The sequence below is a fragment of the Fervidobacterium nodosum Rt17-B1 genome (assembly GCF_000017545.1).
Taxonomy (GTDB): Bacteria; Thermotogota; Thermotogae; order Thermotogales; family Fervidobacteriaceae; genus Fervidobacterium; species Fervidobacterium nodosum.
Genome location: NC_009718.1, coordinates 519,043 through 749,728 on the forward strand (window position 1 = coordinate 519,043; position 230,686 = coordinate 749,728).

The window sequence follows — 230,686 nt, forward strand, 5'->3', positions numbered from 1 at the left end:
CTCCATTATCTATATTTAATATCAGATAAGTGGCCCCCGGTATACCATCTTTTGTTCTCCCGACACTTCCAGGGTTTAGCACAGTCTTTCCAAAAATGTGTTTAGCCATCATTAAATGCGTATGTCCATTGATTATTATATCCTCTTCAACATCTTTAGCGATAAACTTAAGTCTTTCTGCGTTAGTTGAAGGTTTAACGTATTCGAGAAGATAATTAAGTGGGCTACCGTGAACAAGCAAAATTTTAACACCTTCAACTTCGATTGACAATCTTTTTGGTAAATTCCTCAAAAATTCTTTATTCTCTGGAGTTGTAACTTTTATAGTCCAATTTAAAGATTCATCGCCAACTTCTGTTTCTCTTCCTGGGTTATAAGAACAACCACAACTTTCTTTCTCGTACCCAACAGCATCATCGTAATTTCCCATAACAGTTATTATATTTTTTTCTTTTATCAAGCCAATAACTTCATTTGGATTAGGACCATATCCCACAAGGTCACCAAGGCAGTATATTCTATCTATCTGCTTTTTTTCAATATCGTTTAACACACTTTGAAGTGCTTCAAAATTCGAGTGTATATCTGAAATAAATGCTAGTCTCGTCATATTTAGACCTCCTTAGAAAAATATTTTTGAACCATAAATAGCTTTTGTCCAATTTTGTATTATAACACAAAATTATTAAGAAATTTTAGGATATTTGTGATAGAATAAAAATGGAAATTTGTGGTTAAAAAAGGAGGCCAAACTATATGTATTTGTATATTGCTGATGCCTTTACAGATAAACCTTTCTTAGGTAACCCTGCGGGTGTTGTTTTGCTTGACGATAATCACCAGATTTCAAAAGAGACAATGCAATTGTTAGCTAAAGAATTAAGATTTTCTGAAACAGCCTTTGTTAAGAGAAAAGGAAATAGTGATGAATTTACTGTGCTATTTTTCACACCTGTTTCCGAGATCGACTTATGTGGTCACGCAACTATAGCGACATTTACCGTACTTAGAGAAAAAGGAATCGTATCAACAGGTAAAACATACAAAATGATATCGCGGGCAGGAACACTTGAGATAGAAATTTTTGATAACCTAGTAATGATGGAACAAGCTGAACCTGCCATGGGTGATATAGTTGAAAATAAAGATATCGAATATATAGCTCAGGCACTTGGAATTGATCCGAACGATATTGGAGATACGAAATATAATTTATCACCAAGACCAGTTACAACAGGTTTGTGGGATCTGATTACACCAGTGAAAACCAAGCAAGTTTTATACAGCCTTTCTCCGGATTTCGAAAAAATCTCAGACTTTTGCCGAATAAATAATATAGTAAGCTTCCATGTATTTACACTAGACGAGGAAAAAGCGCTTGCAAATTGCCGAGATTTCGCACCACTTTACGGCATACCAGAAGAATCCGCAACTGGTACGGCAAATGGTGCGCTGATATATTATCTTTACAAACATGGCGTTGTTGAACCTGAAAAAACATACGAAATTATCCAAGGTGAAACAATGGGCAGAACGTCAAACATATTCGCAAAAATAAAGTTGAAAGATGGAATATACAAATCGTATATAGGAGGGAACGCAAAATTAATAGTTGAAGGTTATCTAAAGATTTAAATTTTATTTATCTTAAAAAGAGGATGATTTTTTGGAAAGCTTAAAAAAGATTTTTTCTCATTACCATATCTATTATAGTATTCTCTGCGATAGCTTTTGGTATATTTGTTACATACGCTCTTTATAGAGAGAAAACAAATAACGCAAAGGCTTTAATTTATCAAAAAATAAGTTAATCTCATTTTTGTTGAGAGACATTTTAAGAAATTTTACATCACATTAGTTCATTAGATATTGTGAGAAATGGTTAAAATTAACAGAAAAAGAGAAAAAATATAGAAGAATTCAAAATTTATATTCTGATATAAATTATCTATATTCAGGGCACGAAGATAAAACGCTGAAAATAAAACGTTAACGAAAGATGAATTTTTGATATTGGCAGAAGCTTCGAATTTGAAACAAGCGGTTGAAATAGCCGAGAGAATAAGAAAAATTATTGAAAGTGAATAATTTTATAGAGAAATAAAAATTACTATGAGTATAGGTGTTGCCTCTATCGAAGAATATCCCAACATATTTAACATAGATGAACTTATATCAGCTTCGATAAAAAGTTATACAACGCAAAATACAAAGGAAAAAATAGGACAAAATAATAAAATTAAGGAAAAAAATAAAACATGGCTTCATTCAATCTGAAGCCATGTTTTATTTTTTGCTTATCCTTCCGATAATTTTTTAACTATCTCTATCATCTCATTCGAAAGTTTTTCAAGTTTCGCTTTTGTATCTTCAGAGCTTTCTCCTTTTACCATCACATAGGCTTTCATCTTCGGTTCTGTACCAGATGGCCTTACAAAAATCATACCATAATCAAAATCTAACCTAAGCGTTTCATTTGGTATGACACCATCGAACCCTTTTGAGTAATCAACGATATTTTTCAAACCATCTATACTAAATGATTTCATCTTTTCATACACTGCATATGACTTTTCAACAGAGCCAAGCTCGAAGTTTAGTAAGTTTTCAAAATAATACCCATACTTACCGTAAAGCTCTTTCAATCTCTCAAGTAGATCAACTTTTTTGGCAACCCTTGCAACAAGTCCAGATGCAAGTACAGCGTCTTTGTCTCTCGCTAAATCACCAGTCAAATAACCACAGCTCTCCTCAAAACCGATTACAAAATCAAGGTCTTTTCTTTTTTCAACCAAATCACCGATGAACTTAAAGCCGGTAGGTACTTCAAAGAGCTTTATACCATTTTCCTTACACATTGGTACAACCATATTTGTACTTACTATGGTTTTTACAAGCATTCCATTGTTCTTGCCACTTTTTCTGTATTCATCTATCAAATTATCGCTTAAAAGTACTCCGACATTATTTCCAGTTAATCTAACGTTCTTAAATACCACACCAACCCTATCCGCATCAGGGTCCGTTGCTATTCCCAAATCCACGTTGAATTTCACCATGTAATCTTTTAGAAGTTCAAGAGCCCTGTCATCTTCTGGATTTGGCGTCTTAACGGTTGGAAAATTACCATTGTGTTCCATCTGCTCTTTCACTTCAATAACCTCTGCACCAAGTAATCTTAAAAGTTGTGGTACAAATCTTGCACCCGTACCATGTAATGGAGAATAAACTACTTTCAATCCATCCAATCTTTCACCGATTAACCTTGCAACATCTTGAACGTATTCATCTAACATATCATGAGATACAAAGTTATATTTTTCAACAGCATTTATAGGCTCATTCCAGGCATTCTCTACTAACTTAGCCAAAACATCGGTAACCTCTGGTATAGCTTGCACACCGTTTGATGTGTAAACCTTGTAACCATTATATTCCGGTGGATTGTGACTTGCGGTGATAACAATTCCCATATCCATCTTCAATTTTCTCACACCATATGAAAGCACGGGAGTTGGAACAGGTTCTGAGAATAAATAAGCATCAAGACCTTCGCCAGAAAAAACAGAAGCAGCAATCTTCGCAAACTTTTCAGAGTTGTTTCTTGTATCGTAGGCTATAAGAACTTTGTGTAAGTTGTTCATCTTCATATAATTTGCCACACCTTTTGACGCAACAGCTACAGTTTTTTCATCGAATTCCCCTTCACGCATAATTCCTCTAATTCCACCGGTACCGAAAAGAATCATCAAAATTCCTCCTTTTTCGTGGCTTCGTTTATTAAGAACAAAGATACGACAAATATAAAATAAAATGTATTGAGTACCATCGCTATCTCTGTGTTACGCGAACTCATAAGTCTGAAAACCACTGCAGAGAATGTCATAATAGGTGGTTCCGCTAAGGTTAATGTACCAGACGTCTCTCCCACAGATATTGTAAACGAATAAATGAAAGCTGTAAATAAAAATCCCTTTAAAAGTGGGATTGCTATCTTTACAATAGTTTTGAATCTCCCAGCTCCATCAACACGTGCAGCATCGATAATAGAATTGGGTATACTCCTCCACCCCGATTCTATAATCCCAAAAGATATGGGAAGGGTAATTAAAGAGTGCGTGAGGATTATTTTCAAAAGTGTAGGAATATTTATCAACACATACGAAAACGCTATCGTTACAGAAGACATAGCCGCAGGAATTAAAATAAGATATGTTATTTTCTTACCACGTGATGAATAATAACCCGCTATCGTACTTATTACCAAACTAATTACAGACGCACTTGTAGAAATTAAAATTGTGTAAAAGATAATATCCTTAACCGTGGCACCAACTAAATATTCTAAATTCTCATTTTTGAAAAACTCAAAGTTTTTTAGTGAGAATCGCCCGTAATAATCCAAAAATCCGGATAATGCGGAATAAATTAAAGGCACAAATATCAACAAAGTTGAAACCACAAAAAACACATAACCCCACTTTGGAAATCTTTCCAAATGCTTATGGTAATTTTTTTCGTAAGTCTCCCTTTTTATAGAAAGTACGTAACCTATTATTGAAATGAACAGCAATTGGAAAACCATCAATGTTGAAGCGGCTTTGAAATCAAACGTAATACGTGAGTACATGTATATTGCCACTTCTATAGTTGAATACTTAATCCCCCCTAAGATAAGCACAACGGAAAAACTCGTGAAGGTATATATATAAGTCAGAAAAAATGCCCTTAAAATCGAAGGCATCAACAAATGCAATTCAATCTTTTTAAATATTTCCCACTTACCTGCGCCATCTATCTTTGCGGCCTCTATAATATACCCATCTATATTCTCCCAGGCATCGCCAACAATTCTTATAAACAATGGAAAGTTGTAAAAAACATGCCCAAGCAAAATCGCAGAGAATGTATAGAGAATTTGCAAATCCAGACCAAACAACCTAAGCAAACGTGTGTATATACCACTTTTCCCAAATGTTAGAAAAAAGCCAATAGCCATTGTTATACCTGGTAATACAAAAGGGATACTCGACATAACTTTAAAAATACGCTTTATAACCGGATTTATCTTTGTTCTTCCAACTAAATAAGCTCCGGGAAGACCAAGCAACATTGTCAAAAGCGATGATAAAAAGGCTTGGTATATCGTGAATTTTATCTTCGATAGGTTATCGATAAGGGCTTGTAAGCTTAATCCATTTGAAAAGTAAAGATTGAACGAAAAAGGTATAATTAACGCAAATATAATGTAAAAAATAGGGATTAGCTCGTATATTTTTGACTCTACCTTCCTCAAAAAATCAACCCCCGAAGGTCACCACGTCTGACTCTTAGAATCCTCGAAAGTTTATAGATACTCTGCTCAAGACCACCAGGTCTATTTTGAACCAACCATATTCTTCTGTAAGACTCGATAACTTTATTAAATTCATCCTCAAATTCCATCCATTCATTCTCTGGAACCGCTTGAATGTCTTTGTATATACTCAAAAACTTCATAACTTTAAGCCCCAGCAATGCAAAATCTATATTATTCAAAATTTGGTCAACAACGAATGATAGTTTACTATCTTCATCACTCCTAAACTTTTGAATTTCTTTTCTTAATGAAAGCACATCATTTTCAACTTCTTTGATTTTTTCGAGTTCTAATTTATAATTCCCGTTTCTTTCGGGATACAAGAACGCGTAAAAGAAAGGTGTACCGTTGGGCGTATAAAAGAGCTTATTGTGAACTATTCCAAGTTTGTAAATTAATTCCGCAATAGGATATTCATCAGGATTAACTTCAAAAATATTGATATCCAAAGCTTTTAAAAATTTATCGATATTAACTTCTGAAACATTCCAACTCATTTCCGCGCTGTAAGAAAAACCGATCCATGAGAAAGGTAAATGCTGTACGTGACCGTTATCGCCCCAATCGGTAGTGAGTACACCTATCGCACCGTATTTTTTACCATTGAAAATTGCGTTCTTTATATTTACCACTGCATTATCGGCTCTTCCAACAAAAGTATTCCAAGTAGAAGTACCAGGGCAAACGTAAAACGAAAGACCACTGTCAGCGTACAAACCACATTTTTCTTCGTATGGATGATCTGCTTCATATCCCCAAACCATAGGTATCATATCTTTTGGAAGATACCTGATAAACTCCGGGTGATTTTCTATGATATCCCCCCAGAACATCACAGACTCCTTGTGCTTTTTAGCAATTTTGTAAATCTTCATCAGAAAATCAAAATATACTTTCCCTTTCCCATATCTCTCGCAAAGTTCTTTCGATTTACCGACCCCAAGATCGAACGTTTCGTCGCATCCTACATTAGCCTGCTCACTTGAAAACAAAGGCAATAGTTCATCAAGAATCTCTTCAACAAACTTTTCCGATTCAGGCACAGCGGGAGAAAGCGAGAACGGGTATTCATAGCGCCCACCCCAAGGTGTTTCATATCCTTCCGGAGCTTCCGCAAGATGTTTGTATTTATCATGTATAAGCCACTTACTCATATGTCCAAATGTGTTCTGATTTGGCACAAGTTCGATATACCGTTCCTTGCAATATTTATCAAGCTCAATTATCTCTTCATGTGTTAACGGAGAATAATCCTTCCAAACTTCTTCGTGTTCTTTGTACGCAAACGTATGCTCCATATATAATTGAACCTGATTTATTTTTAACTCAGAAAGTTTATCAATAATATATTTCAAAGTATCCAGCTTTGGCATCCTATCGCGACTGATATCTATCATTATTCCCCTGTTTGGAAAATCAGGATAATCTTCTATAAAAAGTTTCGGTATTTTTTTGCCAAATTGTCTAATCAACTGCTTTAACGTCTGAACACCGTAAAATAAACCCCTTTCGTCGTGACCAAGAATAGTTATATAATCATCCATGAATAATTTGTACCCTTCTTTGTGCGGTACAACGTATGGATTAACACCAATGAAAATATCGCCATAGTATAGATTGGGACTTTTGTAACGATCAAATCTATACGAAATACCTTCTTTCTCTAAGAAATTCACTAAACTCGTTCCAATATCTACACTCTCAGAAAAAACCCACCGATTTGAGCTTAATAAAAAAGTTCCATCTTTAACTTCCAACTTTTTTGGAAACGGAATAAGGTAAATTTCAAAATCATATCCATTAACTTTCCTCATAAATATCCCCCCATGATTATTAAAAACGAAAAATGGGCACTAATTCCTATTAAGTTCCTCTTTTATTTTGAAAAGCTCATCACGCAACCTTGCGGCATCTTCATAACGCAATTCAGAGGCAGCTTTGTACATCTCCTCTTCAAGCAAAGCAGCGTATTCTTCCAAAGATAAACTCTCTTTCATTTGTAAAATAGAGTCCTCGTACACTTTGTACATTTCCTCTTCTTTGTCTCTAAACGGTGCAAATATGTCTTCCATCAGTGGTTTTATAATCGTTTTTGGCTTTATTCCATGCTTTTCGTTGTACTCCATTTGTATTTTCCTTCTTCTGTTCGTCTCATCAATAGCACGTTGCATAGCTGGTGTTATCCTATCGGCGTACATAATAACCTTTCCATTTTCATTTCTTGCGGTTCTTCCGATTATCTGTATCAACGTAGTCTCACTTCTCAAAAAACCTTCAGTATCCGCATCCAATATTGCCACCAAAGACACTTCAGGCAAATCAAGACCTTCCCTGAGCAAGTTGACACCCACAACAACATCTATTTCTCCAGCCCTTAGTTTTTTCAAAACCTCCACACGTTTAATCGCATCTAATTCCGAATGCAAATACAACGCCCTGATGTTGAATTCTACAAGGTATTCAGCCAACATCTCAGCTGTTTTCTTCGTAAGTACAGTGACTAACGCTTTCTCACCACGTTTTTTGACTTGTACAATCTCGTTTACTAAATCATCAACTTGATACCTCGTTGGTCTTACCTCAACTTGTGGATCTATTAAACCAGTTGGTCTGATTATCTGTTCAACAACTTGCTCTGAAACCTCAAGTTCGTAAGGTCCGGGCGTTGCAGAAACGAATATAACCTGATTAACTTTCTGCATAAACTCATCGAACTTCAACGGCCTGTTATCGTAAGCGCAAGGCAGCCTAAAGCCATATTCTACAAGGCTTTTCTTCCTTGACATCTCACCATGGTACATCGCTCTGAGTTGTGGAATAGTGATATGCGACTCATCTATAAACACTATGAAATCTTCGTCGTAATAATCAAGGAGTGAATAAGGAGGCTCTCCAGGTTGTCTGCCATCAAAGTGTCTTGAATAATTCTCTATGCCGGTACAATAACCGAGTGTAGAAAGCAATTCTATATCATTCATCGTTCTCTGCCAAAGCCTTTGTGCTTCCAACTCCTTACCTTCACTTCTTAACTTCTTAACCTGTTCATCCAATTCTGCGCGAATACTCTTAACTGCTCTCTCTATTTTTTCCTCAGTTGTAACGTACTCCTTTGTTGGATATATGGTTAATCTATCAAGTCGTTCTATAACATCTCTATTCATCCTATCAAATGTGTACATCCTATCAATTTCATCACCGAATAACTCTATCCTTATCCCTTCATCTTGATAAGACGGGAATATTTCCAGCGTATCACCACGGAGCCTGAAACTTCCAGTTAAACCTATATCTTCCTTTCTTTCGTAACCTATCTTAACTAACTTCTTGACAAATTCAGACAGATTTATCCTCTGCCCAACCTCGAGCTTTATATTGAGCGTATCAAAATCACGTGGGTCACCACATGCGTATATCGCAGAGACACTTGCAACAACGATAACATCCCTGCGCGTCATTATAGATTTTATAGCACTCATACGCATACGCGCTATAACATCGTTTATATCCGCACTTTTCTCTATATACAAATCCTTTGTGGGTACATACGCCTCAGGCTGATAATAATCGTAATAACTTATGAAAAACTCCACCTTATTATTCGGAAAGAACGCTTTAAACTCCGAATAAAGTTGCGCTGCTAAAGTTTTATTTGGGGAGATTATTAAAACAGGTCTATTAACTTCCTTTATAACATTTGCCATCGTAAATGTCTTACCGCTCCCCGTAACACCCAGGAGCGTTTGAAAGCGATAACCTTTATTCAAACCATTTACAAGACTTTCTATCGCCTGAGGCTGATCCCCCATCGGTTCATAATCACTTATAAGTTCATATGGCATAAGTACTTTATGCCTCCTCTTGAAATTTAAAACATTATAAAATATTATCTTTGAATCGGATCAACGAACAACGTCTTGAAATTCGAATAAAGCACCAACCCTGGTTTTAATCCTCTCACTTTTTTGACGTACTTGATGTAAGTATAGTCAATTGGCACATTACTTGAGTATCTTCCCTTACTGTAAGTGGCCGCTAATCGCGCGGCGTAATACAATGTATCTTCATCAACACTCTTCCCATTTGTTTTTATCACCACATGGGCTCCAGGCATACCTTGTACATGTAACCATATATCATTATCACTTGACCTTACAACAAGTTCGTCGTTTTGTCTGTTATTCTTACCAACCAATATCGTAAAACCGTTATAAACATACTTTCTAGGCTCAGAAACCTGTTCACTTTTTTTCTTACCTTTTTTATCAACTTTCTTCTTAATCAAACCATTTTCGACCATTTCATCTTCTATTTCAAATAATTCCTCCAACCCCTCAGCATTCTCTATAGTCAATTGCAACTGCTGAAGGTAAGAGAGTTCTTTAGATAGAATTTCTTTTCTTTCCTCTATCCCTTTTGCTTTCCTTTTCAACTTTGAATACAAATTGAAATATTTAACACTATTTTCGATAGGTGATAAATTCTTCTCCAGCGGTACAGAAACATGGCTATCACTTTCCCAATCGTAAAGACTCGCCATTTCTTCACCACAATTTATCTGGTAACTGTAAGCCTTAATAAGCTCACCGTATTTTCTGTATTTATCAGCATCTTTACACTCTTCAAGCTCTCTTTCAAGTTCAGAGAGTAAATTCTCGTAATGGTCTATTTTGCTTTTCACAACACTTATAAGTTGATTTCGTTTTTCAGTAATTTTATCCTTAACTTCAACATACTCAAAATATTCGTTCACACATTTCACAAACTCAGAACATTTTTTCTCATCTCTGTACTGGTGGAGACGTATCACGGAAATATCCTTAGGTTTTTCATCTTCGTAGTACAGTCTTAACGTTCCTTCTTTTAATTCTTCCTTTACACTTATCAATATTTCATATACTCTTTTCAAATCCTCAAGCGAAACTTCTGATAAACTCTTGTTATCGAGTTCAGATCTATACAAAACCTCCTCAGCTGTGACTTTTGAAAAACCTTGGAATTTGGTGTATATAAACTCAACAAGACTTTTCTTTTTATCATAAAAACCTTCGAAAACACTTTTCAATTTATCGAATGAATCAATTTCATCGATTGTCAGCTTATCTGAAGGATACAAAACAAATTTTTCGCCGGGAAATATATTTCTAAACTTAGTTTGGACCCTTTTGAACGCTTCAAGTATCTCCGAATTCTCAACAATTATCGCGTTGGAGTGTTTACCCATAATATCAAAGTACAAAACATAGTTGTGAACAACGCCAATTTCATCAATCTTCTTTAACTCCAAAACAACCGTTCGCTCATATTGGATATTTGAAAAATCAACGACCTTCGCTCCCCTTATCCTACTGCGCAAAAATTCGACAAAATTATTTTTCTCTGGATCTTCAACAAAGTGGTTCACAAATGATATATACGAAAAATTCGGATTAAGAGATACCTTTAAATCTCCGTTATCGAAAGAAAAATACAAGATATGCTTAGATAAATAAACATTTCTCAAATTAAATCCAACAATTTTCTTTGCTATTTGCTCAACAGTTCCTCTCATCACAAATCCATCGTACGGCATGAAAGTGCTCCTTTCACGTTCACATCAATATTCTAAATCCAAATCAACGATATTTTTCGGAGCTTTTCCCGAGAGAATTAACCTCAGATTTTCTATCGTTTCGTCTATCCTGCCAGTCTGCCCTTCTATTGTAAATCCACCAACGTGTGGAGAAATGACAACATTTCTAAGAGTATGAATTGGATATTTAGAAGGTAATTGAACAGCATGATCAACATTTGGATAAAGATACCACGTATCTATACCTGCGCCGGCTAAAATATTTTCTTTCAGTGCAAAATAAAGTCCTTCTTCATCAATCAGTTGACCTCTCCCAACGTTTATAAGAAATTTACCACGCATTGAATACAATCGTTCTTTATCTATAATTCCATAAGTTGATTTCGTAAGTGGCAAAGCAACAAAGATAACTTCGCCAAACCTTATAGCTTCATCGATATCTGTGGTAATGTGTTGAACATAATCTACAGATTCGATACTCCTTTTGTACCCCATTATTTCGCAATCAAATCCAGAAAGCAATTTAGCTATACTCCTTCCAATGGTTCCCAACCCAAGAATTGAAACCTTTTTCCCTTGGATTGAATACCAAAAATCTTCCTTCTTTGAGCCTGCTTCGTATCCATGCCATATACCCTTTGACAAATCGTTATGGTACTCCACGACCCTTCCCATAACAGCTAAAGCAAGTGCAACAGCGCGTTCTGCAACAATCTTTCCATTCCCATGGTTATTTGAAACAACAATATTTCTCTTTTTAATTGCTTCTATAGGTAAGCCATTAACTCCGGCCCATGGAACAATTATATATTTCAAACGCTCAGCTTTATTCAACTGACTTTCACTTAATCCACCAGTTACAATTACATCAGCTATCGGAATAAACTGCTCAGCTTCCATTCTATCTGCTGGAATAGCGAAATCATCGTTTGGAAATTCAGATTTCAACTCTTCAATTTTCAATTTAAAATAATCAATTAATTTGGTCAGAAAAAGTACGGTCATATTAACTCTCCTCCTAATAATTTAGACTATTCTAATAAAATTATACCACAATTAAAATAAACGACATTGTAAAAAAAACGTAGGTTGCATTTTTACAACCTACGTTTACTTCTTTATCGCTATGTTGACTAAAAATTCATTAAAAGAACGTTGTCAACGCAAGATATAATATCGCGCTCACACCCGCGGAGAATGGAATGGTTATAAGCCAAGATACAACTATTTCTTTAAGCACTCCCGTATTAACTACTTCTATACCTCTTGCCAAACCAACACCAGTAACCGCACCAACTACCGTATGAGTTGTACTTATTGGAAAACCAAATATAGATGAAAGAAGCACCGTTGTGGCTGTACCAAAGTCTATTGAAAATCCCCTTGTATTATTAAGCTCGGTTATATCATGACCTATCGTTTGCATAACTTTGTACCCGTACAGTAAAACTCCAAGAGCAATTCCGAGTCCTCCAATGAACAATATATACTTTGGCATCTCAACGCTTGAAAAATTTGCCGCTCCGGTTTGTTGGATCATAAATATGAGCGCTATTGGACCTACTGCATTTGCAACATCATTCGCACCGTGTGAAAAACAAACGTAAGCAGAAGTAAGTACTTGAACATTTTTAAATATTGATTCAACTGCGTCGTAATCGTTGCTATTTCTCTTTACATACCTAACAACAAGAAAATAAGAAACAAGCCACGCAATGAATCCTAAAACAAGTCCAACTATCGCGGAATATGCATATGTTTTTTTCAACGTTTTGAATGTAAAAAGGAAGGAAATAAGGAAGAACGTAAAACCAATCATAACAGGAGCAACTTTCTTAGCGGCGGTAAGTGGGTTGGGTCTGTGTAAGATTGTAACTGTAAGTATTTTGAAAACAAGATATGCTAAAATACCGCCAACAACAGGAGATATAACCCAAGAAAGAACGATTTTCAGCAATTTAGACCAGTAAACAACCTTAAAACCACCACTCACCAAACCAAATCCAATCATTCCACCTATAATAGAGTGAGTTGTAGAAACAGGCATTCCATAAACAGTCGCAAACATTACCCAAATTCCAGCCGCAAGTAAAGCAGAAATCGCACCGTAAATAACATAATTTGGATTTTGGATATGCTCAATAGATACGATACCACTGGCTATTGTCTTAGTAACGGCAGCTCCAAACATAACAGCTCCCAAAAATTCTAAAAAGGAAGCCAACAGTGCTGCTTGCTTTGGAGTTATGGCCTTTGCACCAACGGCTGTAGCCATACCGTTAGCTACATCATTTGCACCAATCGCAAACGCCATAAACATACCTATCAAAATTGCAAATAGCGTTATCATATCCTAATCCTCCTTTATTGGTGTGTAATCATTCTAATTCTCTCAACAACATTCTTCGCTCTATCTTCAATTCTCATAAGCAATATAATAATACTGTTGAGGAACATTATATCAACAGCATTCATCTCGTACTTTTTAGAGAACAACTTCTTACCAATCTCCAAACCAAGTATATCACTCGAATGCTCCTCTTTTTCTACGACACTCACCCTTTCGTCTCCTTCCTTTACCTCCTTAGGAGAAAACGCTGATTCAACGATTAATCTTAGTTCTTTAGCAATTTCGCTCATGTGAATAACACTTTCGGAAACGAGATCCGATAATTGCAAAATATCTTTTGCCACATCTTCAGGTATATTTTCAACCTTATTCATAGTAAGCATTTTAAGTACATCATCAGTTATATCAATTATTGAGTCGGTATTATGAAGAATATCGAGAAAATCAGACTTATTAAAATAAGTCCATTTAAGCTTCGAGTATATCTCTCTAACTTTAATCTTAATTCCATCAGCTTTATCTTCAAACTCATCAATCTTTTTCGAAAATCCTTCTATATTACCACCGTTCAAATAAACCTTTATGGCTTCTTTCATAACACCCGCAGCTTCCACACACAAAATTGTGTGTTCGATAAACAACTCAAGAGGAGAACGGTAAGGCACTAACTTGTTAAAAATATTCGCCATAGACTCACTCCTTTCAAAATTTTATTTTCCCAGGTGATTATATCACAAACTCAATATGGAATCAAATAAAATAAATATTAAATAGTATTTGAGCAATATTTAAATGAACTTTTTAAGCCAAATAAACTTTCAACCCCAAATTTTAAAATATATTTGTGTTTAACAAGTCAAATTAACAAACCAAAACAGCAAGGTGCAGTTTTTTCTATTGAAAATATTCCAGAAAATTTGCAATATATTACTACAATTGTCGTATAATATAATTAAATCAATATATCAAAACAATGGAGGTATTTTTATGTGCGATACAATGGTTGCATTACGCAGCGCAACAGCTGATAATTCTGTAATTTTCGCTAAAAATAGCGATAGGGAACCTGACGAACCTCATGTGGGAATATTTGTTAAAAGAAAAAAACATACGGAGAAAAAGGTAAAATGCACTTATATAGAAATAGAACAAGTGCCTGAAACATACTCATGTATGTTATTTAAACCATCTTGGATTTGGGGAGCAGAAATGGGGGTTAACGAATACGGAGTTGTAATAGGTAATGAAGCGGTATTTACCAAGTTAATCTCAAAAGAAGAATCTTTGATAGGAATGGATTATGTAAGATTGGCTCTTGAAAGATCAAAAAATGCAAAAGAAGCAGTTGAGGTTATAATAAACCTCATTATTTGGAAAATTTTAGATTTAGTAATTTTTAAAAAATCTATTCGGAATAAAAGATTTAATAATACCTCTGAAGTATATGAATCATCTGAATTAACATTTGGAAGCTACAATAACTATTAAGCAAAGGATGGTGACTATGGATAAGAAAGAAGCCTTGGAACATCTAAGAAACAAATTTGGATTTAATAATTTTAAGGAAAATCAATGGGAGATAATTCAAAGGATACTAAATGGTGAAAAGATATTACTAATAGCAAGAACAGGCTTCGGAAAATCTTTATGTTATCAATTCCCTGCAACAGTATTTGATGGTATCACATTAGTGTTCTCTCCACTAATAGCGCTCATGAGAGATCAAGTAAAGTTCTTAAGGAAAAAAGGTATACCCGCAGCAAGTATAAACAGCAATCATTCAGATGATAATGAAGAAAATAGGAAAATAAATAAGAAAATATTAGAAGACGCTGTCAATGGAAAATACAAAATACTGTACATAGCCCCAGAAAGAATTGACAATGAAACATGGAAAAAATACTTACCCAACTTGAAAATATCATTCGTCGTAGTTGACGAAGCACATTGCATATCTGTATGGGGTCATGACTTCAGACCAGATTATAGAAAAATTAGAGAAATAATAAGAGCTGTGCCAAAAAGCATACCTGTATTAGCTGTAACAGCAACAGCCGACGATTTCATCGCAGAAGATATTAAAGAACAGATGCAATCGTATATTGGAGAAGATATAGAAATAGTGAGAAATGATCTATTTAGAGAAAATTTAAGAATTAGAGTTATAGAAGTAAATGGTGAAGAAGAAAAACTAGCTTTTTTACTGCGATACCTTAAAGAAAATAACAACGGTAGTGGAATTGTTTACACCGCTTCAAGAGGAAGAGCGGAAAAATACTCTAGATGGTTAAGATTCAACAACATTAACGCTATATATTACCATTCAGAAATTAAAAGTAAAGATAGAAAAACCATAGAGAAAGAATTTTTCGAAAACAAATATAAATGTGTAGTCGCGACAAACGCTTTAGGAATGGGAATAGACAAAAAAGACATAAGATTCATCATTCATACAGAATTTCCTGGATCCTTGATACACTATTACCAAGAAATAGGAAGGGCAGGTAGAGATAATAAACCATCTGATATAATATTGTTGTACGATGAAAAAGATATAGAAATACAAGAATACTTTATTGATCAAAGCAAACCAGAAAGATATAAATATGAATTAGTTTTAATTTCTTTGAAAAGAAAGAGAGCCACTTTCGATGAATTAGTGAATGAAACCAAATTGCGCAAAAGAGAAGTTAATAACATATTAGTAGATTTGCAAGACCAAAGAGCTATATTTAAAAACAATTTAGATGGAAAAACATACTACGAATACAATCCAAACTTTAAAGAAATCAACTATGCCAAAATCGAGGAGATAAAGAGATATAAATTAAAAAAAATTGTACGATTTTAAAGATTTTGTTTATAGCAGAAAATGTAGAATGAATTATCTCTGCAACTATTTAGGTAACCATACTACAAGAAAATGCGGCGCCTGTGATAATGATACCAATAGATTTATAAGCGCGAATATATCACAGCAAGAAAGACAACTGTTAAAAAAGTTCTACTCTATTATTCACAGATCGTAGATATGATTATTAATATTTATCTTAAAAAACTAAAAAATTCGAATCAAAGGGGACTAAAATATGAATAACGAAGCTACCTGTGTATTATCTTTAATCCGAACTAATCTAACAAAAGAAAAAATAAATAAAATCATAAACTTTGCTTCTGAAAACAATATAAGTATAAGCAAAGTACTAAAATTTGATGAAAGTAAATTTCAGGAATTATTTTCATTCTCAAAAGAAGATATACAAGAAGTATTAAAAGCAAAGGACAATCTTGGAAATTCAAGCTTTCTCTTGGAAGACATAACTTCTAAAGGAATTTATTTAATCACCGTACTAGATGAAGAGTATCCCAAAAAGCTAAAAGAAAATCTAAGTATAGACGAACTTCCTCCCATGCTATTTTGTAAGGGCAACACGGATTTACTAAATGAAAAGCACATATCCATCGTTGGAAGTAAAAACGCAAATGAAATATCCATCGAATTCGCCAAAAATATAACAAAAAAGGCCGCAAAAAACGGTCAAGTAGTAGTGAGTGGATATGAAAAAACTATTGATAAAGCAATTATAGAAAGCACAATAAACAATGGTGGCAGAGCTATCATACTCCTATCCCAAGGAATACTCTTATTCCAAATTCCAAACGAATACTACGAATACTACACAGATGGAAACATACTAATATTAAGCATATACACACCAAATTCCAAATGGGATAATAATAAAACAATAGAAACTGAAAAAATCAAATTCGCCTTCGGAGATGAAATATACATCGCAGACATAAAACACGAAGACGAAATTTGGAACAGCACAGTAGCTATAAAAAATAAAACAGAAAACATTTTTGTTAGACAGCCAGAAGACACAGAAGATACCGCAAACCTAGAATTGATAAACAAAGGATTAAAGGCTGTAAACATAATTGGCGAAATACTAGAAAAAGAAAAAAGCATTGAAGAACATATAATAGACATACTAAGAGATAGAAAATTGAAAGCTTCCCAAATAAGAGAAGAGCTAAAAAAGAAAGGAATAGAAATCTCTTCCCAAAAACTTACACACCTGATAAAAAGTATTCCAAATATTGAGACAGAAAAAGATAGTGCTGGTAATAGATACTATCTAAAAGACTCTCCTGAACAATCCCAAATATCTTACGAAAACCTTCCTTTGTTCAGAGAGGTGGAAAAATAAAATTTCTGTTTTGAAAATGCTCAATTACTTATTCCTTTTCGAACGTATAAAGCTTCATTCATTCTTTTATTTACTCATCTCCTTCATATAAACCAAAGGTAACAATTTGAATCACTCTCCAATAAAATTTGGTTCATTTGGCTTATAAATAAAGCCTACCTATTTCTCATTACCTACATTTGAACCATTTATGACCCCATCACTCCAGGTTTGATAATTTCAGAAATATTCTGATGAACATTATTCCTTGATTTCTAAATACTTTGAATAACAAAATTCTTGAAAGCTGTAAAATAGATTGATTATTGTCCTTTTAATTTATTGTAATAAAATAGAAATAATGTGCTATAATTATGTTTAGTGGGGGAAATTAGATTGTAGTAAAGATAAAAAGGGGAAATATCGAATATGAGCTTTAAAGAGTTATATTTGAAAAGAACATATTCGTCGGAAGTTGATGATATTTTAAATGACTTTTACATTCCTGTCTTAAAAAAATCCGTTAATTACTTTCGAATTTCCGGATTTTTTACTTCTGAGTCCCTAGCTATTGCTGCAAGAGGTATTTTAGGATTAATAAAGAATGAAGGTCAGATGAAGTTAATCGCTTCACCAAAATTAACGTCAGAAGACGTAAAAACAATTATAACTGCCAAAGAAGAACCTTATAAGTACATTAGCCATATCCTCGACAAAAGTACCGAGACTTTAGAAGATGAATTCACTAAAGACCATCTATTCGCATTAGGATGGATGATAGCAAATAACAAACTTGATATTAAAATTGCTATTATCTACAAACCTGAAGGAACTATAATGAGCTTTGATGAAATTGCATCTTCCGGTCTATTCCATCAAAAAATAGGTATATTCATAGATAATGACGGAAATATTATGTCTTTCAGTGGTTCAGTAAATGAAACACTCTCAGGATGGCAGAAGAATATAGAAGAGTTTAAAGTATTTAGAAGTTGGGTTGAAGTTGAAAAAGAGTACGCTTTAGAAGATTTAAAGAAATTTGAAAAATATTGGAATAATGAAGCCACTAATTTGGAAGTAATTGATATCCCCCAAGCAATTAGAGAAAAATTAATACAAATTGTTCCAAAAGATTTCGACATTAATTCACTTGAAAAATGGTATAAAAACTCAGATAATAAAACTAAAAAAATACAGCTTTTTAAACACCAAATTGACGCAATTGATAGTTGGGGATCTAATAACTACAGAGGCATTATATCAATGGCAACAGGGACTGGCAAAACTTACACTGCTATCGGAGCCATTGATAGAGTTATCAGAGAAAATGAAAAAAACTTTATTGTTATATCAGTCCCATATTCACACCTAATCGAACAATGGTATAAATCCATAAGAACCTACGGTTTAAACATAAATTTTGTAGTAAAATGCTTTTCGGAGAATAATAGATGGTATAGTGACCTTAAAAGATATGTGCGAAAACTTTTGCTGGGACAAATTAAAAACTTACTAGTTATTTCCACTCATGATACGTTAGTAAGCGACAAAATGAACGAAATCATATTAGATTTAAAACCAGACATTCAAACATTGATAGTAGCCGATGAAGTACACAGCATTGGATCTCTAAAAAGACGCGAAAATCTCTCAAAGATCTTTGATTACAGACTAGGTTTAAGTGCCACTCCGAAGAGAATGTACGATGAATTCGGCAATATTTTCTTGAAAGAATACTTTGGAGAAATTGTTTACGAATTTTCTCTTTGTGATGCTATATATAGTATTAACCCTTTAACTTACACATCTTTCCTAAATCCCTATTACTATTACCCCTATTTATGTTTACTAACTAACGAAGAGACAAAAAGATATAACGAACTTACTAATAAGATATTAAAATTGCTGGGAAATTCTTTCGACAATATTTTTGAAGAAATTGAGAAAAATGAAGAAATCAAAACACTTCTTATAAGAAGGAGCAAGATTATAAAATCTGCGAGAAACAAATTAAAAGTACTAGAAAAAATAATTCAGGATATTGAAAGCAAACATGGAGAAGTTAGTAACACAATCATCTTTACAGATGATAAATTAATAAACCAAACATTAGAAATCTTAAAATCAAAAAAGATATACGCCGTAAAATTTACACAAGAATTGTCAAATAAAGAAAGAATTGAAATATTAAAAGATTTTGGAGAAGGATATATTCAAGCACTTGTTGCAATGAAAATACTCGATGAAGGTGTAGATGTTCCTGAATCAAAAATAGCAGTCATAATGTCAAGTAGCACAAATCCAAGGGAATTTATTCAAAGAATTGGTAGGGTCTTAAGGATTTCAGATAATAAAGGATATTCCTACGTTTACGATATTATAACAAAACCAGCATATGTTGAAGATTCAATATTAAATTTAGAGAGCAATTTATTTAGAGCAGAAAGAGAAAGAGTAAAGATCATTGCAAAGTGTGCTTTAAACTATAAAGAAGTAATGGATGAAATAAATAAATTATAAAAAAGAAAGAGGTGGTAAAAATGCTCAAATACTCAACTAGCAAGCTATATGATAGTTTGGAAAAAGAAACTATATCAGAATTTGGTGAAGAAGGAAAAGATGTTTTCTTACTAATTTGGGAAATCTTTTCCGAATATATGAACATTTCTGGAAACGAAGAAAATAAATTCATAGACAAATCAATAAACCTCATAGACAACTTTTTCGAAAATAAATAAAAATACTCATACTACCAACTAAAAAGGTGGTGATAATTTTGAGGCTGGAAAAAATTAAATTGTACAATTTCAAACAATACAGAGACTTTGAAATCGATTTTTCAAAATTTCCCCAGGATAATAAAGACTTCCACGTTATTGTTGCCAAAATGGGAGTTGGTAAAAGCAACTTACTTGAAGCTATAAATTGGTGTTTGTACGGAAAAGAACTTTTTGGAAATATAGCCAAACCAACCGATCCCAACGTCTTAAGCAACAGTTGCTTGGACAAAGATGGAACACATACCGTAAGAGTGGTTTTAAACTTAAAAGATACAGATAAAAACGAATACTTTATAAATCGATATTCTAAATTTAAAGTTAGTGATAGAAAAGCTACTTCATTAAATGAGGTTTATTTAATATTTGGCAAAAACAACGAACTTGTGAGAAAAGAATTAGATGCAAAAAAGGAAGTCGAAATTTTAATGCCTGAAGACCTTAGGGATCATTTTTTCTTTAATGGTGAAAGATTGGACAACTATTTCGATAACGTACAGAGTGAAAAAATTACGAAAGTAATTAAGAAAATGTCAGGACTTGATACTTTAGAAAACTTCAAGGAATTCCTTGAAAAAGTTGAGAACAGATACATAAAAATGATCAGAGTAAATGAAAAAAGTGAAACTCAAAAAGAAGAATTAGAGAAAAACCTAAACAGAATAAAAGTAGAAAAGAAGGAATCAGAAAAATTACTTGAAAAAACTCGAGGAGATCTTGAAGCAACAAAAAAAGAATTACAAGACGTAGATTTACAACTAGAAAAACTGAAAGAATATGAAAACATAAAAAAACAAATAGAACTTTTACAAAAAAGGTTAAACGATCTAAATAGTACAAGAAAAAATATTCTAAAAGAAAAAGTTCAAACTGTTTTAGAATTATCAACATTGATGTTCGGTTGGTTGGCAGTAGAAAAAGTTTACCAAGAAAATTTTGAAATCGACTTTAATTACAACTATTTACCTTCAAATGTAATAGAAAACGCTCTAAGTGAAAATAAATGCCCAGTTTGTGGAAAAGAATTAGATGAATTACACAGAAACCATTTAAAGTATTTTTCTTCGAATAAAGAATTCGTCATTACTAAGAAAGAATATATGGAATTAATAAAAAGTATAAAAGATTTGGAAATTAAAAGAAGAAACTTAAATAATCAATTGAGTGACACACTGCCTAAAATTGAAGAAACCGAGCAGGAACTATACACTGCCGAAGCCAATATATCTCAGACCGCTTCCGAAGAATTAGGCAAATTATACCGCAGAAGAAATGAACTTGAAAGTCAAATACAACAACTTAATCAAAGAATAGGACAATTAGACAGTAAAATTGAAATACTATCAGAAAAAGAAAAAGAGACAGAAATGAAAATTTCTGAGCTCGCAATTCAGGACTCTTCAAACATCAATAAAAAAATAGACTTTGTTAGGAAGATAGAACAAATAATAATAAAAACTATGCTCAACAGAAAAAAAGAAATAAGAGACGAAATCACTAGCTACGTGGAAGAATATTTGAGTAAATTAATGTGGAAAAGAGATCTAATAAAAAAAGTGGAAATCACAGAAAGTTTTTCATTGAATATCTTTGACAGTTATGAAAACATGATTTTAAACCGTCTATCAGGTGGTGAAAGATCAGTATTGACGTTATCATTTGCCCTTGCAATGCATAAAGCTGCAGGTGTAAATGCTCCAATAATTATAGACAGACCTTTAGCTAATATTTCAGGAGATACATATGACAAATTAATAGAAATGTTTGCAAAAATATCGGAAGAAAAACAGATAATAATAATGCTAACAGATAAAGAATACCAACAATCTGCAGAATTGTTGAACAGTCTTGCTAGTACAATACATATTTTAGAAATGAATGAAACCTCAGAAGTAATAATCTCTGATAGAATTGCAAAGGGAGAGTGATTTGATGGATTCTAGCACCTTAATCTTAAGAATTAACGAAGAGTATAATAGCATGTTAGATGAAATGACCGATAAAATAAGACAAATAGCAAACGTAACAAAAGCAAAAATGTACTTCTTGGCAGGTGCATACGGATATTATTTAAATGAAAGAGAGAAATTGCAATCTAACAATAAAGACGTTCTTCGTGTAGAATATATAGAGAAACCTGACTACAAAATTCAAGAGACAATTTTAAATAGCATTTATCACAGTCAAAAGGACAAGCTAGATGAAGAAATAAATAAATATAAACTATTTGAAGAATACGCCAACGCTGGTGTTAAAAGGTTATATAAAATCTTCAAAGAATCCGAAAATATAGAAGATTTTATCGAAACTATCGAGATAAAAATTGATGAAATAATAAAAAAACTAGGTTTTTCAATAAAGGAGGAAGCAGAAAATGAACAGGTATGAAAAAGAATTTTACGACACACTAAAAGACCTCTTCATTGGAGAAGAGATAGAAGGTAAATCTGGTTACATTAACTTAATGAAAATCAAAAGCAATTACTATTCCAAAATCGTCCAACCTGAATTGCAACAACTAATCGAAAACGAATTAATTAACAACAATATCCAAGCTTTCAAAGAAGAACTTTTCGAAAAATTGTACACCTTCTTCAAAAGATATTTCTCTGAGAGTGGTTCAATTTACTTCACTTACACCCCTTGGAGTGAAAGAATATACGAGAGAGTCTACGACCCTGAAAAAGATGTCATCCTCTTTTGGAAAACTCATATGCTTTACTATGTAAAAACAGAAAAAAACTACAAAAGCTTAGAAATAAAAATTAAAGGTATAAACGGTGAAGACATCAAATTCTACTTCGACGTATCAGAACTAGAACACAAAAAAGCAAATGAGAAAAAAGAGATAATGTTTGAATTCAAAGAAATTGATAAAGATAAAAGGATAGTGCTTAGGTGCATTTACTCAGAACGAGGAAAGCAAACAAAAATTGAGGAAATCACGAAAAATGCAAAAGAAACATACAAAGACATCACAACAGAAGACATAGAAAGAGCGATAAGAATATTTAACAAACAAAGTGAAGTAGATTACTTCATAAACAAAGATGCTGAAGGATTTCTAAAAGAACAATTAGACATGTACATATATCAGTACATGTTTGATTCAGAAAATATATGGAGTGAGAAAAGGATAAAAGAGATCCAAACATTCAAGAAAATAGCAGGTAAGATAATAGAATTCATATCACAATTTGAAAACGAGCTTGTCAAGATATGGAACAAGCCAAAATTTGTTTTTAACAGTAATTATGTGATAACAATAGACAGAATAGTTGAAAAAGAAAAGGGGTACGAAGTGCTTGATAAGATATTGAATCATGAAGGAATGGAAGAACAAATAAAAGAATGGAAAGAATTAGGGATAGTGGATGAAGGGTTCAGCAAAGAAGAGATATACAAACAAGAGCAAGGAAGTTTGTTTAGTGGAGGAACAAAAATAAACGAAAAATACAAATACTTGCCGTTAGATACGAAATATTTTAAAGACATAGAGGTTGAGATATTGGAATTATTTGACAATATAGATGAAGAACTTGATGGATGGTTGATAAAAAGCGAGAATTATCAAGCGCTAAATACGATATTACCAAAATTCAAAGAGAAAGTGCAAACGATATATATTGACCCGCCATTTAACAAGGAGCAAGAAGCAGACTATCTTTACAAAGTAGGATATAAAGATGCAACCTGGATTACAATGCTTGAGAATAGAACTAGACTTGGAAGAGATTTAATGGATGAAAAGGGAAGTATTTTTGTAAGATGTGATTATAATGGAAATGCTTATTTAAAAATGCTTTTAAATGACATTTTTGGGAAGGACAATTTTAGGAACGAGATAAATGTCAGTAGAATCAGCAAGCAAGATCCTAAAGTAAAAAGATTTAATACTGCCGCAGATTCACTTTATCTTTTTTCAAAATCCGACAATTTCAAATTCAATTTAATTTTAAAAAAACTAAGTAAAAAAAAGGAAGAAAGATGGCATGCTATGGATTCACAAGGACAAGGACAAGCAATATATATCTTTGGACATTTATTCGAACCTCCAAAAGGTAGGCACTGGACATATGGACAGGAAAAAATAAAACAGATGGAACAGGAAGGAAGGATAAGATTAAAATGTAGAAAATGTGGCTATGTTCATACTAATGGAATTTGGAGGGGATGCCCTAATTGTGGAACAGTAGAAGATGTTAAAGTAGAATATTTATTGCCTCCCACAGAAGAAAAACAAATAGATTCAAATTGGACTGATATCTCTGGTTATACATCAAACTGGGAGTTTCAAACCGAAAACTCCGAAATCCTTCTTAAGCGTGTCATAGAATCCACTTCCAACGAAGGAGATTTAGTTATGGATTTCTTTTTAGGAAGTGGCACAACAATTGCAGTAGCACATAAACTTAGAAGAAAATGGATTGGAGTAGAAATGGGAGAACATTTTTACACAGTAGTTTTGCCAAGAATGAAAAAAGTCTTAGCGTACGACAAATCAGGTATTTCAAAGGAAAAGGATGTTAAAGAAAAATACAATGAAGACAATGCTGGTGGTTTCTTTAAATACTATGAATTAGAGCAATACGAAGAAGTCTTACGTAATGCAAAATATGAGCATGGCGATTTAACATTGCAACCATCACCAAGTAAAGATGTATTTAATGAATACATATTCATGAGATCACCGAAGTTTGTAGAAGCTGTTTTAAAAAGAGAAGGAAATGAATACAAAGTTGACTTGTCAAAAATTTATCCAGAGAAGAAGTTAGATATAGCAGAGACATTGTCAAATGTATTAGGAAAGAAAATAAGGAAAATTAGTAAGGAAAGCTTTGAATTGGAAGATATTGGAGAAATAAGGTATGATAATATACCAGTAGAGTATATTAAACCATTAATTTGGTGGTGAGAGAAGATGCCAAAGACAAAAAGCTCAAGAAGTGTAAAAAATACAAATGGCTTGAACATTTACCCTCTTTTAAAGAGTTTCATTGATGAAAAAGTACCAATGTTTGAAGAATTACCATATGATTGGAGAAACGTTGATTTAGAATCATTTTCGAGTACAAAGAAATTATGGGATTTTCAGATAGAGGCTTTAAAATACGCAATAAGAGGATTGTATTATTACTATGATGTTCTAAAGGCTGATAAAGAAAGATTTTGGGATGAACTGATAACATACGACAATGCTTTAGACTTACCTTCCATAATGGATATTAAGAAATCAGAAAGTGATGTATGGAAAATTTTAAGCAAATACTTTTACAGTTATGATGATAACATTTCATATAGCAATTTTATCAACAGAATGGGATTTTGGATGGCAACGGGAAGTGGAAAAACTTTAGTTATAGTCAAACTGATCGATATACTAATAACTTACATGGAAAGAGAACTCATACCAAGTAGGTATATTCTTTTCTTAACATACAGAGATGATTTAATTGATCAGTTCAAGGTTCATTTTGAAGAATTCAATAAGTCTCAAAGAGGAAAAATATTGAAATTGTATGAATTGAAAGAATTCCATAGAACTATTAATTCTAAAAAATTTTTTGAATTCCCGATCTTTTATTATCGTTCCGACAACATTTCAGACGAACAAAAAGATAAAATAATTAACTATGAACTTTATGAAAACTTTGGTAACTGGTACGTTATATTAGACGAAGCACATAAAGGAGATAAGGAATCAAGTAAATCTCAACAATATTTTTCAATTTTGTCAAGGAATGGGTTTTTGTTCAATTTTTCAGCAACATTTACAGACCCAAGGGATATTCTAACAACAGCATACGAGTTCAACCTCTCTACTTTTATAGAAAACGGCTATGGTAAAGAAATAAGGATTTTTGATGAAAATGTAAAGATAAAAATTAAGAATAATGGAAAAATAGAAGATTTCAATGAAAACGAAAAATACAAAATTATCTTAAAAACCTTGATCTTACTCGCCTACTTGAGGAAAAAATCAAGAGAAATAAGATATGTCCCAGAGTTAAATTTGGAATACCATTCTCCTTTAGCGGTATTTTTGGTGAATTCAGTTAATACAGAAGATTCTGATCTAAAACTATTATTTAGATTGATAAAAGAAATTACATCAACAGAAGGTTATGAAAAAATACTAAATTCCGAAATCTTTGAAGATGCGAAGAAAAGTATCACTCAGAACAGTCCTATTAATCCTTTTGATGAAAATCACAGCTTTTCTGGGTCAAATATTACAAAAGAAGAGTTATTAGATATCTCTCCTTCAGATATCTTGAGAGAAGTGTTTAACTCTGAAACGGCTGGTGAAATAGAAATCGTAAAGTCAAAGTCTGAGAAAGAATTAGTTTTAAAGCTTAGGACTTCAGAAACACCATTCGCTCTTATAAAAATTGGTGACACAAATCAACTGCTTAATTCTCTAATCAATGAATTTAACCTAAGAATTCAGGAAACATTTGCCGATGAGGAGTTTTTTTCAAATTTGGATGAAAAAGAGTACATAAGTATGTTGCTTGGTTCCAGAGCATTTTACGAAGGTTGGGATTCGAATAGACCAAATGTTATTGTATTTATCAATATTGGAACAGGAGATGCTGCAAAGAAGTTCGTTTTACAATCCATTGGAAGAGGGTTGAGAGTCCAGCCTATTAAAAACGGTGACAGAAAAAGGTTAGGAATGATGCCTGAATACAGTAAATACAAAAGTTATATATTACCAATCGAAACTCTCTTTGTTTGGGGAACTAAAGCAGACACAATTGAAACAATTATCGAGGGTACAAAGAAAATAATTGAGAATTCAGGCGTAAGAATAGAACTGAAAAAGAACATTGAAAGGATTGACGGACACAAGCTATTTGTTCCAACTTACAGAAAAGTAAGAAAGATAGCAGATTTTGAAAAGATGTTGGAAGATAAAAAAATTCAAAAGTACGTTATTAACAGTATTGATTTTGAAGATACAAAGAGTGTGTTTGATAACATTTCTGATGAAATGTTGTATTTCTTTTACCTTACAAACGAAGACGAGCCAGTGGAAAGAATAAAGATTTTAAGAAAATTATTCGAAGATAGTTACTGGGACAAATTTTTCCGAAAAGACAATAACAAGAAAAGGCTAGGTTGGTTTGAGTGTATCAAAGATATATTCAGATATATAAACAATCAAATAATCTTTGAAACAATTCCAGATATTGAAGAATGCGAAGAACCTATAATACATTATAAGGGAATAAAGATAAAATTACCTAGGGAAAAAGAGATAAATGAAGTGAGGGAAGCTATTGAAGAAGTTTACAACGAAGAATACGAAAAGAAAATAAGCATAACAGGGAAAGGTAAATATGAAATTGAAATTGACTTCATAAAAGAACACTATTTTATCCCTGTGATAAAAGCTCTGGATAAAGAAGCAGTAAAGAATCTGTTGGCGAATATTCTTAGAGAAGAAAGTGAAATAGATTTTATTGATGAATTAAAAAGAAAATCAAAACATTTTGAAAGATTTGACTGGTGGCTGTTTAGTAAAGTAATTCAAAAAGTTGATGAAATATACATACCATATACAAATGATGATAATGGGGCTCTAGAAAAGTTTTATCCTGATTTTGTCTTTTGGTTTAAAAAAGATAATAAATATCTTGTTGCCTTTGTTGATCCAAAATCAACTGAATTTACCAGTGGTTATAGAAAGATAGATGGATTTATCAGACTATTTTATGAAAATGACAAACCAAAAATATTTGAAAAAGACGGATTTAAAGTAATTTTCGATCTGTATTTATACAATAAAAAAGCTGCCGCACCAGAAAAATACCAAGATTTCTGGATTAAAAACATAGAGGAACTTGCTGAAAGGTTAACTAAGAGATTTGATAACATGCCATGAAATAGTTAAAAAGGTGGCTCTAGCAAGCCACCTTTCTGTTTTATTACATCCACTAAATATTCATGCAAAAATTCCAAAATTTTAACTGGCAAATTTGAAATAAAGAATATTAAATTAGCTCATACTAACTAAAATAATAGAAAATATCAACTTTGATATATTAATTTAGTTTTTTAATAGTTCATATTTGGAACAGCACAGTAGCTATAAAAAATAAAACAGAAAACATTTTTGTTAGACAGCCAGAAGACACAGAAGATACCGCAAACCTAGAATTGATAAACAAAGGATTAAAGGCTGTAAACATAATTGGCGAAATACTAGAAAAAGAAAAAAGCATTGAAGAACATATAATAGACATACTAAGAGATAGAAAATTGAAAGCTTCCCAAATAAGAGAAGAGCTAAAAAAGAAAGGAATAGAAATCTCTTCCCAAAAACTTACACACCTGATAAAAAGTATTCCAAATATTGAGACAGAAAAAGATAGTGCTGGTAATAGATACTATCTAAAAGACTCTCCTGAACAATCCCAAATATCTTACGAAAACCTTCCTTTGTTCAGAGAAGTGAAAAAATAAAATCTCTGTTTTGAAAATGCGCAATTACTTATGATTTATCCCAGACCATCTTATAATACAAAATTTCTTTTAATTTACTAATTTTTCTACCCACGTTTTTTAATAATATTCAAAAGCACCTTGAAAAAATCTTGATTTGTTTAAAAATATAGAACTTTAAATTTTTAGAGCTTTAATAAATACCCATTCTTTTTCAACCAATCTTCATATTTTTTATAGTCAGGCATGAGTGCTTTTACTTTTACCCAAAAGGCTTTGCTATGATTTTTCTCCTCAAGATGAACAATTTCGTGCACAATAACGTAGTCTATAACAGAAAGTGGTGCCATAATAAGTCGCCAAGAAAAATTCAAATTTCCTTTATAAGAGCAGGATGCCCATCTCTTTTGGGCATTTGTTATGTTTATTTTGTTATACTTAAATCCTCTTTTTTGAGCCCACCAGTTTACCCGTTCTGTAATCTTTTCATATGCAGCCTTTTTGTACCAATCTATGAATACATTTTTTGCGTCATTCAAAACATCTTTTGAAAGATAAAAACCATTTTCAAATTTAAGTGGGACATCTTGTTTTTCCACTACATGCAATTTATAATACTTACCGAGATACAAAAATCCCTCTCCACTTACAAATTCTTTTGGCAAGATTTTAGGATCTCTTGCATCTATTTCCTGCTTATTTTTATAAATCCAATTTTTATGCTTATTTATAATTTTCCAAATACTTTCCTCGCTCAAATTAAATGGAACTCTAATAATTAATGTTCCATTGTCTGTTATTTGCAAAGCTACCGTTTTTCTTTTTGAACGTATTATTTTTTCAATTTTTATCTCTTCCATTACTATCACTTCCTAAAGTGATAATAAGCAAGTTCTATTAGTTTCTGAGCAATTTCATTTCTTTTTTTGTGTACAATATTCTTGATATCAGCCATATATGGTTCATGTTCTTCACTTACAGTTTCATGTTTTCTTTTAAAAGCTGGAGATGATAGTTTAATCAAATGCCTGGTTAGATATGATTTAAGATTATTTTGTTTCGTTGGATTTTCCCAAAAGTCAACTTTTTGAACTTCTCTTTTGATTATCTCTATAACATCTCTGGTTGTATTAACAAGAAAATCTATTTCACTATCAGTTAATTCGTTAACAGTTTTTTTACCAAATATTTCACTTTTAATCAAACCAAAAAATGGCATTTCCTTCTTAGGTTCAAATCCAAACGTTTGTTCAACTTCTCTACCTTTTTTAACTTCTTCTCTTAATTTCTTAAGTTCTTCATATAGAGCATCCCAATTTTCCTTATACTCCTCAAGTATCTTCTTCAATCTATCAGAAAATCTTTCATAAAATTCTGGGTCTTCTTCCCAATATTCTTCAATATGTTCAATGATTGCATTCTTAAGTTCTTGAGTTTTTACTTTACTTGTTTTTCTATGAAGCTTTTCTAAAAACTTGTCTTCTAAAAGAGGAGTAGGTGGTATTTTGGGATCTATCCCTTTTGAAATCAGATACTCTTCAACAATTTCTCTTATCTTATTACTTGCATCTTTTATGCTTAACTTATCATCTCTATATACATTTCGTGCTGACTCTTTTATGAAAGCAAGAATTTTCAAGTCAGTAAGGTATTTTAATGCTGCGAAGTCAGGAAGAACCTCGTCCATACAATGATTAAACCGCCTAACAAGAGCTATAAACTCGTTTCTAATATTTTTATCAACAAGAATATCAATACACTCATCTATATCCTCACGCCAATTTCTAATGCCATGTTTTTTAAAAAATTCTTCAATAAGATTATGAACATACTTTAACTCATCGATGCTTTTTGCTTTGTCCTTTACAACCTGTGAAATTTCTTCGATATCCTCATCAGCGTAAATAGCCAGAGCCTCTTTTAAATGTTTTAGAACTCCTACATAGTCTACAACAAAACCACATGACTTATTTTTATAAACTCTATTCACTCTTGCAATAGCTTGTAGCAAGTTATGTCCTTTAATCACATTATCAAGATACATAACTTGCTCTATAGGTGCGTCAAAACCAGTTATCAGCATGTTTTGAACAACCAAAATACCAACATTTCCACTGATACCATTTTCATTTACCTTGTCAAATGGAAGCCTAAAACTTTTTATTATTCTCTCGTGCTCATTGGGGTCTGTGTAATTACGATACTCAGGTGGATCATTTTGAGCACCTGAAATAACCACTCCAACTTCCAATTTTTTCAACGTTTCTAAATCTATTTTTGAGTTATTTTCTTTTTCCAATTCAAAAATTTTCTCCTTGAGAGATTCTTCAAGCGCTCTTTTATACCTTATCGCTGCAAGACGCGATGCCGTAACAACCTGGGCTTTAAATTTATTTGGGAATATATGAGCTATGTAATGTTCTATCATATCTCTAGCCTTGTCACGAATTACCTCTTCCGCTTCGAGATATGCTTTCCATACGAATTTTCCCATTATCATTCTCTTAGTATCTTTATCAGCGTCGCTAAAAACATCCTCAAATTTTGCATTTGCCGCTTCTTCATCTGAAATCTCCGCACTATGAACTCTTCCTTCATATACAATATCAACGGTTACACCATCTTCAACTGCCTGTTTTATGCTGTACTTGTCTATATAATCGCCAAATGTTATCTCAGTCTTTTCTATAGGTGTACCTGTAAACGCTATTTTTGTTGCATTTGGAAGAGCTTTTCTTAAATTTGCGCCTAGCAACTTGTATTGAGTTCTGTGTGCCTCATCTATCATTATTAGAATATTAGATGATGTATTTAATACAGGAAATTCTCCTTCTAATTCCCTCTCTTGAAATTTATGAACAATAGCCATAACAAGTTCTGGTGTGTTAGTTTTTAAAAGCTCTTTGAGTTCATTAATGCTTCTAGCTAACCTAACAGTAAAACCCACACTTTTTGATGTTTCATTCAACTGCTTTTCAAGATCTCTTCTATCTGTAACAAAAACAACTTTGTAATTCCCAAACTCAGGATTATGATATAACTCGCGAACCATAAACATCATTGTCAAAGACTTACCTGAACCTTGGGTATGCCAAACTATGCCCCCTCTTTCGTCCGGTGTTTTACCTTCTTTTAACCTTTTTACCATCTTCTTTACCGCTCTAAATTGCTGATATCTCGCAACAACCTTTACCATTTTACTCTTTGGATCTTCCTTAAAGATGGTGAATGTGTGGAGCAAATCAAGAAGGTTTTCTTTTGAAAGCATACCATGAATCAAAACTTGCTGGCTTGTTACATTTCCATCTGGATTTACATCTGACAATGAAAAAGGATAAGGGTCTTTCCACTCAACAAAGTGCTCATACTCTGAGGTTACTGTGCCATACTTTGCGACCTGATTGGATGTAGCTACTACAAATAGGTTGTACCAGAAAAGCTTTTCATTTCCCTCACTTACGCCACGTCTGTTACAATAGCGCATAAGCTGAGTAATTGCTTCAGAAATTGGGTCAGCAACTGCTGGAGATTTGCATTCAACCACCACAAGAGGCAAACCATTTACAAAAAGAACTATATCGGGAACAATATGTTTTTCAGTTCCCGTTATATTCACTTTAAACTGTGATATAGCAATGAATGAATTATTGTCCGGATTTTTAAAATCAATAAACTTAACAGTTGGGCTTTTTTCTCCTGTTTTTCTATTTTCAGAAACTGAGGTGTTCTCTAAAAGCAAGTCATGGATTTCTTTATTTGCCTCTAAAAGAGAGTTTGACTGTGGTGTTATAATTCTTCGAACAACTTCACTTATTTGGTCATCTTCTATCCATGGGTTTATTCTCTTTAAAGACTCCCTTAAAACTCCCTCAAGGATTACTTCTTTAAAGCTTTCTCTGAATTTTTGGCTTTCACCATATTCAGGTTCTAATGAAGAAGTGAACGATATTATTTCTTTTGTATCCTCAGGGTTATCTTTGTTTTGTCTATAAATCTTCCATCCAAGCCTTTGAAGGTGAAAGAGGAATGAATTTTCAACATAATGTTCTTCGTCAAGTTTGTAAAACATTTTTAACTCTCCTTTTCAAGAAGGAATTTTACTGCCTTTTCAAGTTCCGGCAGCTTCTTTTTGATAACCTCCCAGATTATTTCAGCATCTATTCCAAAATACTCATGAATAAGAATATCCCTTAAACCAGCGATTTTCTTCCATTCTATTGGATAAAGCTCTCTTTTATCATCCGGAATCTGCTTAACAGCTTCACCAATATTTTCAAGAGCTTTTAAAACTGCATAAAAAACCAGTTCATTTTCAACAAAATTGTTGTATTTTTCAATTCCTTGTGTAAACTTTTTAATGCGATCAATCTCTTCAATGATGTCTTCAAGAATTACTTTTAGTATACGCTTTTTAGACATATATAGCTTCCTCCATTATGAAAGGTTTTATGCGGGGATTTATAGCCGATTTAATCACAAGGTCAACCTTTTTACCAAAAAGTTCTTCAAGGTAGAATTTCAAATTCATGTAATTATCAAAAGTTTTGTAACCCTCTTTAAAATCAACTATGATATCTACATCACTATCTTTTCTTTGTTCGCCTCTTGCATAGGAGCCAAAGATAGCAATTTCAATTACTCCGAACTTTTCCACTAAATAATTTTTACGTTCTTGTAGAATTACTTGTATATCACTGTTCATTTTTCTTCCTCCTCAATAAGGTGATTTACTCTAACTTTGCCTGTCAGCAAATCTTCCATTAAGCCTTTTTTGACTCTTTCAAGTTTTTCCTTATAGGCTTGCTCTTTTTCTATGACTTCATCTATTTGGGATAAAATTGAAGCTATGCGGTGTTGTTCGGAAAGCAAACAAGGAACTTTCACCTCTAACTTTGCTAGCTGACTTTTAGATATCTCGTTAAAAGTAGTTCCTGAACCCAATGAAATCATTTTGTTTATATATCGATGCAAACAATAGTAAAAAAAATCTTCATCATAATAGTTTTTGTTTAAGATTATACTTTTGCAACCCTGATTTGTTGCATAATTAGTTTTAACAATAGATAAATATCCTATTGGTGCACGGCTTGACAAAACAATTGAATCCCTAGGTATAATCTTAGCAGCACAACTATTTAATCCATCTTTACTAATTTTTCTTTGGGATGTATAAATGTACTTTTTTTGCTTGCTCAAGTCATCGGGTGTAACCCAAACTATATCACCATTCCAAAATTGAGGCTTAGAAGTATCTGGAGTAGCACCTGATACAATTCTGCCTGTTTCTCCTAACCTTACCACTTCCCACTCCTCTGGAATCCTCCCAAGCGGTGAGTCCTTGAATTTATCAATCTTCTCATTCCTCAATCTCCACTTCTCACTCTCACCTTCACCCTCACTTACCACTCCTTTAGTAAGCAAATCTTGCATCAAACCTTGCTTTATGCGTTTGTACTTTTCTATAATTTTGCCCGTTTTTTCAATTGCACGGTCAACAGTTTTAAGTATCTCAGCAATTTTTTGCTGCTCAAAGATGGGAGGTAGGAATATTTCAAAACTTAAAAAATCTTTTTCATGAACTCGTTTTGAACCAGTACCTTTTTCATAGAGAGAAAAAGCTTTATATAAAGTGCGTAGTGTATAATCTAAATAATAAACATCCAAATTTTTACTTACATCAAATGAAGGCACATCAGAAGTAGAACAATAACCATCCAACTCTGGTGGTATAACACCAAAAGCACCACGAACTAAATTTTGTTTTCCATAAATAAATTGTCCCGCTTTTCTCTTATAATATATTGTAGATTCTTTTTCTCTATTCAATTCTACCTCTCTAACTTCTCTTGCAAAAACTCCTTTGTTCCATAATCTAACTGTTATTCGCTTATTTGGATCCTTTTCATTATCAGGTATCCTAGAAATACTTAAAACTTCTCCCAACTTTACCCTTTTCCATCCCTCAAGTACTTTCACATTTTCGCTCATTTTCATACCTCCATTTTTTCAATCGATTCATTATCAGTAAGCAAATTAATCTAACTTGATGGCACAATTGTTTTAAAATCGTATTTTAAACAATTCCACTAGTTGATAAATACACCAGCGATTTTAAACTTATCAAATACTGTAGCATTGACTGAAATCAATATGAAACTTTCAAAAGCTATATTTAAATGTTTTGCGATATAATTAAAATTTAATTCTTGGCTGTCTTGTAAAAAAGCTTTCCACTTCTTCTATATTGTATGATTCATTTATTGTATGATTCACTTGGCGAAAATTGTCCCAATAAGTATTACACAATCGCTATAATCACTAACTTATAATCAATATGTTTGATGTTTAAACTTTCTCGTAATATCCAAGTTCCTCCAAAAATTTGTTTAGCTTACTGACTTCCTGTTCTCGTTCATTTAGAAGACGGTCAAGAGACACACTATATTTATCCCAAAGATTTTCAAAAATCTTTATCAGTTCTTTTTTCTCTTCATTTAAGTACTTTTCAAGTTGATTGCTAATTAATTCAAAGAACTTTTCGAGCAATAGCTCTTTTGCTTCTTCTTCGGTAATAGATTCAATCTTTTCACCTATCTTATTTTCAAGTTCCTTTTGCTTTCCGCTTATCTCACTTCTTACCTTTTTAATTTCCTTTTCTTTTTGAACAATATTTTCTAACAAATCTTCCCATTTTTTTACTTCTCTTCTTGCAGCCTCGCTGTCTTTTGATTTTAAATCTTCAACCAAGTCCTTCAGAAACTCTTTGACTTTGCTTGCAGTTTTATCTCCCTGCTGCTCTTCATCCCAATCTTCAACCTCTTCTAAAAGCTCACTTAAATCCGCTTCAATTTCGGCAAGCCTGCTTTCAAGATCTTCAATTTCTTCTATGTCTTCTTTAAAATATTTTTCTTTAATTCTTTCTCTTTCAACCAAATCCTTGTTCCAACCCGCAGAAACTATACTTTTGAAATCATAGACAAGCTCTTCCCACCAATTTGCAAATATGCCTGCTATTTTGAATTCATCAAACGTTCCGATTGGTAAGAGATATTCTTTCAATTTTTTCAAAGCTTCATTTCTAAATTTCCAAAGATTATTTCTACCAAAAAATTGCTCAATTTCAGGTTTTACAATCTGCCACCATTCCAAAAGCTTTTCTTTGTGTTTTTCTATTACACCCTTTACTTCGGTGGAATTATTAATTACTTCTCTAATTTGGTTTTTATCAGTAACGTCCTTTTTAAACTCCAAATAATTTTCGCTTTTCTCTGTTAGCAAAATATCATAGTTTAAGCTAAATTTTTTCAATTGATTTTCGTAAAGCATTACCTCTTGTTTTGTAATACCACCAAAAAGGTGTGCGTGAACATCTTCAATTTCAGGATCTGGAGAATTGTCAACATAGCGTCTAATATTTAGATTAAAGTCGTTTTCCTCTATCTCCTTTATATCAACTAATTTGGAATATTTGGGTATTTCCTTCTTTTCTTCAAACACTGTAACTATCTTCTCTATATCTTCTGGTCTCAAGAAATTCTGATTTCTACCTTCTCCGTACTCTCTGTCGGCGTTAATGAACAAGATCTTATTTTTCAAATTTTCTGGTTTGTTTTTATTAATAACAATAATACAAGCTGGTATTCCAGTGTTGTAGAAAAGTTTAGGTGGAAGCCCTATTATTGCCTCAATCAAGTCATCTCTTACTATTCCTTCCCTTATAACTTTTTCCTGTCCGCTCCTAAACAAAACACCATGAGGCATAACTGTTGCCATTACTCCGTTATCTTTCAAACTGGCAATCATATGTTGCAAGAACATAAGGTCAGCTTTTTTTCCATTCTCAGGAGTAAAACCATATTTAAATCTTTCTGTAAATTGCATATTTGCGCGTGAATAGTTTTCTGAGAAAGGTGGGTTGGCTAATATTCTGTCAAACTTTTTTATATATCCATTTTCCAAAAACATGGGATTTGTCAATACATCTTCATTTTCTATCTGCGCATCATTAATGCCGTGTAGAATCATATTCATTTTACAAATAGACCATGTCAATCCATTAAGTTCTTGCCCATATAGTGCTAAATTTGCTGAGTTTTGTCCTTGTTCTTCAACATAGTGGAACGCTTCAATCAAAAAACCACCAGAACCTACAGTTGGGTCATAAATCGACATACCTTCACGGGGTTTGACCAACCTTACCATCAATTTTTTTACGTGAGATGGTGTGTAAAACTCTCCGCCTTTTTTTCCAGCTGAATCAGCAAATTCTTTTAGCAAATATTCATAAGCAGCGCCAAGTAAATCCGGGAATTCAAAATTTGAAGGTATTAGTTTATAGTTATTGAAATGATTAATAAGATCAATAAGTTGCTGATCTTTGAGGCGTGTTTTTCCTTTCACCGCGTTAAAATCTATGTGTTTTAAAACCCCTTCGAGCCCTGTATTAGCTTCCTCTAAAGCACTTAAAGCTTTATTAAGCTGATTACCAACATCTTCCTTCAATTTCAAAATATTCTCCCATCTTGCCCTTTCAGGAACAAAAAATGTATCGCCGTAAGAGTTTGGATCTTCTAATAGTTCATTTATTTGTTCTTCAGAATACCCCATATCTCTGAATTCATTTTTTAACTCCCGTCTTTTTTCTTCAAAAACATCCGAAGCGTATTTTAAAAATAACATACCAAAGATATATTCTTTATATTCAGAAGCATCCATTTTACCTCTGAGTTTATCAGCAGCTTTAAAAAGATGTGCTTCTAGCTGTCTTAATGTTATTTTTTCTCCAGTCAAGTCAACCCCTCCTAATCAAACCTTGATGTTGTTAACCAAAGGTATTGATAAATTTCAAAAATCATATTATCTTCTTAAAGAGGGGACACCCCCCAATATACTCTCAATAAGGAGGTATCCCGACATGACTAATATCCAACTCAAATGCCCTCATTGCGGCTCTTCTAACTTCATCAAAAATGGTCATGATAAATTCAAAAACCAAATCTTCTTTTGCAAAGACTGCAAGCGTTACTTTAAACTTTCTTTCACCAAAAAACACAAACTTTTCTCTTTCCCTTACCCTCGTTGTGTTCATTGTAACCATGTCATGGAAATTTACAAAATCCGCCGTTATTTCGTTCGTTTCAGATGCAGAAAGTGCAACTTCAAAACTTCTGTTCCACTTTCTCTTCCTCAGCCTGTGCCTTTCAACTTTCATCCTTTCAAATTCTTCCGTTTCCCTATCTATATCGTTCTCAAAGCTTTCATCTTGTACTTCAAATACAACCTTTCTCTTCGTGCTATTAAAGCTTGCTTGAATATCAATGTCTCTCATGTCGCTATTTACAAATGGATTATCAAGTTATCTTCTGTTATTTCGCTTTTTGAGTTTGAGAATGTATTTAAAGTTCACGGTGATGAAACAGTTATTGTATTTCGAGACAAAAAGTACTATGTGTGGCTATTAGTTGAGCATGGTACGAATTTAATAGTAGCTTGGCATGTATCAAGATATCGTGATATGTCACAAGTAAAGATATTGTTAGATAAATACTTTAGTCAAAGAAAACAAAACACACAAATAGAGTTAATAACCGATGGACTAAAAGCGTACGAGATAGCAGTGAAACTAAATTTTGATAATGTTGAGCACAGAGAAGTAAGACTAGGTAAAAACAACGAATGTGAATCGAAATTTTCGTTATTTAAGATGTTTGTTAGAGCAAAAAGGAGCTTCAAGAAATTTAGCAACATACGGTACTATGTAAATGGTTTTTGTGTAGTAAGGAACCTATGCAAGTTATATGAGAACGAAAATGAGATGATTACAGCTTTAGCTTCCATCATCACTACTAGTTAACAGCATCCAAACCTTAATAACTTAAGAAAAATTCTACATAATTATTTAAATTCTATACAATTTTAGTTGTAGCAAACGATAATGATGTTGTCAGTATTTTCTATTTGTCTCGTATTGTTTATTATATCACATTAAGGCCTCAGACCAAAAAATCACTGAATATTTTTAAGCAATTAATTTTTTGAAACTTTTCTTCGACTTTACAAATATTATATAATTAAAATTAATAACAATATTTATGAACCTAAAGTAAAACGGTAAAATACTTAGAATGTGCAAGGAGCTAAGAATATGAAAGATGAATTGCTCAAGCTAATTAATAAATTTAAAAAGAACAAGGATATCTTTAAGTTCGGAGAAGAAGCAACAAAACAAGGAATAGTTTTAAGAATCTTAAAAGAATTAGGATGGGATTTCTTTAACATAAGCGAAGTTCAACCAGAATACTCAGTTGGGAATCAAAAAGTAGATTACGCTTTAGGATATAATGGGAAGATTAAAGCTTTTATAGAAGTGAAAAAAGTCAATGAGGATTTGGAAAAACACCAAGAACAACTTCTAAATTATGCATTTAAAGAAGGTGTGAAATTAGCTATATTAACTAATGGAATTAGTTGGTGGTTTTATTTACCTTTGCGTGAAGGAAGTTGGGAACAAAGAAAATTTTATACCATTGAAATACTCGACCAAAAAAGTGGAGATATTGTGGAAAAATTTGAGGAATTTTTATCCAAGGATAATGTGATTTCTGACAAAGCCGTAGAAAATGCTGAAAAATTATACAATAGTAGGCAAAAAATAACTTTGATAACCGAAACACTCCCCAAAGCATGGGATAAAATAATTTCCGAACCTGATAAAAGACTTGTAGAGATTTTAGCTGAAACAACTGAAAGATTGTGTGGACACAAACCTGATGACAGAATAGTTGAAGAGTTTTTAGGAAAAATTAGTCAAGAAAAATCAACACCAAAAACAATGCCAACTTACTCTGAAACTCAAAATGTTGAAGATTTTACTGAAAAATCCATTATAGGCTTTACTCTAAGAAAAAAGGAATACCAAGTTAACTCTTGGAGAAACTTATTAATGAGTATTATCGAGATCGTCTTAACAACAAACAGAAAACAATTTGAAAAAGTACTTAGTTTAAAAGGTAGAAAAAGACCATATTTTTCAAAAATGCCTAGTGAGTTAAGAGAACCTGAAAAAATCAAAGACACGGATATTTATGTTGAAACAAATCTTAGCGCAAATAGTATTGTTTCGCTTTCAAAAAAGGTTATAAAGCTTTTCGGATATGACGAAAATGAGCTTATAATACATACAAAAGAAAGCTGATGGCTGAGAATAACGTTTATATGAGTACTTAAAAAAATCATTATATGAATATACAAATTTTGCAAATTTTTATTGAGCCATTTGAGTTTAAAATTATTTTTATAGCTAGTAATAATATTATTAAACTCATAAATTTTAATTAATAAGATTAATTTATTACAATTAAAATAGTAAGATATATTAGACTCATTTTGTTTTTTTAATCTTACTGAATAATTCAAAATAATTTGATTGTTTTAATCAAATAAGTTTGGATAATCTTGATAACTTAGATTAAACTAATTAAATTTTACGTTTTTCACGCATTCCAATAGCAAATTTTGCTATTTTATTTTTTGGATACAAAATGCAATATAAGGTTTCTTATATTGCATTTTTTATATCACCCAGGGTAATAGTTTTAACGTTTCAAAAATCGTTTATTTATGCGGTTTTTCGCAATTTATTTTTCATCATCTGAAGAACATACCATGTATGTCTCTGAAAACAAGTAAGGCCGACTCTTTTAAATAAGGTTTGACTTTTTCAATAAACTTTTGTGCGGTGTCGTCGTCTGTGAAAATTTCGATTATAATCGGAAGTTCAGGTTCGACAATTTCACGTAGTGCTGTGTGGAGTTTCTTATCGAATACGTATCCTTCCATTGCTTTGTATTCAATAAAATCCGAAATTCCTAGCTCAATAGCAAATTCGGCAATGATTTTGTTGAGTGGTTTGTTGTGCAATTCCTTACAACGCACATTTTCTTTTACAAAGATTCTTATATACGTTCCTACAAATTCTTCCATACTATCCCCCCAATTTAGATAGAAATTACAAAATCCGTCGTTACTGCCTTCTTTTCAGATGTAAAAAGTGTAATTTCAAAACTTCTATCACTATTTCAGTCTATCAATCCGTTCCTTTCACTCTTCAACCTCTCAAATTCTTCCTTTTCTCTATCTATATCGTCTTTAAAGCTTTTTTACTTTACTTCAAATAAAACATTTCTCTTCAAGCTATTAAATCCATTTTGAATATAAACATCTCTCATGTCGCTATTTACAAATGGATTATTAAGTTACCTTCTATTTTTTCTCTCTTTAAGTTTGAGAATGTTTTCAAAGTCCATACAGAAAGTACTATGTTTGGCTTTTGGTGGAGCATGGACTAAAATCGTACGAATCAGCATAGAGAATGAGCTTCGATAATGTTGAGCACAGAGTGGTAAGACTAAGATGTTTATAAAGGAAAAGGGGTTTCAAGAAATTTAGTAAAATACGGTACTATGTAAATAATTTTTTTGTAGTAAGGAACTTATGTGAGTTATATGAGAATGCAAATAAATTATTATTGCTTTAGCTTCTATAATCATTACTAGTTAACAGCATCTTTAGAATATCAGAATATAACATTGCATATTACCATTCCAAAAAATGCAGCCGATAGTCCTAAAATCAGATTTAGCACGATGTTTAATAAGCTTGAAATATAATATCCATTTGTTAAAAGCGTTATAGTTTCATAGCTGAGTGTAGAGAACGTTGTGAGTCCTCCCATTATTCCAGTAGTTAAAAATAGTCTTAAATTTGGGTTAATATTTGCTCTGAATGAGAGTTGCATTATAAACCCAAGAAAAAGGCTTCCAAAAACGTTAACCAACAAAGTGCCTGGAGGTATCAACGTTTGCGAAAATATTTGATTCATCTTTAAAGATATAATATACCTAAGTACACTCCCAATGAATCCACCCACACCTACTGCAATTATCGGAATCATATTAAATTAGTACCTCCTATTTTATTTAATAAATTAGTTTTATTTTGTTTATAATATTATTTATGTTTTAGTTAATTGACATATTTTAAAATAATAGATAAGCCATAACACAGTCAATATTTATTTTAATATCGAATTATATTATACTGATTGTTTACTAATATAAAAATAAATTATTTTATACTAATTTAATTAATACCATCCAATATTATCGAGTTCCCTCCCATGCTATTTTTTTGGCAATTATCCAACTGTCCTACAGTTCATCTCATGCGAATTGTAAAAGTCACGTAAAGCATAATAAAATAACGCATTTAGCAATATAATTAAACTCTCTTTTTCTATTTTACTACAAAAAACAAAAAATGTGGAAAGTTTTCCCAAGATTGTAATCATATTTATTTTACTTAAAATATTTTTATGATACAATTTAAATAATAAAACGGAGGTGATGACCATGGAGTTTGTAAATTACCTTGATGTCTTTGAACCACATATATATGAGGATGAATTTATAAAGTTGCCATACAGGCTCTTTAAACCCAAGATAAAAGAAGGCGAAGTTTATCCACTCGTTGTCTTCCTGCACGGCGCTAGGGAAAGAGGAAATGATAACGAAAAGCAAATAACAGCAAACGAAGGGGCAACTACTTGGGCAAAGGAAGAATTTCAAAATAACCACCCTTGCTTTGTATTAGCACCTCAGTGTCCAGAAAATTCTTATTGGGGAAGTTCTTTTAGAGTTTACCATGATATGAACCAGCTTGGTCCCAATTCTTTAATTGCAACTGTTGGATTGGTTATAGATGAGCTAGTGGGAAAATTCCCAATAGATAAGGACCGTATATATGTTACCGGTTTGTCAATGGGAGGGTTTGGCACCATTGCTCTTTTAACGTTGTGTCCGGACAAATTCGCAGCAGGTGTTGTTGTATGCGGTGGTGGAAATCCCAAAAAATTGGATAAGATAAAGCACATACCATTTTGGTTTTTCCACGCAGAAGACGATGATGTTGTTTCTGTAGAATATTCAAGAGCGCTGGTAAAAAAGCTAAACGAATTAGGTGCAGAAGTTAATTACACTGAATATCCAAAAGGCTATATGCAATCAATCGGTCTATTTCCACATGCTTCATGGGTACCTGCGTATAGAGACGAAGAGATGAAGGAATGGCTATTTTCTAAAAAAAGAAAAGCTCCCTGCTAATAGGGAGCTTTTCTCTTATTCTTTTTCGAATTATTTGTACTTTGCTAAAATATCTTCTAGGTATTTAATTACATCCTCTTTCTTTTCATACTTTGGTGAATTGAATGCTATCTCTCCCCAATCTGAAATTATCTCTTTTTCGCTTGCCTTATTGTATTTTTCGAGCAATCCATTGACTGTATTTAGAAATTCCGATTTCACCATGTCATAGTGAGCAACAAAGCGTTTATATCTTTCATACAAAAGTCCTCCAGAGAAATTGACAACGTTATTCATCAAAATCTGAATTTCTTGTCTTGCTTCTTCTGAGAACGATAATGCACTTATTTGATTTGAAAAGTCGTCCATCTTTGCTTGTGTAATAGTTTTCCAAGCGCTTTTTTTTGCTATTCCAGGCCAATATGCTGAAGGATTCTTTGATAATGCCTCAATGAAATCTTTTTCAATGTTGGTAAAATCAATGGATGTAAATTCCTTATAAGCACTATTCAACAGATTGACAAAGATCGGTGTTAAGCTATTTGAGAGGTATCCTTTTTCATCATCAGCAAGTATTTTGTCAAGTTCGTTTTTACTATTTTCGATAAAGTCGTTAAACGTCTTTTCCCAATAGGAGGTATTTGAAAGTTTCTTAGATATATACTCGTAACTTTCTTTATACCAATCTACTAACTGATTGTATGTATAGACACTTTCTTGATACTCCCCAACTGTTTGGTATTCATGAGCAAGTTCATGTAGGTAATCGAATACCCCATCTGGAACTCCCCATACACCTTTCAATTCCATATACTTACACGCTTCTATTTCTCTCATGGCAAGATCTACTAACAATTCTCTTGATTCTACGTTGATAGGATTCAAAGTTTGAGCAGTGAGAACCGCGAAGAATCTGTATATATCCTGACCATACATTGTTGCAAGCTCTATATCAATGTTTTTCCAATCTGGGAATCTGTTCCATCCACCTGGCATGATGTCTACTGTTTTTCTAACCCAGGTGCCATATTTGTTGAAAAATTCTTTTGAGTAAGAACTTAGTAATTTTTCTAACTCACTATCGTTGATTTTTCCAAGGGCAAAGTTATTTAAACTATACAAAGAGTTATATCTCATTGCAAGAGATCTAAAAGTATTTCTTTCTGTAAATGTTTGAAGTGATAGTTCATACAAGCTTATGGAATCTATAATAGCTTGAATGGTTGCAACATCGACTTGATTTAAGAAATCCGGATTATTTTTGATATAACCTGCCAATTTTGAATAGTAAGCGTACTTAAACTTTTCTGGGATTAATTTTTGATACTCATCTGCTCTTTGGTTTAAAACGCTTTCTGGGTCTGATTTGAGTAAGTTTTTGAGCTCATCAACTCTTATTGGGTCTGCCGCTAGTGCCGCAAGATAAAAGTACGATTTTCCATAGGTGTGATTCAATTTTACACTCTTTATTAAATTCTCTTTTGCAATTTTGTACTGCTCATTTATTTGTTGGGGCAACAAATTTTTCTGATTAATCAAATTATTTCTTTGTGCATTGATTTGAGCTCTTATATTTTCTATATTTCTTTGCCTTTCACTTTCCGCTTGCAATTCGTTATACTGAAGATTTAGCCTTTGGGCTTCTGCCTTTTTCAAATTGTGCCAATTTTGTGGTGACAGTGCTTGAAATTGACCTGTGAAATTATTCAAATCAGATTCTATGCTATCAAGTTGCTTAAGGTACTCATCAATTTTGCTTAAATTGTTTCTCAACTCAGAAAGCGTCGCATATGCAACGTTTCCATTTCTGAAATAAACTTCAGATATGAAATGATTCCATCTAAGATATGTAGACAAACCGGTTACCGATATCAAAATAATAGCTAAAGCGATTGCTTTTGCTCCTTTAATTGTGTATTCTTTACCGTTAACCTTATTGAAGTACTTTCCAAGTCCGATGCTTATAACGAAATTCGCAAGTAGCGCATTTGGAAGCAAATGCCCTGGGAAGCTGAAAACACTTTGAAATGCGAAAATAATTCCACTCAAAACCAACATAAAGAACAGAATCGCATCATCTTTATCTTCAACTTTTCTAATGTTCTTTACAACATACATTACAAGTAAGATTAACATTAAAACTATGGCACTAAGACCTAAAATACCTGTCTCAGAAAGCACCTGGAAGTAATCGTTGTGTGCTCTTTTGAAATTATTCCAACCGTAATTGTACTCTGGATGAGCCTCTATTAGATCTGAAATACCATACAAACCATATACCTGGTATGTACCGATACCTTGACCAAGGATTTTGTGATTTTTCCAAATGTAAATCGTTGAGAACCACGAGAGAAATCTTTCATCCCTACTTGAAACAGAAGACATGGCACTGAATCTATCTGTCATCTTGAATGATGCGTAGTTGTTGAATGGTGTTGGAATGTTGTATACTACAACAATAATAATTGCCATTAATATAAATATTAGAATAGACATTTCTCTAAATCTGAGTAATCTTTTTAAAGTCTTCGGGTCTTTTTTCTTCAATTCCTCTGCAATTTTGTCTTCTTTCTTTCTTAAATAGAAGAAATAAGCAAAAACAAACAAAATTAACTCAATCACCAACGCAAGATACTCAGATCTTGTTTGAGAAAAGACTATAACATCAAAATACAAGATTGCAGAAATTAATGATACTATTTTAAAAAGGTACACAGTCCATAACCTTTTGATGTTCAAATATCCAAAATCCAAACTCGCTACGAAATATATCGCTATGGGAAGGAGCATGTTCAAATAGTTTGAAACAAAAATAACATTACCTATATTCGCCTTTATACTCGCTCTTTCAAATGGTGCCCCGACATTTCCAAGTAAAATATCATAGCCAATGTAAAAATTGAGAATAGCATTTATAGCGATAAATAAACCTGTTAAAACGAATATAAATAAGAATCTCACAATATATTCCTTTTTATTAATGATTGAACTAAAATAAAACGAAAGTAAAACATTTAAGAAGAGGTAAAGACCTATGTCTATCGCTTGTCTGAAGAAAAATCTGTTATCTTGGAATGTGTTCATCGTTGATAGTAAGGCGATTATAGAAAAAGCAAGCCAAGTGAAGTGAACAGGTGTTGCGAAAAATTTAATTTCCTTGTTTTTAAACAGGCGATAGAGCAAATAAAAGCCTAAAATAAAGGTTGCGATAGTTAAAATAGCGTACTTCGGTGTACTGAATTCGTAAGTGTACTGCCTATGAGCAAAAAGCGCTACCAATGGAATAGTTGTGTACCAGACTATCTCTTCAAGAATGGACAACACTTAACCCCGCCTCCTTTTTTATGTAAATTTAGCACCTTTAGTATTTGAAAACATTTAGAAATTTACCCAATGCAAAGTAAATTACTAAAAGTATAATTAAAGCCGAAATACTCGCAATTACGTTTGTTTTGGAAAAATATCCAAGTAAGAATACTAAAAGTTGTATAGATACAACCGTGTACAGCGTTTTCCTTTTATCGTTAAATTTTTCGTATATCTTGTTGTATAAATAAATCGGTTTCTTATTTAAAGTGCTTCTTGAAAGGCCAGATAAAAAGTTGAAGTAAAAAAGCGAAATAAAGATAAAAGCAGAAATTAAATAAGGTATGTTAGAACTGCCGTGTCTCATAGTAGAGAGCAAACCTATTGAAAGTACTCCTCCAACGAAATAACCTCCACTACTTCCCATGGAAATCCTCGCCGGTGGGAAGTTGTATATGAAGTAACCAAAGACAGCGCCTATTAGCGCAGAGAGCAACATACCGTCGTATCTTGATGAAACCAAAATCGAAAGTCCAATTGCAGAAATTATCGACACACTCGCACAAACTCCATCCATTTCATCCATCATTTTTACAGAGTTGATTAAAATAACAACTAAAAAAATATATAGTGGGAAAAACCAATTGAATCCAACGTATTTATAAGTAAGAATTAAAGCTACGAATAACTCAACTGCTAACTTTAAGGACAATTTTATTTTCTTAACATCATCTATTAAACCAATAATTGTTAACAGAGTCAAAGAGAATTTAGTTATAATTTCAAAAGGTGTTGATACAATAACAGCAAGATATATAGCAAGCCCACCAAGGTATGGTGTTATTCTTTCATATTCTTTCAATCCATCGTCCGGTTTATCAACAATATTGTATTTATACGCAATCTTACCAAATATTGGCACTGTTAAAGCAGAAATAATTAGCGAAACAATCATCAAAATAGGAGAAAACATCAATTGCACCTCTCTAGAATTGGTATGGTTTTATTTCTTCTTGGGATTCTTCTTTATTTTCACTTTCGGTGCTCTGTTTGCTAGGCTGCTCAATAATTTGATTAGTGCTTTGCTTCGTTTCAAAGCTTTTATTACTCGTCAAGAGTGTTTCTACGCTCATGCCATTTTCAAGTGCTTTTAATACTTCTTCTTTCATATACGTATAATCTGTACCATTATAGCTAAGATTTGTGACCTTAACATCGCCATTTGGAAGAACGACAAATCTTATCATAAGGCTTGAATTATTGAAAACAACATTGTCATTATCAGTATCTAACGACCAGCCATTTCTTCCAAGAAATTCATAGTAAGTCTTCTTTGAGTATATTGAGTTTTTAACAAGTTCTACAATATTTTTAGTCAATACATCGACTTTAAATATTTTGCCAATGATATAATCGGTAACTTCATCAATAACATTTCGATCGTTCATGTAAACCTTCTCAAGTAGCACTTCTTTCCCAAAGAGTATTTCGAAGTTAAACTTAAATTGCCATACTTGACCAGCGTAGTTTCCTGTCCCAGTCAAAACAACTTTATTGTTATTCTTATCGAACATCCAGCTAACATTTCTTAAAAATCTTTCAAATGCCGATTTATTGCTGCTGTATTGACTACCTTTGACAATTATAGAATTTTGAACCAATGAAATCAGCTCATTGTACTTACTTTCCTCTAACTGCGTTGAAACCTTTCCTAAATCATCTACCAATCTAGAAAGCAATTCATTTGGATCTATATTATTCCCGTCGATTGTTGAACTAACCAAATAAGCTCCTTTTGATGAAATCAAGAAAGAGAGTGTAACTTTATTCTTACCAACCTTTGTAACTCCGCTTGCCGTCAACTTTGTACCTTTCATTGTACTTTCAATACTCCACGAGATGTTGTCACAACTTCCAATCAAAAGCTCACCGAATTTTTTGCTATACCCTGGTACTGATGCATTTGATATCTTTTCCTTAAACATCTCCAATTCAGATTGTAAATCGTATCCACCATACTTGACAAGGTAGTATTTCAGTATATCTTGCGCTTCTCCACTATCAACTTCGGAACCATTAACGAAAATGTACTTCACGCTGACAGAACCATCTGATTCCAATTTAAACCCTATACTTAAAGAAATTTCATTTTTGTCAACGACATCAGTTGCGTTAAACTCTACAACATTTTCATCTTCACTTTTTATCGACCATCTCGGATTGTTAAGATTTCCGAAAATTTCTTCTATTGTCTTCGTCGAAAAATCTTTTAGTCTTCCTTGTTTTATCATATCTACAAGATTACTTTTTATACTCTGCTTGTCTATTTTATAAATATTCGCCAAAAAGACACGCATTTCGGCTGGAGAAAAAACCTTCCCATCAACTGTAATATTTTCAACAGTTATTTTTACATTATTTCCAACTTTTCTAAACCTGAATTGCATACTGACATATTGCGAATTAGCGTTTTTTCCACTTAAAATCAAAATCTCCTTACCATCCTGATTTAGATATTCATAACCTTCTACTGTAAGATAATCAAAGAGTGCGGAGGCGTTTGATAATTCATAATCTTCTGGTGGAATTTTTTGCAAAAGATTGTATAATGCCTTTTTGTATATTGCTTCATATTCCTTTTCAAAATCTTCGACCTTAACATTGTTCATATACAACTTCATTGAACCGTCTTTTAAAATCTCAAGGATGTATTTATTTCTCATCTCATCACTACCAACTAACTTTGGATTACCAAAGATTGGTATCTCAAAGTTCGAATTAATAAGACCATTCTCAAATGTTTCCTTAGCGGTTAAAACTCTATACTTGTCAAACGACCTATTAAGTAATTTCTCCTTGTTTTGTAATACAATCAATCCTACCAATAAAAAAATTACAACGAAAATAACTAATAAACTTATCAAAGCGGCAACTTTACCTTTTCCAATGTTCTTCCGCTTCATACTTTTTATCCCTCCAAAATTATTTATTTTTCCCAAAATAAACAACCACCCAAAAATATTATACTACAAAACATTAAAAACTTCTTCCTATCTTGAAAAAATTAAAGATTATGATATAATGCTTAACGTGAGATATGTAAAAGTTTAATAACTGGGGCCGTAGCTCAGTTGGGAGAGCGCTACCTTCGCACGGTAGAGGCCGTGGGTTCAAATCCCATCGGCTCCACCAGAATAAAAATAAAAAAGCCTTGGAAATTGAAAAACCAAGGCTTTTTTATTTTATTTTTTCAGTATTCTAAAATTTTTCAACTAAATTCATTTTTTATGACATAAATTAATGGGATGTTGAAATTAAATATCATTTAAGTTCCATCGCAGAAGCGATTAATATAAATAATATTAAACTTCAATAGAGAGGTTTAGATGTTTTAAATAGTTGAGAAATAATTCCTGAGACTTTTACAAAAGATTATTCAACATGTTAGATTATTGAAAAATGCGTATGCTTAATTATATTAAGATCTCCTCAATAGTACTGTAAATATAAAGTGAGGTGTACTACTATACAACTGTAAAAAATTTGTGGTGGTTAGCGTTATTAAGTTTGGATTTTTTCATTAGTGGTAAACACTATAGTTCTTTACAGTGTAATAATTATTGAAATAAGTGTTACTGGACTTTATTTAGCTAATAAACTAATAAAATCAAGAAAGTAGATTTATACTATTAAAAAGCGTACCTACTTTGAAAAATACATAAAATATATAAATTTGCATGGTTTGTTTGTATTATTTATTCTTTTAAAAGTTTTACACCGTATATCTCATACGCACTGCAAAGTGGTTCGTAGGGGCAGACATTGTTATATCCTCTGCATTTTCGATTTTCAAACAATATTTTAGACATATCTCCTTTAATTTTTGATTTGTCAATATTTCCTTTTTCACTTAGAATAGAGAAGAACGTCCTACTTTGATTCATTAAGAAAACCGGCGTAAAAATACCTTTCAACGCTATATCGTCCATCGTTGAAACAAGCCATCCTTCAAAATCGTTTAATGTAAAAGAAACGTTAGGTTCTAAAATTTCAATAATATAAACTGGCTCTTCTTGATTTTCCTTTTTGATATATCTGTACTCTAGCTTTTCTTGACCGATTTTGAGAAACATTAAAAATACATGGGAACCATTTTCTTTTATTTCTTTTTTCCAAAGAAGGTTTTCTTTCTTTTCATCTTTCAAGATTAGATAGTCATAAAGAATAAGTTGCTCGAATCTTATCGAACTTAGGGAATTTTTGTAATCGATAATCGCATATTTATTTTCCTCATCAAGAATTTTGTCTATTCTATCGATTCTTCCAATAACATGATACCTTCCAACTTCACATTCAACACTTAATTCTGTCTTAAGAGTTTCATCTGTGTATAAGTCTTTTGTACCCTCTTTTGATTTTTTTGAACTATCCAATCTTAAAGGTAGCGTCTTACTTTTTTGCCCAAGCGTTATTAAATACTTTGAGTCTGCAAACTCTCTCAAGTAAACTGAAAGCTTATCAAATATCTCATCCGACAATATCTTTTTCGGAATTTTGTACTTAAATATACCTTCTGAAAATGATTCGGCAGATTCTTCTATAAGTTCTTTAAGGACCCCATCGTTATAGTTTAACAACGAATATACATTTTTAGGATAGTTTATATCAAATAATTTTGCCAATACTCTATGTGTGATTATACCCTCCATTAAAGCAAGGTTATTTTCCTTAGTTTTCTCTGGTAAAGTAGCTATATTTGAATAGTAAAACAACATTGGACATGATAAGTAAGTCGCAATTCTGCTGTGGCTGAATTCGGTTATGTTACTTTCTCCAACGACAAAGTCCTCTCTTTTCACTTCTATGATTTGACTTGCAGATTGCGCAAGCTTGTATATATCGTAATCTATCTTCTTGAAAATATCATCGCTCGATATTTTTGCTTCTATGTGGTTATGTGCCAATTCAGATAAGTATTTCGACGGGACTAGTGGATCACCTGTATTTGTGGATTTTGGAAATATCAAATACGAATTTTGAGAGAATATTATTGAAAGAAAAACTGAACTTCTTTCACTTTCTTCAAGCAAATCATATATCCGTGAACGTTGATTCGTTGTTCGATACAAAAGTGGATTTATTTTACCTATGGATGGGTAATAATCATCTATGAAATCCACGAAGAATTTGTACTTTTTCTTTACAAATTTCGATGTCGGAATATCGATTATATCTACAACATTCGCAGATTTAAATGTCTCCCTATATCCATTTGAATTCAATAGTACAACAAAGAGCTTAAACAATTTACTCCAGCTTGTCACTTTACTGAGTTTGCTCTCCCTCAATTTCTGAACGTATATTTCCAATTTGTTTAAGACGTTTATAAACTTGGATAGAGCGTTAATCTCTTTACCCACACTTCTAATGACGCTTTTTTGTGAGGACATTATTTCGTAATTTTCTAAAATATCCCCAAATTTCAAAATCGATGACTTTATAAACTCTTTATACCATTCAAAGAAATCTTTGCTTCCCCAATTTTCATGTATGTTATCTAGCAAACCGAAAAGTTCTTCCATTATCTCTTTGAATTTCTTTAACTTCTCAAGCCTCTCCACAGAAGATAGATAAACATCCTCTTCAATGTCGTACTCTTCTTTCTTCGACTCAAGTTCCGCGATATCTCTTTCCAACTTTTCAAAGAAATTTTTTCTTCTATCTTCTTTATTTCTCATTTCCGATGGTTTCATTCTTATGGAATAATACTCGTACTCTTTAAATAAATCTTCTATCTCATCCATCGTCAGTTCTCTTTTTTCAACGAGTGGTGATTCGATTACCGCAAGTAAATCTTCCGGTCTATACCCTTCCTCTATAGTTAACAAAGGTTGCAAAAGTATCTTAATTATATGACTTTCCGTAAGTGGATTTTTCCCACTGTATCGGTACGGTATACCTGCTTCATCAAATTCATCCATTAACCTGTAAGCTATATTAGTATTTGGAACAACAATGCCTACTTCTTCCGGGTTAACACCTTCTATAATCAGGCTTTTGACTTGCTTTACTATATAATGATATTCGTTGTATTGATTCTCAACATCCACCTCGCCTATGCTCTTATTTTTAATTAACTCCTCTAAATTCACAACTTTTTTATTACAAAATGAGTCATCAAACTCAAATGAATTTTTTTCTAAAAAATCGTAGATCTCATCAATCTGACTAAACGCTGAATCGTTTACTTTTTGCCAAACAAAAAATATCGTATTTTCCGACTTTTTAACCAGCTCAGCCAATGCTTGACTTGTTAAAAGTGATAGGTTGAAAAATCCGCTGATGACAAGATATTTTCTATTTACTTCTAAATCTCTGGCATTTTCTACGTACCACTTGTATATGTTCATTGGATCGTACATATACCTTGATTGTAATTCTTTCGCGACACTTTTCATCTCACTTAAGATGTCTCTAATAATCTGAGCAAAAACCGATGTATCGTTCATCAGTTGATTCACAACGTCGTATTGATTTGTTAAATTTTCTGTGCTTCCGTGCAATTCAATTTCCCAGAGTTTTTCGAATATTTCAACTATGTAATGAACTATCGTATTTGATTTCGAAAGGGTTCTGAGGAGCAGCAACCTATCGGAATTCTCAGAATTCTGTTTATCCTTTTCCGAATCGTAAAGCTCGTCTATAATCTTCGAAATGTAAACTGTGTAAAAATCTCTATCCAAAACTTCAGCTTGATAATTATTCTTCTTCAGAAACTCCGTAACGTACTGGTTTATAACCAAGAAGGCATCTCTGTTTATCGTTTTCCCGGATCTTTCAGCAACTATATCAGCGATCTGCCTTACATAGAACCCAGTGGGGCCTATGAAAAGAAAATCCATAGGATTTTCTAAGTAAATATTCGCTATTTTATCGGCTACCAGTTCAAAATGATTATCATCCAAGGGTACTATGTACGCTTTTCTCATCTATATCACCTCTAAATTTCTTATCAGCTTTGCCAGTAATTCAATGAAATCATCGCCAGGTCTTTCAACTCTAATAACGAACCCACTTCTTGCGCCGACTAAATACCCTCCAGCAATTTCTCCGAAATCTTTAAGCATGTACATATAAAATTGGAGCTGGAATTTGTACTTCTCAACTTCTTCAGAACCATCCTTTAGATACGATGATTTAAAATCAACAACGTATATCTTTCCATCTTTGAAAAACACCCTATCTGGCACACCAAAGAGTGTATATTTCTTACCATCTATAACCACCGATTTTGCGATTCTCCATTCGGAAATAACCTTATCACTGTTTTCAAATAGATATTTGATTACATCCGCTTTCAATATCTTCTCGGGCAACTCTCCTCTTTCGACAAGATTCAACAAATCTGGATATCTTTGAACACTCATCAACCTTCTATGTATATTCTTCCCTTCGATAACTTCCCTCGAGGTTTCAAGTAACGAAGATAGAAGTAGACTTACCTCACTTTTACTTCTCTTTTGTTTTTCTTGATTTTTTTCGAAAATTTTTAATATATCTTGTTTTTCTTGACCTTCGAAAAGAGGCATATTTTCTTCAAAATCGACCTCTAGTTCGTTAACCAACTCTTTATCACTCTTCTCATCTGTAATGTTGTACAAAAGAGTTGGTGATATGTACCTTTTGTACCCAATATTCGAAAAATCTTCTATCTGTTTTCTTATCTTTTCCTCGTCTAGCAATTTTTTATTCTCTTCCCCTGAAAATTCAGAAATACTCAGCGATTTTACCATTTCATCGATTTGCTTTTTGTCTATTGTAATAGTTTTAAACTCATTATGTGCAAGGTATTGTCCAGCAGTTTTTCCTCTTTTCCCCCTAGAGCTATTAGTATTGTACGTTACCACAAATAACATCTCTTTTGCCCTGGTTATAGCCACGTATATCTTTCGCAGTATCTCAGTCTCATCGTATATTAACTCTGCTTCCAATTCTCCCTTTAATTTCTTATACTCATCCTTGTTTATATTAAACTTATCCTTATAATTCTCTATGAACCTTTTGATATGAATATACCTTCCTCCATTGTCATCCGATGGGAAGAATACCTCATCAGATTCCATCTCATTAAAATTATTGTTAACAAGGAAAACTATGTTGTACTCAAGTCCTTTTGAAGCATGCACTGTCATCATCTTAACGACGTTGTCTTCTTCGGAAACTTCGGAAGCCTCGGTCTCTTGTAATTCCTCCACTTTTGAAAGCAATCTTATTAGCTCGGAGAATGTCGACGCCTGTTGGTTAAATTCCGTAGCTTGGTCAAGCAATTTCTTAACGTTTTTCAATCTTTGGACACTGTTTGGAAATTTCGAAAGTTTAGCTAAGTAATAACTCTCGTTGATGAATCCTTTCAAAACCTCGGCTGGTCTTAAAAAGTATTTCAATTCATCGTACTTTTGCACAAGTTCGATCATTTCGGAAACGTAGTCTGGCAAATCTTCTTTGCCAAGTTTTTTAGCTGATTGGAAGAATGATATTCTCTCACCGTTTTCCCTTAATTTTCTTGCGTTTAAAACTATTTTGTGCAATATTTTGAATTTGTCGAAAGATGGTGAGAAATCTGTTGATTCGACAAAAGGCGTAAGGAAAAATTCAACGAAGTTATAGTCATTGTTAGGATTTTGAATCACGGAAAGCGCGGAAATAACTGCTCTTATTTCAGGGCGTTTGTAAAATCCTCGCCCTTTTACAACATAAAGTGGGATATTGAATTTACCAAAAGTTTCTCTGTATATCGATTCAATACCCGCTAATTTGTAACTTAAGATAGCTATGTCTTTGTACTCCACTTTTCTTGTTACGTAATCATTCTTCTCTTTATCGAAAATAGTAATCTCCTTGCCAACTAAATTTTTAATAGCCATTGCAACCAAATTTGCCTCGTCTTCGGGAGAAACTTTTTCATCGAGTGATACTATACTTAAGTAGGAAACCCTACTTATGCTCTCGTTGAGAAAATCAATCTGTGGAATAACTTCACTTTCTAACTTTTTAATATGTGCATTTGAAATGTCTTCATCTAAGAACCAAAGTTTATCGTACAAGTCCCGATAGCGCAACCTAAAAGCTTCGTGCAGATAAAGTTTTGCTTCATCATCGGATATTTCAGATATCGGCTTATTAGAATTAAAACCATTTAAATTAGAAAGCATATCGTAGATTTCATTTCTAAATATAGAATCCCTCGAAACTTTGTTAAAATAATCAACGAGAAATTCATGCGATCTGTAATTAGTTTGGAGCGAAAGTATCCTGTATTTATCAGGTGAAATCTTTGCCCTTTTCTCAAATTCATCCATCGTCTTTACAAAAACAGAAACATCAGCGCCCCTGAATCTGTATATCGACTGTTTCCTATCTCCGACATAGAATATGTAATTTTTGTCCGTGTGGATAAAATCAAATATCATGCGCTGGAGTTCATTTGTGTCTTGGAACTCATCAACTATGATATATTTGAACCTCTCTTGATAATATTTTCTAACTTCTTCATTATTATTCAAAACTTCGATAGTCTTTTCCAGTACGCCTTTGAAATCGTATTCAAAGTTATCAATTGTCTCTGCTTCGTAAAGCTCTGAGGCAATTAAACTAATGAGCCTCAAAACTCTAAAAGAATTACCTGCTTTTTTCATCACATCCAGTAGTAATTTACTAACGTTGGACTGTCTAAGCTCAAGCCTCCAGTTTGTAACTATATCCTCAACAAAACCTTTCACTCTCCAAACATCTCCAACTAATTCAAAAAGGTCGATAATGGAATCCTTTATTTCTTTCAATTCTTTTATATATCCTTCTATTCTTTTCCTTCTTTCGCTTGAAAGCATTGGGGAGAGCGGAATTTCCAAATCTTCGTACACCTTAAAAGCGATTTCCATAGCCTGCCGTGAGGCGCTATCGATGATTTTCAATTGTTTTAAATCGTTGATAATTGTAAAATTCGGGTCGACACCAGCGTAGATATTTTGCTCAATCAACACTCTTCTGCAAAAACTGTCGATTGTTGAGATAACCGCTCTGGACATATTGGAATAAACACGTTTCCAATAAGCCAAGTTACTGACTGATGAAGATGTAATCTTTTCTCTGACTTTATTCATTATCCTTTCTTTCATTTCGTTTGCGGCTTTGTTAGTAAACGTCACTGCCAAAATACCATCGACTATATCTGGATTATTCTCCTTTTCGTAGTATTCCAAAATCCCCATGTAATAGTTCGTCAAAGTGTAAGTTTTACCTGTCCCAGCAGATGCTGAGATGAAATAATTGCAATTTGGATTTTCTCTAACTATATCTGCAACGGACTTTCCAAGATTTTGCATAAAAGCCACCTCATCAATCCTATTTTATAACTTTTATAACCTTTATAGCGCGGATATAACGACTAATAATGGAAAATTCTCCACTTCTATCTCATATACGGCTTCTGGTCCTAAATCTTCAAATGCGACGACCTTCCAACTCTTTATCTTCTTACCAAGATACGCCGCGCAACCACTTGGGGTGACAAAGTAAATCATCTTGTACTTCTTTATGGTTTCAACTCCTTCAGGTGTACGCTCACCTTTCCCTATCGTCCCAATAACACCATGTCTGCCTAAAAATTCCAAAAATCTATCCATCCTCTTAGACGTCGTAGGACCTATTATTATATTCCCCTTCGAAAATGTAGGACCAGCGTAAAATACGAGAGCGTTTTTGAGCTCAACAGGCAGTGTTTTACCATTATCTTCCATTTCAACTAACCTTTTCTGCGCAGCATCGCGCATAACTATTAACTTACCAGTGTATTCAAACATTTCACCAACATTTAGTTTTTTGAGAGTCTCGGTAAGAATCTCATTCATTTTCAAACACCACTCTTCCACTTCTAAGTAAATAGCAATCAACTGAAATCGCAACGGGTAATGTTGCTATGTGTGTTGGGAAGCCGTACATTTTAACATTGTATATACCCTTACCATACCCAAGCCCCTGCACGCCAAATTTGATCTCATTCAATCTTTCCATAAGCTTCTCTTCAGCTTTTTGATACCTGATTACATTTTTTAGATACACTGACGCATCGTAATCAAATAAAGCAAGCTTTGATAACATAACTGCCTTATCAGAAGTCCCACCAACACCTACTCCTACCTTTATCGGGGGACATGCGTTTGGACCATTTTGCTTAATATGCTCAAAAATCTTCTGGGATATTGCTTCATAACTCTCCGAAGGGTTGAACATATAAAGAGCGGATAAATTCTCACTTCCTCCACCCTTAGCAATCGTCCAAATTTCAAGTTTGTTTTCTTCTATCTCAAATAAATGAACAACGCATGGTGTATTTGTTCTAGTATTGACTCTGGAAAAAAGTGGGTCACTGACGACACTCTTTCGAAAACCAAATCTTTCGTACACATCTTTAACCGCTTCATCGAGAATATATTCGATAGGTTTATCTAATAAAACATTGAAACCTTTAAATACAAAAAACTCCACCATGCCCGTATCCTGACACAGTGGAAGATATTCCTTCGAAGCTATCTCAAAATTCTCAATTATCTCCTTTTTAAATGGGCCTTCGTAATCTTTGAAAAACTCCTTTATCTCAGGTTTGATTTTTGTATTTATCTCGATGAGAACTTCCGAAATTTTTTCAAAAACAACATCGCTCTTGATTTTTACCATTTTATCCCCCCACTTATCTTATCATAAATACCTATCAATGCTCCTCGCCAATCCCTGGAACAGCTGAAGCAGCAGGCGCACTTGATATCTCAGGTGAGATAGTCACATTCTTAATCCATTTTTTAGACTTTATTCTAATGTATGCAATTACCGATTTGACAACTTCATCACTTAGAGTTAACGCATACACAACTGGAAGTGGCTGTTTCCAAATGAACGCTCCGATAAAGGCAAGAGGCACACCCAAACACCAGAGTGTGAATGTTTCAAGTAAGAACGCAAATTTGGCATCACCACCAGCGCGTAGCACTCCAACAATCGCTGCTCCATTGAATGCTTTCACCGGCGCACCGATAAGCATTACCCACATAGCGTAAGTCAATATCTTCTTAGTATTTTCTTCTATTTTGAAAGTTGGATAGAGAATGTAGTAAACAACCATCACTATAACCGCTGAAAGTAAACCAATTACAAAACTCCACATTAAAATCTTTTTAGCAAACTGCTGTGCCTTTTCGTATTCCATCTGTCCTATGTACTTACCAATAATTACAGAAGCCGCTATAACGATACCGAATGTGAACGTCCAAACGTAATTTTCAAATGAAGAAAGTATATTTCTTGCCGCATAAGCTTGAGTACCCATCCTACCGAATATTATACCGTAAACGGTCATCCCAAGAGACCACGCTATCTCGTTCAACGTTGTCGGCGTTGCGAATTCTAAAAATTTACTTAGCATATTCCGAGATATTCCACTAAGAGAAAACGTGTACGGAAGTTTCAAAGTAGATGCCCTAAGAATTTGATAAAGTGGTATAACAAATCTTGAGACTATAAGAGAGATTGCGATACCAACAAGTCCAAGTTTTGGCAAACCGAAAAGTCCTTTAACAAAACCATACGCTAAAAATATCTGAATAATGGTACCGTAAACATACGACATCATTGGGATTGTAGCTCTTTCTATCGACCTGAGGAGTGTCCTGAAAGATATTTCCAGAGCAAGTCCGAAATAAGAAATAGAAATTAATCTTAGATAAAGTATTCCTCTATCAATCACCCGCGTATCATTGGAAAACATTTTTATAAACACCTTTGGGAAGAAGAAAGTCAATACGAAAAAAGCGAGTGAAATCAGTAATGAAAAGTATATCATCAAACTCATTATCTTTTTGATGTTTTCCGTATCTTTCTTTCCCCAATACTGCGCAAGAAAAATCGCTCCGCCGGTATTTAGACCAAATAAGAACAATATAACCAAGAAGCTGCCTTGGTTAGCTACGCCATTTATCGCAACCTCAACTTCACCAAGTTGAGAGAGCAAAATGGTCAAAATAAAAGTTCCCGTATTAGCGATAATATTTTCCAACGACACCGGAATTGCTATTTTCAATATATTTTTGAGCAAGTTTATCAACCTCCGATATTTTGAAATATAAAAAATAAAGTTTGGAAAACGAAATATTACATTTAAATTCTATCATAACAGGTGTATAATTAAAAGTGGAAAACAAAGTAGAAAAAATTCAGGACGCGAAAATGTGAAAGGGTGGTCTAACATGTTAAATTATAATTTAAAAAGGCATCATTGGGCACTTATAACTGGTGCTTCTTCTGGTATTGGAAAGGAATTCGCTTTTCAAATCGCGGAGAAAGGTTTAAACGTTATAATCTTAGGAAGGAACGCTGAGCAACTGAGTAAAGTAGCTGATGAAATTCACAACGCAACAAATTCCAGTGTTGTTATTATCCAAGCAGACCTCGTTAAAGAGTTGGATAGTGTGCTTGAAAACCTTTCAAGATTCGATGTCGACCTTCTTGTGAACAACGCTGGTATAGGTCTGTACGGTGATTTCATACAACATAGCTGGGAAGAATACGAAAATATGATGAAATTGAACATGGAAGTACTAACAAAACTTTCTCATCATTACGCAAAAAAATTCGTGAAAAAAGGTTTTGGAGGAATAATTAACGTAGCTTCCGTTGCTGGTTTCATGCCTATTCCACATTTTGCGGTTTACGGTGCAACGAAAGCTTACGTTTACAGCTTCTCAATGAGCCTTTGGGCGGAACTAAAAGATAAAGGTATACACGTACTTTGCGTCGCGCCTGGAAAGACGGAAACAAAATTTTTCGAAAGGGCAAAAATGGATCCCGGTAAACAATTAATGAAACCGAGCGAAGTTGTTAGAGGAGCTCTAAATGCTTACGAAAAAGGTTCTCCATTGTATATACCCGGTGTATCAAATAAACTAATTTACCACTTTGTTAGACGATTCTTTAGTGATAAATTCGTTGCAAAGATGCTTGTTAAATACTTTTAATTATAGCTAAAATATAAACTTTCAAGGTAGGTTATATTTTCCATGGTTATATCAAACAAAGACATAAAGACAATTTATTTTTGCCCAAAAAAAGCGAAGTTAGATATACAAAATGAAAATAGGCAATTATCCGATTTTCTCTTCACCACGGAGGTGTTCGGTTGTTACCTTGGAGTACAAGTTGACGAGGTATTATCGGATAATCCACTAATAGTAAAGATACTCAAATCGGGCAAGAAGATATCTGAATACCACATGCTTGAAGGTGCTTTCATCGCGTATGTTGCTGAAAGTAATGATATAGATTTGCGCGAGATTATATTTGAGAGTACCTATTACAGCGTATCAATTACACGAACAAATTGGAGACATTACATAACTAAACTACTTTCTTTACTTTCGTATTTTTGCGAAGAGTCAGAATTCAAAATCTCAAAAACACACCTTTGCAGGCTTTGTAAATATTCAGGACAGTGTTTCCATGAAACAGTGAACCTTGAGAGTCTTACTTTTATCCAAGGTATAAAAGGTAAAACTCTTGAAAAACTCAACTCCATGGGAATAACATCACTTCGTGACATAATTTCTATGTACGAAAAGCTAAAGAAAGAATTTGGAGAAGAAAAAGCACAAAGACTCTATTATCACGCAAATAGCATCATCGAAAATAAACCTGTATTATTCAAAAAAGTTGATAAATTGTCTGATGGTATATATTTAGACATAGAAAGTTACACTCCATTTGATTTCGACTATCTATTTGGTGTTCTTGAAAATGGTAGGTACATTCCATTTTTGGCAACGGATCCATCCAAAGAAAGGTATACGTTTGAAAATATTGTAAAATATTTAGAAAAAAGACAACAACCCATATATCACTTCCACAACTATGAAATAATGCGATTTAAAAAACTTTCGAAAAAATACGGCGTAAATTTATCTAAAGAACTTCTCTCAAGATTCGTTGACGTGTACAAAATATACGCTGGTCACGTAGCGCTTCCCATACCATCTTACTCACTTAAAAGCATAGCCAGATTCTTCGGTTTCAATTGGCGAACAGATATAAACGGTTTATCTGTGATTAATTACTATAGAGAATACCTTGCCACAAATAACAAAAGTATTCTCAAAGAAATTTTAAAATACAACGAAGACGATGTAAGAGCTACAGAATTCATTGTGAAAAAACTTAACGAGTTGAGTGAAATAAATGAAAATGGGGGTAATTAATGTGAACGATTTATTGTTAAGACAAAACGAAAAAAAGATTTTTTTCGAAACTGAAGATGGCAAGATAAAAATAATTCATGATGATTTTATAACAACGAATTTAATAGAAGAAAACTCCATCGATTTAATAATCACATCTCCACCTTACAATGTTAATATACATTACAATTCCTTCAGTGACGATATACCTTACGAAAAGTACACTGAATTTACAGAAAAGTGGTTAAAAAAGGCGTATTCACTGGTAAAACCCGACGGAAGAATGTGCCTTAATATTCCATTAGACAAAAGTAAAGGAAGAGAAGAGGCCGGTTTTCAAAGCGTTTACGCCGACATTGTAAATATCGCAAAAAAAGTAGGTTGGAAATACTTTTCAACGATAATATGGAACGAGGGGAACATATCACGAAGAACCGCTTGGGGTTCCTGGTTAAGCGCAAGAGCACCTTACGTTATAGCTCCTGTTGAAACGATAGTGATTTTGTACAAAGAAAAGTGGCGAAAAATAAAAGAAGGAGAGTCTGATATAACCAGAGAAGAATTCATGGAATGGACCAACGGTTTATGGACTTTCTCAGGTGAAAGCAAGAAAAAAGTGGGGCATCCAGCACCATTCCCTATTGAACTTCCGAAAAGATGTATAAAGCTTTTCAGTTACACTAATGACACTATCTTGGATCCATTCTTGGGAAGTGGTAGTACTCTCATAGCTTGCGCATTACTTAATAGAAAGGGTATAGGTGTAGAAATTGATGAAAATTACTGTAAACTTGCCACTAACAGATTAAAAAAAGAGGCGCATATAGACCAAAGAAAATTATTTGAAGGTGATTAGTATGATTAAAAATCGAGGATTCAAATGTAGAAAAAATATTTGGGAATTTATTAAACAAAAATACAACGATATAGTTGAAAGTCGATATGGCGGAAGTTTCTTGGATGCTCTCAAAAATTTTGAAGAAATATCAGAAAATCATATAAGAAATGGTATTAAAAAATTTTACGAAGATGAAAGAAGCAGAAACCAAGCCTGGAGAAGTTGCAAGGGAGCACTATATGAATATGCTGTATTTAAATACATTGAAAATATAATTGAAAAGAACGAAAATTTAAAGGGTAAAATCGAAGTTAAAATGGGTGACGAAGTTATAGAAAACTATAAAAAACAAATAGCGATAGAAAATTGGTCTGATATTATTCCAGACGTTGATATTTTGTTAGTTGATAAGAAGGAAAATTCGGTAATAGCAATTCTCTCTTGTAAAACTAGTCTGAGAGAAAGACTAACCGAAACAGCATTTTGGAAAAGAGAACTTGAAGCGAAAGGTAAAGTTGGAAAAATTAAACTGTTTTTTATAACGACAGATAAAGATGAAGAGCTAAAAATAGAAACCAATCGCTATATAATTTTGCACATTATCGATTATACTTTTGTAACAAGTACTGAAAAATTTGAGCAATTAATAAAATTTTACAAAGAAAAATATGGAAAGAGAGAAGATTTTGATCAGCTTATACAAAAGATTAAACCAATCGGTGAAATGGAAAAACTATTACAATCTTTTTTGCTTCAAATAACCTAAAATTTAAAAGTGGGTATCAAATCTTGATACCCACTAAGTTTATTATAATATGTAATTAAAAAATAATATCATAAATACTTCAATACTTCATCAATTGCCTCAACAACAGGGCTGTGTCCAACATCTTTTAAGACTACAAGTGTTCCTTTCGGGAAAGCTTTGGCGGTGAATTCCATCTGCTCGCGTGTTAGTAAAACGTCTTTGTCACCGTATATAACTACAACTGGAATATTTACATTTTTCACTACGTCGGTAAAGTTATAGGAAGATAAGGCCCTTGCGTTGCCTTCGAAAGCTTCTTTTGCCATTCTCAACGCGTCTGCTGTTATTTTATCAAAGAATCTCTCATCATCGTAATTTGGCGCATTGAACATCAAAGCCTTCTTTATCATACCAGGATTGTAGCTGTACAATCTAACTACCTTGTACCCTTCTTCCGGCATGTACATACCATTCACTGGCGCTGGGTCAACAAGAATAAGTTTTTTAATCTTATCCGAATTCTTTATGGAATAAGCCATCGCGACAGCTCCACCAAGCGAATGACCAAGTAAAATAAAATCTTTCAAACCCAATTTATCGACAAATGCCTCTAACGCCTTTGCGTAATTTTCTATAGTTATATCACCCTTAAGTTTATCGGAAAAACCAAAATTCGGTAAATCAAGCGCATAGGCGGTGTATTCTTTTGGAAGTTTACTCAAAAAAGGCTCAAAAAACCTTGCAGAAGCGAAATTACCGTGTACAAGAACTACTGGGATTTGACCATTGCCTCTCTTTACGTAATGAATCTTTCCTTGCGATGTTTCAACAAATTTTCCATACGGTCTCTTAGAACGCATGAAGAACGGTAAAACTCTATTCAAATAAGCTGTTCTGAACCTTTTCAGATAATAACTCACGCCAAATGGCATAAACAAAACCACAAAGATTAGAATTATACCGAATATTATCGACATAGACAAATGCGTACGACTGAATAGGAACGGCAAAGCAACGTATATTATCGAACCATAATATGGTCCATCCAAAGAAGCCATACCTCCGATAACAGATATCGCAAGTAAATCAAGAGAACGGGCGATACCAAAATCACTTGGTGCAATATACCCGATAACATGCGCATAAAGAGCACCTGCTATACCAGCGAACATCGAACCAATCGCAAACGCCAACACCTTGTACCTTGCAACATTTATACCAACAACAGATGCCGCAATCTCATTCTCCCTTATAGCCATCCAGCCTCGACCTGTTTTGGAATTGATTAGCCTATCGGAAATTACGTAAGTTATAAATACAAAAGCAAGAACGATTAGATATTTTTCGACATCAGAATTCCAAATATGTGGGAACGGAATCCCCCTTATTCCTGCATGCCCACCTGTCACATGTTCAAGTGTGCTGAAAAGTTGCTCAACAGCAACGACAAACCCCATAGTAGCTATGGCAAGGTAAAAACCAGAAAGCCTAAGTGCTGGAAATCCGATCAAAAGTCCCAAGAAAAACGCAACTAAACCACCTAAGATAACACCAAATATAATTGGAACATTGTAATGCATAACCAAAAGTGTAGAAGTATAAGCGCCGATGCTCATAAACGCCGCGTGACCTATCGATATCTGCCCTGAGTACCCCATTATTATATTCAACCCTAAGGAGGCAATTGAGAAAATCCCAACGAGACTTAAAATAGTTATTATGAACGAACTCTTTAAAAGTATGAATGGTATGAACGCTAGTATTATCCAAATCATCACGCTCGCCTCCTTATGTTTTTACCAAACAAACCCTTCGGGAAAAACACAAGAACGATTATTATTATCGCAAGTGATATCGTTGCTTTGAAACCTTCAGAGATATAGTTTCCAACAAGCTTTTCAATAACACCAAGTATCAACCCTCCAAATACTGCTCCTGTGAACGTCTCAAATCCACCTAACACAGCAGCTGTGAATCCTTGAATTTGGTAGAAAGTCAACATCGTAGGTGAAACAAAGACCTTCGGAGCAGCTATAATCCCAACTAGCGCTGCCATAGAAACACCGAATGCCCAAGAGAAAGCCAAAATCTTACCAACGTTTATTCCCATATATCCAGCAATTTCCTCGTTTTCGGAAACAGCCCTTACCGCAATGCCAAATTTTGTGAATTTCATAAACAGAGCGATTAATACTGAGATAACAACAAGTGTGGTAAAAACTAAAACATCCTGTCTTCTAAGTACGATAATCCCGAAATCTCCTTTGAAGATATACGGCGTACCAGTGACAAGTTCGGGAAGAGATTTGTACTCAGTTCCCCAAATCTGCACCGCTAAACCTTCCAAAATCATCAAAAGACCAAACGTAACGATAAGCATTGAACCGTGCGATAAATGTCGTATAGGTCTCAAACCAAATCGCTCGACAAAAATACCCATAAGTGCCGCAAATATTATTCCCATAATGATTGAAACGTACATATTCAAACCCAAAGCACTTGTCAACCACCAGATGATATATGTTGCGAACATACCCATATTGCCGTACGCAAAGTTCATAACTCCACTGACTTTGTACATCATAACAAGTCCAATAGCCACAAGTGAATACATAGCACCTGTTGAAAGACCTAAAATCATTTGATTTATCATTTTTTAACACCCCCGAGGTACTTTTCTCTTACAAGGTCACTACCAAGTAATTGTTTTGCATCGCCTTCAAGAGCCACTCTTCCATTTTCAAGCACGTAACCGTAATGAGATATACTAAGCGCGACGGATGTATTCTGTTCAACTAAAACAACCGTTATACCTCGTGAGTTAATTAATTTTACAACATCAACTATCTTGTCGATAATTATCGGTGCAAGACCAAGCGAAGGCTCATCTAAAAGAAGATAGCGAGGATTAGCCATCAAAGCTCTTGCGATTGCAAGCATCTGCTGTTCACCACCGGAGAGTGTACCAGCAATTTGGTTTAATCTATCTTTCAAAAATGGAAACACATCGAAAACAAAATCTAAATCCGGCTTCTTATTCAAATAAGCTCCTGCCAAGAGATTTTCCTTTACAGTTAAAGAATAAAAAATACCCCTACCTTCTGGGCATAACACGATACCTTTCCTAACTCTCTCATGGACAGGCAGATGATTAATAGATTCATCTCCGAGCAGCACCGTACCAGATGACTTAACGCCACCAACAATTGCCTTAAGCGTTGAAGTCTTACCAGCACCGTTTGCCCCTACTATCGCCGTTATCTTCCCAGCTTCAATTGTCAAATTAACGCCTTTTACCGCATGGACTGGGCCGTAAAAAACATTCAATCCTTTGACTTGTATATCCAATGCGTTATCTAATGTTTTACTCATTTTCTTTCACCTCTTTCGCACTACTACCGAGGTATGCCTTTACAACTTCCTCGTTGTTAACAATCTCCGCTGGGGTCCCTTCAGCTATCTTCTTTCCAAAATTTAAAACGGTAATCCTATCTGATATATCCATAACCATCCGCATATCGTGTTCAACCAAAAGAACGGTTACATCTTCACTCTTCACTCGAAGTATCTTTTCTTTAAAAATATCTGATTCCTTCTCCGTGAGCCCAGCAGCTGGCTCATCGAGAAGGAGTATTTTTGGCTCACTCATAAGGGCTCTTCCCACATCGATTAACTTTTGATAACCATAAGGAAGAGTACCCGCATACAATCCAAGAATTCCTTTTATACCTAAAATATCTGCAACTTCAATCGCTTTAAGCAGGGCTTTTCTCTCAGTTTTTAAATAATTATTCGTTGAGAATATCTCATCAAAATGATTGTATTGTGCATGCGAATGATAACCGAGAATCAAATTTTGCAAAACAGTTAAGTATTTAAAGATGATAACATTTTGGAAACTCCTTCCAAGTCCATAATTCACCCTCTTGTAAACAGGTACCTTAGTTATATCTTTCCCATCAACGATAACCCTTCCCTCATGTTTAACAAGTCCGGAAATAACATTAAAGACGGTCGTCTTTCCAGCACCGTTGGGACCTATAAGTGAGTGTATAGTTTTTTCTTGAACATGCATATTAAGATTATCAACGGCAACTAGCCCCGAAAATCGAACAGTTATATTCTCAAGTTTCAGCATCTCATCACACTCCTCACATTAATAAATTGACACATTGACGAGTTAGAAAAATTAAAGAGCGGTTGACGACTTACACCGCCAACCGCCAATTCATCTTTAACTTTTATGGCCTTATTAAATCTGTTAGTGGAACAAACTGTTTGTTTTTAACAACCATGAGGTACATCGATGACTTACCGCGTCTTAGATTTGGTCCCCATGTTATATCCTTTGCAAGAATTCCATTCCAATTCTTGAAACTCTCAAGTGCTTTTACAAGTCCTTCTCTTGTAAGATTCTTACCAGCTCTGACAAGTCCTTCTGTAAATACCTCAGCTGCTATAAAACCAGCAACAGCGTATGAAGATGGAATTTGCTTTGGATAAGTAATTTGGAATATGGAAATAGCCCTCTGATAATCCCTAACGAAATCAGGTCTATCTGGTGTTGCGAGTGGGACCCATCCTGTGAAGATAACACCTTCAGCGTAATTTCCAGCAAGGCTAATGAATGATGGATCAGCATTAGGATAAATCGTTATAATCTTACTGTTAAGACCGTAATCTCTTATTGTCTTAATCCATCTGATTGTATCAGTTATAAGTCCGTAGATAATTACAACATCTGGATTCTTCTCGACTAATTTTACAACTAAACCACTGTAATCTGTATCCGCCGGGTTGTAGGAAATTTCCACAACTGGTGACATTTTGTAATCACTGAGTTTACCTTTAAATGCAGTGTATCCTTCTAAACCAATATCGTTGTTCATGTAAACAATAGCTGGTGATTTGAACTTAGCAATTTCTCCGACGTACTTTGCGATGAGTGTACCTTCAAGTGTGTAGTCTGGTTGCACACCGAATATATATCTTTTTGGAGGAACAACAAGCTTTGATGTACCCGCACCTTGGTAAACGAACGGTACTTTGTTTTGTTCAAGATAATCCATAACGGCAAGACAACCATAGGTACCGAGCCCACCAACTATGGCAAAAACCTTATCTTGCTCAACAAGTCTTTTTACTTCAACAACTGTCTTCGCGGGATTAAGCTGATCATCAGCGACTATGAGTTCAATCTTTCTTCCGTAAACTCCGCCACGGTTGTTAACCCAATTGAAGTAAGCTTTCATACCTTTTGTCATTTCTTGACCGATAACTGCATAAGGACCTGATAATGCTTGAAATGTTCCAATAACCACCTTATCGTTGTAAACTCCAACCTCTGCAAATATACTCACAAACAAACCTAAGAACAACAAAACACTCAGTAACTTTCTCATAACGACACCTCCTTTAAAATGGTGAAAAATTCAAACAATAACAGTAATACTAGATTAACCCAATTTCCTTTGCCTGCTTTGTTAACTCTTCACGAAAATCAGGGTGAGCTATTGATATCAAAGCCTGAACACGCTTTCGTGTTGGAAGACCTCTCAATCTAACAGCACCCCACTCTGTAACGATGTAATCCAATTCCTGTCTTGGAACGGTAATCGGCGAACCAGCTGGTAACATTGGAACTATCGTTGAGACCGTTCCATCTTTTGCAGTTGAGCGCATAGCGATTATCCCTTTACCACCTTTACTCTTCACAGCACCTCTGTGTGTGTCAAGCTGCCCACCTGTACCACTGTAATGTCTTGTGCCAATCGCTTCCGAGCACACGTTACCAGTCAAATCAACCATCAAAGCTGTATTAATACTTACCATCTTCTCATTTTGAGCTATAACGTACGGATCGTTGACATACCTTCCCCTCAAAAACAAAACCGCGGGATTTTCATCAAGAAATTCATACATCTTCTTCGAACCGTACGCGAACGTACAGACAAACTTTCCATTCCATAAGGTTTTTCTTTTGTTAGTTATTGCACCAACCTCAAAGAGCTCAATCATACTCTCTGTAAACATCTCCGTGTGTACCCCGAGGTCTTTTTTGTCCTTTAAAAACTTCGCAACAGCATTTGGGATACCACCAATACCCAATTGAATAGTTGATCCATCATCTATAAGTTCGACGATATTCTCCGCAATCTTCCTCTCAACGTCCATAGGTTCAAGCAATTCCGCCTGAGGTAATTCGTAATCTACCTCTATTATGTAATCCACATCCGATATATGAACTTGTGTATCCCCATGTGTTCGAGGAGCGTTCGGATTTACCTCCAAAACAACCATATCCGCGTGTTCAAGCACATCTTTTTCGTAAACCACACTCGCAGAGAGCGTTAAAAAACCTTTCGAATCCATAGGTGATGCCACACCGACAAAAACATTTATTTTCGTTGTTTCGATGAGATTTGTCGCCGATTGGTGGAGATTGTTTGGAACGTAATACGTATTCTTTGAAAGATTCCTGTTGTACGGACCAAAAAACCAAGAGTAATTGTAAAACTTATCGAAATACTCTGGCTTACTGCAGTAATCGTAAGGTTCGGTATTCAAACACGTAAAAACCTCTAAACCTTTAGCTTTTGTGCGGTGCAAATTCCTTTGAAAAACCTTCGGTTCCATAGGAGTCATACCCACGACTATAGTCCAATCATCCTCAAGCTTTGAGAGTACGTAATCTACATCGACAACTTTTTCTTTGTACATCTTATCAAAATCCATAGGAAGTCCCATCATTTCACCCCTAATCCTCTACATATGTACTCGTAGAGATCCTTCAAGAAAAACTCTAAAACCTCTCTCTTTTCCCCCTTCATCTGACCAGCCAACAAATACCTTTCTCCTATGTAATGACCAAAACTCATAAGCATAATGGCAAGGTAATTGATTTCTTCTTCATGGGCGTATTTGCCTTTTAAAACTAAATTTCCACTTTCGACAGATTTTCTCAAAGCATTTACGTAAGGTCTATAAATAGACAAATAATACTCTTTCGCTATATCCCTATCTATAGTCTGACTCTCCCTCACTATCCTGTACATGTTTGAATGCATTTTAAAAAATTGAACAAATGCGTACAATCCGGCTATTTCTTGGACCAACCTATTACACTTTTGACATCTTTCAACCGCAAGTTTGACGTTGTACCTTAGACCTTTATTTATCCAACGCACAAGTTCATGCAACAACTCCAGTTTATTCTTAAAATACAAATAAAACGTGCCGACCGCTATTCCTGAAGCTTTAGCTATATCGTAAACCTGCGTTTTTTCATACCCATAAGTGCCAAATAGAGTTTCCGCGTTGGCAAGTATATGTTCTCTTTTCTCATCGATTTCAATAACGTGCTTTTTCGGTTGAAATGCGAATACTTCCGGAATCAAAACATCGGGGCACTCTAGGACAATACCGCTCACCAACAAATCAACGAAATGCTCACCAACTATCTCAGTCTCAATTAAATCTGAGAATCCAACCACAAACTTTAGAGGAGACCAAAAGTAAAAATACCCCACATCCGTTAAATCAAATTTTTCAGATATGTTTCTAAAGATACCATCGTACTCATTCCTAATCCATTCAAAAAGATATTCATTTAAATGGACAATCTTGAAAAGCTTCTGATTCTTTTTAGCGTATTCTAAATAATTGAGAGCAGATTCTTTTAAATTGGAGGCTTTCAAATTATCATTTAAATCTTCAAAAAACTCCTCCAATATCTCCCTAAAAAGCTCGTCTTTGTTTATGTAATACTGATAAAATGCGCCCGTGCTCATTTTCGCATGTTTTGTAATTTGCGAAATAGAAACATCTGAGAAATTCGATTTACTAAATAAATCGATAGCGGCGGTTTTTATTTTGTTTTTTGATTCAATTCCATCAACTCTTCGTGGAATACGTTTTTGATTACCTCTCTTACCTGAATTCATGCCACCACACCTTTTTTAAATTTAAAAATCACATCCTAAATTACATTCTAAACGCAGCAGCAACCTGCTGGAATCCAACACCAGATGTTAAGAAGATAACAAACTTACCTTTCAAATCTTTCAATTTACCTTCATCGAAAGCATCATCGTAAGCCATATATACGCATGCAGAACCTGTATAGCCATACTTATGCATAATCATGTGGGCTTTTTCCTTTGGTAATTCTAGTATTTCCATAACTTTTTCTATTGTCTTCTTCCTAACTTGCGTAAAGAAAATCATTCCAATTTCATCTTTTAAAATTCCGTATTTTTCCAATAGTTTATTTATAAGCATTGGCCATCCTTCTTCGTTAACTGTTGCTGGGTATGCCGCTCTCAAATCTAACTTATGTAATCCCCTTTCAAAACCTTGCAAGTTCATTGTTCCAGCGCCCATGTATATACCCCAATTCTGCCACCAACTTCCATCTGCTCGTGCCACACTGCCGATGAAACCGGGCTCATCCGATGCCGTCAAAAGCAGAGCCCCAGCACCATCACTGAAAAGAGCTTCCCAAGAATACTTCCAACTGAGAAACTTCGTCATTGCGTAAGTACCAATCACAAGGACGTTTTTGTAATCTCCCATAGCTATATATCGAGCTGCTATATCGAGCATAAGAGCGCCATTGGCACACGAAGCGTTGACATTAAACGCAAGAGGTTCCGCCTTGTGCGCACCGATAAGATATTGTACCCTTGGTGCGTCTGGTGGAGATACAGATTCTGGAGTATCCGTACCAACGATAATCAAGTCAATCTCTTCTGGGCTCATACCAACCCTTTGCAAAGCCTTTTTCGCAGCCTCGGCTGCCATATACGTTGGTGTCTCCCAATCCTCGGAAACGTGCCTATGATTAATACCAATAACATCAGAAAAATAAGGATCAATCGTAAACATCGTAAGCTTCTCAAATTCAGAGTTGCTCATAATCTTCTGTGGAACATACATACCCGATGAAATAATCTTTGCATACCTCATAGCAAAAAATTCCTCCCTTCAAATTTCATTCGAAACTCTTTGAAATAATAGAACAAAAATAATAAATATGAATCACCTTTCAGATTATAACATAGTTATCTAAATAAAAAATCCGTTTAAAATAGCCAAATTCATAATTTATGTAGATTTATAGCAACATAAAGAAAAAATGCTTCATTTTTCGGAAAATTTTATGCACAATTACATTAAACCTAAAAAATGAAAAATGAAAAAGCCCCACTTTTCTTTCTGATTTTTCATTTCAGTGGGGCTTTTTTATTTTTTTCAGACTTAGATAATTAAACTATATCCCGAGGTACTTTTTTATATTACTTTCCTTGTCTATAACCGGCACAATCTCTCCGTTTTGTGCTGTCATGATGATAACCATGCCAGGGCCATGACCCGTTTTGAAACAATCGGAATGCACAACAACACCTATCGAAATCGAACCACTTTTGTATCCACCCGCACCGTATCCATTATAATGGTCAGTGATTGCAACCAAATCACCTATTCTAACTTCATCTAAACCCACTCTTTTTACCTCTGCTTCATCTAAGGTGTTCATATCGTAATCTGTCGCAGCCGGATTACCAGCACCTATTCCAGAACCAGTTAAATAAGCAGGGACGATTGCTGTCACAGGTACGTGGATTTTTCCATCTTTTTCTTGAATTGGTATCTTCTCAAAAAGTTCAGGGTCTATATTGAACATTTTGACGTTTGGATAATCAACGAGTTCCAATCCCTGTCCCCACGCTTTTATCTGAATTTTATCACCAATAGTCAATTTTTCCTTATCTGGTACCCAAACGAGCACATGATCAATTCCACCATGCTTACCGATGACGTAACCTTTCATTCCTTTTCCATCACCAGAAACCACCACAGCTTCGTTACCTATACAAGCTAAGGCCATACACGTTGGATTCAAATCTTTGTTGGAATTTTTGGTACTCACATCAGGTTCAACGTGGTCACCGTGCATCTTAAACGCATTATCACCTAAACCAAAATTGTACGTAATACCACCAACTCCCGGAAAATAATACGAATTCCCATTACCATCCACAACTGGCATTCTCACAACTGGGTGCGCAACTTCCACTAATATGGAGAGCTTCACTACTTTTTCTTTGTTCGTGCGCATTTTAAAACCTCCTCTGAATTTAAAAGAATTTAGAAACAACTTACCATTTTTCTCGATGAATTTTCTTCATCTCTACTTCATCTAAAGAATGAAGCTGTTTTTCTTCGTTTGGATACCCAATACCAATCACACACAATACTCTGTAGCCTTCTGGTATATTCAATATTTCCTTGACTTCACCTTCCACAGATAGGTTATTGTGGTATCTATCGTGTGCGTGACCCCAGCAGCTACCCAAGCCAAAGTTTACAGCTAAAAGCTGGATGTACGTTGCAACAATTGAAGCATCTGACATCCAAGTACTACTATCTTCCATTGCGGTAACAACTATACAAGCTGGTGCCGTATTCAAAAATGAAAATGCACCTTCGCGTGCTTTCATAATCTTTTTGATAGTGTCTTTATCTCGTACAATTACCAACTCAACGGGTTTTGAATTTCTCCCACTCGGTGCCAAAAGTGCGTATCTTGCGATATTTTCAAGCACTTCATCAGAAACAGGCATATCTTTAAATAACCTTATACTTCTACGTTTTTGAATTATTTCGAGTATATCCATGCCAACTCCCCCTTACTTATAATATTGCTTATTATTCTGATAACTAAAAAGTACGAAGAGCTAACTATTTAAATTATAGCATAAAAAAACATAAATCCAAAATTCTAATTTTGATATTGAACGAAAAAATAAAATAAATTGTCAAATTAAATGATATAATTAAAAATTAATCAAATAATTACCTAAATAGACAATTACTATCTAATTTTCCAAAAATTGGTGGAATATAAACCACCGTAAAAACTGTGAACATTTAGAAGGAGGAAAAGTATATGGCAGAATCCAAGAAAGTACTTTATGTTATTTCGGCTGTACTTTTGTTGTCATTTTCCTTGGGATTTGCATTCGAGTTCGGTGGTGGCGGTCCAATGGTACTTTATTTCCCAGGTGGATCGTTACTTAGTCTAAAATACATCAACGTACCTATCCTGGATTTTAGTGACTTCCAGTCCGGCGTATTTGCGATAGGTGGATACGGTTATGGCGGGCTTCCTGGAAAAATGAGCAGTGGTGGATATGGCTTTGCTGGTGAAAGTGAGATAACAAAAGATGGCGCAAAGTATAAGCTTGAGATTTCTGGTGGATACGGTGGAGGGTACAGCAATATTTCATTTGGTCCTATTGGTTTGATAGCGGGATTGGGATTTGGAAGTTTTGACATAGCACTTAGTAGAAAAGTAAACGAGGATAACACTAGCTTAACAGATCTAAAAAATGGAACTCTCGAAGGATACATCGGTGCTAATATAAGTTACTTATCAATTAGCGGAAGCTTGGCATTAGCGCTTAAAATTAGCAATTTTGCAGAATTACAAGCAGGCGCGATGGTATTCGCAGGGTATTCTATCGACGGATGGCAAGTAAATGGAAAACAACTAACAGGAATAATTCAAAATGATTATAAATTCTTGCTCAATTACGCGCTATATGGAGGTATAGGCTTTGGATTTTGATATATTTTTTGAGACAATTTAAGACAAAAATAAAAAACTGCCACTTGAAGTCCAAGTGGCAGTTTTTAATTTTGACTCTTTTACTATCAATTACAATCAATACGGCATACCTGACAAAATATTAAGCATATGTGGTGAATTACCCAAACCTATATAAACTATCCCTTGGAAATCAGGCGCTGGCAAACCATACAAATCCATCAATTGAACAAACACACCAGCATTTGGATATAATTTCATACCCGCAAGGTAAGTTTCGACAAAGAACTGCGTGTAAATACCATGGATACCTGCTGGATTTGCAAACCCTATTGTTAGACCTGAGTTTCTAAAGAGTACATTGCCTCCAAACAATTCCGCTGAATCTTTGAAAAGTGTAAATGCCAAGGACGTATCATAATAAATATTCTCTGGCTGAGATAAATTCCATTGCAAGAGTCCCAAAAAGCTTGTATCTGTGTTAAGGGCAAATACGACTGAATGTTCAAAGTAAACACTGTCTATGTCAAAAAGTTTTGTATAATCATCGTTGCTTAAAATAACCCAATTCCTAAATTGCACAGGTCTTGAGAAAATATAGGTTGGCATATATAATCCAAAACTCAGTGTATTCAATTTTATCGACGGCGCAGAGATGCCACTAATTAAACTAAATACACTATCTAAATTGTAATCTTTGCTTGACCTAGAATTTATACCCAGTAAAGCGTAAACACTCGTTTTTGGTGATAAGTCAAATGAACCAAGCAATAGTTCAGCTGAGATACCGTAATCGTTAGATGGATAAATGTAACTTGCCGATATACCATAATAATCCCCCATCTTAAGAAAACCAACAAACTGTCTGTAACCTAAAATTTGGAAATCAAGGCTTTCAGGGTCATTCTGGGCGATGTCCAATATAGGTGTTAGAACAAAAGCAGTATCGTTTTCTATATTAGTAAATGTGAAAATCATATACAGCGTGTAAATAAGACTGCTATCTTCAAGTTGCGTATAAGAATACATTGGAGCCCAGGTGACCGGTTTGAGAAATTGATTGATCCTAAATGCTATTTCATCACCATCAACATACTTATGCTGAGTTATATTAATTTTCGATGGTGGATTTTCGTTTGGTAGTTCTGATAGCTCTTGCAATTGTATCTCTTTTTTGTATACTCCGTTACCTCCGGTATTACCGTACGGGGTGTAGCTCACATAGTAAAGCTCGTTGTTGTGAATTGTGAAGTCAGAAAGAAGAGTTTTCTCTGCAAGTTTGTAAAATTTACCATTTTCAATATCATAGTAATACGGAATTATGTAATTTCCCTCAATCCTTGAGAAAAGCACCTTATTATCCTGAAGCTTTACGTAAGGACCTTTCATGTTTCTATCCTTAATCTTAGCTACTTCTTTGTATTTCCTATCGAGAATTATAATATTATTATCCAAAGTCAACAACGCAATGTACTTTTCTGAAACATCCATATTCTTTATGTAACCATAGTAAGTGTATTCAAACAAATCATTGCTCAAAGATTTAACCTTCGATTTTAAAGATACTGGGTCGTACAAACTTACGTAAACTTCACCTTTGTTAACTCCGAAAGACGTTATATATCCTGAAGCGATAACTTTATTTTGATTTACAAGCCAGAGTTTTTTCTCAACTTTATCTAAAAATTGCGAAGGTTGAAGTGCGTAGATGTTATTTCCATCGATTTTAACCTCATCTGCGTTCAACGAGATATCCCTTGTCTGTTTAAACTTTGTGTCATCTATGAAAACTAAACCACTCTCAATAGTTCCAACGTAAGAAGAAACAGGACCAGAGGTCTGTCTTAAAAGTGCGAGTTCTTTCCATGCTGAATCAACTCTTAGTATCAACGAGTTTCTGAGATTGTAAACCAACTTTCCTTGGATGTAATCTAATTTTGTAAGTGACATAATCCAATCTGTGTAAAGCTCGTCAAACTTCTTACCAAATACCGACTCGTATGGATCTTGAGCCGTCTGAGTTGCTCCGAAGGTTAAGAATGGTATATTAGTTTGGGATGTTACATTCAAAAATTTCTTTACACTATCAATTCCGTAAGTATCGGCAAGGTATTTATAAAACCCTGCTGTGAAATTGTAATACAACAATCCTCCACGGTAATCGTCTAAAGGCATTGTTTCTTTATACGAAAACGATGGGAAATTCGGTAAAGAGTAATAATACAATCCCGATGAAAAGAACGGATTATTTAACCTTCCGGATGAAAGCGAGAAAGAACTCTCGGCGAAAACAGTCGTACCTTCAACAAAAGGACTTGACAACTGTGGAAGATAAGGGATACCCGTTATCAGACTTATAAACTTGCCAAGCTCATCTTGATACGAAAGGTGACACATATGCGTAAATTCATGGATAATCAAATACGTATACCAATCTTCCAACGGCAGATAAAATCCCATATACCCTTCCGTTGGCCATGTGTAAAGAACTATTGTTTTATGGAGCAAAACCTGTGTATACCCATTGCTCACAGTCCCCTTATCTTGCAAGATAATAGTGATTCTTCCAGGGTCGTACCCAACAAGATTAATAACATCCTGACGGACACTTTCAAATATATTCCCCACCCTTATAGCCGTATCGATGTACCTCAAATCTGGATAAACCACATCCGCATGCTCAAAATGTAACACACCAGCGAACGATACTAACGAAATTAACAAAAAAAGAGAAATCACGGCAAACAAAAACAATCTCCTAAACTTACCAGCCATCTTTTCACCCCACCTGTTCATAAAACTTTTATACAACTTTTATAGCGTTTACAAGCCAATGGTTTAAACTATTATAGCTCATTTGTCTATTTTAAACAATCGGTACAGTTTTCCTATCTTCCAATGAATTCAAATACCCAACAACTATATCGTTCAATTTCGGAAATCTTCCAACATCTTTATTTCCTCTATCCTCTTCATTAACCCTTATAAGCACCTCATCGCCAACTATCCCTATTATACTTCCGGGAGCGATTTCTTCACCTTTTCCCACTATTCTGTGTTTCTCTTTCGCCTCGTCGATAGAATCAGAATAAATCACCACACCAGACTTTATAATCGCAAAATCCGTTGCGTACTCTTCCAATTCAAAAATCTCATGCGACGAGATCAACGCAGTCCTTCCCTCGTAAGTTATACTCTTTATAAGCCTCATTATCTCAAACCTCACAGTCGGGTCAAGGTGTTGGGTAGGCTCGTCCAATATCAACAATTCAGCGCCGGATGAAATCGCAAGTATAACGAAAAATAACGTTTTCATACCTATTGAATAATCCTCAACCCTCTGTTTCAAGTTAAAGTTATACCTTGCAATCAGAGTATCGTACGTTCTCTTATCCCAATTCGGATAAACAGCCGACCAAAGCGCTTCGTAATCGTTAGCTGTAAAATATCTGAAAACCTTCCTGTCTTCTGATACAACCGCTATCTTCTTTTTCACGGAAGGAAGGTAATCTGAGCCAAATAGCTTAACCTTTCCACCATCTTTTGGAATGGCGTCGAGTACACACCGTATAGTCGTTGTCTTTCCCGAACCGTTCGGACCTATCAGCGCAAATATGCTCCCCTTCTTAACTGAAAACGACACATCGCTTAAAACCTGCTTATCAGAAAACCTCTTACTTAAATTTTCAACCTGCAAAATATATTCTTCATTAAACTCCATTATCGTTCGCCTCCCTTCTTCTCAAACATCACCTGACCGAAGTACAAAACAACAGCTGCAAAAATCAAAGCTGCTAATTTATTTCCCTGAGCCGATGGACTGATAAACGAATAGTATTTAAAAGCGGAAAACGAACTCAGCATCTTATCAATTACAAATACGATAAACCCTGCAGCAACACCGTCCATCCCAAGCATCGAAAGGATTATTATCAGCCCGTAATAACCTGCGATAAAAATCATAACGAAAAGTAAATCGGCAAACCCAGACGATAATTTATCGTAAAATGGGAGACTAACCATAGAACTCAAAAAAACAAGGAACATCAAAAACAAAAACTCAAACCAATATATCATCTTCCTTGTAAAAGGCAAAAAAGTCAGCAAATCTATACGCTTGTGTCGAATATCGCTAATAAGTGAAAAGAGAATAATCAAAAAGCCAAAAAACATCTTCGTATCAACACTTGGGAACAACATCAAAATAAAGAAAAAAACTATCGTGCGTGATTTTTCCGTAAATTGCTTTCTAAAATAAGCGAATAAGTAATTAATGTAATCAACGTATTCACCCATTATTCCACACCTCCTCGATTAAAGCCAAAGTTGTGTACAAATCTACATTCTTACTCTTCAATCTTTGCACCAAATTTTCTACCGTGTTGACAACATCCCTATCGATATCTATATCCCCTGAAATAAAATAGCCAACTCCCTGCTCCGCTTCGACCAAACCCTCAATCTTCAAACGCTCAAGCGCTTTCAATATCGTATTTATATTCACATCGAAAATCCTCTCAAGCTCCCTGACAGGTGGAAGCTGAGTCCCTTTCTTCAACTGCCCTATTATTACCTTCGCCTTTATTTGGTTTATAATCTGCAAATAAGCTGGCACACCACTGTGCTTATCAACCTTTTTGAAATCTACAAATTGGTTTCCGCTCATTGTCTCACGACCTTAACTCCACTACTTTGGATGTTTATATCAACATCCGATAAATTTTTCAACGTAACAGTACCACCGACCGCATTTAGTTCCATATCCATTTTTTCTTTTCCAAGGTATTCAACCTTGCCATTCACACCCGTTCCAGAAACCGTGAACTTTTTACAGTTACTCAGCTTCATATCCAAATTTATCCCAACACCTTCAAGTTCAATGTAACGGACATCGAAAATTCCACTAAAATCAATACCAACGCTGTTGCAATTTATCTTTTCAGCTTTAAACGTACCTTTCAACTCAACACCTGTACCATCAAATTCCATACCATTTGCCGATATCTCACCTTCCACCTTTACAGACACACTATCAACCTTCAAATCATCTAGCTCAACCTTACCTGAAAGCTCCACTCCAACGGCTGAAGCTTCAAAAACTTTCAAATTGTCTTTTCCAATTTTAATCAAATACCTTGAATTCTTCTTCCCACCGAATATCTTCACAGAATTTTCACTAACGTCAACTTTTAGCACGCTTGGATACTCTATCTGATTGCCTTCGACAAACTCAACTTCAGCCTTACCTTGAATATCAATGACAACATTTTGTTTTGCTTCTAAAGATTTATCTGGATGGTAAATCATACCCTCTGAACTCGAGCCAAAAATATTTTGGATATACTCCGTAAGCGTTGAAGTAAAGCTACTCTCCGTTTTAACAAGATAGCTGAACATGTAAAAATTCGCCATCGGTATCAGAAAGAAAATAATAGCCAAAACAATAAAACCAGCAATTTTCTTCGTATAGTACTTAAACACATACCCAACTAACACAACTTCGAAAAACACAATAACAACCTTCAACGGTCCATACTCCACAAAAAAACCGACCAAACCTAGCAAAACAATAAACAACGTAATCAACAAAACGTACTTAACATCCTCTCTCACACTCTCACCTCCCAAATTACTTTCCAATTTTTCAATTTTATTTTTTGTTTTATAGTGTTATATAATTATATAACACTATAATTATAGTACTCAATACAGAAAACTAAAGTATCTTTTGTGTAAATTTTGAGTAACGTTTTGTAATAAAAGCTAAAAAATATGGCTTCGGTTCTCTCGAAGCCATATTTTCGTATTTTCTATTTTTAGAATTTCAAGAATTTTCAAACCTTCCCGGCGGCTAGTTTACCAGTCAAGACAGCCATCGGAACGCCGGCTGGACTGTACGCCCACTGACCTGCTTTGTATATATCCGGAAACGCAGTCAAATACGCATGCGACAAACTATTCTTTATAGGCTGTTTTTCTCCAAGTTTGCCAAACGCCCAACCAACAATCGCACCATTTGTTGTACCTACATACCTTGCTATCGTTAAGGGGGTCGAAGAGAATTTAAAAATCACTTTATCCTTCAGCTCTGGATAGACTGTATTTGATAATGTTTCAATTACATTCTCTTCAATCATGTTTTTTAACTCAGCGTACCAACCTGCATCATGGACCAGCTTCGCAAGTTCGTAATCGAAAAAGAAATTGACTATCAAACCAGTCTTACCTTCCGGAGCTAAATTTTTGTTTCTTAAAGCAGGTATAGATATCTCGTACGAAGTGTATTTACAAAGCTTACCAATCCATTCGCTAATTGCGTTTCTATCGAAATTGTTAAAATCATTTCTAATAGCGCTTTTCAAATTCTCAAGCTCGGAATGTTCAATTTCGCCTATCCCTTCTTTGCTTGGTGTGTAAAAGAAATGCTCGTTTGATATCTTTTCAAAATACTCAACCGGTTCATCAACAGCAATAAACACCTTCACAACTGATTCAGTGGTCTTCCCAGATAGCACTTTATTCTTTTCTTTCTCAACTTTTTCACTTTTTCTATCACAACAAGCTATACTATACAACCGCTTCAAATCAGCTGCCCAGATTAATTTATCGTATCTCCAACTCCTTCCATCACCGTCTAGAACCAAATGCTTGTCAACATCTACCTTTTTAATCCCCGTATTTAATACAATCTCACCACCAAGTTCCCTTACCTTCTCTTCCATCTTCCATGCCAATTCACCGATACCGTTCTCAGGGTAGATGTAATCCGTGTATGCGTAAAAATAACTCAATGCGAAAAACGCGGGTGTATTTTTGAAAAAATGCTGAGTAAGTATATCTTTAAGAGATTCGTTTCGCACAATCTTTCCTACATAATCCTCAACAGGCTCTTTGAGCTTGTTCATAACCGACACGGTCTTTAGAACTTTCAAAAGCCAGGGCAGATAAGTCTTAAAAGTCTTAAATTCTTTCTTCTCTACAAAGAGTGGATTATCGACGCTATACAAAATCTTCATACTGTTCATAACGCTCAAAATAACCAACGCCAATCTCTCTATATCTTCCACACTATCCGGATAAATCTCTTTTAGCATATCTACGTAATCCCTAAAACTTTCCTCGCCCTTCACGTGCACAATTTTGTCGCCTATACCAACGGAAACTTTGTTTTTAACAAACTTTAAATCAATTCCCACTTCATTGAGCATAGGCAAAATTATCCCAGCATTCAAAAACGCTGGGACACCACCATCGAAGATAAAATCCGCTCTATTAAACGAATTCACCAACCCACCGCAGTAATTGTTCTTCTCTATAAGTGTGACATCGTGTCCTTCCAAAAGCAAATACAAACTAGCCGTTAAACCGGCTACTCCCACACCTACAACTACAACTTTTTTAACTTTTTTCTTCAAAACCCTCACCTTCATTCATCATTTAACACACTCATTCGCACTCATTCGCGGCCATTCTTCCTGTCATTATCGAAGTTGGACCACCTGCAGGGCTGAAAGTCCATTGTCCTGCTTTGAAAACATTCGGTATCGATGTTCTAACAGCTGCTTTCATATTCATCATACTCGCATTCACAGGTATGCCTTCCTCAAAACTCCAACCTACGATAGCTCCATCCGAACTTTTCACTATCTTGTGTATAGTAATCGGCGTAGCCGAGAACTTCGCGATAATTTTATCTTTCAACTTCAACCCATCGAATACACCTTCAGAAATAGCGTCTATAACAAACTCGCTGAATTTTTCTTTGAATTCGTCGTACCATCCATCTTTGTATATTAAATCCGTTAACTTGTAATCAAAGAGCAAACTTACAATCATACCTGTTTTACCATCAGGCGCCGCTTGTTTCTCTCTTAGGGCTGGGATGGAAATCTCAAACGTGTTGTATTTTACAAACTTCTCCAACCAAGAGTAAACATCTTCTTTCTTTATGTTCTTCCAATTTTGTATAAGCCTTTTCAATTCCAAGCGGTGCAATTCGCCCAATCCTTCCTTTTTCGGCGTATAGAACATATGCCCTGTCACTATCTCACCGAAAAACTCAGCGGGTATATCGAGTTCCAAAAAAAGTGTGAAAACGGATTCAGCGCCTTTTGCGTTGAGAATTTTCTCCTTCTCGGTGTTAAATTTACCTTTGAATTTTTCTGGAATATTCTTCAAGTTTAAATAAAATTGCTTCAAATCAGCTGTCCATATGAGCTTTTCGTAGTTATATTCTTTCCCATTACTGTCAATTAACTTATTTTCCGATACATCCACACTCACAATCTCCGTATTCAACAAAATTTCTCCGCCCAATTCTTTTATCTTCTCCGCGATCTTTCTTGTAAAATTCCCAACCCCACCTTTTGGATATATATAATCGTTGTACAACGCAAAATAGCTCAACGCAAAAAACGTTGGCGTCCCCTTAAAGAAATGCTGAATTATTATATCCCTCAGTGAACGATTCGAAGTTAATTTATCCATATAACTTTCAATTGGCTCTTGCAATTTACCTATCCTGTAAATCGTCCTAAGGAATTTGAAAAACCACGGCACAACGTATAAAAGATTTAAAATGTTTTTCTTACCTTTTTCAAAGAGTGGATTATCGACACCGTATAAAACCTTCATATCCTCAATAACACTCTTAATTGCGAAAATTATCCTATCCACATCTTCTATACTCTCAGGATACAATTCCTTCAAAATTTTCGCGTACTCATATATACTCTCCACACCGTTTATTTTCAACACCTTATCCTCAACTATTATCGACACAGGATTTGGCAGAAATTCTATGTCTATCTTAAATTCCTCTGCAAGTGGCTTGACAAGTCCCGAGTTTACAAGTGCTCTTGCCCCACCTTCGAATCTGAAACCATCTCTTTCAAACGTGTTCATCAACCCACCACAATAATCATTTTTCTCTATGAGCAAAACATCTTTACCCTTACTTGAGAGTGTCAGTGCAGCGGTTAATCCCGCTATACCCCCGCCTACAACAATAACTTCCTTACGCACATCCATCACTCCCATCAAAATCTACAGATTTTTTAATACCTAATCCAAAAGAATCAATCATCTTAATAGTTAAATCCCAAAGTTTTTTGGCTTCTTCCATATCTTTCGCCGGCGGGGCTAGTTCCTCTATCTTTGTGAGATGGAAAAATTTATCTGTGATATTCTCGACTTCTTTTGAGACGCCTAAATAATACAGCGCTTGTGCTGAAATCTCTGGTGTTTGCGAAATACTATCTATAAACGTCTTTTTGAACCACCTATAAAGTGCACTGTTATCCCTGCCGGTATTCGTCCTCACCATACCAGGGTGCATCGCATTTATCGTAACATTGTAAGGTTTCAGTAAGTCTGCGAAGATGTGCATCGTTAAAATCTGAGCAAGCTTTGCACTACCGTAGGCTTTTAAACCGGTGTATCTTGCCTTTTCAAATTGCAAATCATCCAAATTCAATCCCCACACAGCAAACCTGTACCCTTCAGAACTAACAAGGATAATCCTCCCCTTTTTATCCTCTTTGTACTTTTCCAAGAGGTGGTAATTAATAATAAAAGGTGCAAGATAATGGACAACGAAATTCGTTTCAAGCCCATCGACGGTTAATGTGCGCTTGCCTAAATACACTCCGGCGTTGTGTATCAAAACATCGATGGGTTCTTTAAGACATGATAAAAACTCAGCAGCTTTGTATATATCTTTCAAACTACTCAAATCAGCTAAAAAATACTCAATTTTTACGCCAAATTCCCGTTCTATATCTCTAACCAAAGCCTCAGACTTTTCCTTACTCCTATTTATTGTTATCACTCGCGCACCCATAGAAGCGTACTTCTTCGCTGTATAATAACCAATACCGGAAGTTGCGCCCGTTATCACAACAACCTTCCCATCGCACCTTTCCGTGCATTGCTTTGGCTTTTCCTTCATATTCTTCAGCATCTCAAAAACATTCGACCATTTGTACTCTCGCCAGTACTTCCACACTTTGCTTTTTTTACTTTTTTTAATTTTTTCCATCAACCAAACACTCTCCTCATGAACTTCCGGTACAGTTTATTAAATCCAGGGATATTGTCAAATATATCCCCCCACAAATCGTAATAATCTCTCTGCGATGCAATCTTACCTTCATCGTTAAGAATCAACCTACTTGCACCGTAAACCACAGACTTTCTAGTTTTTTTAAACAATATAGTCATTTCCCACTCAACGAATATCAAATTCCCTTCTTTCACAGCGTTTACAATCTTCATCCTCAGCTCTTGCGATCTTTTCGTTAACCTTTCAACCATCGCCTTAAATTCGTCTATACCGTGTATCTCCTGGATAGAATCCCTGAACACAATATCATCCGCATAGTACGGAAGCAGATGCGACCAATCTAACTTCCCCTGCTCGTTGTAAGTCTTCTCCCAGAGTTCAATCAACTGTTCCAAACTTTCTATATTATATTTACTGTATTTTTTCTCTTCACTATTCTCTATCATTATTTCTCACCTATCTCAACTATTTTTCAAAGCTTCCCTCTTTTTTCTGTACTCAAGTATAGGCGCATCGCCGGGTATAAGGTTTTCTCCCATGCGAAGCTCGCTCTTCTTTGGAATCTGAGTTTCCACAACACGCTTATCTTGGTGTAAAATCTTTCTATTAAACGGCATACCCATCAACGTTATCAACTTATCCAAAAACCTAATCTTCGTAAAACCGATGTAAAACCTCAGATAAATCATGGTATGTTCATCATCGATAGGAACAAAAGCAGCCGTTACCCTAATTTTCTCATCTATGTGATTTTGCCACATATTTGGAAACTTAAACTCCAAGTACACTTGACTTTTTTCATTTAAACCTATCTCCTCGGGTTTTCTCGCAGGTCTTCCATCGTCAACTCGGTTAAAGACATAGAAATAAAACATCGTATCTCCAAACCACTTAACAATTGGACCATCCACAACTGTCCTATTGCCCCTACCAATAGTGTTGTAATGCACAAACGGTACATGCACAACATCAAGCTGATTCTCTATAGCCCGCGAATAGTGTACATTCCAAACTTCTTTAAATTCACTGTAACTCAAATCATCCGTTATATCCTCAAAATACGTCGGTGGATTTGTTGGCTCACCGTCACCATACCAAATCCAGATAAAATCCGCTAATTCGTAAGTATGATAAGCTTTGACCTTAAAATTCTCATTTACCGGTGTATTTCTTCCGTTTGCAGGAATCACGCACACCCGTCCAGTTGAATCGTACTCAAAACCATGGAATGGACACATAACACGCTCGCCATTTGAAAGAATCTTTCCATGTGAAATAGAAGCTCCTCTGTGACAACATACATCGGAAATACAATGAACCTTCCCTGCCTCATCTCTCCAAAGTGCAAGTTTCTCACCAAACCTAGTAACACCTATAAGCTCTCCCTTTTTAACCTCTTTAGAAGAAAGCACAATATACCATTGATTCTTTATCATATAACTCTCCCCCTTTTACTTTCTAATTTTTAAAAAATAATTTCTCAATTCCACGCGATGTTTGTAGAAAACTACAATAGCATTTCCAACGTACAGTACAACCAACTCAGGCATACCATTGAAAGCTTTCCAAATTGTGTAAAAAAGCAAAGCGACGAACCCTAACAACACTCTGAAAGCATCCTTTTCTGGATTTGTCTTTTTCTTCCCTTTAATTCTGTTGAATATGGAAAAGATTGTAAAAACACATCCTAATAACATAGGTCCTTCCCACTTAGTCAAAACAGACCAAGCGCCAAACATCGTTGCAACAGCCTTCCCACCTTTGAATTTTAAAAAAGGAGAAAACGCATGCCCTAAAATTCCCGCAAGCGCCGCAACAGCTAAAACGTATCTATTTATGTTAATTAAACTAAAAGAATCCTTCCAAGCAAAAAAAGTAAGTGGTAAAACGCCTTTAAAGTAATCCAATGCTAAAGCCAAAAATCCATATTTCCAACCTGCGGCTCTCCAAAGATTCGTCGAACCGGGATTGCCATCTCTTACTTTCCTCAAATCAATACCTTTCAACTTCGCTATAATATACGAATACATAACAGATCCTGATAAAAATTGAAGAAATATCAAGGCAACATAAAATATATAGATTTGCAAATTCCTCATACATTATCCTCCTACTCTTCAAAGAAATATTTTTGATTAGCCTCCTGAAATACGTTTTTTCTTATTTTTTCAAAAAATTCTTACTTCCCTTTCTTTTCCAAAAGAGTTTATCTAAAATCTTAATAATTTTAATTTTTTATCTTTAATGAATTAATTCATTATTTTTATGTCGCTTTATTCCTTCTTAGATTATTTTTTTTAACTACTTCCCCACCATTTTCCCTCAAACTAACCCTCTTATGCCCACCTGGTTTGTTCCACACTCTCACATTCCTTCGTCCTATTTGAGGTATGGTGAGTTTGCTTATTCTCGTATCCTGGTTACTTTCCTAATGGAGGTGACCGGCTTTCTCACCTATACATATACTCTCTCCGGTTCATATCTTGTCTTGCTTTTCACTAACTTGAATATTATCCTTATCATTTTCAATCCTATTGCTATCAATGCTTGTGTCTCTTTTAATGGATTTTTTCTCTTTTCCTCAGTTTTAAATATTTTTCCATTATTTCACGGTTATGTCTTATCACCGTTTTTGCCATCAAGTATATTATTTTCCTCAGTAACGGCCGCCCTCTTTTTGTTATCCGCGTTTTTCCTTTGTGTTCTCCAGAACTTTCTTCGTACAGGTTCAATCCAGCTAATTTCCTTATTTGTTTCCAGCTTTTAAACCTGCTTAACCCTCCTGTCTCTCCTAATATCGTGGCTGTCATTACCGTTCCTATCCCTGGCACACTTTCTATATATTCCCCTTCTTCTGTTTCTTCTATCATTTTTTTCATCTCTTCTTCTAGCTCTTGAATTTGTCTTGTTAATAGCTCTATTTCTTCCAATAGCATCCTTAATTTCATTTTCGCACTTTTTTGCCCTGCTCTTACTCCTACCGATTCTCTCGCTGCTTCGTATATCTTCCGCGCCCTACTTTTCCAGTCTTTCCCCTTTGTCGATTCTTTCAATACACTTTCTATTTCTTCTACTCCAACTCTTAATATCTCTTCCGGAAATGGATAGGTCTTTAATAATTTCATCGAACCTTCCGAAAATATGTTTTTGTATATCTTCTCATACTCAGGAAAGTATTCGTCTATTATAGCTATTACAATATTTTTTGAATTTTTTCTCTTACTTACTAATTGTTCCCTTGTCGTGGTTAATACTTTTAACTCACTATACACATCATTTGATAAATGCATATCGAAATATCTTCCATCTTTGATTAATTTGGCTATTAATCCTGCATCTTTCTTGTCATTTTTACTAGGTGAGTTATCATCAAATTCTTTGCTTTTCTTCACATGATATGGATTTACTCCAACAAGATAATTTACTTGCTCGTTAGATTTCATTTGCCAAGCTAAAACCTTCCAATAATGCCCTGATGGTTCCATGCCTAAGATTACGTTGTTTAACCCTTCCTTTTGCTTAATAATTCTTATTTTTTCCTCTAACATTTTAATACCATCTATGGTATTATTAATCTTGAAAGGGCTAATCAAATCAATTCCACGATAATCAGTCATCCTAACCCAATGATTTCTTTTAGCAACATCAATACCGACAATTAGAGTGTCTTGAGAAATTCTTGAAACTTTTGGATTAACATACTTTTGTTCCATGGTATCGCCTCCTGATTTTAGTGTGATGGGGTAATTATATATTATCAGGAGGCGATACTTTTTTCAAAATCTATTTTTCCTTACAGGAATGCTTGTGTACTTTAAATACATTTAAATACATTTTTATTTAAACTTTATTTCCCTTCCACGCCATGTAACTTTCTTAAGGATTGTGGTTTTGTACAAAGAATAAAGAAAAACAACAGCAAAGAAAATAAAATGTAGCGGATAAATGATCGCATCGTACCATTTGTAATCACCTATCGGTTTGGAAAGAAGATAGACTATAATTGTAAACCCTGCGTACCTTAAAACCACATACCCCAACGGCATATTAAAAGAAGCAAAAGACGAATAAAAACCAGACAACCAAATAAGAGCTATGAGAAAATTTAACAATCCATTGCTAATAGCCCCTGAAGACATATTTTTCGAAAACCCATCGAAAAGTTGTCTAAAACCATTTGGATACATCCTAAATTTGACAACACTTTTACCAAGCAAATTCGTCACCCTAATACCACTCTCAACATACAACTTCCCAAGCTTTATATCCTCCAGCACTGAATCCTTTATCGTTACATGTCCGCCAGTCTTTTCGTAATCTTTCCTCGAAGTTAGTATAACAGGTCCGAATGCCCCAACAGGCTTTTCAGAGGGAAAACCCAACATATTACCAGCGTACGTAACGACAAGGTTAAAAACCAAATTCAAATGCTCATAAAACTTCTCAAACCTTTGGTACGGCCAAACGGATATTAAACCGCCGTATCTTCTGTAATTACTAACCAAAGCTTCCAAAGTCTTCTCACCGGGCTCGACATCCGCATCCATAAAAATCAAAATATTACCTGACGAATGCTTGTAACCATTCCAAATTGCCCAAGATTTTCCAACCCACCCCTCAGGCGGTTCTTCTTTTAAACTAATCAACTTAATACTTTCATTATCATTCTGGAATGCCTTTACAATCTTCGCGGTTCTATCGATAGAATTATCATCCACAACTATGACCTCATAAGGTTTAACCGTTTGCAAATTTAAAAGGCTTAAAATCTTACCGATATTACTCTCCTCATTCCTTGCTGGTATGATAACGGAAATACTAAATCCATTTTCTTGAGAATTTTCAACACTCTTAATTTCCTCAGCATCCAAGTACCTTCTCTTTGAAAAGAAAAAATAGATAAAAGATATAAACACAGAAAAACCAATCACTAAAAGATGAAGTGGAATATCTAAAAACCTCAATCCATTTTCCCCTTTCTTTTTTACATCTTTGATATTTATTATTATCATACATCATTCAAAATTATACATTGACTATTTCAAAAAAATTAGTATAATTAGTCTATACTTAGTCTAATATAATCAAAAATAAAAATATAAAAAATATACAGAGGTGAATACAAATGGAAGAGAAGTTATCAAGTATTAACGGTATTGACAAAACTAAAAAGGTTTTAACAACATTATTCTTTATAGTCTTTGCTGACATGCTTGGTTTTGGCTTAATTATACCATTACTTCCGTACTATGCGAAAGAATTTGGAGCAAAAGACATTGTGATAGGATTCCTCTCCATGATATACCCATTGGGTCAAATCTTCGCATCGCCACTCATAGGGAGGATGTCTGACAAATTCGGAAGGAAAATCGCGCTCCTTTTGAGTGTTGGTGGCACATTCCTATCCCTCTTGTTACTTGGCTTTGCGAAATCACTAACGTTGATATTCATTTCAAGACTTTTAGATGGATTAACAGGTGGGAATATAACCGTAGCGCAATCTTACATAAGCGATTTCACAGACAAAAAATCACGTGCCAAAAGCTTAGGACTTATAGGCGCAGCATTTGGTTTAGGATTTATTTTAGGACCTGCAATAGGAGGATTTTTAAGCAGGTGGGGTTTCCACGTCCCAGCATTCTTCGCCGCAGGTCTTTCGTTCGTAAACCTTCTAAATATTATATTCCTCTTACCTGACTCCAAACCAGTGGAAGACGCAAAGAGAGTTCCATTCACATTCGAAGAGATGAAAAAAACAATCAGCAGACCTGTTGTGTTTTACCTTCTTTTAACGAAATTCTTTTATTCATTTGGATTCACAACATTTGAATCCACGTTCGCATTATTTGCACTCAGAAGACTCAACTTGCCTCTTTCTCAAACAAGCTTCGTCTTGGCGTATGTTGGAATTCTCATAGCATTCACACAAGGATTCCTTGTTGGAAAAATTACCAAAAAGTATAAAGAAGATGATATAATAAAATCACTGATATTTGTGGTAGTACCATTTTTGATACTTTACTCATTCTCAGCAAACCTAATCACACTCATTTTACTCTTAACACCTCTATCTGTTATATCTGGACTAATAGGAGTTTCCGTAAACTCCATCGCAACGAAAACAGTTGAAAGAGACAGATTAGGTGGTACACTTGGGATATTCAATTCCGTTGATAGTTTAACAAGGATAATAAGCCCTCTTTTTGGTGCTTTAATAATCCAATACATAGGTCCAAAATACCTTGGACTATTCATCGGCACTTCACTTCTAATAAGCTCATTTATCTTCTTCTTCCTATTCGCACCAAATTACGAAACATATCAAAAAAGCGAAAATTACGCAGTTTAATTAATTTAGTATTTAGCATAAGGGGGAGAAAACCAATGGAAGAAACAAGCCAAAACAGAAAAGTTGTCTTACTTCACAACTTTGAAAAATCAGAAATACTAAAACTCATGAAAGCGGTCAAAGAGACATTCCCAGGTGAAGAGATAATCTTCGCAAGCACAACACCAACAAGCTTAGAATGGAAAGTCAAAGACCTAATCGACGAACTCAACAAAGAACATGAGGAATTTAAAAAAATGAAACAAAATCAGCAGAACCAAAAATAAAAAAATAAAAAATAGAAGGCAGGCTCAAAAGCCTGCCTTCTATATTACATATTTTCGTATTTTTTAGTTTATTTAGTTTATTAGTATGTCAGCGCCTTGTATGCATCGACAAGTCCGTATCCAACGTATTTGTTCCAACCAGAGGTGTTGTATGTATATCCAGGAATCTTGTACGCTGTCTTTATAAGTCTTGACCTAATTGCTTCTGGTGTTGTGTAACCTTTTGCGTAAAGCATCGCTGCTAATGCTGAAACATGTGGTGTTGCCATCGATGTACCTTGCAAGAACATGTATGTATTGCCATATGTTGGTGTCCATGTTGTGCTAAGAACACCGTCTGCGTATCCATCGCCGTTTTGGTCAACGCTCGTATCTCCACCAGGTGCTACAACATCAAGATAGTGTGTTACATATGTTCCCTTGTATGGGTCATAGTACCTTGTATAGTTGTAATTTGAGTAAGGTGCTCTCTTGTTATCATATCTTGTTGCGCCAACTGCAATTGTTTCAACGTATGCTGCTGGATATGAAAGTGATGAACGATTTTCATTACCAGCCGCACAAACTAGCGTTACATTCTTGCTGTATGCGTATTTAACCGCATCCATAAGTACTTGTGCTCCACTTCCACCAAGACTCATACTCACTATCTTTGCTCCGTTATCAACAGCCCACCTTATACCTGCGGCAACATTATCAAGTGTTCCAGAACCATCCGCACCAAGTACCCTTATCGGCATTATCTTTATTCCATATCCACCCCAGTTAACACCAGCAACACCAAGGCTGTTGTTTGTAACCGCTGCTATTGTACCTATACAGTGCGTACCGTGGCTAACATCTTGAGCAGGATCCGTTGGATTGTTATCTCCATCAACAAAGTCCTTACCTGTTACAAATATCCCCTGCAAATCTGGATGTGTAAAGCTTACACCAGTATCAATAACAGCAACAACCACATTCGCCGACTTCATTACATCCCAAGCCTGTGGCATCTTTATATTATTGTAATGCCACTGATATTTGTAATACGTATCATTTGGAGTAGCAAGCGCTCTGTAAATATAGTTCTTGTCAACTGACTTCACACCTGCAACTGTGGAGAGCAACTCTGGATTTTCTGTTCTTACCGTTACTATAGCAACGTCTTCAAATTCGTATGTTCTAACTACCTCAACATCTTTCAAACCGCTAAGAGCCCTGATAGCTGTTTCAGAGTTTTCAATCTGTACAACATACTCACCTGGTACAAAATCTTCTTCCGTTCCAGAAACACCGAGCTTGTCCGAAACACCGAACTTGTCCCTTGGCTCAAAGTTCCTTGGTTCAAAACTGTTTGTACAGCTGTACACAAAAAGAACTACCAGCAATACTGACAGTGCAACAACTAAATACTTCTTCACCCTAAATACCCCCTTTGGAAAAGATGGATGATGTGAATATTTTATTGTAAATTAAAGTTAAAAATCAACATACAAATGTTAATTTATCAATAATTTTCAATTTATTTTTTTATTAAAAATCTCAAAAATTGTATACATTTGAAAATAAAGTGTTTTTGTGGTAAAATACTAGAAGAAGGTGAGAATATGAACTTTTCCTGGGACTACTGCGAAGGAACTGAAACGATAATTAGAAAAGTGACGAAGACATTGCCTGCATGAAAATGGCTGCCATAATTCAAAGAGGATTAAAAAAAAAGACTTCTTTGACTTGTGGTTTTTGATTAACATATACAAGTGGAGCATCAATGATTTAATTTCTATGTTCGAACAAAAATTCAAAGAATACAACCCATCAATATTTTTAAAAGCCCTTGTTTACTTTGAAGATGCTGAAAAAAACACGGATTTCAAAGAAGTAGGACAAAAATGGCCACAGATAAAAAAATTTTTTGAATCATTTATCAAATCTTTTTAATTTTTCTTGATATCGAATCGAGCTCTCTGTACAAATCCCCCAGTGCATCCCATATTCTAAGATAAACCTTTCTATAATACTCCATATACACCTCATGCTCATCTATATCAGGATGGAATTCTTTCTGGATATGCACCATATTTTTAACTGATTCCTCGACAGAATTGTACATCCCAAGCCCTATAAAAGCCGCAATCGCTGCGCCTAAAGCGGAAGTTTCATTAGTCTGCACTTTGTACGTAGGCACTCCGAACATATTAGCCGTTATTTGCGATATCTCATCGCTCGTCGCTCCACCACCTGAAAGCCCTATCTTCTTAACCTTCACCTTTGTCTTCTTCTCTATACTCTTAACCCCTTCTATCAAAGCGTAATTTATACCTTCGATTATCGCTCTGTATATATGTATCCTCGTGTGCTTATCGGAAAAACCAATTATCGCTCCCCTCGAGAAAGGCTTATCAAGTCCTGCTGTCCAAGTCGGTTGTAACATAAGCCCTTCACTACCAGCTGGAATGTTTTTAAGCCTTTGATTGAGCAACTTCTCGGCGGTTGTACCCAACATCTCAGCTTCCCTAACTTCATGGTGCGCGAATTCTTTTTTGAACCATGAAATTAACCAATATCCTCTGAAAACTTCTATTTCAGGATTGTACTTCCCTGGTACAACCGATGGATAAGAAGGCATAAACGGCAACGGCTCTATATATTTATCCGTCGTTGTTTGGATCGTAGCCGTCGTACCTAAACTGATGCTCGCAACCTCTGGTGAAAAACAACCAACGGCTAAAGTTTCACACTGCTTATCCGCCCCAGCCGCTATCACAGGCAACCCTTTCTTCAAACCAGTCTCCTTAGATGCCTGCTCATTCACATACCCAAGCAATTTAGTTGGCTCAACCAAATTCGGGAGCATATTCTTTTCAATTCCAAACAAACGCCATCTGTAGTGTTTGGGATTAGAAATCCAATCTTTTCTTTTGTAATCGAAAGGTATATACCCCACCTGCGACGCTTTGGAATCCACAAACTTACCTGTGAGTTTGTAAGTCAAATACCCAGAAAGCAAAAGGTACTTATGCACCCTTTTCCAAATTTCCGGTTCATATATCCTCATATAATTTGCCTTACTTCTTCTCCAAGCCATATGTGCAGTTGGTTTCTTGCCAATCAAAGAGAACGCCAAATTCTCCCAAAACGTTAATTTCGGCTTTCCCTTTGCCTCGCGCTCATCGAGCCATATGAAAGCATTCCTCAAAGGCTCCCCTCTTTCATCCACGACAACAACTGTGGCTCGTTGCGTTGTAAGTGTTACACCTTGAATCGAATCAAAAATAACCGGATAATCCTTTGCCAACTTATTAGTGGCACTACACAGCGCATTCCAAAAAACATTTGGATTTTGCTCCGCCCATCCCACATCGAGTGAATAATACGGTTCAAATTCAACTTTCTCCTTTGCCAACATCTCCCCTTCGTGCGAAAACACAATGGCCCTCAAACTCTGAGTACCACAATCAATTGCCAAAACATTCAACTCAACTCACCCCTTATCACTCATGATTTTGTTAACCAAAGGTATTGATAAATTTCAAAAATCATATTATCTTCTTAAATAGGGGACACCCCCCAATATACTCTCAATAAGGAGGTATCCCGACATGACTAATATCCAACTCAAATGCCCTCATTGCGGCTCTTCTAACTTCATCAAAAATGGTCATGATAAATTCAAAAACCAAATCTTCTTTTGCAAAGACTGCAAGCGTTACTTTAAACTTTCTTTCACCAAAAAACACAAACTTTTCTCTTTCCCTTACCCTCGTTGTGTTCATTGTAACCATGTCATGGAAATTTACAAAATCCGCCGTTATTTCGTTCGTTTCAGATGCAGAAAGTGCAACTTCAAAACTTCTGTTCCACTTTCTCTTCCTCAGCCTGTGCCTTTCAACTTTCATCCTTTCAAATTCTTCCGTTTCCCTATCTATATCATTCTCAAAGCTTTCATCTTGTACTTCAAATACAACCTTTCTCTTCGTGCTATTAAAGCTTGCTTGAATATCAATGTCTCTCATGTCGCTATTTACAAATGGATTATCAAGTTATCTTCTGTTATTTCGCTTTTTGAGTTTGAGAATGTATTTAAAGTTCACGGTGATGAAACAGTTATTGTATTTCGAGACAAAAAGTACTATGTGTGGCTATTAGTTGAGCATGGTACGAATTTAATAGTAGCTTGGCATGTATCAAGATATCGTGATATGTCACAAGTTAAGATATTGTTAGATAAATACTTTAGTCAAAGAAAACAAAACACACAAATAGAGTTAATAACCGATGGACTAAAAGCGTACGAGATAGCAGTGAAACTAAATTTTGATAATGTTGAGCACAGAGAAGTAAGACTAGGTAAAAACAACGAATGTGAATCGAAATTTTCGTTATTTAAGATGTTTGTTAGAGCGAAAAGGAGCTTCAAGAAATTTAGCAACATACGGTACTATGTAAATGGTTTTTGTGTAGTAAGGAACCTATGCAAGTTATATGAGAACGAAAATGAGATGATTACAGCTTTAGCTTCCATCATCACTACTAGTTAACAACTTCTCACTCATAAATACATACTTTATTAAAATTTTATCACATTATATTATCCTTCAAAAACCTTCCATAAAATGATATAATCAATCTGAAACAGATAACAACCAAAAAAACAAAAGCAAAAAGCAAAAAACAAAAACAAAGAAGGGGGAAGCAACATTGCGCATAGGGGCTAAACTCATCTTCATTTTCATCATCTCTGGTCTTGTAACGACATTCGTTCTCTCATGGATTATCGAGCTGTACAAGTACCAAAAACGCCTTGTACCCGTTGAAAACGTCATCGAAAACACAGCGTATTTGGAAAGAATACTAACTGAAATATACCCAGAAAAACTTCCTAAAGAAAAAATGCAACAAATCCAAACACTTATCAACAACCTAAAGCACGAAAAAACCAAAAAAGTACTTCCAATAAAGGCTTTTTCACTAATTCAGCCAATCCTCTCAGCTGTTAACGACCAAAACCTAAGGTTCTTGGTGCCATCAGAACCTGTCTACAGCGTTCTTCCATTCAGAGTACAAATCATCGATAAAAACGCAATAGTCACATCAACAGCGACAGACAAAATCCCTGCAGGCGCCAAAATACTATCGGTAAACAAAATTCCAATAGAAAATCTAATAGACCAACTCCTTCCTTACACCTCAGGAGAAAATTACGAACTTAGAGAACAACAACTTTCTCAACTAATCTGGCTCTCACCAGAACTGCTTTGGAAAAAACAAAGATTCGTATGGATATTCTACAACCAAGAAGAATATGAAGTGCAATACACATTTGAAAACCAACAACAAACCGAAAAAGTAAAAACGGTAACACTCTTCAGCTATCCAACCTTAAGCGCAAAGTACCAATCAATCGGTTCAGAGCCACCGTACACCTTTGAACACATAGACGATGTGGGGATTATAAAGATTCGCACATTCTCACTCTCAGGTACATCTTACAACAGATTTCGCGAATTCCTTGACAACACAATAATATACAACAAAGACTTGAAAAAAATCATCATCGACATCCGAAACTCCCAAGCCCAGGACTTCAACATCTTCAAGGAGATCTACGAACATCTCATACAAAGCAACATAAAGTTTACACGCAATATATCATTAATTAACACAGCGTACATCTTAAAGACACTTGAAAAATACGGCATAGAATTCACACAATCCACAGGAGAAATCCTAAACCAAACATTCTCACATGAATTCAAACCAAGAGAGCCAAACATAAAAGCAGAAGTTTGGCTTCTATTTGACAAATATACAAACAACGCAGCGCTTGATTTCGCTTACACATTCAAAAAACTCAACCCAGGCAGAACAATAGGCGAACCAACATTAACAAAAATCAACCACACAACGGACATAACGTACCAATATTTAGATAGCATAAGGCTGGCCTTAACTTTTCCAACATCAAAAATAAACGAACCAGACGGCGACAAACCACTAGAGCCAGACCACACCATCCAAATCACAACACAAGCCAGGATAAATTACCTAAATGGAGAAAAAGATGAAGTAATGCAAAAAGCATTGGAAATAGTTCGAAAATAACAGAAAAGAAAGGGGATTGGGTATGAAAATCTACGTCGATGGTTCTTACAACGAATCATTAAATTTAGCAGGTTATGCATTTGCTGTTGTTGAAAATGAAGAAATAAAATTTGCACAAAAAGAAGCAATGATATTAAGAAATGGCAATTCCGTAACAGCCGAGCTAATTGGAGTAATAAAAGCACTAGAATACTGCCAAAATCAGGGTATACAAGAAGTCACAATTATACACGATTACAATGAAATACCAATGTTCGCATTTTCGTATAGAAAGACTAAAAACCCGAGTATAAACTCATACGTGAGAAAATTAAGAGAAATGCGTGAAACAATAAAAGTAAGCTTTCTAAAAGTCAAAGCCCATACAGATGACAGATTCAACAATTACGTTGATGAACTATCTAGAAAAAGTATAGAAGAATTTTTAGAAAGATTGCTAAAAAATAAAAACAATAGTAAACACTCTTTAGAAAATCGATAAAAAAACAAAGACACTCCACTCAAAAATTAACTCTGTATTGCCACAATGTATAAATTTGAATAATAATTTGACTTGAAAAATTTTTTGATTATAATTATAATAAATTACGCAATCGAAATATCAAAAAATCTGGAGGAAAACATATGAAAGCAATAATCCTAGCAGGTGGAAGTGGCGAGAGATTCTGGCCACTATCGACTAAAGAAACTCCAAAACAATTTTTGAAACTTTTCTCTGACAAAACTCTTCTCAGAGAAACTTTCGAAAGACTTTCATTCAAATTAAAACCAGAAGACATTTTCATAGTCACAAATAAAATTTATACCGAACTCACTCACCAAGAAATTCCTGAAATTCCAAAAAAAAACATTCTCTCTGAGCCACTCAAGAAAAACACAGCACCAGCATGTACATATGGGACATTGAAAATGGACCCAGAAGAAATAATTTTAGTTGTTCCATCAGACCATTACATCCCAGAAATTGAAAAATTCTGGCAAATTGTTGAAACTGCCGAGCAATTTTTGAAGAGAAATGATGGTATAATAACCTTTGGAATAAAACCAACTCGAATTGAGACAGGCTATGGTTACATAGAATCAGGTGAACAAATTGAACAAAACATATCCATAGCCAAAAAATTCCACGAAAAACCAAATTACGAAACAGCGCAGTTTTACATAAACCAAGGCAATTACTTTTGGAATAGTGGAATGTTCATGTGGAAAGCAGAGTATTTCATCGAACAAATGAAAAAACACGCATTAGAAGTTATAGAACCATTCTTAAAAGAGAAAGATATAGAAAAAATTTACGAACAAGTACCATCGATAAGCATAGATTACGCACTCATGGAAAAAGCAGACAGAATATACACAATCAAATCCGAATTCATATGGTCAGATGTTGGGAATTTTAAATCACTGAAAGAATTAGGAGTAAGCAATTCAAAGAATTCAGCGACCATAGACTCACAAAACGCATTTGTACTTACAACCAAACCAACGATAGTGATAGGGATAGATGATATAATAGTTGTTGAGAGTGAGAATGGGATATTAGTTTGCAAAGCTGAAGAAGTTGAGAAGATTAGGGAAGCGCTTAAGAAGATTTGAATTTCTTTTAAGATAATTTACAAGTTTTCATTTTAAATTACTTTGAAATAGAAACTGTTATTGTTAATTTTAAATCCAGGAGTGATATAAAATATGTTTACATATTTTTTTATCTTCTCGGTTTTGCTTTTTCTAACATTACTCCACTATGAGTTTGATTTTGATAAAAATTCGGAAAAGCTAATAAAAACTGTTATTTTTGTTTTTCTATTACTTTTTATTGGACTAAGACATGAAGTTGGAGGTGATTGGGATACTTATTTATGGTGGTACAAAGATATAGCAGTAAATGGAATAGATTTTTCATTTAATTCAATTTGGCTATCAGATTTTGGATACAATTTTATAAATTGGTTCTCAAGCAAATTAGGTTTCGGGATTTATGGGGTAAATACATTCTGTGGCTTTATTTTTCTTTTAGGGCTTTTTAAATTTTTGGAATATTTGGAAAACGATAGAAGCTTCTATCTTGGATTGTTAATTTCTTATCCATATCTTATAATGGTTGTGGCAAATGGTTACACTCGACAATCAGTAGCATTGGGTTTTATTTTGCTTAGCTTAGTAAACTTGAATAATAATGGAAAATTGTGGAAGTCATTATTACTCCAAATTTTTGCTATGTTTTTTCATAAGACTTCAGTAATTGGTTTGTTTCTTTTCTTCTTTTATATAAAAAAATCTAAATATTTACTTTACCTTATTTTGCTTGCAATTTCTATCTTTGTGAGCCTTTTGCCACTCTTTTCCAGACTTTATACTTTCTACATTGAAAATCCCATGTTTTCAGAGGGAGGAATTTTAAGAGGAATTATGAATCTTATTCCAGCAACAATTTACATTATTTTTTACAAGAAATTTGAGGAACAACATTTTGAGGAACGATATAAAGACAGTAAGTTATGGTTATGGATTTCCATTTTTGTCTTTATTTTATCTTCTATATCATTATTAAAATTTACTTTTGCAGATAGATTAGCTTTATACTTTTCTATTATTCAAGTTGTCTCATTTACCCGTCTTGAGAAATTATTAAGAGAAATAGAATTTAAAGGTTTATTATTTATAATTTTAATATTTGTTTATTTACTTTCCTTGATAATCTGGCTAATGTTCGCAGTTCATGCCAAAGAATGGATACCGTATAAAAACATAATTTTGATTAAACTAGGATTCTTAGAATCATAAATATTAATTTATTTTATAAGTTAACATATGATTTTAACTTACCATATATAATCAACCCATTCGAAATTTCTCTGAAAATCGAAATGAAGTAAATATAGAGTTATAAAAATCATTTTTAATTTAAGCTTAATCAACAATATGATTAGATGATATAATAGTTGTTCAAAGTAAAAATGGAGTATTAATTTACATGAAAAAATATTGAAAATATTGAAAAGATTAGGGAAGTAGCTAAAAAAATGAGAGGAGTGAATTGATTGAAAAAAAGAGTCTTACACATTATCACTCGTTCAGATTGGACTGGAGTTCAAAAAATTTTGTACAACATAGTTTACGGACTAAAAAATAATTATTCCGACCAATTCGAAGTCGAAGTTGCCGCTGGAAAAGAAAATGGAATGTTATTTGAGGAATTGGAAAAGATAGGTGTAAAATATTATGTACTGGAAAACCTTGTTCGAGAAATAAGTCCTATAAAAGATTTGAAAGCTTATTTTGAAATAAAAAAGCTCATCAAAAAAGGGAATTATGACATAGTTCATATCCATTCATCAAAGGCAGGTATATTAGGAAGAATAGCGGCAAAAAAATGTGGTGTAAAAAAAGTCATTTACACCTATCATGGTTTTTGGGGAATAGAACAATATAACGGACTTAAGAAAAAACTTTTAATTCTAGCAGAGCGTATTGCTGCAAAATATTCAGACAATCTTGTATTTCTTGGTAATAAAGAAAAACAAAAAGCAGAGAAGTATAAAATTGGTAAACCACACCAGTATGTCATAATACCGAACGCAATATTACCAATCGAAAACGTTCAAAAAGGAAAACTCAGAAAAGAACTAAATATACCAGATAATATTAAAATCATAGGTAACGTGGCAAGATTAGATAAGCCAAAAAATCCAATGAGATTTCTTGAAATTGCAGAAAAAGTATTAAAAGAAAGAGAGGATGTTGTTTTTGTATGGGTAGGAGGAAATATTGTCGAAGAAGATGATTATGCTAATCTAATTAAGAAATATATAGATGAAAACCCTATATTAAAGGACAAGGTTAAAATTCTAGGCTTTAGAGAAGATGCGATAGAATTAATGGCAGACTTTGATGTGTTTTTGCTAACTTCGAATGAAGAAGGTTTTGGTCTCGTAATTTTAGAAGCGATGTCACTTGGAAAGATTGTAGTTTCAACAAAATGCGGAGGACCTGAAGATATCATACAAGATAAAATAAACGGGTTCCTTGTAGACTTCGACAATGATAAAATTGCGCAAACGATATTTTTTATATTAGACAATTTAGAACAAATATGCAAAAACATATTTTCGAAAGCTGTTGAAAGAGCAAAAGAATTTGAATATGAAAAGTTTCTAGTGAAACATAAAGAACTGTATTTGACAAGCTAGATTAGTAATGTGTCGAAAAGTTTTATTGCTTATTTCTTATACATATTATTTGTCCAACTTTTTGGTTGATAATACGGCTTTTTTATTGGAGGGTACAAGAAATGAGAAGAGTTATAATAATCTCAGATTTTACTTATCCTAATTATGTCGGGGGATCTGCAAAGCTAGTATACGATACTTTAGTTGGTTTTAGTAAGAATAACATTGATTATTTGTTAATAACAAGAACATCTTCTAATGAGTATTCAGTAAAAGAACATAACGATTTTTATCTCTCAGAAAAAAAACGTAATAAAATATTTGAGATAAATAATCTTTTAGATATAATTAGAAGTTATAAATTCATCAAAAATGATGATATACTTTACATTCATCATCCCGTACTTGGAGTATTTTATTCTTTCCTTAAAAATAAAAAAATTTATTTTTTCCACGGCCCTTTTCCTGAAGAATATAGACTAAAACCAAATTCAAACTCTTTAGGACTATTTTTAAGATATTTAATTCAAAAAATTGTTTTGAAAAAAAACAACAAGATTTTTGTTTTAAGCAATTATATGAAAGAATGGGTAAATAAGTATGGTGGAAAAAATATAGAAATAGTTCCTCCCATTTTTGATTATGAGAAGTTTGCAAGTTTTTCTGCTGTTGATAAATTTGAGTTAAGAAGACAACTTAATTTACCAGTTGACAAAAAGATTCTTATCACAACTAGGCGATTAACTGATAGAACAGGCGTTTTAGAATTATTGGAAGCTTTCGAATATATAAATCTCCATTATAAAAATGATTATTTTCTTATTATTATCGGAAAAGGCGAACTCGAAGCTAAAGTTAAGCAAAAATGTTCTAATATTAAGAACGCGAGGTTTTTAGGTTATGTTCAAGAAGATCTTTTACCAAAATATTTAAGAGCAAGCGATGTGTATATTTTACCGTCAAAATCCCTTGAAGGATTTGGTATTGTGATTTTGGAAGCTATGGCACTAAACATTCCAGTAATTGCCAGCAATAAATCTGGTGGAGCGACTGAATTTCTTTCAACAATTGATGCAAAACTAATTTTTGATTTTGATAATATGGCACGTTCTTTGAATGAATCAATAAAGTACCTAGAGTCTGTAAATATAGATTTCTCTTCTATTGCTAGATCGTATGATAGAAATGTTGTAGCTAAAATTATTTATGAAAAGATGAATGAATGTTAAAATAAACCGAGCAATAAGAAGAGAAATTCTTATCTATTCGAAAAGGAGGAAAAGTTGTGAAAATATTAATGGTCGCCCCTTTAAGTTTGACTTATCCACCTAAGGATGGATACTCAATGGTTGTTATTTATTTGGCATATTTTCTGAAGAATTTTTATAACGTAGAATCAGATATTATGGTTCCAGAAGATGAAAAATATTCGGCTAAGGATTTAATTGATTCTGGAATTTTTAACAAAGTTTATAATTACCAAATAAATAGTAAATGGAGAGCTCTACTTAAATCTTTTTTCTCAAAAGATGTTTATACTATGGTAAGAAACGATATAAATGATAAAGACTTAAAAAAATTCATTGTAAGCATAAATAATGCTAAATACGATGCTATCATATTCAATCATAGTTTCTCATTTCATTTATATAGAAAATTAATAAAACATATAAACGACTACAATTACAAGATTATTTATTGGAGTCATAATATCGATTACTTGTATTTTAAAAATATGTCTAAAGAAGCAAGAAATCCAGTAGAGAAATTCTTTTATTACTTTAGCTATAAAAAATTAAAAAATATAGAAGTTGATTTTATTAAGAGCGTCGATAACATAGTTTCTGTCTCCAAACATGAGGTAGAGTATTTAAGAAAAATAAATCCTAGAGCTAACGTTTTTTGGATTCCTCCCCTGATACCTGAATTGAAATTAAACAAAGAAGAGAAACTTTGCGATTTTGATGATAAACTTAAAAATTACCAGTATAAAATTTTATTCACCGGCAGCTTAGGAATACCACAAAATGTAAAACCAACAATTTGGTTCGCTAAAGAAGTTTTTCCGATTATAAAAAATAAGTTAAATGCTTGTTTTATAATTGCAGGTAAGAATCCTTCTAAGGAAATTATTAATTTATCAAAAAGAAATAATGATATAATACTGTATCCAAATGTTCCTTCAATGACCCAGTTATATAAAATATCAGATTTAGTTGTTGTTCCTTTGTTTAGTTCATCAGGTATAAAATTAAAGCTTATAGAAGCATTAAAGTATGAAAAAAAGGTTGTAGCAAGGCCTGAAGCTCTTTTAGGTGCTGGACTTGAGAAACTAGTACCAAACGCTAGAGAACCACAAGAATTTGCAAAAAAATGTATTGATGCTTTAGAAGAAAAAATAGATTACACGAATATATTTAGAGAATTCCGTAATATCTATGATAATAAAATGATTATTGATGACATAATTAAAATTTTATCTTGGTAATTTTTATAGTAACTTTTTCTTTTTTGCGCAATTCTCTATAAACGTACTTTTTGTTGTTAAATTATATACTTTACTAGTTGTATAGTAATTGTTGTTGCCAAATTTTATGAAATTCATTTCTGCGCTTGTGAATAACTAAGAATTCAATTCATATTCGTTTTTTTTAAATTGCCCTAAAATGATGTTAGAAGAACTCCAATGATAGGATTTAGAATTCGAGTTATTTATATAGAGACTCCTCTTTGTTGGAAAATATTTTAGGGGTGTTTTCTATTTAAGAAAACAATTTAGTTTTCGAAAATTTTTAATACTTTATTTAAAAAAGTTGCAATTTTGACACTGTTAACTATTAGTGATTATGGAAGCTAAAGCAATACTCATATCATTTTCTTCTCATATAATTTGCATAAATTCATCACTATATAGTACTTTTATGTTGCTAAATTTCTTGAAGCTCCTTTTCGCTTTCACAAACACCTTAAATAACGAAAATTTCGATTCACATTCGTTGTTTTTACCTAGTCTTACTTCTCTGTGCTCAACATTATCAAAATTTAGTTTCACTGCTATCTCGTACGCTTTTAGTCCATCGGTTATTAACTTTATTTAGACTTCACTACCATGAACTTTAAAAACATTCTCAAACTCAAAAAGCGAAATAACAGAAGATAACTTGATAATCCATTTGTAAATAGCAAGATGAGAGACATTGATATTCAAACAAGCTTTAATAGCACGAAGAGAAAGGTTGTATTTGAGGAAAAGAGAATAGTTTGCGTTTTTTGGAGAAGGTAAGTTTAAAGTAACACTTGCAATCTTTGCAAAATAACATTTGGTTTTTGAATTTATCATGACCGCTTTTGATGAAGTTAGAAGAGCCGAGAGTATTTTAGGAAGTGTCCTCTATTTAAAAAGATAATATGATTTTTGAAATTTATCAATACCTTTGATTAACAACATCGCAATTTTTCAGAGAGGTGATATGGTGAAATTAGTGCTTTTATCTTCAAATTTGTTTGATACCTTTGGAGGTTATGAGAAAATAATTTTAACATTATTTCAAAATTTAGCACAAAAAAAATTTGAATTTACAATAATTTCAGTAGCTTATACCAAGAAATTATTATCAAATAAAATTTTAGATGAATTTAAAAATTACAATATTCATAGATTTTCCCCATACAAGAATAATTTTGTAAGAAGGTTGTCCATCATTTTAAGTAAGATTTCGTTTAGAGATTTTCTAATCGATAATGGTATGTTAAAAGAATACTTTAAGAAACTTAATTTTAACCCAGACTTAATTTTAGTTACTGATCCATTTTTGGTGTTAAGTGCACGAAATGCAGTTGAAAGTTTGAATTTAAACACAAAAATTGTTTATTGGGACCACGCACAACTAATAAATTTTTTGAAATATGGGAAAACCAGATTTTTGCTGAGAAAAGAAATAACTAAAGCACTTAATTCCGCTGATGCTTTTCTGGCAATATCTACCGGTATAAGAAATATTATTCTTTCGTACAATCCAAATGCTAAAGTTTTTACAGTTTTTAATCCTATAAGTAAGTACGAAGGAAAACTTGTTAGACGACCAAATAATCCTATATTTCTCTATGTTGGTAGAATTGAAGATCATCAGAAAAATATTTCTTTTATGCTTAAGGGATTAAGTAAAATAAAGAATAAATGGAAACTTATAATAATTGGTGAAGGTCCGGATAAGAATAAACTAATTAATTTGGCTAAAAAATTAAAAATAGAAGACAAAATTGAATGGAAAGGTTTTAAAAAGGATCCTTATGAAAATTTAGAAGAAGTAACTGCTTTGCTTTTAACTTCTAGATGGGAAGGGTTACCAACCGTACTTATTGAAGCTATTCAAAGGGGAATTCCTGTAATTTCGTCAAATTGTAGTACAGGTCCGGAAGATATCGTTATATCAGGTGTTAATGGATACTTGTATGAAGATGGTAACTTAAATGAATTTGTAAGCTTAATGGAAAAGATTATAAATGGAAAACTAAAATTTGGAACACCTGAGGAAATTGCCAAAACAGCTGAAAAGTTTGATGCAGATATTGTTATTGCTAATATTAAAAATGCTATTAAAACTATTGTTTCTAACTAAGAATGTTAAGAATTAAGCAGTAACTACTTGTTTTTTTACTCACAAATAACTTAAACAAAAAAACTTCAATTCAGAATATTTGTATTTATATAGCCTTAATGTGATATTAGAAGATAATACTAGAAGAAATAAAATAAAGGCATTTAAAATTTATGTTACTCATATAAAGCTAATTCCTACCTCTAAAAATAGGAAAAGAAATAAGGAAAACTCCTATTTTCGCTTACTGTAAGTTTTTCTAATTTTACTTCTAAGTCTTTTGCTTCATTATTTGATGTTGAAAAGAGATTGAATATAATTTTTGGTGTCAAGTATTTTAATGAACTAAATTCATGCGTAACATTTGATTCTTTCATAAATGCTAAGGTTCAATTTTTTTCTTAATCTTTTAATATTTTTCTCATTGTTGATTTTCTTTTGTTTATTTCAATATCAAATATCAAAAAATATTATAGTATCGTAATAAGAAAAACCTTAGAACTTCAAGAAATAATGGACTTTAGGCTTGCACTTTTTAAAGTTTAAAATATAATAATTATAGTCAAAATCAACGTAAAACTTAACCTATAATGTTATTGGAAAAAGGAATATCAAAATTACTTAATTACTTATAATATAAATTAAAGACAAACCAGAGTTAAGATATTCTTTATATTTTGAAGTTTAAAATCAGGCGAACATTTTTTATTTTTACGTGAATCACACTTTTTGATTAATTTAATAATTCATCTTCTTTTTTCACAAAATTTTCTAGGGGGTGGATTACAATGGGAGCATGTTTGAAGAAAATTTCAGATACGTTATCAACTTTCATTTAAAACTTCAAATATTGTACCTAATGTTAAATTCCAAGATAATTATATTATCAATTTGTGAGTGCATAATATCTATTAGGATTAAAACTTCAAATTTGAAGATGCTGTTAACTAGTAATAATGATGGAAGCTAAATATGTTGCCAAATTTCTTGAAGCTCCTTTTCGCTCTAACAAACATCTTAAATAACGAAAATTTCAATTTACGTTCGTTGTTTTTATCTAATCTTACTTCTCTGTGCTCAACATTATTAAAATTTTGTCTTAATGCTAACTTGTACGCTTTTAGTCCATCGGTTATTAACTCTATTTAGACTTCACTACCATGAACTTTAAATACATTCTCAAACTCAAAAAGCGAAATAACAGAAGATAACTTGATAATCCATTTGTAAATAGCGACATGAGAGACATTGATATTCAAGCAAGCTTTAATAGCACGAAGAGAAAGGTTGTATTTGAAGTACAAGATGAAAGCTTTGAGAATGATATAGATAGGGAAACGGAAGAATTTGAAAGGATGAAAGTTGAAAGGCACAGGCTGAGGAAGAGAAAGTGGAACAGAAGTTTTGAAGTTGCACTTTCTGCATCTGAAACGAACGAAATAACGGCGGATTTTGTAAATTTCCATGACATGGTTACAATGAACACAACGAGGGTAAGGGAAAGAGAAGAGTTTGTGTTTTTTAGTGAAGGAAAGTTTAAAGTAACGCTTGCAGTCTTTGCAAAAGAAGATTTGGTTTTTGAACTTATCATGACCGTTTTTGATGAAGTTAGAAGAGCCACAATGAGGGCATTTGAGTTGGATATTAGTCATGTCGGGATACCTCCTTATTGAGAGTATATTGGGGGGTGTCCCCTATTTAAGAAGATAATATGATTTTTGAAATTTATCAATACCTTTGGTTAACAAAATCATCGATTTTTAAGGAGGTATTCGATTTGAAAACATTAATATTTTAATTATCTCTCCTTTTTCTCCTAAATGGTCTAATATATCTTCATTAAGATGGGAAAGATTAGCTAAATATCTGTCCAAAAACAATAGAGTAACTTTAATTACAAGTTCTTTTCCTGAATCAGGTTTCGAAAAGTCTTTTGACATCGGAAATTCATATCTGATAGAAATTCCTTTAAAATTTTATGCGAAAAATCCATATTTGAATGAATCAAATAGAATTTTAAATAATTTTCCAAATAAAAAAACTTTACTTAATCAAGGATTGAAATCAAAATTAAACCCTATTTTAGAAAAATTATTCCCGGTTTCATCTGGTGGAATGCTTTATCACGATATTTTTAAGTACAAAAATTTTATTGACGAAATTATTAGAAATAGTAAAAAAACAATACTTATAACAACGTACGGTCCATGGTTTACACTTAAGATAGGCAATTATTTCAAAAAAAGATACAAAAATCTAATTTGGTTAGCAGACTTTAGAGACCCTTCATTTGATATTTCTTCTTATAAAAATACATTTTTTAAAAGTCAAACGAAAAAAATACTTAAAAAAGCTGATGCAATTATAGTCGTGACAAAACAAATGCAGAAAGAATATGAAAAACTAGTCAAAAAGAAAGTTATTTTCCTTCCAAATGGATACGATGGAGATTGTATGTTTAATTTAAATCAACATAAAACGAAAAGAAAAGAATATCTAAATATTTCGTATACTGGCTCCATTTACAATGAAAAAAGAGAAATTTCATATTTTGTTGAAGCATTAAAATTATCTAAAGAAAAAGCACCGAATATTAATTTTACTTTCAGCTATGCCGGAAAAGATTACAGAATTGTATCTGAAGAGTTTTCGAAAAGGAATTTAGGTAGCTTACTTAACAATCATGGAATGTTAACCCGAGACGAAGCTCTTAATTTGCAATCCGTTTCTGATGTATTACTTTTAGTAGTTTACACTGGTGAAAACCCAGAAGAAGGCAAATCAATCAGAACAGGAAAAGTCTATGAATATCTTGCCACTGACAAACCTATATTAGTTATAGGTCCTAAAAATTGGGAAATGCGAGATGAAATAGAATGTGATGGTGTTTCAAAAGTTTTTGAAAAAAATCAAACTAACGAGATGGCTGATTACATCATAGAATTGGCAAATAAAGAGAAAATTGAAATAAACATTCAAAAGCGTAAAGAAGTTTTAGAAAGATATCTTTACAGAAATCTCGCAACAGAGTTAGAAAAAGAGATAGAAAACTTATTAAAGCAAAAGGAGTGGTAACTAAAAATGAAAATCCTATCACTAGTCGGAGCACGCCCACAGATAATCAAAGAAGCAATGCTAAATAAAGAATTTCAAGAAGCCGGAATTACCGAAATACTCGTCCATTCTGGTCAACATTACGATTACAATATGTCTGATGTATTTTTCAGCGTGTTGAATATAAAGCAACCTGATTACAACTTAAACGTAGGCTCCGGTACTCATGCGGAAATGACTGGTAAAATAATGATTGAATTTGAAAAAGTTGTAATTAAAGAAAAACCTGATATGATATTGGTTTACGGTGATACAAACACCACATTAGCAGGTGCGCTGGTGGGCTCAAAATTAAAAATACCAGTTGCACATGTCGAAGCAGGAATAAGGCAGAAACCAAAAGACATGCCAGAAGAGATAAACAGAGTTCTCACCGACCATGTGTCAAGTTTATTATTCTGCCCAAGCGAACTTGCGGTAAAAAATTTGAAAAAAGAAGGTATTGAAGAAGGAGTGTATTTTGTAGGTGATGTGATGTACGATTTATTCTTAAAGATGAAGCCACAGTTTAAGTACGAAAAATTAGAAGAATTAAGACTAAAAGAGGATGAATATATAGTATGTACGATACATAGGGACTTCAACACAGACGTAAGGGAAAAACTTGAGACAATTCTTCAACAATTAGCGAAGATAGGGAAAGAGAAGAAGATAATATTCCCGATACACCCGAGGACGAAAAAGAAGATAAAAGAGTATGGGTTAGAAGGATACACGAAAGATTTAATAATAACTGAACCGCTGGACTATTTGAATATGATGGGTGTTATAGAAAAAAGTGGGATGGTAATAACAGATTCGGGAGGATTACAAAAAGAGGCATATTGGTGTGGAAGAAGGGCGTTAGTGGTAATGGAAGACACGGGGTGGAGAGAGTTAATAGAGAACGGGTGGAATAAGTTGGCAAAACAAGAAGAGATATATGAAAAAGCGGAAGAAATTTTGAGTGAGAGGAACAAGAAATATCCGAGTAATGTTTACGGAAATGGTGATTCGAGTAAGAAAATTTTGGTTGTATTGAGAGGTATATCCTAACTTTTTTATTTTGAAATGAGGGAATAAATCAGATGTGTGGTATAGCTGGAATAATTAGTAATAAGCGCATAAGTTCAAATCTAATTAAGAATATGGAAAGTAAAATAAAGCATTTGGAACCAGATAACGAAGAGTATCTTTTTATAAACGAAAATGGTGTCATCACTTCCGGTGGCAATGATATTTCAGATGATATTCGGAATTCGAATTTACTTTATTCATAAAAACTCATATTAATTCCCTTGAAAATATGAAATTCAATATTGTGTTAGGACAATGGAGGTATAAAGTAAATGAAAGCTCTTGTCATAACAAATCTTGCACCAATTTCTTCTAATTTAAATTCTGGAATTTTTATTGTTCGAAGATTGCAGAAATATGAAAAGTTTAATGTTGAATTCGATGTAGTCTCTTTATCTTTTGAAGATAATCAATTAGTTTTACTGATTAAAAAACTATTAAAAAAAGCCACAATAGACCCAAAACCTGTCGAAGAATATGAAAATATCCAATTTAAAATTGCTTCAATTTATAGGAATATGAACTCTTTACTAAAAGAAAAATTTTTCAACGGTTATCGTATAACTGCTAAAAAATACGCTGTTGAAATTGAAAAAATACTTAAAATAGAAGATTACGATTTGATACACGCTCATGGAATGTTTAGCATTCCTGCTGGATTAATTGCAAAGATTTTAGCAGATAAATACGATAAACCATTTGTTGTAAGCCTACATGGTGATGACATAAACTTACTTATGCCAGAAAGAAGAGATATTTACGTTGAAGTACTTGAAAAAGCTTGGACTAATATCTTTGTTAGCAATGCCCTTTTAGAAAAAGCAAAGTCACTGGGTTATTCTGGCAAAAATGGTGTAGTAATACCAAATGGATATAATAATGAAATATTTAAACCTTTGGTTAAGAAAGAAATAAGGAATGAACTTAAAATATACAAAGACGATTACAAGTATGTTGGCTTTGTTGGATATCTCGTGTTAGTGAAGAGAGCTGATAAGCTCGGTGAAATATTTAATCTCATCGCTAAAGAATGTCCAAAGACATATTTCATAGTAGTTGGAGATGGTCCGTTGAGAGAGGAAATTAAAAAGGAAACAGAAGGTTTAAATATCATCTTTACCGGTAGGATATCTCAGCAAGAAGTAGCAAAATGGATGAACGCAATGGATGTTATGGTTTTACCAAGTAGGCAGGAAGGATTTGGTGCCGTGGTAATCGAAGCGCAAGCGTGTGGGACTTGTGTAATTGGAAGTAGTAATGGAGGGATACCTGAAGCGATAGGTTTTCCAGAGTATGTAGTTCAAGAAGGGGAAAATTTTGAAGAAAGGTTTGCTAAGAAAGTGGTTGAAGTATTAGTACATGGATATGATGCAAGTAAATTAATAGAAAGAAGTAAAGAGTTTACTTGGAGAAACATTGTGGAAAGAGAGATAGAAGTTTATAGAAAAATAGTTTAAAGGACCTTGACAAATGTAAAAAATGGATTAAGTTAGTATGGTGCTTCTCTAAATGATTGGATAGAAGCAGAAGAGAGATTGTAATTTTTTATGAATGGGATCAAAAAAGTAAGATACAATAACTTGAACAAATTATTGGTAAACAAGTTATTGTTATTTAGTCTAAAAAACAGTTATTCATCCTAGATTGATTGGAAGTAAATACATAGCAATAATAGACTGGTATACAAGAGAAGTTCTCGGCTCACAAATAAGTCTTAAAGGAAAGGCAGGAAAATTGTTAAAAAAGTTGAATAAAACATTAAATGAATAGAGTAAGGGCGGAGTAAGAAAAAAGAGGTAATACTTATAAATGATGATTGAACTTAATAGAGAATATCCACACAGTACCTTGAAATACTGATATTTAAGAGATGAATTCAAAGAATATCTAAGTTATACAAAAGTTTCTTGATTTTTGTCCAATTTTTCGGAGTGCGTTAAAATTAAAATAATCTTTAATAAGATTTAACCTTGGAATCGGGAGAATACTTGTTCTTTTTTTTCATGAGAATCACTGCATTTGAATTAATTTAATTATACCCATATTTTTATTTTTTCTCAAATCTTCTGTGGTAGTGATTACGTCCAGCTAAAAAATCTATAATATATGGAGGGAATACTTATGTCTGAAAAAAAGTAGGGTACATTATACATTCAGGTATAATTAATAAAAATGCCGGAGGACCAGCGGGGTATCTTTACCAGCTAAAAACAGGTCTTGAGAAATCATCAATTACAGATGTTAAAATAATTTCATATATTAGCAAGTCTGTAAAAATGGAAAAACAATTATTGCTGCTAGTTAGAAAATTCCGAAAATTTGCCTTAATGAACTTCTTCCCAAAGAAATATTTTGATGAATCAATACTAAACTTAGAAATCAAAAATAAGGAAGCTATCAAAAATCTTATGGAAATTGCTTTTCAGAATGAATTAAATTCTGAAATAGCATTTGTGCATTTCCATCATGTTTGGGATGTGATCTCGAACAACAGCCTAAGAAACAATGGTAACATGATTCCAACTATTTTAACATCACATTCTCCAGAAGCTTTTCATATTGAAATTACTTATGACTTGAAAAATTTATTTCAAAAAAGAGTTTTATTTAGGAAATCGAAGAACTTTTTAATATCAAAGTATGCTGAATACTATAAACTGATCGATGAGAAAGCATTTATAACAGTTGATTATTTGATGTTTCCATGTGAAGAGGCTATGGAACCATACTTTGAAACATGGCCAGATTTCAATCAAATAGTGAAAAACAAAGATATTTTTTTGTTCCATCTGGTGTTGTGGCTTTAGAACACAACTTGTCAAGGGAACAAATTAGGGAGAAATATAATATTCCAAATGATGCGTTTGTTGTTAGTTATGTTGGGCGACACAATCATGTTAAGGGGTACGATTTGTTGCAAAAAGCTGCAGAAGAAGTGTGGAGAAAAGAACCAAATGTGTATTTTCTTATCGCAGGAAAGGAATTTCCAATTCGTGGGTTAAGAGACAAGAAATGGATAGAAGTAGGTTGGACAAATATACCGGGAAATATTGTAAATGCTTCGGATGTTTTCGTTTTGCCTAATAGGAGAACATTTTTCGATCTTATTTTGTTGGAGGTAATGTCCATCGGAAAACCAATAATAGCTTCTTTCACAGGTGGGAATAAATTCGTTAGTAGACAAACGAATGGAATAATAACTTTTGAAAAAGAAAATATTGCAGATTTAGTCAAGAAGATCCTTGATCTATCATTATTATCAAGAGATGAACTTGAAAGGCTTGGATTAGAGAACAAAATTTTATACAATAACTATTACACACCAGAGAAATTTGCTTTGAGATATAGAAAAGAAGTTGGAAGGTTATTTTTTGGAGAAATTCAAAAATAAAATGATTTTTTGTTATTTTATAGTTATTTAATAGAATTTGTTGAATTCTCTTGTAATTTTATGTAATCTTTTAAACTCGAGAGAAGAAAAATTCCTATTTAAGTCTAAATTTAAACATATTATATTATCAGGAGGAAAGTATTATGTTCGACATATTAGTAATAGGAGCGGGATTAGCAGGTTCAACATCTGCAAGAATATTGGCTGAAAAAGGATATAAAGTTCTTGTTATCGAGAAACACAAGCATATCGCTGGCCATTGCCATGATTACAAAGATGAAAATGGCATTACTGTCCATACCTATGGACCACATATATTCCACACCAACAATAAACAAGTCTGGGATTTCGTAAATCGATTCGGCGAATTCCATTATTACCAACATAAAGTACTAAGTTACGCAGAAGGTAAGCTTATACCATTCCCAATTAATAGAGATACCATTGCTCAAGTTTTCGGAATTGAACTTGCCACATACGAAGTTGAGGAGTTTTTGGAAAAGGAAGTCAAGAAATCAAAATTCAACAATCCACCAAAAAATTTCAGAGATGTTGTTGTATCACAAATCGGAGAAAGATTATATGATATGTTTTTCAAAAATTACACAATAAAACAATGGGAAAGAGATCCGGAAGAATTAGCACCAGATGTGGCAAAGAGGATACCAATAAGGACAAACAGAGACGATAGATATTTCTCAGATAAATATCAAGGCATACCAAAGAACGGATATACGAAAATGGTAGAAAACATGCTAAACCATCCCAATATATCATTAATGTTGGGAGTAGATTACTTTGAAGTAAGGGATTTATTTAAACCAAAACTTACTGTATATACAGGAGAATTGGATAGATTTTTTGACTACATGTACGGCAAATTAGAATATCGTTCGTTAAGACTTGAGTTAAAAACGATTGATAAAGAATATTATCAACCAGTGGCGGTAGTTAATTATCCAAACGACTATGATTGGACAAGGATAACTGAATACAAGCACTTTTTAGATGAGAAGAGTGAGAAAACGACAGTATGTTTTGAATATCCATTAGCAGAAGGAGAACCATATTATATAGTTATGACCTAAGAAAACATGGAAAAGAGAGAGAAATATATGAAAGAAGTAATTAAATTAGAATCAACAGGTGAATACATATTCATTGGAAGGTTAGCTGAATACAAGTATTACAATATGGACCAAGTAATAGAGGCTGCTATGAAGAAAATTGAGGAGAGAAAAGTTTAAGATGAGCATTGCCAAAAATTATGTTTACAACTTAATACTAACAATTAGCAATATTATTATCCCTTTTATAACTATTCCATACATCACGAGAGTACTTAATCCAGAAGGAATAGGCGCTGTTGCATTCACCGGTTCAATAGTTGAATGTTTTGTTATGTTTTCGGCACTTGGAATTACTTTATACGGGCCAAGAGAAATAGCATCCGTCAGAGATAATCCAGAAAAATTAAGAGATACTTTTTGGAATATACAATATACGAAAATACTTACAGTACTTGCATCTTATTTGGCTTTTATCATATTCACACTCTTTAGTCAAGAAAAATACAGAGCTTTATATATAATGCAATCACTTACCATAATAAACACACTTTTAGATATCACATTTTTGTTTTCAGGGCTCGAGGAATTTTCAAAAATAACAACAAGAGGTCTATTAGTAAGAATAGTAAGCACGATCTTGATTTTTATTGTTATTCAGAAACCAGAAGACTATTATCTTTATCCATTAATAAATGTTTTATCAAACGTTTTCGGAAGTATTATAATGTGGTTTTATTTGCCAAAAAATTTAAGCATTACAAAGCCTTCGTTTGAAAAAATCAAACAAACTTTAATTGGTTCATTCAAATTGTTTGTACCTCTTGCTGCTATAGAAGTTTATGTGGTTCTTGATAAAACAATGGTTGGAATATTATCAACAGAAGCAGAAGTTAGCTATTATACGATGTCTCAAAGATTAGTAAAAATGATTTTATCTTTAATTACATCACTAGGGCCCGTTATGATGTCAAGAGTATCTAATCTTGTTTCAAATAATCAACACGAGCAGGTGCAAAAATATACACGAATAATTTTTGATTTTGTTACTTATGCCTCTATATTAGCAATTATTCTAACCATATTTACAATGAACGACTTTGTACCTATCTTCTTCGGAAGCAAGTTTTTAAAAGTTAAGGATTTGATAGTATATATAACTCCAATAATATTGTTTATTTCTTGGAGCAATTTATTTGGAATACAAATAATGGTACCAATGAAAAAGGAAAATTATTTAACAATATCAGTGATAGCTGGAGCAATAACAAACTTCACGATGAATTTAATACTTATCCCAAAATATCAATCACTTGGGGCTGTCATTGGAACGGTTATAGCGGAATTCACAGTTACATTGGTTCAAATTATTTTGGTAAGGAAGCTAATCAATTTAAAACCCCTTTTTAACGAAATATGGAAACATATGTTATCTGGTTTAGTAACATCACTTGTGTTGATTTTAATAACTAAGATTAATATTTCACCAATTACGAATATTTTTTTAATAATTTTAGCTGGAGGAATTGTTTATATTTTAGTCGAATCAATTTTGAAATCATCTACTAACAGTTTTTTACTAAAGAAAATAATGTCAGCTTTAAAAATAGGATAAATGTTTTTTATTGTTTACAAAATTACTTTTAAACACACAAAAGTGGGCTATAGCCCACTTTTGATTTTTATTGTATTCTCAATCCTTCCCATCCGAATAGAATAGTTCACTTACTTCTGTCAAGTCTTCATCGGATACATAGTCAAATCTCATCGGTGTGAATGGCGCATCTGTACAATTTGGTGGCTTTTTACCGTACATTATCACCGATATCACTTTGTTCCTCACATACCAATTCAGAAAGTCTTCTTCGTTTCCTCTTCCATCATAACTTTTCAATCCAACCATGATTATATACCAGATTGTTTGCCTAAGGTCTTCGAAAGAATACAAGTATGATTTGTTGATATTCCAAAAATACTTAGTCCACCTATCGACAAGTTTTTGGTAACTAAGTACTTTCTTACGCCAAGCGATATCTGGATTGTTTAAGTTATCCACAAAGCTAATTTGACCGTTTTCTAAGTCATTAAAATCATCCATAAGAAAACACCCCCACGGCTTTTTGAGAATGATTGGTTGTATTTGAATTCAAATATTCAAATAACGAGCAGGTAAAGTTTTGCGTAAGTTATAGGCTCAAGGGTATAATTATAAGTATACATATATATACTATATCATACACCAACCGAACTTGTAAATGGCAAAGTAATATTTTACGAGAAATTAACTTGGAAGGATAATTGATTTAGAGAATTGTAAAATTCAGTCTAATGGGGTAAGTTAATTTTTTGATTTTTCATTTTTATTGAGTGTTATACATGCCACAGTATGATGTATCTACTGAAAAGTTATGTATTTTTAGGTTAAGATTCATATAACGATGGTTATTATCAGAAATTACGAGATTCAACAACGTTTGACAACTTAGTATGTTAATTTAAAGATAAAAGTATTAAGAAATAATTACTAAATAATTTCTTAAAAATAAGAAGAAAACTAAAATTAACTTTTTATAGTATTATGCTCAAATAAATATGTATCTTGGTAATTTTGCACATTCTTTTCGCTTTAATATATTTAATATATGTTTTTTTCAATGAAACTTGTCAAGGGTAGTTAGGTTTCCGAAGTTATAATATTCTTAATTACAAAGTTACTCTATTGAAATATTTAATTTCTCTGCAAGTTGTATAATTTTGAGTGTGGGTTTTCACTAGTTCATTTCCCAAATTTAATTTAAAATTTTTATGGACAAAAATTCATTATCAGTTATCTAACAATATTTGCTTTATATCAAACAATTGAAAGTGAGGGAGATTTAATGTATTTGAGCCTCGCTATTGTTTTTACCAATATTGGAATAACAGTGCTTTTGTCAAATGCTTTTTTAGGAAATATTGCTTTAGCTATTCTAAATGATTTTTTCTTTTTACTTTTTGCGTTTGCATTGAGAGCATACGATGATGATAATTTGGAAAGCTTCAATGAATCTGTCGTACGATTCTATGTTTCAGCTTTTCTGTCATTCCTTTTTGTTATTTCTGTTGTTTCAATTTTTGATTTTAACGTTTCAAAGTACAATATACTCTATTTAAACTTACTCCTTCCAATTGCTCTGTCTGTTGTTAATAACATTTTATTTAAAATTTCGTTGAAAACGACAAAGCCAAAGAAATATCTTGTTATAGGTAGGCAAGAAGAGTTAAAACCTATTCTGGATGAGATAACCCAAAAATCAAAAGGAAGATATGTCTTTGCTGATTTTATTAATCCATCGCCAGTTACATTTAGACAAAAAGTTATACATTACGATAATGTTCTTATTGGTGATTACGAATTGTACGAAAGAATAAAGGACGAGATACAAGATGATATAAAATTAAAGAATGTTGAGTACCTTTCTGAGCTTTCAGAAAAGCTGTTGAAAAGAATACCGATAGCAGTCATTCAGAAATTTAAAGAGTATTACGAATTGGAATTCAGCAAAGCGAAAGAGTCTCCAGCAAAAAGACTTCTGGATATAATTGGTGGAACATTTGGTCTAATATTATTCTCACCATTTATGCTAATAACTGCGATAGCGATACTTATCGAAGATGGAAGGCCTGTGGTATTTAAGCAACTGAGAGTAGGAAAAGATGGGAAATATTTCGAATTTATCAAACTCCGGTCTCTTAAAAACGATGGGTTCGATTCAAATAATCCAAACGGAACAATAGAGAAAAGACTGCTAAAGATAGGAAAAGTTATTAGATCTACGAGAATAGACGAATCGCTTCAATTCTGGCTAATACTGAAAGGAAAAATGAGTTTAGTAGGACCTAGACCAGAGATGATAGAATACCACAGATTATACAGTCAGCAAATACCATTTTACGAATATCGCCTGAAACTAAAACCAGGGCTTACAGGATGGGCACAAATAAACTTTAAACACACAACAACTTTGGAAGAGTATATGAAAAAGACAGAATATGATTTATATTACGTTAAGAACAGAAGCACACTTATGGATTTAAGAATTATTTTGCAAACGATAGAAGTTATATTCTGGAGAAAAGGAGCGAAATAAATAATAATCAAAAACACTCCTTTAAATGGTTTTAAAAAACTATTTAGAGGAGTGTTTTTTGTTACCCTGAATGGATTGTGTGGGGATATTTTTCATAGTTTATTACTTATTTAGTTTTTAGCAGTATTTTTTAGGAGGTGAGAATATACTTATCAAAGTAATCAAGTTAGAAAAATTTTAATTATCTTAATAAGTGAATGGAATTGTTTGAAGAAAGGGGGATATTATGGGGCAAGAAACAACTTTGATAATAGGTGCTGGTGTTGACAAGACAAATGGAATAGGTTTGCCACTTGCGAATGAGTTAATTCCTGGAATTGCTATTTTTGCCAAAAAAGAAGGAAAAAAGTATGAAGAAGCAATAACATCATTTCTACCTAATCTGAGATTTTCTTTTAACAAAATTATACAAGATTCAATTGAGTTGTTTGCCAGTTATGATGAAAGCAAAATAGGTAAAATAATAAAAGATTTAGAAAATGAATCAGAAAATGGGAAAGACAAACTTATATTTGATGTTTTAAAAAAGTTATTTAGTAAAGTTAAAAATATTAAAGAAGAAGGAAAACTAGATGATGAAACAATCAAAGATATAGAAAAGTTACTTGATGAAGAAAGCAAAAAGGAATTAAGCGATGAATATATAATTGAACTTTCTAAGGCATCGTTTACTGATTCTTTTAGATTAATACTTAAAGCAATTCTAAAAAGAAGTATAGAAAATCCAAATAATCCAATTAGTAAAGTTTTGTCACAACATTTTCTAGATTTAGAATCATTATTAGCTAAGACTTTTTTGGGGTTTTACACTGAATCGTTGGCTGAGATAAAAAAATACCTTTATATCTCATGGATGTTGTGGGCATATCTAAAAACTCGAGAAAAAGAAGTACTTGAAAAAGAAAGTATTCCATTTTATCCGAATATACCTGAGGATTTTAAAGTAATTTCGTTTAACTATACATCTTTCCTTTCCAAGCGTACTAATCTTAAAAAGGAGAACTATTTATATTTCCACGGAGTATTAGATAAATATCTTAAATTTGATACAAGAACTTGGATCGAACTAGAATGCGAAGATATCCATGAATTCTTAGAAAACACTGTAAGGCAAAATACAGACTTAAAAAATGGAAAGTACCTTTTGCCTGGAATTATTCCTCCATTGAAGTTAAAACCTGTTTTGTCAAGCAATTTTATTGAGGATTGGTATAAAGCAAATGAGTGGATTCAGAATTCAAAAAGAATTATTGTCATTGGTTATTCATTCAATTATGCTGATGAGCATTTTAATGATATAATAAGGAAGAAACTAAACAATAGTAATCAAGTTCTTTATATTATAAATCCGGATGCAGAGAATTTGAAAGAGAGAATAAAAAAGATTTTTTCTTTAAGCGACAATTATTTTACCGGAATCGAAAAAAAAGAACATTTGGTTTTTTCTTCTGAAAAGATAAAAATTATAGGAGCTAAAGCTGATGAAATCGCGTTAGATAGCATCGATGAATTTTAATAATGTTATTATGTTTATAACTTTGAAACCAACTAAAAGCGATAGAAGTAAAAGTCAATCTCTTCAGCTTCGGTGAATACCGAAGCTTTTTTATTTTTTGTCACAGCAGTAGACAAAAAATAGACTTTTGTCACATAGTAACAATTATGGTATAATCGTCCTGAGGTGATGGGGATGGATGAAAAAAAGTTGAAGTATATAATAGAGGCTTTGTTTGATAAGCCGATTGATAATGGTGATTTGCTTGTGGATCGTGAGAAGGAGATAGAGCATTTGAATAAAATTGCTTATTTCCAACCGATGGGTATTTTTGGTGTATGTGGTGAAACTGGTGTTGGAAAGACGACAACTCTGAATTTTATCAATTCCGAAAACGCAAAAAGGTTCTATGTTTTAATAACTGAGAAAGATTCAAAAGAGGTAATAATTGGTGATTTTTTGTATAAGCTTTCTAATTTGGCGTTGGGGTTGAAAAAGAAGGAAATCAATAAGGTGGCTAATGAGGCAAAGGAGTTTATATTAACCGAGATGAGCCAAAGTACTTCGTATGGAGCAGGTTTAAGTGTTTCTGCCAGTTTTTCATATGGGAAATCAACTGTGAGCAAGAAGAGGTTCAATATATACACGGTGAAGGATTATCTTGATGAGCTGTTATCTTTGCTTGTTAAAGTGTACGGAAAGATTTTGGTTATAATCGATGAATTGGATAAAGAAAAGAAGGAAGAGGTTTTAAATATTTTGGACTCACTAAAGAGTGTGTTGTTTAAGGAGAATATAGTCACTTTCGTTTCTTTGCCATTTTCTATATACAGAGAGTATTCGAATGATAGGATGAGGTGGAACGAGAGCGGGAATTTGGAAAATATATTCAGGGACATGATATTCCTTGATCCATTAACGGTGGATGATATAAAGAAGATGATTTTGAAAAGGATAAAGGAATATCCAGATTATTTTGAGATGGATGCCTTAGATGAAATAGCCGCTTTTAGCGATGGAAATCCGAGAGATGCCTTATGGATAGCTCAGCAGATAGCTATAATTAATTCAGATAAAGATAAAATCAGCAAGGAAGTGGTGAAGGAAAGTATAAGGGAGATTATGGCAAAAGGGCTTGAGAAAACGTGGTCGTTTACAGAGATACAAAAGACGATATTGCAAGAGTTGATAAACAATCCTTTGGATAAGTCTGAGCTCGTCAAAAGGTTGGAAAAAAAGATTAAACGCCAAACGGTGTACACTTACGTTAAGAGAATGATAGATGATGGAGTATTAACAGAAAATAACGGTGTGTTGAGGGTTTCAACGAAGATTAAGTACTATATAGAGAGTCTTTGAGTTTTTATAATTTTTTACAATGAGGTGGTATGTTGAAAAAGGTTCTTATCGTAGGTTATTATCATCCAAAAAATGATAAAAGGGTTTTTAGAACGGTTGAGACTTTAAGTAAAGTATGTGATGTTTCTTATCAGTACATTTCAAATAATGAAAATGAAGGTATTTATGTTGAAAACAATATCAAGTTCATTCCTATTTTCTTTAAAATAAATGCTCAGGAGAATGTTTTGAAAAAGGCTTTGAAAAGGATAAAATTCGATTTGAAAGTGTTAGAAGTTATAGAAAGCGAAGACTACGATATACTTTATATGCATCACTTTTTACCGATATTTCCTCTCAAACCTTTCAAGTTTGCCAAATCGAAAAAAAGATGGTTGTGTACGATATTCACGAATACCATCCTGAAAATTTTTTAAACTCGCTTGGCGGATTAGCAAAAATTTTAAAAGAAAAAATAATGTGGAAAATTTTTGAAATGCAGTTAAAATTAGCAGATAAGCTCATTTTTGTATCAAAAGAGATGCAGGAAGATGTTTACAAAAAATTAGGCTTGAAAAAGCCATATTTAGTTGTTCCAAATTATGCAAACATCTTAGTTGAACCCAAGGAAAAAAGAAAAGAAATATCATTTGTTGGAAAAGTGACGAGAAATATTGAAAAAGAGAAGGAGATATTGAAAAAGTTAATAGAGAAAGGATTTACGTTCAAAATTATCGGGATGGATTCGGATGTGTTTAAAGATGTTCCGCATGAGTATACTTCTTTCCTGCCATATGAAGATATGATGATAGAGCTTTCGAAATCCGCTTTTTCGTTGATTTCTTACAATACTGTGAGAAATGAAAGTTACAAGAATGATTTATTCGCACTTCCAAATAAGTATTACGATTCCATATGCGCTGGTACACCGGTAATAGTTAAGAACTCTTTTGTATCGATGGCCAAAGAGGTGGAAAAGTACGGTATAGGTGTGGTGATAGATCCTAACGACGTTGAAGAGTCAGTGGAGAGAATTCTTAATGCGTACGAACACTACGATGAACTTATGGAAAATGTGCGAAAATACAAAAGAAATTTTGTATGGGATGATATGAAAAAACAAGAATTCATCAACTTTGTATTGCATTGAAGGTGATTAAGAAGTGAAAGTTCTGGTGATAACAAGCCTTGGTCCGAAGGTTTCAAATCCACAAGCTGGGATATTCATTATCAACAGGTTGAAACATTATGAAATGCACGGAATAGATTTTGACGTTGCCGTGTTGGGGTACAACGATAATAAGATGGTGACTTTTGCTAAAAAGTTTTTGAAGATTTATAACAAAAACCAGCCTCTTAGTACGTGTTGCGGAATAAAGCTAACACCTGTTTTAATAGATAGAAGTTTGATTGACTTAGCATTGTTCAAGACTTTACCGAATTATTTCTTAAAAACCGCAGGAAGGTTTGCCCAAAGAATTGAAAATATGTTTAGAGTAGAAGATTACGACTTAATTCATGGGCATGGTATGTACAGTATACCAGCTGGATTAATCGCAAATATTTTATCTGAGAAATACAACAAGCCGTTCGCCGTAAGTTGGCATGGTGGGGATGTAAATGTAGTTATGCCGAAAAGAGGCAAAATATATGTTAAAGTCCTCGAGAAGGCTTCGGCTAATATTTTTGTTAGCAACGCTATTTTGGAAAAAGCAAAATCGTATGGATATTCGGGGAAAAATGCGGTTGTAATTCCTAATGGATACGATCAAGAAGTATTTAAGCCTTTTGATAAAGAAAGTGTAAGAAAAGAGCTCGGAATTTACAAAAAAGGCTATAAATACATTGGATTTGTTGGCAATCTTTTACCGATAAAGAGGGCTGATAAACTAGGTGAAATATTTAATCTAATTTCGAAAGTATATCCAAACACGTATTTCATAGTAGTTGGAGATGGACCGTTGAGAGAGGAAATTAAGAAGGAAACAGAAGGTTTAAATATTATCTTTACCGGGGGATTACCTCAACAAGAAGTAGCAAAATGGATGAATGCAATGGATGTGATGATATTACCAAGTAGGCAGGAAGGATTTGGGGCCGTGGCAATCGAAGCGCAAGCGTGTGGTACTTGCGTAGTTGGAAGTAGCAATGGAGGGATACCAGAAGCGATAGGCTTTCCAGAGTATGTAGTTCAAGAAGGAGAAAATTTTGAAGAAAGGTTTGCTAAGAAAGTGGTTGAAGTATTAGAACATGGATATGATGCCAACAAGCTAATAGAAAGAAGCAAAGGGTTTACTTGGAGAAATATTGTGGCAAAAGAGATAGATGTGTATAAAAATGTTTTAAATTTGATAAAGTAAAAAGTTCAAACACGTTAAATTAAAATATTTTAGATTTTTACAATTGATTGGAGGTCTTATGCGTGAAAATAGCTATATTATCGTTTGATAATTCAAAGGTTATAAATTACGGTGGAAAACACATACATCAAAATTTATTAGAACGTGCTCTTAAAATACTTGGGCATGATGTGACAACGTTTTATCCTCCGATTGAAAGTAAAAAATTTTTTCAAATATTGAAGATTATACTCTCAAATCCAGCCTCTTTATTTTCTTATTATGTACGATACAAGAAAAAATTCCAGGATCGCTTTCATTTATTTTCCTCGCTAAAATTAGATAATTTTGACATAGTTCACTGTCATGATGTTGGAAGTCTTTACAATATTGACCATCCGTCGACAGTTTTAACATTGCATGGATATCTGGCAAGGGAAGCGGTTAATTACTCACCTACCATTTCCGAAAAAGACAAACGTAAAATTTTCGATTTTTGCATGCAAATAGAAAAAAGTGCGGTGAAAAAGGCTAAGCATATTATAACTGTCGATAGCAGGTTGAAAAACTATGTTATTCAAGAATTTGGCTATCCAGAAGATAAGGTTACTGTTATATACAACGCTGTTGATACAGATCTCTTCAAACCTGTTACAGATGAAGAAAAAATTTTACTTCGAGGCGAACTCGGATTTCCAAAAGATACCTTTATTGTTTTTGTTCCAAGAAGGTATGTAAAAAAGAATGGAGTAGATTACGCTGCACGTGCTTTTTCTAAAATTAAGTCAAATGATTATCTCTTTGTTTTTGCTGGTCGAGGTCTGTTAAAATCAGAAATTCAGGAGATACTCAAAGATAACTCCAACGCGCTCATACTTGATGCTATACCGAATGCCGAAATTCACAAATATTACAAAGCAGCTGATTTGATATTAATACCAAGTGTTTCCTCTGATGATGTTGAAGAGGCAACTTCACTGAGTATGTTGGAAGGTATGGCGTGTGGGAAAGTGGTTGTGTGCACAAACGTAGGTGGTATGAAGGAAGTTGTAAAACATATGGAGAATGGAATACTTATAGAACAAAAGAATGTTGATGCGATAGTTGAAACTTTACATTATGTTAAGAACAACTATGACAATTTTTCTGAGCTTAGGCAAAGAGCAAGGGAATACGTTGTGAAGAACCATTCTTACATTGAACATGCGAAAAAAATTGTTGAAATATACGAAAAAGTTATTTCGGAAACAAGGCGGTGAAGTTATGAAAATATCTGTTCTAATGCCAACTTACAACGATGCTAAGCATATAGGTAAATCTATAGAAAGTGTCTTAAGTCAACGTAAAGTAGATGTTGAACTCATAATCGTAAATGATGGCTCAACCGATGAGACAGAAAAAATTGTGCTTTCTTATAACGATAGAAGGATAAAGTACATAAAACAAGAGAATAAAGGGCAACTTGACGCATTGCTGAATGGTAGTAAATTTATAACTGGAGATCTTGTTTGTTTATTTCATTCTGATGATTTGTTGACTGATGAGTTTGCTTTCAAAAGGAATGCAATAACAATCATTGAGAAAAATTTGGATGGTGTGTACAGTGACTATGTAAAAATAAATGAAAAAGACGAAGAGACTGGAATTTTGAGAGTATACAAAAACTTTGGTGAAAACACTTAAAAAAAATTAATCCATTTGAATGGAGCTAATGTAATAGGTGACCACTTTTTTGTAAAGAAAGAAGTGTTTTTTAGGTATATTGTAAAAAATTATATAATATGGAACCAGCCTTACTGGTTCAAAATAAAAGACGGAAAAATACACTCGTTGAGATTGAGTTATATAAGTCAGCCATGGTACAAATACCGAGTTTACAGTGAAAATTACGCAAGAAGTGAAGTTGGGAAATTTGTAGCATCAAACGGGGTTATAAGAACAATAGTAGAGTTATCTAAATTTTACAAGATACATTTCGCGGGTTTTAGATACATTCACAGGTTACCAACTAACTTAGTTGTTCACCGTTCAGAAATTGGTTACGAGCAATACCACAGACAAGTGTACAATTTAATCAAGAAAGTTTTTAAAAATTACGGTGTGTCTCCCGAAAGTAATATTTATTACGAAGCTCTTCTTAACTTTTATGGGAAAAAATCGAATGTAAAACTTGAGATTGAGGATAAATTAATCAAAGAAGCTCCTCTATTGTTTGGAAAGGATGTCAATATTTTTTACAATATGCTTTTAAGTAATAATCTTCCAAGAATCTATAAGCTTTTATTAGAGACAGCATTTAAAGGTGGATTTGAAATTGTAGTAAACAAAGAGTATGAGAAAAAAATCAATTTAATTCTTAAATTTCTAAATCTTTCCGTTCCGGTATCCACAAAAGGAGGATATTAATGAATATAAATGAACGTAATCTTTTGAAGAAATATATTTCATTCTCGCTCGGTACTTGGTTCAAAGCGCTTATATCTTTCTTTATCACACCAATCACTACTTGGCTAATCAATCCAGAAGAGTTTGGAAAAGCCGCGATGTTTTCTACTGCTTACTCGATAATTCTACTTGTAAGTATTCTTGGTACTCCTTCGGCTTTACTTAGATTTTTCCCACAAAAATCAGAAGAGGAAAAAACCATCCTTTTGTGGAGTAGTCTTATAACACCAATTATTTTGAGTGCATTGATAAGTATCGTTGTTTTTATTTTTAAATCCTCCATAAACGCCTTTCTCGTGGGAACTAGTGTATCAAATGCTCATGTTATTTTAATTGCAACGCTAATAACTGGAATTTTCCAAACATTCAATATGAACCTAGTTAGAACTAAAGGAAGAGGAATTCTTTTCTCAGCAATTGACATAACTCAGTCAATCAGTCAAATAGGTTTCATTTTGCTTTATGCTCTGCTTGTAAAACGCGATTTTTACGCTTTGCTTTACGCACAGCTTTTTTCGAATATTTTAGCGCTCGGTATTGGAATGTATTTTGAGAGAGATTATTGGTTCCCAATAAAGATAGATAAAAAATTAGTTTTTGAAGTAGTACAATACGGATATCCGCTTGTTTTCTCCGGCCTTTTTTGGTGGATCCTTAATTGGATAGATAGGGTCGTGTTACGTTTGTACGTAGACTTTTCTGAGATTGGACTTTACAGTGCCGCCTTCAAAATAATCTCGGCGATGAATTTACTTACAAGTGGTTTTTCAACACTTTGGTATCCCTTTGCATACGAACAATATGAGAAAAACCCTGAAAACAAAATTATATTTAAAAGAACTTTGGACTACGTGGCTTTTTTAACATTCTCTGCAGGGTTTGTTCTGCTTTCGTTTAAAGATGTTATCTTCCTTTTGCTTGCAAAAACGTACAGGCCAGCTGCAGCAATTTCTCCATTTTTAATCTTGAATCCTGTAATGATAACTATGGCTATTGTTGTTGCAAGAGGGATAGATTTTTCGAAGAAAACATACTGGTTTATTGTTAGCAACAGCACAGCGGCTATATTCAATTTAATAGGGAATTTCCTGTTGATTCCAATCTTTGGAGCAAAAGGGGCGGCAGTTTCAACAGGATTATCTTTTATAATTGTTTTTGCCATCGAATCAAGTGTCTCCAAAAAGTTGTATCCTGTTCCATACAATTTGAGAAAGGTTTACTATCTTGTGATTATTTTTATTTTCTCGGCATCGTTTCATACATTTTCGCAAAATCTATTCCTATCAATTCTTTCATCATTAGTTGGACTTCTTGCCACAGTTTTTCTATACAAATCGGAATTCTCAAAAGTGTTTTCAGTTAGCGTTGATTTAATCAAGGGAATAATTCATAAAATATGATATTTTAATTTATTTTCACTTGTCACAGCTGTAGACAGAAATTCTACAGTTGTCACATAGTCACAAAATAATTTTCAAGGCTTTATAATCCTAAAAGCATGAATTTATGCGAAAAATCCTATCCCGCTGGGAAATTGGGATAGGATTTTTCATAAGACTATTTAAGATATCTGTGATATCTGTGATATCTGTGATATCTGTTCTTCTTTTTCTTCTTGCCTTAATTTTTGTATTAATCTACCTATGATTTGTTTCCAATCACCGACGATGGCAAGGTCGGCTATTTTCATTATTGGGGCTTCCGGGTCTTTGTTTATGGCTATTATGTATTCGCTTTCTTGCATTCCAGCAAGGTGCTGGATTGCTCCAGAGATACCAACCGCGATGTACAGTTTTGGTCTTACCACTTTCCCTGTCTGACCCACTTGTCTGTCTTTTTCTATCCAGCCGTTGTCCACAGCTGCTCTTGAGCCTGCCACTTCTCCACCGAGTAAATCTGCCAGTTCTTTCAACTGTTCAAATCCTTCTTTGGAACCTATCCCTCGGCCGCCCGCGACGATTATCTTCGTCTCGGTTATGTCCGTTCCTTTTCTAACTTTCTTAACAATTTCCTCGATTGTTATTTTGAATTCTTTACCTTCTAAATTTGGGATAAATTCTATAATTTCCCCTTTTCTGTTTACATCTGCGTTTTTGAGTGGAAATACACCCGGTCGCACTGTCGCCATTTGCGGTCTGTTGTTTGGGCAGATTATTGTTGCCATTAAATTGCCACCGAATGCGGGTCTTGTCATGAGGAGTAATTTCGTTTCTTTATCTATTTCAAGTTGTGTACAATCTGCCGTTAAGCCTGTTTTTAACCTTGCCGCAAGGCTTGGTCCGATTTCTCTGCCAAGTTGCGTTGCGCCAAGTAAGAGTATTTCTGGTTTTTCTTTTTCGATGATTTGGCAAAATGCTTCCGTGTATTTTTCGACTGTGTAATTTTTGAGTTCTTTGTGTCTTACAAGGATAACTCTATCAGCTCCGTGTTGGATAAGTATCGGGGCTAAGTGGGATATGTCAACTCCAGGGATAACCGCTGTAACTTGCGTTTCTAAATCTTGTGCAAGTTCACGCGCCTTACCAAGTAACTCAAGACCGACTTTGTGAAGTTCGCCATCTTCCTGCTGGCAAAGAACCATTATCATTATACTCACCTCTCAAACGTTTCGTATTTTACTAATTTTTTTATTTTCCAAGCACGGGTATAGCTTCGATGATTTTTTGAACGGCTTCGTCTATGTCTCCTTGGAAGAGTACGCCTTCGCCTTTTGGTCCTTTTGTGAAAGTTTTTCTTACTTTTGTAGGTGAACCTACAAGCCCAACTTCGTTTTTGTCGAATTTTAAAACGCTGTTATTTAGTATTTTTATCTCTTTAGAATACGCTTCAAAGATGTAAGGTACTCTCATGTACCTTGGTTTGTTGATGTCTTTTGAACAGGTTATAACACATGGGAGAGGAGTTGATAGGATTTCTATTCTGTCATCGAGTTCCCTTTTAACTATTACTCTATCTTCTTTTATCTCAACACCAATTGCGTAAGCTATTACGGGAATGCCCAAATGCTGAGCGATTTCTATTCCCACTTGCGCTGTGTCACCGTCTATGGCTTGTCTGCCTGTGAGTATTAGGTCAAAACCGATAAGCTGAGCAGCTCTTGCAAGTATCATACTTGTAACCCATGTATCCGCTCCAGCGTACAGTGGGTCGGTTATGAGTATCGCTTCATCGGCGCCCATTGCATAACTTTCCCTGAGTATGGCTTCAGCCATAGGTGGCCCCATGGTTATGACCGTTACTTTCGCACCAAATTTGTCCTTTAATCTCAACGCTTCTTCTAACGCGTTTTTGTCCTCTGGGTTCATAATCGACCTGACACCGTCTCTGATGAGTGTACCCTTAACTGGATCAACTTTAACTTCCGTTGTATCGGGTACTTGCTTTGCGAATACGATTATTCTCATGCTCATATTTTAGCCTCCCTGTACGATTAGCTTACAATTAACTTATTTGATGTACTGTGCGGCAATGACCATTTTCTGCACTTCGTTTGTTCCTTCGTATATCTGTGTTATCTTCGCGTCTCTCATCATTCGTTCGACTGGATAATCTCTTGTATAACCGTAACCGCCGAATATCTGGACAGCTTGGGTTGTTACTTCCATCGCAACATCTGAGGCGTATTTCTTTGCCATAGCCGCGTCCGCACTTGTGAGTATCCCTTTGTCTTTTTTTATCGCCGCGTCATAAACTAATAATTTTGCTGCGCGTGTTTTTGTTATCATATCGGCTATATACCATTGGATTCCTTGGAATGAACCAATGGATTTTCCAAATTGTTTTCTTTCTTTAACGTATCTAAGCACTTCATCTATTGCGCCTTCGGCAATGCCAAGTGCTTGCGCGCCAACGCCTATTCTTCCACCATCTAACGTTTGAAGAGCGATCTTAAATCCCATACCTTCGCTACCAAGCAAGTTTTCCTTGGGGACTTTGCAATCTTCGAATATTAACTCTGTTGTCGATGAACCTCTTATTCCCATCTTCTTTTCAGGCTTGCCTATCTTGAAACCTTCAAAGGATTTCTCAACGATAAACGCACTGATGCCTTTTGTGCCCTTCGATTTATCTGTCATAGCAAAGACGATGAAGACATCTGCAACACCGCCGTTGGTTATAAATATCTTGGAGCCGTTGAGGATGTAGTAATCGCCAACAAGTTTCGCGGTTGTCTGTTGATTACCCGCATCACTGCCTGCATTTGGTTCTGTAAGCGCGAACGCACCAATCATCTCACCTTTCAACAGTGGTCTCAAGTATTTTTCTTTTTGCTGTTGCGTGCCGAAATTAAAGATAGGCCAGCAGCAAAGGGAAGTGTGAGCCGAGAGGATTATCGATGTAGTCGCACAAACTTTTGCTAACTCTTCAACGGCCATAATGTACGTTAAATAATCGCCACCCGCTCCTCCAATTTCTTTGGGGAAAGGTATGCCCATCATACCTATTTCCGCCATTTTTTTGACTGTTTCTATTGGGAAGTATTCTTCTTCATCCACTTTCTGAGCTAACGGTTTAACCTCTTTTTCCGCGAATTCTCTGAATAATTCTCTCGCAAGTAGTTGCTCTTTCGTGAGTAAGTAATCCATATAATCCCTCCTGTCGGGTGTGTATTTTGATTTCATATAATCTGAATAATTATTCATTACAAACATTTGGGAATATTCTTTTATATTCTGTGAATATTTTCACATTTTCAATTATATTTTATACCTTTTTCCGATTGTCTATGTTATATCGTGAATAATATCACGTTAAATTTTCGTAAAATAAATGATTTTAGTTTCGGAATTTTGTAAGACTCTGTAAGGCTGTAAAATTTCGCGTTTTAGGGTATAATTTATTTGATTGACAAATTTATGAATGCAAAGGAGTGATTTTGTTGAGTTATCCAATTTATCCAACTTATCCAACGCCTTACTGGGCCTTCGAGAGTGTTGTGTACGAAATTTTTCCAGATAGATTCGCTATTGGTAAAGGAAAGAGCATTAAAGATAAAGCTCATTTATACAAAGATGGCATTTTAAAAGATTGGGATGAACCACCTGTAAGTACTGGTGATGGGAAGCAAAATAAGTGGTTTTACGGTGGAGATTTGTGGGGAATTGCGGAGAAAGTTGGTTATTTAAAAGAGTTGGCTATTAATGCAGTTTATTTAACTCCCATATTTAAATCTCCATCTAATCACAAGTACGATGCTGTTGATTATTTTAAAGTCGATAGTCAATTCGGCGGGATGAACGCGTTTAAAAGTTTGTTGAAGAGTTTGAAAAGTAATAATATAAGGCTAATTTTGGATGGTGTTTTCAATCATGTGAGTTCTCAGCACCCGTGGTTTTTGAAAGCGAAAAGGTGGATGAGAGATTACGTAAGTAGGTTTTCTATATACGAAGATGGACATAGGGGATGGTGGGGAATCAGGTCTTTACCGGAATTTCACCTTGAGGAAAATGTGGTACGTGAATATATCGCAAGTGTTGTGGAGCATTATTTAAAGCTTGGGATAGATGGTTGGAGGCTTGATTGCGGTCAAGACCTTGGACCTGTCAATAACGCTTTTATAACCTCAATTGTGAAATCTGTTTCCGTTGATAAGTACGTTGTTAGTGAGCTTTGGACTTATCCAGATAGGTGGGACATGGTCGATGGGATTATGAATTACAATCTCAGAGAGGTTGTGTTTAGTTATTTAAATGGTGAATTAAAAGAACCGGGGAATGCGCTGGAAGGGGTTTTCAAAAGCACAAGAAATATATACGGATGTTGGAATATGCTAGATAGCCACGATACTGAAAGACTTGCAAATTCGATACCAGATAAAGCTTTAAGAAAATTGGCTATCGTCTTGCAATTTACGTTCCCAGGTGTGCCAGTTGTTTATTATGGCACGGAGATAGGTTTAGATGGGGGCAAGGATCCGGAGTGTCGAAAAACGATGGTATGGGATAGGAGTAAATGGGATTTAGATATGTTTGAGTTTTACAAAAAGTTAATAGCGCTCAGAAAGAGTGAAATCGCGTTTAAAGTTGGAAGTTTCGAAGTGCTTAACAATGAGCCTTTGGTGTTTTTAAGGAAGGCACCATACGTGCTGGATGATGTAATCGTTGCGGTCAATCCAGGTGAAGAAAGAAAGGTCGCAGTTTCGGTAAAGGATGGTAGGTTGCTTGACAGGACGGTCTTTGTTGATTTATTCACCCAAGAGCAATTTAAACTCACAAGCGGTGTTCTGAGATTTGAGATAGCCGAAAAGTCTTTTAGGATTTTGAAGCCTTTGAATGAAATCGTTAAAGGGTACAATCAGTACAAAAGAATATATTAATATATTAAATCAAATAATTAAACAATCAAAGCACGCCAGTAGACTTGTGGCGTGCTTTGATTTTTTTAGTTTTTTGTTATCTCAAATTTTTAAACTTTCCAAAGCTTTCAATGCGGCGGTGTTCAAGAAATTCCATGGTTTGTTGAAGTATGGTTGGAAGAAGAAATCGGAGAACGCAAGGTCTGTTATGGTCATTTTGTTTTGTATCGCCAAAGAAAGTGTGTTTGCACTCTCGGTGACATCCGCTCTCGACATGATTTGTCCACCAACGATTTGGCCATTGTCGGTTCGATAGACGATTTTTATGTAGACTGGCTCGTACTCTGGCATGAATTCGGGTCTGTTATTTTCGATAGTGAAGATACTTTTAACAGCGATGCCTTTTTCTTTTGCCCAATTTTCGGTGAGTCCTGTTGCTGCGACGTTGTAGGAATAGACTTTTACACCGGATGTACCTTGCGTTCCTTTGTATTCTATCTTGTTTTCAAATAGATTGTATGATATTATCGTTCCCATTCTCACAGCGTTTGTCGCAAGTGGGATGTATTCGTATGTGCCCGATGGGTTAAACCATACAGCTGTGCTATCGCCCGCTGCGAAGACGTCTGGATTGGAAGTGTGCAAATATCTATCAACTATTATCGCGCCGTTTGGTAGCATATCGATTTTTCCTTTTAGTAAATCCGTGTTAGGTCTGAAGCCAACGGCTAGGATTACCATATCCGTTTCGTAGGTACCTTTGTCTGTGATTACTCTTTTGACCTTTCCGTTTTCGCCTTCGAATGCGGTAACTTTCTCACCAGTGACAACGTTTATTCCGTGTTCTTTCATTTCTTTCTCAAGTATTTGTGTAAATTCGCTATCGAGGTACTTTGCAAGTATTCTATCGGCTATATCGATTATCGTTACTTCTTTTCCATTTTCTTTAAATGCTTCGGCGAGTTCAACACCGATGTATCCCGCACCTACTATAGTTATCTTCTTTGCGTTTTTTGAATAGTTCACGATATCTTTCGCGTGATAAAAGTTCTTTGAGAGTTTTATTCCCTCAAGCTCAACACCTGGAATGTTTGGAATAATGGGCCAAGAACCGGATGTGACAACAAGTTTGTCGAAGGATTCTTTGAAGGTCTCCCCAGTCTCAAGATTTTTCACCAAAAGATATTTTTCACTTAAATCGACATCCACGACTTCATGTCTCATTTTCATATCTGCACCAAGTTCGGCTAACGTTTTGGGCGAGGAATAGAAAAGTTTCATTGGGTCTTTGACAACACCACCAACATGGAGGGCTATACCACACGACAGGAATGATACTGTGTCATTTCTCTCAAAGACAGATATATCAACATTCTCTCCGTAAAGTTTCTTCGCCGTGGTGATAAACGCAGTCCCTGCGTGTGTACAACCTATAACTGCCACTTTGACTTTATTTGTGTTTTGCATATATACTTACCTCCATTCTCAAGTTTTTTAACTTTTTAGCTCTCCTGAAAGTTATTTTTTTCACTTTTACTTACACTATTATTATACTAAGTATAAACTAATTTGTCAAGAGAGAAATTTAAAATTAAAAAATTAAAGTGCCCTTTCTGTTTTAAGAAAGGGCACTTGTTTTGCGAGATTGATTTTTTGTTTTTGAAATTTATAATGATATTTCGTATACTTTTGAGTACTTTTCTTTGATGTAGTTCATGAATGGTTCGACGCTTGGAGGATTGCCAGTTACCAATGTCATTAGTTCTTCTGGTTCGTAAATTCTTCCTTTTGAGTATATTTTTTCGCTTAGCCATTGTTTTATTGGCTCGAAGTTGCCTTCTTCTAAGAGTTTTTCAAATTCTATTTCTTCTCTCAATTTTTGGTATATCTGTGCGGCGTATATGTTGCCGAGTGAGTATGTTGGGAAGTAACCAAATGAACCACCGTACCAATGTGGATCTTGCATGCAACCTATTGTGTTTGATTGCACTTTTAAGCCTATGTATTTTTCAAATAGTTCATTCCAGATGTCTGGTAGATCTTTTACTTGGAGTTGACCGTTTATTAGTGCGCGTTCTATTTCGAATCTCAAGATTATGTGCAAGTTGTAAGTGATTTCATCAGCTTCCGTTCTGATGTATGACCTTTTAACTTCGTTAACCCAGCGCCAGATGTCTTCAACGGTGTGTTCTTTGAGTTCTGGAAGAACATCGATTATTCCATTTTTGTATATGCCTTTCCAAAATGCAAGGCTACGTCCAAGGACGTTTTCCCAAAATCTCGATTGGCTTTCGTCGAAACCGTACGAGGCACTTGAACCTATCGGTAAACTGTAAAATTCTTCTGGAATAGAGAGTGCGTAAAGCGCATGACCAAATTCGTGGATTGTTGAGTAAATTGAATTTTTCACATCGTCTTCTATATACCTTGTCGTAATTCTCACATCGTTTAAACCTATCGGATTGGTAAATGGGTGAGCGGATACATCAAGTCGTCCTTTGTTTAAATCGTATTTTAAATATTTTATAAGTTCCTCGCTGAATTTTTTCTGTTTTTCTACGGCAATTTTTGGGTTCACCAACGGTGGATTTTTCCCTTCTTTTTCTATCTTCTCCAGTGTTTGTATAGTGAATTCTCTCAATGGTGTGAATATCTTCTCTATTTTCTTTGCTTTCATACCGGGTTCGAATTGGTCTAGAAGTGCGTCGTATGGTTCGTCCTCATAGCCGAGTATGTCTGCGATTTTTCTGTTCAATTCAACTAATTTTTCAAGGTTAGCTTTGACTTTTGAAAAATCACCCGTTGGTTTTGCGTATTGCCACTCTTGTTCGGATATCGTCGCTGTTCTCATTGTTTCCTCGAATAACTCCGGTGGGATTTTTTTGTATTTTTCGTAATCTTTTTTACCAACTTTTATTATAGCTCTGTCTATGTCATTTTCAGGGTTTGCCTCGTTTAGCATTTTTCCAAGAACATCGTCGATGGACATTTTGAAAGCATATGAGCTAATCTCGGATATGACCTGCGCTCTGTAAGGTCCTGCGTGTGGTGGCATGTACGTTTGCATGTCCCAGTACAATAAAGCAGAGGCACTTGAGTATTTCGCGATTTTTCGATAGTAATCTTTAAGTTCTTCCATAACTATATCCCCCTTTTTTGTTCTTCAAATGATGAATTCCGTTATATTATCGTTTAACCTGTATTGTAAAGCCTCGCTGATGCATTGTATATCTATTAGTTCTTTACCGTTTAGATCTGCGATTGTTTGGCTAACTTTTAGGATTTTGTCTATAGCTCTGCCGGAGAGTTTGTATTTTTGCGCGTACGCTTTGAGTAAGCTTTCGGCATCATCTGAAAGTCTGACGTATTTTTCTATCATTTTGTGTGTCATCTTTGCGTTTAATTTTATTCTCTCATCTTTGTACCTTCGTTTTTGTATTTCCCTTGCTTTTATTACCCGTTCCCTGATGTCTTTACTTTTTTCTCCTTCGTCTTTGCTTCTCATTTCGTCAAAGCTGACCCTTGGAACTTGGATTTGTATGTCTATTCTGTCTAAGATGGGCCCTGATATGTTTTTCCAATATCGTTTTATCTCATGCGGTGAACATTTGCAAGCGATTTCTTTGTCACCGTAATATCCACAAGGGCACGGGTTCATCGCAGCGATAAGTTGAAAACTCGCAGGAAATTCGTGGTTGCCCTTTACACGCGATACTGTGACTATCCCGTCTTCAAGTGGTTCCCTGAGCGCTTCAAGGACATCTCTTCTGAATTCGGGAAGTTCATCTAAGAATAGTACCCCGTTGTGTGCCAACGTTATTTCACCAGGCTTTACATTTGTCCCACCACCGATAATAGCCGCTGTGCTCGATGTGTGGTGTGGGCTTCTAAAAGGTCTTTTGGTGATTAAAGATGAATTGAGTAAGCCTACCGCGCTGTATATTTTGGAAGTTTCTATTATTTCTTTTTCATCCATCGGCGGGAGTATCGTTGGAAATCTTCGAGCGAACATCGTTTTGCCTGTTCCAGGAGGTCCAACCATGAGTAAATTGTGGCCTCCCGCCGCGGCAACTTCAAATGCCCTTTTCGCTAAAATATGACCTTTTATATCCGAAAAGTCTTCTTCAATTTGATGTTCTATATGTGTTATTATTTCATTTTTAGTTTGGTAAGGTTCGTATTTACCATCTTTTAAGTTAGTAACAATTTGAGAAAGTGAAGAGGCTAATATGAAGTTTGATTTTGTAGCTGAAGCTTCATGGAGGTTTTCTTGGGGGATGATAAAGATTGTGTTTTTGTCTTGAAATTCAAGGAGTATCGGTAGTACGCCACGTACCTTCCTAACTGCGCCATCTAAACCGAGTTCGCCTATTATTATTCCATCGAATTTAGGAATTGTTCCGGATGCACCTAATATGCCTAGTGCTATCGCTAAATCTAAGAATGTGCCTTCTTTTTTCACATCGCCTGGTGCGAGGTTTATCGTTATCATTCCATTAGGAAGGGATATATTTGAATTTTTCAGTGCGCTTATTATCCTTTGCTTACTTTCTTTCACCGCTACATCCGGCAATCCAACAATGTTTATATCCCTTTTCACTGCCCTCGTGTTTATGTCAACTTCAACCGTAACTAATAGTGGTGTTATCCCCACTATAACCGCGGATTTAGTGCTATAGAACAAACCCTATCCCCCCTGGATACATTTATTTATAATTTATTTGATACAATCTCCCATGTGCGATGAGCTATTCGCGCTGTTATCCCCCAGATTATGTAATCTTCCCATTTGTAAAACATAACTTCGTAAGTTCCGCGTTTCCACGGATAGTTTCGACCACCTGGTATAAGTTCGTACGGGAAATCTTCATTTGGAGATAGTATAACGTCTACATTTGCTGTTTTGTAAGGCTTTGAAAAGTGTTCGATAGGCACCAAAAATGTCTCTAAAACTTCAAAGTTATTTATTTTTAGCTTGGAAATATCCACCTCGACAGCATAGGGAAAGATGACGCTGTTAAATGGTGTGACTATTGGTTCTATGTCGAATAATTTTCTTACAACATCAACGCCTATTTCTTCACGCAGTTCCCTAACAGCCGCTTCGTACGGCGTTTCCCCTTCTTCAATTCTCCCACCGGGAAATGATATTTCAAGTGGTTGAGCTATGTACTGCGACCTAACTTCAAATACGAGTTGATTTTTGTAGATGGGAACGCATACAGCATAGTAATTGAATTGACCTAAGAGTTTCATTAAGATATCACCTAAATTCACCAAATTAACTATTACTTATTACTTAACAGCCGAGTTCCAATTGAGCGGATTCGCGTACAAGCTGTTCCATAAACCTGATGGGTTATCTTTGACGTAGTAACATCTAACTTCATTGCCAAAGACGTACAAATAGTTGTTACTTAACGAAACGTACTTTCCTCCCGGTATTGTGTCTGTAAAGACGATTTTTTTCGTATCCCTGCCGATAACGTACAATTTTTTACTGGAACTTATCGCATATATGTATTCTTTACCAAGGACAGCATCAACGATAACATCATTCACTGTTATGAATATGGATTTGCCTTTAATTATCTGTGTAGAATTTTCAAGTGGTACAAAACTGAAGGTAATACCTAATTCATCGATAAGTGTAAATCCAAGCTCTTGAGAAGTGTAGTAATTTTCATATGCTATAGGAAGGTTCTTTACTTTCCCGATAAATCCTAAAGTTGATTTGTCTCGCCAGAGATTTCCAAGGGCGTCCACAACAAATATTTTCCCTGCCAAAGATATGGATGGTGGAATAATCGGATAAGAGGATGTTTTATAATTACTTGTTATCTTCGCACTTTTTACGTCATCTTTGATGATGTAAACAGTACCGTTGTCAGTAACAACGTATAGATTGTAACCATCCCAAGCGGGACCTTGTGAGATATCGCTATCTAATTTCAATTTCCAATTTAATGTGCCCCTATCGTTAAGTGCATAAACTGTATCGTCCCATGAAACAGCGTAAATATTGTTGCCAATGGTGACATGACCCAGAATGACAAATCCTGTTCTGTAAGTCCATTCTATCTTACCGTTGGATATTTTAATAATCGAGCCTTTTAATGTTGGAATGTACAGTTCGTCAACTTTAACAGCGGGTTTCCCAGAAATTTTGTCGTTTAACATTACCTCCCAAATCAGATCAAATAGCTTTGGAGTTTTAGGGGTTTCTTTTGCTTCAGTCGGTTTGACAACGTTTTCTTCTTCCTGTTGTGGTTTTGCTTGAGCTTCAGAAGTAGTTTGCGACGTTTTTTGTTCCTCTTGCTCTTTAGTTTGAGCATTTGAAATTGTTGGAGTTGTTTCTTTCGTTTCACTTTGCGCAGTTGTTGGGAAAGATACCAAAGATTTAACTGATATTTTTAAATCTTTTTGGAACATATCAGATGTTATCATGAGATTTCCAGAGTAGAGATTCTCACCATCTGAAAATAGTGGACCTCTGTATGGGAATGTTGTACTTAATCTTGAAGCTCCTTTGTATATGTAAATTTTTGTTCCATCACTAAACGCGTGGTACTCAAAAAAGTACGCGTAATCTCTGTAAGCAGGGTAAATACGCTCAAATTTTAGGTACTGAGGATTGCTTATGTTAAACAACATTGTCTGACTTCCAAACGCGGCAAGGTAATTTCCGCTAACTTTAAAGTCGTTGAAAGATCCACTCATCGACCAAACGACTTTGCCTTGGTAATAACAAACAATCTGTCCCTTATCAAGACCGACGATGTATCCATCTTTAACGTATATGTTTTTTAAATTGGAGGGAACTGTATCGATAGCTAAAGCGTTACCATTTTCGATTTTGTACAATTTCGATGATGATACGACGTAATTCGTGCCTACTTTCTGCGCACCTTTAATATCTATTTTTGTGCGTCCGTCGAGTGTGTAAATGCCATCTTGAAGAATGTAATACACACTCTTCCCATCGAAAAGAATGTCAGCATAGTTACCACTTTTGAGCTGATTGCCCGCTTCGTCAAATATTCCATTCAAAGTAAGAATCAACGCTCCTGAGAATAATAAACTGTAAAGACTTAGAAAAATGGAAGTGAGAAAAAGCCAGATTTTTATTTTCTTCATTATTCTCTTCCCCCTATGTGATTTATTTAATCAAAATTTATTGGGATTTAATGTTTGAAACTTGTAAAATCAGAAATTTCAGGTACATCGTTTCAAGGATGTTGTAAACCTGAGGATGGTCTATTGGTTGACCACCTCGGTAGAGCATTCTGAGTATTACCTTCGCGTCTATACCCGCGTCAACGATAATATCCTCAAATTCTTTTTGAGAAACTACTTGCGTACATGAAGCAGTTGCGAGTATGCCATTGTTTTTGAGAATTTTCATGCTTCGGTAATTTATCTCTTTGTACCCTTTGAACGCAGCATCTCTGCTCGAAGCACTCTTGGCAAACGATGGTGGGTCAAGTACAACTATATCATATAAATGCGAATTTTCGAATTCTTCTTTTAGAAAATCAAAGGCGTTTGCAACTATAAATTTGCAATTTTGGAAGTTATTCAATTTCGCAATTTCTTTTGCTACGTCTATGGCCCTTTCTGAATAATCAACGAATGTGACATGTTTTGCCCCACCCTTTAGCAAGTGCATTCCGAAATTACCGGTGTATGAGAAACAGTCTAAACATTCTTTGCCTTCGGCAAATTCCATGAGTTTTTTAGCATTTTCTCTCTGGTCCAAAAACGCACCTGTTTTTTGACCTTTTGTGTCTGCTAAGAATTTTAAACCGTTGATTTCAAATGGTATCAACTCTGGTCCGTTGCCGTATATCCATTCCGTTTTCTCTTCCAATCCCTCTTTTTTTACGGCACTTCCTTCCGTTCTTTCAAATATGCCTTTCGGATTGAAATTTTCTAAAAGCACATCGATTATATGATTTTTGAGTTTGTTTATACCAAGTGTATTGAATTGTACCGAAAGATAATCTCCGAATTTATCGACGATTAATCCAGGTAATCCATCCGCTTCACCAAACACAACCCTGTATGCATCTTCTTTGACAATATTGTATCTATTTTTAAGTGCATCATTAATCCGTGATTTGATGAATTCTTTGTTTATTTCTATCGGCTTTCTTGATAGTATTCGCACGGTGATTTTGGAGTTTGTGTTTATATATCCAACACCGAGAAATTGATTTGCAAAAGTAAAGATGTGCACAATATCACCATTTTCAAAATCGCCTTCTATTTTTTCTATCTCGTTGTCGTATATCCATGGATGACCTGCCAAGACTCTTCTTTTTATATCTTTTTTTAATATTACCTTCGCATGTTGCATCTAATCACTCCCTATTTGTATTATCAGTTACCATTATAACACAAAACAATGGATTTTTTAAGTTTTTGACGATGATTATTGTTCTTTTATCATAACAAATAAATTTGAAATTTTGCCGCAAGGAAGGTGAAGAAGTATAATTTAATTGTTAGACATTCGTACAAATATTTTTTCAATTTATTTTTGGGGAGGGGGATTAATGCAAAGTGGTCGCATCACTCAGCATCCTATTATAAGTATCACAGAACCTGAAAGTCAAAAGCACATCACATTCTACTTCGAGGGTCAACCTATCTGCGCACTTCCAGACGATACCATCGCAAGCGCGCTCATTGCTAATGGTATTGATATATTTGGCTTCACAGAACACAAAAATCCCCGTGGTTTTTTCTGCGCAATTGGTAAGTGCTCTGCCTGCCTTGTTGAGGTGAACGGTATCCCAAATGTAAGAGCGTGTATAACCCCCGTAAGTGAAGGAATACATGTAAGAAGGCAAGTTGGAAGGGGGAAACCGGTATGGTAAAATCGTCACCAAAAAAGTTGAAAACGTTAATAGTTGGCGCAGGACCTGCAGGTCTAACTGGAGCAATAGCTATTGCAGAGAGTATTGGTAGTGGTGAAGGAATATTAATCGTCGATGAAGGTATTGAGGCAGGTGGTCAACTTCCAAAACAGACGCACAAATTCTTCGGACACGAAGGATTTTTCGCTTCAGTAAGGGGATTTGAAATTGGAAAAAGGCTTGTAAATAAAGTAAATCAATTAGGCGTGCAAATCAAACTCCAGACGACGGTAACGGGTATATACGAAGATGGAATTGTCTTATACGATAGAGTGAACAACATCGTTGAACATTACCAAGCCGATTATATACTTCTTGCCACAGGCGCAACGGAGAAATTTTTAGCCTTTAAAAACAACACATTACCCGGTGTTTACGGTGCGGGCGCTGTTCAAACGTTGATGAATCAGTACAAAGTCCTTCCTGGAAGTTCATTCCTTATCGTTGGCGCGGGTAACATAGGGCTTATAGTCGCATATCAGTTAATCCAAGCTGGAGCAAAGGTAAAGGCTATCGTTGAGGCCTCGTCAAAAGTTGGCGGATATATGGTTCATGCAAATAAAGTAAAGAGGCTCGGTGTACCGATTTATCTCAATCATACAATCTTAGAAGCCATTGGACATGATAGAGTTGAAGGAGCTGTTATCGCACAAGTAAATGAAAAATTCCAACCGATACCTGGTACCGAAAAGGAATTTGTCGTCGATGCTATATGTTTGGCTGTTGGGTTACAGCCAAATATTGAACTTGCGGCGCAAACAGGCGCAAAAATTGTCTATATGCCAGAATTAGGTGGGTATGTTCCTTTGAGAGATGAAAATATGAAAACAACAGTCGATAATGTGTACATCGCCGGTGATTTGTCGAGTATAGAGGAAGCAACTACAGCGATGATAGAAGGATACATCGCTGGTTACAATATCGCGCAAAAACTCTCAGGAAAAGACTTATCAGAGAAAATTAATCAAATGAAATCTGAATTAGCTGAATTCAGAAAAGGACCTTTCTCGACAAAAGTCAGAAATGGGCTTGAGAAGTTCAATATCCACTTCCCAGCGGGAGGTTACAGGGAAAAAACACAGGAAAGTTTTGGGCCTAAGGGCAAATTGAGAGCAATTATAGAATGCCCACAAGCAATACCTTGTAATCCTTGTGAGACTTCGTGTCCAAGTGGCGCCATAAACGTTGGAGGGAATATAAATGGTATACCTGAGATAGATTACGAAAAATGTACTGGGTGTGGCGTTTGTGTTATGAAATGCCCAGGTTTGGCAATCTTTTTGGTCCAGGAAAAAGAAGGTTATTCGATAGTTGGTATACCTTACGAATTACTACCAATCCCTGAAAAAGGTCAAGAAGTTGAATTGTTGGATAAAGATGGCAAAGTTGTTGGAAGAGGACAAATCGAGAATGTGATTTTAAATAAACGAGATAAAACACACGTTGTGTTTTTAAAAGTACCAACAGGTATGGAAAATGTTGTTAGGAGTTTTACGTTACCAAAAGAAGATAAAGAAGATAAAGAGTACGTATGCAGATGCGAGGAAATAACAAAGGAAGATATAGAAAGAGTAATTGACTTAGGAATTACAGATTACGAAGAGTTAAGAAGGGTTCTGAGGATAGGTATGGGACCTTGCGGTGGTAAAACGTGCCGCGCGCTTACACTCCAAATACTCTCGCAAAAAACAGGACGCGCCATTTCTGATATAGAATTGGGGATGTTTAGACCTCCGGTAATACCTACACCTTTTGAGGCTATTGTTAAATACCACGAAAAAAAGGGAGTGGAATGCGATGAGTAATATAATAAACGTCAATAGTAATAGTAATCAATACAACGTTTGTATAATCGGTGGAGGAATAACGGGCACAGCGTTAGCGTATTTCTTGTGTAAGTTGGGTGAAAGGTCTGTTGCTGTCTTTGAAAAATCGTACCTATCATCTGGCTCAACGGGAAGATGCGCTGGTGGAATTAGACAGCAGTGGTCTACAAGATCAAATGTTAGACTCGCGATGAGGAGTGTTAAACTATTTGAAAGATTCAAAGAAGATGTTGGGATGGATATCGAATATTTCCAAGGTGGATACCTTGTGCTATCCTACGATGAAGAAGAAGCTGCCCAATTTGAGAAAAATGTCCAGATGCAAAAAGAAGAAGGATTAAACGTAGAAATCCTATCTCCAAGGCAAGTTAAGGAAAAATATCCTTACATTAACACAGACGGTCTTTTGATGGCAACGTTCTGCCAAACGGATGGGCATGCCAATCCACATAAAGCCGTTATCGGATACGCGCAAGCGATAAGACGTATGGGTGGGCATATATACACTCACACGGAAGTCAAGGGAATCGATGTTCAGGCAGGTAAAGTAATAGGTGTAGACACCTCAAATGGATACTTTAAATGTAATGTTGTTGTCAATGCCGCTGGTCCGTGGTCAAGGGAGACTTCCGAAATGGTAGGTGTTGATCTTCCAACTGAGAGTTACAGACACCAAATAATTGTAACGGAAGCTCTTGAAAATTTCTTCCCAATGATGGCAATAAGCTTCTCTGGTAATTTCTACATGAGACAAACCCAACACGGTCAATTCGTCCTTGGTCAAGGTGATAAAGACGAAAAACCGGGAATAAATTACAACGTAACGTTCAGATTTGAAGAGGAGCTCATCTCAAAAATGGTTAGGACATTCCCGTTTTTGAAAAATGTCAGGATGATGAGACATTGGAGTGGTATGTACAACATGTCACCTGATGCTCAACCTATCATTGGACAGAGCGATAAAGTTAAGGGATATTACTACGCTGTCGGATACTCAGGACATGGTTTCATGGTCGCACCAGCTGTTGGAGAAGCCCTAGCGGAATTGATTCTCTTTGGAAAGTCACTACATACTGACATAAGCTACTTGGATGTGAAAAGATTTGAAAATATGACGATAGAAAAAGAAAAAAATGTGGTATAATTTTTGTGACTTGTATTTACAGATAGTTAATTCAATGGGATAATTCAGGGGGAGTATTCTTGAAAAAGATATTGATAGTTGACGATAGTAAGTTTTGGAGGCTTGTGTTGGAGAATATTTTCAAAAGTCGTGGCTATGAAGTTATCGTAACGGAAGACGCGACAAAGGCTATAGAAATTGCTTTGAAAGAATATCCTGATGTTATCATAAGCGATTACAATATGCCTGGTATTTCTGGTTTGCAGCTTTGCCTTTACTTAAGGTCAATCCCTGCATTTTCAAATGCAGGGATTGCTGTCTTAACAGGTTCAGATGATGTTATAAACCAATTTTGGGCGGAGCATAGTGGGGCAAATAAATTTATATCAAAATTACTCACGAAAGACGAACTCGAAAGAGTTTTGTTAGAATTTGTCAATGGTGATTTTCGAGCAAATAAAAATGAGAAGAGTATGGTTGTAAATAATATATACGATGTGCTCGAGCAAAAGATGAGAAAAGAGATACTAAACAGGGAAGTTTTGTCGTTAATTCAATTTGCACGCGATGAATACTTTGTAATAAAAGAATTAAAAGAGTTTTTGAAAAATTTTTCTTCTTTTGACTCTATCGCTTTTTTACTTATCTCACCAGTTGCCGGTCGTGTATATAACTTCGGTTTTAATCTGCAAAGGGAATTTTTGAAAAATTACCTTGTTAGGATTTTGGAAAAACCGACAGAACCAGCTAATTGGAATTATGTTGGTGAATTCGGCGCCGAAATCTTCGTAAAGGAAGAAATTACGCACTTCATTCTGAAATACGGCGAAAATGAGGTGGGAATAATCGCCGCATCGAATGTTTCTGACAGAAGAAATTTGTCAAAGGTGATTTACGATGCAAACGAAAGCGTCTCACTTTTGTTTAATACTCTTAATACGTTCACAGAATTTAAGGTCGCCTCAACCGTTGATGGTTTGACAGGTCTTTTCAACAAGAAAGAGTTATTGAGATTTTTGGAAGAGACACACAATTTGTCCAAGTATAATAAAAAGCCTTATTACGTTGCGATGTTTGATTTAGATAATTTCAAGAAAATAAACGACACATACGGACATTTAGTTGGGGATGAGGTACTTAAAATTTTAGGAAAAATATTGAAAGAGGCTGTTGGAGATAAAGGTATAGCTGGAAGATACGGCGGAGAAGAGTTCACGTTGATTTTAACTAAAATAGAAAAAGATGAGGTTGTGGATTTTATTGAGGAAATCTTACAAAAAGTAAGGACCGCCGAGTTTCCACACGGAAAATGCACGGTCTCATGTGGTGTTGTAAGTTCTGAAAACTATCAATCACCTACTGAGGTACTGAAAGCAGCAGATGAGCTTTTGTACATCGCTAAGAAATCTGGGAAGGATAGAGCGACGTATATGTTTTTACCAACGGATAAAGAGATTAAAAAAATAATGGACGTTATCCCAACAGAACATCAAGCGCAGACATAATAAAAAATCCGAGGATTAAAAAGTACGTTGCCAACCGTTCATTGCCTCTAACGTGTGTTTCAGGTATAACTTCATCACTTACAACGAATATCATTGCTCCTGCGGCAAACGCAAGCATGTAAGGTAATAATCCCTTACTGACTAATATCAATCCAGCTCCAAATACGCCGCCTATTATTTCAACAACACCTGTTAGAAACGTTACCCAAAGAGATGTTTTTACAGAGTATCCCGCGTTCATAAGCGAAATCATTGTCGCAGTTCCTTCAGGGATATTCTGAGCGCCTATCGCCACTGCTACTCCCAAAGCCTGCGGTGTAAATCCACTTATTCCAACCGCCATTCCTTCAGGAAAATTATGTATAGTTATCGCTATCACAAATAGCCATATCTTCGCGAGCCTCTTCGCGCTGATTCCTTCATGCCCTTTCAAAAAGTGTTCGTGCGGTGAGAATTTATCCATCAAATCTATGGTAACCGCACCGAGTATAAAACCTATCATAAACCTTAATATTCCACCGGATTCGAGAGACGGCATAACAAGACTAAAAGCACTAGCTGCGAGCATAATTCCCGCAGCCATGCCAAGCATCGCATCTATGAGCTTTTCACCTAAGTGTTTGTGTATTAACAACATCGGAATTGCACCGAAAACCGTCGCAAGACCTGCTAAAGTACTGTACAAAATCCCTTTCTCAAAACCGTTCAATATCTTCCCCCCCAAATTCTAAACTTAACCATTTAATCCACAAGAAATTATACCATAATTATACATTCGATGAAACTGTTGAAGTATTTGGCAAATTTGATGGCACGTATGCCTCTTCGGGAGCTTTTAAAAGGAATATCAACACAACAATCATAGATATTACATTAATCGCCAAGAAAAACCAAAATGGATCTATCTTATCTATTAGAAATCCATAGAGTGCGGAAGAGATAGGCACTGTTCCCATCGCAATCGTGTTAAGCACGGAAAAGACTCTCGACCTTAGTTCAGACGGTGTAAGAATTTGCAAATTAGCGTTAATAGGTACATTTATTATGATGTTGAACAATCCAACAAGGAAAAAGCCAACTCCGAATAACATGTACAATATTGACTTCGAAAATCCAAAATATGGCATGATTAATATGGAAAGAGCGATTAAAACCATACCCTGGGCGATAAGCCCTAACCAAATCATCTGCTTTGAACTCGATTTTCTAAAAATTGATACTAATAGGATATTTCCCAACAGTGCACCAACTGTAGCGAAAACTTCTAATGTACCAAATTGCGTCGATGAAAATCCGATTTTTACCCTCATTATGTACGGCAATACAACGCTCAGCAAAGGACTGGTTAAAAAATTTATAACTATCGCAAATGTAAACAAAAACTTCAATCCCTTGTTCTGCACAACAAATCTTACGCCTTCGCCAAGTTCTTTAAAAAATTCTAATTTTTCACTCTTCGATAGTTGGAATTTATAAATTATAAAAAGTTCGCTGATACCTGAAAGTATGTACAATACAGCTGTCATGAATATAACGTTTTTGAATCCATACACACCGTAAAGTACACCACCTAATATCGGGCCTATAATATTAGAAACCGCTCCAGCCATAGAGTTGAGTGAAGTGGCTGTTTTCATGTTCTCTTTTCTTACAACATCACCAAACATAGCCGCGGTTGGTCCATCAAACAAACCATCCATAACCGACAAGAGAGCTCTAAAAAGAAGTAAATTTACTATACTTAATTTATTCATCAACGCAAGCCAACCCATGAAAATAAGTAATAATCCGCGGAGCTCATCAAGACCAACCATTATCCATTTTCGATTTATTCTGTCGCCTAAGACCCCGCCTATTGGGTTTGTAATGAGCCTTGGTAATATTCCAAGCATACTGAAAATACCCATTATCGTTCCAGAACCTGTCAAATCCAGAACATATAACGGCATAGCAATCATCAACGCAGAAGCACCTATAAGCGATTCAAACCTTCCGCTGATTATTAACGCCAAGTTCCGCTTCTCGTGTTTGTAAATGCTCTCTGAAACCATTCCTATCCCTCCTTCCCATATTTTGTTTATCAACCAAAAATATTTTATCAAATTCAAAATTTTTTGTCAATACATAAAAATTTTTTGGTGATAAAATATACTTCGATATACGAATTAATTTATGGTATAATTCTTTATACGATAATTTTTTAAAATGGAGGGGTTATCATAGATACTAACGTTATGAATGAACTGATTGAGCTTTGCTCAGTGCCAGGTGTGTCAGGAAGAGAAGAGAAGGTTAGGGAAAAAATTATTTATATGCTTGAGAAGAATAATTTTGGAGAGAAACAAAAGAATTTACCGGCTCTGTCGGTAGACAAAATAGGGAACTTGATTGGCAAAGTTCCAAGTAGAAATAATCCGGAAAGTTCAAAGAATGTGATTGTAATGGCGCATATGGATGAGATTGGTTTTTACATAACAAGTTTGAGAGATGATGGAAAGCTTGAAGTGAGAAATGTCGGAGGAATCATCGAAGATGCTATTCAAGGATCGTTTGTTGAAGTTGTTACTGGTAATGGTATTGTAGATGGTGTTATAGGCACGGTACCACCACACTTGAAATCTGATGGTGTCGTTTTTGAAAAGGTTGTCGATGTCGGCGCTCGTTCTAAACAAGAATTGATAGATGTGGGTGTATCGGTTATGGATTACGTGGTTTTTAAAAAGCATTTCTCCATACTTAATAAAGAATTTTTGGCTTTGAGAAGTTTGGATGATAGGTTTGGCTGTTACACTTTAATTGAAAGTTGTAAAGATATATCTCCGAATTCAAATCTCGTTTTTTCATGGACTGTGCAAGAAGAGGTCGGGCTTAGAGGTGCAAAAGCTTTGCTTAACCATTTTGCGACTTTTGAACGTGTTGATTTTGATTTAGCAATAGCTGTTGATTCTTTCGCGTGCTGTAGTAAGCAGAATAAACATATTGAGTTAGGAAAAGGACCTGTAATTAGGGCATACGACAACAGTTCAATTTCCGCTCCAGACGTAGTGAAGTTCATATTAAAACTAGCTGAGAGAGAAGGGATTCCGGTTCAATTGGGTACAACTGGCGGAGGAAATGACGCAAGTGTCTTTGTTGAATACGGTGTGCCTATGGTTGCACTAAGTGTGCCAATTCGATATCTGCACTCACAAGTTGAGATGCTTAATATCAAAGATTTGCTTAATTTAATTAAGTTATTAAGATTGTTCTTAGAGAGCTTTTGATTTCTTATTTTAATGTACTGGTGGAGGTGTTTATCAGATGTGGATGTTAGTTCTTCTATTTTTTGGAGGATTAGTCGCGGGGATTATCAATGTGCTCGCAGGTGGTGGTTCTTTTCTCACGTTGCCGTTGTTGAGTCTCTATGGTCTTGCGCCAAGTGTCGCAAATGCAACAAACAGGATAGGAATACTTCTTCAAAATATTTCCGCCACTGGGAGTTTTGTAAAAAATAAGGTTCTTGAGCCCAAAAGGGCTGGATTTTTAGCTATTCCAACGATTCTAGGCGGAATTGTTGGGACTTCTATTGTGTTGAAATTGCCGGAGAATATAATAAAGATAAGTGTAGGTATTATATTTTTGGTGATGTCGTATTTTGTTTTGTTCTCACCAAAAGTTTGGGAAGAAGGTAAGAAAGATGTAAAGGAAAATAAGTTCTTAAGTTTTATCGTATTTTTCTTGATAGGTTTGTACGGCGGATATATCCAAGCAGGAGTAGGTTTTTTTCTTATATACGCGCTTACGATGGTTGAAGGATACAATATTAAGTCCGCTAACGCTATGAAGATATTTCTGACTTTGCTCTTCACAATTTTTTCTTTGTTACTCTTTTCAGCAGGTAAAAAGGTGGAGTTTGTTCCAGGTATAGTTATGGGTTTGGGCTCATTCGTGGGAGGTTACGTTGGTTCTTATCTCAATATGAAGGTTAATAAAAAGATTATTAGAATAATCGTCGCCGTTATGATGATAATTTCTGCGATAAGTTACTTAGTGAAATAATTTTCTATAATATTGTAAGATAAAAAACAGCCCTGGGTTATCAAATTACCAGGGCTGTTGTTCTAATGTTTTTCTTATTTCTTCCATTTTTTTCTTTATTTTTTCAGCTTGTTTGTAATTTTCTCTCTTTAGCGCTTTCTTAAGTCTGTGGTTTAATAATGCAAGTTTTCTGTTTTTTATATCAACCGCTATGTTTTTGTAAGAAGATGGTTCTTGTTTAAAAAGGTTTAGCTGTATTGTGCTTGGTAAAACGGAATATATATCTTCTATAGATTTTTCAAAGTTGAAATTTTTAACAGGGCTTTCTTGGACTAATTTAATATGATTTGTAAGCACTCTCACACCTGTTTTTACGTATTTCTCACTTTCGTATTTCATTATTTCCACAAAGCAACTTTCACAGTAGCTGACTTTTTTTACTGTACCGTCTATGTACACACTTTGTATTATTTTCGCTGGTTTTCCACATCTAATACAATTTTCATAATTTTCGTAGTTTTCGTCTTTAAATTTTTTCAATTTTTCACCTTCCCTGTGCGTTTTGTATGTTTTTTTATTTGCCAGTGCTAATCTCAATAGAGTTATATCTATTCATTGCTTTATCTATGCCATTTTCAACTATGTACTCTATCGCTTCTGTGCATAAGTTTATTATTTTATCGAGCACTTCAAATTCTTCTTTAGTAAAATTTGAAAGTACGTAATCTGCGGCGTCGATATTCTCAGGTTTTGGACCTATGCCCACTCTTATTCTTGGGAAATCTTGACCTATAAATGAGATTATCGATTTTATCCCGTTGTGTCCACCTGCACTACCATTTTTTCTTATCCTTATCTTTCCAAGCGGTAGATCTAAGTCATCGTACACTACTATTATATCATCATGTGGAAGATATTTAAATACCTCTCCACTTAAGTTCATGTACGTCATGGGTTTGATTAATTTTATCTTTTCACCGGATATGTTTATATCGCTGTAAAGGTAATTTGGTCCCTTTTTCCAAGAATTGCTTAGTCTATCAAGTACCATGAAGCCTACGTTGTGACGTGTATTCGAGTATTTTTCGCCAGGATTTCCCAATCCTATTACAATCAATTATATCACCTTCCTAAAAATTTGGAATATGAGTAAGAAAAATCCCCCACGCAGGGGGATTTTGTGAATTTAACTCTTTGTAAATTTGAAGATTATTTTTCTTCCTCTTCTTTCTTACCTTTCTTTATAACTTCTGGTTCGTTACTCGTTTCTGTTGTTGTAGTTTCTTCTACTTCAAGGCCTCTTGGAACTACAACTGTGATGAGAACATCTTCATCATCCATATCTATTTCTACACCTTCTGGAAGAACAACGTCTTTAACTCTAAGTGTCTCACCAAGCTCAAGATTTGTTACATCGATTTTAATCACTTCAGGGACTCTGTCAGGTAATGCTTTGACTGGTACTTCGTGGTGGATAATTTCCATTATACCGCCTTTTTCAACACCTATTGCCTTTCCAACGATTTCTATAGGTACATTGATTCTCATCTTGTGGTGAGCTTCTGGTACGTAAAAATCAACGTGTTTTACTTCATCTGTTACTTTGTCGTACTGTACCATTTTAATGAATGCAAGGTGTTTAAGAACTTCTTTGTCGTTTTCATCTTTTACGACGAGAGTGAGAGGTGTTGATTCTGTAATGTGTTTAAAAATCTTCAAAAAGTCTGTTTTGTTTAAAACAAGGCTGAGTGGTTTTTCTAAACCAGGACCGTAAGCTACCGCAGGAATAGCTCCAGTCGCTCTGAGTCTTCTTACCGCTCTTTTGTTACCTACAATAGACCTAAGTTGAGCACTTACTACGTGTTCCATATCGCTTCCTCCTTTTTATCTATTTTTGAGATTTTTATTTTATCTTTTTTATTATTTTTATTTAAATAATATACTTACCGAAAGGTTCTTTCTAACTCTTATTATAGCCTCACCAAGTAGTGGTGCAACTGAAACTACCTTGAATTTTTGCGGTAGGCTCTGATGATATATTGTATCACTAATATAAATCTTTTCAATACTTGAATTCTCAATTCTTTCAGGAGCACCAGAAGATAGTACAGGATGCGTTATACAAGCAACGACCCTCTTAGCTCCCGCATTTTTAACAGCGTTTGCTCCTTCCACTAAAGAACGAGCAGTATCAACTATGTCGTCAACTATTATCGCTGTTTTATCCCTTACGTCACCGATTATATTCAATATCTCTGCAACGTTGTCCTTCGGTCTTCTTTTATCTAATATGGCTAGCGGTAAGCCTACTTTTTCCGCTATCTGTCTTGCTCTCTTAACTCCTCCAACGTCCGGTGAAACTATGACGGCATCGTCGTTTAAAAGGCTATCTTTTTTCAATTCTTCAAGGAATACTGGAAAACTCCAAAGATTGTCAACTGGTATATCAAAAAAGCCTTGTACTTGTTCTGCGTGTAAATCAACTGTCATAACCCTTGTGGCACCGGCAACGGTGAGAAGGTTCGCAACAAGCTTAGCTGTAATCGGGTCTCTTCCTTTTGCTTTTCTGTCTTGTCTTGCGTATCCATAATAAGGGATAACAACTGCAACGCTGTTAGCTGAAGCACGTTTTAAGGCATCTATCATAATTAATAGTTCCATTAAATTTTCGTTTACAGGTGGGCATGTGGGTTGAATTAAAAACACGTCGTGACCTCTAACAGTCTCTTCTATCCTGACGTTTATCTCACCGTCCGCAAACCTTCCAACGGTAATATCACCGAGTCTCATTCCGATATAGCTTGCAACTTTCTCTGCAAGAACTCTATTTGCATTACCTGTGAATATTTTCATTTCATTCCTTGTGATCTGCATTTTTCAATTCCTCCCTTTTTTTCTTTGCCCAACCTTCTTTTATTATTTGCCTTGCCCTGCCAAGCGCTAGCGCATCGTTTGGAACATCTTCTGTAATCACTGAACCGGCTCCAGTAATTGCTCCTTTACCTATATTAACTGGGGCAACAAGTGATGAATTACTTCCAATGAATGCACCATCACCTATATATGTTGGATACTTTTTGTATCCATCGTAATTGCATGTGATTGTTCCGGCACCTACGTTAACATCTTCTCCAATTGTCGCGTCACCAAGATATGTTAAATGCTGAGCTTTGGAGTTTTTACCAACTGTCGTTTTTTTCGTCTCAACGAAGTTCCCTATCTTCACTTTCTCTTTCAATACTGTACCTTCCCTCAGTCTTGAGAATGGGCCAACCGATACTTTGTTTTCGATAACTGATTTTTCAACCTCAGAGCGAATCACTTTCACTTCGTTACCTATGTTAGAATCAACTATGTGCGAGTAAGGACCTACCTCACAATCCTCACCTATTTTAGTATAACCTTCTATTATTGTAAATGGATAAATTATTGTGTCCATACCAATTTCTACGTCTGGACCTATGAATGTAGAATTTGGGTCGACTATAGTTACACCTGAAAGCATGAGTTTCTCAAGTATACGTTGCTTCGCTATCGTTTCAAGCTGAGCTAATTGTATTCTATCGTTTACACCGGAAACTTCAACGATATCTTCAAGGATAACCGTTGAGGAGCGTTCCGCCATTCCAACAAGGTCTGTTAAGTAGTATTCACCTTGCGCGTTGTTATTGCTTAATTTATCAAGATTCTCAAGAACAAACTTACCAGAAAAGATATAAATGCCACTATTCACTTCTTTGATTTTCTTTTCTTCTTCTGTCGCGTCTTTATCCTCAACGATTCGTACTTTACCGTTCTCTCTTATGATTCTTCCATAACCTGCAGGATTATCCGTCACAAATGTCAATACTGTTACTTGGTTTTTCTGCTCTTCGTGTTCTTTTTTTAGTTTATTTATAGTCTCTTTACTGAGCAGAGGAACATCTCCGTACAGAACGAGCAAATCTTCATTTTCCGAGATAAAATCCCTTGCGCACATAACCGCATGTCCAGTGCCAAGTTGTGGTTCTTGGAGGTATGTTTTTACATCCTCTGGCAAATAGCTTTTTACTATATCTGCCTTATGTCCCACAACCACACCAACTTCACCGAACGCCTTTCCAAGGTCAACAACCCAATTTATCATAGGTTTTCCAAGGATTTTGTGGACAACTTTGGGATACTTCGATTTCATGCGTTTCCCAAGTCCTGCAGCAAGAATTAGAACTTTCATGTGCCCCGCCTCCACTCAAATTTTATTTTTATTTTTCTATTTTCTTTTGTATTGTGTATTCTCTAATTAGAACTGGAATAAGAATAAGTCCGATTAGCATTCCTATTTTACCGTATTTGACAGAGGCAATCAAACTTATTCCTATTCCAGTTAATATGAACATTGGTATTAGTGAATACCATTCTTTTATGATATCGTACAATATTACAAAAAACGAACCGATGATGAGAAAATTTAATCCTTCTAAACTGTAAGGCCTAAATTTTCCTAAGAGAGATATCGCACTTATAAGCACTAAGTTTAAGCCTGCGAAGGTTTCTGCCTTTAAGTTTTTTCTGATAAGGAAATAAATTCCTAACGCTATCAAAGAAAAGTAAATGTAATTACTGGTGAGGTAAAAAGATAGTATGGAAGCTACAATGGACATTATCAATGTGAACATTTCACAACCTCCTAACGATTAAGATAGTGAAAGTAAAAAATGGAGAGAAAGAAGAATACGGGGCGCAAAAGCGCCCCGTGGTAAATTTTAAAATTAGCTTCTGTATTTAATGCTTGCTTGAGCTGCTGCAAGTCTTGCAACAGGAATTCTGTATGGTGATGCGCTGACGTAGTCAAGTTTTGTTTGGGCAAAGAACATTATGGATTTTGGATCTCCACCGTGTTCACCACAAACTCCACATTTGAGATTTGCTTTGACTGATTTACCTTTTTCTGTTGCTGATTTAACGAGTTGGCCTACACCTTCTGTATCAACGTGTTTGAATGGATCATCTTCAAGTATACCTTTTGCAAGGTATTCTGGTAAGAACTTACCAACGTCATCACGGCTGAATCCAAATGTCATCTGTGTAAGGTCGTTTGTACCGAAGCTGAAGAAGTCTGCTTCTTGAGCGATTTGGTCAGCTGTAACTGCCGCTCTTGGAACTTCTATCATTGTACCGACAAGATATTTGAGATCTACTCCGTGCTCTTTGATGAGTTTGTCTGCTGTTTCAATAACAACTTTCTTTATATATTTCAACTCGTTAACGTGACCTACGAGAGGTATCATTATTTCAGGAACAACTTCAATGCCTTCTTCTTTCTTAAGCTCAATTGCTGCGAGTATTATAGCTTTTGTTTGCATGACAGCGATTTCTGGGTATGTGATAACAAGTCTTACACCCCTGTGGCCAAGCATTGGGTTAAGTTCATGGAGTTGTTCAACAACTTTTTTGAGTTCTTCTACCGTTATTCCTATTTGTTGTGCAACTTCCGCCATTTGTTCTTCTTCATGTGGCAAGAATTCGTGGAGTGGTGGGTCAATAAGCCTTATTGTGACTGGGTAACCTTTCATTTCTCTGAATAGACCTTTGAAGTCTTCTTTTTGGAGTGGGAGAAGTTCAGCAAGTGCTGCTTCCCTTTCTTCAACTGTTCTTGCAACAATCATTCTTCTAACTTTTGGTATTCTGTCTTTTTCGAAGAACATGTGTTCGGTTCTACACAGACCGATACCTTCCGCTCCGAATTCTCTTGCAACTTTTGCGTCTCTTGGAACGTCTGCGTTTGCTCTGACACCGAGTTTTCTGAATTCGTCTGCCCAGGCAAGGAGTTCAGCAACTGGTCCTTCGAGTCCTCTTGGTTTAACTGTTGTAACTTTTCCGAGGAATACTTCACCTGTTGTACCATCTATAGATATCCATTCTCCTTCTTTTACAACAACATCTCCAACTTTGAGGTATCCTGCTTCTTCGTCAACAAATATACTCTCTGCACCAACTACGGCTGGTTTACCAAGACCTCTCGCAACAACTGCTGCGTGTGATGTCATACCACCGCGTGCTGTGAGTATACCTTCCGCTGCGTTCATACCACCAACGTCTTCTGGGCTTGTCTCTGGTCTGACAAGTAATACCTTTTCGCCGGTTTCAGCAACCGCTTCCGCTTTGTGAGCATCAAAGTAAACTTTACCTGTTGCGGCACCTGGTGATGCTGGAAGACCTTTTGCAATAACTTTTGCGTTCTTTCTTTCATTTTCATCAAATTTCGGGTGGAGAACTCTTTCAATATCAGCGGGTTGTACTCTTAAAACAGCCGTCTTCTTGTCAATAAGTCCTTCGTGAACCATGTCAACAGCGATTCTTATAGCTGCTTGACTTGTTCTCTTTGCGTTTCTTGTTTGGAGTATGTAGAGTTTTCCTTTTTCTACTGTGAATTCGATATCTTGCATATCTTTGAAGTATGCTTCAAGTCTATCCATTATCTGAATCAATTCTTCGTAAGCGCCTGGGAGCATTTCTTTCATCTTTTCAAGTGGATATGGTGTTCTTATACCAGCAACGACGTCTTCACCTTGTGCGTTTGGTAAGAATTCACCGTAGTGTACTTTTTCACCTGTGTTTGGATCTCTTGTAAAGCAGACACCTGTACCGCTGTCGTCACCCATGTTACCAAAGACCATCGCAACGATGTTGACTGCTGTACCGAGTAATTCTCCTTCTTTGATTCCATGAATTTCTCTGTACTTAATTGCCCTATCGCTCATCCATGACCAAATAACAGCTTCGATAGCTGCCCAGAGTTGTTTGTAAACATCTTGTGGAAATTCTTTTCCATGTTTTTTGTAAATTTCTTTGTATATTTCTACAAGTTTCTTAAGGTCTTCAGCGTCAAGTTCTGTGTCAAGTTTTACGCCTTTTTTGGCTTTCATTTCAGAAAGAGCGTTTTCGAAATCTGCGTGTGGAATGCCGAGAGCTGTGTCACCAAACATTTGCAAGAATCTTCTGTATGAATCGTACGCAAATCTTTCGTTGTTTGTCATTTCAACAAGACCTTTAACTGTTTCATCGTTCAAACCAAGGTTGAGGATTGTATCCATCATACCAGGCATGGAAATCGCAGCGCCCGATCTGACGGAAACAAGCAATGGTTTCTTAGGATCGCCAAATCCCTTTCCTGTTACTTCTTCGAGTTTTTTCATAGCTGTTTCAACTTCTTGTTTAAGTGTTTCTGGGTATGTTCTGTTGTTGTCGTAATAGTATTTACAAACTTCTGTAGAAATAGTAAAGCCTGGCGGGACTGGTACTCCTGCATTTGTCATTTCGGCAAGGTTTGCACCCTTACCACCGAGAATATCTTTCATCTGGGCGGTACCTTCCGCTTTTCCGTTAGCAAAGAAATAAACCCACTTCTTACTCATCTTAGCACCTCCATCCTATCAAAAATATAGGAATTTTCGCAATTAAAACCAAATTTCAAGTCAAATAAAACAACTAATGACTAATTACCCTTATTAATTGTACCATACTTTTTTATACTCTCTAATACTTTTAGTGATACATATTTTTTTCTTTTTTGTTAATTAATGTGAAGACACATAGGTGGTAAAATATACCTAAGGTGTGAAAAGGTGGTGGAAAGTATGCAGATATTTTTGAAAAGTTTATTGTTAAGTTTGACTTTTTACGTCGCATCTTTATTTATTACAACAGAGTTGACATTGGAAAATATCAAAAGTGATGTTGCTTATGTCGAAAGCAATGACATAAAAGTTGCTTACAGGGAAGTAGGAAAGGAAAATATTCAAAATGGCACGATCGTTTTCTTACACGGTTTTTCTGGTTCTTCTGTTGATTGGTTTGAGATTGTTAAGGTGTGTTCAAAAAAATACCATTGCGTGAGTATCGATATCCCACCGTTTGGATTATCGGAGAAATCGTATAATTTTGATTATTCAGACATTAACATTCTAAAAACACTTTTAGATATTTTAAATAAATTAAATTTAGAGAAATTCACGCTGGTTGGTCATTCTATGGGAGGATATTTATCAATACTAATAGCAAACGAAATTCCAGAGAGGATAAATAAATTGGTGCTTTTTGACGCCGCGTATAATGTACTAAATTTAACAGACTTGGAAAGAATTAACCCACTGAATGATGGACAATTATTCGATACCAAACTATTATCAACACTTTTGAACATCGGTTTAAAGATATACCCCCTTGTAAAATTGGTTTATTACAACGCACTTGGGGAAAACGCGATGATTTCAACGGAACATTTTGATAAATTATTTTCACAAAATTTCTTTTTACCTGGCGATGTTCTTGTTAAGTTTTCTATAGATAAAGTAATCAAACCAGTAAATTTAAATATTGACTTTCGAAGATTTAATTTTCCTGTGTTGATAATATACGGTGAGAACGATACGGTTACGCCACCTGCGATAGGAAGGTTTTTAAATGAACGAATCGAAAATTCAAAGTTTGTTTTAATTCCAAACGAAGGACATATGCCTCTTGCGAACAAAATAGCCATAGAGGTGTTTATGAATTTTATCGAAAAAAATTAAAAAAACAAAAAATTTGTCGGAGGATTTCCCCCGACATTGATATTAATGAGTTCCCCATTAGATTCAGAGAGGATTTCGTATCACATTTCCATTCCGCCATCTATCACTATAACTTGACCGTTTATGTACGTTCCATCAGTTACAAGGAATCTAACAAGTTTTGCCACTTCTTCAGGTTTACCAAATCGGCGCATAGATATTTTTTCAAGCGCTGCTTTTTTAATTTCTTCCGGAAGTTTTTCGGTCATAGGTGTTTCGATAAACCCAGGGGCTATCGCGTTGACTCTGACATTCTTCCTTCCAAATTCTTTCGCCAAAGATTTCGTAAGTCCAACAAGCCCTGCTTTTGAAGCGGAGTAATTCACTTGCCCGATGTTTCCTTCGAGCCCAACAACAGATGAAACATTTATTATCACACCTTCGTTCTTGACGATCTCTCTAATGCACGCTTTAACCATGTTGAATGCACCTGTAAGGTTTGTGTTTATAACTGCATCCCAATCTTCATAGCTCATTCGATAAACCAGGTTATCCTTTGTGATACCTGCGTTGTTTATAAGTATATCTATTCTTCCATACTTTCCAATTACATCTTTAACAGCTTCTTCAACAGCTTGACGATTTGTGATATCCAAAACGTACTCTATCCCTTCGTTAGAAGGTACATAGTTAAACCCAATAACTGTGCAGCCTTCCTCCGTTAATTCCTTTGTTATAGCTCTTCCTATCCCACCAGAAGCCCCCGTTACAATCGCAACTTTCCCTTCAAGCTTCTTCATTTAATTTTCCCTCCATTATTTTTTCTAATTTCTTAGAAGCGTACAATGCAAGTATCATCTTTACAAAATCGATACCTATAAATGGTAATACGCCAACTAAAAACGCTTTTGAAAAGTTTTTTATAAACAAACCAAGTACAGACCAACCAAGTAAGTAAACAACTGTCAAACCTGTTATACCAGCTAAGAAATAATTTATCTTTCTCAAATAGCTAATTAAAAATGCCGCTATGGGGAAAGCCCATAGGTAACCTGCCGTTGGTCCAACGAGGTGTTGAAAACCAGCGGAAAAATTCGCGAAAACAGGTATGCCTATAACCCCAAGGGCAAGGTACAATACCATCGCCGTCAACGCATCCATTGGATTAAGGAAAAAGCCTGCAAGAAATACAAATAGCATCTGCAAAGTAACTGGTACTGTTCCCAAAGGAATAGAAATCTGTGCCCCAACTGCCGTTAATACTGCGAAGACTGGTATCAAGACAATTCTTAAGACTCGGTCTTTTTTCATTTTTCGTAAACCTCCTCTGTAGTTATTAAAGATGAGAAGTGTTTTGTATTAATTTTAGCTTTTTTTAGCATAGAACTCAAGACGTTTTTTGGACCGACTTCTATGAATTCATCGACACCAAGTTCAAGCATTCTGTCGATAGATTGTTTCCAATAAACTGGGCCACTTATCTGTTCAAGCAAATAATGCTTTATCTTGTCTGGGTCTGTTAGTTCTTTTGCTATGCTGTTCATGATTATAGGATATTTCGGTGTTTTGAATTTGATATTTTCAACTTCTTTTGCCATTTTCTCTCTTGCTTCATCTAAAAATGGTGTATGGAACGGACCGGAGACTTTTAATTCAATTGCCCTGTAACCTTTTTCGGTGAGGTTAGCGACAAATGATTTTATACTATCAGCTTTTCCACTTACAACATTCTGTTCTGCTGAATTGTAATTTGCTATGTAAAGTCCATCGTATTGTTTTACGAATTCTTCGAGCAATTCGATAGGCACCCCCATAACCGCTGCCATGCTACCTTCGCCGGGTTTCATCGTTTGAGAGATGTATTCTCCTCTTTTTCTAACTAGATATATGCCTGTCTCAAAGTCGTACACTCCAGCAGCCGCAAGAGCGGTGTACTCACCTAGACTGTGCCCTGCAACGTAATCTGGTTCCAAACCTTTTTTTGTTGTTTCAACATATGCTACGTAACTTGCCAAGAATATCGCAGGTTGAGCATTCTCAGTAATCTTTAGTATCTCTTCGTCTCCATCCATTATCTCCGTTATGTCAAAACCTAAAACTTCTATCGCTTTTTGAGCGTAATATTCCCAAGACGCGTATTTCGAAAATTCACTTGCCATTCCACTGTATTGAGACCCTTGACCAGGAAATAAGAATGCTTTTAACATATTTATCTCCCTCCTATTTACACTTACTTACTGTAAGTCAATTCCAAATCGTTGTAAATCTCCATTCTTACGTTATTCAACTTTTCCAGAGTTTGTGTGAATTCTCTCATTATGTCTTGTATAACCTCGTCAACGTGTTTAATTTCGTTAATTAATCCAACGCACTGACCAGCCATGAATGAACCTTCGTCTATATTACCATCAACAACCGCTTTACGTAAACTACCGACAAGAACTTCCTCTGCTTCCTGGAGATTTTCAACCTCCAATTCTCTTACTTTCTTTGCAAATCTCGTTTCGATTACTCTTGCAGGATGACCTAAAGTTGCACCAGTTACAACGGTATCTCTGATACCGGATTTTACAATTAATTTTTTGAAGTTTTCGTGTGTATCAGCTTCGTAAGTAGCTATAAATCTTGTACCCATTTGGATACCTTCCGCACCTAAAGCGAACATGGCTGCCATAGCCTTCCCGTCCGCTATTCCACCTGCTGCGATAACAGGGATACTTACGCTTCTGCATACTGCGTTAACAAGGACAAGTGTTGTTACCTCACCTATGTGCCCTCCAGATTCCATACCTTCGGCTATGACCGCATCTGCTCCTATTCGCTCCATCATCTTCGCCATATTGTCTGAAGCAACTACCGGTATCACTTTCGTACCGATTTCTTTTAACTTAGCAATGTATTTTGAAGGATTACCCGCACCGAACGTTACAACTGGTACGCGTTCTTGAATTACTAAATCCACAAGCTCATCCGCATAAGGGGACACTAGTATTATATTTACACCGAACGGCTTATCTGTGAGTTGTCGAATTTCATCAATCGCCTTTTTCAAATGCTCGCCCTTCATCGCACCAGAACCGATGATGCCAAGTCCACCCGCGTTTGAGACGGCTGCGGCAAGTTTGGGTGTGCCTGCCCAAGACATTCCTCCCATTATTATCGGGTACTTTATACCTAAAAGCTCACAAACTCTGTTTTTCATTTTTCTTCACCCTCTTTTGAACCAACCATCAATTTAGCTTTTGCAACTAATTGATTATCAACGTACGCTTTAGCGTCGATTATCGCTATTGGGCCTTTCTTTTCGATAAGTTTTATGTTATAAATAAGTTCGCATTCCGGTCTTACCTCTTTCTTAAACCTTGCTTCATCGATACCTAAAAACAATGGAACAACTTTTCCTGTGTTGGTTCTTAATAACATTATTCCAGAAGCTTGAGCTAAACCTTCGATTATGTAAACGCCAGGGTATATAGGGTAATCTGGAAAATGACCTTTTAAAACCGGCTCGTCTTTTTTTACGTATTTTTTAGCTACAACATAATCTTCACCTATTTCCAAAACTTCATCGACAAGAAGAATAGGTTCTCTGTGTGGTAAGATTTTCATTATCTCTTCTTTATTCATATTTTCCCACCACCAAGGAAGCGTTGTGCCCGCCAAATCCAAATGAGTTCTTTACAAAATTCCTTATATTCGCTTGGACTGTCTGCCTTGGAATGTTGAAATAATCTGGTCCATCTAACTCTTCAAGATTTGGCATGCCATGTACAAAACCACCGTTCATTTGAATTATAGCACCGATTAATTCAGTCGCACCTGCCGCACCTAATAAATGCCCCATAAGAGTTTTTGTGGAGTTAACGTAAATTCTCTTCACATGTTCACCAAATACATTTTCTATAGCCTTTAATTCAACTTCATCACCTGCTGGCGTACTTGTGGCATGACAGTTCACGAAGTCTATATCTTTCGGCTCTAATCCCGCATCTTCCAGCGCCATTTTCATAGCTTTACTTGAACCACGCGCTTCTGGATCTGGCGCGCTGAAATGGTGAGCATCATCGTTCATGGCGTAACCTTTAATTTCCGCAATTATCTTCGCTCCACGTGCCTTTGCAAAATCCTCCGATTCCAAGATAACCACACCAGCTCCTTCACCCATTACGAAACCATCTCGAGCTTTGTCAAATGGTCTTGATGCTTTTTTAGGCTCATCGTTTCGTGTTGAAAGCGCTCTCATCGATGCGAAACCTGCAATTGGAAGTTCCGCAATTGTAGCTTCTGAACCACCAGCTATGATAACGTCTGCGTAGCCATGTCTGATCAACATAGCACCTAACGCAATCGAATGAATAGAAGTTGCGCAAGCACTTACCGGCGCGAAATTGGGACCTTTCAATCCAAATTCCATGGCTATAACTCCACTCGCCATGTTGATAAGTATCATTGGTATAAGGAATGGGCTTACTCTATCAGGGCCTTTTTCTCTAAGCACTTCATTTTGTTCAGCTAGTGTTATAAATCCACCCATTCCAGAAGATACAAGAACACCTACTCTCTCTTCAATATCTTCAAAATTCAAACCGCTCATCTCTACAGCTTGCTTTGCTGCGGCAAGTGCGAATTGAGAATATCTGTCAAGTCTTTTAACCAATTTCTTTTCTATGTACTCTTCTGGTTTGAAATCTCTAACCTCTGCGGCGATTTGGACCGGCAGTTTTGATGCATCAAAAGACGAAATCTTATCAATACCTATGACCATGTCTCTTAAACTTTTTTCAAATTCATCGACGCTCTTCCCGATAGGAGAGATAACCCCCATTCCAGTTATAACTACTCTTCTTTTCCTTTCCATCACTCTAAGTGCACCCCCTTACCTACGACAATCCCAAAAGCTTCAGGTCCTATATGAGCCGCTATAGCCGAACCGATGTCGGTAACACCAATAAGTCCTTTTTTATATGGTTGTATAAGCTTTTCAAAATGTGTTTTCATGCTACCTATTGTGTAAGCACCAATGACTGTGTAATCATCGGTTATTTTCTGTGACTCTATGAATTTATTAACGATATTTTGAATAGTTAATATGGCACTGTCCATAGACCTCACAGTACCCAAAGTACTAACTTCACCATCGCTATCGGTTGTCAAAATAGGCTTCAAATTTAAAACTTTACCAATCAAAGCTTTCGCCTTGCCTATGCGTCCACCCTTGTAAAGATACTCAAGAGTGGGAACGAAAAACGCCAACAGTGATTCTTTCTCAAATTTATCGATATCTGCTTGAGTTAATTTTCCAGTATTTTTGACCTGTTCCATCGCTCTGAGAATAACATAACCTTGTTTTATGCAAGCAGTTTTAGAGTCAAGAACATGAACATTTTTTAAATTCATCGATATTGCTATGTTTTTGACCAAATCGTATGTGTTACTCAATTTGGATGAGATTGTTATTATAAATACCTCTTCACTTTCTTCTGCAGATTCTCTAATTGTTTTTTCTATAATTTCTGGCTTTGGTAATGAAGTAGTTGGTATATACCCTTGAAGTTCTAAGTTGTAAAGCTCTTGGGAACTGATACTAACCTTATCTTCGTATTCCTTTTCGTTTACAAAAACCCTTAGTGGAAGTATCTTAATATCATACGGTAATTTTAGATTCCTTGGCAAATCAAAGCCTGAATCGGTTATAAACGTGTACATACATTTCACCTCCCAATTTTCAAAAAAATTATACCCCACTCAACAATTTTAGTCAATGCTAATTTTTATAAAATAATATAAACTTAGTTGTTGACAATAAAATATTTTTATGATAAATTAACTATTAGAAGTTTTTTTGACATTTTACCGATATTTAAAAACATATTAAAAGAAAAGAGTGATTTGGTGTGAAAGGGGAGGCTGAAATTATGGAACAAAGAGTATGTGAAATCATTGCAGAGCAACTTGGCATCGATGTTAACGATGTAAAGCCTGAAAAAAGCCTTATGGAAGATCTTGGAGCCGATTCCTTAGACATCGTTGATCTTGTTATGGCATTCGAAGATGAGTTTGGTGTAAAGATAAGTGACCAAGACCTTTCAAAAATTAAAACTGTACAAGATGTTATCGAAGCTATAAAGTTAAGGGCATAATTGCACATAGTAAAACTAACCCCCAACAGAATGTTCTGTTGGGGGTTAGTTTTTATATTGTTTTCTGTCAAATTATGGTATAATTAATGTAAACACGAATTTAATGAGTATGATGAGAAGTTTTCTTAGAGGTGATTGTATGATAATTCTAGGACATAGAGGAATCCCTGCTTTAATAAAAGAAAACACATTAGAATCATTACTAAAGGCTATAGAACTTGGCGCTGATGGTATTGAAACTGATGTGAGATTAACAAAAGATGGGACACCTGTACTGATTCACGATGATAATCTTTCGAATTTTTGCGGTGAAGATATCAAAATTAAAGAACTTACCATAAGTGAACTTAAAGAATTTAGATACGATGGAATGACAATACCAACACTCGAAGAATTCTTACTTTCAGTACCTCACAACAAATGCCTGAATTTAGAAATTAAAGAATACGAAGCTGGAGAAATTACAGTTGAACTTGGCAAAAGATACGAAGGAAATGTTATTTATAGTTCATTTAATCATGATTTGATAACAGAGCTAAAAAATAAGTATACCGATTACAAATTTGGGTATTTGTTCGGTGAAGAGCACATGGGAATGAGCATTGAAGAAATCATCGATTTATTCAAACACAATACTTACAGCGCGCATTTGCCAATCAAAGGTTACCTTTCGAAACCAGAACTTTTTAATAAACTTCTTCCTATGCTCAGAGAAATGTGTATAAAAATCGTGTTTTGGACTGTGAACTCAAAAGATGAGATTGCTAAGATAAGTGAATACGTAGATTACTTAATAACAGACGATATAAGAATTTTTAAATAAAAAAAGACAGGTTGGGGGGATATGATGACTCGATTTTTAATTACAATAATATTGATTTTTACAATTGCTATCTTCTGGTTTGTCAATTCTTCAAAATATGTCGGATATATTTACAACCCAAGAACAGCTTCCAAGGATTTTTTAGCATCTGGATATAGCAATCTTAATCTTCTTGCTTTCGATAGCGAGAGTAATTTGGAAAAGACATTTAGAATGCTAGAAGAGAAAGGTATAAAAATTATTATTGGCCCACCAACATCCGCAGAAGGTGAGATGATTTTACCGTACTTGAAAAAATACAATAGTGTTGCACTTTCGGCAACGATTTCTTCAACTAAGCTTTTGAATAGTGGTTACATTTATTCTTTCACGGTATCAAACAAGTTCATATTAGAAAAGTTAAGGCAACTTCTCGATTTTTTAGACTCAAAAAAGGTGCTTTTGGTTTCAGATCCATCCAACAGACAATACAGCGACGAGTTTAAAGGTATTTTTTCAACATTTGAAGGCATGAATCTTTACTATTATAATATAAATTCTCTAAAAAGTATCAACGCTACAGATTTTGATACCGTTGTTATGACAATTTTTCCAAAAGACGCCGCGGAAGTTGTTAAAGAAATGAAAAAAGAAAATCCTTCTCTTAAATTTGTTGGTATGGATAGTGTCATGGCAGAAAACTTTGTAAATTTGGGAGGACAAGCAGTAGAAGGTGTTTACATAATTTATTCCATGGGAGATTTTGAAAATCCAGAATATGAGCTTATCAGCGAAATTGCTGATTTTTTGTCAAAGCACAAATTTCTCTCAGCCGATCAATTTAAAAGATTTCTGAAGACGAATGTAATTGAAACACCTAAAGGTAGGTATCATTACAACAATGAAAGTATAGACAGAGAAGTAAAAATTTTTATGGTAAAGAATGGAAAGTTTGTTCCTGTTCAAGTCTTTTAAAAAATAATTAAAAAGGATGATTAAGTTATGAGAATGGAAAAACTTGTATTAATTTTCGCAACAATATTTTGCTTTTTGTTTGTTTTTGTTTACTCTTACAACGTTAATCTATCAAATAAAATTAAAAGAATGGAAAAAATAATAAAAGCTTACGAATTGTACACTTCTGAGAGCAAAGAGTTCGCAAATTACGTTAAAGAAAATAACTTGAAGGAGCTTGAACCACTTCTGTCAAAGTATATGCTCAACGATATTCGCTTAAAAATAGATAAAGCCAAACAATTTTACAGAGAAGGTAATTACTCAGATGCGTCAGCTTTGTTAAGAGAGATAAAAGATACAGAAAATCCTTGGATGGATGAAATATACTTTTACTTAGGGATGTCACTGTATAAACTAGGTGAAATAGAGAGCTCAAAATTGTTCTTATCCACTTTTATGGATAATTTCCAATACTCAATATACCGCAAGGAAGCTCTTTTATTGCTTAAAGAATTATCAAACGATGAGATAAAAAAACAAATCGATAAAGTTTTGAGTAGTATGAAAGGGTTATAATGTATTAATGTATTTTATAAAAATGTGAATACACACGGAGGTATTTGGATGTTGAAAGACGTGCAAAATGAAAGGGATAACAGAAATATATATTTAAAAAGAGTGGGCGTAAAAGATTTGAGATATCCTATAGTTGTCTTAGATAGAACAAATGTTACTCAAAATACGATAGCTACACTAAACATGTTTGTTGATTTGCCAAAAGACTATCGTGGAACTCATATGAGTAGATTTATCGAAGTTTTAAATGAGTACCACTTGGAGATAAACCCAAAAAGAATAAAGGAGATCCTCAGAAGTTTAAAGAAAGTTTTAAACGCAAAAAGGTCTGTTATAGAAATAACGTTCCCATTTTTTCTTTTGAAAAAGGCACCTGTGACAGGCAGCGAAAGTTATTTGGAATATACCTGCTCATTTGAAGCGGAAATGAATGGCGATCATCTTGATTTTTCAACTACTGTCACAGCGCCAATCCATACACTGTGTCCATGCTCTAAAGAAATCAGTGAGTATGGGGCACACAATCAGAGGGCAAAATGTAGTGTAACATTTAAGAGCAAAGAAATGGTATGGATAGAAGATATAATAGAAATTATCGAAGAGAGCGCAAGTGCCCCGATATTCACCCTGCTTAAGAGAGCTGATGAAAAATATGTAACTGAACATGCGTATGACAATCCAAAATTTGTTGAAGATGTCGCAAGAGATGTGGCACTGAGATTGAAAAAATATGATAAAATAGAATGGTACAAAGTAGAAGTGGAGAGTTTTGAGTCAATTCACGCACATAACGCTTACGCTTGTTTGACAAGCGATGAGATAGAAAAAATATAGCAAACATAGTAAACTTTGATAAGTGAAATATTTGGGGTGATTATAATTATGAATATAAGTGAAAGTGGAACAAGCAAAATACTAACATACCTTGGTTTTGCAGCTAAATCTGGTAAGCTCGTATATGGTAAAGATATGATAAGGGAGTATATAACCGATCCAAAAATTCAAAATAAGTTGATTATAATCGCAACCGATGCTGGACCAAGGGTAAAAAAGGATCTAAAGATACGCTGTGAAATAAACAACGTAAAATACTTCGAAATTTTCGAAAAATCTACTTTATCAAAAGCTACAGGTATGAAAGAAGTTTCCGCGTTAGGAATAACCGATGAAAATTTATCAAAAGCTATCGTTGATGTTCTAAGGGGGGAGCAGAATGTCAGAGGAAAAGATACTAACGGTCGCTGAATATTCGCTTATTGATTTCGTTCAATTGGTGAATAAAATATTTCAAGATTACGTTTTACCTATAAATTGGAATGTATTGAGTTTCAAAATGGATGCTCGAGAAAATTCAATATCTTTTTCTGACTCTTTTGTCTTCGTGAAAAACAATGAGCCTGTTGGTTTTATCCTAATCTCAATTAGAGGAAAAAGGGCACGTATAGACGCGATGGGTGTTGTTGAAAATGAACGTGGTAAAGGATTAGCAGAAAGAATATTAAAACATGCATTTCATCACTTAAAACTCAAAAATATTGAGAACATTAGCCTTGAAGTTGCAGCATCAGATGAACGCGCCGTAAGGTTTTACGATAAGAACGGCTTTAGAAAAGTTAGAGAGCTTCACACATTTGTTTTAGAAAACCCACAACCTGAGAATTTACACTACTCATCTTTTACAAGCGATAGCAAATATGTATATTCAGTTGCCCTAAACAACGAACTCCAAATACACAGAAAAGTGAATTGGCAGAGAGAACCTATTTCCTTGCTGTTAGCTGATGGAAGATATAACTATACACGATTGCACATAGGAAATACTGAAGGTTACGTCGTTTGGGGCAAAAATGAAGACAATTCAGTATTTATAGTTGATTTAGCGGCGAAATCAGAAAATTTGTCAAATTGGGAACTTATTTGTAATTGCGCGATAGATTACTTATCCAAACAAATTAACCCAAGCATAATAAGTGTTGTTTCTGTAGCTGAAGACGATTATTTGCACAATACTTTGCTAGAAAGCGATTTTAGAATAGTCTTCACTCAATATGAAATGTGTAGAAAATTATAAAGAGTTATGCTATAGAATCAACGAGCTACAACATTGAACACAGCAAAGTAATGTAAAAAACTTCCAAGCAAAACAAACAAATGCCATACCATATGCCCAAATTTCAATCTTCTCCAAACGTAAAATATTGTACCAAGCGTATATGATACCCCACCAAGCACTAACAACCATAGTGTTGTATTTGAAATTGCCGAAATTAAAGGTTTGAATTCGAATACTATCATCCAACCAAGAAATATATAAATAAGCGTTGAGAGTATCAAAAACCTTTTCACAAAGAATACTTTTAAGAAAATACCTATAGCAGTAAGTAACCACACTATAGCAAACATGGTCCATCCAATTTTTCCGTTAAGTGAAACTAAAGTAAAAGGCGTATACGTTCCAGCTATCAAAAGATATATTGACGAGTGATCGAGTATCTCAAATATTTGCTTGGCTTTCTTGTGCTGTATAGAATGGTATAAAGTTGACGAAAGATACATTATCATTAGAGATACACCGTAAATAACCGCTGAAACAATTTTAAGTGCATCATGTGTAAAAGTCGAAAAAATAATAAGTACAACCAATCCTGCTATTCCAAATAAAGCCCCCACACCATGAGTTATAGAATTTGCTATCTCTTCGCCAATAGTGTATTTCTCATTATTGTCAAAATCCCTCATCAATGCACCCCTTCACCTTTAAATTCTTTTCAAATCTCAACAAAAATACCTCCAATGTGGTTCAACGCAACTTTCTGAGTTAATGTTTGTATTGTACCACATCGGAGGTATTTTTACAAATTTATTTTTTAGTTAATCAAAAGCATACTTTTAAAGTATCCATGGGAAAAATTTGTGAAGGAAGAATAAACCTATTAATACGAAACCTAATGTCCTATGAAACACAATCCACTTCTTACCAATTTTATTTTTCATAAGGAAACCTATGAATGAAAATAATATTCCAAACCAAAGTAGCCATCCTGTATGGAGCGTTATCTTACCAAGCGCTAGCATACCGTGAATAAAACCTATAACTAACAATGAAACTCCAGTATATATGTGGACCTTTCCCAAAATTTTCATTAATTTCATCAAAAAAACCGGCTTTTTAGTCAAATATTTGTATATTCTTCTAACCACAAACAAAGATATCTGCACAAAGAGCAAAACAGCGCTTATCACACCAAGGACTCTAAACAATTCCACATTCATTTTTAAAACATCCTTTCGATTATTTTATAGTATACCCAACAATTAACCATTCTTTTCTTGGAGTTTCTGAGTAAACTTTACCTGCTTGAACGTTTTGTGGGTTTTTCGATATATCGTAAACTTTATTGTCAACAATCACAAAAGGTTTCGCGTTCTTACCATCGAATTTCGAAATCATGCTTTCATTAAGTACAAAAAGCCCTATTTTGTAAAGTTTTCCCAAGAGATTTACGTGTCCTTGCAATGATAGTATTTCACTCGTCAAATCAACTCCCATATCGTGTCCGTAATGTTCTCCACCGGAAAATTTTTTAGAATACGTTGCATCGTAAACTATTCCATAAACGGAAACATAAATCTTCTTATTCACTTTTCCATCAAATTTTGCGAGTTGTTCTGGTGTAAAAACAAGAACACCGTACGATGGAAAACTCTTAATTTTTGAGATACCGTGTGGAGAAAGTTTCAATATATCGTATGTCAAATCTTGACCGGCGGTGTGCTGATTTTTGTGGTTACCGTTCGCCCAGGATTTTGAAGAAGACAAATCGTATACAATCCCATTCACACTAACCATGGTTGGCGCATTCTTACCATTCATCTTTGAAAGCTCGTCGTATGTTACTCCAAGCAACCCTACTATCTTATCTTTCGTTAATAGTTTGCTATCAACTTCTGAAAGTTTCAAATGCTTCTTAAGATTTGTATTTCCAAGATTGTACACAACTCCCTCAACGGAAAACCAACCAGGCGTCTTTTCTAAAGTTGTTGTTGAAATAATCTGGTACTCTCCAGAGAACTTATCAATCTGAAAAATACTATCAAGATAGCCTGCGTAAACAGAGACATTTAAAGCAAAAATAAAGAAAATAAATACCATTAAAAACTTTCTAAACATATTACCTACCTCCTTTGCACTTAGTCTTAGCTAATTGTATCATATTTCAACCCATTAAACAATATACAATATTATACAACACTATGAAGAATTCTGAAAAACAAAGATTTGAAAAGTAATATTAAAATAATTTCAAAAATAAACATAAATTAGTTTTTTTTGCCTTTTTTATCTTTGAGATAATTTTGGTAAAATCTAGGCGAAGTTTTTCGGTTACGTTACCGGTAACGATAATTGTTAAAACATAAACCACACTTTTAAAAAGGGAGGGATTTCAGATGAAACGTTTTGCTTTTGTTGTATTGTTGTTAGTTGTTCTTTCGTTGACGTTCGCTAAGGAAAAGATTGTTGTCAACAGTTACATGAGTGATCCTGCACCGAGAAAAACATTCGCTGAGCTTGTGAAAATGTTTGAGGAAAAATATCCGGATTACGAAGTTGTCGTTAACACATTTGCCCATGAAGATTTTAAAACGCTTCTCAGGACATGGCTTACAGCGCCAGAAGGTCCAGATGTTGTCACATGGTTTGCTGGAGAACGTATGAGATACTTTGCGGAAAAAGGTTTAATAGCTCCTGTAACAGATGTTTTCGCGGGTAAGAAGTTCACAGATTTCTTCCCGGGCTCTTTCGAAAGTACTTGTTCTTACAAAGACAAAGTTTATTTTGTGCCACAAAGTTGGTATTGGTGGGGTGTTTATTACAGAAAGTCAGTATTCCAAAAATACGGAATTAAAGAACCAAAAACATGGGATGAATTCTTGAAAGTCTGTGATACGCTTAAGAAAAATGGGATAATACCAATTACGATTGGTACAAAGTTCCCATGGACTGCCGCTGGTTGGTTCGATATCTTGAATTTAAGAATTAATGGTCTTGATTTCCATATCAAATTGACAAATGGTGAAGTTCCATATACAGATGCAAGAGTTCTAAAGATTTTCAACTACTGGAAACAATTAATTGACAGAGGATACTTATTACCAAATCATACATCATACGAATGGCAAGAGGCTGCTCAGTTCTTATTCCGTGGAGAAGCTGGAATGTACTACATGGGACAATTCATAAAAGACGTCGCACCAGAGTCAGTTAAAGCTGACCTTGATTTCTTCAGGTTCCCAATTATAGATTCAAAGGTTCCTCTTTACGAAGAGACTCCTATCGACGGCTTCATGATGCCAGCTAACGCAAAGAACAAGAAAGGCGCTATTGAATTCCTCAGATTCATAGCTTCTGAAGAAGCGCAAAGAAAATTTGCAACGGACCTTGGAAGACTTGCCGCACATGTTAAAGTCACACCACCTGATGAACACGCAAAGAAAGGTTTCAATATGATTCTCCAAACAGCTGGCGTCGCTCAATTCTACGATAGGGATACAAATCCAGAGATAGCAGAAGTGGGTATGAACGCAATGATACAATTCCTTACAAGACCAAATGACATCACAAAGATCCTCCAAAACTTGGAAAATTCAAGAAAGAAGATTTACGGCGTGAAATAATTAAATTTATTCCTTGAACCCGGGGCAACCCGGGTTCAATTTGAATTTTGAATTAGACTTATAATATTTAATCTTTGCAGGAGGTATGTTAATGAATAAATTTAAGAAAAAATGGTGGATACCTTACGCTTTTTTAGCTTTGCCGATTACTTTTTACATTATTTGGGTTATCATTCCAATTTTCCAAACTTTTATATATAGCTTCACAGATTGGGATAGTATATCTCCAACATTTAATTTCGTTGGATTTCAAAATTACAAAGACCTTTTCCAAGATTATTACTTTTTACTCTCTTTGAAAAATAATTTCTACTGGATGATAGGATTTGTATTTATCTCTATCCCTCTTGGTCTCGGATTTGCTATGCTTATGGATCAAAAATTCCCCGGGCACAAAGTTTATAAGTCTCTTGTTTATTTACCGATGACTCTCTCTTTCGTTGTTATTGGTCAAATCTGGTCTTGGATTTTAGAACCACGAAATGGTGCGTTAAATACATTCTTGAGAGCTATCGGCCTTTCCAATTTAGCAAGGCCGTGGATTAGTGACCCGAATATAGTGACGTTTTCTCTAATAGCCGCGGCACTTTGGAGACAAGTTGCTTACGCAATGATTCTTTTCTTGGCAGGTTTACAAGGAGTTTCCAAAGAGCATGTTGAAGCAGCTTACGTTGATGGGGCAAATTCGTTCCAAAGATTTTGGCATGTTATACTTCCTGAGTTAAGGCCTGCGACTGTTATAGCGATTACGGTGAATATAATAGACTCTTTGAGAGCATTCGATATAGTTTTTGTAATGACTCGTGGAGGTCCGTTCTATTCTTCAAGTGTTATGGCTAATTATATGTACATAAAAGCGTTTCATAATTACAATATGGGATACGGTTCCGCTATAGCTGTTATACAATTTTTGATAACTCTTGTGTTTATAATAGCTTATCTCAACAATGTTCTTAAGAAGGAGGAAAGGGAATGAGTAAAAAGCGCATTAAAATTTTAAAAGTAACAAATTTTTATGTCCTCTCAACTATAATCGTTATCATATGGATGACACCTTTTATAATAACGTTTTTAACCGCTTTCAAGAGTATGGATGATATATTTATGAATCCAAACGTCTGGTCGCCACCATCGAAGTGGAATTTTGAAAATTTCAAAATCGCTTGGACTGAGAGCAAGATGCAAAGATACTTTTTTAACACCTTCATAGTCGCATCAATTTCTACGCTTGGCGCTTTGTTTTTGTCAAGTTTATCCGCTTTCGCGCTGTCTTGGTATGAGTTCAAGCTGAAGAAGTTCTTGATTATCGTTTTCGTAACTGGAATGTTGATACCTTTCCAGATGTTATTGATACCAGTTTATTCATTCTCGTTAAAAACTCATCTTTACGATACACTCACAGGTGTTATACTCTTTCACATCGCTTTTCAAATAGGTTTTTGTACGTTCTTTTTAAGAAATTTCATGATTACTATCCCCACAAGTTTGTTTGAAGCAGCTAAAATTGATGGTGCAAACGATTTTACTATTTACAGAAAAATAATTCTTCCACTTTTGAAACCGGCTGTCGCGGCTTTGGGAATTTTGGAGTTCACATGGATTTGGAACGATTACCTTTGGTCTCTTATCTTGCTCCAAACTGATGCAAAAAAAACTGTAACGATAGGCCTAACTTCATTGCAAGGCCAGTGGATTAGTAGCTGGAATATAATCGCTGCCGGTTCAATAATCGCCGCAATTGTACCTATTGTCGTGTTTATAATCTTTCAAAAGTACTTCATACAAGGTCTTACGATGGGAAGCGTGAAAGGTTAATTCACAACTTGATTTTTTCAATATAGCTTGTTTTAAATCCCCAAATTGCCAAATTAAAAGCAATTTGGGGATTTTTTTATTTTTGAAAAAATACTAAGGTTGCAAAATTATTAGATAAACGTGATATAATTGTGTACGAAGTTTAATTAAAAACTTTAAACTAAGTTGGGGGTGGTATGGTGGAGAAGATTTCAAAGTTTTTCCAAAAACAGCCCATGATGCGTAAAATGCTCTGGGCTTTGTTGTTTGTATTTATTTTTTCCGTTTTCGCTTATGGTTTTAAGGTTATCTGGTTAGGTATTTGGGTATTTACAACTGGTGTATTCGTCGAATACCTTTTCGAAAAGCAGAAAAGAAAGCCTGTTAGTGAGGCTGTTTTGGTCACTTGTATGCTTTTCTTACTTTCGCTACCACCGAACACTCCATTCTGGGTGGCTATGATTGGTATCGCTTTTGGTGTAGCCTTCGGTAAAGAAGTATACGGTGGATTTGGAAGAAATATATTTAACCCTGCCATAGTTGGAAGGCTTTTTATCTATATAACTTTTCCTAATTATATGACAATGGGATGGGTAAAACCTTCTTTATTCGGAACGGATGCCGTATCTTCAGCAACCCCACTTGCTCTTATGAGACAAGGAGAGAGTTTGAATGTATTGAATTTGCTAACAGGTTGGCGAGCAGGTTCGATTGGAGAAGGTCCAATTTTGATTATTCTCGCTGCAGCTGTTTACCTTATAGTTACAAAGACAGCAAGTTGGCGATTGATGATTTCAACATATTTTTCAGCCGCTGCTCTGACTTTTCTATTAGACGTATTTAACGTTCCAAAAGCTCTTCCAACCATTCCTGCAATACTCTCAGGTAGTCTTGTCTTTATATCTGTTTTCATGGCAACTGAGCCTATCACAGCGCCAAAGAAGATACGCTCACAGTGGATTTACGGGATAATAATAGGTACCACAGGTGTTATAATCAGGACTTTCTCTCTATTCTCAGAAGGTTGGAGCTTTGCAATATTGATGGGTAATCTTTTCGCACCACTTTTGGATGAGGTAATTAAAGATAAGAAGAAAAAAGCTCCCGTCCAAGGCCAAACAAAGAAGGTGGAAGCATGAAATTCGATAGGGAGAGCAAAGTTTACACTGTCGTATTCACATTAATTATCACATTTGTGTTTGTTTTCGTTTTATCGTGGTTGAATACCGTCACTTCAAGCATGGTTAAGAAGAATCAAGAAATTTTCAAGATAAAAGCTGTATTGAACGCGATGGAAATTGGTTATACAACAAATGATGAAGCAATTAGCAAATTTAAAGATACTGTGACCACCGAAAAGAAAGACGGTTACGAATTATTCAAAGCAAATGTAAATGGAAAAGAAGTTTACGCTATCGTTTTCAATGGGAGTGGGCTTTGGGGAAATATATCCGGAGTTTTGGCAGTTAATTCAGATGTGTCAGAGATTGTTGGCATTGATTTTATCTCCCAGAGTGAAACGCCAGGTTTAGGTGGTAGGATCGAGGAAAGTTGGTTCAAAAATCAATTCCGTGGTGAGAAAGTTGTGAACAACGGTATTATCGTTTCAACAACAAAGGCGCCTGATTCAAAAGAAGACGGTGTCGTAGATGCCATAACTGGCGCAACGCTCACATCAAAGTCCATAGAAAAGATTATTCAAACATATATTCCTATACTTAAGAAATTGCTGGGGGTGAATTGATATGGCAAACTCAGCTGAATACAAAAAGATATGGAAAAATAACATATGGTTAGAAAACCCCGTTATTGTGCAAATATTGGGTATATGCTCAACATTGGCTGTAACTAATAATCTCAGAAATACATTAATAATGACGATAGGAGTTACGCTTGTTACCGCATTTTCTAACTTCACCATATCCGCTATCAGAAATGTTATACCAAGGAAAGTTAGAATGATAACACAAGTTCTGGTTATTTCATTTTACGTTATTATCGTGGATATAATATTAAGGGCTTACGTACCAGATGTTAGCAAGGCGCTAGGACCGTACGTTGGGCTTATAATCACAAATTGTATTATCATGGGGCGCGCAGAAGCTTTTGCTCAAGGGAATACTCCAGTAATTTCCTTCTGGGATGGATTCACAGCAGGGCTTGGATATATGCTTATACTTGTTATAGTTGCACTCTTTAGAGAATTGTTAGGATTTGGTACTGTGCTTGGTTTTAGAGTCCTACCATCTTCATTCCCAGCTTGGACAATAATGGTTATGCCACCAAGCGCGTTCTTTGTCCTCGCGTCTTTGATTTGGGTTATCAGAGGTGTTCAGTTGAAAAAGGCTTCGAAATGAGAAATATGAAAAAGTCTAGGAGGTGACAATGATGGTACCTGATATAAATCCCTTTGTATTGTTCTTTGCATCGATTTTTACAAGTAATATTCTTCTTACGAATTTTCTTGGAATGTGTTCGTTTATATCAATTTCGAAGGATATAAAGTCTTCTAACGGCTTAGGTTTAGCGGTAACGCTTGTAATGACGATAACAACAGCCATAAATTGGATTATCGAAAAATACGTTATAGCACCGTTGGATTTAGGTTACTTAAGGTATATACTTTACATCATCGTCATAGCCGCTGTTGTACAAGTGCTTGAGATGATAATTGACAGAGTTTCTCCGAATCTATATATGGTTCTCGGTATCTTCCTTCCGCTGATTACCGTTAACTGTGCAATACTTGGTGTAGCTTTGTTCATGCAATTGAGAAATTATACGTTCTTGCAATCTGTATTTTTTGGGCTTGGCAGTGGCATGGGTTGGTGGCTCGCCATTGTTTTACTTGCGGCAATTAGAAAAAAGACGGAAAATGCTCCCGTTCCAGCACCGCTTAAAGGCGTTGGAATTACACTTATCACAATTGGCATTATGGCAATGGCTTTCATAGGTTTCGCTGGAATGATTAAAGTACAATAGGGGGTGAAGAAATGACTTTGCTGATAGCACCTATCGTAGTTTCACTAATAAGTGGAGGACTAGCTTTAGTTATTGCGATAGTTGATGGAATAGTGAATAATTACGGTGAAGTAGATATCGATATAAACGATGGCAAGAAGGTATTGAAAGTTAAAGGCGGAGCACCATTATTGCAGACTTTGAGTTCACAAGGTATATTTGTGCCTTCCGCTTGCGGAGGTCGTGGTAGCTGTGGTGCATGTAAAGTAAAGGTTTTATCAGATGTAGGACCTCATCTCCCAACGGAATTACCTTATATGTCAAAAGAGGAAATACAACAAAACATAAGATTATCTTGTCAAATTAAGCTTAAAAAGCCTATAAAGATTTATCTCCCTGAAGAATTGTTCAACATCCGTAAATTCAAAGGCATTGTCGAAAGTTTGAAAGACGTTACTTACGATATTAAAGAGTTGAGAATTCGACTTGTTGAACCGAATGAAATAAATTTTAAAGCTGGACAATACGTACAACTCGTTATTCCACCTTACGAAAATGTCAAAGAATCAACTCAAAGAGCGTACTCTATTTCTTCAGCACCAAGCGATAAAAATCACGTGGAATTGCTTATAAGGCTTGTGCCAGGTGGTATAGCAACAACTTATGTGCATAAATACATGAAGGAAGGCGATGTTGTAGAAGTTGTTGGTCCTTTTGGAGAGTTCTATATGAGGGATACAAACGCCGATATGGTTATGGTAGCTGGTGGTAGTGGTATGGCACCTATAAAGTCGATAATTTTGGATATGTTGGAACGCGGAATAACCAATAGAAACGTATGGTATTTCTTCGGTGCAAGGAGCAAACGTGACTTATATTACGTTGAAATGTTCAGAGAAATAGAAAAGAAATGGCCAAATTTCCACTTTATTCCCGCGCTCTCTGACCCTCTTCCAGAAGACAACTGGGATGGTGAAACTGGGCTTATAACAAATGTCCTTGATAAATACTTACAGACTGTTTTACCAAAAGATACCCCAAAAGAAGGGTATCTATGTGGTAGCCCAGGGATGATAAATGCATGTATTCAAGTTTTTGAAAAATATGGGGTAAAGGATGTGTACTACGATAAATTCGCATAAGGGGGGAACGCTATGAAAATGACTCCGAAGTACATAAAAGCACAGGAAAATATGAAACCGGGAAAGATTACAGCGGATGGTTTCTTGGGTGATGATGATAGAAATATTGTTGATATAATAGAAGCAGACGAGGAAGAATTTGAATTTTTAAGCTTAGATTTTGTCGAAGTAGCTAAACTGATGAGAAAGCTTTTGAAAGAAGGCTTGAAAGGCTTAGGTGAAGCTATAAAATATGATAAATGGGAGATAAGAGTTGATGAAGCAAGAGGGTTCTTGCCTTGCCCATTCCAAGATGGTATATTCAGAAAGAGGGTTGCGGTTGTAAAAAATCTAAACAACAACGAGGAGATAATGTACAGTGAACTTTCGATCCATTTACTTGCCGCGCACCATTTCTTGCAAGGTAAAGGTTCAAAATTCAGATTGGAACCTGCCAAAATAAAAAAAGTGCTTTATGAGTAGAATAAATTTTAAAGAGGAGGGGTGGTTATGAAACTTACGTTCTTGGGGCACGCTGTTTTATTGATAAGTGATATAGAAGGAAAGTACAACGTTATTATCGACCCATTCATAACAGGTAACCCTGCATATCCAAAAGATTTTCAACTTCCAAAAATTGATTACATTATGGTAACCCACGGACATGGGGATCACCTTGGAGATACTGTTGAGCTTTGCAAAAAGTATAACTCAACGGTCATTTCCAATTTCGAAATATGCAATTACCTTCAACTGAAAGGTTGCAAGATACATCCAATGCATGTTGGAGGGGTGTATTACTTTGAATTTGGAAAAGTGAAGCTTACACCCGCTATTCACGGTTCTGGAATTCATGAAGGAGATAAAGTACTTTACGGTGGTAACCCATGTGGCTTTTTGATTAAAGTGGAAGGGAAAAATATATACCACGCTGGCGATACTGGTCTTACAAAAGAATTTGAACTTCTAAAGGATATAGATGTGGCGTTCTTACCAATAGGTGGTAATTTTGTTATGGATGTTGAAGATGCTCTGGTTGCACTTGAAATGATTAAACCAAAGATAGTTGTCCCAATACATTATAATACGTGGGATATAATAAAAGCTGATGAACAGAAATTTAAGGAAGGCGCAGAAAAACTTGGGATAAAGTGCGTGATTTTGAAACCGGGAGAAAGCTTAGAAATTTAACATCAGCAGCAAGTAAAAAACAAAAGCTGGGCCCATGCCCAGCTTTTATTTAAGTTCTTGATTTTCTTTCTTTGCTTTCTCTATTTTCCCTATTTTCTCTTTTTTCCCTCGCTCTTTCAACGAGAGGTTTAGAGCGTGAATTTTTACCCCTTTTTGGATTTAATGTCTTCAATATAACTTCTGCGTCAAATTCACTTACATCTATGAAAGAGAAATTTTCAAAGACTTTTACATTGTTGATATTAGATGGCTCAACACCCGTTCTTTCAGATATGAACTCTACAAGCTTTTTCTTATCTAGTCCTTTTGAACTGCCCATATTTACGAATAATCTTACACTTCCAGAATCAACATTTTTGTTTGAATCCCCAAAATTTTGTTCTCTTCCTTTAGAAAAGTTCTTCGGTTTTACATCACCATACCTTGATACATCTATCTTATCTTTTATCAAAGTATGGAGAAGCATTTCAACAGCTTCAGTTGGTCCCATTTCCTCGATAATTTGTTGAGCTGCTCTTTTGTAAAGTTCGTTTGAAACTTTTGGTGCATTTTTTAAAGTATCTAAAAGTTTTTCAAGTTGCCTGTTAAGTATGTCTTCAACCTGCGGGATTGAATCTTTGATTATCTTTGCCTTAGCAAATCTCTTAACTCTCGCAAAGTGGAAGTAATCATCTCTTGTGACGAATGTGATAGCAAAACCTTTTTTTCCAGCTCTTCCAGTTCTTCCAATTCTGTGTACGTAATACTCAGGATCTCTTGGAACAGAATAATTTATAACATGCGTCAGCCCATCAATATCAATACCACGAGCTGCCACATCTGTCGTGACTAATATTCTCAATTGCTTTTTTCTAAATTTATCAAGTACTCTTTCTCTTTGGTATTGAGAGTAATCACCATGGAGACCATCTGCATTGTAACCAAGGTCCAAGAGTTTTTTGGATATTTCATCAACTTCTAATTTTGTCTGGCAAAAAACGATACCGTAAAAATCTGGATTCATGTCGATAATTCTGCAGAGTAATGGCAATTTATCCTTTTCATCGACTTCAAAGTAAAGTTGCTCCGCATTTTCTGTCGTAAGTTCATCTTTAACCGTTGATACGTGTATATATTCTTTCATGAATTTTCTTGCTATATCAACTATTTCTTTTGGCATCGTCGCAGAAAAAAGAAATGTTCTCTTATTTTCGCCAGTTCTCTTAATTATTTCAAGTACATCATCTAAAAATCCCATGTCAAGCATTCTATCGGCTTCATCAAGGACAAGATATTCCACATGTGAAAGGTCAAGAGTGTCACGATTTAGGTGGTCTATAATTCTACCCGGTGTGCCAACTACTATATCAACACCTTTTTCAAGGTCTTTGAATTGCTTTTCAAGTGATTGACCACCGTAAAGTGTTGTTATTTTAACTCGTTTGGTACCTTTCAAACTTTTCAGTTCTTCGAAGATTTGCAACGCTAATTCGCGCGTAGGTGTAACTATTATAGCCTTTACAAATTTGTTTGCCTTGAAATCTATCCTTTCAAGCAAAGGTATTCCAAATGCTGCCGTTTTACCTGTTCCTGTTTGTGCTTGAGCTATCAAATCCTTATCAGTTGATAAAGCGTAAGGTAAAACAATTTTTTGTATTTCCGTGGGTTTTTCATAGCCTTTCTTTTGAATAGCCAAGAGAATTTCTTCACTCAAGCCAAAATCTTCAAATCTCTCGTAGTTTTTTGTTTCGTCTAATACACTTCCCGTGTTTACCATGTACTTCACGTCCTTTCTCCTTGCTTACATCGTTTTTATTTTTTCGTCGGTTTAGTCCATCCCTTACCTTGCTTTTTCTTGCCCTTCAAAGGGGTAATGAACCAACCTTCAAGTTTAATTTAAACTACCAATAGGTAGCTTAAAACGGTAAAGCAAGGAGAAAGGGATTGACTAATTCATAGCTTATAAAGTTTAACACATATGCTGATAATTACAATTAAGATTATATTACATTTTAGATTTTGTATGAAATTTAGATAACCTTTGCTAGCAAAACCTCTTTCATTTCTCTAAGTGCGAATTCGTGCATTGATTTATCAAAACTATCCACACAATTTGAATGAACTATTGTCTCAATACCTCTATTTCTCAACTCTTCAACGGTAAACAAAACGCATATATGGGTTACCAATCCTCCAACGTGAACCTCAGTTACGCCTAACTTTTTGAGCAGTTCATCAAGATTTGTGCCGTAAAAACCAGAGTATCTGCTCTTTTTGATTTCGTATTTGTTCTGATAATCTTCGAGCGCTTTTTTAAGTTCATCAACTATTTCGCTACCATGGGTATCGTGTAAACAATGCACTCCCCAAATGGAGAATTCGTAATCGTTATCTTCGTGCCAATCTTTTGTGTAAATTATCGGTAAATTCTGTGCTTTGAATTCTTCGACGATCTTAACTATGTTAGGAATAACATTCTCTGCACCTGGAAAATACAAAGCACCGCCTGGTTTAGCAAAATCATTTTGTAAATCAACTATGAGTAAAGCTTTCATAATTAATTCCTCCTTTAAAATTTTATTTGAATTAAATTAATCTATACTTTTCAACAGCTTTCAAAATTCTTTCCATGGTTTCCTCATCAGGAGCTTCTATGGTGTGAAGGTGTATCCCACCAGATATCTCTAAAAGTGGCTTGGTGTTAGATGCCTTTAAAAGAGAGATAAATTTCTCTACATCGTCAATAGAAGAAACATCTATCCTACCCGTTATCTCACCATATATCGGATGCTCTACTATAACATCTATAACTTTTCCACCGTTTTCTACAATGGTTTTCAACTCATCGTATATATCATCCGCTGTGTGCTTAAAAGCTATTGTTCTTCTAACTTTTCCACCTGTGTCAAGTACGTACCCATCACGCGTTGATACGATTTTGTACCCTTCTTCCCTAAGTCTTGCGATGTCATAAACAATAATTTGGCGACTTACTCCTAATATATCCGATAAATCTTTACCCTTCACAGGAGATTTTGATTTTTTGAGTATCTCGATAATTTCGTACCTTCGCTCCATCCATCTCACCTCCTTCTTTTTTGCTTTTGCTCAATCAATTATACTTCTCAATACTTTTTCTGTCAAAATCTGTCGAAACAGATAAGAAAAACAGCGGGTGTGTACTTCACCCGCTGTTTGTTTTTAACTGTTTTACTTTAATTACTTTCTTTCCACTCTTGGTTTGTCATCGTAAGATGTTATTTTTCCACCCAACGCTTTTTGGATATACTCAACAACAACATCTGCCATTACGTAGAATGTGTTGTAACCTTTTTGACCTTTCAACATGGAGTAACCGTCTCCACCAGCTGCCATATAGTCATTTGTAACAACTTTATAGACTTTTTCTGGGTCTATTGGTTTCCCACCAACAAGCACTTCTGTTAATTTTCCACTTTCTGATTTCCATGTTGCGCCAGCAACTTGTAGGAACGCACCTTGGCCATTTGGTACAGTTGCAGCATATTCAAATACCTTTATTAAGTCAGAACCTTTCATTTCAAGCACATAGAGAGTGTTTCCAAATGGAAGAACCGTAAGCACGTCTCTTATTGTTATATTACCTTGTTTTATTGATGCTCTAATTCCTCCACCGTTTGTCAAAGCAACATCAGCACCCGTTTTCCAAATCATGGAATCAGCTATAAGGTTTGCAAGGTTTGTTGTTTTTGATCTAACGTTTGCTCTTTCACCGTCTAATAATATCTCTGTTGTTCCTATAACTGTGTCAAGTTTTGCACCACCGAGTTTTTTGAAGTAATCGAGCGGTGTCTTAACGTACAAAGCTTCTTTTGTAACAACTTGGTAGATATTCTTCCCTGATTCATCTTTTCCAACAACTTTTGATTGAATTACCGGTATAGCTTGCCAGTCTATTTTTACAACTTTTCCATTTTCAACTTCGATATCAGCTCTTCCCAATACCTTTGCCCATTCAAACGCTTGAACAATTGGTACACCATTTACAACCATCGGTTGTGTCATTTGAGTGTGGCTGTGACCATCGATAATTAAATCAATTCCTTCAACTTCTTTCGCAAGTTGATCGGCTGTTGTGTAAAGTTCAGAGTAACCTTGTCCAACACCGAGGTGCGTTAAAGCAATAACAACATTTGCTTGTTTTTTCAATTCAGGAATTAATTGTTTAGCAACTTCTATAACATTTTTAAATTCGAGATCTTCAGAGTTTGGTCCCTCCAATATCTTCGTGTGTTCTGTTGTGAAACCAACGATTGCTACCTTAACCCCGCCAACTTCCTTTATGATATAAGGCGTAAAGAGTGGCTTTCCATCTTTATAGATATTTGCACTTAAGAATGGGAATTTTGCCCATGATATTTGTTTCATTAACACATCTCTTGGTTTATCAAATTCATGGTTGCCAACTGTTGCAGCTGCCAATCTCATTCTGTTAAGTGCAAATATATCCGGTATAGCGTTCATTAAGTCTGACTCAGGAACACCTGTGTTGATATCGCCAGCATGTAAGAAAATTACGTTAGGATTGACACTTCTTTCTGCATCGATAATAGATGCAACCGTTGCAAATCCACCGATTATATTACCTGCAGAATCTGTAAATGACCATGCGTGACCGTGGGTGTCGTTAATGTGGAAAACAGTAATCTTAACCGCAAATGCAAATAAGCTCAAAAGAACTAACAAAAGAACTATCAGAAACTTTTTCATAACTTATCCCTCCTCAGTATAAATGTGGTAAGAATTGTTTTGAAATATACACGCGTATTCTATTGTACACCAAGTTACAATAATTAAAAAATTTTTTCAATAAGAGTCATAGCTATTTCTACAACAAAAAGAAGGATTATCATCCATTCAAGGAAGTTTGCCTTACTTTCACTATGAATTTCGAGCAAAACCGATGCAACTTCAAACGCATGGTCTAATTTTGTCGTTACATTCTTATATCTCCTTGAGAGTTCATAATACCTTGAAAGTTTTTGGTAAAGTTGATCGTATAATTCATTTTCCCATGCCAAATCTGGTTTGTCTAAAATCATTATATCTGAGAGTATCTCATGGCGTGTTTTAAGAATTTTCATAGCAAGACTCAAAGATTTTCTACCTTTTGCTATTTTCCCTTTTGTTGAAAGAAATTTCTCTATTTCGTCTATCAGAATATTGGTTTTTTGCTCAATCCTATTTAACGAAACGCTCTGCGCGAGTACAAAAGAAGTGATATAGATTATTCCATCATCTATCTTTGGCAAGTAAATCTTATCTTCGTGTATCTCTATATCTTTGTCTTTACCTTGGAAAATTTCCAAAGTTTCTATTGAAGTGTGCTTTACATCTCCAATGACATACTCGTCTAGCTCTGAAAGGAGTGAGTTAAACTGTTTAGATGGTATGTTTATTCCTACAACAGCCCCAAATGAGTATACATAAACCATTCCCTCGGAGTACCTGAATTTAAAAGGTTCTTCCCACCTTATATACTCAATATGTGATGATTTTTCACGCATCAATCTTTTTATATCAATATCATCACCTAAATCCAAAACTGTAAACTTATATTGCATAGAGTACCTCCTTAGTCTTTCTAATTCATCATTTCAAAAATATAATTTCCATCCTATTTTCAAATTGCTCCACAACGTACAAATTACTGGAATAGAAGATTATTCTTCCACCCGTGAGTTTGAATGGTTCTTTCGATCTCAAATAGTAATACCTTGGTAAATGATGGCCCATCGAAATATCGACGATAACTTTATTTTCATCTTTCTTGATAAAGGGCCTTTGTGTGAAAAAGTCGTATATAACTTCTGCACTCTCAGACGAGAAATGATTTCTTAGATATGGATAGTATTTTTTCATGATATCCAAGAATTCTCTCAAACTTTCCGACATCTCTGCCCAGGTTTTGTTTCCTGGATTTCTGTCTTTTGAAAATAGATCGTCCGGATGGAGAAAATATTGATAAGTTCCTAACATCATTAGTCCCATAACAGAATTTGTCACAAGATTGCTAACAGGATAATATCCAGCTGTAGTGCGCGGTATAATTACAGTCCCTTGTTTTATTACCGAAAAATCATAATTTCTTTCCCAACTCGGATTTTTGTAAGTAGTTCCAATAGCTTTAACCGTCGGGAAAATTTCTAATAGTTTACTTACCCCAAAATCATCTATTATGTTATCTGGAGCTACGTAAGTGTAGGGTATGTATTCCTCACCAAGTGTGTTTTTTAGAAATATTTTTAAAGTTACCAATACATCCATAAGCTCCTCTTCGTTCCATCTATCTTTTGTAAGTGGTATGTGGTTGTATCCATGTATTCCTATCTCGATAGAACTATTTAACAATTCTTTGAGCGCAATCCTTTGTTCTGGAGTGTTCACGTATTCTTGGAAGCTGAATGGCCATTTTACAGAAGCATTGTAATTCGCCACAAATATTGCTGTGTACCTTAGATTTAATTCATCAGAAAGTTTCTTCATAGTTGGCCACCAAACATTGTAATAAAATTCATTGTCAGTTATGTCACCAAACTCTCTTGTTATGTCATCTATCTTTCTATTATAAGCTGGCAATGGAAAATCGTCTAAGTAGATAGAAAAGCTGTTAATTATAGGTTGGATAGAAAACGGAAGTTGGGAGTATACAACTTGCATAAACAAACCAATTAGGTTTTTCGTAAGTAAGTCAGATGGATAGTATATGACTTGCCCAGTACCCATGAGAATTTTCCAAGCAACCGTTATGTTATCTGAAGAACTCACCAAAGGTATAGATGATGGAATAGGCTCTATATAATTTATTTCTCTATTAAACTCTATATTGAATTCAGATGGGATAGGGAATATGTCGCTGGTAATTTTCAAATTAGCTACTTTTGTCTTTTTATCACCCTTAGAAATAACTACCACTGTTCCACCAGAAAATGTGTAATTTATAAGCTTTTGGTCGGTTATCGGTACTGTTCCATCAAACAAAATTATTAAATCGTATATGGAAAGAACGGATGGAATATTCTCTTTCCAATCATACCTGACAAGTGCATAACCGAGTGCATTTGATAATGCAATATTGTCCTTACCGATTACAAGTACTTTAAAAACTTTGGAATCGCCGTAAAGTAAAGATATAAGGATTTTGCCAATATCTAATGATACCTTACCATTATCGTCAAATAAGTAGTTATAACTTATTATCGCACCAATTGAACCAACAAATCCCATATCGAAAGAGTTTCCATCGGAAGTTTTGACAGTCACAATCGGTTTTGTATAAGGACTTATTGAATAGTAAGGCTCAACGTCCCGATCTTTTGTTAAATAAACAGGATTTTCATTTAAGAGATAATACTTATCTATGCTAATTTCTGAAGGTTTTGTCTTTTTCCAACCAAAAGTATAGGAAATACCAATTAAGTTATATATAGAATTTATTTCGGCAAGTCCCGGGTGATTCGAACCAGAAGAATCGATTGTAGCACCTATGTTGTTTATGATAAATATTTTCCCACCATTTAGCAAAAAATCATAAAGTCTTTTTAAGTAAGTCTTTGCGTTGGGCATAGTGGGACTGTAATAACAAGTCACAATAAGTTCGTAGCTTCTTAAATCTAACGTTCCAAACTCTTCGCTTTCTACGTCCATTAAGTCGTAAGCTATAGAAAGTGTTTTTAACTCAGGTGCGACATACTTTAAAAGTATGTTATAGCCATATCCTTGCTCAGAATTTTTATAAAGAAGCAAAGCTTTTGGATATGCTAATGTGTCTAAAAAAATTACAAATAATGCAATCAAAAATGTGAACTTTAGAATTTTACCAATTTTTTTAACCATTTTTCAACACCTCTCTATATAAAGCGAGGTAAGATTCTATCATCTTTGAGAGGGTGTACTTATCTCTAACAACTCGTTTTCCATTTTCAGAAAATGTGTGCCATAAATCTTTATTTTTGGCAAGTTCTAATATCTTTTCCGACATACTTATGTAATCTTTAGGTTCAACAACAAAACCAGACTGTCCATCAGGATCTAAAGCTATTTCAGCGCAATTTCCAACGTTTGTTACAACAACTGGGATTCCACAAGCCATAGATTCCAGCTGTACTAAGGGCTGACCTTCCGAGACACTGCTGAGAAGAAGAACATCTATTAAACCATAATAATCAAGAACATTCGCTTTTCCAGTGAATATAACTTTATCATTTAGTTCAAGCAAATCTATTAATTCAACACATTTTTGGTAATATTCTTCATCTTCATCAGTGGGCCCAATTATGTAAAGTCTTGCATTTTCATGCTCTTTAGCCACTATGCTAAATGCTTTTATTGCTGTTAATATATCTTTGATTGGCACTACCCTTCCAACCATGCCTATATTAAACGTTTCGTGCTCTATCCTCTTTACTTTGCTGAATTTATTTACATCTATACCATTCGGAATTACGTACATCTTACTAAAATCTGCGTTTAATTCAAGTTGAAAGAGCTGGTTTTTTTCAAATAGTGTAGTTAACGCATCACATTCTTTATACGCAACCTCACTTATCAATTTGAATATCTCTATCCATACAGGTTTATAAACCTCTTGAACATTTCTAGACTTCATTATTTCAATTTCTCTTTCTCTGTGATATATGCCATGTTCTGTAATTATTAACTTGCCATTATAGATGTATTTTCCAACAAGTGCACTTAGTGATGCATAACCAGTCGTTGTTGAATGGTATATGTCGGCTTTTGGAGGAATAGATTGGATGGCTCCAATTATTGGGATGATAAATCCAATTACAGTCCAATAAAAACCTGTGAATCCTTCACTCTCAAAGTAATGTGAATAAATGTCGGTGATGAAATCCCAAAATTCTTTCGTTAAAATAGCCGAGTATAAATTCTTTCCGGCAACATCTTTTAATATTTCACTAAACAAGTCTGCTTTTTTACTTCTTGGAAAATCTATCAACTTACGAACGTTTAATACCAAATTATTCGTATCAACAAACTTATTAGAAGTATCCCCCTCTGAAAACAAAAGATATTCGTATATTCTATTTAGATTTTTTGGCATTTTATATCCAAAAGGACGTTTCCATCTCCAAGGTGCAAGATGGACAACGTCGAATTGAATACCAGGAAGATTTTCAATTAACATTTGTATCCACGATGATACTCCACCTGTTATGTACGGATACGTTCCTTCGACTATTATACAAACTCTCATATAATTTATTTTCTTTGAAGAAATGGTCCTTATTATCTAGCTATTTTTTAGTTAATTTCCAATATCTCAATCTCAAAAATAAGATTCTTGCCAGCTAAAGGATGATTGGCGTCCAAAATTGCAACAGCGTCGTTCAACTCTTCAACCCTTACAACAAAGAAATTCCCATCTGGTTGATGAACTTCGAGAAGGTCCCCTACACTAACATCTTCAGGCAATCTTCCTCTTTCAACTGAGAATTTTAAATCTTCCCTGACTGGGCCATAAGCTTTTTCAAACGAAACTGTGAATCTCTTCTTGTCGCCCATCTCCATGCCAAGTATCTCTTCTTCAAAACCAGGAATAATTTGCCCTGCGCCTACAACAAATTCAAGTGGTTCTCTGTTCAAAGATGTATCAAAAATTTGACCATCTTCAAACATACCAGTGTAGTGAAGCTTAACTTTGTCTCCTACTTTAATACCCATGAAATCACTTCCTTTAATAAAGATAATTATGTGGTAAAAATATTTTACCACATTTTTTACTTTTCATCTTTATTCTTTTTAAAAGTTGTGCTATTGTGTATGTGAACACTTAATTTTTGAGAATTATCCTTTTGATAAGAAATTATTCTTCTATGCTTAAAGTCTTTAATTGATGTAACAAAAGCATTTTTCTTACTTTGTTCTAACTTTGTTGTTTGTGTTTTCTCATCGGTTTTATCTTTGAAAATATATATCAAAACAAAGGTTATCAACGTTATGATAGTGTTTAAAAGATAAAATGTACCAGTGATTAAAAAGAGTTTTGAATAATTTGTTGTACCACTTTTTGAAAGGTGAGTAAATATTTGAGCGGAAAATGCTTTCATTAAGTTGTTTATAAAGTAACTTACACCTGAAAATGTGGCTAAGTAAGATTTTGGAAGATACGATAGACAGAAAACCATAAACATAGGCGTTGTTATGTTTAACAGAATATACCTAAGTATATAAGCAACGGTAAAAAGAGCTGAGTTTAACATAAATATAGGCATCATGAAGATCAGTAAAGTTACCGAAAGATAAAGAACAAAGAGTAACAACTTGTAACCGTACTTAGACGTTAACTTGTGGGTGAACAATGATGTTACAGCCGTTGAAAGTTGAGAAATAGTAAGGATAAGTGTTATGGTTGTCGTTGAAAACAAAAATAAATCTAAAAATATCACATTCCCAAAGTTTATAAAAACTGCCGCGGCAGCGCTCACTAACGCTCCAGATAAAATGTAATAGAATAACATCGTTAATTGCACAGGATTTAGGTACATTTTACCATTTGTTTTTAATTTTTTTCTTTTAACTCTTAACTTCGTATTAGGCAAAGCAAAAAGTGGGAGAATAGAAAATAGCGCTAAAATCATAGATAATCTTAAGCTGTTGACTAATCCTATTTTCTCTGACAGAAGACCTGCACCAAAATATCCCAAAACACCTGTAAGCATAACTATAGCAAAGTTCATATTCGAATTTCTTAGTCTTTTCTTTTCATCTGAGCTTTCTATTACAGAAATTGTTGGTAAAATTATTGAAGTGTCAAAAAAACCAAATAAGAAAGAAAAAACATAAAGCAAAGTATACGAGGTCGGTATCAGCCTTAACAAACCAGCGAGAGAAAATAAAGGCATTGTTACAAGCAATGTCTTTTTTCGACCGATTCTATCTGAAATGCTTGAAAAAAGAAGTCCTCCAAAAGCTAATCCCCAAGAGTAATAAAATGTAGAATTTCCGATAATAGAGTTTTCATAAGATAAAGACTTTAAATACAAGTTAAATAAAGCAGTATATGCTGCTTTCGATATACCAACAAGGAAAGTGTAAAGGTTAATATAGAATAACAACTTGCTCCCCCCGTTATTAATTGAAAAATTAAAGAATCTAATTTAAATAGCATTGAACATTTATATTATACCATAATTAAAAGCAAATAAAAAATCACTATCTTTATTGTTTATTTCTTTAATGTAACATTTATTATGTTGTTTAAGTTAACACACCGAATTTAGGAAACTAAAGATTCATTATATATTTACCCATATGTTACATTAATCCACGTGAATTAATTGATTTTTTCAAAAGGTATAGTATTATTTTTAATGCAAGCATTTTTTCATTTGATTTTTTTGAATGTTGCATGGGGTGATTAGGATGTTTGAAGGATTGAGAGATAAATTATCAAACGCGTTTAAAGTTCTTTCTGGAAAAGGAAAAATCACTGAGAGGAATATAGAAGAGGCTATACAGATAGTAAAGACTGCTTTATTAGCAGCAGATGTTAACTATAAAGTTGTCAAAGAGTTTGTTGAAAATGTAAAGAAGAGAGCTTTGGGAGAAGAAGTACTCAAATCGTTAACCCCAGACCAGATGTTTGTAAAGATAATTAGGGATGAATTGATAAAACTTCTTGGGGAACGCGAACCATTTAAATTAATTCATAGGCCCGCGTATATAATGATGGTTGGTTTACAAGGTACAGGTAAGACTACCAGTGCAGCTAAAATCGCTAATTATTTGAAAAAACAAGGTAAAAATCCTATACTCGTTGCCGCAGATACTTATCGTCCAGCCGCTATAGATCAACTTGAAACGTTAGGTAAAAAGATAGGTGTGCCAGTAATCACAGGCGATAGAAAAAATGCTTTAAAAATAGTAGAGGAAGCAAAGAAACAAGTTAAAGATAGCGGTCATGATGTCGTTATCTTAGATACCGCTGGGCGATTGCACATTGATGATGAGATGATGCAAGAATTAGAACAAATAAAGGAAATGGTGAATCCTGACGAAATTTTGCTCACAGTCGACGCAATGGCTGGCCAAGACGCTGTTAATTCGGGTAAGACTTTTAACGATAGATTAAATGTGACGGGTTTTGTAATAACAAAATTAGATGGTGACTCACGTGGTGGAGTTATATTAACAATTCGATATATAACGGGTAAACCTGTAAAATTTGTCGGCGTTGGTGAAAAGATAGACGACTTTGATGAATTTTATCCAGATAGAATTGCAAGTAGAATCCTTGGACTTGGCGATATGCTCTCACTAATTGAAAAAGTTGAACGTGAACTTGATAAAGAAAAGATGGAAAAGATGAGTCAGAAATTCATGAGAGCTGAGTTCACATTAGAAGATTTCAGAGAACAAATTAAAGAGATTAAAAAGCTTGGAATAGATAAAATTCTTGAAGCATTACCCGGTTCTCCACAAGTTGATTTAGATACAAGCGAAAAAGAACTTAAGCGAATTGAGGCCATAATAAACTCAATGACACCAGAAGAAAGAAACAATCCGGATATTATAAACGCAAGTAGGAAGAAACGAATAGCCGCCGGAAGTGGAACAACAGTCCAAGATATCAATAAGCTTCTCAAATCTTACGAGGAAATGAAAAAACTTATGAAAACAATGAAAAAAGGAAAAATGCCATTTGCTCTTAAAGGATTTAAATTCTGATAAAAACATTTTAGGAGGTGTTTTTAGTGGTAAGGATTAGGCTTACACGCATGGGAAAAAAGAAACAACCATTTTACAGGATAGTTGTCGTTGATCAGAAGAAGAAAAGAGATGGTGCTTACGTCGAAAGTTTAGGTTACTACAACCCACTTAAGGAACCTTACGAGGTAAAAGTTGACATCGACAGGGCAGTTGAATGGATGCTTAAAGGTGCTCAACCAAGTGAAACAGTTTCAAAACTCCTTGGTAAGCTTGGATTATACGAAAAATTAGAAGAAGCAAAATCTAAAAAGGCTTGAATGTAAATATGAGGAGGAAAAAACGTGAAGGAGTTTCTTGAGTACGTCCTCAAATCTATAGCAAAACATCCAGATGATGTTGTAGTTGTTGAATACGAAGAGGACGGAAAGAAAGTCTTTGATATTTCAGTTCATCCAGACGATGTAGGACAAGTTATAGGAAAAGATGGCAGAACGATAAAATCTATTAAAATATTACTTTCAAGCATGTCTGATGATTCTGAGTTTATTTTAAAGGTTTTACGTTAAAACAAGGTGATAGGTATGATGAGAAGAGTAGAAGATCTACTAAAAGATAAAATACCATATGGAATATTGAGTAATACACACGGACTTAACGGTGATTTGAAATTGTATTTATTTTCAAATATGCCGGAACTTGTGGAAAAAATAACCGAAGCTGTGGCATACAATGAATCACAAAAAAAGTTTGTTATTGTAAAATTTTCAAAGGTAAGAAAAGCAAGTGACTATTTTATAGTACACTTAACAGGCATAGATACAATATCGGAAGCTGAAAAATTAAAAGGTTTCATAATTTACCTTGATAAAAGCTTTTTCCCAAAATCTAAAGATGGTGAGTATTACTTTTTCGAAATTTTGAACGCTGAAGTCTACGACAATGCTGGAGAATTCATAGGTATAGTCGAGGATATTATTGAAACCGGGAATAACGATGTTATCGTTGTGAAAAAAGAAAAGGAAGAAGTACTCATCCCAGTTATAGAAAGATATATCTTGAAAATCGATAAAGAAGCAAAAAAGATAATTGTAAATATGCCGGAGTGGTTGGAGTGAGAATTGGCATCCTAACCATTTTTCCGGATTTTGTGAAAGTTATCAAAGAGTACGGAGTTATAGCACAAGCCGTTGAAAATAACCTTTTGCAAATCGATATATTCAATCTAAGAGATTTCACCACAGATAAGCACAAGGTCGTCGACGATTACGCCTATGGCGGCGGACCTGGAATGGTTATGAAACCAGAACCATTTTTTAAATTTTTCGAGTATTACAATCAAATGTTTGGTAAACCTTACGTAGTACTGACATCACCGCAGGGTAAAACGTTAAATAACGAAATAGCAAAGAAATTATCAGCTCAAGAAAGATTGTTAATCATCTGTGGAAGATACGAAGGCATCGATGAACGCGTTATGAAGTTCGTTGATGAAGAAATTTCAATTGGAGATTACGTCCTCACAGGTGGCGAACTACCAGCAATGGTTATTACAGACGTGGTATCGAGATTTATACCGGGTGTGGTAGAAGAGGAGTCTGTTAAAAACGATTCTTTCTACAACGATTTATTAGACCACCCACACTATACAAGACCAAGAAACATAGACGGTTTGGAAGTTCCTGAAGTGCTTCTTAGTGGTAACCATGAAGAAATCGAATTGTGGCGAAGAAAAGAGTCTTTAAGAAAGACTATATCTAAAAGGCCTGATTTATTTTTAAAGCACCAATTTGATGAAGTTGATAAGAAAGCACTTCTTTTACTCTTTAAGGAGCTGATAAAAGATGCTAAATAAAGTTTACACAGCGCTGATTCACTATCCAGTACTTGGTAGAGATGGAAGGATAATAACCACAGCAGTAACGAATTTGGATATACACGACATAGCTCGTAGTTCAAGAACTTACAACGTAAAAAAATATTACGTAGTTACTCATCTACCAGCTCAACAAGATATAGTAAAAAAAGTGCTTGGATATTGGACGGAAGGGTACGGTAAAACATACAATCCGAATAGGTCAGATGCGCTTTCAATAGTTGAATTAAAATCTTACGTTGAGGAAGTAATTGAAGACATAGAAAAGGAAGAAGGCCAAAAACCAATCATTATGTTTACATCTGCCAAAGTAAGGCCAAATACTATAAGTTACGAAGAAGGTAAAAAGATAATACTTAACGATGAGCGACCGGTTTTATTGCTTTTCGGTACAGGTTGGGGAATGCCAAAAGAATTAGAAGATATGTGCGATTACTCACTCGAACCAATTAGAGGAAAGAGCGATTTCAACCATTTATCAGTTAGAGCTGCGGTTGCGATAATTCTTGATAGATTGATAGGAGAAGAAGTAAGTTATTAAACAAACTAAACAAATTAAATGTGATAAAGGAGGTTATACATATGAGCATGGACAACATTGTTAGAATCATTGAGAAATCTCAGTTAAAAGAAGTTCCAGAGTTTAGACCTGGCGACACAGTTAGAGTACACGTTAAAGTTAAAGAAGGAGATAAGGAAAGAATACAGGCATACGAAGGTGTAGTTATTTCCATAAGAGGTTCTGGCATTAGCAAAACATTCACAGTAAGAAGAATTTCTGCAGGTGGAATCGGTGTTGAGAGAATCTTCCCACTTTACGCGCCAACTATCGATAAAATTGAAGTTGTAAGAAGAGGTAGAGTAAGGAGGGCAAAACTCTACTACTTGAGGGATGTCAAGGGTAAGGTGAAAATTAAGGAGAGAAAATAAAATGCCCTCAAAAGACAAAAATAAAAAAATAGAAAAAAGCAAAAGTATATTTAAGGAAACGATTATAACGTTAATTTATGCAATCGTTGCAGCCACGATAATTCGGCTTTATGTATTTGAAACTATGCTTGTTCCAACGCCTTCAATGGTCCCCACAATAAATGTGGGGGATCGTCTTTTTGTTGAGAAGGTAACGTATTCCGCGAGAGAACCACAAATTGGGGAAATCGTCGTTTTCTACACGCCATTCCCTGACGAAAGAGCTCAACAAATGCTCCGAGCTTTTGATAAATTTATGGATTCATTCTCACCAAAAGAATTTAAAGGTTCGGTCAAATATGTAAAAAGGCTTGTCGCAAAAGAAGGCGATGTAATCACGTTAAAACAAGTGGATGGTAAATGGAAGTTGTTTGTTAACGGAGAAATTCCCGAACACTTAAAAAATGTTAATTACGAACCAGATGGTATATTTAAATATCCAAAGTTATGGGATTATCTTGCGCAAGCAAGTAAATTAAAAAACAACAAAGAACAGTACAGAGCTTACCTATTCACGCTTGCACAAAAAGAAGGTAATGAACTTGCAAATATCGTTTTCAGTATCTTAGGTGGACTTGATCCGGTACCTTATGGAATCAATTACGACGTTTTTGTGACAAAGTATCTTGAACCAAATGGTATAAAACTTTCAGATTATGTCTGGGAAGAGAATGGGCAAGTTTACGTTAAAATCCCAAAAGGTTTCTATTTCTTCATGGGAGACAACTCACCACAGAGTCTTGATGGTAGATATTTTGGTTTCGTCCCAAAGCATGCGGTTATAGGAAGGCCGATATTGAGGATATGGCCATTCAACGCATTCGGGCCAGTGCAACCTTTGGTTAAATAATTGATTAATAAGATCTAGAAAAAGGTGGGAAACATTCCCACCTTTTTTTGCTGAAAATCTCTTATTAAATTGCTTATTTAAATTACTTTTTTGCTTCTTCAATTACACTATTTAAAGCTTTGAAGAAATCAACACCGTTTTTCCCAAGTTCTTCAATTTGCTTTGATATTTCTTCATTCGACATTGCCATTTGCTTTGCTATCTCGATTGCTCCTTCTGGGTCAAAGACAAGGAGAACATTCGTGTAAACTACATTACCGACGTATTCTTCCCAAATCGCGTAGATATAAGTTCCGGAAAATTCGTCACTTGAAAACATCTCAGTGACGCTTTTGTACGCTTCCATCGCAATTGCAACTATTTGCTGACTTGCACCTTTTTGTTGAATTTGTCCCTCAACTAGTTGTTTAAATGTTGAAACCTTCGTATTGAAATATTCTGATAATTCTTTTAACGCGTTAACTTTTGCTTTTTCACGCGCTTTTACCGTATCAAATCCACCGCCAATAGACTCTCCACGAAATGTTAAGAGTTTCCCCTTTATATAAAGTTCTTTAACACGATTTTCCATAGGATTGTTTATGTAGACTATCTTGGCTTCTCTAGATATAGATTGAATTTTTACACCCGCGGCCGTTATCCATTGATAATCCTCTTTGGATTTGAGCACTAAAAATATCAAGATACCTCCTACAATCAAAGCGGTAATTACGGCTATTGTTAACCAATTCTGAGATAAGAAGTTATCCACATCTCTCACCTCCAAAGTTATTGCTTAATCATCCTCTGGTATAAACTAGAAATACACTCCCAATTGGAAGCTTATTCCAGTTGGTCCACTCGTACCTAGGTACAAATTGTATCCAAGTCCTCCGTAAATTCCAAATTTTGGATTAAATTCATAAGTACCTACTCCACCCACAAAAACTCCGTAAATAGCTCCAACAAAGTCTGTGGTGTTTAAATCAAATAAGCCTATTAAGCTTATGCCACCGCTTACAATACCACCAAATCTGTCAACCTCAAGTAATTTCATTCCAACACCAACATTAAGATAAACAGGTGTGTAACCTAAGATTTCACCAATGAAAGTTCCCATGCTTGCATAAAGTGGTAAAGGTATCTCGCCACTTGCATCAGTCCAAGCTGTCACACCTAATCCAAATAAACCAGAGAACATCGATAATCCAAGCCCGGCGTGCGCCGGCAGCGTTGGAAATTCTTGCGCTACATCGTAAACCTCCGGCCTTTCACCATACATAAATTTCGCAACAACGCTTCCAGTCTCTTTGTCATATCCTGTTACCTTTGCATACCCGACACCTGTCGCGGTCTCTATTTGGAATATAAAACCAACCTTTGCAAGCTTCGGATCTATACCCGCAAGTAATATTTTGTCTCCTTGAATGGATTTTACGTATGCTTCCAGTTTAAATATATTTCTCAACTCGAGCCAAATTGATGATGCCGTAGATTTTAATGCATCGGATATCGCTTTCTGGGATGTCTCCTTAGAACTCCCTGTGGATTCCATCGATTTAGAAGCAAGCAATTCGCCATTTTCAATATTGTAAAGCTTTATAGTATACCTAGAGACTGCTTGATAACTATTTGTTTTACTACTCCAAGAAGCCGAGAGTTCAGTTAAAGTTAAAAGTAAAGCATATTTCGAACCACCCAATTTACCGATTTCCACCGCTTCGGAGACACCTAATTCAGTAAGATTTCTCTCTTTTAAAATTTTTTCTAAGTCTGCCCTTGGAAAGAGTTGGAATCTGCCAAGTTCAAGGGCTTGTTCCTCTAAAATGGACAGTAAGTAATCTACTTCGTCCATATTCCAGCCGTTTCCAATTTTTGCAGGAAGTATGACAAGCTTTATTTTTTCAGTTACTGTAATACCACCAGCAGCATTTAATATCGAAACAAGTAAAACTGTTAATATAAAGGTTATTAATAGTAATTTCTTCATATTATCCACCACCCTGAATTATTATTTTTAATTTACTTTGTAACTATGTACTCGTAATCGCTAACTTTCTTTACTTTCACAGAAGTCAAAGAGTTGAAGAATTTTTCCATTTCTGGCATATCAATGTCAATTTCAATTACCAATTTTTTGTCAGTATTTTCAATCACTTTCAATGAAGCATATTTTGCTTTTAATGCATCAAGAAGCATGGCACTGTATGCTGCCCGCTCCGGTGTGAATGTGTATCTGTAAGCTTTTGAAATTTCTACATTCTCAAAATTTAAAGAATTAATTATCTTTTGGATATATGCTTGGAAATTTGAAGAATTAACAATTTTCGAAAGTGCAGCTTGAATTGTTGCACCTGAATTCGTTTCTTCGTAATTTTGGGCAGAAACTATATTTCCCGTTATTGAATCGATGATTTGAGTATTTACAAGCATTCTGACTGAGTAAAGCTTATATTCAGAAAGATATGTCGACGGCGCGTTGACTTTTGTGTATATCAAGTATCTTGCAGCTGATAGAGCTGCATATTTCGCAACTATCGTTGAGTTGTAACCCAATTTGTACTGCTCTTCAAGTATCTTCTTTGAAAAATCTTTAGAAACGAGCTTTACTCCTGCCGATAGTATTCTTTCAATCATCATTGATTCAACATAGCCATTTTCATCGCCTTCTACTATCAACAGTGCAAATCCAGAAGGTGCGGTTTTTAAAGCGTACTCTATGTCTTTTTCAAATCTTGATTTACTTATTTTCGCATCAACGACTACGTAATAAAGGTTCTGATACTCTCCAGAAGCGGTGATTTCATAGTCAATTCCTGCCAAAACTCTATCCAATATGTAATCATCAACGGGAACGTTAAGTAATTCCTTGTTCTCACCTATTAATACTTCAGCCGCAGCTTTCTTGACTATCTTTATAAGTGCGTCTTTTGTTGCATTTTTTCTCATCGCATTTTGGTCAGTAATTATTTTTGCAGTACCCCCTGCGAGGATTCTTAGAGTGTCTCCCTCTCTTGTAACCACTCTCAGTACATCCGGATTAACACTGACTTTCCCTGGTGCCCATGTTGCGGATACAATTCCCGCTAGAGTAACTGTTAGCTTCGAATTTACCGATTTGACTACGCCTGAAAGTTGTGTAGTACCATCTTTCAAACTTATCAAATCTGGGTTCTCTGTATTTTCGCCAATAACCCTTAAAAGTGTTATTGTATTCGGTTGAACCTTTACGGAAATTGTTACCTGCTCTCCTATAATCGTTTCAGAAGGTCCTGATAATTCAATTTTTACATCGCTTAGATAAGACCTTAACGATTCTCTATTAATCAACTCCGAAGGTAAATCTATTGCCATCGCGTCGATTTCATTAATCATCTGTGCAACTTTTATAGCACTGTCTTTATCTACTATTTTTGTAGAATTTACATTGTTAACCATCATTGAAACTTGATTATACTTATTTTTTATACTTCCAACAATCATAGATAACTCTTCAGAAATTCTTGGTGGAAATTTGTATTTTCCAAGTATCGGTTCGTATTTGTCAACAATTCTTTTCGCTGTGTAAATCATCTTTGATGCGAGTAATGAATTTCCAAGTCTTATTGACACAAAAGCTTCAAAAGTTTGTCTTGCAACATCCGCATCAACATATGCTTCCGCTTTTGCATAATATTTACCTTCAACCGCTTTCTTATCGACTATTTTGTAAACAACATCCATAAACTCGAATTCCGTCTTTGTTTGAATTGTCTTTTCATATTCGCTCTGGAATTTTTCTTTAACTTTGTTATCAACTATAAGTTGGCTTAATTGGTCTTTCAATATTGCAGAAGATTTAACTTCAACGTACAATTGCTCTGACAAATTGCTTAGAGCGTTCTTTTTGGCACTTTCTTCCGCTTCAATTTCAGTTTTACCATATGCTTCACCGATACCTTTTATGTAATTAGATGGTATATTTACTTGAGCGGGTGAAGTTGGTGAAATTGGCTGTGTTGGTTGACTCGGTTGACTTGGTTGGGTAGGTTGAATAGGTTGCTGTACTTGGTCCGTTGGTTTGGACGGTTCAGATGGTTTACTTTCCAAAGGAGTACCTTTGTAAGCCTCTTCTATAACACTGTTAAGTGCACCGAAAAAATTCACCCCTAAGCTACTTAAACTTGAAATAGCAGAATCTATCTCTGGTTGCATCTGTATATATTTTTTCACGTCCTCTGGATCGTAAACTAGAAGGGCGTAAGTTTTCACAATATTACCTTCTTTGACTCTCCAATATGCGTAAACGTACGCACCGGAAATACGTGCTTGAGCAAACAGTTCGGTAACTCTTTTGTAAGCATCTACTGAAGCAGAAACTATTTGTTGCTTGTTTTGAGAAGTTGAAACACTTTGAAGTTGACCTTCAACAAGCTGCGCAAAAGTACTTACCCTTGCGTTTAGCATCTCCGCCAAATTGGAAAAAGCTCTAATCTTTGCCATTTCTTTTTCTTGTAGAGTTCCTGTCCCTTGGGCTTCACCTACGAAAGTGATTAGTTTGTTTTCTCTCATTAGTTGTGCTACGGCTTTTTCCTTAGCCGTGTTTTTCTCTATTATCTCAGCATTTACTGATATTTTTTGGATTTTAACACCATCAGCTTCTATCCATTTTTCTTGTGGTTGACCAAGAATAAAAAAAGCCCCTAGGGCAACTACAACAACAAGTGCTAAACCCATGATTATAAATAAATTATTTTCCATTAGTTCACCTCCCGATTAAAAACAAAAAGTGGAAATAAATAAAATAACCCCCTGCCGCTTTGCAGGGGGCTTAAAAAAAGAGAATTATTTTTTCTCCATCGGTGTTCCTTTCGTTGCTTCCATCATAACAGAATTCAAACCTTCAAAGAAATTCACACCTTGTTTTGCAAGCTCATCAACTACTTGCTTGACCTGTGCATCCATTTCCACTATCTTTAAAATAGACGCTGGATCATAAACAAGCAAGGAATAAGTATTCACAACATTATTTTTCGTAACTCTCCATACCGCAAAGACATACGCACCTGAAATTCTTGCGTCCGCAAACATTTGTGTAACTCTCTTGTAGGCGTCTACAGATGCACTCACTATCTGCTGCTTATTTCCACTCACTTGAACATTTTGAAGCTGACCTTCAACCAATTGCGCAAACGTTTCTACTTTCGCATTCAAAAATTCTGCAATCTGCTGGTATGCTCTTATTTTAGCTTTCTCTTGATCTTGCGATGTTCCAGTGCCTTGAGCTTCTCCAACAAATGCAATTAGTTGGTTCTTTTGTTTTAATGATTTTACAGCATTTGCCTGAGCTTGGTTTATAAATATTACCTCTGCATCGTTTGGAATTTGCCAAATCTTTACTCCATCAACTTCGATGTATTTCTCCTTAGGCATCAATAAGAAAATTCCACCCACTACAAGTACAGCCGCAAGCAAGCCAACGAGAACCCAAGTCATCATGTTGCTATCCATAGTGAATCCCTCCTTTGAGTTATGTATGACAAATTTTTGAATGACGGAAATTAGTAAAAAATAGTAACCAATTGTAAAAAAATATAAATTAAATTAGAGAAGAATTTCACTAAAATCAGCTAACATATATATAGACCTCAACAAAATCAAAATCGTTTAAAAATTTTTATATTTTTAAGATAATTTTTGGTTAATTCAAATAAAAAACCATCTCAACAACTACACCTTTCCCTTTCTCCGAAAGCACCACCATTTTATCTGAGAATCTCTTCATATTCGGTAGTCCCATACCTGCTCCAAATCCAAGCTCTCTAACGTAGTCCGGGGCTGTTGAATATCCTTCTTTCATCGCAAGTTCTATATTTTCTATCCCTTTTCCGTTGTCCTCAACTCTCACTATAATTCTATCTTCAGCGATAAAACAATAAAGTTCGCCTTCACTTCCACTATGTATAACAACATTTGTCTCGGCCTCGTAAGTTGCAACAGCAACTCTTCTCACAACATTTTCATTTACTTTTTTGTTCAAAAGGAATTTTTTCAACTGCGCAGCACCTATACCAGCAAGATTTACATCAAAGTAATCTATTTTAAAATAGAAATCGGCCCCTTTTTTGTTGAGTTCTTCACCTGTTATTAAAGACCGATTAAGCATATCCCCTTCAAGGACTTCTTTTCTTCGTTCATCGTGAAGATACAATAATCCAAGTCTTGTTGCAACAGCAGCAAGTATATCGTTTTTTGTAACTATACCAACGAGCTTTCCATCATCGTCTACAACAGGAAATCGTCCATATTTATAACGTTCAAATTGTTTTATTACTTCTTGAAGTGTCATATCTTTATGTAAGCAAATTACTCGAGCAGTCATGTGCTTGTCTACTTTCTCATGTAACGTACCATTTTCAAGGGATTTTATTATGTCTTCTATACTTATAATGCCGACCACATTTCCATCATCATCAACAACGGGAACACCTGAAATTCTTTTAAGTCTAAGAATTTCTTTAACTTGAGCAACCGTTCTGTCGGGCTTAACATAAATAACATCTCTATTCATAAATTCTTCAACTTTTATGTTAGCAAATACCTTTTGGACTTTTTCAAGAATTTCCACCATCTGGCACCTCACACGTTAGTTAAATTATCCTTACCTATCTTGTCTCAACCATTATGCAATTGATAAACGAAAATTGCGCATCTGAAAGCGTTTTTGAATATTCTATTAACTCCGGAGATTCAGCGCCGGGTTGGAACCAAAATCTTCGAAAACCACTTTGATAAGCTTTCTTCAATTCTTCAATTGCTATCTTAGGCGGGACAATAAAAACCAACAGTTCAACGTCTTTTGGAAGCTCATCGACATTTTTGTATACTTTCAGTCCATCAATCTCATCGTAATTCGGGCTAACAGGATAAACTTCAAATCCTTTTTTTCTCAAATCTTTTAAAACGATGTTCCCAAACTTATTTGGATTTGTTGTGGCACCTATAATCGCTATCTTTTTAAATTCCTTAGGGTTCATACTCATTCTTCTCAACCTCCAATCAAACTTCTCTCAAAATCATATATATCTTTTTGTATTGAAGACATAAAATCAATTTTATTAAAATCATAACCACCAAAAACGAGTTCTTTTAAAATATTTGCGGGTCCTCTGTCTAATACACCATTAGAAACAGCACGCTCAACCTCTTCGTATGCTTTTTCTGGAGTGTTTGGTCCCCTGTATGGTCTTGGTTCTAGAACTGCGGTAAAATAATCAGCAACTTGCAAAATCTTATCTTTGAATGTCATTTTATCACCCTTCAATTTCCAAGGATAACCATTCCCATCTACTCTTTCTTGATGCCTTACCGCTGGCCAAAACCATGGTTCATCTTTATGATTACTGAGTATTATGTAACTATAATAAACATGTTTTCTCATTATATCCATTTCACTTGGTTCTAACTTACCTTTCTTCTCAAGCAAATTGACTGGTGTCGTTATCTTACCTATGTCATGGAAAAGCCCTGCTATGAAAAATTCTTCGCTGTTAAGCAATATTTCACTAGCAATTGCCGAGGATACCTTCGCTACCCTCCAAGAATGTTCTCTAGTGAATGTGCTTTTAGAGTCTATTATATACGATAGAACAGCACCTATTTCAACAACTTCGTTAAATGAGAGTTTAACATCCAACGTGTGCTCGTTTATAATCTTTTCTCTATTATATCCCGCCTTTATATCGTATAACATCCAACGCGTGTATTCTTCCTTCAAAATTCCAATTGCTGCATCGTAAACAAAATCAAAATACCTATTTTTTATAGTAGATAATGGTATAACAAAGTCATTAAAACTTAATTCTTCATTGTTAACTAGAACATATTTAGAGATTTCTTCACTGATAGAAAGCACATTCCCGAGAACGTCCTTTTTTTCATTTTCATTAAGATAATGTGGCATTGCGTGGTGCAAAAGAATACTTGCAGATAGGTTCGGATACATATTCGCAAGTACAGATATTTTCGATACCTCAAATGCAGAAATCAACGTATGATCTTTTGTAGGAGATTCGTGAGTTGGCACATCTTGGTTGATAAGAAATTGCTCATCAATATCATCTAAGACTATGCCTTTATGAGGAGTGATAACACCTATATCATGAAGCACTCCTGCGTAGAAAGCTTCCATTTCATCCAAACCAAGCATTTTAGCAATTTTTGAAGCTAGAAAACCAACCTGGAGCGAATGAATACCAAATCTTGGAACAAAGAGTATAGTATTCAGCAAAATATCTATCATCTATCTCACCTCGTTTAAATTATACCATAAATTATTTGTAAAAATATTCTGTAAAAATATTCAGTATAATAAAAAAGGGCTTGACTTTTTTTTAGCTTATGTTAATATATATTTCGGTCATAATGATTGTATGGCCCCATAGGATAACGGCTAGTCCATCGGATTCTCAGTCCGAGGGTCGGGGTTCGATTCCCCGTGGGGCTGCCAGTTTAGAAGGTGGTGTTTGAGCCGCCCCCATAGTTCAAAGGATAGAACGGCGGATTCCTAATCCGCAAATGGAGGTTCGATTCCTCCTGGGGGCACCATAATTGGGCCGCTAGCTCAGCAGGTAGAGCACCTGACTCTTAATCAGGTGGCCGTGGGTTCGAGTCCCACGCGGCCCACCAGTCGTTTTTAAGGTTCATAAATATCGCTCTAGGTAAAAAGTGGAGGCGCCCGGCTTCCCACCCAACGGCAAAATGCTGTTTGGGTATCAGAAAAGTTAAGTTTGAAAGGTAGAACTGTGATAAATCATAATGTGTTATAAAACAACGGGCGCTTTTGCCCGTTTTTATTTTTTGAAAAATTAAATTAAAAACCAAAACAGGAGGGTGAAAACTATTAAAAACGAAAAAGAAAAGATTATAAAAAATGAAGAAATTCCTTTCACAGAATTAAGAGTGGTGGATGAAGAAGGTAAAGCCGTTGGTGTTATGTCAAAAGCTGCAGCTATCGATTTGGCTAAGTCAAAAGGACTCGATTTGATCTTAGTTGCACCAAATGCTCAACCACCAGTTGCGAGAATTTTAGATTATGGTAAATACAAATACGAATTAGCAAAGCGAGAACAAAAAGCCAAAAGGAACCAAAAAATTATCGAAGTGAAAGAAATGAAGTTTAGACCTGTTATAAACGAGCATGACTATCAGACAAAGCTTAAACATATAAAAAGATTTTTAAGTGAGGGAAATAAGGTTAAGGTTACTGTAATGTTCAGAGGAAGAGAATTGGCATTTGTTGAGAAAGGTAAAGAGATTCTTGATAGAATTTCCAACGATATTGCCGATATAGGAAGTGTTGAAAAAGAAGCGAAGATGGAAGGCCGTGATATGTGGATGGTTTTGAAACCTAAAAATCTTTAAAACACAATAAAAATTTAGATTAAGACAGGAGGGATAAGCAATGGCTAAGCAAAAGATGAAAACAAGTAAGACCGCTGCAAAAAGATTTAAAGTCACAAAAAACGGTAAAATTATGAGAAGACATGCAAACGCATGGCATAAGACAGGTAAGAAAAGACGTTCAACAATGAGAGCTTTAAGACTTGAAGATGTCATCGCAAAATCAGATGAATCAAGAATATTAAGGTTACTTGGAAAGAAATAATAGTTTTTGGTACTTTTCGCATCGATAAATTTATTTAACTTTTACGAATTCAAAAAATAAAAAAAGGAGGATATAAACCATGCGCGTAAAAAATGCCGTTAATTCAAAAAAGAAAAAGAAAAAGATTCTGAAGTTTGTAAAAGGTTTTAGAGGTGCATTGAGAAGAAGGTATTCTCTTGCTAAACAATCTTACTATAGAGCATTAAAATTTGCTTTTGATGGTAGAAGAAATAAAAAAGGTAACTTCAGAAAGATATGGATTACAAGAATAAACATCGCTGCAAGAAATGCAGGATTAAAATACAACGAATTGATTCACGGACTAAAGCTCGCTAATGTTGCAATAAACAGAAAAATGCTTGCAGAATTGGCAGTTAACGACCCAGAAAGCTTTAAAGAATATGTAAATATAGCTAAAGCTGCACTTGGAAAGTAAAATTGATATTGATTCTCAATAGCAAGGGGCGTATGCCCCTTTGTTTTTTAATAATTTTTTAGGCTCTAAAGCAAGGAGGCCTTAAAATGGAAAATACAGCTGAAAAAGAATTAAAGAAAATTTCTATCATCGCAGTTTTCACAAATTTCATTTTGGCAATTATAAAAGTCAGTGTTGGTTTGATTTTCAAAAGCATGGCTGTTTTAGCCGATGGTATCGATACATCAACGGACATCCTCACATCTTCCACTATGTTGATAGCAACTGTGATATCAAAAAAACCCGCCGATAAAGAGCATCCTTATGGCCACCAGAAAGCTGAAAACATAGGTGCGAAGATTATATCCTTCGTAATATTTTACGCAGGTGTTAGCTTGCTAATAGAAAGTGCAAAAAGACTTATAACTGGACAATACCAAGTTTTAACAGGTTTTTTACCACTCGTCGCAGCGATAATATCAGTTCTCGGTAAAACTTTTCTTTTTACAATAGAATACACAACTGGTAAAAAACACAAAAGTCACGCTATGATTGCAGAAGCAAAAAACATGAGAAATGATATAATAATGTCGGGACTCGTTTTTCTTGGAGTATTTTTAAACAAAATAGGTTTATCTTGGATGGATCCATTGGTTGGTATAATTATGTCTTGTATAATAATAAAAGTAGCTTGGGAAGTTTTTGAAGAAAACGCTCACGAACTCATGGATGGATTAAAAGATGAAGAAATGCTCATATACGACAAAATTTTCGAAGCCTGTAAGGTTTGTGGCGCATCAAATCCACATAAAGTAAGAGTTAGAAAAATAGGCAACAAATTCGACATTGATATGGACATTGAAGTCAACGAAAACATGTCTGTTAAAGAGGCACACGACATAACAAAATGTATAAAAGAACAACTTTGTGAAACAAAAGATATATATGATATTGTTATACATGTTGAACCGGAGGCAAACAATGAAAAAGAGCCGTTTGGACTTTCTGAAAATACTCATAGGATTAGCGATAATAGTACTAATTAATTCAAAAGTGTTATCATTAAATTTAAATGAGATATTAGAAAAATCTAAATCTGATCCAGAGTTTGCCTGGAATATGTATTTGATTTATATTTCTCAAGTTTCCAACGAACAAAGCCAATATATAAACTCGGATGAAATTGACAAAGTCGGCAAGAAAATTTATGCGAAAAGAAAATTAGTACAGTACAAATTCGCCCTTGATGAAGATGTAGATGGTCTAATCGATTTTTTAAAAACAAACGCAATAACTGAAAAAACAAAGTATCTACTTTTAGATATATTCGACGGAGAAAGCTTATCAAACTATCTCCTAAAAAATCTGAAAAACAACATTGATTCTCTTTATCTTCTGAAAATTATCCGTATTCCTGACAAAGATCAATTCTCAAAATCTTTGATGGCATTACTCGAACAAAAAGTCCTGTCAAAAAAGTTTTTTGAAACTGTTTTACCTTCACTTCCACAACAAATAAAAGACGAGCTGCTAAATATGATAATAGAAGAAATTACAAATTTTGTGAAAAATAAAAACATAACAAATGAAGAAAAAATATCGTTGGCCAACGTATATAAAGATATTTTAAAATACTACCCTTCGTATAAAAATTCTTTTATTGAAAGAAGACTAAAATTAAACAAAAATATTTTAGTGTCTATATGGGAATTTTTAATTAAATTTTCGTTTAGCACATTATCTAACATTCGTATTTTAATAACAATATTGCTCTTAGTAGCATTGCTAATATCTTTTTCTCTACGGATTATACGATACAGGATATTCTTATTACTAGGATTGAAAAAGTTAGCGGCGTTGAGTTATAAAAAGATAGTCGAGAAAGACCCATTAAATGAAGAAAAAAGGCTTAAACTCGCTCAGTTATATGAATCAGCCGGTATGTTTGATGAGGCTTTGAATGAGTATAATTTCTTAAAGCGAATAAAATTTGAGTGAAGGTGAAAATTTACAAGCGATTTACGACTAATCCCTACACATTATTATTCGTGTAGGGTTTTTTGTTACGTACTGTGATATAATTTATAATGACTAATTTAAAAATACAAAAATAAATTTGGGAGTGTGATTATGAGTGAAAAAAGTGCCTTTGTCAAGCCCACAAATAAATTCTTCTGATATAGAAGTTGTTGTCGAAGTCCTAAAATCAGGAAGATTAAGTATCGGTAAATACACAGAAGAATTCGAAAATTCTATTCGAGATTTTGTAGGAGCAAAGTACGCAGTTGCTGTTTCAAGTGGGACAAGCGCATTGCATTTGATATTAAAAGCTTCTGGCTTTACAGAAAAATCTCTGCTTATAGTCCCTTCATTTACTTTTGTTGCCTCTGCCAACGTAGCTTTATTTGAAAAAGGCAGTGTAGAATTTGTCGATATAGAGCCTGATACTTTAAATACAGATTCTTCTCATTTAGAAGAGGTAATAAACAAAAATTCTGAAAAATACGAAAATATATATTTCATGGGAGTAGATGTTTTTGGGCATCCTCTAGAATGGGATAGAATTGAGGCGATTTGCAACAAGTACGGCGTAAAAATAATCGAAGATTCATGCGAAGCATTGGGAAGTGAATATAAGGGGAAAAAGGCTGGATCTTTTGGAATAGCTGGTGCCTTTGCGTTCTATGCAAATAAGCAAATTACGACTGGTGAAGGTGGAATTATAGTTACAAACGATGAGGATATATACAAAATTTCCAAGTCTTTGAGAAATCAAGGTCGAGGCGAAGGTGAAGGTTGGCTTGCACATGAATACGTTGGATACAATTATAGAATCGATGAGATGTCTGCTGCCTTGGGTTGGTCACAAATGAAAAGAATAGATGATATTATAGGCAAAAGGGATAAAGTGGCGCAAAGATACAATTATTTGCTTTCTAACCTTGAAGTCAAAACACCTGTAGTAAAAGAGTATGTTACAAAGATGTCTTGGTTTGTCTATGTTGTCCAACTTCCAGAAAGCGTAAATAGACAAAAAAGAAAAAAAATTATGGAATATCTTGAAAATAACGGTATACAAGTTAGAAATTACTTTGAGCCAGTACATTTGCAAAAACCATACAGGGAGTTAGGATGGAAAGAGGGAATGTTACCAATTACAGAAAGTGTAGCTGAAAGAACTTTGGCATTGCCATTTTACACTGATTTGATACAAGAAGACCAAGAATACGTGGTCGAAAAGTTAAAAGAAGCGTTAGAAATATTCGCTTAATGTAATCATATAAAACTTGGTTAAAAACACGAAGAGGGGGATTAGGTGTGTTAGAGAGTATTTTGAATGTTGCGTTTTCATCTTTGCTTACAACAATATCAATGCCTGGTTATCTATACGGGGGATTAATATTTTTTTCTTTGATACCTTTGTTCTTTGCCCTTGAAAAAAAAGGACCTTTTTCAGCAGCTATCTTAAGCTTTTTGTATTTTTTTATATTTTCATTTGCGAATTTTCATTATTTGATAAATACATTAACTAAAGGGATGCCTGAGCTTTTTGGCAGATTCTCGTCAGTCACAGGTATTTTAGTTTTTATACTCTTTTGTGTATTAGAAGCTCTTCCTTTCCTACTTTTTGGATTTCTATATGGTCTGTGGAATGAGAAGATTAGATTCAGAATTTTAGAACCTATTTTTGTTGCGTCTGTTTATGTCATTTCAGAGTATCTTAGAAGTTTGGGAGATCTTGGATTCACAGGTGGAAGATTGAGTGACGCTCTTTACAGCTTTAAAGGCTTAATCCAAATAACACAGATTACTGGAACTTTGGGTTTGGTATTAATAATAGTGATTTTTAACTATGAGGCTTATAAACTTTTAAAAAAGAATAAGTACGGAATATCAATTGTATTAGCCGCTTTTGCAATAATAATTCTTGTAAACGGGATTATAGATTCAAAGTTGCCAATTACTATTGGTGAAAAGCCCGTTGTTTTAGCCCAAACAAACGTTCCGCAAAATGTAAAATACACTTATCCTTCCTCAACAATACTTGAATATTTGAACGAAAAATTTTCTGATTCACCAGATTATTTAACGGTATTCCCTGAAGCAGTTTTTCCAGGTGAGGATATAAGAAGAAATAAAGAAGTGGAAGAAAAGCTCATTCAATCTTTCAAAAATAGAACGATAGTAATTGGTTATCCAACATTTGAAGGGAACGCAGTTTTTAACAGTTTGAACATTTACACTAAAGGCGTCTATGTCGATAAATATGATAAAATAAAGCTTTTCCCATTTGTTGAAATGCTTCCTTACAAATCTATATTCGGTCATTTTGAATTTCTCAAAGGAATGTATTATTTCACACCAGGTACTTTAAAACAGATAAAAATCGATGGATATGGGAATGTTGGTTTTTTAATTTGCTTTGAATCATATTTCTCTTCACTAACACGTAAAGTTGCAAAAGATTCAGACTTTATAATAGTTTCCACAAACGATGGTTGGTATAAATCAAAAATAGCTTTAATACAACATTACACACAAACAATCTTCAGAGCTGTGGAAAATGGTAGGTACGTTGTTCAAGTTTCAAATACAGGGGTAAGTGGTGTGGCTGATTATTATGGCAATTTTCAAATACTGCCTGATGGAACAGTATGGAAGGTATTATATGTAAAAACAAATAATAAAACCACATTCTACACAAAATACGGTGATTACATAGTTATAATAGCTTTATTCTTTATGATATTTTCTGGATTGTCATCGAAACGAAAAAGTTCAATTTTTGATTAATTTTTTGATTAGTTTTTCAAATATAAATTATTTAAATATCTGGGAGGTTTAAATAGTGAAAAACGTTCCGGCGAATATCGAAGCTGAACAGGCTTTAATTGGAAGTATTCTAATAGAACCAGAAAAATTGGATAATATTGTTTCAATTGTTAGCTCTTCTGATTTTTACGACCAAAGACATAGGTACATATTCTCCGTAATAGAACAATTACACGATGAAGGATTACCCATTGATATAATTTCTGTTTGCGATCGATTGAGAAACCAAGATTTACTCGACAAGATTGGAGGAGAACTTTACGTTGCCCAACTTGCCGATAGTGTCCCAACTTCGGCTCACGCTGAAATTTATGCTCAAATAATACGTGATAAAGCTATACTCAGAGAACTAATAGCGGCTGGAAGTCAGATAGTTCAGAATGCTTATACAGATGTGGCCGTCGATGAAATTTTAGATGAAGCCGAGAGGCTAGTTTTCAGAATAGCCGAATCTAGAGCCACTAAGACATACATCGATGTTAAAAGTGCATTGACAGAAGTATTTGAACATTTAGAAGAATTGAGAGAAAAACATTTAAAAGGACTGGGTGGCCTTGTCACGGGTATACCAACTGGATTTAAGAAGCTTGATGAAATGACATCAGGATTTCATAGATCCGATTTAATAATAATCGCCGCAAGACCGAGCGTTGGAAAAACTGCATTCGCATTAAACTTAGCAAAAAATATGGCGCTTGTAGGCGAAGCATCGGTTGGTATATTCAGTCTTGAAATGAGCAGAGAGCAGCTTATACAAAGATTATTATGTATGGAATCCCTTGTAGATCTCCAAAAAGTAAGAAGAGGTTGGTTAAGCGATGATGAATGGAAAAGACTTGTTCAAGGTGCTTCGAAATTAATGAAGGCAAATATTATCGTCGATGATGAATCAAATCTCGAACCGCGTGTACTAAGGGCAAAGGCAAGGAGAATGAAAAAAGAATATAACGTAGATGCGATTTTCATAGATTATCTGCAGCTTATGAACCTTGGTGATAGAAGAGATAGTCGTCAACAAGAGATATCCGAAATCTCACGCTCGTTAAAATTACTCGCAAGAGAATTAGACATATCTATTATTGCACTATCTCAGCTTTCAAGAGCTGTTGAACAAAGAGAAGATAAACGTCCAAGGCTCAGTGATTTGCGTGAATCTGGTGCTATTGAGCAAGATGCCGATGTTGTAATATTCCTTTACAGGGATGAATATTACAAGAAACAACACGTTGACCTTCCACACGAAACTGAGATTATAATAGGCAAGCAAAGAAATGGACCAATAGGTACAGTAACACTTATGTTTAATCCATCTTTCACAAATTTCTTTGAAGCTGATGCTTTCCATTCCAATTCATAAAACATTAAGCGATTAACAGTGAAAAAAGACCGTTGATGTAGGACAGGAGGTACTAGAATGATAAGAGCTGTTTATCCTGGTTCATTCGATCCAATTACGTATGGACATATAGATATAGCTAAAAGAGCTGCAAAACTCTTTGATGAATTATATGTCGTTGTTATGGAAAACAAGAGAAAAAATTATACGTTTACCGTAGAAGAACGAATAGAAATGGTTAGAGAGTGTTTAAAAGATATCCCAAACGTAAAAATAGAAAGTTTTTCTGGTTTACTTGTTGAGTACACTGAAAAAAATAAAATTAACGTTGTTATTAGAGGTCTTCGCGCTGTTACGGATTTTGAATATGAATTGCAGATGGCACTTGCAAATAAAGAGATATGCAATGGAGTAGAAACTGTTTTTCTTATGACCGATAAAAGTTATTCTTTTCTTTCTTCAAGTCTTGTAAAAGAAGTTGCTTCTTTCGGAGGACCAATATCCCAGTGGGTTCCGGAGAATGTAGCTAAGAAGTTGTCTGAAAAAATTCAAAAGAGGTGAAATTATGGAATTAAATCACATGCATGAAGATAAGTCAAATAAAGCATTAGTACAAGCACAAAATTTATCAAAAATTTACGGGAATGGTCCGTCGAAAGTTATCGCTTTAGATAATGTAAACCTTGAAATATACGAATGTGAAATTATAGCGATACTTGGTCCTTCAGGTTCTGGTAAAACAACGCTTTTGAATTTATTAGCGGGGCTTGATGTACCATCTTCTGGGCAAATTATCATTGATGGGGTAGATATAACGAGTTTAAGTGAAGAAGAAAAAACAAAATTCAGAGCAAAGAATATGGGATTCATTTTCCAATTTTTTAACTTAATTCCTGTGCTGAACGCAGTGGAAAATGTTGAATTACCAATGCTTTTGAACAAATATTCACTTTCTGAAGCAAGAAAAAGAGCACTGGAACTTTTAGAAAAGTTGAATATACTTCATAGAAAGGATGCTTATCCATCACAACTTTCTGGTGGAGAACAGCAAAGAGTCTCTATAGCGCGGGCACTATCAACTCGTCCAAAGATAATATGGGCGGACGAACCAACAGGCGCCCTCGATAGTAAAAACGCAGAACAAATAAAACAATTGATAATAGAGCTAAATAAAGAATTTGGTACAACATTCGTTATAGTCACGCATGACCCTTCTGTTGCACAAATAGCTAATAGAATATTTAGAATGGAAAGTGGACAAATTGTTGAAGTTATAAATAAATTTGAAAAATAAAAAATCGTAGGCATTTGGGGTGTAATAAATGGTTGTCTATTTGACTGGTAATTCAAGATTTAAAAAGGAACTGTACATAAAAGATTACCTTAATAAATATAAGAACTATCAATATATAAAAATCTTCTCAAACGATGAAGGAAAATTGGAAGAATTGAAAAACGCTTCGATAAGTCTGGGACTTTTCTCAGAAGGAAAGATATACGATCTTGTTGATTTTGATGAATGGTCAAAATCCGAAAAGGAAGAATTCTATAAAATTGAATTCCCTGACGAAAATGTAATAGTATTAGTTAGAACTGAAAAAGCTATTCAAAAAGATTTGAAGGATAAGGTAATCGTTCAAAATTTTGATAAACCAAAAGATTGGGAAGATGAAAAATGGTTACAATTTATCATGGATAGCGCCAAGCTTATAGGTGTAGAAATTTCACAAGAGATAGCACACGAATTGTTAGAAATTGTAGGGCCTGACGAAGACACAATAATTAGCGAGCTTGAGAAAATCAAAATATACTCACTTGGTAAACCTCATATCGAAGATATAGAAGATATAACATACAAGAGAACTGTAAGCAAATTAGACGAATTTGCTTACCTTTTGAGCGAAGGAAGGTTAGATGACGCAAAAAACTTAATCTTCGAAATCAGTAATGAATACGAACCCGTTTTTATTTTATATGCACTTAGCAAACATTTTATTGAATTATTGAATTTAATAGCAACAGTTGAAAGAAAACATAAATACTCCTGGCCACAAATAAAAGAAATATCAAAACAAACAGATATACCTATTCCTAGAGTGACAAGGTTTCTCGGATTTAAATTTAAAGACTCAAAATTCTCACCAATAAACCATCTTGAAAAATATACATTAAAAGAAGTGAAGAATATTCTTGAATACTTGTATTCAATGGACAGACAAATAAAATTAGGTGCCGACCCAAAAGTTGTCTTAGCGAATTTTATAACCTATTTGAAAAATCTGTAAATTAGAAATCTTTAAAAGAGGTGAATTTTATATGCAATTAATAAAATCAGGTTTTGCATCATTTGTTGGGAAACCAAATGTTGGTAAATCTTCTATAATAAATGCAATAATGAAAAAGAAAGTTGTTATTGTATCTGAAAAACCTCAAACAACGAGGAATAGGATAAATGTAATTTACACAACTGATGATTTTCAGATTGTCTTTGTCGATACTCCGGGTATACATAAGCCACTTCATAGATTAGGAGAATACATGGTAAAGGCCGCTGTACAAGCTCTTAAAAATGTTGATTTACTTCTTTTTACGGTAGATGCCAAAGAAGGATTTGAGACTCCTGAAGAATACATAATTGAATATGTAAACCAATCAAAAACACCTGTAATAGGGGTTATAAACAAAATAGACCTTGTCGATAGAGAAAGGATAGATAGCATAGAAGAAATTATGAGGAAAAAAGTTGAAAATTTAAAAGAAGTTGTTAAAACTTCTGCCGTTACTGGTGAAGGACTAGATAAACTTTTAGAAGTTATAGTGGAAAATCTTCCTGAAGGCCCGCAGTTTTATCCAGAGGACATAGTCGTTGATAGACCTCTTTCTTTTATAGTTTCAGAGCTAATACGTGAAAAAATATTCCATTTTACCTACGAAGAAGTACCACATTCTGTCGCAGTAATAGTTGAGGAGATAAAGGAAAGAGAAAATGGGGTTTTCTATATAAGGGCAAACATATACGTTGAAAGAGAGAGCCAAAAAGGTATAATAATAGGCCAGAAAGGTCAAATGATAAAGAAGATCGGTGAAAGTGCAAGAAAGGATATTGAATATTTCTTAGAATCAAAAGTTTACCTTGATTTGTTTGTTAAGGTTAAAAAAGATTGGAGAAATAAAGATTTCATTATACTCAACGAAATAGGGATGAGAGATGATTTGGAATAATATATTCGGCTAAATTTTTAAAATTATCCGCTGAATTTCTCAAAGATATCCTTGGAACATTCGGAAAAGTAAGTTTCATGTCATATCGTGCAATGTAGTATAAAAAATTGTACTTTTTAGCAAGCTCAATGTATTGATTTATTCTTTGAACGTTTTCTTTATCGAAAGGATTACCGTTGTCTATGTATTCCACAGATAAAACAGTAACGCCCATTTTTTGAACGTTTATTAAAATCTTAATTCTTTGTTGAAAAGCATCGGATAAAGTATTTAGTTTGAGCTTATCAAAAAATAAACTTTCAACGACAACATACTTAACTCTATCCGTGAGGGCTGGGTAATCGTTTAGTATCTCTTCGCCATTTACTAACGCAAACTGGAAATTATTAAAATCTCTTGTTAGAGTATTTATTAACTCAAACATAGCTATTTTTAAATCTTTCTCAGATTTACCAGTTATCTTTTGCAGAGTTTCATGTTTATAAACATTTGTCCAATCAAACATTACACCATCAAAACCCGATTTCTTTACTCTGTTTAAGTAATTTCTCATCATATCATACCATTCTCTGTACCAGTACTTTACATAGTATTCTCCTTTCCAACCTTCCAAAGGAGATAATATAATGGATTTATTAAGACTTTTCCAATAAAATCTCCAATTTTCCGCTATACCTAAATTCACATAAGCAAAGACTTTTTTACCTGTGCTTTTTAGTTGACTTATGTCAGAATAACTAAACTCCGTTTTTTCCGTACCATCAGCGGAGTAATCAATTACAACAATATTGGATTTTATACTAAGCAATTGATTAATATCGGAACCATTTGTAAATAATATCCAATCTTGATCAACTTGTTTTGTAAAACCTATTAATGCAACTAAAAGAGCCAAAAAAATTAATAAGAAATATTTCGTCAAATCATCTAACATACTCTTATCACTTCCATTAATACAAATAATACAAAACGCCCCTTGTTTGGGGCGTTTTAAATGTCCTCAAGATTAGTACTTTATATATGGTAAGAGCGCCATTTGTCTTGCTCTTTTAATAGCTATTTTGACCATTCTTTGGTGTTTAGCACAATTGCCTGTTAACCTTCTTGGGAGTATCTTTCCTTTTTCGTTTAAGAAATCTTTAAGTATTCTTATATCTTTATAATCAACGTATTCAACGTTCATTTCACACATTTTACAAGCCTTTACTTTTCTCCTTCTCTGTCTTACTTTCGGCATTTCTATTCCCTCCTATTTTATATCATTTTTTCGGAAAATCAAAAATCAAAACGGTGGTTCATCGTCGTCTGGAATGTTGTCTACTATTTCTGCGTCTGTATCAAAGACATCTTCGTAAGGAATCTCGTCTTGGACATCTCTATCGCCTTTCTTTGTATCAACAAAGACAATATTATCAGCCCATATCTCAGGAGTTGAACGCGATTGCCCATCGTTTGTTTTCCATTTGTTTATCCTCAACTTACCTTCTACAAGAACCATTCGCCCCTTTTGAAGGTAAGTATGAGCTAACTCAGCTAACTTTCTAAACGCAACTATGCGTATAAAATCTGCTTCTCCATTGTTTGCCCTATTAACTGCTAAAGTGAAAGTCGTTATCAAATTTCCATCTAGAGTCTGTTTTGTTTCTGGATCTCTTGTTAGCCTTCCAACTAAAACTACTTTGTTGTAAGACATTATTAATTCACCTTCTTTTTAAAATAAGCAATTTCGATAAACTTTAATTTGTTGAACTTTCCTCCTGTGAAACATTCTCTTGAGTTTCTCCTGTCTTTTGGCGTGCTGCTCTTCTTTCTTTCTTTTCAAGGTCTTCTCTTCTAAATGTTTGCCATCTCATGAACTCTGGGTGTACTTTGAAGTAGTTTTCAAGTTGATCAAGACCTTGACCGTTAGATCTGAAGTACATGACCGTGTAGTCTCCTTCGAAGTATTTTCCAATCTTGTAAGCAAGTTTTCTAATACCCCATCTGTCAACGGTCTCCACTTGTGCTTTAACTCTTTCTTCAAGGAACTTCTTAACGTTTTCCACAAGTTTGTTTCTTTCTTCCTCTGATACATCTGGTTTGATAATGAACATAGTTTCGTAAATCCTCATAAAGCACCTCCTCCCTCGGTCTACGCGGCTCTGCTTATCCTCTAAAAAGCAGAGCGGGAATTTTTGAATTGTTTCCTCATCTTTTACATTTTACATAAAATAAATACGGGCAAGTAAGCCCGCTTTTTCTCACATGCAAAACTTTCACAAAAGGTTTAAAAGAACTGGTGGGCTCGGGAGGGATCGAACCCCCGACCGTCCGGTTATGAGCCGGATGCTCTACCAACTGAGCTACGAGCCCACTCATGTGGAGGCGACGGAGGGATTTGAACCCTCGAATAGAGATTTTGCAGACCTCCGCCTTAGACCCCTTGGCTACGTCGCCCCATCGCGTGATAGATTTTACCACAGAGTTTTTAACATGTCAACAGGTTAAATATCTATGTGGAGCAGAAAATATTAAAAATAATCAAAAACGTTATTAATAAAGAAAAATATGGTTGTCAAAAGTCATTTTTAATGATATCATTATTTTGTTAGCATGTCTAATTTTTATGTTCTTAGAGGTGAATTATTTTGGAAAAGAAAAGTAAATTTGGTGGCATTTTTCATTTTTATCACTTGGTTTCATTCTTTGTATCAATAAACGCTTATTTATTCAGCACCTTCATTAATTCAACAGCCGCTCAATGGGGATTTTCATTCTCCGAAATTGGTTTTATAAACCTTCTTTTGTCATTCTTGTATGCCTTGTCAAGTATCACTTTGGGACACATAGGATACAAGTTTGGGTACAAAAAGATGATGAATATATTATTCATTTATCTTTTTGCATTATCATTTACTGGTTTCTTCGTGAATAACAGATTTTGGCTTTACATCTTCGCAAGCCTTCAAGGAATATTCTTCGGCGCATTTTTCCCACAAGTTGAAGGATTAATAGCCCAATCTGAAAGTTTGCTAAAAGTTACACCTCCATCTATAACCGGTAGATTCACACTAGCATGGAGCTCTGGAAATATATTTGGTGTGGCTTTCGGGCCTTACCTCACTGTAAAAGCACGTTCTATTATATTCTTTTACGGAATAATCCTGAGTATTGTTGTTTTTTTGCTTATAAGCCGTGATAAAAAAATAAATGGCGAATTGATAAACTTCACCCCCAATAGAAAATTAACAACCGATAGCGATAAATTCGATGTTGTAAAGGATATTAGCAGGATGAAAAGACTTAGATTAGAATATAGGATTATTCTTTTCCTTGGCGGATTGATATACACATCGGTTCTCGCTGAGTTTCCAAAGTTAATAAAGATGGCTGGGCTTGATATATCACGTGCCGGTTTTCTTACGGTTGGAGCAAATATCGGAGTTTTGCTTACATTCATTGCTCTTCAATATTGGAAAAAATGGGTAGGCAATGAAATTATCTGTGGCGTTTTGCTATCTGTGGTGCTACTTACCGGAGTTGTTGCATTATTCGCCAAAACTCCTCTCTTATTCTTCTTAACAGCCTTTTTGGCTGGCGGAAGTTATGCGGTTCCTTATACTTTTGCTATATTTTACGGTTTGCTTTCTACTTCAGAAGAACATGGTAAACAAGGCGCACTGCATGAAATGGTTATAGGCTTGCTTTTTGGAGTTGGACCTTTTGTCGGTGGAATATTCCTCGATCATTTTAAAAGTACTTTTGGATTGACTTTCCTCTCAATTATATTGAGTATATTAATATATTCAATTCAATTTTTCTTCAACAAAAGCAAAGTAGTTATTGAAAAGTGAAATAGTTTTGTGGTATAATTGATTACCACAGTTAAAGATGGAGGTGAAAGAAATGAAGTACAGATGCACAGTATGTGGTTATATTTACGATCCAGAAGTTGGTGATCCAGATTCCGGTATAAACCCAGGAACTCCATTTGAAAATTTACCAGATGATTGGACATGTCCAGTTTGCGGTGTAAGCAAAGATATGTTTGAACCACTCGAAGAATAACTAAAATTTACATCAACTTTAAGTGTTAATACTTTTCGTTTAGTTTATGTCTTAAGTTTAAATCTTCGGTGGAAAGTTAAAAATTGGGGGCCGTGGTGCCCCCGTTTGCATAAATAATAAATAATAAGAGATTTAATAAAAAACACAAGGAGGAACGGTTATATGTCAGAAGTTCGTGTGAGATTTGCCCCAAGTCCAACGGGGTATTTACATGTTGGTGGTGCTAGAACTGCACTTTTTAATTATCTTTACGCAAGAAAAACAGGTGGTAAATTCATTTTAAGAATCGAAGATACAGATCTCGAAAGGTCAGAAAAAGTTTTCGAAGAGCAGCTTATTTCCGCGTTGAAATGGCTTGGTCTGGAATGGGATGAAGGTCCAGATATCGGTGGGCAATACGGGCCTTACAGGCAGAGTGAAAGAGTTCATCTTTATCATGAATATGCGCAAAAACTCATTGAAGAAGGAAAAGCTTACGAAGTCTACGCATACCCAGAAGAGATTGAACAGTTGAGAGAAAAATTACTCAGTGAGGGTAAAGCACCTCATTATACACGCGAAATGCTTGAGCCATATAATACCCCTGAAAGAAAAAAAGAATACGAAGAAAAGGGATTAAAGCCTGCAGTTTATTTCTCTATGCTAAGAAAAGATTATGTGATAAACGACGTTGTAAAAGGCGAAGTTGTGTTCAAAGCTGGAAGTGTTGGCGACTTTGCACTTTTGAGAAGCAACGGTATGCCAACTTACAACTACGCTTGTGTTATAGATGATGGTCTGATGAAAATCACTCACGTTTTGCGCGGCGATGATCATTTGTCAAATACAGTTAAACAGGTGGCACTTTATGAAGCTTTCGGTTGGCCTACACCTGTTTTTGGGCATGTCTCCATGATTCTGGGACCTGATGGAAGTAAACTCAGTAAACGTCATGGCGCAACGTCAGTAGAAGAATTCAAAAGTAGGGGATATCTCCCAGAAGCTTTGGTTAATTTCCTCGCATTACTCGGTTGGTCACATCCAGAAGGAAAAGAAATACTCACAAAGCAAGAATTGATAGAAAGTTTTTCGCTTGAAAGACTTGTAAAAAATCCTGCGATATTTAATCCAGAAAAATTGAAATGGATGAATTCAGAGCATATTAGAATGAAAAGTATGGATGAGCTTGTTAAAATAGCTAAACCATTCTTGCAAAAAGATGTTGACGATGAATATTTCGCAAAGATACTCCACGCTGTAAAGGATAGGATAGAAGAACTTTCGCAGTTACCTGAATTGACAGATATTTTCTTCGAAAAACCTCATCAATTACCGGAAAAAACTCCAGAGGCTATTGAAACTTACACAAATTTACTTTCAGAGCTCAAAAAAATTGAAAAATGGGATAAAGATTCAATATACGCAGCTTTCAAAACAGCTATGAAGAGCGCAAAGCTCAAAGGTAAAGATTTCTATATGACGTTAAGACTTGTACTTACAGGTAAAACTGAAGGTCCAGAACTAATCGATATACTCGAAATCCTTGGTAAAGACGAAGTAATAGAGAGGATCTCTTTGTATTTAAATAAATGAAGAGGTGGTCTCATGACAAAGGTTTATATAACAGATACGCTTAGTAAAAGTAAAGTTCCACTTGAGACTTTAGAACCTGGCGTCGTAAAGATGTACGTTTGCGGACCTACTGTATACAATTACATTCACATAGGCAACGCAAGACCTATGGTTGTTTTCGACGCTCTCAGAAGGTTTTTAGAATTCGTGGGTTACAGGGTAATAATGGTTCAAAACTTTACAGATATAGATGATAAGATAATAAACGAAGCAAAAGAATGGAACGTCGATTGGAAAACAGTTGCGGATACGTTTATCGCAGAGTATTTTCACGATGCTCAACTTTTAGGCGTAAGAGCAGCAAATTACCACCCCAGAACAACAGATTTTGTTAAAGATATCGTTGAAGCAATTGAAACAATGATAAAAAAAGATTTCGCATATCCAGCAGAAAATGGTGATGTTTATTTCAGCGTTAGGAAATTAAGAGATTACGGAAAGCTATCTGGAAAAAATTTGGATGATTTGAGAGCAGGCGCAAGAGTTGATGTGAATGAACTGAAAAAAGATCCACTTGACTTTGTTTTGTGGAAATCCGCCAAACCTGGTGAACCTACGTGGGACAGTCCGTGGTGCAACGGTAGGCCAGGTTGGCATATAGAATGTTCCGTTATGTCGCAAAAATTACTTGGTGATATGTTTGATATACACGGTGGTGGTGAAGACCTTATCTTCCCACACCATGAAGATGAAATAGCTCAGAGTGAAGCGCTCACAGGTAAACCACCGGCAAAATACTGGATGCATAACGGTATGATTATCGTACGTGGAGATAAGATGAGTAAATCCCTTGGAAACACATTCATGGTAAGGGAAGCGGTAAGAAGGTACACTAAAGATGGCGTAAAGCTTTTCTTGCTGTCCAAACATTACCGTTCACCTATGGAATTTTCGGACGAGATACTTCAAGATAACATGAGAGCAGCTCAAAGGGTGCATAACGCATTAAACAGATTCACGGAAAAGTACCCATACCCATTGGTACCAAAAATTGACGAAGAAATGGAAAACTTCATAGACAGATTTGTGGAAGCACTTTCCGACGATTTCAACACACCAGTTGCACTCTCAATTTTATTCGATACAGTTAAAGAACTTAACAAATCAATGGATGAAGGTAACGACGAAAGAGCATTGAAAATGTACCACCTTGTAAAGAGAATTTATGGTCCTGTTCTTGGAGTGTTTGACAGTGAAATCCAAAAACAACAGCAAGTAAATTCCGAACAGTTAGATCAGCTAATACAAGGTATAATAAATTTAAGAAATGAATACAGAAAGAATAAACAATTTGAAATAGCTGATAAGCTAAGAGACGCACTCTTAAATGCAAAGATAAAATTACTTGATACTCCAGAAGGTACAAAATACGAAATTAATGATTAATAAAATTTTAGAATTATTGACATGTAAGACTTTAAAAAGTTGGAAAATGGAGGGATATTTGTGAGATTTTCACAGTTTTACGCGCCAACATTAAAAGAAGCACCAGCGGATGCGGAAGTGCCAAGTCAAGAATTGCTTACAAGAGCTGGGTTTATAAGAAAAATAGCGGCTGGTGTGTATACATATTTACCACTCGGAAGGAGAGTTTTACTTAAGATTGAAAAGATAGTGAGAGAAGAAATGGACAACATAGGAGCAAACGAGATTTTGATGCCAATAATCCAGCCTGCGGAACTTTGGAAACAATCTGGCAGATGGGAAGATTACGGTCCAGAGATGATGAAATTAAAAGATAGGCACGGAAGAGATTTTACGCTTGGACCTACTCACGAAGAACTCGTAACTTTCCTTGTTCAAAATGAGCTTAATAGCTACAAACAATTACCGATAACCCTTTACCAAATGGCAAACAAGTACAGAGATGAAATTAGACCGAGATTTGGTGTGCTTAGAGCAAGAGAATTCATAATGAAGGATGGTTACAGTTTCCACAGCGATTGGGAATCCCTTGATGAAACATACAAAGCTCATAGAAAAGCTTACTCTAATATAATGGAACGAATTGGATTAAAATATGCGGTTGTTGAAGCTTCGTCCGGAGCAATTGGAGGCAACGAATCTCACGAATTTGTTGCTTTTGCAGATACTGGAGAGAGCAATGTACTTTTCTGCGAATGTGGGTACGCAGGCAACGATGAAAGAGTGCCATATACTGGTGAAATTATTTACGATAATGAAGAGCTCAAGGGAATGGAAAAAGTCTACACTCCAAATGTGAAAACAGCGCAAGATGTGGCAGATTTTCTAGGAGTTCCAGTGAGAAAAATCGTAAAAACACTTATTTACAAAGGTAGAAATGGATACTTCATGGCACTTGTCCCAGGTGACAGGGAACTCAACGAAGAAAAATTGAAAAATTTCTTAAACGACCAGTCGTTAGCTTTTGCCACACCTGATGACATATTGAAAGACTTTGGTGTACCCATTGGCTTCTTAGGTCCGGTGGGTGTGAAAGGTATAAAAGTTATCGCAGACCACTTGGTAAAAGGGATGAAGAACTTCGTTGTTGGTGGAATGGAAAAAGATTATCACTTCGTAAACGTAAATGTTGACAGAGACTTTAAAGTTGATGAATTGGCAGATCTAATAGTTACAAGAGAAGGAGACCCGTGTCCTGTTTGTGGAAAACCGTTAAATGCAAAGAAAGGCATCGAACTTGGTCATATATTTAAGCTTGGCACAAAATATTCTGAGGCGATGGGTAGTAAATACATGGATAAAGATGGTCAGTTAAAACCTTTCATCATGGGGTGCTACGGTTGGGGTGTTTCAAGAACACTTGGAGCGATTGTAGAACAACTACATGACGAAAAAGGTATAATTTGGCCATTATCCGTCGCACCATTTGCAGTAGTTATAACACCAGTTAGTAACAACGAAAACTTAATGAAATTTTCTGAAGAATTGTACAATTTCCTTGTTGAAAAAGGCGAAGAGGTACTTTTAGACGATAGGAATATATCACCTGGTATGAAATTCAACGACGCGGATTTAATAGGAATACCATTTAGAGTAACAGTTGGTAAAGCTCTATCTGAAGGAATGGTAGAAATCAAGTGGAGAACAGGACAGCAATTCAAGGTGAAAGCAACTTTAGAAGAAATATATGAATTTTTGCAAAAGTCAAAGCAAGAATACGATCCTCACAAAAGAGTTGAAAAATAATAAATTATAAAGTTATGAATTAATCAGTGGTCTACAATCAAGGTACAAAAACGATAAAAAGACTGGGGACCACTGATTAAAATATCTAGGGGGTGATTTATATGTCACCTGTTGAAGGTCTTGAAAAAGTTGATAAGTACATTTACAAAATTCGCAAAGCTGGAAATATGAGAGTTGACGCGATAATTCTATCGGATTGGGAAACGTTAGATAAAGAAGCGATAGAACAAATCAAAAACGTCGCAACTCTTCCAGGTATTTTAAAAGCTGCTTACGCTATGCCAGATATACACTGGGGTTACGGATTTCCAATAGGTGGAGTTGCCGCTTTTGATGTTGAAGATGGAATTATAAGCCCTGGTGGTGTGGGATTTGATATAAACTGCGGAGTTAGGATGCTTGTCGTAAAAGGTTCAAGTAATATCGTAAAGAGTAATATCGATACAATAATAAAACGCATTTATGAGAGTGTACCCGTTGGAGTTGGTGAAACAAGTGAATTGAATTTTTCAAAAAACGATTTCAAAAGGATAGTCACAAATGGTGCAAAAGAAGTAATAAAGATGGGATTTGGATACGACGAAGATTTGGAAAGAATCGAAGACTACGGCCACATACAAAATTGTGATTTTTCCGATGTAAGTGAAGAAGCTATAAAGAGAGGGAAAGACGAACTTGGGACGTTGGGTGCGGGAAATCATTTCATTGAAATCCAAGTCGTCGAAGAAGTATACGATGAGAAAATAGCAAAAGTATTTGGGTTGGGTAAAGGTGATATAACGATATTAATCCACACAGGTAGCAGAGGCTTTGGTCATCAAATCGCTACAGATTACATTAAAATCATGAGAGATAACCTTAAAGAACATAATAAAAATCTCCCTGATAAACAGTTGATAAATGCTCCATTTAATAGCAAATGGGGGCAGATGTATTATAGCGCAATGAACTGTGCGGCAAATTACGCGTTCGCGAATAGGCAGATTATTACTCATCTCATTAGAAAAGTATTTAAATCTGTTGCGGGATTAGATGTAAAACTCGTTTACGATGTAGCGCATAACATCGCTAAGATAGAAGAATATGAAATTGATGGAAAAAAGAGAAAAGTTATTGTACATAGGAAAGGCGCGACAAGGGCATTTGGACCGGGAAACCCACACCTTCCAGAAATATTTAAAGAAACAGGGCAACCAGTTATAATCCCAGGGAGTATGGGCACAGCATCGTACATACTTGCTGGAACAAAAAAAGCTGAAGAAATGACATTTGGTTCAACTGCTCACGGTGCTGGGAGAACTTTGGGAAGAAGAGAAGCGACACGAGAGCTCTCAGTTGAACGTGTGATAAGAGAGCTTGACAAAAAAGGCGTAAAACTTTTGGCTAAATCAAAAAAAGGCATAGTTGAGGAAGCACCAGAAGCATATAAAGATGTTGATAAAGTAATTAAAGTTGTTGATGAACTCGGTATATCACTCAAAGTTGCAAAGTGCGTTCCTATCGGAGTGATAAAAGGATGAGCGAGTTTATAAAAAGACTTAAATGGCACGCCTCAAAAGATGAATTGTACCTTACAGTCGAAGGCACACTCTCAACTTTTTACCTTGTTTTAACACAAACGGTAATATTCACAGCACTCGCATTGTACTTTGGATTAAATGAAGTCGCTTTGGGATTAGTCTCTTCTTTTCCCATGGCATTTCAGATTTTTCAAATATTCGCACCCGCAGTTATTGAAAAATTGCCAAGCAAAAAGAAACTATTAGCTTTTTTTAACTCTGGTAGGTTTTTATGGATAATATTAATCCCACTCCTATTTTCAGAACACAGAAAACCGGAATTATTTATACTCGTCTTCGCGCTCAGTCAGGTATTTGCGGCATTTGCTGGAAATGTCTGGATTAGTATTATATCAGATGTCATCCCTTCAGAAAGAAGGGGAAAGTACCTTGGATTGAGAAATTTTTTCGTATCTTTAGCGACACTTTTGGTTTTTTATCTGTATTCCCTGATAGCCGATAACATTAAAAAACCTTTCAATTTCGCGATAATAATATTAATAACAATGGTTACTACACTTTTCTCTCTTGTTTCATTAATGAAAGTTAGGGACGTCAGTTCGAAAAAAACAGGATCTCTTAACGATTTAAGAATAGTTTTAAAAGATAAAAATTTTATGAAACTTTCAAAAGCTTATTTTATGTGGAACTTTGTGATTTTATTATCCGCACCGTTTTTCCCATACCATCAAATACATAATCTAAAATTACCAATGACGTATATAAGTTACGCATCTATCACCGCATCTTTACTATCGATGTTATTTTACACACTTTGGGGAAGATTATCTGACGAATTCGGTCATAAAAGTGTGTTGATAACCGGTTTATCAATCGTTTCCATAACACCTGCTATTTGGATTTTGATGAACGAAAAGCACTGGGTCTTAGCTCTTACTTTAGACGCTATTTTATCAGGTGTTGGATGGGCTGCTGTGAACCTTGCTTTTATAACTCTCCCTATGGAAACGGCATCAAGTAGCTCACCAATGTACTTTGCAGTATTCTCAGCCCTTGGTGGTTTAGGTGGTATGATAGGTTCCTTAATAGGGGGACCTATTGCAAAATTCTTTAATTCGCTTGATTTTTATGTAAAAGATTATCACATCTTTGGTCTTCAAATATTCTTCATAATAGAAAGTGTATTAAGATACTCTGTAATCCCACTTTTCGCGGGAATATCGAGCAGAAAATATGTGTCTCCAGCAACTTTGTTTACAAATGTACTCTCAACTCTGTCTGGTAGACATGCTATAAGGATACAAGAAGGTAACAGACAAGAGGTTATCATCGGTAGGAAGAGACTCCGAAGATGGTGGTAACATAAAGGTTTTAAAAATATCCTAAAATTAGGTGGTCAAAAATGTTTTTGAACTTCCTTCAACAATACAACTTAACAAAAGATCAAATACATGCAGCTAAAAAACTAGAAGATTTTATTTATGATTATCTAGATTTTCTAATCATTCAAGGTAGCGCTGGTACAGGTAAAACGTTTTTAATATCTCAGTATGTGAGATATCTCTTCGAAAAAGGAAAAAGCTTTGTAATTCTCGCACCAACTGGTAGAGCTGCTAAAATCCTTCACGAAAAATCCGGATTTGAAACTAAGACTATTCACAGTGAAATTTACAGTTTTTCCCATGAGAAAGTAGATTTGGAAAGTGAAATCATCAAAGTATATTTTTGTTTAAAAAAACCACAACGTGATAACACAATTTTCATAGTAGACGAAAGCTCGATGATTTCAGACAATAAACAATCAGACGAGGAACTTGTCTTTGGGAGCGGAAAATTGCTCTCCGACTTTATCGAATATGTAAAAAGCGGTGAAAACAACAAAATTATATTTTTCGGGGATGAATACCAACTTCCACCAACAAATTCCGCTTTTTCCCCGGCATTAGATGTTAAAACCCTTCAGGAAAATTTTCATTTAAAGGGCGAAAAGATTTTTCTTAACGAAGTTGTTAGGCAAAGAACCCAAAGTAAAATATTAAATAATGCAAATACAATTAAAAAACATATCGACGATGAAAATTACTTAACTCTAAAGTTTGAGTACGACGGTGACGAATTTGTCAAAACACATGATTTCATAAAGGAATACAATTACTCAAATCCTGGCGAAGATATCATAATTGTTTCAACAAACAAAAAAGCTTTGGAGTACAATATGGAAATTAGGAAAAAGCTCGGATTCCAAAGCCAAATTGAAGTAGGCGATATATTACTTAATACAAAGAATGTTTACTGCAAAGATAAAGTAGTATTTAACGGCGAATTTTTTAAAGTCGAAAAAGTAATAAATTATGAGGGAAAAGACGCATTTGTTGGAAGAAAAAAGTATGTTTTGGAATTCTACGATTTAGAACTAAAAAATATAAATTCTGGTGAGATTATAGAATCCAAAGTATTTTTGAATTCCTTATTTTCAGAAACCGCAGATATAGATTCGGATTTAAAGAAAGCATTGTTTAGCTTTTGTATAGATGATATGCACAAGAAAACAGGTTTATCACAAAAAAGTATTACTCAAAATCTAAGTAAATACCTTCAAGATAACCCCTACTTAAACGCATTACACGTAAAATATGGTTACGCTATAACTGCACACAAATCTCAAGGTGGAGAATGGGATAGAGCTTTTATAGACCCATATTATTACAATTCTACAAAAACTAAGGAATATTTCAGATGGTTATACACATCGATAACCAGAGCCAAGAAAAAAGTCTATATAAAGGATTTACCAATAAAAATCTTTTCATTTAACAAATTGAAAATTCAAAATGATTTCACTTTAAGAGAAAAAATCAATATTTCATACAATTTGAACTTTAACAATGAAATGTTAAGAGAACTATACACAGCTTTTGAAAGCATAATATCTAAACATTCATTTAACGTATTGGGCATAGAGCATCTCCAATACCAAGAGGTTTATTATATCAAAAGTGGTAATCATTATCTCAAAGTCCAACTATATTACGATAAAAATTATGAACCAACAAGTCTGAAAATTTTGGAAACAACCAACAACGAACAAGCACTAAAAATGTTGAGTATCATCAATTCAGAAGTTCAAAATTCTAATAATTTTAATATTGATAAAAACAATAAAATTAATTCTATTTCTATAAGCAGGTGTATGAAAAAGACTTTAGAAAACGAATGCGTAAAAATCTATATAGACGGAAGCTACGACGAGTCCACGAAAAAAATTGGCGCAGGTTTTGTTGTTGTAAAAGAAAGCAATGAAGAGAAAATAGAAACGTACTGGAGAGGTTTCTCAAACCCAGAACACGTAAAACACCGAAATGTGGCTGGTGAAATATATGCAGCATTGCTGGCATTTGAATATGCGAAGAATGAAAATCTGAAATGCATAGAAATTAACTATGACTACGAAGGTATAGAAAAATGGGCTCTTGGTTTGTGGAAAACAAATACTAGCTTAACAAAATTATACAAAGAAAAGTACGATTACTATTCCACTTTTTTCAGAATAAAATTCAATAAAGTCAAAGCTCACACTGGGGAAAAATACAACGAAATAGCCGATAATTTAGCAAAGAAAGCTGTTAATGAAGAAAAATACCATGTAAAATATGAAATTGATTTATAAAATATAAAAAAGGCTCCGGTAATATCACCGAAGCCTTTTTGATTTTAATATTAGATGCCTATTTTATTGCTCTTGAGTCTCTGTAATCAAAGTTTCAACAGTGTTTGAACCTTCGACGATTTCTTCTGAAAGAATTCCATTTTCGAAGATGATAGATGGTGAAGCTATACCATTGAAATTTGTTCCGTACTCTGTTGTATACGCGCCTGTTGCGAAGAAGTAAACTATATCACCAAGTGTCGTACTCTTTGGAAGCATCGCATCGTAGTACATGACATCAACGCTATCACAAGTTGGTCCTGCAAGAACAAATTTTTCGAGTTCTTCGTCTTCTTTTCCGTCAACTGTAATTCTGTATCTTATGTTTTGAATAGTCTCTGTCAAGCCATGGAACACTCCAGCATCTAAATAGAGCCAATTTTCGTCACCTTTTTTACTTCTGAGAATTACTCTGGAAATCATGACTCCCGCATTACCAACCATTGATCTTCCAGGCTCAACGATAACTGTTATATCATTTCCAAGATATTCTTCAACAGCTTCGTTTATAACTTTTGCTATTTTTTTAATTGAAGGTATATCCCTGACGTAGCGAACTGGCATCCCGCCGCCTGTATTTATCATTTTCATTTCTACACCAAATTGCTTAGCTTCTTCAAAAACTATGGAAGCTTCTCTTATTGCTGTTCTCCAGTTCTCTGGATTGTAATTTTGCGAACCAACATGGAAACTCAAACCAATTGGATTAAGTCCTTTTTCTTTTGCATATCTTACAAGTTCGATAGCATGATTAACGCTTGTACCAAATTTTCTTGTGAGTGGCCAATCAGCATCGCCTTCCATTCCGTTAGTACTTATTCTCACGTATATGTCAGCATTAGGAGCAACAAGGGCAATCT

General features: G+C 34.8%; 207 protein-coding genes and 6 tRNA genes (2 of these 213 running past the window's edge). 108 read left to right on the plus strand and 105 right to left on the minus strand.

The genetic code is table 11. The features are described 5' to 3' along the window. Positions 1–610 carry the 5' portion of a metallophosphoesterase family protein gene (locus tag FNOD_RS02500; protein ID WP_011993668.1) on the minus strand. 170 nt of this gene lie to the left of the window's left edge, so 610 of the gene's 780 nt are visible here — the first part of the coding sequence; it begins with the start codon at positions 608–610; its stop codon lies beyond the left edge, outside the window. A gap of 146 nt (positions 611–756) precedes the next feature. On the opposite strand from FNOD_RS02500, the gene FNOD_RS02505 reads away from it, so the two are divergent. After that, complete coding sequence (locus FNOD_RS02505; RefSeq protein WP_011993669.1) at positions 757–1,635, plus strand: PhzF family phenazine biosynthesis protein; 879 nt, start codon at positions 757–759, stop codon at positions 1,633–1,635. A 662-nt stretch (positions 1,636–2,297) separates the two neighbouring features. On the opposite strand, the gene FNOD_RS02510 is transcribed toward FNOD_RS02505, so the two are convergent. The 8 genes from FNOD_RS02510 to FNOD_RS02545 all read right to left on the minus strand — a co-directional run bounded on the left by FNOD_RS02510 (position 2,298) and on the right by FNOD_RS02545 (position 13,967). Beyond that, on the minus strand, positions 2,298–3,749 hold the full coding sequence (locus FNOD_RS02510; protein WP_011993670.1) for a phospho-sugar mutase: 1,452 nt from the start codon (positions 3,747–3,749) through the stop codon (positions 2,298–2,300). Then, on the minus strand, positions 3,749–5,296 hold the full coding sequence (locus FNOD_RS02515; RefSeq protein WP_011993671.1) for an ABC transporter permease: 1,548 nt from the start codon (positions 5,294–5,296) through the stop codon (positions 3,749–3,751). Before FNOD_RS02515 ends, FNOD_RS02510 begins: the two co-directional genes overlap by 1 nt. Beyond that, positions 5,293–7,173, minus strand: a complete 1,881-nt coding sequence (locus FNOD_RS02520; RefSeq protein WP_011993672.1) for a glycoside hydrolase family 20 zincin-like fold domain-containing protein — start codon at positions 7,171–7,173, stop codon at positions 5,293–5,295. Before FNOD_RS02520 ends, FNOD_RS02515 begins: the two co-directional genes overlap by 4 nt. Before the next feature lie 39 nt (positions 7,174–7,212). Continuing rightward, positions 7,213–9,198: an excinuclease ABC subunit UvrB gene (gene uvrB / locus FNOD_RS02525; RefSeq protein WP_011993673.1), complete on the minus strand. Its 1,986-nt coding sequence runs from the start codon at positions 9,196–9,198 to the stop codon at positions 7,213–7,215. 44 nt (positions 9,199–9,242) lie between these two features. Further along, positions 9,243–10,928: an Rqc2 family fibronectin-binding protein gene (locus FNOD_RS02530; RefSeq protein ID WP_011993674.1), complete on the minus strand. Its 1,686-nt coding sequence runs from the start codon at positions 10,926–10,928 to the stop codon at positions 9,243–9,245. Positions 10,929–10,952: 24 nt separating this feature from the next. After that, on the minus strand, positions 10,953–11,933 hold the full coding sequence (locus FNOD_RS02535) for a 2-hydroxyacid dehydrogenase (RefSeq protein ID WP_011993675.1): 981 nt from the start codon (positions 11,931–11,933) through the stop codon (positions 10,953–10,955). Between the two features lie 139 nt (positions 11,934–12,072). Continuing rightward, positions 12,073–13,278, minus strand: coding sequence for an inorganic phosphate transporter (locus FNOD_RS02540; protein WP_011993676.1), 1,206 nt, complete (start codon positions 13,276–13,278; stop codon positions 12,073–12,075). A 14-nt stretch (positions 13,279–13,292) separates the two neighbouring features. Beyond that, positions 13,293–13,967: a DUF47 domain-containing protein gene (locus FNOD_RS02545; protein WP_011993677.1), complete on the minus strand. Its 675-nt coding sequence runs from the start codon at positions 13,965–13,967 to the stop codon at positions 13,293–13,295. A 298-nt stretch (positions 13,968–14,265) separates the two neighbouring features. Here FNOD_RS02545 and FNOD_RS02550 point away from each other — a divergent pair, with 298 nt between their 5' ends. From FNOD_RS02550 to FNOD_RS02595, 11 genes are all read left to right on the plus strand, one after another. Then, entirely contained in the window at positions 14,266–14,766 is a 501-nt protein-coding gene (locus FNOD_RS02550) for a carcinine hydrolase/isopenicillin-N N-acyltransferase family protein (protein WP_011993678.1), read from the plus strand. 16 nt (positions 14,767–14,782) lie between these two features. Next, positions 14,783–16,129: a RecQ family ATP-dependent DNA helicase gene (locus FNOD_RS02555; RefSeq protein ID WP_011993679.1), complete on the plus strand. Its 1,347-nt coding sequence runs from the start codon at positions 14,783–14,785 to the stop codon at positions 16,127–16,129. A gap of 28 nt (positions 16,130–16,157) precedes the next feature. Continuing rightward, entirely contained in the window at positions 16,158–16,307 is a 150-nt protein-coding gene (locus FNOD_RS09975; protein ID WP_420794722.1) for a hypothetical protein, read from the plus strand. A 60-nt stretch (positions 16,308–16,367) separates the two neighbouring features. Then, a complete protein-coding gene (locus FNOD_RS02560; protein WP_011993680.1) occupies positions 16,368–17,492 on the plus strand; it encodes a DNA-processing protein DprA in 1,125 nt (374 codons plus the stop codon). A 594-nt stretch (positions 17,493–18,086) separates the two neighbouring features. Continuing rightward, complete coding sequence (locus FNOD_RS02565) at positions 18,087–19,991, plus strand: DEAD/DEAH box helicase family protein (RefSeq protein WP_238374605.1); 1,905 nt, start codon at positions 18,087–18,089, stop codon at positions 19,989–19,991. Between the two features lie 20 nt (positions 19,992–20,011). Then, positions 20,012–20,209: a hypothetical protein gene (locus tag FNOD_RS02570; RefSeq protein ID WP_041256821.1), complete on the plus strand. Its 198-nt coding sequence runs from the start codon at positions 20,012–20,014 to the stop codon at positions 20,207–20,209. Between the two features lie 29 nt (positions 20,210–20,238). Next, positions 20,239–22,176, plus strand: a complete 1,938-nt coding sequence (locus FNOD_RS02575; protein ID WP_420794723.1) for an ATP-binding protein — start codon at positions 20,239–20,241, stop codon at positions 22,174–22,176. A 4-nt stretch (positions 22,177–22,180) separates the two neighbouring features. Next, positions 22,181–22,636, plus strand: coding sequence for a hypothetical protein (locus tag FNOD_RS02580; protein WP_011993683.1), 456 nt, complete (start codon positions 22,181–22,183; stop codon positions 22,634–22,636). After that, on the plus strand, positions 22,623–25,163 hold the full coding sequence (locus FNOD_RS02585) for a site-specific DNA-methyltransferase (RefSeq protein WP_011993684.1): 2,541 nt from the start codon (positions 22,623–22,625) through the stop codon (positions 25,161–25,163). The genes FNOD_RS02580 and FNOD_RS02585 overlap by 14 nt, the downstream gene beginning before the upstream one ends. Positions 25,164–25,169: 6 nt before the next feature. Continuing rightward, the gene (locus FNOD_RS02590; protein WP_011993685.1) at positions 25,170–28,139 is read left to right on the plus strand and encodes a DEAD/DEAH box helicase family protein; all 2,970 of its coding nucleotides are present in this window, start codon (positions 25,170–25,172) and stop codon (positions 28,137–28,139) included. A 275-nt stretch (positions 28,140–28,414) separates the two neighbouring features. Beyond that, entirely contained in the window at positions 28,415–28,720 is a 306-nt protein-coding gene (locus FNOD_RS02595) for a hypothetical protein (RefSeq protein ID WP_011993686.1), read from the plus strand. Between the two features lie 164 nt (positions 28,721–28,884). On the opposite strand, the gene FNOD_RS02600 is transcribed toward FNOD_RS02595, so the two are convergent. The 6 genes from FNOD_RS02600 to FNOD_RS02625 form a co-directional block, all read right to left on the minus strand. Then, positions 28,885–29,559 (minus strand): M48 family metallopeptidase, encoded by a 675-nt coding sequence (locus FNOD_RS02600; protein WP_011993687.1) that lies wholly within the window; start codon positions 29,557–29,559, stop codon positions 28,885–28,887. 5 nt (positions 29,560–29,564) lie between these two features. Continuing rightward, positions 29,565–32,768, minus strand: coding sequence for a type I restriction endonuclease subunit R (locus FNOD_RS02605; protein ID WP_011993688.1), 3,204 nt, complete (start codon positions 32,766–32,768; stop codon positions 29,565–29,567). A gap of 2 nt (positions 32,769–32,770) precedes the next feature. Next, the gene (locus FNOD_RS02610; protein WP_011918162.1) at positions 32,771–33,118 is read right to left on the minus strand and encodes a HepT-like ribonuclease domain-containing protein; all 348 of its coding nucleotides are present in this window, start codon (positions 33,116–33,118) and stop codon (positions 32,771–32,773) included. Next, the gene (locus FNOD_RS02615; protein ID WP_011993689.1) at positions 33,111–33,401 is read right to left on the minus strand and encodes a nucleotidyltransferase family protein; all 291 of its coding nucleotides are present in this window, start codon (positions 33,399–33,401) and stop codon (positions 33,111–33,113) included. Before FNOD_RS02615 ends, FNOD_RS02610 begins: the two co-directional genes overlap by 8 nt. Then, positions 33,398–34,693, minus strand: a complete 1,296-nt coding sequence (locus FNOD_RS02620) for a restriction endonuclease subunit S (protein ID WP_148202032.1) — start codon at positions 34,691–34,693, stop codon at positions 33,398–33,400. The genes FNOD_RS02615 and FNOD_RS02620 overlap by 4 nt, the downstream gene beginning before the upstream one ends. 351 nt (positions 34,694–35,044) lie before the next feature. Further along, on the minus strand, positions 35,045–37,489 hold the full coding sequence (locus FNOD_RS02625; RefSeq protein WP_011993691.1) for a type I restriction-modification system subunit M: 2,445 nt from the start codon (positions 37,487–37,489) through the stop codon (positions 35,045–35,047). A 124-nt stretch (positions 37,490–37,613) separates the two neighbouring features. On the opposite strand from FNOD_RS02625, the gene FNOD_RS09665 reads away from it, so the two are divergent. Then, a complete protein-coding gene (locus FNOD_RS09665; protein WP_011993692.1) occupies positions 37,614–38,552 on the plus strand; it encodes a DDE-type integrase/transposase/recombinase in 939 nt (312 codons plus the stop codon). 291 nt (positions 38,553–38,843) lie between these two features. Then, positions 38,844–39,893, plus strand: coding sequence for a type I restriction endonuclease (locus FNOD_RS02635; RefSeq protein WP_011993693.1), 1,050 nt, complete (start codon positions 38,844–38,846; stop codon positions 39,891–39,893). A gap of 452 nt (positions 39,894–40,345) precedes the next feature. Here the strand turns inward: FNOD_RS02635 and FNOD_RS02640 are convergent, their stop codons facing one another. Both FNOD_RS02640 and crcB read right to left on the minus strand, forming a co-directional pair. Next, the gene (locus FNOD_RS02640; RefSeq protein WP_011993694.1) at positions 40,346–40,681 is read right to left on the minus strand and encodes a DUF190 domain-containing protein; all 336 of its coding nucleotides are present in this window, start codon (positions 40,679–40,681) and stop codon (positions 40,346–40,348) included. A gap of 592 nt (positions 40,682–41,273) precedes the next feature. Beyond that, positions 41,274–41,651: a fluoride efflux transporter CrcB gene (crcB, locus tag FNOD_RS02645; protein ID WP_011993695.1), complete on the minus strand. Its 378-nt coding sequence runs from the start codon at positions 41,649–41,651 to the stop codon at positions 41,274–41,276. A 457-nt stretch (positions 41,652–42,108) separates the two neighbouring features. Between crcB and FNOD_RS02650 the strand changes: the two genes are divergently transcribed. Next, positions 42,109–42,858, plus strand: coding sequence for a carboxylesterase family protein (locus tag FNOD_RS02650; protein WP_011993696.1), 750 nt, complete (start codon positions 42,109–42,111; stop codon positions 42,856–42,858). 30 nt (positions 42,859–42,888) lie between these two features. Here the strand turns inward: FNOD_RS02650 and FNOD_RS02655 are convergent, their stop codons facing one another. The 3 genes from FNOD_RS02655 to FNOD_RS02665 are packed head-to-tail and all read right to left on the minus strand — an operon-like array spanning position 42,889 to position 49,106. Then, positions 42,889–46,161 carry an O-antigen ligase family protein gene (locus FNOD_RS02655; RefSeq protein WP_011993697.1) on the minus strand — a complete coding sequence of 1,091 codons (3,273 nt, stop codon included), beginning with the start codon at positions 46,159–46,161 and terminating at the stop codon, positions 42,889–42,891. Positions 46,162–46,198: 37 nt separating this feature from the next. After that, positions 46,199–47,116 (minus strand): glycosyltransferase family 4 protein, encoded by a 918-nt coding sequence (locus FNOD_RS02660; RefSeq protein ID WP_011993698.1) that lies wholly within the window; start codon positions 47,114–47,116, stop codon positions 46,199–46,201. A 13-nt stretch (positions 47,117–47,129) separates the two neighbouring features. Next, entirely contained in the window at positions 47,130–49,106 is a 1,977-nt protein-coding gene (locus FNOD_RS02665; RefSeq protein ID WP_011993699.1) for a hypothetical protein, read from the minus strand. Between the two features lie 153 nt (positions 49,107–49,259). On the opposite strand from FNOD_RS02665, the gene FNOD_RS02670 reads away from it, so the two are divergent. Further along, a tRNA-Ala gene (locus FNOD_RS02670) sits at positions 49,260–49,335 on the plus strand. 563 nt (positions 49,336–49,898) lie between these two features. On the opposite strand, the gene FNOD_RS02675 is transcribed toward FNOD_RS02670, so the two are convergent. The 5 genes from FNOD_RS02675 to FNOD_RS02695 are packed head-to-tail and all read right to left on the minus strand — an operon-like array spanning position 49,899 to position 59,287. After that, positions 49,899–53,132, minus strand: coding sequence for a PD-(D/E)XK nuclease family protein (locus FNOD_RS02675; protein WP_011993700.1), 3,234 nt, complete (start codon positions 53,130–53,132; stop codon positions 49,899–49,901). Beyond that, positions 53,133–56,525: a UvrD-helicase domain-containing protein gene (locus FNOD_RS02680; RefSeq protein WP_011993701.1), complete on the minus strand. Its 3,393-nt coding sequence runs from the start codon at positions 56,523–56,525 to the stop codon at positions 53,133–53,135. 42 nt (positions 56,526–56,567) lie between these two features. Then, positions 56,568–57,050, minus strand: coding sequence for a FumA C-terminus/TtdB family hydratase beta subunit (locus FNOD_RS02685; RefSeq protein ID WP_011993702.1), 483 nt, complete (start codon positions 57,048–57,050; stop codon positions 56,568–56,570). Beyond that, complete coding sequence (locus FNOD_RS02690) at positions 57,043–57,876, minus strand: fumarate hydratase (protein ID WP_011993703.1); 834 nt, start codon at positions 57,874–57,876, stop codon at positions 57,043–57,045. The genes FNOD_RS02685 and FNOD_RS02690 overlap by 8 nt, the downstream gene beginning before the upstream one ends. A gap of 34 nt (positions 57,877–57,910) precedes the next feature. Further along, on the minus strand, positions 57,911–59,287 hold the full coding sequence (locus tag FNOD_RS02695) for an MATE family efflux transporter (RefSeq protein ID WP_238374606.1): 1,377 nt from the start codon (positions 59,285–59,287) through the stop codon (positions 57,911–57,913). 151 nt (positions 59,288–59,438) lie between these two features. Here FNOD_RS02695 and FNOD_RS02700 point away from each other — a divergent pair, with 151 nt between their 5' ends. Genes FNOD_RS02700 through FNOD_RS02715 form a run of 4 tightly spaced genes read left to right on the plus strand, consistent with a single transcriptional unit; the run spans position 59,439 to position 63,022 of the window. Further along, on the plus strand, positions 59,439–60,206 hold the full coding sequence (locus FNOD_RS02700; RefSeq protein ID WP_011993705.1) for an SDR family NAD(P)-dependent oxidoreductase: 768 nt from the start codon (positions 59,439–59,441) through the stop codon (positions 60,204–60,206). Between the two features lie 42 nt (positions 60,207–60,248). Continuing rightward, complete coding sequence (locus FNOD_RS02705) at positions 60,249–61,439, plus strand: TM0106 family RecB-like putative nuclease (RefSeq protein WP_011993706.1); 1,191 nt, start codon at positions 60,249–60,251, stop codon at positions 61,437–61,439. 1 nt (position 61,440) lies between these two features. Beyond that, positions 61,441–62,274: a DNA-methyltransferase gene (locus tag FNOD_RS02710; protein ID WP_238374607.1), complete on the plus strand. Its 834-nt coding sequence runs from the start codon at positions 61,441–61,443 to the stop codon at positions 62,272–62,274. Between the two features lies 1 nt (position 62,275). Next, positions 62,276–63,022, plus strand: a complete 747-nt coding sequence (locus tag FNOD_RS02715) for a BsaWI family type II restriction enzyme (protein WP_011993708.1) — start codon at positions 62,276–62,278, stop codon at positions 63,020–63,022. A gap of 68 nt (positions 63,023–63,090) precedes the next feature. On the opposite strand, the gene FNOD_RS02720 is transcribed toward FNOD_RS02715, so the two are convergent. The 10 genes from FNOD_RS02720 to FNOD_RS02765 all read right to left on the minus strand — a co-directional run bounded on the left by FNOD_RS02720 (position 63,091) and on the right by FNOD_RS02765 (position 73,683). Further along, positions 63,091–64,779 (minus strand): alpha/beta fold hydrolase, encoded by a 1,689-nt coding sequence (locus tag FNOD_RS02720; protein ID WP_011993709.1) that lies wholly within the window; start codon positions 64,777–64,779, stop codon positions 63,091–63,093. Further along, a complete protein-coding gene (locus FNOD_RS02725; protein WP_011993710.1) occupies positions 64,779–65,657 on the minus strand; it encodes a branched-chain amino acid ABC transporter permease in 879 nt (292 codons plus the stop codon). Before FNOD_RS02725 ends, FNOD_RS02720 begins: the two co-directional genes overlap by 1 nt. After that, positions 65,654–66,376, minus strand: coding sequence for an ABC transporter ATP-binding protein (locus FNOD_RS02730; protein ID WP_011993711.1), 723 nt, complete (start codon positions 66,374–66,376; stop codon positions 65,654–65,656). Before FNOD_RS02730 ends, FNOD_RS02725 begins: the two co-directional genes overlap by 4 nt. Further along, positions 66,369–67,142 carry an ABC transporter ATP-binding protein gene (locus FNOD_RS02735; RefSeq protein WP_011993712.1) on the minus strand — a complete coding sequence of 258 codons (774 nt, stop codon included), beginning with the start codon at positions 67,140–67,142 and terminating at the stop codon, positions 66,369–66,371. Before FNOD_RS02735 ends, FNOD_RS02730 begins: the two co-directional genes overlap by 8 nt. A 103-nt stretch (positions 67,143–67,245) precedes the next feature. Further along, positions 67,246–68,406 carry an ABC transporter substrate-binding protein gene (locus FNOD_RS02740; protein ID WP_011993713.1) on the minus strand — a complete coding sequence of 387 codons (1,161 nt, stop codon included), beginning with the start codon at positions 68,404–68,406 and terminating at the stop codon, positions 67,246–67,248. Positions 68,407–68,455: 49 nt separating this feature from the next. Then, entirely contained in the window at positions 68,456–69,751 is a 1,296-nt protein-coding gene (locus tag FNOD_RS02745; protein ID WP_238374608.1) for an acetyl-CoA hydrolase/transferase family protein, read from the minus strand. Continuing rightward, positions 69,751–70,947 (minus strand): TetR/AcrR family transcriptional regulator, encoded by a 1,197-nt coding sequence (locus FNOD_RS02750; protein ID WP_011993715.1) that lies wholly within the window; start codon positions 70,945–70,947, stop codon positions 69,751–69,753. Before FNOD_RS02750 ends, FNOD_RS02745 begins: the two co-directional genes overlap by 1 nt. Positions 70,948–70,987: 40 nt before the next feature. Further along, the gene (locus tag FNOD_RS02755; RefSeq protein ID WP_011993716.1) at positions 70,988–71,971 is read right to left on the minus strand and encodes a 3-oxoacyl-ACP synthase III family protein; all 984 of its coding nucleotides are present in this window, start codon (positions 71,969–71,971) and stop codon (positions 70,988–70,990) included. Positions 71,972–72,275: 304 nt separating this feature from the next. Then, entirely contained in the window at positions 72,276–73,124 is an 849-nt protein-coding gene (locus FNOD_RS02760) for a DUF4438 domain-containing protein (RefSeq protein ID WP_011993717.1), read from the minus strand. A 40-nt stretch (positions 73,125–73,164) separates the two neighbouring features. Then, entirely contained in the window at positions 73,165–73,683 is a 519-nt protein-coding gene (locus FNOD_RS02765; protein WP_011993718.1) for a nitroreductase family protein, read from the minus strand. Between the two features lie 272 nt (positions 73,684–73,955). On the opposite strand from FNOD_RS02765, the gene FNOD_RS02770 reads away from it, so the two are divergent. Then, complete coding sequence (locus FNOD_RS02770; RefSeq protein WP_011993719.1) at positions 73,956–74,636, plus strand: hypothetical protein; 681 nt, start codon at positions 73,956–73,958, stop codon at positions 74,634–74,636. A 96-nt stretch (positions 74,637–74,732) separates the two neighbouring features. On the opposite strand, the gene FNOD_RS02775 is transcribed toward FNOD_RS02770, so the two are convergent. The 13 genes from FNOD_RS02775 to FNOD_RS02835 all read right to left on the minus strand — a co-directional run bounded on the left by FNOD_RS02775 (position 74,733) and on the right by FNOD_RS02835 (position 89,690). Further along, positions 74,733–77,390, minus strand: a complete 2,658-nt coding sequence (locus FNOD_RS02775) for a hypothetical protein (protein WP_011993720.1) — start codon at positions 77,388–77,390, stop codon at positions 74,733–74,735. 91 nt (positions 77,391–77,481) lie between these two features. Next, a complete protein-coding gene (locus FNOD_RS02780) occupies positions 77,482–78,336 on the minus strand; it encodes an ABC transporter ATP-binding protein (protein ID WP_011993721.1) in 855 nt (284 codons plus the stop codon). Beyond that, complete coding sequence (locus FNOD_RS02785) at positions 78,336–78,911, minus strand: hypothetical protein (protein WP_011993722.1); 576 nt, start codon at positions 78,909–78,911, stop codon at positions 78,336–78,338. Before FNOD_RS02785 ends, FNOD_RS02780 begins: the two co-directional genes overlap by 1 nt. Next, positions 78,904–79,281: a GntR family transcriptional regulator gene (locus FNOD_RS02790; protein WP_011993723.1), complete on the minus strand. Its 378-nt coding sequence runs from the start codon at positions 79,279–79,281 to the stop codon at positions 78,904–78,906. Before FNOD_RS02790 ends, FNOD_RS02785 begins: the two co-directional genes overlap by 8 nt. Continuing rightward, on the minus strand, positions 79,278–80,228 hold the full coding sequence (locus FNOD_RS02795; protein WP_011993724.1) for a hypothetical protein: 951 nt from the start codon (positions 80,226–80,228) through the stop codon (positions 79,278–79,280). The genes FNOD_RS02790 and FNOD_RS02795 overlap by 4 nt, the downstream gene beginning before the upstream one ends. A 221-nt stretch (positions 80,229–80,449) precedes the next feature. Next, entirely contained in the window at positions 80,450–82,030 is a 1,581-nt protein-coding gene (locus FNOD_RS02800) for a phytoene desaturase family protein (RefSeq protein WP_011993725.1), read from the minus strand. A 31-nt stretch (positions 82,031–82,061) separates the two neighbouring features. Further along, positions 82,062–83,639: a phytoene desaturase family protein gene (locus FNOD_RS02805; RefSeq protein ID WP_011993726.1), complete on the minus strand. Its 1,578-nt coding sequence runs from the start codon at positions 83,637–83,639 to the stop codon at positions 82,062–82,064. Next, positions 83,632–84,654 (minus strand): SDR family NAD(P)-dependent oxidoreductase, encoded by a 1,023-nt coding sequence (locus tag FNOD_RS02810; protein WP_011993727.1) that lies wholly within the window; start codon positions 84,652–84,654, stop codon positions 83,632–83,634. The genes FNOD_RS02805 and FNOD_RS02810 overlap by 8 nt, the downstream gene beginning before the upstream one ends. Continuing rightward, positions 84,654–85,124 (minus strand): nuclear transport factor 2 family protein, encoded by a 471-nt coding sequence (locus FNOD_RS02815; protein ID WP_011993728.1) that lies wholly within the window; start codon positions 85,122–85,124, stop codon positions 84,654–84,656. The genes FNOD_RS02810 and FNOD_RS02815 overlap by 1 nt, the downstream gene beginning before the upstream one ends. 15 nt (positions 85,125–85,139) lie before the next feature. Continuing rightward, positions 85,140–86,114 (minus strand): aromatic ring-hydroxylating oxygenase subunit alpha, encoded by a 975-nt coding sequence (locus FNOD_RS02820; RefSeq protein WP_011993729.1) that lies wholly within the window; start codon positions 86,112–86,114, stop codon positions 85,140–85,142. A 15-nt stretch (positions 86,115–86,129) separates the two neighbouring features. Next, the gene (locus FNOD_RS02825) at positions 86,130–86,777 is read right to left on the minus strand and encodes a glycerol-3-phosphate acyltransferase (RefSeq protein WP_011993730.1); all 648 of its coding nucleotides are present in this window, start codon (positions 86,775–86,777) and stop codon (positions 86,130–86,132) included. Positions 86,778–87,236: 459 nt separating this feature from the next. Then, positions 87,237–88,391 (minus strand): IS110 family RNA-guided transposase, encoded by a 1,155-nt coding sequence (locus tag FNOD_RS02830; RefSeq protein WP_011993731.1) that lies wholly within the window; start codon positions 88,389–88,391, stop codon positions 87,237–87,239. A gap of 123 nt (positions 88,392–88,514) precedes the next feature. Then, complete coding sequence (locus FNOD_RS02835) at positions 88,515–89,690, minus strand: glycosyltransferase family 2 protein (protein ID WP_011993732.1); 1,176 nt, start codon at positions 89,688–89,690, stop codon at positions 88,515–88,517. Between the two features lie 113 nt (positions 89,691–89,803). Here FNOD_RS02835 and FNOD_RS02840 point away from each other — a divergent pair, with 113 nt between their 5' ends. Both FNOD_RS02840 and FNOD_RS02845 read left to right on the plus strand, forming a co-directional pair. Then, positions 89,804–91,027 carry an MFS transporter gene (locus FNOD_RS02840; RefSeq protein ID WP_011993733.1) on the plus strand — a complete coding sequence of 408 codons (1,224 nt, stop codon included), beginning with the start codon at positions 89,804–89,806 and terminating at the stop codon, positions 91,025–91,027. Between the two features lie 35 nt (positions 91,028–91,062). Further along, positions 91,063–91,293 carry a DUF3783 domain-containing protein gene (locus FNOD_RS02845; RefSeq protein ID WP_011993734.1) on the plus strand — a complete coding sequence of 77 codons (231 nt, stop codon included), beginning with the start codon at positions 91,063–91,065 and terminating at the stop codon, positions 91,291–91,293. Between the two features lie 80 nt (positions 91,294–91,373). Here FNOD_RS02845 and FNOD_RS02850 read toward each other — a convergent pair whose 3' ends face one another. Beyond that, positions 91,374–92,696 (minus strand): S8 family peptidase, encoded by a 1,323-nt coding sequence (locus FNOD_RS02850; protein ID WP_011993735.1) that lies wholly within the window; start codon positions 92,694–92,696, stop codon positions 91,374–91,376. Between the two features lie 319 nt (positions 92,697–93,015). On the opposite strand from FNOD_RS02850, the gene FNOD_RS02855 reads away from it, so the two are divergent. Continuing rightward, entirely contained in the window at positions 93,016–93,213 is a 198-nt protein-coding gene (locus FNOD_RS02855) for a hypothetical protein (RefSeq protein WP_238374609.1), read from the plus strand. On the opposite strand, the gene FNOD_RS02860 is transcribed toward FNOD_RS02855, so the two are convergent. Continuing rightward, entirely contained in the window at positions 93,200–94,750 is a 1,551-nt protein-coding gene (locus FNOD_RS02860) for an FGGY-family carbohydrate kinase (protein ID WP_011993736.1), read from the minus strand. The two genes, FNOD_RS02855 and FNOD_RS02860, sit on opposite strands and share 14 nt — an antisense overlap. Positions 94,751–94,874: 124 nt before the next feature. Here FNOD_RS02860 and FNOD_RS09670 point away from each other — a divergent pair, with 124 nt between their 5' ends. From FNOD_RS09670 to FNOD_RS02900, 8 genes are all read left to right on the plus strand, one after another. Then, entirely contained in the window at positions 94,875–95,813 is a 939-nt protein-coding gene (locus FNOD_RS09670; RefSeq protein WP_011993737.1) for a DDE-type integrase/transposase/recombinase, read from the plus strand. Positions 95,814–95,973: 160 nt separating this feature from the next. Further along, entirely contained in the window at positions 95,974–97,377 is a 1,404-nt protein-coding gene (locus tag FNOD_RS02870) for a S41 family peptidase (protein WP_011993738.1), read from the plus strand. A 22-nt stretch (positions 97,378–97,399) separates the two neighbouring features. Beyond that, positions 97,400–97,858 carry an RNase H family protein gene (locus tag FNOD_RS02875; protein WP_011993739.1) on the plus strand — a complete coding sequence of 153 codons (459 nt, stop codon included), beginning with the start codon at positions 97,400–97,402 and terminating at the stop codon, positions 97,856–97,858. A gap of 143 nt (positions 97,859–98,001) precedes the next feature. Beyond that, positions 98,002–98,973 (plus strand): mannose-1-phosphate guanylyltransferase, encoded by a 972-nt coding sequence (locus FNOD_RS02880; RefSeq protein ID WP_011993740.1) that lies wholly within the window; start codon positions 98,002–98,004, stop codon positions 98,971–98,973. A 93-nt stretch (positions 98,974–99,066) separates the two neighbouring features. After that, complete coding sequence (locus tag FNOD_RS02885) at positions 99,067–100,161, plus strand: EpsG family protein (protein WP_011993741.1); 1,095 nt, start codon at positions 99,067–99,069, stop codon at positions 100,159–100,161. Between the two features lie 257 nt (positions 100,162–100,418). Beyond that, positions 100,419–101,567: a glycosyltransferase family 4 protein gene (locus FNOD_RS02890; protein ID WP_011993742.1), complete on the plus strand. Its 1,149-nt coding sequence runs from the start codon at positions 100,419–100,421 to the stop codon at positions 101,565–101,567. A 101-nt stretch (positions 101,568–101,668) separates the two neighbouring features. Next, a complete protein-coding gene (locus FNOD_RS02895) occupies positions 101,669–102,775 on the plus strand; it encodes a glycosyltransferase family 4 protein (RefSeq protein WP_011993743.1) in 1,107 nt (368 codons plus the stop codon). A 56-nt stretch (positions 102,776–102,831) separates the two neighbouring features. After that, complete coding sequence (locus tag FNOD_RS02900) at positions 102,832–104,034, plus strand: glycosyltransferase (RefSeq protein ID WP_011993744.1); 1,203 nt, start codon at positions 102,832–102,834, stop codon at positions 104,032–104,034. 393 nt (positions 104,035–104,427) lie between these two features. Here the strand turns inward: FNOD_RS02900 and FNOD_RS09825 are convergent, their stop codons facing one another. Beyond that, positions 104,428–104,598 (minus strand): DDE-type integrase/transposase/recombinase, encoded by a 171-nt coding sequence (locus FNOD_RS09825; protein WP_238374610.1) that lies wholly within the window; start codon positions 104,596–104,598, stop codon positions 104,428–104,430. Positions 104,599–104,640: 42 nt separating this feature from the next. Then, complete coding sequence (locus tag FNOD_RS09830) at positions 104,641–104,886, minus strand: hypothetical protein (RefSeq protein WP_238374611.1); 246 nt, start codon at positions 104,884–104,886, stop codon at positions 104,641–104,643. Between the two features lie 133 nt (positions 104,887–105,019). Between FNOD_RS09830 and FNOD_RS09365 the strand changes: the two genes are divergently transcribed. Further along, positions 105,020–106,165, plus strand: a complete 1,146-nt coding sequence (locus tag FNOD_RS09365) for a glycosyltransferase (RefSeq protein ID WP_011993745.1) — start codon at positions 105,020–105,022, stop codon at positions 106,163–106,165. A 1,124-nt stretch (positions 106,166–107,289) separates the two neighbouring features. On the opposite strand, the gene FNOD_RS09980 is transcribed toward FNOD_RS09365, so the two are convergent. Then, positions 107,290–107,796, minus strand: coding sequence for an IS1/IS1595 family N-terminal zinc-binding domain-containing protein (locus FNOD_RS09980; protein ID WP_420794724.1), 507 nt, complete (start codon positions 107,794–107,796; stop codon positions 107,290–107,292). Positions 107,797–108,259: 463 nt separating this feature from the next. Here FNOD_RS09980 and FNOD_RS02920 point away from each other — a divergent pair, with 463 nt between their 5' ends. The 9 genes from FNOD_RS02920 to FNOD_RS02955 all read left to right on the plus strand — a co-directional run bounded on the left by FNOD_RS02920 (position 108,260) and on the right by FNOD_RS02955 (position 116,387). Beyond that, positions 108,260–109,219 (plus strand): glycosyltransferase family protein, encoded by a 960-nt coding sequence (locus tag FNOD_RS02920; RefSeq protein ID WP_187146495.1) that lies wholly within the window; start codon positions 108,260–108,262, stop codon positions 109,217–109,219. 6 nt (positions 109,220–109,225) lie between these two features. Then, positions 109,226–110,293 carry a non-hydrolyzing UDP-N-acetylglucosamine 2-epimerase gene (gene wecB / locus FNOD_RS02925; RefSeq protein WP_011993747.1) on the plus strand — a complete coding sequence of 356 codons (1,068 nt, stop codon included), beginning with the start codon at positions 109,226–109,228 and terminating at the stop codon, positions 110,291–110,293. A gap of 32 nt (positions 110,294–110,325) precedes the next feature. Next, the gene (locus tag FNOD_RS02930) at positions 110,326–110,517 is read left to right on the plus strand and encodes a hypothetical protein (protein ID WP_041256839.1); all 192 of its coding nucleotides are present in this window, start codon (positions 110,326–110,328) and stop codon (positions 110,515–110,517) included. A gap of 69 nt (positions 110,518–110,586) precedes the next feature. After that, positions 110,587–111,771: a glycosyltransferase family 4 protein gene (locus tag FNOD_RS02935; protein ID WP_011993748.1), complete on the plus strand. Its 1,185-nt coding sequence runs from the start codon at positions 110,587–110,589 to the stop codon at positions 111,769–111,771. Positions 111,772–112,590: 819 nt separating this feature from the next. Next, a complete protein-coding gene (locus FNOD_RS02940) occupies positions 112,591–113,121 on the plus strand; it encodes a hypothetical protein (RefSeq protein ID WP_011993749.1) in 531 nt (176 codons plus the stop codon). After that, positions 113,112–113,705, plus strand: a complete 594-nt coding sequence (locus FNOD_RS02945) for a glycosyltransferase family 4 protein (protein WP_011993750.1) — start codon at positions 113,112–113,114, stop codon at positions 113,703–113,705. Before FNOD_RS02940 ends, FNOD_RS02945 begins: the two co-directional genes overlap by 10 nt. Before the next feature lie 143 nt (positions 113,706–113,848). After that, complete coding sequence (gene glf, locus FNOD_RS02950) at positions 113,849–114,793, plus strand: UDP-galactopyranose mutase (protein ID WP_202965506.1); 945 nt, start codon at positions 113,849–113,851, stop codon at positions 114,791–114,793. A 27-nt stretch (positions 114,794–114,820) separates the two neighbouring features. After that, a complete protein-coding gene (locus tag FNOD_RS09920) occupies positions 114,821–114,952 on the plus strand; it encodes a hypothetical protein (RefSeq protein WP_274376822.1) in 132 nt (43 codons plus the stop codon). Position 114,953: 1 nt separating this feature from the next. Then, positions 114,954–116,387: an oligosaccharide flippase family protein gene (locus FNOD_RS02955; protein ID WP_011993751.1), complete on the plus strand. Its 1,434-nt coding sequence runs from the start codon at positions 114,954–114,956 to the stop codon at positions 116,385–116,387. Positions 116,388–116,465: 78 nt separating this feature from the next. Here the strand turns inward: FNOD_RS02955 and FNOD_RS02960 are convergent, their stop codons facing one another. Next, positions 116,466–116,870, minus strand: coding sequence for a hypothetical protein (locus FNOD_RS02960; protein WP_011993752.1), 405 nt, complete (start codon positions 116,868–116,870; stop codon positions 116,466–116,468). Between the two features lie 781 nt (positions 116,871–117,651). On the opposite strand from FNOD_RS02960, the gene FNOD_RS02965 reads away from it, so the two are divergent. From FNOD_RS02965 to FNOD_RS03005, 10 genes are all read left to right on the plus strand, one after another. Continuing rightward, positions 117,652–118,902 (plus strand): sugar transferase, encoded by a 1,251-nt coding sequence (locus FNOD_RS02965; protein WP_011993753.1) that lies wholly within the window; start codon positions 117,652–117,654, stop codon positions 118,900–118,902. A 226-nt stretch (positions 118,903–119,128) separates the two neighbouring features. Then, positions 119,129–120,418 carry a hypothetical protein gene (locus FNOD_RS02970; protein ID WP_011993754.1) on the plus strand — a complete coding sequence of 430 codons (1,290 nt, stop codon included), beginning with the start codon at positions 119,129–119,131 and terminating at the stop codon, positions 120,416–120,418. A gap of 174 nt (positions 120,419–120,592) precedes the next feature. Further along, complete coding sequence (locus FNOD_RS02975) at positions 120,593–121,756, plus strand: ATP-binding protein (RefSeq protein ID WP_011993755.1); 1,164 nt, start codon at positions 120,593–120,595, stop codon at positions 121,754–121,756. A 32-nt stretch (positions 121,757–121,788) separates the two neighbouring features. Beyond that, positions 121,789–122,172 carry a hypothetical protein gene (locus tag FNOD_RS09950; protein WP_337998405.1) on the plus strand — a complete coding sequence of 128 codons (384 nt, stop codon included), beginning with the start codon at positions 121,789–121,791 and terminating at the stop codon, positions 122,170–122,172. After that, positions 122,133–122,885, plus strand: coding sequence for a glycosyltransferase (locus tag FNOD_RS02980; RefSeq protein WP_337998406.1), 753 nt, complete (start codon positions 122,133–122,135; stop codon positions 122,883–122,885). Before FNOD_RS09950 ends, FNOD_RS02980 begins: the two co-directional genes overlap by 40 nt. A gap of 13 nt (positions 122,886–122,898) precedes the next feature. Then, on the plus strand, positions 122,899–124,095 hold the full coding sequence (locus tag FNOD_RS02985; RefSeq protein ID WP_011993756.1) for a glycosyltransferase family 4 protein: 1,197 nt from the start codon (positions 122,899–122,901) through the stop codon (positions 124,093–124,095). Positions 124,096–124,157: 62 nt separating this feature from the next. Then, a complete protein-coding gene (locus FNOD_RS02990; protein ID WP_011993757.1) occupies positions 124,158–125,333 on the plus strand; it encodes a glycosyltransferase family 4 protein in 1,176 nt (391 codons plus the stop codon). Positions 125,334–125,337: 4 nt separating this feature from the next. Further along, positions 125,338–125,757, plus strand: coding sequence for a glycosyltransferase family 2 protein (locus FNOD_RS02995; protein WP_049750994.1), 420 nt, complete (start codon positions 125,338–125,340; stop codon positions 125,755–125,757). 15 nt (positions 125,758–125,772) lie between these two features. After that, on the plus strand, positions 125,773–126,480 hold the full coding sequence (locus tag FNOD_RS03000; protein ID WP_041256844.1) for a hypothetical protein: 708 nt from the start codon (positions 125,773–125,775) through the stop codon (positions 126,478–126,480). Further along, entirely contained in the window at positions 126,480–127,919 is a 1,440-nt protein-coding gene (locus FNOD_RS03005) for a lipopolysaccharide biosynthesis protein (protein ID WP_011993758.1), read from the plus strand. The genes FNOD_RS03000 and FNOD_RS03005 overlap by 1 nt, the downstream gene beginning before the upstream one ends. 161 nt (positions 127,920–128,080) lie before the next feature. On the opposite strand, the gene FNOD_RS03010 is transcribed toward FNOD_RS03005, so the two are convergent. Genes FNOD_RS03010 through FNOD_RS03020 form a run of 3 tightly spaced genes read right to left on the minus strand, consistent with a single transcriptional unit; the run spans position 128,081 to position 131,105 of the window. Then, positions 128,081–129,106 (minus strand): electron transfer flavoprotein subunit alpha/FixB family protein, encoded by a 1,026-nt coding sequence (locus FNOD_RS03010; RefSeq protein ID WP_011993759.1) that lies wholly within the window; start codon positions 129,104–129,106, stop codon positions 128,081–128,083. A 40-nt stretch (positions 129,107–129,146) separates the two neighbouring features. Continuing rightward, positions 129,147–129,929 carry an electron transfer flavoprotein subunit beta/FixA family protein gene (locus tag FNOD_RS03015; protein ID WP_011993760.1) on the minus strand — a complete coding sequence of 261 codons (783 nt, stop codon included), beginning with the start codon at positions 129,927–129,929 and terminating at the stop codon, positions 129,147–129,149. Positions 129,930–129,965: 36 nt separating this feature from the next. Further along, positions 129,966–131,105, minus strand: coding sequence for an acyl-CoA dehydrogenase (locus FNOD_RS03020; protein WP_011993761.1), 1,140 nt, complete (start codon positions 131,103–131,105; stop codon positions 129,966–129,968). Between the two features lie 290 nt (positions 131,106–131,395). Here FNOD_RS03020 and aglB point away from each other — a divergent pair, with 290 nt between their 5' ends. Continuing rightward, complete coding sequence (gene aglB / locus FNOD_RS03025) at positions 131,396–132,835, plus strand: cyclomaltodextrinase (protein WP_011993762.1); 1,440 nt, start codon at positions 131,396–131,398, stop codon at positions 132,833–132,835. Between the two features lie 81 nt (positions 132,836–132,916). Here the strand turns inward: aglB and FNOD_RS03030 are convergent, their stop codons facing one another. The 6 genes from FNOD_RS03030 to FNOD_RS03055 form a co-directional block, all read right to left on the minus strand. Further along, positions 132,917–134,281, minus strand: coding sequence for an FAD-dependent oxidoreductase (locus FNOD_RS03030; protein ID WP_011993763.1), 1,365 nt, complete (start codon positions 134,279–134,281; stop codon positions 132,917–132,919). 199 nt (positions 134,282–134,480) lie between these two features. Next, a complete protein-coding gene (locus FNOD_RS03035) occupies positions 134,481–135,953 on the minus strand; it encodes a carboxypeptidase M32 (protein ID WP_011993764.1) in 1,473 nt (490 codons plus the stop codon). Between the two features lie 24 nt (positions 135,954–135,977). Then, positions 135,978–137,498: a YifB family Mg chelatase-like AAA ATPase gene (locus FNOD_RS03040; protein WP_011993765.1), complete on the minus strand. Its 1,521-nt coding sequence runs from the start codon at positions 137,496–137,498 to the stop codon at positions 135,978–135,980. A gap of 26 nt (positions 137,499–137,524) precedes the next feature. After that, positions 137,525–138,070, minus strand: a complete 546-nt coding sequence (locus tag FNOD_RS03045; RefSeq protein ID WP_011993766.1) for an NUDIX hydrolase — start codon at positions 138,068–138,070, stop codon at positions 137,525–137,527. 39 nt (positions 138,071–138,109) lie between these two features. Next, entirely contained in the window at positions 138,110–139,951 is a 1,842-nt protein-coding gene (locus FNOD_RS03050; RefSeq protein WP_011993767.1) for an outer membrane protein assembly factor BamB family protein, read from the minus strand. 37 nt (positions 139,952–139,988) lie between these two features. After that, a complete protein-coding gene (locus FNOD_RS03055; protein WP_011993768.1) occupies positions 139,989–141,173 on the minus strand; it encodes a class I SAM-dependent rRNA methyltransferase in 1,185 nt (394 codons plus the stop codon). Between the two features lie 199 nt (positions 141,174–141,372). Between FNOD_RS03055 and FNOD_RS03060 the strand changes: the two genes are divergently transcribed. Genes FNOD_RS03060 through FNOD_RS03075 form a run of 4 tightly spaced genes read left to right on the plus strand, consistent with a single transcriptional unit; the run spans position 141,373 to position 146,189 of the window. Further along, on the plus strand, positions 141,373–141,696 hold the full coding sequence (locus FNOD_RS03060) for a (2Fe-2S)-binding protein (protein ID WP_041256846.1): 324 nt from the start codon (positions 141,373–141,375) through the stop codon (positions 141,694–141,696). Next, positions 141,690–143,540, plus strand: a complete 1,851-nt coding sequence (locus tag FNOD_RS03065; RefSeq protein WP_041256848.1) for an FAD-dependent oxidoreductase — start codon at positions 141,690–141,692, stop codon at positions 143,538–143,540. The genes FNOD_RS03060 and FNOD_RS03065 overlap by 7 nt, the downstream gene beginning before the upstream one ends. Beyond that, entirely contained in the window at positions 143,533–144,705 is a 1,173-nt protein-coding gene (locus FNOD_RS03070) for an NAD(P)/FAD-dependent oxidoreductase (protein WP_011993769.1), read from the plus strand. Before FNOD_RS03065 ends, FNOD_RS03070 begins: the two co-directional genes overlap by 8 nt. A 59-nt stretch (positions 144,706–144,764) precedes the next feature. Further along, positions 144,765–146,189 carry a GGDEF domain-containing response regulator gene (locus FNOD_RS03075; protein ID WP_011993770.1) on the plus strand — a complete coding sequence of 475 codons (1,425 nt, stop codon included), beginning with the start codon at positions 144,765–144,767 and terminating at the stop codon, positions 146,187–146,189. Here the strand turns inward: FNOD_RS03075 and FNOD_RS03080 are convergent. Then, positions 146,158–146,898 (minus strand): ZIP family metal transporter, encoded by a 741-nt coding sequence (locus tag FNOD_RS03080; RefSeq protein ID WP_011993771.1) that lies wholly within the window; start codon positions 146,896–146,898, stop codon positions 146,158–146,160. The two genes, FNOD_RS03075 and FNOD_RS03080, sit on opposite strands and share 32 nt — an antisense overlap. A 58-nt stretch (positions 146,899–146,956) precedes the next feature. Beyond that, positions 146,957–148,240: an MFS transporter gene (locus FNOD_RS03085; RefSeq protein WP_011993772.1), complete on the minus strand. Its 1,284-nt coding sequence runs from the start codon at positions 148,238–148,240 to the stop codon at positions 146,957–146,959. Positions 148,241–148,450: 210 nt separating this feature from the next. Here FNOD_RS03085 and FNOD_RS03090 point away from each other — a divergent pair, with 210 nt between their 5' ends. Together FNOD_RS03090 and FNOD_RS03095 are read left to right on the plus strand one after the other, a co-directional pair. Next, positions 148,451–149,452, plus strand: a complete 1,002-nt coding sequence (locus FNOD_RS03090; RefSeq protein ID WP_238374613.1) for a M42 family metallopeptidase — start codon at positions 148,451–148,453, stop codon at positions 149,450–149,452. Between the two features lie 37 nt (positions 149,453–149,489). Next, complete coding sequence (locus FNOD_RS03095) at positions 149,490–150,227, plus strand: sulfite exporter TauE/SafE family protein (protein ID WP_011993774.1); 738 nt, start codon at positions 149,490–149,492, stop codon at positions 150,225–150,227. Between the two features lie 45 nt (positions 150,228–150,272). Here FNOD_RS03095 and FNOD_RS03100 read toward each other — a convergent pair whose 3' ends face one another. The 7 genes from FNOD_RS03100 to ppdK all read right to left on the minus strand — a co-directional run bounded on the left by FNOD_RS03100 (position 150,273) and on the right by ppdK (position 157,600). Then, positions 150,273–150,746 carry a hypothetical protein gene (locus tag FNOD_RS03100; protein WP_011993775.1) on the minus strand — a complete coding sequence of 158 codons (474 nt, stop codon included), beginning with the start codon at positions 150,744–150,746 and terminating at the stop codon, positions 150,273–150,275. A 34-nt stretch (positions 150,747–150,780) separates the two neighbouring features. Continuing rightward, complete coding sequence (gene pth, locus FNOD_RS03105; protein ID WP_011993776.1) at positions 150,781–151,323, minus strand: aminoacyl-tRNA hydrolase; 543 nt, start codon at positions 151,321–151,323, stop codon at positions 150,781–150,783. Positions 151,324–151,415: 92 nt separating this feature from the next. Then, a complete protein-coding gene (locus FNOD_RS03110; protein ID WP_011993777.1) occupies positions 151,416–152,075 on the minus strand; it encodes a 50S ribosomal protein L25 in 660 nt (219 codons plus the stop codon). Positions 152,076–152,132: 57 nt separating this feature from the next. Next, positions 152,133–153,080: a ribose-phosphate pyrophosphokinase gene (locus FNOD_RS03115; RefSeq protein WP_011993778.1), complete on the minus strand. Its 948-nt coding sequence runs from the start codon at positions 153,078–153,080 to the stop codon at positions 152,133–152,135. Then, the gene (gene glmU / locus FNOD_RS03120; protein WP_011993779.1) at positions 153,061–154,419 is read right to left on the minus strand and encodes a bifunctional UDP-N-acetylglucosamine diphosphorylase/glucosamine-1-phosphate N-acetyltransferase GlmU; all 1,359 of its coding nucleotides are present in this window, start codon (positions 154,417–154,419) and stop codon (positions 153,061–153,063) included. The genes FNOD_RS03115 and glmU overlap by 20 nt, the downstream gene beginning before the upstream one ends. 28 nt (positions 154,420–154,447) lie before the next feature. Continuing rightward, positions 154,448–154,861: a hypothetical protein gene (locus FNOD_RS03125; RefSeq protein WP_011993780.1), complete on the minus strand. Its 414-nt coding sequence runs from the start codon at positions 154,859–154,861 to the stop codon at positions 154,448–154,450. Between the two features lie 93 nt (positions 154,862–154,954). Next, entirely contained in the window at positions 154,955–157,600 is a 2,646-nt protein-coding gene (gene ppdK / locus FNOD_RS03130; RefSeq protein ID WP_011993781.1) for a pyruvate, phosphate dikinase, read from the minus strand. Positions 157,601–157,822: 222 nt separating this feature from the next. Between ppdK and FNOD_RS03135 the strand changes: the two genes are divergently transcribed. Continuing rightward, positions 157,823–158,758 carry an alpha/beta fold hydrolase gene (locus FNOD_RS03135; RefSeq protein ID WP_011993782.1) on the plus strand — a complete coding sequence of 312 codons (936 nt, stop codon included), beginning with the start codon at positions 157,823–157,825 and terminating at the stop codon, positions 158,756–158,758. Between the two features lie 80 nt (positions 158,759–158,838). Here FNOD_RS03135 and fabG read toward each other — a convergent pair whose 3' ends face one another. Genes fabG through FNOD_RS03170 form a run of 7 tightly spaced genes read right to left on the minus strand, consistent with a single transcriptional unit; the run spans position 158,839 to position 164,443 of the window. After that, positions 158,839–159,537, minus strand: a complete 699-nt coding sequence (fabG, locus tag FNOD_RS03140; protein ID WP_011993783.1) for a 3-oxoacyl-ACP reductase FabG — start codon at positions 159,535–159,537, stop codon at positions 158,839–158,841. After that, positions 159,524–160,048, minus strand: a complete 525-nt coding sequence (locus FNOD_RS03145) for a biotin transporter BioY (protein WP_011993784.1) — start codon at positions 160,046–160,048, stop codon at positions 159,524–159,526. The genes fabG and FNOD_RS03145 overlap by 14 nt, the downstream gene beginning before the upstream one ends. After that, positions 160,045–160,944, minus strand: coding sequence for an ACP S-malonyltransferase (fabD, locus tag FNOD_RS03150; RefSeq protein WP_011993785.1), 900 nt, complete (start codon positions 160,942–160,944; stop codon positions 160,045–160,047). Before fabD ends, FNOD_RS03145 begins: the two co-directional genes overlap by 4 nt. 23 nt (positions 160,945–160,967) lie before the next feature. Continuing rightward, positions 160,968–161,939 carry an enoyl-[acyl-carrier-protein] reductase FabK gene (gene fabK / locus FNOD_RS03155; RefSeq protein ID WP_011993786.1) on the minus strand — a complete coding sequence of 324 codons (972 nt, stop codon included), beginning with the start codon at positions 161,937–161,939 and terminating at the stop codon, positions 160,968–160,970. After that, entirely contained in the window at positions 161,936–162,364 is a 429-nt protein-coding gene (fabZ, locus tag FNOD_RS03160) for a 3-hydroxyacyl-ACP dehydratase FabZ (RefSeq protein ID WP_011993787.1), read from the minus strand. The genes fabK and fabZ overlap by 4 nt, the downstream gene beginning before the upstream one ends. Beyond that, positions 162,357–163,595, minus strand: a complete 1,239-nt coding sequence (fabF, locus tag FNOD_RS03165; RefSeq protein ID WP_011993788.1) for a beta-ketoacyl-ACP synthase II — start codon at positions 163,593–163,595, stop codon at positions 162,357–162,359. Before fabF ends, fabZ begins: the two co-directional genes overlap by 8 nt. Then, positions 163,595–164,443, minus strand: coding sequence for a DegV family protein (locus tag FNOD_RS03170; RefSeq protein ID WP_011993789.1), 849 nt, complete (start codon positions 164,441–164,443; stop codon positions 163,595–163,597). The genes fabF and FNOD_RS03170 overlap by 1 nt, the downstream gene beginning before the upstream one ends. A 209-nt stretch (positions 164,444–164,652) precedes the next feature. On the opposite strand from FNOD_RS03170, the gene acpP reads away from it, so the two are divergent. The 7 genes from acpP to FNOD_RS03205 all read left to right on the plus strand — a co-directional run bounded on the left by acpP (position 164,653) and on the right by FNOD_RS03205 (position 169,283). Then, on the plus strand, positions 164,653–164,877 hold the full coding sequence (gene acpP, locus FNOD_RS03175; RefSeq protein ID WP_011993790.1) for an acyl carrier protein: 225 nt from the start codon (positions 164,653–164,655) through the stop codon (positions 164,875–164,877). Positions 164,878–165,016: 139 nt separating this feature from the next. Beyond that, positions 165,017–165,700 (plus strand): glycerophosphodiester phosphodiesterase family protein, encoded by a 684-nt coding sequence (locus FNOD_RS03180; protein ID WP_011993791.1) that lies wholly within the window; start codon positions 165,017–165,019, stop codon positions 165,698–165,700. A 24-nt stretch (positions 165,701–165,724) separates the two neighbouring features. Further along, a complete protein-coding gene (locus FNOD_RS03185; RefSeq protein ID WP_011993792.1) occupies positions 165,725–166,654 on the plus strand; it encodes an ABC transporter substrate-binding protein in 930 nt (309 codons plus the stop codon). A 27-nt stretch (positions 166,655–166,681) separates the two neighbouring features. Next, positions 166,682–167,212, plus strand: coding sequence for a tetratricopeptide repeat protein (locus FNOD_RS03190; RefSeq protein ID WP_011993793.1), 531 nt, complete (start codon positions 166,682–166,684; stop codon positions 167,210–167,212). A gap of 51 nt (positions 167,213–167,263) precedes the next feature. Beyond that, on the plus strand, positions 167,264–168,046 hold the full coding sequence (gene folE2 / locus FNOD_RS03195; protein ID WP_041257095.1) for a GTP cyclohydrolase FolE2: 783 nt from the start codon (positions 167,264–167,266) through the stop codon (positions 168,044–168,046). Positions 168,047–168,094: 48 nt separating this feature from the next. Continuing rightward, the gene (locus FNOD_RS03200; protein ID WP_011993795.1) at positions 168,095–168,457 is read left to right on the plus strand and encodes a L7Ae/L30e/S12e/Gadd45 family ribosomal protein; all 363 of its coding nucleotides are present in this window, start codon (positions 168,095–168,097) and stop codon (positions 168,455–168,457) included. Next, positions 168,426–169,283 carry a GNAT family N-acetyltransferase gene (locus tag FNOD_RS03205; protein WP_011993796.1) on the plus strand — a complete coding sequence of 286 codons (858 nt, stop codon included), beginning with the start codon at positions 168,426–168,428 and terminating at the stop codon, positions 169,281–169,283. The genes FNOD_RS03200 and FNOD_RS03205 overlap by 32 nt, the downstream gene beginning before the upstream one ends. A 17-nt stretch (positions 169,284–169,300) precedes the next feature. Here FNOD_RS03205 and trhA read toward each other — a convergent pair whose 3' ends face one another. The 3 genes from trhA to FNOD_RS03220 form a co-directional block, all read right to left on the minus strand. Further along, positions 169,301–169,951 (minus strand): PAQR family membrane homeostasis protein TrhA, encoded by a 651-nt coding sequence (trhA, locus tag FNOD_RS03210; protein ID WP_011993797.1) that lies wholly within the window; start codon positions 169,949–169,951, stop codon positions 169,301–169,303. Between the two features lie 150 nt (positions 169,952–170,101). After that, complete coding sequence (locus tag FNOD_RS03215; RefSeq protein ID WP_011993798.1) at positions 170,102–170,485, minus strand: hypothetical protein; 384 nt, start codon at positions 170,483–170,485, stop codon at positions 170,102–170,104. 19 nt (positions 170,486–170,504) lie between these two features. After that, positions 170,505–171,383, minus strand: coding sequence for a cytochrome b5 domain-containing protein (locus FNOD_RS03220; protein ID WP_011993799.1), 879 nt, complete (start codon positions 171,381–171,383; stop codon positions 170,505–170,507). Positions 171,384–171,661: 278 nt separating this feature from the next. Here FNOD_RS03220 and FNOD_RS03225 point away from each other — a divergent pair, with 278 nt between their 5' ends. The 10 genes from FNOD_RS03225 to FNOD_RS03270 all read left to right on the plus strand — a co-directional run bounded on the left by FNOD_RS03225 (position 171,662) and on the right by FNOD_RS03270 (position 179,955). Beyond that, positions 171,662–172,888, plus strand: coding sequence for an ABC transporter substrate-binding protein (locus FNOD_RS03225; protein WP_011993800.1), 1,227 nt, complete (start codon positions 171,662–171,664; stop codon positions 172,886–172,888). Between the two features lie 91 nt (positions 172,889–172,979). Then, the gene (locus FNOD_RS03230) at positions 172,980–173,864 is read left to right on the plus strand and encodes a carbohydrate ABC transporter permease (RefSeq protein WP_011993801.1); all 885 of its coding nucleotides are present in this window, start codon (positions 172,980–172,982) and stop codon (positions 173,862–173,864) included. Further along, the gene (locus tag FNOD_RS03235; protein WP_011993802.1) at positions 173,861–174,703 is read left to right on the plus strand and encodes a carbohydrate ABC transporter permease; all 843 of its coding nucleotides are present in this window, start codon (positions 173,861–173,863) and stop codon (positions 174,701–174,703) included. The genes FNOD_RS03230 and FNOD_RS03235 overlap by 4 nt, the downstream gene beginning before the upstream one ends. A gap of 176 nt (positions 174,704–174,879) precedes the next feature. Beyond that, a complete protein-coding gene (locus FNOD_RS03240) occupies positions 174,880–175,821 on the plus strand; it encodes an RnfABCDGE type electron transport complex subunit D (RefSeq protein ID WP_011993803.1) in 942 nt (313 codons plus the stop codon). Then, positions 175,818–176,426, plus strand: coding sequence for an FMN-binding protein (locus tag FNOD_RS03245; protein ID WP_011993804.1), 609 nt, complete (start codon positions 175,818–175,820; stop codon positions 176,424–176,426). The genes FNOD_RS03240 and FNOD_RS03245 overlap by 4 nt, the downstream gene beginning before the upstream one ends. 1 nt (position 176,427) lies before the next feature. Continuing rightward, on the plus strand, positions 176,428–177,039 hold the full coding sequence (locus FNOD_RS03250) for an NADH:ubiquinone reductase (Na(+)-transporting) subunit D (protein ID WP_011993805.1): 612 nt from the start codon (positions 176,428–176,430) through the stop codon (positions 177,037–177,039). 31 nt (positions 177,040–177,070) lie between these two features. Continuing rightward, on the plus strand, positions 177,071–177,664 hold the full coding sequence (locus FNOD_RS03255; protein WP_011993806.1) for an NADH:ubiquinone reductase (Na(+)-transporting) subunit E: 594 nt from the start codon (positions 177,071–177,073) through the stop codon (positions 177,662–177,664). Positions 177,665–177,675: 11 nt separating this feature from the next. Beyond that, a complete protein-coding gene (locus tag FNOD_RS03260) occupies positions 177,676–178,785 on the plus strand; it encodes an NADH:ubiquinone reductase (Na(+)-transporting) subunit F (protein WP_011993807.1) in 1,110 nt (369 codons plus the stop codon). A gap of 12 nt (positions 178,786–178,797) precedes the next feature. Further along, positions 178,798–179,247 carry a hypothetical protein gene (locus tag FNOD_RS03265; RefSeq protein WP_011993808.1) on the plus strand — a complete coding sequence of 150 codons (450 nt, stop codon included), beginning with the start codon at positions 178,798–178,800 and terminating at the stop codon, positions 179,245–179,247. 27 nt (positions 179,248–179,274) lie between these two features. Next, the gene (locus FNOD_RS03270; RefSeq protein ID WP_011993809.1) at positions 179,275–179,955 is read left to right on the plus strand and encodes a metal-dependent hydrolase; all 681 of its coding nucleotides are present in this window, start codon (positions 179,275–179,277) and stop codon (positions 179,953–179,955) included. 49 nt (positions 179,956–180,004) lie between these two features. Here the strand turns inward: FNOD_RS03270 and FNOD_RS03275 are convergent, their stop codons facing one another. The 9 genes from FNOD_RS03275 to FNOD_RS03315 all read right to left on the minus strand — a co-directional run bounded on the left by FNOD_RS03275 (position 180,005) and on the right by FNOD_RS03315 (position 191,054). Further along, positions 180,005–181,711, minus strand: coding sequence for a DEAD/DEAH box helicase (locus tag FNOD_RS03275; protein WP_049751086.1), 1,707 nt, complete (start codon positions 181,709–181,711; stop codon positions 180,005–180,007). 253 nt (positions 181,712–181,964) lie between these two features. Continuing rightward, positions 181,965–182,489 (minus strand): cysteine hydrolase family protein, encoded by a 525-nt coding sequence (locus tag FNOD_RS03280; RefSeq protein ID WP_011993811.1) that lies wholly within the window; start codon positions 182,487–182,489, stop codon positions 181,965–181,967. Between the two features lie 31 nt (positions 182,490–182,520). Beyond that, positions 182,521–183,012 carry a transcription repressor NadR gene (locus FNOD_RS03285; protein ID WP_011993812.1) on the minus strand — a complete coding sequence of 164 codons (492 nt, stop codon included), beginning with the start codon at positions 183,010–183,012 and terminating at the stop codon, positions 182,521–182,523. A gap of 141 nt (positions 183,013–183,153) precedes the next feature. Then, complete coding sequence (locus tag FNOD_RS03290) at positions 183,154–184,683, minus strand: bifunctional UDP-sugar hydrolase/5'-nucleotidase (RefSeq protein WP_011993813.1); 1,530 nt, start codon at positions 184,681–184,683, stop codon at positions 183,154–183,156. An 83-nt stretch (positions 184,684–184,766) separates the two neighbouring features. Continuing rightward, positions 184,767–185,537 (minus strand): RMD1 family protein, encoded by a 771-nt coding sequence (locus FNOD_RS03295; RefSeq protein WP_011993814.1) that lies wholly within the window; start codon positions 185,535–185,537, stop codon positions 184,767–184,769. Between the two features lie 28 nt (positions 185,538–185,565). Further along, positions 185,566–187,809, minus strand: a complete 2,244-nt coding sequence (locus FNOD_RS03300) for a DUF2194 domain-containing protein (RefSeq protein WP_011993815.1) — start codon at positions 187,807–187,809, stop codon at positions 185,566–185,568. Next, on the minus strand, positions 187,802–189,193 hold the full coding sequence (gene pelF / locus FNOD_RS03305; protein WP_011993816.1) for a GT4 family glycosyltransferase PelF: 1,392 nt from the start codon (positions 189,191–189,193) through the stop codon (positions 187,802–187,804). Before pelF ends, FNOD_RS03300 begins: the two co-directional genes overlap by 8 nt. A 47-nt stretch (positions 189,194–189,240) precedes the next feature. Then, positions 189,241–189,660, minus strand: coding sequence for an FKBP-type peptidyl-prolyl cis-trans isomerase (locus tag FNOD_RS03310; RefSeq protein ID WP_011993817.1), 420 nt, complete (start codon positions 189,658–189,660; stop codon positions 189,241–189,243). A 56-nt stretch (positions 189,661–189,716) separates the two neighbouring features. Further along, on the minus strand, positions 189,717–191,054 hold the full coding sequence (locus FNOD_RS03315) for an MFS transporter (RefSeq protein ID WP_011993818.1): 1,338 nt from the start codon (positions 191,052–191,054) through the stop codon (positions 189,717–189,719). 307 nt (positions 191,055–191,361) lie between these two features. Between FNOD_RS03315 and ffh the strand changes: the two genes are divergently transcribed. Genes ffh through lepB form a run of 8 tightly spaced genes read left to right on the plus strand, consistent with a single transcriptional unit; the run spans position 191,362 to position 196,340 of the window. After that, positions 191,362–192,666, plus strand: coding sequence for a signal recognition particle protein (gene ffh / locus FNOD_RS03320; protein WP_011993819.1), 1,305 nt, complete (start codon positions 191,362–191,364; stop codon positions 192,664–192,666). A 26-nt stretch (positions 192,667–192,692) separates the two neighbouring features. Further along, entirely contained in the window at positions 192,693–192,965 is a 273-nt protein-coding gene (gene rpsP, locus FNOD_RS03325; protein ID WP_011993820.1) for a 30S ribosomal protein S16, read from the plus strand. 24 nt (positions 192,966–192,989) lie between these two features. Continuing rightward, a complete protein-coding gene (locus tag FNOD_RS03330; RefSeq protein ID WP_011993821.1) occupies positions 192,990–193,214 on the plus strand; it encodes a KH domain-containing protein in 225 nt (74 codons plus the stop codon). 15 nt (positions 193,215–193,229) lie between these two features. Then, positions 193,230–193,763 (plus strand): ribosome maturation factor RimM, encoded by a 534-nt coding sequence (rimM, locus tag FNOD_RS03335; RefSeq protein WP_011993822.1) that lies wholly within the window; start codon positions 193,230–193,232, stop codon positions 193,761–193,763. Next, positions 193,760–194,500 carry a tRNA (guanosine(37)-N1)-methyltransferase TrmD gene (trmD, locus tag FNOD_RS03340; RefSeq protein ID WP_011993823.1) on the plus strand — a complete coding sequence of 247 codons (741 nt, stop codon included), beginning with the start codon at positions 193,760–193,762 and terminating at the stop codon, positions 194,498–194,500. Before rimM ends, trmD begins: the two co-directional genes overlap by 4 nt. Next, on the plus strand, positions 194,490–195,062 hold the full coding sequence (locus FNOD_RS03345; RefSeq protein ID WP_011993824.1) for an RNA methyltransferase: 573 nt from the start codon (positions 194,490–194,492) through the stop codon (positions 195,060–195,062). Before trmD ends, FNOD_RS03345 begins: the two co-directional genes overlap by 11 nt. 41 nt (positions 195,063–195,103) lie before the next feature. Beyond that, a complete protein-coding gene (gene rplS, locus FNOD_RS03350) occupies positions 195,104–195,451 on the plus strand; it encodes a 50S ribosomal protein L19 (RefSeq protein WP_011993825.1) in 348 nt (115 codons plus the stop codon). A gap of 1 nt (position 195,452) precedes the next feature. Continuing rightward, complete coding sequence (gene lepB / locus FNOD_RS03355; protein WP_011993826.1) at positions 195,453–196,340, plus strand: signal peptidase I; 888 nt, start codon at positions 195,453–195,455, stop codon at positions 196,338–196,340. Between the two features lie 82 nt (positions 196,341–196,422). Here lepB and FNOD_RS03360 read toward each other — a convergent pair whose 3' ends face one another. The 7 genes from FNOD_RS03360 to FNOD_RS03390 form a co-directional block, all read right to left on the minus strand. Further along, on the minus strand, positions 196,423–197,091 hold the full coding sequence (locus FNOD_RS03360; RefSeq protein ID WP_011993827.1) for a hypothetical protein: 669 nt from the start codon (positions 197,089–197,091) through the stop codon (positions 196,423–196,425). A 45-nt stretch (positions 197,092–197,136) separates the two neighbouring features. Beyond that, a complete protein-coding gene (locus tag FNOD_RS03365) occupies positions 197,137–198,309 on the minus strand; it encodes a hypothetical protein (protein WP_011993828.1) in 1,173 nt (390 codons plus the stop codon). 32 nt (positions 198,310–198,341) lie between these two features. Continuing rightward, the gene (locus FNOD_RS09420; RefSeq protein WP_011993829.1) at positions 198,342–201,059 is read right to left on the minus strand and encodes an LPP20 family lipoprotein; all 2,718 of its coding nucleotides are present in this window, start codon (positions 201,057–201,059) and stop codon (positions 198,342–198,344) included. An 84-nt stretch (positions 201,060–201,143) separates the two neighbouring features. Then, entirely contained in the window at positions 201,144–201,809 is a 666-nt protein-coding gene (locus FNOD_RS03375) for a hypothetical protein (RefSeq protein WP_011993830.1), read from the minus strand. A gap of 190 nt (positions 201,810–201,999) precedes the next feature. Further along, positions 202,000–202,929, minus strand: coding sequence for a CBS domain-containing protein (locus FNOD_RS03380; RefSeq protein WP_011993831.1), 930 nt, complete (start codon positions 202,927–202,929; stop codon positions 202,000–202,002). 34 nt (positions 202,930–202,963) lie between these two features. Continuing rightward, positions 202,964–203,335, minus strand: coding sequence for a CoA-binding protein (locus FNOD_RS03385; protein ID WP_041257100.1), 372 nt, complete (start codon positions 203,333–203,335; stop codon positions 202,964–202,966). Positions 203,336–203,346: 11 nt separating this feature from the next. Next, positions 203,347–204,600, minus strand: a complete 1,254-nt coding sequence (locus FNOD_RS03390; protein ID WP_011993833.1) for an HD domain-containing protein — start codon at positions 204,598–204,600, stop codon at positions 203,347–203,349. A 132-nt stretch (positions 204,601–204,732) separates the two neighbouring features. Here FNOD_RS03390 and FNOD_RS03395 point away from each other — a divergent pair. From FNOD_RS03395 to era, 15 genes are all read left to right on the plus strand, one after another. Beyond that, positions 204,733–204,807 (plus strand) — tRNA-Glu (locus FNOD_RS03395). A gap of 23 nt (positions 204,808–204,830) precedes the next feature. After that, positions 204,831–204,905, plus strand: a tRNA-Arg gene (locus FNOD_RS03400). A 5-nt stretch (positions 204,906–204,910) separates the two neighbouring features. After that, positions 204,911–204,986, plus strand: a tRNA-Lys gene (locus FNOD_RS03405). A gap of 204 nt (positions 204,987–205,190) precedes the next feature. Next, positions 205,191–205,721 (plus strand): translation initiation factor IF-3, encoded by a 531-nt coding sequence (gene infC, locus FNOD_RS03410; protein ID WP_011993834.1) that lies wholly within the window; start codon positions 205,191–205,193, stop codon positions 205,719–205,721. A gap of 40 nt (positions 205,722–205,761) precedes the next feature. After that, complete coding sequence (gene rpmI / locus FNOD_RS03415) at positions 205,762–205,965, plus strand: 50S ribosomal protein L35 (protein WP_011993835.1); 204 nt, start codon at positions 205,762–205,764, stop codon at positions 205,963–205,965. Between the two features lie 79 nt (positions 205,966–206,044). Continuing rightward, positions 206,045–206,401: a 50S ribosomal protein L20 gene (gene rplT / locus FNOD_RS03420; RefSeq protein ID WP_011993836.1), complete on the plus strand. Its 357-nt coding sequence runs from the start codon at positions 206,045–206,047 to the stop codon at positions 206,399–206,401. Positions 206,402–206,487: 86 nt separating this feature from the next. Then, positions 206,488–207,426, plus strand: a complete 939-nt coding sequence (locus FNOD_RS03425) for a cation diffusion facilitator family transporter (protein ID WP_011993837.1) — start codon at positions 206,488–206,490, stop codon at positions 207,424–207,426. Beyond that, positions 207,362–208,378, plus strand: coding sequence for a hypothetical protein (locus FNOD_RS03430; RefSeq protein ID WP_041256855.1), 1,017 nt, complete (start codon positions 207,362–207,364; stop codon positions 208,376–208,378). The genes FNOD_RS03425 and FNOD_RS03430 overlap by 65 nt, the downstream gene beginning before the upstream one ends. Positions 208,379–208,514: 136 nt before the next feature. After that, a complete protein-coding gene (locus FNOD_RS03435) occupies positions 208,515–209,651 on the plus strand; it encodes a DegT/DnrJ/EryC1/StrS family aminotransferase (RefSeq protein ID WP_011993839.1) in 1,137 nt (378 codons plus the stop codon). Positions 209,652–209,698: 47 nt separating this feature from the next. Beyond that, complete coding sequence (lnt, locus tag FNOD_RS03440; protein ID WP_011993840.1) at positions 209,699–211,174, plus strand: apolipoprotein N-acyltransferase; 1,476 nt, start codon at positions 209,699–209,701, stop codon at positions 211,172–211,174. A 55-nt stretch (positions 211,175–211,229) separates the two neighbouring features. Continuing rightward, entirely contained in the window at positions 211,230–212,570 is a 1,341-nt protein-coding gene (gene dnaB, locus FNOD_RS03445) for a replicative DNA helicase (protein WP_011993841.1), read from the plus strand. Between the two features lie 60 nt (positions 212,571–212,630). Further along, complete coding sequence (gene coaD, locus FNOD_RS03450; protein WP_041257103.1) at positions 212,631–213,110, plus strand: pantetheine-phosphate adenylyltransferase; 480 nt, start codon at positions 212,631–212,633, stop codon at positions 213,108–213,110. Between the two features lie 4 nt (positions 213,111–213,114). After that, positions 213,115–213,843 (plus strand): ABC transporter ATP-binding protein, encoded by a 729-nt coding sequence (locus tag FNOD_RS03455; protein ID WP_011993843.1) that lies wholly within the window; start codon positions 213,115–213,117, stop codon positions 213,841–213,843. 28 nt (positions 213,844–213,871) lie between these two features. Beyond that, entirely contained in the window at positions 213,872–214,834 is a 963-nt protein-coding gene (gene holA, locus FNOD_RS03460; RefSeq protein ID WP_011993844.1) for a DNA polymerase III subunit delta, read from the plus strand. Positions 214,835–214,874: 40 nt separating this feature from the next. After that, a complete protein-coding gene (era, locus tag FNOD_RS03465) occupies positions 214,875–215,771 on the plus strand; it encodes a GTPase Era (protein WP_083756821.1) in 897 nt (298 codons plus the stop codon). Here era and FNOD_RS03470 read toward each other — a convergent pair. The 6 genes from FNOD_RS03470 to FNOD_RS03495 all read right to left on the minus strand — a co-directional run bounded on the left by FNOD_RS03470 (position 215,737) and on the right by FNOD_RS03495 (position 218,207). Beyond that, positions 215,737–216,705 carry a glycoside hydrolase family 191 protein gene (locus tag FNOD_RS03470; protein WP_011993846.1) on the minus strand — a complete coding sequence of 323 codons (969 nt, stop codon included), beginning with the start codon at positions 216,703–216,705 and terminating at the stop codon, positions 215,737–215,739. The two genes, era and FNOD_RS03470, sit on opposite strands and share 35 nt — an antisense overlap. A 72-nt stretch (positions 216,706–216,777) precedes the next feature. Next, on the minus strand, positions 216,778–217,008 hold the full coding sequence (gene rpsR / locus FNOD_RS03475) for a 30S ribosomal protein S18 (RefSeq protein WP_011993847.1): 231 nt from the start codon (positions 217,006–217,008) through the stop codon (positions 216,778–216,780). A gap of 45 nt (positions 217,009–217,053) precedes the next feature. Continuing rightward, positions 217,054–217,464 (minus strand): single-stranded DNA-binding protein, encoded by a 411-nt coding sequence (locus FNOD_RS03480; RefSeq protein ID WP_011993848.1) that lies wholly within the window; start codon positions 217,462–217,464, stop codon positions 217,054–217,056. A 43-nt stretch (positions 217,465–217,507) separates the two neighbouring features. After that, entirely contained in the window at positions 217,508–217,882 is a 375-nt protein-coding gene (gene rpsF, locus FNOD_RS03485; RefSeq protein ID WP_011993849.1) for a 30S ribosomal protein S6, read from the minus strand. A gap of 165 nt (positions 217,883–218,047) precedes the next feature. After that, positions 218,048–218,123 (minus strand) — tRNA-Met (locus FNOD_RS03490). 7 nt (positions 218,124–218,130) lie between these two features. Then, positions 218,131–218,207: transfer RNA gene (locus tag FNOD_RS03495), tRNA-Cys, on the minus strand. 191 nt (positions 218,208–218,398) lie between these two features. Between FNOD_RS03495 and FNOD_RS03500 the strand changes: the two genes are divergently transcribed. From FNOD_RS03500 to FNOD_RS03535, 8 genes are all read left to right on the plus strand, one after another. After that, complete coding sequence (locus FNOD_RS03500; protein ID WP_011993850.1) at positions 218,399–219,604, plus strand: MFS transporter; 1,206 nt, start codon at positions 218,399–218,401, stop codon at positions 219,602–219,604. 52 nt (positions 219,605–219,656) lie between these two features. Next, complete coding sequence (gene rd / locus FNOD_RS03505; protein ID WP_011993851.1) at positions 219,657–219,818, plus strand: rubredoxin; 162 nt, start codon at positions 219,657–219,659, stop codon at positions 219,816–219,818. 162 nt (positions 219,819–219,980) lie between these two features. After that, a complete protein-coding gene (gltX, locus tag FNOD_RS03510; RefSeq protein WP_011993852.1) occupies positions 219,981–221,390 on the plus strand; it encodes a glutamate--tRNA ligase in 1,410 nt (469 codons plus the stop codon). Positions 221,391–221,402: 12 nt separating this feature from the next. Next, positions 221,403–222,815, plus strand: coding sequence for a cysteine--tRNA ligase (gene cysS / locus FNOD_RS03515; RefSeq protein WP_011993853.1), 1,413 nt, complete (start codon positions 221,403–221,405; stop codon positions 222,813–222,815). Positions 222,816–222,875: 60 nt separating this feature from the next. Next, the gene (locus tag FNOD_RS03520) at positions 222,876–224,600 is read left to right on the plus strand and encodes a proline--tRNA ligase (RefSeq protein WP_011993854.1); all 1,725 of its coding nucleotides are present in this window, start codon (positions 222,876–222,878) and stop codon (positions 224,598–224,600) included. 101 nt (positions 224,601–224,701) lie between these two features. Next, positions 224,702–226,120 carry an RtcB family protein gene (locus FNOD_RS03525; protein WP_011993855.1) on the plus strand — a complete coding sequence of 473 codons (1,419 nt, stop codon included), beginning with the start codon at positions 224,702–224,704 and terminating at the stop codon, positions 226,118–226,120. Beyond that, positions 226,117–227,481 (plus strand): MFS transporter, encoded by a 1,365-nt coding sequence (locus FNOD_RS03530; protein ID WP_011993856.1) that lies wholly within the window; start codon positions 226,117–226,119, stop codon positions 227,479–227,481. The genes FNOD_RS03525 and FNOD_RS03530 overlap by 4 nt, the downstream gene beginning before the upstream one ends. A 41-nt stretch (positions 227,482–227,522) precedes the next feature. Then, positions 227,523–229,787 carry an AAA family ATPase gene (locus FNOD_RS03535; RefSeq protein ID WP_011993857.1) on the plus strand — a complete coding sequence of 755 codons (2,265 nt, stop codon included), beginning with the start codon at positions 227,523–227,525 and terminating at the stop codon, positions 229,785–229,787. Positions 229,788–229,850: 63 nt separating this feature from the next. Here FNOD_RS03535 and FNOD_RS03540 read toward each other — a convergent pair whose 3' ends face one another. After that, on the minus strand, positions 229,851–230,686 hold the 3' portion of the coding sequence (locus FNOD_RS03540; protein WP_011993858.1) for a type III PLP-dependent enzyme. 346 nt of this gene lie beyond the right edge of the window; the window shows 836 of its 1,182 coding nt (coding positions 347–1,182); the start codon falls outside the window, past its right edge — the gene reads right to left on this strand; it ends in the stop codon at positions 229,851–229,853.

Coding starts and splice junctions, on each gene's coding strand:
- FNOD_RS02505 (WP_011993669.1), top strand. CDS start 757: ATGTATTTGTATATTGCTGATGCCTTTACAGATAAACCTTTCTTAGGT.
- FNOD_RS02510 (WP_011993670.1), bottom strand. CDS start 3,749: ATGATTCTTTTCGGTACCGGTGGAATTAGAGGAATTATGCGTGAAGGG.
- FNOD_RS02520 (WP_011993672.1), bottom strand. CDS start 7,173: ATGAGGAAAGTTAATGGATATGATTTTGAAATTTACCTTATTCCGTTT.
- uvrB (WP_011993673.1), bottom strand. CDS start 9,198: ATGCCATATGAACTTATAAGTGATTATGAACCGATGGGGGATCAGCCT.
- FNOD_RS02530 (WP_011993674.1), bottom strand. CDS start 10,928: ATGCCGTACGATGGATTTGTGATGAGAGGAACTGTTGAGCAAATAGCA.
- FNOD_RS02535 (WP_011993675.1), bottom strand. CDS start 11,933: ATGACCGTACTTTTTCTGACCAAATTAATTGATTATTTTAAATTGAAA.
- FNOD_RS02540 (WP_011993676.1), bottom strand. CDS start 13,278: ATGATAACGCTATTTGCAATTTTGATAGGTATGTTTATGGCGTTTGCG.
- FNOD_RS02545 (WP_011993677.1), bottom strand. CDS start 13,967: ATGGCGAATATTTTTAACAAGTTAGTGCCTTACCGTTCTCCTCTTGAG.
- FNOD_RS02550 (WP_011993678.1), top strand. CDS start 14,266: ATGTGCGATACAATGGTTGCATTACGCAGCGCAACAGCTGATAATTCT.
- FNOD_RS02555 (WP_011993679.1), top strand. CDS start 14,783: ATGGATAAGAAAGAAGCCTTGGAACATCTAAGAAACAAATTTGGATTT.
- FNOD_RS09975 (WP_420794722.1), top strand. CDS start 16,158: ATGAATTATCTCTGCAACTATTTAGGTAACCATACTACAAGAAAATGC.
- FNOD_RS02560 (WP_011993680.1), top strand. CDS start 16,368: ATGAATAACGAAGCTACCTGTGTATTATCTTTAATCCGAACTAATCTA.
- FNOD_RS02565 (WP_238374605.1), top strand. CDS start 18,087: ATGAAGTTAATCGCTTCACCAAAATTAACGTCAGAAGACGTAAAAACA.
- FNOD_RS02570 (WP_041256821.1), top strand. CDS start 20,012: ATGCTCAAATACTCAACTAGCAAGCTATATGATAGTTTGGAAAAAGAA.
- FNOD_RS02580 (WP_011993683.1), top strand. CDS start 22,181: ATGGATTCTAGCACCTTAATCTTAAGAATTAACGAAGAGTATAATAGC.
- FNOD_RS02585 (WP_011993684.1), top strand. CDS start 22,623: ATGAACAGGTATGAAAAAGAATTTTACGACACACTAAAAGACCTCTTC.
- FNOD_RS02590 (WP_011993685.1), top strand. CDS start 25,170: ATGCCAAAGACAAAAAGCTCAAGAAGTGTAAAAAATACAAATGGCTTG.
- FNOD_RS02600 (WP_011993687.1), bottom strand. CDS start 29,559: ATGGAAGAGATAAAAATTGAAAAAATAATACGTTCAAAAAGAAAAACG.
- FNOD_RS02605 (WP_011993688.1), bottom strand. CDS start 32,768: ATGTTTTACAAACTTGACGAAGAACATTATGTTGAAAATTCATTCCTC.
- FNOD_RS02610 (WP_011918162.1), bottom strand. CDS start 33,118: ATGTCTAAAAAGCGTATACTAAAAGTAATTCTTGAAGACATCATTGAA.
- FNOD_RS02615 (WP_011993689.1), bottom strand. CDS start 33,401: ATGAACAGTGATATACAAGTAATTCTACAAGAACGTAAAAATTATTTA.
- FNOD_RS02620 (WP_148202032.1), bottom strand. CDS start 34,693: ATGAAAATGAGCGAAAATGTGAAAGTACTTGAGGGATGGAAAAGGGTA.
- FNOD_RS09665 (WP_011993692.1), top strand. CDS start 37,614: ATGACTAATATCCAACTCAAATGCCCTCATTGCGGCTCTTCTAACTTC.
- FNOD_RS02635 (WP_011993693.1), top strand. CDS start 38,844: ATGAAAGATGAATTGCTCAAGCTAATTAATAAATTTAAAAAGAACAAG.
- FNOD_RS02640 (WP_011993694.1), bottom strand. CDS start 40,681: ATGGAAGAATTTGTAGGAACGTATATAAGAATCTTTGTAAAAGAAAAT.
- crcB (WP_011993695.1), bottom strand. CDS start 41,651: ATGATTCCGATAATTGCAGTAGGTGTGGGTGGATTCATTGGGAGTGTA.
- FNOD_RS02650 (WP_011993696.1), top strand. CDS start 42,109: ATGGAGTTTGTAAATTACCTTGATGTCTTTGAACCACATATATATGAG.
- FNOD_RS02660 (WP_011993698.1), bottom strand. CDS start 47,116: ATGTTTTCTCCTATTTTGATGATTGTTTCGCTAATTATTTCTGCTTTA.
- FNOD_RS02665 (WP_011993699.1), bottom strand. CDS start 49,106: ATGAAGCGGAAGAACATTGGAAAAGGTAAAGTTGCCGCTTTGATAAGT.
- FNOD_RS02675 (WP_011993700.1), bottom strand. CDS start 53,132: ATGAGAAAAGCGTACATAGTACCCTTGGATGATAATCATTTTGAACTG.
- FNOD_RS02680 (WP_011993701.1), bottom strand. CDS start 56,525: ATGCAAAATCTTGGAAAGTCCGTTGCAGATATAGTTAGAGAAAATCCA.
- FNOD_RS02685 (WP_011993702.1), bottom strand. CDS start 57,050: ATGAATGAGATTCTTACCGAGACTCTCAAAAAACTAAATGTTGGTGAA.
- FNOD_RS02690 (WP_011993703.1), bottom strand. CDS start 57,876: ATGGTAAAAATCAAGAGCGATGTTGTTTTTGAAAAAATTTCGGAAGTT.
- FNOD_RS02700 (WP_011993705.1), top strand. CDS start 59,439: ATGTTAAATTATAATTTAAAAAGGCATCATTGGGCACTTATAACTGGT.
- FNOD_RS02705 (WP_011993706.1), top strand. CDS start 60,249: ATGGTTATATCAAACAAAGACATAAAGACAATTTATTTTTGCCCAAAA.
- FNOD_RS02715 (WP_011993708.1), top strand. CDS start 62,276: ATGATTAAAAATCGAGGATTCAAATGTAGAAAAAATATTTGGGAATTT.
- FNOD_RS02720 (WP_011993709.1), bottom strand. CDS start 64,779: ATGATTTGGATAATACTAGCGTTCATACCATTCATACTTTTAAAGAGT.
- FNOD_RS02725 (WP_011993710.1), bottom strand. CDS start 65,657: ATGATAAATCAAATGATTTTAGGTCTTTCAACAGGTGCTATGTATTCA.
- FNOD_RS02730 (WP_011993711.1), bottom strand. CDS start 66,376: ATGAGTAAAACATTAGATAACGCATTGGATATACAAGTCAAAGGATTG.
- FNOD_RS02735 (WP_011993712.1), bottom strand. CDS start 67,142: ATGCTGAAACTTGAGAATATAACTGTTCGATTTTCGGGGCTAGTTGCC.
- FNOD_RS02740 (WP_011993713.1), bottom strand. CDS start 68,406: ATGAGAAAGTTACTGAGTGTTTTGTTGTTCTTAGGTTTGTTTGTGAGT.
- FNOD_RS02745 (WP_238374608.1), bottom strand. CDS start 69,751: ATGGGACTTCCTATGGATTTTGATAAGATGTACAAAGAAAAAGTTGTC.
- FNOD_RS02750 (WP_011993715.1), bottom strand. CDS start 70,947: ATGAATTCAGGTAAGAGAGGTAATCAAAAACGTATTCCACGAAGAGTT.
- FNOD_RS02755 (WP_011993716.1), bottom strand. CDS start 71,971: ATGAGGTATGCAAAGATTATTTCATCGGGTATGTATGTTCCACAGAAG.
- FNOD_RS02760 (WP_011993717.1), bottom strand. CDS start 73,124: ATGCGCACGAACAAAGAAAAAGTAGTGAAGCTCTCCATATTAGTGGAA.
- FNOD_RS02765 (WP_011993718.1), bottom strand. CDS start 73,683: ATGGATATACTCGAAATAATTCAAAAACGTAGAAGTATAAGGTTATTT.
- FNOD_RS02770 (WP_011993719.1), top strand. CDS start 73,956: ATGGCAGAATCCAAGAAAGTACTTTATGTTATTTCGGCTGTACTTTTG.
- FNOD_RS02775 (WP_011993720.1), bottom strand. CDS start 77,390: ATGGCTGGTAAGTTTAGGAGATTGTTTTTGTTTGCCGTGATTTCTCTT.
- FNOD_RS02780 (WP_011993721.1), bottom strand. CDS start 78,336: ATGGAGTTTAATGAAGAATATATTTTGCAGGTTGAAAATTTAAGTAAG.
- FNOD_RS02785 (WP_011993722.1), bottom strand. CDS start 78,911: ATGGGTGAATACGTTGATTACATTAATTACTTATTCGCTTATTTTAGA.
- FNOD_RS02790 (WP_011993723.1), bottom strand. CDS start 79,281: ATGAGCGGAAACCAATTTGTAGATTTCAAAAAGGTTGATAAGCACAGT.
- FNOD_RS02810 (WP_011993727.1), bottom strand. CDS start 84,654: ATGGAAAAAATTAAAAAAAGTAAAAAAAGCAAAGTGTGGAAGTACTGG.
- FNOD_RS02815 (WP_011993728.1), bottom strand. CDS start 85,124: ATGATAGAGAATAGTGAAGAGAAAAAATACAGTAAATATAATATAGAA.
- FNOD_RS02820 (WP_011993729.1), bottom strand. CDS start 86,114: ATGATAAAGAATCAATGGTATATTGTGCTTTCTTCTAAAGAGGTTAAA.
- FNOD_RS02825 (WP_011993730.1), bottom strand. CDS start 86,777: ATGAGGAATTTGCAAATCTATATATTTTATGTTGCCTTGATATTTCTT.
- FNOD_RS02830 (WP_011993731.1), bottom strand. CDS start 88,391: ATGGAACAAAAGTATGTTAATCCAAAAGTTTCAAGAATTTCTCAAGAC.
- FNOD_RS02835 (WP_011993732.1), bottom strand. CDS start 89,690: ATGATAATAATAAATATCAAAGATGTAAAAAAGAAAGGGGAAAATGGA.
- FNOD_RS02840 (WP_011993733.1), top strand. CDS start 89,804: ATGGAAGAGAAGTTATCAAGTATTAACGGTATTGACAAAACTAAAAAG.
- FNOD_RS02845 (WP_011993734.1), top strand. CDS start 91,063: ATGGAAGAAACAAGCCAAAACAGAAAAGTTGTCTTACTTCACAACTTT.
- FNOD_RS09670 (WP_011993737.1), top strand. CDS start 94,875: ATGACTAATATCCAACTCAAATGCCCTCATTGCGGCTCTTCTAACTTC.
- FNOD_RS02875 (WP_011993739.1), top strand. CDS start 97,400: ATGAAAATCTACGTCGATGGTTCTTACAACGAATCATTAAATTTAGCA.
- FNOD_RS02880 (WP_011993740.1), top strand. CDS start 98,002: ATGAAAGCAATAATCCTAGCAGGTGGAAGTGGCGAGAGATTCTGGCCA.
- FNOD_RS02885 (WP_011993741.1), top strand. CDS start 99,067: ATGTTTACATATTTTTTTATCTTCTCGGTTTTGCTTTTTCTAACATTA.
- FNOD_RS02895 (WP_011993743.1), top strand. CDS start 101,669: ATGAGAAGAGTTATAATAATCTCAGATTTTACTTATCCTAATTATGTC.
- FNOD_RS09830 (WP_238374611.1), bottom strand. CDS start 104,886: ATGATAAATTCAAAAACCAAATGTTATTTTGCAAAGATTGCAAGTGTT.
- FNOD_RS09980 (WP_420794724.1), bottom strand. CDS start 107,796: ATGACTAATATCCAACTCAAATGCCCTCATTGTGGCTCTTCTAACTTC.
- FNOD_RS02920 (WP_187146495.1), top strand. CDS start 108,260: ATGCTTTATCACGATATTTTTAAGTACAAAAATTTTATTGACGAAATT.
- wecB (WP_011993747.1), top strand. CDS start 109,226: ATGAAAATCCTATCACTAGTCGGAGCACGCCCACAGATAATCAAAGAA.
- FNOD_RS02930 (WP_041256839.1), top strand. CDS start 110,326: ATGTGTGGTATAGCTGGAATAATTAGTAATAAGCGCATAAGTTCAAAT.
- FNOD_RS02935 (WP_011993748.1), top strand. CDS start 110,587: ATGAAAGCTCTTGTCATAACAAATCTTGCACCAATTTCTTCTAATTTA.
- FNOD_RS02940 (WP_011993749.1), top strand. CDS start 112,591: ATGGAAAAACAATTATTGCTGCTAGTTAGAAAATTCCGAAAATTTGCC.
- glf (WP_202965506.1), top strand. CDS start 113,849: ATGTTCGACATATTAGTAATAGGAGCGGGATTAGCAGGTTCAACATCT.
- FNOD_RS09920 (WP_274376822.1), top strand. CDS start 114,821: ATGAAAGAAGTAATTAAATTAGAATCAACAGGTGAATACATATTCATT.
- FNOD_RS02955 (WP_011993751.1), top strand. CDS start 114,954: ATGAGCATTGCCAAAAATTATGTTTACAACTTAATACTAACAATTAGC.
- FNOD_RS02960 (WP_011993752.1), bottom strand. CDS start 116,870: ATGGATGATTTTAATGACTTAGAAAACGGTCAAATTAGCTTTGTGGAT.
- FNOD_RS02965 (WP_011993753.1), top strand. CDS start 117,652: ATGTATTTGAGCCTCGCTATTGTTTTTACCAATATTGGAATAACAGTG.
- FNOD_RS02970 (WP_011993754.1), top strand. CDS start 119,129: ATGGGGCAAGAAACAACTTTGATAATAGGTGCTGGTGTTGACAAGACA.
- FNOD_RS02975 (WP_011993755.1), top strand. CDS start 120,593: ATGGATGAAAAAAAGTTGAAGTATATAATAGAGGCTTTGTTTGATAAG.
- FNOD_RS02995 (WP_049750994.1), top strand. CDS start 125,338: ATGAAAATATCTGTTCTAATGCCAACTTACAACGATGCTAAGCATATA.
- FNOD_RS03005 (WP_011993758.1), top strand. CDS start 126,480: ATGAATATAAATGAACGTAATCTTTTGAAGAAATATATTTCATTCTCG.
- FNOD_RS03010 (WP_011993759.1), bottom strand. CDS start 129,106: ATGATAATGGTTCTTTGCCAGCAGGAAGATGGCGAACTTCACAAAGTC.
- FNOD_RS03015 (WP_011993760.1), bottom strand. CDS start 129,929: ATGAGCATGAGAATAATCGTATTCGCAAAGCAAGTACCCGATACAACG.
- FNOD_RS03020 (WP_011993761.1), bottom strand. CDS start 131,105: ATGGATTACTTACTCACGAAAGAGCAACTACTTGCGAGAGAATTATTC.
- FNOD_RS03030 (WP_011993763.1), bottom strand. CDS start 134,281: ATGCAAAACACAAATAAAGTCAAAGTGGCAGTTATAGGTTGTACACAC.
- FNOD_RS03035 (WP_011993764.1), bottom strand. CDS start 135,953: ATGGAAGAACTTAAAGATTACTATCGAAAAATCGCGAAATACTCAAGT.
- FNOD_RS03045 (WP_011993766.1), bottom strand. CDS start 138,070: ATGAAACTCTTAGGTCAATTCAATTACTATGCTGTATGCGTTCCCATC.
- FNOD_RS03050 (WP_011993767.1), bottom strand. CDS start 139,951: ATGAAGAAAATAAAAATCTGGCTTTTTCTCACTTCCATTTTTCTAAGT.
- FNOD_RS03055 (WP_011993768.1), bottom strand. CDS start 141,173: ATGCAACATGCGAAGGTAATATTAAAAAAAGATATAAAAAGAAGAGTC.
- FNOD_RS03060 (WP_041256846.1), top strand. CDS start 141,373: ATGCAAAGTGGTCGCATCACTCAGCATCCTATTATAAGTATCACAGAA.
- FNOD_RS03065 (WP_041256848.1), top strand. CDS start 141,690: ATGGTAAAATCGTCACCAAAAAAGTTGAAAACGTTAATAGTTGGCGCA.
- FNOD_RS03070 (WP_011993769.1), top strand. CDS start 143,533: ATGAGTAATATAATAAACGTCAATAGTAATAGTAATCAATACAACGTT.
- FNOD_RS03085 (WP_011993772.1), bottom strand. CDS start 148,240: ATGGTTTCAGAGAGCATTTACAAACACGAGAAGCGGAACTTGGCGTTA.
- FNOD_RS03095 (WP_011993774.1), top strand. CDS start 149,490: ATGTGGATGTTAGTTCTTCTATTTTTTGGAGGATTAGTCGCGGGGATT.
- FNOD_RS03110 (WP_011993777.1), bottom strand. CDS start 152,075: ATGGAACACGTAGTAAGTGCTCAACTTAGGTCTATTGTAGGTAACAAA.
- FNOD_RS03115 (WP_011993778.1), bottom strand. CDS start 153,080: ATGCAGATCACAAGGAATGAAATGAAAATATTCACAGGTAATGCAAAT.
- glmU (WP_011993779.1), bottom strand. CDS start 154,419: ATGAAAGTTCTAATTCTTGCTGCAGGACTTGGGAAACGCATGAAATCG.
- FNOD_RS03125 (WP_011993780.1), bottom strand. CDS start 154,861: ATGTTCACATTGATAATGTCCATTGTAGCTTCCATACTATCTTTTTAC.
- ppdK (WP_011993781.1), bottom strand. CDS start 157,600: ATGAGTAAGAAGTGGGTTTATTTCTTTGCTAACGGAAAAGCGGAAGGT.
- FNOD_RS03135 (WP_011993782.1), top strand. CDS start 157,823: ATGCAGATATTTTTGAAAAGTTTATTGTTAAGTTTGACTTTTTACGTC.
- fabG (WP_011993783.1), bottom strand. CDS start 159,537: ATGAAGAAGCTTGAAGGGAAAGTTGCGATTGTAACGGGGGCTTCTGGT.
- FNOD_RS03145 (WP_011993784.1), bottom strand. CDS start 160,048: ATGAAAAAAGACCGAGTCTTAAGAATTGTCTTGATACCAGTCTTCGCA.
- fabD (WP_011993785.1), bottom strand. CDS start 160,944: ATGTTAAAAGCATTCTTATTTCCTGGTCAAGGGTCTCAATACAGTGGA.
- fabK (WP_011993786.1), bottom strand. CDS start 161,939: ATGAAAAACAGAGTTTGTGAGCTTTTAGGTATAAAGTACCCGATAATA.
- fabZ (WP_011993787.1), bottom strand. CDS start 162,364: ATGAATAAAGAAGAGATAATGAAAATCTTACCACACAGAGAACCTATT.
- fabF (WP_011993788.1), bottom strand. CDS start 163,595: ATGGAAAGGAAAAGAAGAGTAGTTATAACTGGAATGGGGGTTATCTCT.
- FNOD_RS03170 (WP_011993789.1), bottom strand. CDS start 164,443: ATGTACACGTTTATAACCGATTCAGGCTTTGATTTGCCAAGGAATCTA.
- acpP (WP_011993790.1), top strand. CDS start 164,653: ATGGAACAAAGAGTATGTGAAATCATTGCAGAGCAACTTGGCATCGAT.
- FNOD_RS03180 (WP_011993791.1), top strand. CDS start 165,017: ATGATAATTCTAGGACATAGAGGAATCCCTGCTTTAATAAAAGAAAAC.
- FNOD_RS03185 (WP_011993792.1), top strand. CDS start 165,725: ATGACTCGATTTTTAATTACAATAATATTGATTTTTACAATTGCTATC.
- FNOD_RS03190 (WP_011993793.1), top strand. CDS start 166,682: ATGAGAATGGAAAAACTTGTATTAATTTTCGCAACAATATTTTGCTTT.
- FNOD_RS03200 (WP_011993795.1), top strand. CDS start 168,095: ATGAATATAAGTGAAAGTGGAACAAGCAAAATACTAACATACCTTGGT.
- FNOD_RS03205 (WP_011993796.1), top strand. CDS start 168,426: ATGTCAGAGGAAAAGATACTAACGGTCGCTGAATATTCGCTTATTGAT.
- trhA (WP_011993797.1), bottom strand. CDS start 169,951: ATGAGGGATTTTGACAATAATGAGAAATACACTATTGGCGAAGAGATA.
- FNOD_RS03215 (WP_011993798.1), bottom strand. CDS start 170,485: ATGAATGTGGAATTGTTTAGAGTCCTTGGTGTGATAAGCGCTGTTTTG.
- FNOD_RS03220 (WP_011993799.1), bottom strand. CDS start 171,383: ATGTTTAGAAAGTTTTTAATGGTATTTATTTTCTTTATTTTTGCTTTA.
- FNOD_RS03225 (WP_011993800.1), top strand. CDS start 171,662: ATGAAACGTTTTGCTTTTGTTGTATTGTTGTTAGTTGTTCTTTCGTTG.
- FNOD_RS03230 (WP_011993801.1), top strand. CDS start 172,980: ATGAATAAATTTAAGAAAAAATGGTGGATACCTTACGCTTTTTTAGCT.
- FNOD_RS03235 (WP_011993802.1), top strand. CDS start 173,861: ATGAGTAAAAAGCGCATTAAAATTTTAAAAGTAACAAATTTTTATGTC.
- FNOD_RS03240 (WP_011993803.1), top strand. CDS start 174,880: ATGGTGGAGAAGATTTCAAAGTTTTTCCAAAAACAGCCCATGATGCGT.
- FNOD_RS03245 (WP_011993804.1), top strand. CDS start 175,818: ATGAAATTCGATAGGGAGAGCAAAGTTTACACTGTCGTATTCACATTA.
- FNOD_RS03250 (WP_011993805.1), top strand. CDS start 176,428: ATGGCAAACTCAGCTGAATACAAAAAGATATGGAAAAATAACATATGG.
- FNOD_RS03255 (WP_011993806.1), top strand. CDS start 177,071: ATGGTACCTGATATAAATCCCTTTGTATTGTTCTTTGCATCGATTTTT.
- FNOD_RS03260 (WP_011993807.1), top strand. CDS start 177,676: ATGACTTTGCTGATAGCACCTATCGTAGTTTCACTAATAAGTGGAGGA.
- FNOD_RS03265 (WP_011993808.1), top strand. CDS start 178,798: ATGAAAATGACTCCGAAGTACATAAAAGCACAGGAAAATATGAAACCG.
- FNOD_RS03270 (WP_011993809.1), top strand. CDS start 179,275: ATGAAACTTACGTTCTTGGGGCACGCTGTTTTATTGATAAGTGATATA.
- FNOD_RS03275 (WP_049751086.1), bottom strand. CDS start 181,711: ATGGTAAACACGGGAAGTGTATTAGACGAAACAAAAAACTACGAGAGA.
- FNOD_RS03280 (WP_011993811.1), bottom strand. CDS start 182,489: ATGAAAGCTTTACTCATAGTTGATTTACAAAATGATTTTGCTAAACCA.
- FNOD_RS03285 (WP_011993812.1), bottom strand. CDS start 183,012: ATGGAGCGAAGGTACGAAATTATCGAGATACTCAAAAAATCAAAATCT.
- FNOD_RS03290 (WP_011993813.1), bottom strand. CDS start 184,683: ATGAAAAAGTTTCTGATAGTTCTTTTGTTAGTTCTTTTGAGCTTATTT.
- FNOD_RS03295 (WP_011993814.1), bottom strand. CDS start 185,537: ATGCAATATAAGTTTACAGTTTTGGATTTAGGTGATGATATTGATATA.
- FNOD_RS03300 (WP_011993815.1), bottom strand. CDS start 187,809: ATGGTTAAAAAAATTGGTAAAATTCTAAAGTTCACATTTTTGATTGCA.
- pelF (WP_011993816.1), bottom strand. CDS start 189,193: ATGAGAGTTTGTATAATAGTCGAAGGAACGTATCCGTACATAACAGGT.
- FNOD_RS03310 (WP_011993817.1), bottom strand. CDS start 189,660: ATGGGTATTAAAGTAGGAGACAAAGTTAAGCTTCACTACACTGGTATG.
- ffh (WP_011993819.1), top strand. CDS start 191,362: ATGTTTGAAGGATTGAGAGATAAATTATCAAACGCGTTTAAAGTTCTT.
- rimM (WP_011993822.1), top strand. CDS start 193,230: ATGATGAGAAGAGTAGAAGATCTACTAAAAGATAAAATACCATATGGA.
- FNOD_RS03345 (WP_011993824.1), top strand. CDS start 194,490: ATGCTAAATAAAGTTTACACAGCGCTGATTCACTATCCAGTACTTGGT.
- rplS (WP_011993825.1), top strand. CDS start 195,104: ATGAGCATGGACAACATTGTTAGAATCATTGAGAAATCTCAGTTAAAA.
- lepB (WP_011993826.1), top strand. CDS start 195,453: ATGCCCTCAAAAGACAAAAATAAAAAAATAGAAAAAAGCAAAAGTATA.
- FNOD_RS03365 (WP_011993828.1), bottom strand. CDS start 198,309: ATGAAGAAATTACTATTAATAACCTTTATATTAACAGTTTTACTTGTT.
- FNOD_RS09420 (WP_011993829.1), bottom strand. CDS start 201,059: ATGGAAAATAATTTATTTATAATCATGGGTTTAGCACTTGTTGTTGTA.
- FNOD_RS03375 (WP_011993830.1), bottom strand. CDS start 201,809: ATGGATAGCAACATGATGACTTGGGTTCTCGTTGGCTTGCTTGCGGCT.
- FNOD_RS03380 (WP_011993831.1), bottom strand. CDS start 202,929: ATGGTGGAAATTCTTGAAAAAGTCCAAAAGGTATTTGCTAACATAAAA.
- FNOD_RS03385 (WP_041257100.1), bottom strand. CDS start 203,335: ATGAACCCTAAGGAATTTAAAAAGATAGCGATTATAGGTGCCACAACA.
- FNOD_RS03390 (WP_011993833.1), bottom strand. CDS start 204,600: ATGATAGATATTTTGCTGAATACTATACTCTTTGTTCCAAGATTTGGT.
- rpmI (WP_011993835.1), top strand. CDS start 205,762: ATGGCTAAGCAAAAGATGAAAACAAGTAAGACCGCTGCAAAAAGATTT.
- rplT (WP_011993836.1), top strand. CDS start 206,045: ATGCGCGTAAAAAATGCCGTTAATTCAAAAAAGAAAAAGAAAAAGATT.
- FNOD_RS03425 (WP_011993837.1), top strand. CDS start 206,488: ATGGAAAATACAGCTGAAAAAGAATTAAAGAAAATTTCTATCATCGCA.
- FNOD_RS03430 (WP_041256855.1), top strand. CDS start 207,362: ATGAAAAAGAGCCGTTTGGACTTTCTGAAAATACTCATAGGATTAGCG.
- FNOD_RS03455 (WP_011993843.1), top strand. CDS start 213,115: ATGGAATTAAATCACATGCATGAAGATAAGTCAAATAAAGCATTAGTA.
- holA (WP_011993844.1), top strand. CDS start 213,872: ATGGTTGTCTATTTGACTGGTAATTCAAGATTTAAAAAGGAACTGTAC.
- FNOD_RS03470 (WP_011993846.1), bottom strand. CDS start 216,705: ATGTTAGATGATTTGACGAAATATTTCTTATTAATTTTTTTGGCTCTT.
- rpsR (WP_011993847.1), bottom strand. CDS start 217,008: ATGCCGAAAGTAAGACAGAGAAGGAGAAAAGTAAAGGCTTGTAAAATG.
- FNOD_RS03480 (WP_011993848.1), bottom strand. CDS start 217,464: ATGTCTTACAACAAAGTAGTTTTAGTTGGAAGGCTAACAAGAGATCCA.
- rpsF (WP_011993849.1), bottom strand. CDS start 217,882: ATGAGGATTTACGAAACTATGTTCATTATCAAACCAGATGTATCAGAG.
- rd (WP_011993851.1), top strand. CDS start 219,657: ATGAAGTACAGATGCACAGTATGTGGTTATATTTACGATCCAGAAGTT.
- gltX (WP_011993852.1), top strand. CDS start 219,981: ATGTCAGAAGTTCGTGTGAGATTTGCCCCAAGTCCAACGGGGTATTTA.
- cysS (WP_011993853.1), top strand. CDS start 221,403: ATGACAAAGGTTTATATAACAGATACGCTTAGTAAAAGTAAAGTTCCA.
- FNOD_RS03525 (WP_011993855.1), top strand. CDS start 224,702: ATGTCACCTGTTGAAGGTCTTGAAAAAGTTGATAAGTACATTTACAAA.
- FNOD_RS03530 (WP_011993856.1), top strand. CDS start 226,117: ATGAGCGAGTTTATAAAAAGACTTAAATGGCACGCCTCAAAAGATGAA.
- FNOD_RS03535 (WP_011993857.1), top strand. CDS start 227,523: ATGTTTTTGAACTTCCTTCAACAATACAACTTAACAAAAGATCAAATA.